Genomic DNA, 227482 nt, shown 5'->3' on the forward strand with positions numbered 1-227482 from the left:
ACGCCGGCGGGAAGACCCTCCAACGTCGCGACAAGCGCGGGTCCGTGCGACTCCCCCGCGGTCAGCCAACGCAACCTGCTCAACGGTGTGCTCCTTTGCCCTGCGTGATTCGGTGCTCTACGAGGTGGCGTCGCCGGTGAACAGGCGTCGCAGCTCGTCGTGAAAGTCCGGAAAGGTCTTCGCCACGCAGGCCGGGTCGTCCAGCGAGATCGTGTCCGGAACCGCGAGCCCGAGGACGGAGAACGACATCGCGATCCGGTGGTCGCGGTGGCACGCGATGCGGGTGGGACGCGGCACTCCGGGCCGGACGGTGATCCAGTCCTTCCCTTCGGAGGTCTCGATGCCGCAGGCCCGCAGGTTCTCCGCCATGGCGGCGACCCGGTCGGACTCCTTCAGCCGCGCGTGCGCGACACCGCGGATCGTGATGGGCGCGTCGGCGAGGGGCGCGATGGCGGCGAGCGTCATGAACGTGTCGGAGATCTCGCCCATGTCCACGGTGAAGCCGCCGCGCAGCGGGCCGGTGCCCGACACGGTGGTGGCCGTCGGCCCCACCTGCACCTCGGCACCCGCCTGTTCGAGGACCTCGACGAAGCGGAGATCGCCCTGCAGACTGTCGGTGCCGAGGCCGGGCACGGTGACGGTACGTCCGGTGACGGCCGCCGCGGCGAAGATGTACGAGGCGGAGGACGCGTCGGGTTCGACCACGACGTCCGTCGCGTCGTACGCGCCCGGCCGGACGCTGAGGGTGCCGTCCGCGCTCTCCTCGACCCGGGCTCCGAAGCGCCGCATCAGGGCCACCGTCATGTCGACGTACGGGCGGCTGACCAGGCTGCTTCCCGTGCGGACCTGGAGGCCGCGGCGCATCAGGGGGGCCGCCATCAGCAGTCCGCTGAGGTACTGGCTGCTCAGGGACGAGTCGACCGAGAGTTCGCCGCCCTCGATGCCGTGCGCGCGGATCAGCAGGGGGAGCCCGTTGCCCGGGCCGGGCTCCAGGTCGGCGCCGAGGGCGCGCAGCGCCTCGATCAGGGGGCGCTGCGGGCGGGCGCGCAGCTGGGACGAGCCGTCGAAGAGGAAGGTGCCGTGGCCGGTGGCGGCGAACGGGGGCAGGAAGCGGGCCGCCGTCCCGGCGTCCGCGCACCACGGCCTGGCGGGGCCCTCAGGTCCGTGTCCCGTGCCCGTCACCTGCCAGAACGCGTCGTCGGGGCCGCTCTTCACCGGGATGCCGGACACGCCGAGCGCCTCGCGGAACGCGACCGTGTCCTCGCTGACCAGCGGGGCGCGGAGGGTGCTCGTGCCTTCGGCGGCGGCGGCCAGCAGAAGCAGTCGGTTGGTCAGACTCTTCGATCCCGGTACGCGGGCGGCCAGGCCGGTGCCCGGCTCCTTCTCCGTGATCACGCGGGTGCCTCCATACGGCGGGGGGTTAGGGCCGGGGAGCGCTCTTGGGGGAAGGAGCTCCCCGGCCCGGTCAGAGGGGGTCACGTCAGGGCCGGGGCGTCAGGCCCGTGGCTCCGGGACCACGGCGTCAGGCCCGTGGTCCCTTCACCATTCGAGCAGGGCGAGGCCCGCGGCCATGCCGCCGCCGAAGCCAGCGAGCAGGATCAGGTCGCCGGGCCGGAAGGCCCCTTCGCGGGCGGCCGCGTCCAGCGTGATGGGGATCGACGCCGCGCCGGTGTTGCCGTACCGCTCCAGGGTCAGGTGCGTGGTGGCCCGGGACAGCGCGAGGTCCTCGATGACCGTGTCCAGCATGACGCCGTTGGCCTGGTGCGGCACGAAGTGCGCGACGTCGTCCGGCACCACGCCGGCCTCGTGCAGGAACTGCTTGGTCAGCTGCGGCAGTTGCTCCACCACGAACCGGCGCACCTCGCGCCCGTCCATCGCGAAGTACTGCAGCCCCGCGTCGAGGACCGCCTGGTCGGCGGGCTGCCGGCTGCCGCCCGCGGGCACCTGGATCAGCCCGGCGAGCTCGCCGACGGTGTGCAGGGTGACGTGCCGCACCCGCGCCCCGGCCGCGCCCCCGCCACCGGCCGGGCCGAGCACCATCGCCCCGGCCCCGTCCCCGAACAGCACCACCGTCTTGCGGTCGGCCGGGTTCAGGATCCGCGAGTAGACGTCCGCGCCGATCACCAGCGCGTGACCGCCCTGGCGGGCCAGCATGCCCTCGACCACCGAAAGCGCGAACACGCTGCCCGAGCAGACCGCGTTCACGTCGAACGCCGCCGCCCCGAGGGCACCGAGCTGCTGCTGCACATAGACCGCGGTCGGCGGCTGCGGCCGGTCCGGCGTGGACGTCGCCACCACGATCAGCGACAGCTGGCCCACGGTGATGCCCGCCGACTCCAGTGCCGCCCGCCCGGCCGCCACCGCGAGGTCGGAGGTGGCCTGGCCGGGCGCGGCCCAACGCCGCTCCCGGATCGCGGTCTTGCGCACGATCCACTCGCCGTCGACGCCGGCCGGCGCGCCGACCTCGTCATTGGAGACGATACGGTCCGGCACATAGGCGCCCGTACCGAGAACTGCGATATCGGCTGCGATACCGGTCATTCGCCTGCCCCACCCTCAACGCGACGTGAATGGATTCTGTGTCTCTCCGGCGCCCGTCCGGCACCTCCGCACTCGCGCGCGGTGTGCGTGGGCGGCACCGACCGGCCGCCCACGCACCTCCGTACTCGCACGATGCCGCTACCGCCGCTCGTAGATCCGCTTGTGGCCGCGCAGGGCGGCCAGCCGGAACGCGCCGCTGGTCTGCACCGGCGTGGGGTGGTCCCCGCCGTCGGTGGGGAAGGACCGCTCGTGCAGCTCGCGGTAACCGGCGTAGTCCAGCGGCTTGCGCTGCTCGATGACCTGCTGGTGCTCGGCGGTGCGCAGCTGCTCGCGGTAGCCGGCCACGACCTCGCCCGCGAAGAACTCCGCGACACTGCCCGAGCCGTAGCTCAGGAAGCCGATCGAGCGTCCTGTCAGGTCGTCGGCCTGGTCCAGGAGCGCGGCCAGGCCCAGGTACACGGAGGCGGTGTAGCTGTTGCCGATGACCCTGTTGTACGCCGTGGTCAGGCCGAGGTGCCCCTCGATGACGTCCTTGTCGGTGTCGAGGCCGCAGTAGTTCAGCAGGTGGCGGTGTGCCTTGTAGGCCATCTTCGTGAACGGCTGGTGGTAGCAGAACGCCGCGAAGTCCTCCAGGGAGCGGCCGCCCTGCTCGCTGTAGTCCTTCCAGCAGCCCTCCACCGCCTGGAGATACGCGTTGATCGACTCCTGGCCGTCCACCAGCGCCGCGTCGCGGTAGTTGGGCCGCCAGAAGTCCATCACGTCCGCGGTGAACAGCCCGGAGGGGCCCTCGATCCGCACCAGCGCCGGGTCCGCGCTCACCAGCATCGCCACCGCCGCGGCGCCCTGGGTGGCCTCGCCGGGGCTGTCCAGCTCGTACTTGGACACATCGCTGGCGATCACGAGGACCTGCTGCGAGGGGTCACGCGCCACCAGGCCCAGCGCGAACTGCAGCCCCGCGGTCGCTCCGTAACAGGCCTGCTTCAGCTCCACCACCCGCGCCGCCGACGGCAGCCCGAGCAGCGAGTGGACGTACACGCCGCCCGACTTGGCCTGGTCGATGGAGGACTCGGTGGCGAAGACCACCGTGCGGATCTTCTCGCTGCCGTGCCGGGCGACGATCGGCGCGGCGGCCGCCGCGCCCAGCGTCACGATGTCCTCGTCGGCGGCCGGGACACTCATCGACTCCTGGCCGATGCCGATGTGGTACTTGCCGATCTCCGTCCCGTTGTACTCGGCGAGCGCCGTATGCGGCAGCACGAACTCCGTCGTCGCGAACGACAGATCGTGAATTCCTATGCCTGAACCACTGGCCATGCCCTACACACCGACCTTTTCCGTCTTGTTGTCGCGCTCCAACTGGACATGTGCACGCATCAGTTCGCCGGGGTTCGTCTGCGCGGCGAGCAGCGAGAGCTCACCGCACAGAACCGTCGCGGCCGCGATCACGGCGAGCCGGCGGGCGTTCTCGCCGGGCTCGCGCTCGACGCGGCAGCCGAGCCGGGCGAGGTTGGTCTCGACGAACTCGATGCCCTTGCCGTTGCCCACCGTGCCCACGATCAGGTTGGGCAGCGTGCAGGCGAAGTAGAGGTCGCCGTCGCGGTCCTCGGCCATGGTGACGCCCTGGGAGCCCTCGACGATGTTGGCCGCGTCCTGGCCGGTGGCGAGGTAGAAGCCGAGCAGCATGTTGGCGTAGTGGGCGTTCGCCGAGCGGATGCCGCCGGCGAGCAGCGTGCCGAGCATGTTCTTGCGGATGTTCAGCTGGACGACCTTGGCGGCCGTCGTGTGCAGGACGTCGGTGACGACGTCGCGCGGGATCAGGAGCTCCGTGACCACGTTCTTGCCGCGGCCGAGGATGCCGTTGATCGCGGTGGCTTTCTTGTCCGTGCAGTAGTTGCCGGAGATCGAGCCGTAGGCGATCCCCGGGATGGTGTCGAGGAGGTGCTTCAGGAGCGCGTCGGACGCGAGGGTCGCCATGTTGTGCCCGGACGCGTCACCGGTGGTGAACTCGAACCGGATGAAGAGCAGGTTGGCGTTGATCTCGTGCCGGATGTTGATGAGCTGGGCGAACCGGCTGCAGCCGCGCACCACTTCGCGCAGTTCGTCGATGCGGGCGTCGATGGCGCGGGCGGCCACGTACGCGGTCTGCGCGTCGGTCGCCTCGACGAGCACGGACCGGGTCATCCGCTCGTCGACGAGGGTGGCGACGATGCCGTTCTCGGCGAGCATGGAGACCTTGGCGCCGCGGCCCACGGAGGGCCACAGCGGCGTCTCGTAGGTGGCGAGGGGGACTTGGGTCTCGGTGGTGGCGACGTTGCCGGAGATGCGCAGGGGGCCCACCCAGCGCATCGGGACGCCGGCGATCGCGTGTGTCTCGGTCATCGGGTGCTTCCCGTCAGTTCGTGGGCGGCCTGTACGGAGCGGGAGCGCTGCGCGAACTGCGCCGTGTCGATGCCCCGGTCGGCGCAGAAGGAGCGGAGTTCGCCGTGGATCAGCAGGTCGCAGCGGGTCAGCTCGGCGGGGGTGCGGGCGCCGAGCATGGTCTGCAGCGCGGCGAGCTGGTCGAGCCAGGTCGAGATCTGCGCGATCAGCGCGGAGACGCCCTCGTCCTTCAGGGTGCGGAGGAATCCGCCGGAGGCGCCGACGCCGGACGCGCCGAGCGCCAGCGCGCGGGCGACGTCGAGGGCGTTGCGTACGCCGCCGGAGGCCAGGACGGGGATGCCGACGTCCTGGTTGTCGAGGAGGCAGGCCGCGGTGGACTGCCCCCAGCCGTGCATGAACGCGTACTCGCCGAGTTCGCGCCGGCCGTTCTCGATGCGGGCGAAGTCGGTGCCGCCGCGGCCGCCGAGGTCCGCGACCTGGACGCCGAGGCTCTCGATGAGCAGGACGGTCTCCCGGCTCAGGCCGTTGCCGACCTCCTTGACGATCACGGGGACCTCGACGGCCGCCGCGATCTTCTCGATCTGCGGGACCCAGGAGGCGAACGACCGGTCGCCCTCCGGCATGGGTGTTTCCTGCGCGGTGTTGATGTGGATCTGCAGGGCGTCGGCCCGCACGAGGTCGATGGCGCGCTGCACCTTGTCGACCGAGGCCGTCGCGTTGACGTTGGCCAGGACGAAGCCGTCGGGGTTCTCCTTGCGCAGCACGCTGAACGTGTCGGCGCAGGACGGGTCCTTGAAGTAGGCGCTCATGGACCCGGAGGCGACGGCCACGCCGGTCTCGCGGGCGGCGATGGCGAGGTCCCGGTTGATGATGCCGGTGCTGACGCTGCCGCCGGTCATCGCGTTGATGTAGAGCGGCACCGGCCAGGAGATGCCGGCGAAGGTCGTGGCCAGGGACACGTCGGGCCGGTCGATGCCGGCCAGGGCGTGGTGGACGAACGACACCTCGTCGAACTGGTTGTGTCCGCTGTGCTGCCGCTGGTGCTCGACAGCGAGGCGGACGTGGTCGTCCTTGCGTTGAGAGATCATGCTTCGTTCCCTTCCATGGCGGGGCGGATCGGCAAGGGCCGCACCCCCGCCGTGGTCCACCGTTTCCGTACGTGGGCGATGTCCGGTGCCGCTTCGGCGTCGAGCAGTGCGATGCCGCAGTCGCCGCCGCCCGCCCCGGAGGGCTTGGCCGCGCCGCCGACCGCTTCGGCGGCGTCGCACAGCGCGGTCAGCCGGGGCGTGAAGATGCCGAGCCCGGCTTCTTCGTCGATGCGCGCCAACTCCTGGCGGGCGCGACGGATCTGGCGCAGCAGCCCGTCGTGGTCGGCGCGGTCCAGTGCGTCGGCCGAGGCGTGCACGAAGTCGTTGCTGGTCTCCACGAACCTCCGGTGGGAGGCGCTGCCTCGCCAGGTCTTCCGGTCCAGGCCGGAGACGAGGGAGGAGGTGGAGGCGGGGGTCCCGGTCCAGCCGACTTCCAGTGAGAGGGCCGCGGGCCGCGGCAGTGGGCGTACGTCGTGGCCGGGCCAGGGCACGCGCAGGGCCTCCTCGAGGCCCGCTCTCGCGGCCAGGTCGAGGACGGCGGCCCGGTCGGGTGCCCGGTAGGCGATCCAGCCGCCCCAGGTGCCTGCGGCGAGGTCACCGCCGGAGGCCCTCGGTTCGAGGGCCGCCGTGGCGAGCATCGCGAGGCGGTAGCGGGCGTCGCGGGTCAGGCGGAGGCCGCAGTGGTCGGCCATGGCGGCGACGGTGGCCACGACGACCGCTCCGCTGGACCCGAAGCCGAACTTGGTGCCGTTGTCGTGCAGTTCGCTGCTGACCGAGAGGTCGAGCGCGGGCTCGGGGAGGCCTCGTTCGGCGAGCAGCCGGCCGACGGTCTCGACGGCCGCCGCCACGTGGGCGAAGCGCTCGCGGAGCAGTTGTTCGTCCGGTGGTTGCGCCCCGCCGAGCCGGCCGTCCCGCCATCGGCAGTGTGCCGTGCGCGGGGCGAGGTCGGAGGAGAGTGCGACGCCGGGCTCGCCGGGGTCGGACACGGTGACGGTGACGTACCGGTCGACGGCGACGAGGATCGCCGGGTTGCCCGGCTCCACGACCGCGTACTCGCCGGCGACGAACAGTTTGCCCGGCGCGCGCCGGACGACCGTCGGCCGAGCGGTCACCGGCCGTCCTCGGTCAGCAGCCGGGCGCCGGGGCCCGGGCGGGCGATGTGGACGGCGCCGCCCTGCGCGGCGGCCCGCACGGTGTCGGCGACCCGGTCCGCGTCGGCGGCGCGGCAGAGCACCTTGACGTTGGGCCCGGCGTCCATGGTGGCGTAGGCGGCCACGCCGTCGCGTCTGAGCTGCAGCACGCTGTCGAGGACGGTGAGCGAGGCCGGTGACATGTAGCGCACGGCGGGGCGGGCCGCCAGCATCGTGGCGTGCATGCCGAGCGCGTTGCGTTCGGCGATCTCCCCGACGGCTTCGAGGTCGCCGCGGCCGAGTGCCCGGCGCATGTCGGCCAGGTCGTCCTTGCTGGAGAGGGCCCACGGCTCGTAGAGCGGCGAGGTGTCGACGGTGCGTCGCATGGCGGCGCGGCTGGACACGTCCTTGGGTCCGGCGTTGACGACGGCGACGACCAGGGCGGGGTCAAGGGGTCCTGTGGGCACCGGCTCGGCGTACGAGCTCAGGTCGGCTTCCTCGTCGGTGCCGGTCTCCCGGCCCGCGTGCCAGACGACGAAGTCCCCGAAGAGGGACCGGGAGGCCGATCCTGAGCCGCGCCGGGCGAGGCGCGACAGCGCGATGGCGTCGAGGTCGAGGCCGTAGGCGGCGGCCGCCGCCACCGCCAGGGCGGCGAAGCCGCTCGCGGAGGACGCGAGGCCCGCCCCGGTGGGCACGGTGTTCTCGGTGTCGACGACGGCCCGGTCGGCGATGCCGGACCGCTCGCGCACCAGGTCGAGGAAGGTGACGATGCGCCGCCGTGCCTCGCCTTCCGCCGGGGTGCCGCCGAGCGTCACCTCGTCGTGGTCGGCCCCGGGGGCCAGGTGGACGCGGGTGGTCGTGGGGAAGATGTCCAGGGTCATGGACAGGCTGTCGGTGCGCGGCAGGATGAGCCGCTCGTCGCGCTTGCCCCAGTACTTGATGAGTGCGATGTTCGGGTGCGCCACGGCGGTCGCGGTGCCCGTCGCGCCCGTCGGCGCCGTGCGCACGGCGGTGGCCTGCTGTTCAGCGCCCATGACCGGCAAACCCCCTCAGCGGTACGACCCATGTCTGTACGGCACCGGCTTCGTGCAGCTGCCGGGTGACCGCGCTCGCCTGCTCCGACTGGGTCAGTGCGAGCACGCAGCCGCCCATGCCACCTCCGGTGATCTTGGCGCCGAGGCTGCCCGCCGAGACCGCTCCGTCGACCAGTGCGTCGATCCGCTCGGTGCTCAACCCGGCGGCGCGCAACAGCTCGTGATACTCCGTCATGCGGGAGCCGAGCTCTTCGGGCTTTCCGTCGGCCAGGGCGTGCCGGGCCTCGTCGGTCAGCTCGGTCGCGCGGCGCACGAACCGCTCCTGTGCCCCTTCGTGGCGCTGGAAGCCCTCGCGCAGCAGGCCGACGGCGTCCTTGGTGCGGCCCACCTCGCCGCTGTCGGCGACGATGAACAACCCCTCGCAGCCGATGGGCAGTTCCTCGGAGCGGCCCTGCTGGAACAGCAGCGGTCCGGGGGCGCCGACGGCGGTGGCGTCGACGCCGCTGGCGCGGCCGTGCGCCACGTTCTCGGCGGTCTGCACCAGGTCGAAGGCGGTCTGCGGGGTGACCTCGCGGTCGAAGAGGTCGGCCAGCGCGAAGACGACGGCCCGCGCGCATGCCGCGCTGGAGCCGAGCCCGCGGCCCGGCGGGATGGCGCAGTCGAGGATCACGTCGAGGTGCACGTCCTCGGCGACGTTCATGGTTGTCCGGAATTCGGCGGTCAGTCGGCGCAGCCAGTCGGAGGCCTGGGTGGCGACGGGGCGCGAGGCGGAGCCGGTCATCGTCAGCGACACGTCGCCGGTGTCGCCCGGGGCCTTGGCCGACCATCCGGCGCTCGCCGTGACCGTCAGCTGGGGCACCGGGAGCGCGAGTGCGGGAGCGCCGTAGACCACCGCGTGCTCCCCCAGCAGAATGGTCTTCGCATGGGCGCGGCCGATTCCGACCGAGCGGGCCCGACGGATTTCTGACACCCCCTCCGCCGAGGTCGGTGGCGTCAACGCACTCAGCTCCCTTTGTCTTTTCTGCATGGAGATCGCATCATCCAGATTTCTAGGAAGGAATGAAGCTGGCCGGGTGCCGTCTGAACCCCAACCGTTCCAGAAAAAGGGCTTGCGGAGCGGCATGGAAACGCCGCTGCGCAAGCCCTTTTGAATGCCCGCCCCGGCGGGCGGGAGCGTGGTCAGCCGTCGGAACGCAGCAGCTTCTCCACGCGCTTCTGCCACTGGTAGTACGACGCGATCTTGTGGTATTCGCCCTTCGGCGTCGACGCGATGCCGTAGACGTAGTTGCGGCCCTCGGTGTCGTACGGCGCGCTCTTGATGAGCCGCTCGAACGTCGGGGCGAGGTCCACCGGGAGGCCCAGCGGCTCCGGCGTCATGACGGAGTACGTGAACCGGTTGATCTTCGGCGAGTCCCAGCTCAGGGTGACGTAGATGACGAACGAGCGCTCGCAGAACTTGAGCAGCTCCTCGCTCGGCGCCGCGAGGCCGAGCTCGCCGAGGATCGCCCGGACGCCCTTCTCCTCGAAGACCCCGGCCGGCACGCGGTCGCCCACGCCACCGCCGAAGTAGAGGTTCATCGTGCGCTTCGAGTAGTCGATCCCGACCGTGCTCACCATGTCGGCGATGCCCCACTTCTCGAAGAAGTCGCGGTTCGCGGCCACGGCGTCCGGTATGGACGGCAGCTTCACCAGCTCGGAGATCTTGCCGAGCTTCTCGGCGCTGGGGAAGGACCAGGTCTTCGTGAAGCCGCCGGCGACGCCGAAGTCGACACCGCAACTGGTGATGGGGAGGTTCTCGTGGACCTCCTTCAGCAGGCTGCCGACGGGGTGGTCCGTCTTCGGGGTGAGACCGTGCTCCAGGGCGCGGGCGTATGGGTCGAGGCCCTTCGGGAGCATCGTGAAGCGGCAGTCGAGGTCGTCCGCGCTGCTGCCGGTGGAAGCCCGGAAGGAAATCACGGAATCCGCGATCACGTCCTGGAAGGCATTCAGGATGGGCCACACCTTGTCGTGCGAAGCGGCGACGTCCACCACCTGGGCCGTCTTCTCGATGATCGAGTAAAGCTCGGTCAGGTCGGCGCTTTCCGACATGGTTCCTCCACTGATCGAATGATCGAATTTGGCGAATTCGCCGGGTTACATCACAACTTAAGGTCGTCAATCCCCCCACCGCCCGCGAAAATCGCAGCAAAAAGGAGGGGGCACCATCACGCGATGGAATGCGAAGGGGAATCGGTACTGCGTCGAGCGCGGACTCGGCCTCGCCGGTACGAACCGGCGGCTACGGCACTCGACCCACGGCCTCGCGGCGGGTTTTGGGCAGAGTCGGCGTGCAGAAATAGTGACACGGGCGGCGCCTTCGAGCCAAGGCCCCTCTGAAGTGACCCGGGTCACATCGGGTGAAGTCGCGCCGGGGCCCCGCCAGTTGGGCGGGGCCCCGGTCGGCGCAGCTCAGACGTACTGTCAGCACTGCCCGGATGTACGGCCGGTACGCCTCACACGTACTGGCAGATGTCCCTCCGCAGGAACGACCCGTGCCCCGCGCGGCCCGTGTACACGCGGTCGTCGATCACCGGTACGCCCCGGGACAGCACCGTCTCCACGCGCCCCGTCACCCTCTTGCCCTCGTAGGCCGAGTAGTCGACGTTCATGTGGTGCGTCTGCGCGGAGATGGTCTGTTCGGCGTGCGGGTCGTAGATGACGATGTCGGCGTCGGCGCCCGGTGCGATCGTGCCCTTCTTCGGGTAGAGGCCGAACATCCTGGCCGGTGTCGCGCAGGCGACCTCGATCCAGCGGCGCCTGCTGATGTGCCCCTCGACGACCGCTTGGTGCAGCAGGTCCATGCGGTTCTCCACGCCCGGCAGGCCGTTCGGGATCTTCGAGAAGTCCTCCCGGCCCAGCTCCTTCTGCCCCTTGAAGCAGAACGGGCAGTGGTCCGTGGAGACCACCTGGAGGTCGTTCGTCCGGAGCCCGCGCCACAGCACCTCCTGGTGCTCGCGCGGGCGCAGCGGGGTCGAGCAGACGTACTTCGCGCCTTCGAAGTCGGGCTCCGCGAGGTTGTCGGTCGACAGGAAGAGGTACTGGGGACAGGTCTCGCCGAAGACCGGGAGTCCGTCGTCCCTGGCCCTGGTCAGTTCGGCGACGGCCTCCCGCGCCGACACGTGCACCACGTACAGCGGCGCGCCCGCCACCTGGCTCAGCTTGATGACCCGGTGCGTCGCCTCCGCCTCGAGCAGTGCCTTCCTGACCTCGCCGTGGTGGCGGGGGTCCCGTTCGCCGCGCGCCAGCGCCTGTTCCACGAGGACATCGATGGCGAGTCCGTTCTCCGCGTGCGCCATCACGAGACCGCCGTTCGCACCGGCGCGCTGCATGGCCCGGAGGATCTGCCCGTCGTCGGAGAAGAAGACGCCCGGGTAGGCGGTGAACAGCTTGAACGAGGTGACACCGGAGGAGGAGACGAGGGTGTCCATCTCCTTGAGCGAGGACTCGTTCACATCCGACATGATCATGTGGAAGCCGTAGTCGACGGCGCACCGCCCGGCCGCCTTCTCGTGCCATGCGTCGAGCCCCTCCGCGAGCGTGCCGCCCTTGGGCTGGATCGCGAAGTCGACGATGGTGGTGGTGCCGCCCCAGGCCGCGGCGCGGGTGCCGGTCTCGAAGGTGTCCGCGGCGAGGGTGCCGCCGAACGGCATCTCCATGTGCGTGTGGGCGTCGACGCCGCCCGGGATCACGTACTTCCCGGTGGCGTCGAGCACGCGGTCGGCGGTCCACCCGTGGCTGCCCGGGGTGGCCAGCGCCGCGACCCGGCCGTCCGCGATCAGGACGTCGACGGGCAGTTCGTCGGAGGCCGTGATGACCAGGCCGCCGGTGATCAGAGTGCGGGTACTCATGTGGTGCGCTCCCTTTCCTGCGGGCCTGCGGGGTCCTTGCACGCATGCACCGGGGCGGTCCCCGACTAGGCGCTGTGCAGCGCCCGTTCGAGGATCGCGGCGCCCTCCTCCGCCTCGGCGACGGTCAGCGAGAGCGGCGGGGCGACGCGCAGCACGCTGGTGTCGTGCCCGCCGCCCTTGCCGATGAGCAGGCCGCCCTCGCGGGCCGCTTCGAGCACGGCGGCGGCCGCCTGCGGGTTCGGCCGGTCCGTGCCCGGTTCGACCAGTTCGACGCCGATCATCAGGCCGCGTCCGCGCACCTCGCGTACGACGGGCAGCTGGGCGCAGATGGCCCGCAGCCGCTCGATGAGGAGCCCGCCGACGCGCCGCGCGTTGCCCTGGAGGTCGTGCTCCAGGAGATACGTGAGGTTGGCGAGGCCGGCCGCCATGGTGACAGGGGAGCCGCCGAACGTCGAGATGGAGTTGGCGTCGAGGCAGTTCATGACCTCGGCGCGGGCCACGACGCCGCCGACCGACATGCCGTTGCCGATGCCCTTGGCGAAGGTGAGGATGTCCGGCGGGCCGTGCTGCGCGTGCGCCTGCCAGCCCCAGAAGTGGTCGCCGGTGCGGCCCCAGCCGGTCTGCACCTCGTCGGCGATCCACAGGATGCCGTGCTCGGCCAGGACTTCGCGGAACGCGGCGTACAGGCCGTCGGGCGGCGAGGTGAAGCCGCCGACGCCCTGCACCGGCTCGGCGATCAGCGCCGCCACTCCCCCGCGGGTCTGCCCGAGCATGTCCCGCAGGTCGGCGACGCAGGCCGCGGTGAACTCGGCGTCGCTCAGTGCGGCGTACGGGCCGCGGCTGCGGACGCCTCCGTGGACGTACAGCGTCTGGAGGGGCGAGAGGCTGGTCGGCGACCACGACTGGTTGCCGGTGATGCCGACGGTGGTGAAGGACCGGCCGTGGTAGCTGTTGCGCATCGCCAGGATCTGGTTGGAGCGGCGGTGGGCGGTGGCGAGGAGCAGCGCCGCGTCGTTGGCCTCGGTGCCCGATGTGGTGAAGAAGACGCGCGCGTCGGGGATGCCGGACAACGCCGCGATGCGCTCGGCGAGTTCGACCATCGGCCGGTTGAGGTAGAGGGTCGAGGAGTGGATGATGCGGCCCGCCTGCTCGCTCACCGCCTTGGTGACCTCGGGCAGTGCGTGGGCCGTCATGGTGGTGAGGATGCCGCCGAAGAAGTCGAGGTACTTCCTGCCGTCGGCGCCCCACACATGGCGGCCCTCGCCGTGGGTGAGCTCGATCGGCCGCTGGTAGTAGAGCGCGAGCCAGTCGGGCAGCACTGCCCGGTGGCGGTCGTACAGATCGGTCACGGCTGCACCAGCCCTTCGTAGGCATCGGGACGGCGGTCGCGGTAGAACGCCCACTGTTGGCGTACTTCCTCGATGAGGCCGAAGTCGAGGTCCCTGACGACGAGTTCTTCGGCCTTGTCGCTCGCGGGTTCGCCGACGAACTTGCCGCGCGGGTCGACGAAGTAGCTCGTGCCGTAGAAGTCGTTGTCGCCGTACTCCTCCTGGCCGACGCGGTTGATCGCGGCGATGAAGTACTCGTTGGCGACGGCGGCGGCGGGCTGTTCGAGCTGCCACAGGTGCGCGGAGAGGCCGCGGTGGGTGGCGGAGGGGTTGTAGACGAGCTGGGCGCCGTTGAGGCCCAACTGCCGCCACCCTTCGGGGAAGTGGCGGTCGTAGCAGATGTAGACGCCGACCTTGCCGACCGCGGTGTCGAAGACGGGCCAGCCGAGGTTCCCCGGCTTGAAGTAGTACTTCTCCCAGAAGCCCTTGACCTGGGGGATGTGGTGCTTGCGGTACTTGCCGAGGTAGCTGCCGTCGGCGTCGATCACGGCCGCGGTGTTGTAGTAGAAGCCGGACTGCTCGACCTCGAAGACGGGGACGACGACCACCATGCCGGTCTCGCGGGCCAGTTCCCGCATGCGGGTGACCGTGGGCCCGTCGGGGACGGGCTCGGCCCAGCGGTAGTGCTCGGCCTCCTGGACCTGGCAGAAGTAGGGGGCGTTGAAGACTTCCTGGAAGCCGATCACCTGCGCGCCCTGCCGGGCGGCCTCGCGGGCGTGCTCCTCGTGCTTGGCGATCATTGATTCGGTGTCGCCCGTCCAGGTGGCCTGAACCAGTGCGGCGCGTACGACGTTGGCCATGAGCTGCTCCTTCGTAGGCCCGTGGGAGGGCACCGATGAGCTTCTACGCACGTAGACCTGCTGCGTGGATCAGGAAAACGTAAGCCTCCGCCGAGGGGCTGAGCAAGACCATCGCCGTCAACCGGTGGAGTCGATCATGTTTCGCACCCGAGCGGGCCAGAAACGGGCGGGGACGATCCCGGTCAGGCGTTGAATCCGGCTACGCGCAGCGCGTGCACGAGGTCCCAGTGGTGCGCGTCCGAGACCTGCCGGGCCGTCTCGAGGAGCAGGGGTATGAGGCGGTGCGGGTCCGTGTGCGCACAGTGGGCCACGTCCTCGGGGGTGCGGACGCGGACGTAGGAGTCGAGGAGCGCGCGGGCCTCCCGCTCGCGGCCCGCGTCGATCAGCGCGACGACCGCCTCGGCGATCTCCGGCGCGGGGCGCGCGACGCCCTGCCGCAGCAGCTTCCTGCAGTCGTCGGCGCGGCCGGAGCCGGCCAGCGCGTCCGCAAGGGCGACGAGCCGGTCCGGCGGCAGCGAGGCGGCCTCCCACAGCAGCGTGGCCCAGTCGGCGCCGAGGCCCGCGCGGTGCAGTTCGACGGCGAACTGCGGCAGCGTGTCCGCGGGCCAGCCGGCGGCCTCGACGAGCACGCCGTGCGCCTCGCCGCTGCGGCCCTCGCGGCGGAGTTCGACGATCTTCCGCACGGCGTCGGAGGTGGCGCGCTCGGCGGGGTCCTCGTCGGGGAAGTGCGGCGGTTCCTGCGCGGGCGCGGTGTCGGGGGCACCGGCGTGCCGCCCGCCGTCGCCGAGCCCGGCGAACCGCGCGCCTCTGGGGTATGCCGGTTCCGCCGCGTGGGATGCGGAGCCCTGCCGGGGCACGCGCGACTCGTCGCCCGGAGAAGGGGACGCCCCTCCCGAGGACGGGGACACCCCGAACCCGTCGTCCGCCGCCGCGCCGAGGTCCACCCACGACGGCCGTGCCGCCTCGGCCAGGCGGTCCATCCGCTCCTGCAGTTCGGCGCAGCGGGCGGTCGCGCGCTCGTGGTCGTCGCGCACCCAGGCCAGGTCGAGGTTGATGCGGTCGGCCTCGTCGGCGTCGGTCGCGGCGGTCAGCCGGTGCGTCAGGTCGGCCTGCCGCTCCAGGGCGATGCGCTGCTCCGTGAGCATCATGTCGAGCCGGTCGCTGAGCAGTTCCCGGCCGCCGGGCCTGGCGTCGTACGCGGCGATCGACGCGCGGTGCAGGGCGCGCGCCACGGCCGCCTCGCGCTCGGCCTCCGGGAGGCCGCGGTCCGCCGCGAGGTCGTGGAGCAGCGCCTGCACCACGTCCCAGGGCGGGACCTCGGCGCCGTCCAGACAGGCGCGCATGCCGTCCGGGTCGCGCTGCCAGAACACGCCGCACCAGCCTGCTTCCTGGTCCAACCGTCCCAGCAGATCCCTCAAGTACCTCGCGAACTCCCTTACCTGCTGCGGGAGTTGTTCCACTACCATCCGACCGGCACCGCCCCATGGAGACTGGAGTCTTCCGGTCCGGAAGATAACACCAGACGTGTTACGGGACGACTACATGCAGTTTTCCGGCGGCGTGGGACGGAGCGCTCAGACGGGGGTCAGCTCGCACCGGACCACCAGCTCGTCCAGCGAGAGCCCCAGCACGGAAGCGAGCGCCGCCACGGTGAACAGCGCGGGCGTCGGCGCCCGACCCGTCTCGATCTTCCGCAGCGTCTCCGCGGAGAGACCGGCCTCCGCCGCGACCGACACCATGCTCCGCTCGCCCCGGGCCTCCCGCAGGAGCACCCCGAGACGCTCGCCGCGCTCACGCTCTTCCGGGGTCAAAGGAGTCCGAACCATGCCCCCACCCTACCCGACCCCCGATTTTTATACCGGCATTCAAATACCGGTATAGTAATTGGCATGGTGGAACTCAAGACAGAGAAATCGATCGAAGCGATGCGTGAAGCGGGCCGCGTCGTGGCGCAGGCCCTCACCGCCGTCCGCGAGGCCGCGGCCGTGGGCGTCTCCCTGCTCGACCTGGACGCGGTGGCGCGCGGCGTGCTCCGCGAGGCCGGCGCCTCCTCCCCCTTCCTCGGCTACCGGCCGCACTTCGCACCGACCCCCTTCCCCGCCGTCATCTGCGCCTCGGTCAACGACGCGATCGTGCACGGCATCCCCGACGCCTACCGGCTGCGCGACGGCGACCTGGTCTCCATCGACTGCGGCGCCCACCTCGACGGCTGGGCCGGCGACTCGGCCATCAGCTTCACCGTCGGCACCCCGCGCCCCGCGAACGTCCGCCTCATCGGTACGGCGGAGCGCGCCCTGGAGGCGGGCATCGCGGCGGCGGTCGTCGGCAACCGCATCGGCGACATCGCGCACGCCATCGGCACCGTGTGCAGAAAGGCGGGGTACGGCATCCCGGAGGACTTCGGCGGCCACGGCATCGGCCGCCAGATGCACGAGGACCCCGGCGTCCCGAACGAGGGCCGCCCGGGCCGCGGCATGCCGCTGCGCCCCGGCATGGTCCTGGCCATCGAGCCGATGGTGATCGCGGGCGGCGGCGACGGCTACCACCCCGCGCCGGACGGCTGGACCCTGCGGACGAACGACGGCAGCCGCGCGGCGCACGCCGAGCACACCGTCGCGATCACCGAGGACGGTCCCAGGATCCTCACGGCACTGTGACCCGGCGGGGACATACCCCGACGTAGATCATCCGTACGATTCCCCGGTGACACCAGAGATCATTGACTACGGACAGTTCGCGGACCGGCTGCAGGAGCGCCAACAGGGCCGCCCCCGCTGGGAGTTGCTCGACGCGGTCCAGCGCGAGTGGGGCTACGAGGACCCGGGCGGCGAGCCCGGCCACTCCCGGTGGGGCGGGGAGAACCGCACGGACGGCATCGACTGGGAGCTGCCCGTCCCCGCCGCCCTGACCGAGTGGTGGGACTCCCCCGTCAACTCCTTCGCCTTCGATCCGCGCCTGTATTGGGTCCACACCCAGTGGCCGCCGAGGATCTCGGAGCTCGAACTGGCCGCGGACAGCGGCCTCGTGGGTCCCGGCGGCGACCGTCGTGTCTGTGTCTTCATGTCGGAGTACCACTACAGCCACGAGTGGGGCTACCTCGCCGCCGAGGCCGAACTGCCCGACCCCCGCGTCGTCGTGAGCCTGCGCGGCGAGTGGGTCGTGCAGAGCCGGTCACTCTCCGAGTTCCTGCTGCAGCTGGCCTTCGAGCGGCTGCCTGCGCACTACGGCTGGACGCTGCGGGTCCGCAGGGCGGCCGTCGACGCGGACCCGGAGATCGTCCGGCGCCTGACGTCCTCGTACCGCGAACTGGGGCTCCTGCCCTGGCAGGAAATGGGCACGGACGCCCTCTCGTACGGCGCGCCGGACGCCGTCGTACGTCATGGCCGCGGGCCCGGGGCCGACTTCGCGATCGTCATCAACGCCCGGACGCGCGAGGCGCTCGTCGCGGTCGCCGAGACCCTCGGCGTCGACTGGTCGGGCGACAAGGCGATCAGCCCGCCCGCCAAGGCGCCCGCGCCCCTGGAGGACCTCGGTCCTGTCTCCCTCGCGGCGGGCGACGCCGATCCGCGCGGCCGCTGGACCGTCCTCTCGCGCGGGCCCGGCGCACCGCCGTCGGTGCCCGGTGCCGCCGCCGCGCTCGTCGAGGCGCCGGAGAGCCTGCGGTCGGTCGCCGCCGACCAGGACGCGACGACCCTCGTGGCGGGCGACGCGGACGGCTCCGTGCACGTCCTGGAGACCGACGACGAGTCCCCCGAGACCATCATCCTCACCCTGCACCGCGCCCCGGTCACCGCGCTCGCCTGCGTCAGGCTCGACAGCGGCAGGCGCCTCGTGCTGAGCGGCGACGAGAACGGCGTGATCCGCTACTGGAGCACCCGCCGCAAGCCACGGCGGGCCCCCTTCGCACGGCGCCGCACACCCGTCAGGGCGCTCGCCGCCGCACAGCTGGAGACCGGGCCCGCGCTCGCCGCGGCGTGGGCGGACGGCCTGGTCCGCGTCTGGGACCTGGGGTCCGACGCGGTGGCCGGCCTGCGCCTCGGCACCGGCATCACGTTCCTCGGCCTCGACCCGGACGGCACCCTGCGCGTCACGGACGCGGACGGCACGTCCGTGCTCCGCCTCGACCTCGCGAAGCTGTGGCCGCACCGCGACCTCCAGCTGCGCCTGGACGGCGTCGACTGGGGCTCCCTGTGGACCGCGCGCGGCCCCGGCCGCATGGTCCCCGACCTGATCGGCAAGGTCGCGTCCGACGACAAGAAGACCGCCATGGACGCGGTCCACGACCTCTACCGGCTCCTGGTCTCCAAGGAGGCATCCTCGACCGCCGCGGTCCCCGCCATCCCGTTCCTCGTCGAGCTGATGACCGACCCGGACAACCAGGCCCGCTCCACGCTGCTGCTGCTCATCGCGGACCTCGCCGACGTCCGCCGGGCGCGCGGCGGCCGGGGCGACGCCCAGCTCGCCGCCGTCCGCGAGGCGCTGCCCGCGCTGCGGTACCTGCACGACGACCCGGAGTCGTCGATCCGCTGGGCGGCGAACGAGCTGGAGCAGAACTGCGCGGCCTCACCCGCCGCCTAGCCGGACGTCATTCCGTGGGGCGGACCACCATCGCCGAGCCGCCGCCCCTGCGGACCTTCTCCGCCGCCGCGAGCCACCTGCCGTCCGGCAGCCGCTGCACGCCCGTGGCCGCGCCGATCTCCGGGTTCTGCTTGAAGGAGTGCCCGATCGACTCCAGCGACTGCCTCGTCCGGCTGTTCCAGAGCCCCGGTTCGAGCTCGGTCTGGGCGGCGTTGCGCTGGCTGGCGCGCGGCGCGGCGATCGCGTCGACCAGGGGCAGGTCCCGGTCGAGGAAGCCCGTCAGGGTCTGCAGGACGGTCGTGACGATGGTCGCGCCGCCGGGCGAGCCGAGCGCCACCACCGGCTTGCCGTGCTTGAGCACGATGGTCGGGGAGATCGAGGAGCGCGGCCGCTTGCCGGGGCCCGGCAGGTTCGGGTCGTGCACGGCCGGGTTGGCGGGCGCGAAGGAGAAGTCGGTCAGTTCGTTGTTGAGCAGGAAGCCCCGGCCCGGGACGGTGATGCCGCTGCCGCCGGTCGACTCGATGGTGAGGGTGTACGCCACGACGTTGCCCCACTTGTCGGCGGCGGTCAGGTGCGTGGTGTTCTCGCCCTCGTACGTCGTCGGGGCCGCCTTGCCGCCCGTCGCGCACGGCCTCGGACTGCGCGGGTCACCGGGCGCGAGCGGGCTCTTGAGGACGGCGTCGTCCTTGATCAGGCACTCGCGCGAGTCGGCGAACCGCTGCGAGAGGAGCTGCTTCGTCGGTACGTCCTCGAAGGCCGGGTCGCCCACCCAGCGCCCCCGGTCGGCGAACGCGACACGGCTCGCCTCGATGAAGCGGTGCAGGTACGCGGTCTTCGACGCCTTGGAGAGGTCGGTGCGCTCCAGGATGTTGAGCGCCTCGCCGACGGTGGTGCCGCCGGAGGACGAGGGCGCCATGGAGTAGACGTCGAGGCCGCGGTAGTAGGTCTTCGTCGGGGCCTGGCGTTTGACCGCGTACGCCTTGAGGTCCTTGAGGGAGAGGTCGCCGGGGCGCACGACGCGGTCCGACTCGGGGTCGACCGGCGGCTTGTTCACCGTGCGCACGAAGTCCTCGGCGAGGTCGCCGCGGTAGAGCGCGCCGACACCCTCGCGGGCCAGCTCCCGGTAGGTGCGCGCCAGGTCGGGGTTCTTGAACGTCGAGCCGACCACCGGCAGCTCACCGCCGGGCAGGAACAGCTTCGCCGAGGCGGGGAAGTCCTTGAACCGCTGCTCGTTCGACGCGGTCTGCGCGCGGAAGGTCGGGTCGACCGTGAAGCCGTCGCGGGCGAGGCGCTCGGCGGGCTTCAGGAGCGTGCCGAGGCGCTTGGTGCCCCACCGGTCGAGCGCCGACTGCCAGGTTGCGGGGGTGCCTGGGGTGCCGACGCCGAGGCCGCTGGTGACCGCCTCCTGGAAGGGAATCGGCTTGCCGTTCTCCAGGAAGAGCCCGGAGTCGGCGGTGCGCGGGGCCGTCTCGCGGCCGTCGATGGTGCTGACCTCGCGGGTCTTGGCGTCGTAGTGGACGAAGTACCCGCCGCCTCCGACGCCCGCCGAGTACGGCTCGGTGACGCCGAGCGCGGCGGCGGTGGCGACGGCCGCGTCCACGGCGTTGCCGCCCTTCCGCAGGACCTCGATGCCGGCCGCCGAGGCGTCAGGGTCGACGCTGGCGACCGCTCCGCCGTGGCCGACGGCGACGGGCGTCTTCTCCGGTGCGGCCGGTTCCGCCGAGCGCGTGGGCGAAGGGGGCGCGGCCGCACCCACCGACACCAGCACCCCTCCGACCGCCCATAGCGTCAGATTCCGTACGACAGCGCGACGCATTCGTACCTCCTGTCAACAACGGTCTGCGCAGCGTAACTTCGGATGCACCGTCGCGACAGGACCTCCTCGAACACGGGTCCGGCGGGCCGCTAGCATGCGCCCCCATGAGTGATGACGTGCGCACCCTGGTCCTCGGCCTGAGTGCCGGTCTGCTCGCGGTCGGGATCGGTGCCGCGCTGGGCTGGCTGGCCCGCGGCCGGCTGTCGAAGAGCAGGCTCCGCCGCAAGCAGGCCTTCTTCGGGCTGCCCGACAACGCCGAGTCGCTGCTCGTGGTGAACCGTGACGCGGGCGGCCCCGAGCCGACCGTGGTGCGCCAGGACGTGTTCGCGCTCCTGGAGCTGGCCGCGGTCGTCAAGGAGTGCGGCGCGCACGCCCAGCTCGTCGCGCACGACACGGCCCAGCAGGGCTTCGGCGAGCGCACCGAGTTCTGCGTGGGCAACCCGGTGGCGAACCGCCGCATGGCCGCGCACATGCACTCCCTGCTGCCGGGCGTCCGCGTGAACACCGAGCCCGAGCCGGCGCCCGACCGCGGCGCCTTCCAGATCGGCTCCGAGCGCTACCGCCTGGAGCCCGGGCTCACGGAGTACGTGATCCTCGCCCGCCTCACCGCCGACCAGGACCAGGACGCGCGGCCCGTCTTCCTCTTCTGCGGCCAGCGCGCGGTCACGAGCCAGGCGGCCACCCGCTATCTGGCCCGCCACCACGAGAAGCTCGCGCGCAAGCACGGCAACGACTCCTTCGTGTTGCTCCTGAAGATCGTCAATTCGCAGGCGTACGGACCCGACGTCGTCGAGCTCGTCGGAGACGTGACGCGCGCGGCGCGGACCCCGCTCCCCACCCCGTCGGCCCGCACCTCCCATCGCGCCAAGTGACCCGCTCCTCACCGTGCGCCGACACGATCCGGGGTCTTATGTGATCTAGCGGGGAATTTCCGGACAACAGGCAACCCGTCCGGCCGATCGCCCCTCTCACCGTGCAGTCCACATTCGCACGGAGGTACGTTCCTTGACCCCCCAGAGCTCTTCGAGCCGCCGACGCCCCCTTCGCACCCGCCACGCGGCGACCGCGGGCCTCGCGGTGCTCGCCGCCGCACTCACCGCCTGCTCGGGCGGCAGCGGCTCGTCCGGCGCCGCCGAGGCCGCCGAGAAGCCGAAGATCTCGGTGAACCTCTCGGGTCAGCAGGCGGAGGCGGGCAAGCCCGTGAAGGTCAGCCTGGCCGACGGCCGCCTGAAGCAGGTCACCGTCGCCGACGACAAGGGCACGAAGCTGCCCGGCAAGGTGTCGGCGAACGGCTCCACCTGGACCTCGGAGCGCAAGGCGGCGCCCGGCACGGCGTACCGGGTCGAGGCGAGCACCGACAAGGGCGGCAGCGCCAAGGCGTCCTTCAAGACGGCCGCGCCCGAGCAGGTCAACAAGGTGACGCTCACCCCGGGCAAGGGCAGCACCGTCGGCGTCGCCCAGCCCCTGTCGATCACCTTCGACCACCCGGTGCGGAACAAGGCCGAGGTCGAGAAGCACCTGAAGGTGACGACCTCGAACAACACGACGGGTTCCTGGGGCTGGATCAAGAACTACGACGGCAAGGACCGCGTCGACTGGCGCCCCAAGGAGTACTGGAAGTCCGGCACGAAGGTGAAGCTGGACGCCCGGCTCAACGGCATCGACTCGGGCGGCGACGACTGGTTCGTCCGCGACTACGCCACCGGCTTCACGGTCGGCAAGAGCCAGGTCGTCAAGGTGAACCTGGACAGCAAGACGACGACGCTGACGCGCGACGGCAAGACCGTGAGGTCGCTGCCGATGTCGGCCGGCACGCCCGGCGGCGAGAAGGCCTCCTGGGGCGGCACCTCGGTCCTGATGTCGAAGGAGGGCACGATCAACATGCGCTCCGAGACGGTCGGCCTCACCGGCAGCAACAGCTACGACAAGATGGTCGACTACTCGATGCGGCTGACCTGGTCGGGCATGTACGCGCACGCCGCCCCGTGGAACGCCTCGTACTTCGGCAACACCAACCACAGCTCGGGCTGCGTCGGCATGAGCACCGGCGACGCGGGCTGGCTCTACCGCGAGGCCCAGATAGGCGACCCCTTCGAGGTCACCGGCAGCGGCTCGAAGGGCACCCCAGACCCGGGCAACGGCTACGGCGAGTGGAACCTCTCCTGGGCCGACTGGCAGGCGAAGAGCGCGCTGAGCTGACGGTTCGTCCGTCAACAATCGTTACCGGGGCGTAACTTACCGACGGGTTACCCCCGGTAAAGCCCTGCGGTTACCGTCGGGTCACTTTGCACCGTCCGAGTGAGGAGTGACCCGTGGGACTGCCGCACCATGCCTTGCGTACGACCACCGTGGGGACCGTTTCGGCGGCCCTCGTCGCCGGTGCCGCCTTCGGTCTCGCCCCCGCGGCACAGGCGGCGCCGGCGGCCGCGCCGCGGCCCGCGAGCGCCACCGACGTACGCTTCGTCGACATACCCGGCGACGGCGGCACGATCCTCAAGGCCAACGTCTTCACTCCCAAGGACGCCGAGCCCGGCGTGAAGTACCCCTCGATCGTGCTGCCCACCAGCTGGGCGATGCCCCAGATCGAGTACGTCGCCCAGGCCCAGAAGCTCGCGAACTCCGGCTACGTCGTGGTCAGTTACAACTCGCGCGGCTTCTGGCAGTCCGGCGGCGAGATCGAGACCGCGGGCCCCGAGGACATCGCCGACGCCTCCAAGGTCATCGACTGGACCCTCGCCAACACCCCGGCCGACCCGTCGAAGGTCGGCATGGCGGGCGTCTCGTACGGCGCGGGCATCAGCCTGCTCGCCGCCGGGCACGACAAGCGGGTCAAGGCCGTCGCCGCGCTGAGCGGCTGGGGCGACCTGATCGACTCGATCTACAGCGGACGCACCCAGCACGCCCAGGCGGCCGCCCTGCTCGGCGGCGCGGGCGCGCTCACCGGCCGCCCGAGCGCCGAACTCCAGCAGACGCTCAAGGACTTCCTCGGATCCAACCTGGACAAGGAGGACGAGATGATCGCGTGGGGCGCCAAGCGCTCCCCCGCCACCTACCTCGACGAGATCAACGAGAACGGCGCGGCCGTCATGCTCGGCAACGCCTGGGGCGACACGCTCTTCCCGCCGAACCAGTACGCCGAGTTCTACGAGCGGCTGACAGGACCGAAGCGCCTTGAGTTCCGCCCTGGTGACCACGCGACGGCCGAGGCGACCGGCCTGCTCGGCCTGCCCAACGACACCTGGACCTCCACCCAGCGGTGGTTCGACCATTACCTCAAGGGCGCGGACAACGGCATCGACAAGGAGCAGCCGGTCCAGCTCAAGTCCCGGTCCACCGGCGGCTACGAGGGCTACCCGGACTGGAAGTCGGTCGGCCCCACCCGCGAGAAGATCGCCATGGCGGGCTCCACCACGATCCGCGCGAACGTCGACTCGGGCGCCAACGGCGGCATCGCGATCCTCTCGAACGCCCTGGAGCAGTTCCTCAAGATCCCGCCGACGGCGTCGGTGCCGCTGCTCCCGCGCCGCTACACGGGCGTCTGGCAGTCGGAGCGGTACACGTCGACCCAGCGGGTGCGCGGGACGGCGAAGCTGCACACCACGCTCACCAGCACCAAGGAGAGCGGCACCCTCGTCGCGTACCTCTACGACGTGGGCCCGCTCGGCCTCGGCAAGCTGGTCAGCAACGCGCCGTACACCTTCCACGGCAAGACGCCGGGCAAGCCGTTCGGCGTGGACCTGGAGCTGTTCTCCACGGCCTACGACGTACCGGCGGGCCACCGGCTCGCCCTGGTGGTCGACACGGTCGACCCGCTCTACATCGAGCACAACCCGTCCGGCGCGCAGCTGACCTTCTCCTCGCCGGCGACGGACCCGTCGTACCTGTCCGTTCCCCTGCGCGAGCAGTGATCTCCGGCTGCTGCCGGGTGGGCCTGCTTCAGCTACCGCGCACCTGGCAGCAGCGTCCCTGGTTCCGCCGGGGCCACGTCCGCGGCCTCGGTCTTGGGATTGCGCCGCTGGCGCTTGGACACCCACTGGGCGAACCACGACAGCAACATGCACATCCCGATGTAGATCGGTGAGATCACCATGACAACGGGGATGAACGGCAAATCGTAGTCGAGGTTCGACGCGATGAGCTTCCCGGCATGGAGGAACTCCTCGTAGGTGATCAGATATCCGAGCGAGGTGTCCTTCAGGGCCACCACCAGCTGGCTGATGATGGCGGGCAACATGGCCCGCACGGCCTGCGGTACGAGGACGTGCCCCATGACCTGTGTCTTGCGCATTCCGAGTGCGTAGGCCGCCTCCCGCTGTCCCCTCTCCACGGAGTTGACGCCGGATCGGAAGACCTCGGCGAGTACGGAGCCGTTGTAGAGCGTGAGCCCGGCGACCAGCGCGGGCAGCGGCTGGACCTTCAGCGCCACGAAGACGAAGAAGATCATCACGAGCACGGGCATCGCGCGGAAGAACTCCACGACGAGCGTGGCCGCCCAGCGCACCGGCCGGTGGTCGGAGAGGCGCCCCATGGCGAGCAGGCCGCCGAGCGCGAGGGCGAGGACCGCGGAGATCGCGAAGGCCTTGAGCGTGTTGCCGAGGCCGCGCAGGAGGAGTTCCTGGATGCCCTGGTACTCGAAGGGCGTCCACTTCGTGGCGGTGAACTGGTCGGTGTCGAAGAGCAGATACAGGATCCAGCCGACGAGCGCGAGGACGAGCAGGGTGGAGAGCACCCCGTACAGCCTGTGGCGTCGGACGGTCCGGGGCCCCGGGATGTCGTAGAGGGCGGTGGAATCGTGGGAGAGGGCTTTCATCGGGCGACTCCCCAGCGCTTTTCGAGGACATTGAAGACCGCGCTGATGGCGAGGGTGATGATGAGGTAGCCGAGGGCGATCCAGACGAACGTCCAGATGATGTTGTAGCCCAGCTCGCTGAGCGTCTTGTACGTGCCGAGAAGCTCGGTGACGCTGAACGCGCCCGCGATCGCCGAGTTCTTGGCCAGCGCGATGAGGTTGGAGCCGACCGGCGCGATGACGGACCGGAAGGCCTGCGGCAGCACGACCGTCGACAGCGTCTGGCCGAAGGTCATGCCGAGGCTTCTGGCCGCCTCGCCCTGCCCCTTGGGCACGGTGTTGATGCCGGACCTGAGCGCCTCGCAGATGAAGGCGGAGGTGTAGCAGCCGAGGGCCAGCACGGCGAACACCTTGAAGGGCAGGACGAGTCCGAAGCGCGGCAGACCGAGCAGCACCGCGAAGAAGAGCAGGGTGAGCGGGGTGTTGCGCAGGACCGCCACCCAGACCGTGCCGAACGCCCGGAAGGACCCCACGGGCGCCACCCGGAACGACGCCATGACGAAGCCCAGGACGAGCGCGAGGAGGGAGGCGTAGACGGTCAGTTCGACGGTGCCGAGGAAGCCCTCGCCGAACGTGGAGAAGTTGTCTGTCAGTACGTCCACGACGCCTCCTCAGCTCGCCGGGTAGCGGTCGATGGCGGGCGGTTTCGGCGCCGGGACTCCGGAGAGGCCGAGCGTGGCGTCGTACGCCTTCTTCCAGTCGCCGTTCTTCTCGCCCGCGGCGAGGGCGTCGTCGACGGCGAACCGGAGGGCGTTGTCGCCCCGGGGCACCCCGATGCCGTACGGCTCCTCGGAGAACGGCTTGCCCACCACCTTCAGTTCGTCGGGCACCTTGGCCGCGTAGCCGATCAGGATCGCGTCGTCGGTGGTGACGGCGTCGACCTGATACGTCAGCAGGTTGTCGACGCAGACCGAGTACGTGTCGTACGCGACGAGGGTGGCCTTCGGGTGCTCCTTCTGGATCCGCTGGTACGGGGTCGATCCGGCGGCCGAGCAGACGCGCTTGCCGGCGAGGTCCTGGGGGCCCTTGATGTCGTCCTCGTCGCTGCGCACCAGCAGGCCCTGGCCCGCCATGTAGTAGGGGCCGCCGAAGCCGACGAGCTTCTTGCGGTTGTCGTTGATGGTGTAGGTGCCGACGTAGTAGTCGATCTGCCCGTTCTGCAGGGCGGTCTCGCGGTTCGCCGACGCGATGGTCTTGAACTCGATCCTCTTCGGGTCGAGGCCGAGCGAGGCCGAGACCATCTTGGCGATCTCGATGTCGAAGCCGGAGTAGGTGCCGGTCGCCGGGTCCTTCTCGCCGAGGTAGGGCTGGTCCTCCTTGGCGCCGACGACGAAGCGGCCGCGGCTCTTCGCCTTCCGCCAGGTCCCCGACTCCGGCAGCTGGAAGCCGGTCGCCACCCGGTACTTCGGCAGCTCCTCGGCCGCGGGCCCCTTGGTCGGCGGGCTGCCCTCCCTGCCGCACGCGGCGGCGGCGCAGGCGGCCAGGACGAGCGCCGCGAACAGGCGTGTCGTACGCAGGGTGGTTCGCGTGGTGGTTCGCGTGGTGTGTCGCTTCACGGGCACGTCCCCCCGTCAGTGCTTGAGGATCTTGGAGAGGAAGTCCTTGGCGCGTTCGCTCTCCGGGCGGGTGAAGAAGTCCTCGGGGGTCCTGTCCTCGACGATGCGGCCGTCGGACATGAAGACGACGCGGTTGGCCGCGGAGCGGGCGAAGCCCATCTCGTGGGTGACGACGACCATGGTCATGCCCTCCCGCGCGAGCTGCTGCATGACTTCGAGGACCTCGTTGATCATCTCGGGGTCGAGGGCCGAGGTCGGCTCGTCGAAGAGCAGCGCCTTGGGGTCCATGGCCAGCGCGCGGGCGATGGCCACGCGCTGCTGCTGGCCGCCGGAGAGCTGCGCGGGGTACTTCTCGGCGTGCGCGGACAGGCCCACGCGCTCCAGGAGTTCGCGGGACCGCTGCTCCGCCTCGTCCTTCTTGCGGCCCCGCACCTTGATCTGTGCCAGGGAGACGTTCTGGAGGACGGTCTTGTGCGCGAAGAGGTTGAAGGACTGGAAGACCATGCCGACTTCGGCGCGGAGCCTCGCGAGTGCCTTGCCCTCGGCGGGCAGCGGCTGCCCGTCGAGCCTGATTTCTCCCGACTGGATGGTCTCGAGCCTGTTGATCGTCCGGCAGAGTGTTGACTTGCCCGACCCCGAAGGGCCGATGACCACGACCACCTCCCCCTTGCCGACGGTGAGGTTGATGTCCTGGAGGACATGCAGCTCTCCGTAGTACTTGTTCACATCACGCAGCTCGATCAAAGGATCGACGGCCATGGCAAGACCTGCCCACTCTCAGCTGTGTACGTCCGCGCAAACTATCCACGTGAAAACGGGACTTACTAGACGACACGCACTTATGGGCATTAACCGTATTTGAGGCAATTCCGGTTACGGCTGCCGCGTCGGGAGCCTTACGTCTGCCACGCCGGGAGCCGCGTGCTCACGTCTCGGACGCCTCTCCGTAGACCTGCGACAGCTGCGGCGCTCCCTGCACCGCCCAGTCGAGCCCCGCCTCGACGACGTGGATGTCCCGCCCGGTCTTCAGCCGTACGACGGGGCTGCCGCCCGGCCAGACGTGCCAGGTCGCGCCCGGCACCGTCCGCACCACGACGGTGCCCAGGTACAGCCCCGCGTCGTTGCCGAGCCAGGGCAGCAGCTCGGGGTCGTCGCGCCAGCGCGGCAGGAGCTGGTCAAGGGCCGCCAACGACGCCGGGGAGTCGTCCAGTTCGAGTCCGGCGGCGCTCGCCTGGGAGCGGAGCAGCTCGCACTCGGAGAGCAGCGCGGCCACGCCCTCCGGGTCCTCCTCGAACGCGGCCGCGAGCCCCTCGGCCCGGTCCGTCGCGGAGTGCCGCCTGCGCCACTTGTCGAGGAACGGGATGTTCATGGTCGGCCTCTCCGTCGGGGTGGCGCCCGCCGGATGCGCGGCCTGGCGCTGATTCCGTATGTCCAAGAATGTATCTTGCATCAGTTGATCACGGAATGAGCGGATCGGGGCGGGGTACCCGTGGCAGCCCGCAGGGGTCGGTTCCGCTCGGTCCGGGAGGTGGGCGATGGTGTGGTGGGCGTGGTTGATCGCCGTGGTCGTCGTGGTGGGGCTGCTGGCCGCCGCGGTGCTCGGGGTACAGGCCAGGCGGCGCAGCGGGGGCGTGATCGTGGTGCGCAGGGGCCGCGGGTCCGGACGAGGGAGGGCCCGATGACGGCGCCCGTCCCCGCACTGATCCCGGCCACCGACCTCACCAAGCGCCCGGTGGTCACGCTGGGCGGCGAGGCGGTCGCCCAGGTCAAGGATGTCGTGCTCGACGGGGCGGGCGGCCGGATCGCCGGCTTCACCCTGGCCGGCCGGGGCCTCCTGTCCGGGCCGCTGCGCAAGAGCGTCCCGTGGTCTGCCGTGCACGCCGTGGGCGCGGACGCCGTGATGATCACCTCGGCCGACGCCTTGGAGGACCGTTCCGCCGTCGCCTCCGGGCAGGAGGCCGCCGGCGGCCTGGTCCGCGGGGCCCGCGTCCTGACGGACCAGGGGGTCCAGGTGGGCACGGTGCTCGACGTGGTGGTCGAGGCGGGCCGCGAGGGCCGGGTGGCCGGCATCGAGATGGCCTCCACGGAGGCTCTGGGCCGCCATGAGCGCAAGGTCTTCCTGCCCCTCGGCGAACGCGCGGCGATGACGGGCGACACGCTGGTGATCCCGGCCCGCGACACGGAGCACGCGGTGGACGAGCTGAGCGAGCTGGTGGCGGTGGTGGGGGGCCGGCGCGGGTGGTTCGGGAAAGCCGGGGAAGCCGGAGCAGTTGGAGCAGCCGGAGAAGTCGGAGCCGCAGGAGAAGTAGGAGCAGCCGGAGCCGTCGGGGAAGCCGGGAAGGGGCCGATCTCATGATGCTGCTCAGTCAGGTCGTGGGGCGCCCGGTCGTCAGCGCGGCGGACGCCACGCACATCGGTACGGTCGCCGGGCTCGTCGTCGCGCCGCCGGAAGAAGCTCTGATCACCGCCATCCGGCTGGACGGCGTCAAGGGCGGCGCCGACGTCGTCGCGTGGGCGGACGTGCACGCGGTGGGGCCGGACGCGGTGGTGATCGGGTCGGCGTCGGCGGCCCGGTTCGCCTCCACGGACTCGTCCGAGAGCCAGGACCTGCTCGGCAAACGTCTCCTGACGGAGTTCGGCGACGCCGTCGGAACCCTGGCCGACGTCACCTTCGACCCGGAGTCCGGCCGCGTCCACACCCTCCACACCTCCCGCGGCCACCGCGTCCCCGGCTCCCACCTGCTCGGCATCGGCTCGTACGCGGTGGTGATCCGAGCGGCCGACGAGGCCGCCGCCCGAGCCTGATCCGGGGTGGCCGTCGACCTGGGTCGTACACCCGTGGTCGATTCCCGGCGCACGTCCTCCTGGCTACGATCGGCGCATGTCAGCCACCCCGCCGATATCCCTGCTCAAGCATGCGCCGCCGGGCGTCTGGGCGGCCGTCGCCTGGTGCCTCGGCATGGTCTCAGGCGCCCGTGCGTACTACGGGATCCCGTGGCTGCCGACCAGCACGCAGGAGGCGCCGGAGCCCTGGGAGTGGCTGCTCGTGGCCGTCGCGGCGGGCATGGCGCTGGCCGTCGTGCGGTTGCTGAGCCGTCGCCCGCTGGCAGCGCTCGGACTGCTCGTCGCCGCCTCGTACGTCGCGACGCTCGCGATCGACGCGACGAACATCGGGTTCGCGCAGTACGCGGCAATCGACATCGCCATGGGCTACGTCGTGGCGACCCGGGCGCGCCGGGCCCGCGTCACCGCCGTCGTCCTGGCGCTCTGCGTCCTGCCCGGCTACGCCCTGCTGCGTCAGCTCCTCGGCCTCCCCCTCCGGCTCGACCACACCATCAGCTCCAGCTGGTCGGACTGGCAGACCGTCGTCCTGACGGCCGCCGTCGCCTGGCTGGTCGGCAACTCGGTGCGGCAGGCCCGCGCCTACACGGAGCGGCTCGGCGCCCAGGCCGCCGCGCAGGCCGTCACCGCCGAACGGCTGCGCATCGCCCGGGAGATGCACGACACCGTGGCGCACAGCATCGGCATCATCGCGCTGCAGGCGGGCGCGGCGGCCCGGGTCGTCGAGACCCAGCCGGCGGGCGCGCGCGAGGCGATGGTCGCGGTGGAGACGGCGGGCCGCGAGACCCTGGCCGGGCTGCGCAGGATGCTGGGCGCGCTGCGGGAGAGCGACGGTGACAGCGGTGGAGCAGGCGGCGGCGGTCACGGTCCTGACAGGGCGCGGGCGTCGGCGCCGCGCGGTCCGGCCGAGGGCCTCGCGGACGTGGAGCGGCTCGCCGCATCGACGACGGCCGCGGGGGTGCGCGTCGACGTGGTGTGGCGCGGCGAACGGCGTCCGCTGCCCACGGACGTCGACCTGTCGGCGTTCCGCATCATCCAGGAGTCCGTCACCAACGTGGTGCGGCACGCGGGCGTCACGTCCTGCACAGTGTCCGTGGACCAACGCGACGAGGAGATCATCATCGAGATCGAGGATGCGGGACGGGCCCGAGCAGCCGGTGTGCGGCCGCACGGCACCGGATACGGCCTGCTCGGCATGCGGGAGCGAGTCGCCCTGCTGCACGGCGAGTTCAGCGCCGCGCCACGCCCCGAGGGCGGCTTCCGGGTGGTCGCCCGGCTGCCCGTCCCGGCCGCGGCGGGTGTCCGATGACGATCCGCGTCCTGCTGGTCGACGACCAGCCCCTCGTCCGCACCGCCTTGAGCATGGTCATCACCGAGGCCCCGGACATCGAGGTCGCGGGCGAGGCGGCCTCGGGCGACGAGGCGGTCCGCCGGTGCGCCGAACTGCGCCCGGACGTCGTGGTGATGGACATCCGGATGCCCGGCATGGACGGCATCGAGGCGACCCGGCTCATCGCGTCGGGCCCGACGCCCGCGCACGTCGTCGTCCTGACCACGTTCGACGACGACGATTACGTGTACGGGGCGCTCCGCGCGGGGGCCGCCGGATTCCTCGTGAAGGACATGGCCCTGGACGACATCCTCGCGGCGGTGCGGACCGTCGCGACCGGCGACGGCCTGATCGCGCCGAGCGTCACCCGCCGGCTGATCAAGGAGTTCGCGGACCGTCCCGTGCACGCGCCGCCGCGCGACGCGCCCATCGAGGGCATCACGGACCGCGAGCGCGAGGTGCTCACGCTGGTCGGCCGCGGCCTGTCGAACACCGAGATAGCCGAGGAGCTCCGCCTCAGCGTCGCCACCGCGAAGACGTATCTGACCCGGCTGCTCGCCAAGCTGGGCGCCAGGGACCGGGTGCAGCTGGTGATCATCGCGTACGAGAAGGGGCTGGTGTCGGCGGATCGCTGAGGGACGACCGGCCGGCGCTGTGGGCGACTTCGCGCGTCCCGGTGCCAGCGCGCTCCCGGCGACTTCGCAACCCCCGGTGCCGGTCCACCCCCGGCGACTTCGCAACTCCCGGTGCAGTGCGCGCCCCGGCGACTTCGCGCCTCCCGGTGAGTTCGCGTCGTGTTCACGCCACCCTCATTGACTCGCCTCCCGCACCTCCTTAGCTTCATGGCGCATCTGCCAACACGGGAGGGGTCTGTCGTGCGCCGACGTATCTGGGGAGCGGCCGCCGTGCTCGCCCTGCTCACGAGCCTCGTACCCGTGGCATCGGCGCAGGCCGCCACGGATCCGCACAGACCCGTGCCGCTCCCCCTGGAGCGGCTCTTCGACAACCGCGCGGTGAGCGATGACGCCCGTCCCGCCGACGCGGACTTCGACGGGGCCGGCGGCTCGCTGTCCGCGCGGGACCTGGCGGCCGCGGGCTGGACTCCGGGGCGTTCCCTCGCCGTCGACGGGGCCCGTCTCACCTGGCCGCGCACCGCGCCGGGCGCTCCGGACAACGTGCGCGCCGACGGGCAGTCGGTGCGGCTGCGCGGCCGCGGCGACGCCCTCGCCTTCCTGGTCGCGGGCACGGGCGGTGAGGCGAGCGGCACGGGGACGGTCCGGTACCGGGACGGTTCGCGCGGCGCCTTCCGGCTCACCGCGCCGGACTGGCGTTCGGGCCCGCTCGCCACGAAGTCCGTGGCCCTGCCGCACATCAACACGCCCGGCGGCCAACTCGCCGAGAAAGCGCGGCTGTACGTCGTGACGGTGCCGCTGGCCCGTGGGCGCGAGGTCGCCTCGGTGGAGCTGCCGCGGGACCCCGGCGCCGCCGACCTGCACGTGTTCGCCCTGTCGGTGCGGGCCGATGCGAAGGGCTGGACGGGCACCTGGTCGGCGTCGACCTCGGGCTACACGGCGGTGGGGCCCTGGGCCGACCGGACCGTGCGGCTCGTCGTCCACACGAGCAGGGGCGGGCCGCGGGTGCGTGTCCGGCTCGACAACACCTTCGCGGCGGCCCCGGTGCGGATCGGCAGCGCGACGGTGGCGGTGCAGGGGGCCGGGGCGGGCGCGCGGGACGAACCCCGGAGGCTGTCCTTCCGCGGCTCGTCCGGGACGGAGATCCCGGCGGGCGCCCAGACGTTCAGCGATCCGCTCGACTTCGACGTGCCCGCCGACGCGAACCTCCTGGTGAGCTTCCACCTGCCGGGACCCGTGGCGGCGGCGCCCGTGCACAGCCAGGCCGTACAGCGGTCGTACGTCAGCGGCCCCGGGGACCACACGGCGGACGGCTCCCCGGCCGCGTACACCTCGACGATCACGACGTGGCCGCTGCTCACCGGCGTCGACGTGGGCGGCGGGCCCGGATCCGTGGTGCTGCTCGGCGACTCGATCACGGACGGCGTGAAGTCCACGCAGGACGCCAACCGGCGCTGGCCGAACGTCCTGGCGACCCGCCTCCTGAACCAGTCCCGCGTCCCGCGCTACGGAGTGCTCAACCAGGGCATCTCCGCGAACCGCGTGATCGCCGACCGCTATCCCGGCGACGGCGTCTCCACCGACACGGGCGGCGTGAGCGCCCTGCACCGCCTCGACCGCGACGTCCTCGCCCAGACGTCGGCACGCACCGTCGTCGTCTTCGAGGGGATCAACGACGTGCGCTGGGGCGCCTCGGCGGACCAGGTGATCGCCGGCCTGCGGGAGATCGCGGACCGCTCCCACGCGCGCGGGCTGCGGGCCGTGGCGGCGACGATCGCACCGTGCGAGGGCGAAAGGCTCTGCACCGGGGCCGCCGACGAGCAGCGGGAGAAGGTCAATGCCTACCTGCGGGGCACGGACGACTTCGACGCCGTGCTCGACTTCGACGCGGTGCTGCGGGACCCCGCGCACCCGGCGCGCATCCTCCCCGCCTACGACAGCGGGGACCACCTGCATCCGGGCGACGCGGGGCTCGCGGCGCTGGCGGAGTCGGTGGACCTGAGCGTGCTGGCGCCGTGAGGTCCTAGACGTCCAGGTCGACCACCACCGGTGCGTGGTCCGACGCGCCCTTGCCCTTGCGCTCCTCGCGGTCCACGTACGCGTCGGAGACGGCCTTGGCGAACGGCTCGTTCCCGTACACGAGGTCGATGCGCATGCCCTTGTTCTTGGGGAAGCAGAGCTGGCGGTAGTCCCAGTACGTGAACGGGTGGTCGTACTTCAGGGGGCGCGGCACGACGTCCGTGAGGCCCGTCTCGCGCAGGGAGGCGAGGGCGGCGCGCTCGGCGGGGGTGACGTGCGTGGAGTCGACGAAGAGCGCGGGGTCCCAGACGTCGTCGTCGGTCGGGGCGACGTTGAAGTCGCCGAGGACGGCGAAGGGGCGGGAGCCGCCCGCGTCCCCGGCGACCGCGGCCTTCAGGGCCTCGAACCACTGGAGCTTGTAGGCGTAGTGCGCGTGGTCGACCTCGCGGCCGTTCGGCACGTAGACCGACCAGAGGCGGACCGGGCCGCAGGTCGCGGAGATCGCGCGGGGCTCCTGCACGCCGTCGTACCCGGGGTCGCCCGGCAGGCCCCTGACGATGTCCTCAAGGCCGACCTTGGAGATCAGCGCCACGCCGTTCCACCGGCCGGTCGCGTGGACCGCCGACTCGTACCCCAGCTCGCGGAGGGCCTCGGCCGGGAAGCCCTCGGCCGTCGTCTTGGTCTCCTGTATGCACACGACGTCGGTGCCGGTGGCCTCAAGCCAGGCGAGGAGCCGCGGCAGACGAGCGGTGATCGAGTTCACGTTCCAGGTCGCAATGCGCATGCCTCACAACCTACCGGGCGGCACTGACAGTCACAGAGCGGCCGACTGCCCCGGCGTCAGACGCACGTGCTCGGCCCCGCCGAGGGCGCCGATCTGGTTGTCGTAGATCGGCCGGGCGAGGTCGGTGAGGAGCGCGTCGTGGATGTCGTAGGCGCGCTGGGGCTTGACCTCGCGTACGTAGTCGATCACTTCGGAGATCTTGTTCCAGGGGGCCATGACGGGCAGCATCAGCGTCTCGACGGGCTGGTCGGGGACGGTGAGCGCGTCGCCGGGGTGGAACACCGAGCCGTCCACCAGGTACCCCACGTTGGTGATCCGCGGGATGTCCGGGTGGATGACCGCGTGCAGTTCGCCGTGCACCTGGACGTCGAACCCGGCGGCCGTGAACGCGTCGCCGTGCCCGACGGTGTGCACGCGCCCCGGGAAGGCGGCCGAGATCCGGTCCGCGACGGACCTGAGCGTCCAGATCTCGGCGCCGGGGCGGTCCTCCAGGGCGGCCCGCAGCCGGCCCTCGTCGAAGTGGTCCGGGTGCTCGTGCGTGACCAGGATGGCGTCGGCGCCGAGCGCCGCGTCGTCCTCGCTGAAGCCGCCGGGGTCGACGACGAGCGTGCGTCCGTCCTTTTCGAGACGCACGCACGCGTGGGACTTCTTCGTGAAGGTGATGCGCCGGGCGCGCGTGGAGTGGGTGTCGGGAGAAGTCGTCATGCCTCCCATCCTGCTACTCCTGCGGCGTGGTTTCCTCACGGATGACGGCCTGCGCGACCTTGAAGGCGGAGTTCGCCGCAGGGACGCCGCAGTAGACGGCGGCCTGGAGCAGGACTTCCTTGATCTCCGCCGGGGTGAGGCCGTTGCGCAGCGCGGCCCTGGTGTGGAAGCCGAGCTCGTCGAGGTGGCCGCCCGCGACGAGCGCGGTGAGCGTGACGCAGCTGCGGGAGCGGCGGTCCAGACCGGGCCGGTTCCACACCTCGCCCCAGGCGTAGCGCGTGATGAGCTCCTGGAAGTCTCCGGAGAAGTCGTCGGCGGCGTCGAGCACCCGGTCGACGTGTGCGTCGCCGAGCACCTCCCGGCGGACCTTCATCCCCGCCTCGTACAGATCGGGACCGGCCCCGCCCACCACGGCCGCGGGCTGCTCCGCGGCGGCGATCTCAGCGACGGGCGCGACGGGCGGCGGGGCGAGGACGGGCTTGACGGGCGGCGCGGAGATGGCGGACTGGCCGACGGTCGCCTCGGTGGCGGGCTGCCAGGCCGACGAGAAGTGGCGTACGAGGAGGTCGGTGACCGCGGCGGGCTGCTCGACCGGCGCGAGGTGCGAGGCGGCGGGCACGACGGCGAGCCGCGCGTCGGGGATGCCCGCGACGAGCGTACGCGCCTCGCCCTGCCCCGTGACCTGGTCCTCCGAGCCGACGAGCACCAGCGTCGGCACACCTATCCTGCCCAGCTCGGCGCGCACGTCGAAGGCGGCGAGGGCCTCGCAGGCGGCGATGTAGCAGCCGGGGTCGGTGGTCCGCACCATCTGCACGGCCCAGTCGGTGATGGCGGGCTGGGCCGCGGCGAAGCCGGGCGTGAACCAGCGGTCGGGGGCGGACCGGGCGATGGGGTCGAGACCGTTGCTGCGCACGATGACGCCGCGCTGGCGGAACTCGTCGGCCGTGCCGAACCGCGGCGACGCGGCGATCAGCGCGAGCGAGGCGACGCGCTGCGGGTGCCGGAGCGCGAGCTCGACGCCGATGGCGCCGCCGAAGGCGCAGCCCGCGTACCCGAAGCGCTGCACGCCGAGCTCGTCGAGCGTCGCGAGCAGCCGCTCGGCGAGCTCCCCCACGGACCCGCACGGGTGCGCGGGCGCCCCACCGTGCCCGGGCATGTCGAAACGGAACACTCGCCAGTGCCGGATCAGCTCGGGTACCTGGCGGTCCCACATGTGCCAGGTGGTACCCAGTGAGGCACCCAGGATCAGGACCGGGGCGTCTTCTGGCCCGTCGAAGCGGTATTGCAGGGTGTTCATCGGTGTCTCACTCACCCGCCAGACCCTCTCATCAGTCACGACAGCCCCTATGAGCGGGGTCCTGGCTGCAGCTGTTTGACCAGGTGGAAGACCTCTCGGGCCGCGTAGCGTTTGAGGCAACGGATGATTTCGCGACGGGTCTTCCCCTCCTTGATCCGGCGCTCGTAGTAGTCCTTGGTACGTGGGTCGACCCGCAGTCGGGTGAACACGATGCGGTGGAGCGCGGCATTGGCCTGCCGGTCACCGCCGCGGTTGAGGCGACGGAACTGCCGGCGTCCCGAGGAATGCTCGACGGGACTGACCCCGCACAGCGCGGCGAAGGACGCCTCACTGTCCAGCCGTTCCGGGTTGCCCCCCACCGTGATCAGCAAAGTGGCGGCCGTGTCCGGACCGATCCCCACCACCTCGAGCAGCTGCGGGGCATGTCCTTCGACGAGCCGGACCAGACGAGCCTCCACCTCTCGAATCTGCTCGGAGAGCTGGCCGATCCGGTGGGCCAGCAGACCCAGCGTGATGCGAGTGGCCTGCAGCACCGACTCCTCGCCGACCTCCCCGTGACTGACGCGGGCCGCATTGTTTCCTGGCTCGACCGCAACGGCACGGCGTACGCCTACAGCTACGACGACCACGGTCGCGTCGTAGCTACGGAAGGCAGCGGCGGATGTCTTTCGGGAACACTTGCTTACGACGATGAGACCCGCACCACCAAGGTCACCAACTCCCTTGGCCACACCAGCTATTACGAACACAATGAGGCATCGCGACTCGTCCGCCGGACGGACCCGCTCGGCCATGTCACCCACCAGGAGTGGGACAACCAGGGCCGCTTGGTCTCCGTCACCGACCCTCTCGGTCACACGAGGCAGTTCACCTACGACGAGGCCGGACTCCTCGCCTCCGCCATCCGCCCTGACGGGCGCGGAACGTTCGTGGAGTACAACGAACTGGGCCAGCCTGTCCGAGTCACCGGACCTTCTGGTCTCACACGCCATCAAACCTTCGACGCACGGGGCAACCTCACCGCAGCCACCGATGCGGCGGGTGCCCAGATTCGCTTCGCGTACAACTCGGCAGGGCACCTCACCGGCGTAACCGATCCCCTCGGTCACACCGCACACATTCGCTGCGACAAGGCAGGGCTTCCGATCCAGGTCGTAGACCCGCTCGGTGCGGTGACTGACTACGAACGCGATGCCTTCGGCCGCCCTGTCACGGTCACCGATCCGCTCGGTGCTGTCACGCGGCTGACCTGGACCGTGGAAGGAGGGCTCGCACGCCGCGTCATGCCGGATGGCAGCGAAGAGACAGCGACCTGGGACGGCGAGGGCAATTGCACGGCACGCACGGACGCCCTGGGTACCGTATCCCGCTTCGAATACACGCACTTCGACCGGGTCGCGGCCCGCATCGGCCCTGATGGCAGCCGCTACGAGTTCACCTACGACACCGAACTTCGACTCGTCCAGGTACTCAACCCCCAGAACCTCACCTGGACATACGCATACGATCCGGCCGGGCGCCTGACCTCGGAAACCGACTTCGACGGCCGCACCATCAGCTACGAGTACGACCAGGCAGGCCGGGTCGTTGCCCGCACAACACCCCTCGGCGATCGCATATCCACCAGCTATGACGCGCTCGGCCGCATCACGTCGAAGGACGTAGCAGGGCACACCACCCACTACACCTACGATGCGGCCGACAACCTGGTGCGCCTGTCCTCCCCGACCTCGACGATGACCTTCGAGTGCGATGCCCTCGGGCGCCCGCTTTCCGAGGCAGTCGACGGACGCACCACGCGCTACACCTACGATCTGCTGGGCCGTGTCACATCCCGCACCACGCCCACGGGAGCGGTGTCCGAGTTCGCTTACGACGCCGCAGGAAACCGCACGAGCGTGAGCAGTGACGGCCGCACCCTGGTCTTCGCCCACGACGCACGGGGCCGCGAAGTGTCGCGGGCCTTCGGCCGGTCCGACGAACCCGTCACCATCACCTCAGCCTGATACGAATGCGACCGTCTGATATTGCAAGTTCTGGCCACTCCTGACCGCATCATGCGAGACCTCGGTTACGACTACCGTGCCGACGGATTCTTGGAACGCATATCCGACCGGCTGCTCGGGACAAGCACGTCCTTCGATCTGGACCTGACCGGCAGGCCGCGGCAAGTCACAGCCGAGAACTGGACCGAGGAATACGCCTACGACGCCGCGGGCAACCAGACCCAGGCGCAATGGCCCGATGAGGTCCATCGCCGTGAGGGGCGAGGCGAGCGCACCTATGAGGGAACCAGGCTGCTCACCGCCGGCCGGATCCGGTGCGAATACGACGCGGCAGGACGCACCGTCCTCCGCCAGAAGAACCGGCTGTCGAGAAAGCCGGACACATGGCGCTACACCTGGGACGCGGAAAGCCGGCTGACTGCCTGCCGCACCCCCGACGGGACCCTGTGGACGTACACCTACGATCCGCTGGGGCGCCGCACGGCCAAGCACCGCATGACGGACGACGAACGCTCGATCTTGCACTCCGTCTATTTCACCTGGGACGGCCCTCGTGTGGTCGAACAGACCGACACGGCAACGCAGACGACACTGACCTGGGACTACGACGCCTACCGTCCCCTCACTCAACTCGAACGACGAACCGGCCTTGACCCCGAGGCGCGGGCGGAAATCGAACTCGCGCTTCTTCGCCATCGTCACGGACCTCATCGGCGCCCCCAGCGAACTCGTCGACGAACAAGGGGATGTGGCTTGGCAGAGCCGGACGACGGTGTGGGGCGCAACGTCCTGGAACCGTGACGCCGCCGCCTACACGCCTCTCCGCTTCCCAGGGCAGTACGACGACGGAGAAACGGGGCTCTTTTACAACTACTTCCGTCACTACGACCCCGAAACCGCCCGGTACATCAGCCCTGATCCGCTCGGCCTCGACGCAGGACCGAACCCGGTCGCCTATGTCACCAATCCACACCTCCAGATGGACCCCGAAGGGCTCATCGCCAAGGGATGCACAGAGGACGGGGGATGGTACAGCGGCCTGAAGCCCGCCAACCTCAAGGATGCCAACGGAAACCGTCTGTCCAGCATCGACATGGAGATCAACCACATCCCCGCTAAAGCCTCATATGCCCACCTCGGGGAGCCCGGATTTAAGGTGACCAAGAGCGGCGGGGCAGGCATGGGACCATCGATCAGAATGGATCTCGCCGACCACCGCGCTCTCAGGAGTACTGGCTCGGGCCCTCACGCGGACGCATGGCGGGCCGCGCAGCGGCAGTTGATCGACAGCGGCCGATGGGATCAAGCCATGAAGATGGGCATCGATGACATTCGCGGCCGATATGGCAGCAAATACGACGGCCACATCGCAGATATGGTGGCTAGCCTCAAGAACAACACCAAGTTCCAGGCCATGCTGACGAAGCGTGACTGGACGATCGACTACGACCTGCTGAAATAGGTGAACGTACATGGCCATTGACCTCGTGCTGGATCCGCCTCGCGGCGTGGCGCCGGTGAGGCTGGGCATGACACTCGAAGAGGCTGTAGAAGCGGTGTCTGGCTGGGGTACACCAAGGGTCTTCGGCCCCTTCGCCCATGACCCTTCAATGGATTTCGACATCGAGCTGGACAGGGTGGGATTCCAGGCACTACTGGAGAGGGACGAGCGTGTCACCGCGGTCGAACTGTGGTGGCCCGGCGAAGGCCGAGTGTCCACGACGCGCGTTCTCCTGGAGGGCGACGATGTATTCACCACGCCTGCTGACGAGATCCTGGAACGAGCCGTAGCGCGCGGCTGGACCGTGGACGCGTCCAATCCCGAACGGCCGTTCATTCCGGGAGTGACCCTGGCCTTCACGCGGGAGACGTCTCAGGAGGTGCCGCGCGACCGGCACGGGCTTCCCACGTATTTCACGTCCGTCCTCGTCGGCGACGAAAACTACAAATAGCCCCTGCCGCAAACAACCGCCTCACTCAACCCGCCATCGAGCGCCGCCCCGCGGCAGTTCCTGTCCGCGCGGGTCCGGCGCGGAGGCGGGCCGTAGTCGCATGAGGCAGAGGTGTCACCGCCATGTGTGGCGACCGGCTTCCTGTCGTCACAGCAGAGGATCATGCTTCCAGGAGCAGTGGCAGGTAGCCTGCACTGCCCGATGAATGCCCGGCCGGTACAGGCACGAGTAGGGACTGGGACGCGAAGAGAACGCTCAGGTGCCCTCAGCGCCGCCGAAGCGCTCGCGGTAGGACTCCAGGTCCTCTTCCATGATCTTCGCGAAGAGCACCGGCGGGACAGTGAACGCGGTCCCGGCCGGGAGGCTGTTGGGATTCTTGGCCTGATCGGCGCTCACCCAGGTCGCGGTGTCGCCCTCGAACACGAAGGCCGACCGCATGGCCCTGGCGTATGCCGGGATGAAGGGCTCGGAGATGACCGCGTACAGGTGAATGAGGTTCATGGCCGTGCGCAGGGTCAGCGCGGCGCCATCCTTGTCGGTCTTGATCTCCAGCCAGGGGGCCTTCTCCTCGAGGTAGGAGTTACCCGCGGACCACAGGGCGCGCAGCGCGGCCGCGGCCTTGCGGAACTGAAGGGCCTAGGGCCTGTCTGACAAATGATCACCCGGCGGGCTCGCGGAGCCACAGGACCAGAGCTGTCACAACGATTCCAGCCCGATAGCGATCGGCGAGCTTGTCGAACCTCATCGCGATCGCACGGAACTGCTTGAGACGGGCGAAGCATCGTTCGACCAACGTTGCGGTTGCGGTAGATGTTTTTGTCGAAGGCGGGTGGGCGACCGCCGTGAGTTCCGCGTCGCCGGCGGTTGGCCATCTGGTCGCGGCGTTCGGGGATCGTGGCAACGATGCCCCGGCGCCGCAGCAGGTGGCGTATCGCCCCGCTGGAATACGCTTTGTCGCCCAGCACCTGCGCCGGTGTCGTGCGAGGTCGGCCCGTAACAGTGCGCGGAATGCGGATGCTGTCGAGGACCTGGCTGAAGGCGGTGGCGTCGTTGACGTTGCCGGGTGTGAGCACGATGGACAGAGGGAGGCCACGGCCGTCGACGGCGAGGTGGACCTTGGTGGTCAGCCCGCCCCGGGACCGGCCGAGGGCCTGACGCTCCTGCGAGCGGCCCGGATCTTCCAGTTCGTCCCCGTCTGCGGCCCCTTTTTGCGGGCGCCGGCCGAGTGCTGGTGCGCTCGGTTGATCGTGGAGTCGACGGAGACGGTCCACTCCACCCGGCCCACCGCGTCGTCGCGGACCTGGACGTGTTCCAGCAGCTTCGCCCAGGTCCCGTCCGCTTCCCAGCGGGCGAACCGCTCGTAGACGGTCTGCCAGGGTCCGTACCGCTCGGGCAGATCGCGCCACGGAGCCCCGGTCCGCAGCCGCCACAGCACCCCGTTGACCACCTGCCGGTGATCACGCCACGGACGACCACGCCCATCCACCCGCGGCAGCAGGGGCTCTATTCGCTCCCACGCCGCATCCGTCAGCTCACCTCGACCTGCCACAAGATCAATGATCAGACCGGCTATAGGGTCCTGCATGTGGCGAATCATCAGGACGAAACCAGGGCGGCCTACGACGGAGTCGTCGAGCTGTACGCATCGCTGTTCGCAGACCGGCTGGAGACACAACCGTTCGCCCGGGCCATGATCAGCACCTTCGCCGAACTGGTGCGCGCGACGGGCAACCTGCGGGCAGCTGACGTCGGGTGCGGGCCCGGGCATCTGACGGCCATGCTGCACGAGCTGGGCCTGGACGCCTTCGGGCTCGATCTCTCCCCCGGCATGGTCGACCACGCCCGGCGGGCCCATCCGGCGCTGCACTTCCAGGAGGCGCGGATGGAGTCTCTGCCGATCGAGGACGGTGTGCTCGGCGGTGTACTGGCCCACTACTCGATGATCCACACCGCTCCGGAGGAACTGCCGGGGCTGCTCGCCGAGCAGGTACGCGTTCTGGCTCCGGGTGGTCTGCTCCTGGTGTCCTTCTTCGGGACCGACGGACCGGAGCCGGTCTGGTTCGACCACAAGGTGGCGCCTGCCTACAGCTGGCCGGCGGACCGCCTCGCCGAACTGCTGGCCGCTGCCGGGCTCGTTCCCTTCGCCCGGCTGCTCCACGATCCGGGCTCCGAACGGGGATTCCTCGACGCCCACCTGCTGGCCCGCCGTTCGTGATCCGGCCCGGCAAGACCCGCCGGACGGTCGGAGCACCTCCGGACTGCCGGCTCGGCGGACGCTCGCTGATCCGACGGGAATTGTCAGACGGGCGCTAGTCGAAGGCGGTTCCCTGGTGCCCGTCCTCGGCGAAGACGTTCCCGAAGGCGATCGTCGAGGCCCGGCGGCCCCTGGTCAACCGTCTACTACGAACCGGCCGGCCGCAACCTCGACTTGGACCGCTCCGACCTCGGCGTCCCGCAAGGCCAAGACCTCTTGAACGTGCTCCTGCGCATGCGAGGACGTGTCCCCGTCGACAAGCGCGGGCTCATCTGCCCCGACTGCCGGGACCTCCGCGGCCGACGTGTCCCCATGTACCTCGTCCAGCGTGACGGCGTTTGGCTTGCCTCCCACTACCGGAAACCCGGAGACAAGCCCATCAGCCACGAGTCCGACGAGCACCTCGCCCGCAAGGAACGTGTTGCGAAGGATTCCGAAGATCACGGCTTCCACGCCGACATCGAGTCGCAGACCGCCGACGGGCACGCGCGCCTTGATGTGCCTATCGACGGCGCCAACGGCATCGTCCTGGGCTACGAGCCTCAGCTGAGCACCCAGACAGCCCGCGGAATGCGTGCGCGGGAGGGGTTCCGGCGCCGCGCCGGGATCCAATCGGTCTGGGACTTCGCGGGCCCCGACCACGCAGGCATCGGCACTGTTCCCTACGTCCGAACACCCAACCTGCCGGCCTCCGTCATCCGCGTGCAGAGAAACCCCATCGCGGTCCAGGACGGCAACTTCGTCCTGGAGGAAGGCCAGTGCAGCCCGAACGGCACTCTCACCCGGTGCCCCGCGAAGCCCTACGACCCGGAGAACCCCACAGATACCGGGTACTGCGGGGGCTGGCACCGCGTCCTGGTGCCCGCCCATCAGTCAAGCACCTTCACAGGCGAAGGCAGCCTGACCCTCACCCGCTTCATCGTGGAAGCAGCGGCCGGTGAGCGGATCCCGTTCCAGCAGAGCGGCCACCACGGTTGGCTCCCCGTACACCAGTGGCAGCGGTACCTCGAGGCGAACGGGCCTGCCCTGAACGACAAGGAGCGCCAGCCATCCATACGACAGGGCAACCGACACGACAGGTGCACCGAAGACCGGTCGGCTTCGGAAGTACGGGCTGAACCGAAGCAGAAACGTGGCAGCCGCTCGATCGTCCTTGAGTCCCGCCCGCGGGAAGCCGAGAGCGTCAGCGTTCCGGTCGACGCGATGGGTCAAGTGATCCCGCCCTGCCGCTTCTGCGGCCATCCCGCGAGTCTTCCAGGCCCGGAAGGACTACCCGAGCACTTCTCGTGCCGAAGAAGGCACGAACCTTGAGCCATCGGCCACTGCTGTCCGCAATTCGTCGACTGTTGGCGCTGATCTCGGTCGGCCCGGTGCGGGTACAGCGCGAGGATCTCGCAACATGAACGACCGCCGCCCCTCACTCTGTGGCTGTGCCGGAGCGTCCACAGATACGCGCGCCTCGGCGATCAGACGACGGGGCTGCCTCGGGTGACGGGGCAGGGATCCGAGGATAGGGCCTGACCCGCAACCCCCTGGAACAACGGGTAGACCCCCGCCGAAACGAGCCGACGGGGGCAACATCTGTCACGTCCGAGTCACCAACACCGTTGACACGCCTGGACGGGAAGATCCCAACCCGGTCAAACGCTCCTGATCTGGACCACGTGGACGCTATAAGACGGCTTCGCCCACCTGTGCCAGGTGGTACCCAGTGAGGCACCCAGGATCAGGACCGGAGCGTCTTCTGGCCCGTCGAAGCGGTATTGCAGCGTACTGATCTTGGTCTCGCTCACGGGTTCACACCTTCATCTGTCACGATCTGTCACACGCTCCCCCGCGAGACCTCCCCGTGCCTCCGCTGCTGGAAGCAGGTCCGCCATGTCCGGCTTCACGTACCACTCATTGGTCGCACGACGCCCGAGCATCGTACAGAGGGACTTGCGACGGACCTGTGAAGGCCGCAGGGGACCCAGTCGGCCCGATCAGCGGTAGGGGGCGAGGTCGTCGTGGTGTTGCTGAAGCGCCGGTGACATCGCGACGCGGTCTTCCTGGAGGAGGTTGGCGGCGATGGCGGAGGCGGCCGGTTCTCCCTTTGCGAGGGCTTGCGCGATGTGCTGTGCGTGGGCGGGCTGGAGGCTTTCGCCGAAGGGCGCTTCGTAGGGGTCGGTGACGGCCTCGATCAGGCAGGGGCCGTCGAAGGCCATCGCCTGGGCGAAGACGTCGGCCGCTTCGGCGGGGTCCTCGATGCGGAAGGCGCGCAGTCCGCAGGCACGGGCGACGGCGGCGAAGTCGATGGGGTGGAGTTCGCAGCCCATCTGCGGGTTGCCGAGCAGTGCGGTCTGCTCCCACACCTCCAGCGCCAGGGAGTTGTTGCGCAGGACGACGACCTTGACGGGCAGGTCGTACTGGGCGAGAGTCGCGAGCTCTCCCAGGCCCATGCTCATCGATCCGTCGCCGGTGAAGGCGATCACCGGCCGGTCCGGGTGGGCGATCCGGGCGCCGATGGCATAGGGCAGCGCGGCGCCCATGGTGCACAGGGTCCCGGAGAAGGAGTACTGCATGCCGCGGCGCAGCCGCAATCGGCCGCCCCACGCGGTGACGGTTCCGGCGTCACCGGTGATGATCGCCCGGTCGGGCAGGGCTCGGGACAGCTCCGTGGTCACCACCTGGGGGCGCATCGGGATGCCGGAGGACGCGGCCTGTTCGCCGATCAGGTCCCACCAGCGGCGGGTGGTCTCCTGGGCGCGTTCGAGGAAGGACCGGTCCGTCTTGCGTGCCAGCAGGGGCAGCAGTTCCGCGAGGACGTGTCCGGCGTGGCCGACCAGGCCGACCTCCACCGGGTAACGCATGCCGATGCGGTCCGCGTTGAGGTCGATCTGCACTCCGCGCGCCTGCCCTGGCTCGGGCCAGAACTCGTAGTACGGGGTGGAGGAGCCGACGATGAGGAACCCGTCGCAGTCTTCGAACGCCTCATGCGAGGCCCTGGTGCCGATCAGACCCATGCCACCGGTGGTGTAGGGGCTGTCGTCGGGGACGCAGTCCTTGCCAAGACCCGCCTTCACGATCGGTGCGCCGAGCACCTCGGCGACCTGCTCCAGCAGGTCACCGGAGCCACGAGCCCCCGCGCCCGCACAGATCGCCACCCGCTCGCACGCGTTGAGCACGTCCGCGGCGGCCCGCACCTGCTCCGTCGGCGGCACGACGGTGAAAGGCTGTGCTGCCGTGGACACATGACCCGGCACGTTCTTGGGCGACACGCTGTCCTGGTCCAGCGTGAAGGACTGGACGTCGATGGGGATGGCCAGGTGGGAGGGCGTGCGATTCATCAACGCGCTGCGCACCGCGAGGTCGGTGGCCACCACCGCGTGCGCCGGCCCCATGACCCGCTCCGAGAACATGCACGCCTGCTCCAGCAGCCGGTCGGACGGCAGGTCCTGCAGGAAGTGCGAGCCGACCGTGTCGTGGTACGACAGGCCGGTGACGGCGATGACCGGCGCGCCGTCGATGCGCGCGTCGTACAGGCCGTTGAGCAGATGTACGGCGCCCGGCCCCGCGGTGGCGACGCAGGCGGCCGGTCTGCCGGTGAACTTCGCGTACCCCACACAGGCCAGCGCCGCGTTCTCTTCGTGCCGGACATGGACGAACCGCATCTCCGGGTGGGTCCGCAGGGCCTCGAAGAACCCGTTGACCTGATCACCGCAGATCCCGAAGCACGTGTCGACACCCCACTCCAGCAGGCGCTCGACGATCAGATCCGACGTCGTCTTCGACGAACCGCGCGTGGCGTGGTCGCCATCCTGTCCGGACACCTCGGTGACTCCTCACGACGGGGGCAGATGCCTCGTCAGCATCACGCGGATCCGCGCGGCGGGCATCTGCACGCGGGCCGGACGTGGCGGCCGAGCGGGCGATGGCGCAAAGCACCCGGTCGCCCGGGACCGGAAGGGGTAGGGACAGCCCCATGAGCGCACGCACCACACGCACTGCAGACACCGCACAGACGGCACCCACCACACACAGCACCCGCACCGCACCACCACCCGCCGACGCCACGCCCCACCTCGATGCCGAAGCGGTGGGCCGTCTCGTCCCGATGGTCGCCGCGGTCGACGCGCTGGAGGCTGTTCTCGCCGCGGGGCTGGATCCGGCCGCGGAGTCGGCCCGCGCGGTCGTGGACGTGCCCGGCGGCCAGCTCCTCATGATGCCGTCGGCCACGGCGTCGTACACCGGCGTGAAGATCGCCACGGTCACCCCTGGCAACGCGGACCGCGGCCTGCCCCGCGTCCAGGGCATGTACCTCCTCCTGGACGGGGTGACGCACACGCCGCTGGCCCTCCTGGACGGCATCGCGCTGACCTCGCTGCGCACTCCGGCGCTGTCCGGGGTGGCGGTGCGGCACCTCGCGGTTCCGGAGGCCGGCCGGCTGGTCGTCTTCGGGACGGGGCCGCAGGCGTGGGGGCACGTCGAAGCGGTACGGGCGGTGCGTCCCGCGCTGCGTCACGTCGACGTCGTCGCGCGGCACCCCGGCCGGGTGGCGGCCTTCGTCGACCGCTGTCGCGCCGCCGGTCTCGCGGCGGCCGCGGCGACGCCGGAGGCGGTGGCCGACGCGGACGTGGTCTGCTGCTGCACCACGGCCCGCGAGCCCCTGTTCGACAGCGCCCTGCTGCCCGACCACGCGACGGTCGCCGCGGTCGGCTCCCACGAGCCGGACGCTCGCGAGGTCGACGCCGCGCTCGTGGGCCGCGCCACGGTGGTGGCGGAGTCCCGCGAGGTGGCGGCGCGGGAGTGCGGCGACCTGGTCCTCGCGGCCGCCGAAGGAGCCTTCGACCCGGCCCGGCTGCACACGCTGGACGACCTGGTCCGCGGCGGTGTGCGGGCGGCCGAGGGGCGGCCCCGGCTGTTCAAGTCGGCGGGGATGGCCTGGGAGGACCTGGCGGTGGCGGCCGCCGCGTACGAGAGGTGGACGGCCGCCGGGTGAAGGCTTCGGGCGGGCGCGGGGCGCGCCTCAGGCCTCGACCGTCACCGCGTGCCGCAGCACCGCGTCGAACAGGTACCCCTGCGTGTTGGGCACCGTGGTCTCCGGCTGGGTGCGGCCCGTGGAGTCCGTGGCGCGGGAGAGGAGTTCGGCGGGGCCGGGCTTGCGGGGTGTCCACGGGATCGACCAGCGGGTCCACGAGCCGCGCCGCCCGGTGTCGTGCAGGCGGGCGCGGCGCCAGGACGCGCCGCCGTCCGTGCTGACCTCGACCCGGGTGACCGCGCCGTCGGCCGACCAGGCGCGGCCCGTGAGCCGGTGGCGGGTGTGTGCGGACAGGCGCGCGTTCCAGGGGAGTTCGAAGGCCGACTTGAGGGTCTGGCGGGTCAGCGGGGCGCTGCCCTCGGACGGGTACGCGTCGCCGTACAGCCGGTAGAAGTCCGTGTTCCAGGGCGAGTAGAGGGGCACGGTCGAGACCTCGATGTCGCCCAGCCACTTGATCGAGGAGATGCCCACCCAGGACGGGGCGAGCAGGCGGACCGGGAACCCGTGGTCGGGAGGAAGGGGCGCGCCGTTCATCTCATACGCGAGGAGGACGTCGTCCAGCGCCTTGGAGATCGGCATGGGGCGGCGTACGCGGCCGTAGTTCGTGCCGTTCGACGTGACGTACTCGTCGTCGAGGCCGCGCGGCATCACGTCCACCGCCCGGGTGGAGAGGCCGGCCCTGCGCAGGACGTCGGAGAGGCGTGCCCCGCGCCAGTGGGCCGCGCCGATCGCGCCCGTGCCCCACGGGGTGCCGGCCACGGGCTGGTTCTGCTGGGTCTTGAAGTAGTTCCTGGCGTTGCCCGCGCACTCGACGAACGCCGTGCGGGTCACCGGGGGCAGGCTGCGCAGCTCCGCGAGGGTGAACTGCCGTGCCCCGCCCGTCAGTCCGTCGCCCCAGATCCGCAGCTTCCAGGATGCCGCGTCGATGCGCGGTGTCGTCGTGTGGTTGCGGACGAAGAAGTGGGAGACGGGGGTGGTGAGGCCGGTGCCCGCGAGGGCCTCGAAGCGGGTCTCCGCGTTCGTGCCGTGGAGCGTGAACAGCTCGGGGGGCAGCGGCTTGACGATGCCCGCCCCCGCCGCCCGCACCGGCCGCGCCGCGCTTCCTGCGCTCGCCGCGCCCGCGGTGGGCGCCGACAGGGCGACCGGCACCGCCGAGACGATGCCCGCGGCCGCGAGGAGCCGCACCATGTCGCGGCGCCCCACCCCTTCGGCGCGGGCCTCCCCCGTCAGCCACTGGCCCAGTCTGTGCCGGTCGTACGCCGACTCCGATTCCGTGATTCTGGTCATGGCCCACACGGTAGGAGGCGGCGGCGCGGCCCACCGGAGATCGCCCCGATCTTCACAAGCGTGACAACTGGTTCAGGGCGTCGTCGTCGACACCACGTACACCATCGGATGCTCCGCGTTCGAGCGGTCCACGACCACGTCCTGCGTCGGCTTCGGGTCGTCCTGCTCGTGCGTGAGGCCGGACCAGGGCCCCGGTCCCGTGAACTCCCAGCCGACGACCTTCTGGTCGCGCTTGCTGATGGTGATGTCGTTCGGCTTGAGGGCGCCCTCGACCGTGCCGATCTGCTCGAGGAACCTGGCCAGGCCTTCGTTGCTGGTGAGGAACTGGACGTAGAGGCGGCTGGTGCGCCAGTTGTTCGTCTCGTAGTAGGCGACCTCGTCCGAGTACGGCTGGACCGGCACCTCGTACAGGCGGCGCTGCACCTTGGAGGGCCAGCCCGCGGTGAGGCCGGTCGCCGAGTACTTGTCCTCCTTGTCGCGGCCGCTGTTGCGGCTCTGGTTCGCGGAGATCACCAGGTAGCCGGCGGGGACGCCGATGAGCAGCACGATGATGATCGCCGTCAGCCACCGGCGGCGGATCATGTGGGCGCGGTCCTCGGTCTTGCGGGCCTTGCCCCCGTCCCGGTCCGGCTCGGGTGCGCCGGGGTTGTCCGGGGACGAGGGCTGGCGGGGCACGGTCATCTACTGGGTTCCCTGGGATGTGCGGTCGTTGGTGCGGCGGGCCTCGGCGTAGCGCTCGTAGCGTTCGTAGCGCTCCACTCGGCGCCGGTTGGCGCGGCGGAAGCGGCGGGCGACCAGCCGGGCCAGGTCGGCGGCGCCGACCATGCCGGCCTCGGGGCCGAGCTGGGCGCGGGCGATGCGGGCCTCGGGGCGGTAGCCGCGGCCGGTCAGATGGCGGCGGAAGGCGTCGCGGGCCGGACCGATCAGGAGGTCGTCGGCGGCGCTGACGCCACCGCCGATCACGAAGCAGGACGGGTCGAGGGCCGCCGCGAGGTTGGCGATGCCGACGCCGAGCCACTGGCCGATGTCCTGGAGGAGCTCGACGCACATGGCGTCGCCCTCGCGGGCCAGCTCGGTGATGAGGGGGCCCGTGATGTCGGGGACGTTGCCCTTGACGCGCTCGATGATGCCGTACGCGACCGGGGAGTCCGCGGCGGCGAGCTCGCGGGCCTCGCGGACCAGCGCGTTGCCGGAGCTGTACTGCTCCCAGCAGCCGCGGTTGCCGCACGGGCAGCGGTGGCCGCCGGGGACGACCTGCATGTGCCCGAACTCGCCGGCCACCCCGAACTTGCCGCGCTTGACCTGCCCGTCCTCCAGGATCGCGCCGCCGATGCCGGTGCCGAGGGTGATCATGACGAGGTGGTCCTCGCCGCGGCCGGCGCCGAAGCGCCACTCCGCCCAAGCGGCGGTGTTCGCGTCGTTGTCCACCATCACCGGGACCGCGAGGCGGCCGGAGATGCGGTCGCGGAGCGGTTCGTTGCGCCAGGACAGGTGCGGGGCGAACAGGACGCGGTTGCGGTCCGCGTCCACCCAGCCGGCGGCGCCGATGCCGACGGCGTGCACGTCGTGGCGGTCGGAGAGGTCGAGGACCAGCTCGATGATCGTGTCCTCGACGACACGGGGGCTCTTCGACTTGTCCGGGGTCTCCGTGCGGAGCGTCTCCAGGATGTTGCCGTCGGGGTCGACGACGCCCGCCATCACCTTCGTGCCGCCGATGTCGATGCCGACGGTGTTGACGCGGGGCGCCGTCAGATGGGATCGGCGTTCGCGCGTGCCCACGGTCCGCAGGACGGTGGCTCGTGCGGAGCCGCGGTGCGCGAGGTCGCGGTAGGTGCTCATTGCGGCGATTCTGCCTCACCCTCGCGGGGGCGCGCACAACGGGGACCCCGGGGCGGGGGGCGAATACCGGTGGCCCGGGGACGGGGTTCCCAGGGGCGCGGGGAACTGCGCGCGCAACCACGAAAGAGCCGCAGACGCGTCTGCCGGGCAACCGTGCAGATGCGACTGCGGCTTTTCCTGGGCTGAGCGCGCAGTTCCCCGCGCCCCTGAATACGCGCCCCCAGCCGTCAGGCTGGGCCTCGGCCCTCCAGTTCGTGACGGAGGTCGTCCAGTTCGGAGCCGCCCGCCATCTCACGGGTGAGGTCGTCGAGGGAGATCTCGTCGCGGGTGTAGGAGCCGGACATCACTCCTCGCTTGAGGAGGACGAACCGGTCCCCGACCAGGTACGCGTGGTGCGGGTTGTGGGTGATCAGGACCACGCCGAGGCCCGCGTCCCGCGCCGCGGCCACGTACTTCAGGACGACGCCGGACTGCTTGACGCCGAGCGCCGCGGTCGGCTCGTCGAGGACGAGCACCTTCGCGCCGAAGTACACGGCGCGCGCGATCGCCACGCACTGGCGCTCACCACCGGAGAGCGTGCCGATGGGCTGGTCCACGTCGCGCAGGTCGATGCCCATGCGGAGCAGCTCCGCGCGGGTCGTCTCGCGCATCAGGTCGACGTCCATGCGGCGGAACGGGCCCGTGCCCTTCGTCGGCTCGGAGCCGAGGAAGAAGTTCCGCCAGACCGGCATCAGGGGGACCACGGCGAGGTCCTGGTAGACCGTGGCGATGCCGAGGTCGAGGGCCTCGCGCGGCGAGCCGAGGCGCGTGTCCTCGCCCTCGATGCGGAAGGTGCCCGCGTCGTGCTTGTGCAGACCCGCGATGATCTTGATGAGGGTGGACTTGCCCGCGCCGTTGTCGCCGAGCACGCAGGAGATCTCCCCCGCGTGCACCTCCAGGGAGACGCCTTCGAGCGCGCGGATGTTGCCGTAGTACTTGCTGACGTCGTCGAGCTCGACGAGCGGCGTGCGCTCCCCGGTCTCCGGCGCGGCGTCGTTGAGGTCGGTCATGTCGGTCACTTCGTCGCCTCCGCGCGCTTGCGGACCCAGTGGTTGAGCAGGGTCGCCAGGAGCAGCATCACGCCGAGGAAGAACTTGAACCAGTCCGAGTTCCACTCGGCGAACACGATGCCCTTGCTGACCATGCCGAAGATCAGCGCGCCGACGGCCGCGCCGACCGCGGAGCCGTAGCCGCCGGTGATGAGGCAGCCGCCGATGACGGCCGCGACGATGTAGATCAGTTCGTTGCCCACGCCCTCGCCGGACTGCACGGTGTCGTAGCTGAACAGCAGGTGCTGGCCGGAGATCCAGGCGCCGAACGCGACGCCCATGTAGAGGCCGATCTTGGTCTTGGCGACCGGGACGCCGACCGCGCGGGCCGCGTCCTCGCCGCCGCCGACCGCGAAGATCCAGTTGCCGACGCGGGTGCGCAGCAGGATCCAGGTGGCGACCAGGATCAGGGCGAGCCACCAGAGGATCGTGACCTTGAAGTCGACGCCGCCGATGGTGATCGTCGAGGCGAAGACCTCCTTGGCGGAGGAGAAGCCCTCCATGTCGGCGATCGACTTGGTGGAGACCGTGCCGCTGATCAGCTTGGTGAAGCCGAGGTTCATGCCGGTCAGCATCAGGAACGTGCCGAGCGTGATGATGAAGCTCGGCGGGTCCGTGCGGGTCAGCATCACGCCGTTGAAGACGCCGATGGAGAGGGTGACGAGCAGCGAGACGCCGACACCGACCCAGACGTTCGCCGTCATCTGGTAGCTGAACATCGACGAGACGAGGGCGGACGTCGTCACGAGGACGCCCGCCGACAGGTCGAACTCGCCGCCGATCATCAGCAGGGCCACCGGCACCGCCATGATGCCGAGGGTCGAGGCCGCGTACAGGACCGTCGCGAGGCTGGTGGCCTGGAGGAAGCTGTCCGCGACGATCGAGAAGAAGATGAAGACGGCGACGGCGCCGACGACCGAGCCGAGCTCGGGGCGGCCCATCAGCTTCTTCAGCGGCGAGGTCTTCACGAGCCGCTCGTCGGTCTTGGTGTCCGGGGCGGGCGCGGGTGCTGTCGCGGTCATCGGGTCCCTCGCTTCGCGTAGTCCTCCAGCTCGTCGGCCTGGTCCTTGGTGACGATCTGCGGTCCGGTGAGGACGGGCTTGCCGCCGCCGAGGACGTCGGCGTTGTACTTGTACAGCCACAGCAGGTCGACGGCCTGGTAGCCCTGGAGGTAGGGCTGCTGGTCGACGGCGAAGCCGAGGTCGCCGGACTTGAGGCCGGCGGCGACCTTCTCGTTGAGGTCGAAGGTGTCGACCTCGGCCTTGCTGCCCGCGCTGTCCGCGGCCTTCACCGCGGTGTCGGCGAAGGGCGCGCCGAGCGTCACGACCGCGTCGATCGACTTGTCGGTCTGGAGGCGGGCCTCGATGGAGGACTGCACGTCGGGCATGTTGGTGCCGGTCACGTAGAGGTTCTGCAGCTTGCCGTCGAAGGTCTTCTTGGCGCCTTCGCAGCGCTGCTCGTGGCCGACGTTGCCCTGCTCGTGCAGGATGCAGAGCGCCTTCTTCTTGCCGCGCTTGTTGAGCTCCTCGCCGACGGCCTCGCCCGCGATCGTCTCGTCCTGCCCGATGTGGGTGAGGGCGCCGAACTCCTTGGACTCCGCGGAGCCGGAGTTCACGGTGATCACCGGGATGCCGGCCTTCTTCGCGCGGGCCAGGGCGCCCTTCATCGCGTCGGGCTTGGCCAGCGTGACGATGATCCCGTCGACCTTCTTGTCGATGTAGGAGTCCACGAGCTGCGCCTGCTGCTGGGCCTCGTCGTCGTGCGCGTACAGGAAATTGATGTTGTCCTTGACGGCGGCCTGCTTGGCGCCGCTCTGGACGATGTCCCAGAAGGTGTCGCCATCGCCCGAGTGGGTGACCATGCCGAAGGTCCAGCGGGGGGTGTCCACCGCCGACCTGCCGCCGGCCGCCGCCGCCTTGCGGGCGTCCTCCGCGCGCTTTCCGCCGGTACTGCTGCATCCGGTCAGTCCCGCGGTCACGCCGAGCACCGCCACCAGCACGGCGCCCACCGCGCGTACCCCTGTCTTCACCCTTGTCACGACGCCGTGCCCTTCTTGCTCTACTGCTCTGTGCGGCCGGTCCGGATCCCCGGCCCCAGCCGCCCAAGTATCGACCACGCGGATCACGCGTGTGTTCATCGGGTACCGCGAGCGGTGTACTTCTCCAGCTTCGGCACATCCTTCCCTGTGACGACGGCGGGTCCGGTGAGGACGGGCTTGCCGCCTCCCAGGACGTTGGCGTTGGTCTTGTAGAGCCACAGCAGGTCGACGGCCTGGTAGCCCTGGAGGTAGGGCTGCTGGTCGACGGCGAAGCCGACCTCCTTGGCCTTGAGCTGCTTGACGACCTCGGCGTTCAGGTCGAAGGTGTCGACCTCCGCCTCGCTCCCCGCCTCGTCCTTCGCCTTCACCGAGTACGCGGCGATCGGCGCGCCGAGCGTGACGACGGCGTCGATGTCCTCGGTGGCCTGGAGCTTGGCGCTGATGGAGGACTGGGCGCCGGGCGCGTCGGTGCCCTCGACGTTGAGGTTCTCGACCGTGCCGTCGAAGGTCTTCTTCACCCCGGCGCAGCGCTGTTCGAGGGAGACGTTGCCCTGTTCGTGGATGACGCAGAGGGCCTTCTTCTTGCCGCGCGTGTTCAGTTCGTCGCCGACGGCCTCGCCCGCCACGGACTCGTCCTGGCCGATGTGGCTGAGCGCCCCGAACCGCTCGGAGAACTCGCCGCCCGAGTTGATCGTGATGACCGGGATGTCCGCGTCCGCCGCCTTGGCGAGCACGGCGCGCATCGCCTCGGGCTTGGCCAGGGTCACGACGAGCCCGTCGACCTTCTTGTCGACGAAGGACTGGACGAGCTCGGCCTGGCCCTTGGCCTGCTTGTCGTTGGCGTAGAGGAATTCGACGTTGTCCTTGGCGGCGGCCTGCTTGGCGCCGCTGCGGACGATGTCCCAGAAGGTGTCGCCCTCACCCGAGTGCGTGACCATCGCGATCTTCAGGCGGGGCGTGTTCACGCCCTTGCCGCCCCCACCGCCGTCCCCGGACCTGTCCTCGTCGTCCTTGCCGCCGGAACTGCTGCAGCCGGCCGCGAGCGCGATCACCGCCAGACAGGCCGTGACGCCCTTCGCCGTACGGGATGTGCGCATGACCGTGCGGGATGTGCGCATCGTGGACCACCCCTCTTCTCCCGGCCGCCTCGGTGCGGCTGGGGGAGTTCTAGCGGGGCGTACGCGGGAGCGTCAATGGCTTTGTCAGAACATTCTTACGCCCGGGTCGGGCAGCCGCCTACGGTCGTACGAGGAGGTGGAACTCGAAGGAGTAGCGCGAGGCCCGGTAGACGTGGGAGCCGAACTCGACCGCGCGGCCCGTGTCGTCGAAGGTGGTGCGGCGCATCGTGAGGAGCGGGGCACCGGCCGGCTCGGCGAGCAGTCCGGCCTCCTCCGCGGTGGCGGCGCGGGCGCCGACGGACTGGCGCGCGCTGTGCAGGGTGTGGCCCGCGGCACGCATGAGGCGGTAGAGGCCGGTGGCCTCCAGGCGCGTGCTGTCGAGGTCGAGGAGGCCGGTGGGCAGGTGGTTGCGCAGGTGGGCCATGGGTTCGCCGTGGGCGAGGCGGAGCCGCTCGACGACGTGCACCTCGTCGCCCTCGGCGACGCCCAGCGCGGCGGCGACCTCGGCGGAGGCGGGCTCCAGGGCGTTGCGCAGGACGCGGGTCTCGGGGCGCTGGCCCGCGGCCTCCAGGTCGTCGTAGAGGCTGCTGAGCTCCAGGGGGCGCTTGACCTGGCTGTGCACGACCTGGGTGCCGACGCCGCGGCGCCGGACGAGCAGGCCCTTGTCGACGAGGGACTGGATGGCCTGGCGGACGGTGGGCCGGGACAGGCCGAGGCGGCCTGCGAGCTCGATCTCGTTGCCGAGGAGGCTGCCCGGGGTCAGGGCGCCGCGCTCGATCGCCGCTTCCAGCTGCTGGGCCAGCTGGAAGTAGAGCGGGACGGGGCTGCTGCGGTCGACGCCGAGCCGGAGGTCGACCGTGGGGTCCTGGACCGGCTTGTCCTGGGCTGTTCTGGCGACTGGTTTGGACACGGGGCGAGCGTAGTCCCAGGAGATGATGACGGGAAGTTCTTAAGTTCTGTTGTCCGGACAAACTATTGACAGGAGGGTCCGGCGTCGCGAGGGTGGGGCCATGCGCATCGGACTGATCGGAACGGGCCGCATCGGCACCTTTCACTCGGCCGCCCTGAGCCGCCACCCCGAGGTGACATCCCTGGTGATCGCCGACGTGGACGCCGCGAGGGCGGCCGACCTCGCGGCGCGGACCGGGGCGACGGCGGTGGCTTCGGTGGACGAGGTCTTCGCCGCCGGGGTGGACGCAGTGGTGATCACGGCGGCGACGGCGGCGCACGCCGAGCTCATCGGCAGAGCGGCGCGGGCCGGCCTCCCGGTGTTCTGCGAGAAGCCCATCGCCCTCGACCTGCCGGGCACGCTGGCCGCCCTCGCCGAGGTCGAGGCCGCGGGCACGGAGCTGCAGCTCGGCTTCCAGCGGCGCTTCGACGCGGGGTACGCGGCGGCCCGCGAGGCGGTGCGCGCGGGACGGCTCGGGCGGCTGCACACCGTGCGGGCGATCACCTCGGACCCGTGCCCGCCCCCGGCCGCGTATCTGCCGCTCTCCGGCGGCCTCTACCGCGACTGTCTGGTGCACGACTTCGACATCCTGCGATGGGTGACCGGCCGCGAGGTCACGGAGGTGTACGCGACAGGTTCCGACAGGGGCCCCGCGATGTTCCGCGAGGCCGGTGACGTCGACACTGCGGCCGCGGTGCTCACCCTGGACGACGGCACGCTCGCCACGGCCACCGCGACCCGGTGCAACGGCGCGGGTTACGACGTACGCATCGAACTGGCCGGGGAGCGCGACCAGTTGGCGGTCGGCATGGACGAGCGCACGCCCCTCACCTCGGCGGAACCTGCGGGCCCGCCCGCTCCGGACAAGCCCTGGCCCGGTTTCCTGGAGCGCTTCGCGCCCGCGTACGAGGCGGAACTCGCCGCCTTCGTCGAGGTCGTGCGCGGCGAGCGGGCGAACCCCTGCGACGGCCGCGAGGCGCTGCACGCCCTGCGGATCGCCGAGGCGTGCGAGCGCTCGCGACGGGAGCGGCGGCCGGTGCGGCTGGCCGAGATCAGGGAGACCACTGAGATCACGGAGATCACTGAGTCGTACGGGGCGTGAGTTCGCGCGCGCCGGTCAGGCCGTGGAGAGCACCGTGCCCTGGGCGATCGCGCACAGCGTCTCGCCGCCCTCGCCCTCGCTTCCCTCACCGGCCTCGCCGCCTTTGTCGCCGACGGTGAACAGTTCACAGCGGACCACGGCCTGGCGGCGGCCGGAGTGGACCACGACGGCGCGGGCGACGAGCTTGGCGCCGGTCGCGGGACGTACGTACTGGATGGAGAAGCCCGAGGTCAGCACGGCGGGGCCCAGGGTGGTGCCGGCGGCGAACGTGATGCTGTTGTCCGCCGCGTAGGCGAGGACGCCGCCGTGCACGAAGCCGTTCTGCTGGTGCAGTTCCTCGCGGATGCCGATCTCCAGGGTGGCCGCGCCCTCGCCGAACCGCGTGACACGGGCCCGGACGAGGCGGCTGAACGGCTGGGCGTCCAGCACCTTCTGGGCCATGCCGAGGTCGACGGGGTCGGAAGCCGGCTGGCCGGGCGCGGACTGATCGGGCACCGGCCGGCCGGACGGCGAGTGATCGGGCACCGGCTGGCCGGGCGACGCGAGTTCGGTCATGACCGAACTACTACCACCGGACGGGAAGCCGCCGCATCCCCCTGATCAAAGTCCCCGGCAGCCACTCCCCCGGCGGCCCGTCCGGGGCCAAGTCCGGGCAGCGCTCCAGGAGCGAGCCGAGCGCGATCTTCCCCTCGATCCGCGCGAGCGGGGCGCCCAGGCAGTGGTGCAGGCCGTACCCGAACGCGACGTGGCCCTGCGGGGCCCGGCGGATGTCGAAGCGGTCCGGCTCGGGGAAGCGGGCGGGGTCCCGGTCGGCCGCGGCGAGGACGACCCGGACGACGGAGCCCGCAGGGATGACGAGGCCGCCCAGCTCCGTGTCCTCGGTGGCGAAGCGGTACGTCGCGGACTCCAGGGGGCCCTCGAAGCGGAGGGCTTCCTCGATGGCGTTGTCGAGGAGGGACATGTCGGCGCGCAGCGCGGCCAGTTGGTCGGGGTGGGTGAAGAGCGCGTGTACCGCGTTCCCTATCAGGTTGACCGTCGTCTCGTGTCCGGCGATCAGCAGCACGAAGGCCATGGCGCGCAGCTCGTCGGGGGAGAGACGGTCGCCGTCCTCCTCGCCCGTGGTGCGGATCAGGGCGCTCAGCAGGTCGTCGCCGGGCGTCGCCCGCTTGGCCTCGACCAAGTCATCCAGGAATCCCGCCAGTTCGACGAAGGCGGCGGCCTCCTCCTCCTGGGTCGGCGACGCCACGATGCCGTTCGACAGGCGGCGGAACGCCGTCCGGTCGAAGTCGGGGACGCCCAACAGCTCGCAGATGACGGTGATCGGGAGCTGGAAGGCGAGCGCTTCGAGCAGATCGCCGCGGCGGGTCCGGGCCGTCTCGCCCCGCAGGAGCATCTCGTCGAGGAGATCGTCGGTGATCTCCTGGATGCGGGGGCGCAGGGCCTCGACCCGGCGCATGGTGAACTCGCGGGTGATGAGCTTGCGCAGGCGGGTGTGGTGGGGCGGGTCGGCGATCAGCAGATGCGTGCCGATCAGCCCCTCCTCGCGGAACGCGAAGCCCGCGCTGGCGGAGGACTTGGCGAAACGGGGGTCGGTGAGCGCCGTCCTGCACTCGTCGTACCCGACGATCAGATAGGCGTCGCCGATGTCCTCCGGGGGTGGCAGCCGGACCCGGTGGACGGGTCCGAGGGCGCGCAGCTCCGCATAGACGGGGTGCGGGTCCTCTCTGAACCGCTCGCCGTACGTCGCCAGGTCGATCGTGTCCGCCATGCGGGGTCTCCTCCAGTTGTCCATGTCGTCAACGCACCGGTCGAGGCGGTGAGTTCCCCTCACCCGCCCTGGTTCTCCTGATCCGCCCCGGTCCCCTCATCCGTCCTGGTCGAGGAGGCCCGCGTCGTGCACCAGCAGGGCGATCTGCACCCGGTTGTTGAGGTCCAGCTTCGTGAGGATCCGCGACACGTGCGCCTTGACCGTGGCGACGCTCAGATACAGCTGGGCGGCGATGTCCGCGTTGGAGCCGCCGCGTCCGACCGCGACGGCCACCTCCCGCTCCCGCTCCCCCAGCGCGGCCAGCCGCTCCGACGCGCGGCGCCTGCGGTCCAGTTGCGGGTCGACGCCCGTCACCTGGGTGATCAGCTGCTGCGTCACCGTCGGCGAGAGCACCGGCTCCCCGGCGGCCACCGCGCGCACCGCCGCGACGATCTCGGCGGGCGCGGTGTCCTTGAGGACGAAGCCCGCCGCGCCGGCGCGCAGGGCGCGCAGCACCTGCTCGTCGGCGTGGAACGTGGTGAGGACGATGACCTCGGGGGCGTCGGGGCGCCTGCGCAGCGCCTCCGTGGCGGCGAGGCCGTCCATCCGGGGCATGCGGATGTCCATCAGGACGACGTCGGGGCGGAGTTCGCCGATCAGCGGGGCGACCTCGGTGCCGTCGCCCGCCTCGCCCACGATCTCGATGTCGTCCGCGCCGCCGAGCATGAAGGAGAGCCCGGCGCGCACCAGCGGATCGTCGTCGACGAGCAGCAGCCTGATCGGTTTCATGACGCCCACGGTAGCCAGGCCTCCAGGTGGAACCCGCCGTCGGGGCCCGGCGCGTGGCGGAGCCTGCCGCCCGCGAGGGAGGCCCGTTCGGCGAGGCCGATCAGGCCCTGTCCCGAGCCGGGCACCTCGGGCACGTCACCGGGTGGTGCGGGGTTGCGCACGGACAGGGTCAGGCCCTCGCCGGGCGCGCCGGTGACGGCCACCGTCACCTCGGCGCCGGGGGCGTGCTTGCGGGCGTTGGTCAGGCCTTCCTGGGCGATGCGGTAGGCGGTGCGGCCGAGGGTGGCGGGCACGGCGGCGGGGTCGGTGACGTGGTTGTCGAGGACGACCTTCATGCCCGCCTCGCGGGATTCGGCGACCAGGGTGTCGAGGGCGGCGAGCGTGGGCTGCGGGCGGCCGGAGGCGTCCGCGTCGCCGCCGCGCAGCACGCCGATGACCTGGCGCAGGTCCTGCAGCGCCTCGTGGGCGCTCTCCCGGATGACGCCCGCGGCCCGGACGATCTCCGCGCGGGGCGCGTCGGGGCGGAATTCCAGGGCGCCCGCGTGGACGCTGAGCAGGGTGAGGCGGTGGGCGAGGACGTCGTGCATCTCGCGGGCGATGTCCTCGCGGGCGAGCCGCTGGGCCTGTTCGGCGCGGAGCGCGGCCTCGTTCTCGGCGCGCAGGGCGCGGTCGCGCAGGCTGAGCAGGAGCTCGCGGCGGGAGCGCACGAACATGCCCCAGCCGATGACCGAGGCGGTCACGAGGACGCCGAAGGCGATGGAGACTCCGTACGGAATGTCCCCGTCGGGCCGCAGCCAGTAGGTGAGCGGGAGCACCGCGATCGAGGCTCCGCCGACCCAGGCGACGTACCGGAAGGGCCGGTGCACGGCGAGGGTGAAGAGGGCCGCCGCCGCGGCGCCGCCCGCCGTGTCGGAGGCCACCGCGACCGGCACCATGACGACGGCGAGGCCGAGCGGCCAGCGCCTGCGCAGCCAGACCGCGGCGCAGGCGAGCGCGCCGATCACCTGGTCGAGCTCCGCGGCTCCCTGTGAGATGTGCGGGTTGTCGACGACCGCGTCGGCGCCCACCATCCCGATGAAGACGGCGGCGAAGAAGCAGGTGAAGTCGGCGAGCCAGTCGCGCACGGTCCGCCGCGACCTGCGTCCCGCGCGGCTCGGGTCGAACTCCCGGGCGACGGCGGAGGGCAGCGCCCACGGCGCCCTGACCCACGGTCCGGGCGCGGGGTCGGCGGGGGGCTCCGGCTCGGGCCGCCGCGTGGGATCAGTGCCGCTCATGGTCGACAAATCTACGCACCTCAGGCGGGCGCGGACGCGCCTCGCGCATGATCGTCCACCAAAGTCGCGCGGGCCGTCGACTTTCGGACCCGCGCACGGGGAAGATCCTCGCCCCGCGGCGGATGTCCGCGGTGAAGGCACGGGACGAGGATCTTCCCCATGAAGAAGGACGTGAAGCGGCTGCTGGAGTTTCTCGGTGTGGTCCTGCTGCTCCAGGGCGCGGTCGGCCTGGTCCACCGGCTCACCGGTGCGCTGCCCGGGTGGGGCCTGGTGCAGCGCGTCGGCTTCCTCGACGGCTACGAGACGTACGCGAGCGTGGCGCTGATCGTGCTGGCCTGCGCGCTGTTCGCCGCCGTGCGGAGCTTACGGAGCCTGCCGGTGGGCTGAGTCAGCAGCCGTAGTCGACCAGGTCGAACGAGGCGTAGTGGTCTGCGGTGTAGTAGTCCTCCTGGCTCTTTTCGCCGGTGACGATGCGGCGGGCGCCGCGGTCGTCGGAGCCCGGGGTGATGACCGTGTACTCGTGGTAGTAGCCGGAGCTCTGCTGCGGCAGCTCACCCTCGCGGTTCTGGAAGACGGTGCCGTCCTGCGGGAAGGGGTAGGGGCCGCCGGCCTCGATCAAGTCGAGGGTGTCGTGCGCCTGGGAGGGCAGCGCGGAGTAGCAGATCTCGCCGACCGCGGCTGCGGAGTGGGCGGTCGCAGCGACCGGTGCGGCCAGTGTGACCGGTGCGGTCGGTGCGGCGCTCGCGGTGGCCGCGGCGGGGCCGCCGAGGAGGAGGGCGGCGGCAAGGGCGGTGGCGCCGAGGAATCGGCTTCGTGGGGGGATTCGCATGGGTCCAGTGTGACGCGCGTAGAGGTTGGCGTGTCAACGTCAAGTCTGTGAAGTTTTCCGGGAGTTAACCACCGGTCGCCGCCAGGCCACCCCGCCGACACAGGCCCCGTCCCCTAGTAACTGCCGTACTCAGGGCGCCCCTCTCGCTCATACGTGCTGATGACGACACCCTTGGACGTCGTGCGCGACCGCGTGTGCCGGAAGGCGGTGGGGAGAGTGCCCTCCGTGAAGAGGCGTTTGCCGGTGCCGAGGGCGACCGGGAACGTCAGGAGGTGCAGGGTGTCGATGAGGTCGTGCGCCATCAGGGAACCGGCGAGGCCGCCGCTGCCGTGCATCTGCAGTTCGCGGCCAGGCTGCTCCTTGAGCGCGGTGACGTCCTTGACCAGGTCGTCGCGGCCGATGATCCGCGTGCCCTGCCAGTCCGCGCCGGTCAGGGTGGTGCTCGCGACGTACTTCGGCAGGGAGTTGAGCCGCGAGGCCACCGGGTCGTCGGGGTCCGTCATCCTGGGCCAGTACCCGGCGAAGATCTCGTACGTGCCCCTGCCGAGCAGGAAGGCGTCGGCCCGGTCGAAGACCTCGTTGACGAAGGCACCGAAGTCCTCGTCTCCATAGGGCACCGACCAGCCGCCGTGCTCGAAACCGCCGCTGCGGTCCTCGTCCGGGCCGCCCGGGGCCTGCATGACGCCGTCGAGGGTGACGAACTGGGTGAGTGTGAGCTTCATGGCGAGCGCCTTCCTTCTTCTCGGTCCTTGGCTGCGAGAGCCCCGACGGGGGGGGCCGTCTCTCACCCACTCAGACTCCGCGGCCGCCGGGAAGTCATCGCCGCCCGGGGAGGTGGAGATGCGTGTCCGATGACCGCCAGTCCTCACCCGCCCCGGCGGCTTTCATTGAACCCGCAAGCACTTCTGGCAGTCAGCACTGACCGAAGTGACGAAGTGACGAAGTACGCGGAAGAGGTACGGACATGTCTTCTCTCACCGGCAGGACGGCTCTGGTCACCGGCGGCAGCCGCGGCATGGGCGCGGCGATCGCGCTGGGCCTGGCCGAGGCGGGCGCCGACGTGGCGATCACCTATGTACGGGGCGAGGACGCCGCCAGGGAGGTTGTCACGAAGATCGAGTCGATGGGGCGGCGCGGCATCGCCCTCAGGGCCGACGCGGCGGACGCCGGTGACGCGGCGGGCGTGGTGGACCGCGCGGCCGACGACCTGGGCGGCCTGGACATCCTGGTGAACAACGCGGGGATCGGCGTCCTCGGCCCCATCGGCGACCTGACGCTCGCGGACATCGACCGCGTCATGGCCGTCAACGTACGAGGGGTCTTCCTGGCCTCGCAGGCAGCGGCCGCCCGGCTCCGCGACGGCGGCCGGATCATCACCATCGGCAGCTGCATGGCCCAGCGGGTCCCCGGCCCCGGCGGCACCCTCTACTCGACGAGCAAGGCGGCGCTGATCGGCCTCAACAAGGGCCTGGCACGGGAGCTGGGCGGGCGCCGCATCACGGCGAACCTGGTGCAGCCGGGCCCGACCGACACCGACATGAACCCGGCCGACGGCCCCCTCGCCGCCGGCCAGAGCGCCCTGACGGCCCTCGGCCGCTTCGGCTCCGCCGACGAGGTGGCATCCCTGGTCACCTACCTCGCCGGCGACGCCGCGGCGTACATCACCGGCACGGAGCTGTCGGTGGACGGGGGCCACGCGGCCTAGCTCCGGGCCCGGCCCGCGACCACGGGCCTACGGGACCGGCACCCAGGTCGCCGTCAGGTCGGCACAACGGACCGTGATCAGGGCATCCGTCAGTTCGGTGCGGTGCACGACGCCTTCCTCGTGGGGCAGGACTTCGTCCAGCAGGACGGTGATGGCCTCCATCCAGTCGATCGACGCTTCGTAGTCGACCGAGAAGTGCGTGACGCCGGTGTACTGGATCCGCAGTCCGGCGGTGTGCTTCCACCGGTTGGGGCGATAGGTGACCGACGCGGTGCCGGCCCTGCCCATGGTCGTCGTGGGCAGGGTGATGTCGGCGAGTTCCAGGTCCTTGACGCACCGCTCGCTCGTGTAGTCGTAATGTCCGGCCTCGGACGCGAAGGCCCGGGCTCCCTCGGGGAGCGCGTCCCGGAAGTCGGGAAGGGCGGCCAAGTAGGCACGCGCGTCGGTCCGGAAGCCGTGGAGCTCCGGGTCCCAGTCGACTTTCACGTACTTCATCCGCGGGATTCCATCACGCTGGGCGGGCTCTTTCCACGCGGGCCACGCGGTACGTCACATGGGTGCGGGGCGCACCGGGGCTGTCCACCCGGTGCGCCCCACGTTCTGTGGGGGCGGGTCAGCCGCCCAGTTCCTGGTGGCGGGCGGTCAGCGCGGCCGTGCCGGATTCGGTCAGGGAACCGAACAGGCGCAGGCGGGAGATGCCGCCGTCCGGGAAGATGTCGACGCGGACGTGCGTGCCGACGACGGGGGCGGGCAGGACGAAGCGGTGGTTGGTGTCGGGCTGCAGGCGGGTGCGGGGCAGCGCCTCGGCCCACTCCCCCGTCTCGCCGTCACGTACCGAGAGGGACGCCCAGCCCGCCGAGTTGCCCTTGAGGTAGGCGGTGTCGATCTCCACGGCGCGGATCTCGGACTGCTGGACGAGCCGGTAGCGGATCCAGTCGTTGCCGGTGTCGCGGCGGCGGCGGGTCTCCCAGCCGTCGTCCATCTTGCGGGAGCGGCCCGGCTGGATGGTGTTGGTGGCCGGCGAGTAGAAGCGGTCGGAGGCGTCCTCGACCTGGCCGCCGTTCTCCAGGGCGACGACGTCGAACGTGCCGAGCGCGGCGAGCCACTTGGGGTCGGCGACGACCTCGCCGTAGACGCGGAGGCGGGCGATGCCGCCGTCCGGGTGCTGGTTGACGCGCAGGTGCGTGAAGCGCTGCTCGACGTCGACGGCGAAGCCGTTGGCCGCGTGCCCGCCGATGGGCGTGCGGGGGACGAGCGTCGTCCACTTCACGTCGTCCCCGCAGAGCTCCTCGGGCGTCGGCGAGCCCTCGACGCTGGTGCCCTCGACGGAGACGGCCTGCGGGTAGTTGCCGCGGAAGTGCGCGGTGTCGATGACGATGCCGCGTACGACACCGGGCGCGCCGAGGCGGACGAGCGCCCAGTCGTGGTCGTCCTCGGTGGGCCACGGGTGCTCGGCGGACACGCCACGCCGGCGGCGGGTCTCCCAGCCGTCCATGACCTTGCCCTTGTGCCCGAAGTGCTCCGGGTCGAAGACGGCGGGGTGCGCGAGGAGGAGGTTCTCGCGCATCGCGAAGAACTCGTCGTTGGCGGCGATCACACCGGCGCCGAGCTGCCGGTCGGCGAGGTTGGCGTACTGGGTGAAGGGGAAGTCGGCCGTGCGGTAGTCGGCGTAGGGCTCGCCGCCGCCGTAGGGGCTCGCGTCGCCGGTGAAGGAGGGTATCGCCGTCACTGTTTCAGTTGTTCCTTTCCAGAAGTCGGCCTGCGGGTTCGCTGAACTCGCCGCCGTGCAGGATGCGTTCGCCGCGCAGCCAGGTGGACTTCACGACGCCGCTGAGCGTCTTGCCCGCGTACGCCGTGACCCGGTTCCGGTGCTGCAGCTCCGCGGGATCCACGGTGAAGGTCTCGTCGGGCGCGAGGACCGCGAAGTCGGCGTCCCGGCCGGCCGCGATGGCGCCCTTCTGGTCGAGTCCGACCAGCTGTGCGGTGCGCTCCGACATCCAGCGCACCACGTCGTCGAGGGTGTGCCCGCGCCTGCGGGCCTCGGTCCAGACCGCGGGCAGGCTCAGCTGGAGTCCGGAGATGCCGCCCCACGCGGTCGCGAAGTCGTCGGTCTTCAGGTCGGCGGTGGACGGGGAGTGGTCCGTGACGACGCAGTCGATGGTGCCGTCGGCCAGCGCCTGCCACAGCAGGTCCTGGTTGCCGGCCTCGCGGATGGGCGGGCAGCACTTGAACTCGCTGGCGCCGTCCGGGACTTCCTCGGCGGTCAGGGTGAGGTAGTGCGGGCAGGTCTCGACGGTCAGCTCGACGCCCTCGCGCCGGGCGGCGGCGATGAGCGGAAGCGCGTCGGAGGAGGACAGGTGCAGCACGTGCACGCGCGCACCGATCCGCTTGGCGACGGCGATGAGGCCCTCGATGGCGGTGTCCTCGGAGATACGGGGCCGGGTCTGGAGGTAGTCCGCGTACTTGGGGCCGCTCTTGTGCGGGGCGGCGTCCAGCTCGTGCGGGTCCTCGGCGTGCACGATGAGCAGTCCGCCGAAGCCGGCGATCTCGGCCATCGAGGTGGCCAGCTGGTCCTGGTTCAGCTCGGGGAACTCGTCGACGCCCGAGGGCGACAGGAAGCACTTGAAGCCGTAGACACCGGCGTCGTGCAGGGGCTTGAGGTCCTGGACGTTGTCGGGGAGGGCGCCGCCCCAGAACCCGACGTCGATGTGGGCCTTGCTGCGGGCGACGTCCTGCTTGGTGCGCAGGTTGTCCACCGTCGTCGTCGGCGGCAGGGAGTTGAGGGGCATGTCGATCAGGGTGGTGATGCCGCCGGCGGCCGCGGCGCGGGTGGCGGTCCAGAAGCCCTCCCACTCCGTGCGGCCCGGGTCGTTCACGTGGACGTGCGTGTCGACCAGGCCGGGCAGCAGGGCGTCGTCGCCGAAGTCCTCCAGGCGCGCGCCGTCCGGCACATCGGCGTCGTACGCGGTGACAGCCACGATCTTCCCGCCGGAGACGGCGACCGAGGCGGCCCGCGTCCCTTCCGGGGTGACGACACGGGTCGAGCGGAGCACAAGCTCCACGCCCCGGCCCGCCGTCGCGTCCACGTCCACGTCCCTTTCGGACACCCGCGTCCCCTCTCTTCTGTTCCGCTACACAGACCTTTTGCTTCCGCTTAACGGAATTCAACGTTCTGTTGAAGGAGTTTTCACGCTTGCGCCGGTGACGTCAAGGGTGGACTTCGGCGGGCCCGGGCGAACCCCACCGCACTGGACGTTTCCACAGAGTGGAATTATGATTCCGTATACCAGAACGTAGCTACGCACAACGCGAGCGCCGCGGGGGCGCGGGACAACCCTGCGGAGACACGGACAAACGCCCCCTGACCGGCGGCGACGGCATGCCGAGCGACAGTCCTCGTGAAGAACCGACCGGTAGGCTGCTTCCTTGCCCGCCAGCACCGAAAGGAACGCGCCGTGCCGACGTCAAGCGCCAGCGACGCCCCTGCTGAAATCGCCGCCTCCAAGACCCCCGCCGCGAGCGGTGGCGTCCAGTCCCTCGAGCGCGCCTTCGATCTGCTCGAGCGGATGGCGGACGCGGGGGGCGAGGTCGGTCTCAGCGAGCTCTCCGCCAGCAGCGGTCTGCCGCTGCCCACGATCCACCGTCTCATGCGCACGCTGGTCGCCTGCGGGTACGTACGCCAGCAGGCCAACCGCCGCTACTCCCTCGGCCCGCGCCTGATCCGCCTCGGCGAATCCGCGTCGCGGCTGCTCGGCACGTGGGCGCGGCCCTATCTCGCCCGCCTCGTCGAGGAGACCGGCGAGACGGCGAACATGGCGCTGCTCGACGGCGACGAGATCGTGTACGTCGCGCAGGTGCCGTCCAAGCACTCCATGCGGATGTTCACCGAGGTCGGCCGGCGGGTCCTGCCGCACTCCACGGGCGTCGGCAAGGCGCTGCTCGCGCACGCGTCGCCGGAGGAGGTCCGGGCACTGCTCGCCCGCACCGGGATGCCGGCCGCCACGGAGAAGACGATCACCACGCCGGAGGGCTTCCTCGACGCGCTCGAGGTCGTGCGCCGCACGGGGTACGCGGTGGACGACAACGAACAGGAGATCGGCGTGCGGTGCCTTGCCGTGCCGGTGCCCAACTCGCCCACCGCGGCGGCGATCTCCATCTCCGGGCCCGCGGGGCGGGTGACCGAGGCGGCGACGGAGAAGATCGTGCCGGTGTTGCAGCAGGTGGCTTTGGAGTTGTCGGAGGCGTTGGTCTCGGCGGGGGCTGGCTCCTGAGCCTTGGGCGGGGTGCCAGGCCCCGCCGCTTCGCGGCGGATTTTTTCCCACCCACCCACCCACCCGTTTGCCCCGCGACGTCATTGTCGGGTAGGGGCAGTCCCACCCGGGTGTTTTGACCCTCGGCGTCACTGCCAGGTGGGGGCCTTGTCTGTCAGCCTTGCGTCGTCCGGGGTCAGGTTGCGGAGGGTGCGGCGGAGGGCTTTGGGGAGGGCGGGGGGCCGGACCGTGAGGACCGCGCAGGAGGCGTGGGCGCGGACGTGACGGTGGGTTCGGGGCGTGATGTGTCTGTGGGGGCGCGCGCCCAGGACCAGGAGGTCGTCGGGGTGCGTGGCCGCCTCGCACAGGGCGCGGCCGGGGTGGTCCCTGATCACCCGGCGTTCGACGACCACGCCTGGCGGCGTGCCGCCGAAGGCCTCGTCGAAAGCGCGGTCGAGGCGGGCCTTCGCCTCGGTCCACCAGTGCCGCGCCCACTCCCGGTCCGGGTGGCGCAGATAGAGCGCCTCCCCCTCCGGCGGCTCCCAGGCCAGTACCGCGACCAGCACCTGTCCCGTACGCCGCGCCTCCGCCGCGCCGGCCCGCAGCGCCGCGAGGCTCGCCAGGGAACCGCTGACCCCCACCACGACGCGCCCCGCCCCGGCGGTCGCCCGCCCGGCCACCGCCGCTCCGTCCACTGACATCGGTATCCCCTTTCCGGGCCAAAACGACCGACTGACGTGCCACGAACGGGAGTCTGTACGCTGATTGGCCTGGGCAGCAGGGCCAATCAGTGGGAGTTGGCATGGCAGAGGCACGAGTGGTCCACACCGTGGACAGGAGGCTGGGCAGCCGTCGGCTGGCCGGCCTGCTGACCGGCACCGTGGGCGAACGCCCCGGCTACCGCGCGCTCGCCCACGGCGTGCGCACCCTCCTGCTCGACGGCCGCATCCCGCTGCACACGCGGCTGCCCGCCGAACGCGAGCTGGCCTCGGCGCTGGCCGTCAGCCGGGCCACCGTCACGGCGGCGTACGACGTGCTGCGCGAGGGCGGCTACGCCCGCAGCCGCCGCGGTGCGGGCACCTGGACCGAGCTGCCGCAGGGGCAGCGGCCGTCCAACGTGGCGGCGTTCCCGGCGGGCGACGACGTCCTCGACCTCGCGATAGCCGCGCCCGGCGCCCCGGAGGCGGAGCTCCGCGCGGCGCTCGCCGCGGCGGGCGGGATGCTGGCCGAGCACGCGCCGACGCCGGGCTACCACCCGTACGGCATACCGGAGTTGAGGTCCGCCGTCGCCGAGCGCTTCACGCGGCGCGGGCTGCCCACGCTGCCCGACCAGGTCCTGATCACCACCGGCGCGCAGCACGCGCTGTCGCTGACCCTGTCCCTGCTGGGCAGGCAGGGCGACCGGGTCCTGGTCGAGAACCCGTCGTATCCGAACGCTCTGGACGCGATCCGCGGGGCGGGCCTGCGGGCGGTTCCGGTGCCGGTCACGGAGGACGGCTGGGACTGCGGCCTCGTCGAGTCGTCGCTGCGGCAGGCGGCGCCCCGCCTCGCGTACCTCGTACCGGACTTCCAGAATCCGACGGGCTGCCTGATGCCGCACGAGCAGCGGCTGCGCATCCTGGAGACGGCCCGCGCCACGGGCACCTGGCTGCTGATCGACGAGACCATCACCGACATCGCGCTGGACGGGCCGCCGCCCGCTCCCTTCGCCTCGCTCGCGGCGCACGGTGTGGGCGAACAGATCGTGACCTTCGGGTCGTTGAGCAAGTCCCACTGGGGCGGGCTGCGGATCGGGTGGGTGCGGGCCGGGTCGGGGCTGATCACCGAGCTGGCGACGAAGCGCGTGCCGAGCGACATGGCGACGCCCGTCATCGAGCAGCTGGTGGCGCTCCATCTGCTGCGCGGCATGGACGACGTGCTGCGCGAGCGGTTGCCGCGGCTGCGGGCGCAGCGCGACGCGCTCGCCGCGTCACTCGCCCGGCACCTGCCGGAGTGGCGCTGGCGGGTCCCGCCGGGCGGGCTGTCGCTCTGGGTGGACCTGGGGCGGCCGGTGGCATCCGCCCTGGCCCGCGCGGCGCTCGCACAGGGCGTGCGGATCGAGGGCGGTTCCCGCTTCGGGGCCGACCCGGGCACGCACGAGCACCGGCTGCGCATCCCCTACACGCTCCTCCCACCCCAGGCCGACGAGGCCGTACTCCGCCTGTCCAAGACCCTGACCGGCGACCTCACCCCCACCCCGGCCGACACCACCCGCCGCCACTGGGTCGCGTGAGCCCGGCACGGCCTGGCGCGGCGTGGGCCCCTCGCAGCACGGCCCGGCGTGGCGTGGGCCCGGCGCGGCACGCCCCCCGCGTCACACACCCCCGCCGCCACCCGCCCCCGGCGCGCCGCACGCCCCCGGCCGGGCCCCGCAGAATCGATCCTGCGGGGCCCGCGGCCCCCGCGGCCTCAGCAGCCCCCGCGCCCCTTCGGTTCGCCGAACATCTCCACTGCGCCCCGCACCGACGCCAGCCCTGCGGCCAGTGCGCTGACGGAGCCGATTGCGCCGGCCACGAGGAGGAGGGAACGGCGCATCCGGGGGACCTCCGGGGTGCCGTACGCCATCTCCGCCAGCGCCGCCAGTTCGTCCTCGGCGATGCCGCGGTCCGTGAACTCGGCCGGGTGGGCGGCGAGTTCACGGCGCAGCCGGGCGACGGCGGCGCGCAACTCCGCCACCCGTGGGTCCTCGTCGCTCCCGGTCACCTGGCTCTGCTCCACGCTCCGCAACACGGCTCTCCCCCTCGCACGTCTCCGTGCGGCTGTTCCGTTCCTCTTTCGCGGGCCCCTGAGGCGCTGGTCAGGCACCGGGGGCCGCGGGTCAGTAAACCGTTCCCGATACGGGATGCGCCACTTCGCGCACGCTGTCGAGGCGTGTATGCAGGAGCCATGACGACAGAACCGAGAGAGCCGAGAGAACCGATTAACGTGCGGGGCGGTGGGGCGGGAGAGGTCGTCGGGCTGCTGCTCGCCGCCGGTGGCGGGCGGCGGCTCGGCGGGCGGCCGAAGGCCCTCCTGGAGCACCGGGGCGCGCCGCTGGTGGAGCACGCGGTGCGGGTGCTGCGCGACGCCGGGTGCGAGCGGGTGCACGTGGTGCTCGGCGCCTCCGCCGACACCGTGCGCGAGCGGGCCTCGCTCCCCGGCTGCGTGCTGGTGGACAACCCGGAGTGGGAGGAGGGCATGGGTTCGTCCCTGCGGGCCGGGCTCGCCTCGCTCGCCGGCACCGGCGCGTCCGCCGCGCTGGTCTCGCTCGTCGACCAGCCGGGGATCGGCGTGGCGGCGACGGCCCGGGTGCGCGCGGCGTACCGGTCGCCGACGACGCTCGCGGCGGCCGCGTACGAGGGCCGGCGGAGCCATCCCGTCCTGTTCGGGAGCGCGCACTGGGCGGGCATCCGCGCGAGTGCGGTCGGCGACCGTGGGGCACGCGACTACCTGCGGGCGCACTCCGACGCGCTCACGCTGATCGAGTGCGGAGACGTCGCGGAGGCGTACGACATCGACACGGCCGAAGACCTGATCCACTTGGAGTGACCGACGTGGCACTCAGCGACACGTTCTGTCGACGAGAAGAATCTCGACATCAACAAACCATTGAACTTCCACTATGAGGAAACTAGTATCCACTGACCAGAAGGCCCGTTATCTCGGACGGGGCCCCGCAGCCGTACCTCGGCTCCAGTGGCACCCAGTGCCACCGCGTCTGCCCGGCGGCCCGCCCGGCACCGTCCGTGCAGCTCTCTGAAGGAAGTGACAGCTCATGTCCGCACTAGCGCCGTCGCCGCTGGCCATCGTCGACGCAGAGCCCCTGCCCCGGCAGGAAGAGGTGCTCACCGACGCGGCCCTCGCCTTTGTGGCCGAGCTGCACCGGCTGTTCACGCCCCGGCGTGACGAGCTCCTCGCCCGGCGTGCCGAGCGCCGTGCCGAAATCGCCCGCACGTCCACCCTGGACTTCCTCCCGGAGACCGCCGCGGTCCGCGAGGACGACTCCTGGCAGGTCGCCCCGGCCCCCGCCGCGCTGAACGACCGCCGCGTGGAGATCACCGGCCCGACCGACCGCAAGATGACCATCAACGCCCTCAACTCGGGCGCGAAGGTCTGGCTCGCCGACTTCGAGGACGCCTCCGCTCCCACCTGGGAGAACGTGATCCTCGGCCAGCTCAACCTCACCGACGCCTACGAGCGCCGCATCGACTTCACGGACGAGCGCACCGGAAAGTCGTACGCCCTGAAGGGCGCCGACGAGCTCGCGACCGTCGTGATGCGCCCGCGCGGCTGGCACCTGGACGAGCGCCACCTCCAGGTCGACGGCGAGCCGGTCCCCGGCGCGCTCGTCGACTTCGGCCTGTACTTCTTCCACAACGCCAAGCGCCTCATCGAGCTCGGCAAGGGCCCGTACTTCTACCTCCCGAAGACGGAGTCGTACCTGGAGGCCCGCCTCTGGAACGACATCTTCGTCTTCGCGCAGGACTACGTCGGCATCCCCCAGGGCACGGTCCGCGCCACGGTCCTCATCGAGACGATCACGGCCGCGTACGAGATGGAGGAGATCCTCTACGAGCTGCGCGACCACGCGTCCGGTCTGAACGCGGGCCGCTGGGACTACCTCTTCTCCATCGTCAAGAACTTCCGTGACGGCGGCTCGAAGTTCGTCCTGCCGGACCGCAACCTGGTGACGATGACCGCCCCGTTCATGCGGGCGTACACCGAACTCCTCGTCCGCACCTGCCACAAGCGCGGCGCGCACGCCATCGGCGGCATGGCGGCGTTCATCCCGTCCCGCAAGGACGCGGAGGTCAACAAGGTCGCGTTCGAGAAGGTCAAGAACGACAAGGACCGCGAGGCCGGCGACGGCTTCGACGGCTCGTGGGTGGCGCACCCGGACCTGGTCCCGATCGCCATGAAGTCCTTCGACGCGGTGCTCGGCGACAAGCCGAACCAGAAGGACCGCCTGCGCGAGGACGTGAAGGTCGCGCCCGAGGACCTGATCGCCATCGACTCCCTCGACGCGAAGCCCACGTACGACGGCCTGGTCAACGCCGTCCAGGTCGGCATCCGCTACATCGAGGCGTGGCTGCGCGGTCTCGGCGCCGTCGCCATCTTCAACCTCATGGAGGACGCGGCCACCGCGGAGATCTCGCGCTCGCAGATCTGGCAGTGGATCAACGCGGGCGTCGTCTTCGAGACGGGCCAGACCGCCACGGCCGACCTCGCCCGCGAGGTGGCGGCGCGTGAACTCGCCGCGATCCGCGCCGAGATCGGCGACGAGGCCTTTGCGGCCGGCAAGTGGCAGCAGGCCCACGACCTCCTCCTCCAGGTCTCCCTGGACGCGGACTACGCGGACTTCCTGACCCTCCCGGCGTACGAGCAGCTCCGCTGACGTTCCGTCAACACGAGCAACACGAGCAACACCAGCAACACGAGAAGCCCCCCGGCACCGCACAGCGCCGGGGGGCCTTCTCGTGCGCCTCTCAGCCGAGGTGCGTCGACCAGTCCTGCTCCGCCGCGGGCTTCCCGTGCAGGTCGGGTACCCGCTTCAGCCAGGCGGGGCGGCCCTTCTCGGTGGCGGCCGCACGCCTCGCGTCCGCGGCGGCCAGCTCGTCCCGGCCGGGAAAGTCCGTCGGCAGCCACGCCGCGGAGGCCCGGGCGCGGGCCAGCAGGAAGGCCACGTACGCCTCCCGCACCTCGTCCGGGGACGTGAACCCGGGCTCGTCGGCGAGCCACGCGTCGGGGACGAGGCCGACGATCTCGCGGAGCACGGCTTCCGTGACGAGCGGCGCCAGTTCGGCATCGGCGGCGGCCGTGTCGGGCCCGTACCCGCCGAGGGCGTGGTGGCGGAAGTCGTACGCCTTGTCGGGCGGCGTCACCCCCCAGCGGTGGTGGAAGACCAGGGCGGCACCGTGGTCGATGAGCCACAGCTTCGGCTCGTGGACGCCGAAGGTGGGCCAGACCATCAGGTTCGAACTGTGCACCGTGCGGTCGACGTTCGCGGTGAGGGCGTCGAGCCAGACGACCTTGCCGGCCTCGAGCGGGTCGACGTCGATCGCCTCCGGGGTGAAGTCCGCGGCGCCGGGCAGCAGGTCCATGCCGAGGTTGAGGCCCGCGCTGGCGTGCAGGAGGTCCTGGACCTCCTGGTGCGGCTCGTCGGCGGCGACCGCAGGGTCGAAGTGCACGAGGACCAGTTCGGGAAAGCGCAGACCGAGGTGGCGGGCGAGTTCACCGACGACGATCTCGGCGACGAGCGCCTTGCGGCCCTGGGCGGATCCGGTGAACTTGACGACGTACGTGCCCAGATCGTCGGCCTCGACGACGCCGGGCACGGAGCCGCCGGCCCGCAGGGGCTCGATGTAACGGGTCGCGGTGACTTCTCTCAGCATCTCCCACGGCTCCCGGACGTCTCTGCTCACTGGGTGATCATAGTAATCGCGGACATCTCCTTCCCGGCCCGGCCCGCGTGCCGCGGGGCATTGTGCGCCATGTCCGCTCTCGTCATGATGGCCTGGCATGGACGACGACTCACTTCCCGTTCCGCTGGCGCAGGTGTACGACGCCGCGCTCCTCGATCTCGACGGCGTCGTCTACGTGGGGCCGTACGCGGTGGAACACGCAGCGCCTTCACTCGCCCGCGCCAGGGCGCTGGGAATGCGCCTGGCCTACGTGACCAACAACAGCTATCGAACTCCCGTGGAGGTCTGCGAACACCTCCGACGGCTCGGCCTGCCGTCGGTGGCGGACGATGTCGTGACGTCGGCCCAGGCCGCCGCCCGGCTGGCCGCGGAGCTGCGCCCACCGGTTGCCCGGGTGCTGGCCATCGGGGGCGAGGGTCTGCTGGCAGCGTTACGGGCGTACGGTCTGGAGCCCGTTCGGTCGGCCGATGACGACCCCGACTGTGTCGTCCAGGGCTTCGCGCCCACGGTCAGCTGGCGCGAACTGGCCGAAGCGGCCTACGCCGTGGGACGTGGGGTGCCCTGGATCGTCACCAACTCCGACCTGAACGCGCCCACTCACCGGGGAACGGCACCGGGCAACGGTGCTCTCGCATACGTGGTGCGCGCCGCCACCGGCGCCGTCCCGACGGTGGCCGGTAAACCGTCCGCCGCCTTGCTGCGGGAGGGCGCGGCCCGGACCGGTGCCCGGCGCCCCCTCATGGTCGGGGACCGGCTCGACACCGACGTGGAGGGTGCGCGCGGAGCGGGCTTCGACAGCCTGGTGGTCCTCACCGGCGCCACCACGCCGCACGACCTCCTGACCGCCCCGGAGCACCGCCGCCCCACACATCTGGCGGCGGACCTGCGCGGCCTCCTCGCACCCGCGCGCCGCGTCGAGGAACACGCCGGAGGTCATCGGTGCGGTGGCTGGCTGGGCAGGGTGCGCGACCGCGAACTGGTGCTGACGGGACGGGGGGACCCCGAGGACGCCCTGTGGGCCGCGTGCCGGGCCTCGTGGTCGGCGCCCGAGCCCCCGTCTACGACGGCGGTCCTGGAGACACTGGCCCGGTGCGCGCGGGACCCTGTCAGGTGACGGGACGCCCGTCGCCGAGCCCCGCCTCCTGCCGGACGTGGTCGGCGATCTGGGCGTGCGTCGCGTACCAGACGTCGTCGCGCCCGCAGACGTGTTCCAGGAGCTGCTCCAGGGCGACGGCCCGTGACCGGTGGCCGATGACGTGCGGATGCAGGGTGATCTCGAACAGTCCGCCCTCCGCGTAGGCGCCGTCGAATTCGTCCCGCCACAGCTCCAGTACGTGCCGCGGCATCGTGTACGGGCGCACGGCGCTGTAGCGGTCCATGTTCAGGTAGACGGCGTCGTCCCGGATCCACTCGGGGGGGATCTCCACCAGCCCCGTCGGTTTCCCGTAGGAGAGGATCTCGTACGGGTCGTCGTCGGCCATCAGGGAGGAGTCGTACGACAGGCCGAGTTCGAGGGTGATGTCGAGCGTGTGCTCGCTGAAGTCCCAGGACGGCGTGCGGATGCCCACCGGCCGCTGACGGGTGATCCGTTCGAGGGTCTCCGCGCACCGGAGGGCGAGTTCCCGCTCGTCCTGCCGGCCGAGCTCCATGTTGCGCTCGTGGATCCAGCCGTGGATGGCGACCTCGTGCCCGCGCTCCGCATACCCCCGCGCCTCCTGCGGGCGAAGGAGCGCGCACACGGCCGGCATGAAGAACGTCGCGGGCAGGGCGTGCCGTTCGAGCAGCCGGAGGATACGCGGCACGCCCACCCGGGCCCCGTACTCCCCCTGCGACAGCTTTCCTGGCATCACCTCGCCGTCCCGCAGCGGAATCGTCTCGTGGTCGGGGTCGAAGGAGAACGCCACGGCGGCTCTGGCACCCCCCGGCCAGCGGGCCGGTTTGAGGCTGCGTCCGGCGCGCACCCGCTCGACGTGCCGGCGCCATTCCTCCTCACCCCACTGCCAAGGGGCCTGTGGAGGCTCCGCCCGTGGTGCCTTCCCGGTGTCTGCGCCCGGCACGGTCATGGCGGTTCCCCGCTCCTTCCGCGGCTCGCTGGGTGGGGTGTGCGGGTGAGCCATACGAGCATGCCATCGGCTTGTACGGCAGACAGGAGCATGAACAGGACAACGGACCGCGGCGTGGCCCTGACCGAAACGCGTGCTTCGGCGCGGAGGCCGTCTGCCCGTCTCCCGGTCGCTTTCCTACTGTTGTCGTGGCGGCACTGTTGTCGTGTCGGCCTCGGAAGCTTCGGCGGGCGGTGGCCCCCGGGGAGGAGGGCCCATCATGACGCCTTCGAGCGGCGCGGAGCGGTGACGTGATCCTGGCCGAGGCCCGGCGGTTCCTGCCCGACGCCGTGGCACTGCGCCGTTCCCTGCACGCCTGGCCGGAGACCGGCCTGCACGTGCCGCAGACCCAGCGGCGCGTCCTGGAAGCGCTGGACGGCCTGGGTCTCGACCTCCGCACCGGTCGACGGCTGTCCTCGGTGACCGCGACGCTCGACGGCGGGCGGGACGGCCCGGTGGTCCTGCTGCGCGCGGACATGGACGCCCTGCCCGTGTCCGAGGCCACGGGCCTCGAGTTCGCCTCGCGGGTCCCCGGTGCCATGCACGCCTGCGGGCACGACGCCCACATGGCCATGCTGGTCGGCGCGGCCCGGTTGCTCGCCGCGCGCCGCGACGAACTCGCCGGGCGCGTGGTGTTCATGTTCCAGCCCGGCGAGGAGGGCCACCACGGTGCCCGCCACATGCTCGACGAGGGGCTGCTCACCGGGCACGGCGGCGAGGTGGGCGCCGCGTTCGCCCTGCACGTCATGCCGGGGCTGCCGAGCGGCAGCCTGTGGCTGCGCCCCGGCCCGCAGATGGCTGCCTCCGACAAGCTGCGCATCGTCGTCCGCGGCCGTGGGGGGCATGCGTCGTCGCCGCACACGGCGTGCGATCCCGTGCCGGCGGCCTGTGAGCTCGTCCTGGCCCTGCAGACGGCGGTGACCAGGACGGTCGACGTCGCCGACCCGGCTGTCGTCACGGTCGGCTCCCTCGCGGCGGGCTCGGGGACCGGCATCATCCCGGAGACGGTCGAGCTCGCCGGGACCGTGCGCACCCTGTCGCGGGAAACACGCCTGCACGTGCACGAGTTGGTCTCCAGGGTCGCCGCGGGCGTGGCCGCGGCCCACGGGGCGACGGCGGAGGTGTCGATCGATGCGGGGTATCCGGTGACCCGCAACGATCCGGCGTTCACCGAGTTCGTGCTGCGCACCGCGGCGCAGGTGCTCGGCTCCGGGCGTGTCGGTGTGCTGCCCGCTCCGGCGATGACCGCCGAGGACTTCTCCTACGTCCTGGACGCGGTGCCGGGTGCCCTCGCCTTCCTGGGCGCGTGCCCGCCGGGGCTGGATCCCGGGCGCGCGCCCGCCCTGCACTCCTGCCGGGCGGACATCGACGAGGACGCCCTCGCGGCCGGGATCGCCTGTTACGCGGCCGTGGCCCTGCACCGTCCGGGCGCCGGCGGCGAAGGGCGTACGGCATGAGCGACCTGCGGATCCGCCCCGCGCGCGTCGACGAACTGGACCGGGTGGAAGGGCTCTGGCTGGAGGCGAGCCGCTGGCTCGCCTCCAGGGGGATCGACCAGTGGCAGTACCCGCCCCGGCGGTGGCGCATGGAAGGGGCGGTCCGCGCGGGTGACTGTCATCTCGCCTTCCGCGAGGGCCAGCTGGTGGGGACGGTGACCGTGGAGCGGCAGGCCGATCCCGAGTGGTGGGCGGACGACGACCCCGATGCGGCCCTGTACGTCCACGACCTGGTCGTCAGCAGAGAGGCCGCCGGGCAGTCGGTGGGGGCGCGGCTGCTGGACTGGGCGGGCCGGCTGGCGGCACAGCGGGAGAAGCCCTGGCTCCGTCTGGAGGCGTGGAAGACCAACGGCCTGCTGCACCGGTACTACCTCGACCGGGGGTTCGAGCTGCTGCGGATCGTCGACCTGCCGCACCGTCACTCCGGTGCCCTGTTCCAGCGGCCCACCGGGTTCACCGCCGCTCCGAAAGGCGACGGCTGACGGCACGCTCTTCGTACTGTCCCACTTGTTAACCCGTACTGATTCAACCGCGAGTTGACCGAGCAAAGGGGGACAGACTGGTTGAAGCAAGGCTTGTGCGCGGTCGTGATGTGCTGAAGGAGCCGTCTCATGAGGCATACGAATCTCCGCGGCCCTCGTCGACCGCGCGGTCGACGACCGCGGTGTCAGCGGAACGCGGTGACTTCGCGGACCCGATGGCGATCGGTCTCGGCGATGACGAGATCGCCGCCCCGCGTCACCCGCACCGCCCGCGGATAACGCAGCAGCACCCCGGCGGCCGGGCCGTCTTCCCAGTCCTCACCGGGAGGCCCGCCGGCCACCGTCGCGATACTGCCGTCCGGCCGGACGACGCGGACGCACTCGTTGAGGGAATCGGCCACGAAGAGATTGCCCTCGCCGTCGATGTCGACCCCTCGGGGCTGGTGGAGCGGGCCGGCGGCGGCCAGGACGGCACCGCCCTCGTACCCGGGCTCCCCGGTCCCCGCCACGGTCGTGACCAGTCCGTCGGCCGACACCATCCGCACCCGGTGGGACCAGCAGTCGGCGATGTACAGGCGGCCGTCGGCGGCCGTCACGATGTCTATGGGGTGGTGCAGGTCGCTGGTGACGGCCGGCACTCCGTCCGGCCCTGAGCCGGGTTCACCGGTGCCCGCGACGGTGGTGATGGTGCCGTCCGGCGCGATCCGCCGCACCCGGTGCCCCTTCCACTCGGCGACATAGAGCGTGCCCGCGCCGTCCAGGGCCAGCCCCCTGGGTTCGTTGAGCACCGCTTCGGCGGCCGGGCCCCCGTCGCCGCCGAAACCGGGCTCACCGGTCCCCGCCACGGTGGTGATGGTGCCGTCCGGCGCGATCCGCCGCACCCGGTGGTTCCAGTAGTCGGCGACGTACAGATGTCCCGCGGCGTCGCAGACCAGGCCGCCCGGTTCGTTGAGCGCGGCGTGAACGGCCGGGCCCCCGTCACCGCCGAAACCGGGCTCACCGGTCCCCGCCACGGTGGTGATGGTGCCGTCCGGCGCGATCCGCCGCACCCGGTGCCCCTTCCACTCGGCGACATACAGGGCGCCCGCCGCGTCGGCCGCCAAGGCCCGCGGCTGGTTCAGTGCCGCCCGGGCGGCCGGCCCGCCGTCGCCTCCTGAGGCGGCCTCGCCGGTGCCGGCGAGGGTGCGGATGACCCGGTTCGCGATGTGCGCGGACCCGGCGCCCGTACGTGTACTGCCCGACATACCCGCCTCCTGAGCAAGGGTGGGAACACAATTCCGCGGTGGCGCTTCGAGTGGCATTTGCGGATCGTCGACTCACCGTAGAGAGCATTCGAAGACATCGGTAGAGCGCGGCCGGGCGCTTTCCGGCCACCGGCCGCTGCGCTCCCGCCGACCGAATTTCGACCACCTGGAAGGTGAACAGGTGGGACCTGGTACAGCCGAGAGGATCGTTGGAATCGGTGAAATCGTGCAGAGTTCAGCTCAGGGACCGTTGATGGTGCCCCAGAAGATATGAATGACCGCTTCCCCCATCGACGGTGGTGGTCAGTGGTACGGCATCGAAGCGAATGTGATCTCCCGCTGCTCATGCCGGATCGCCCACATCCACTCGGTCCGGAGTTGCATTCATTTTCGGGCCACTCACGGGAACTGGCATGAAAACTCTTCGCGCATACCGCAGCTTTCCGCTCGCGGTGCGGCTGCTGCTCGTCAATCAATTCGGGGTGGACGTCGGTTTCTACCTCCTCATCCCTTTTCTGGTGACCTACCTCGGCCACGATCTGGGTCTTTCGGCCGCCCTGGTAGGACTGGTCCTCGGTGTGCGGAACCTGAGTCAGCAAGGACTGTTCGTGCTCGGCGGCTCCGCGGCCGACAGGCTCGGCCCCCGCCGTGTGATCATCTTCGGCTGCATGCTGCGGACCGTGGGGTTCGCGCTGTTCGCCGTCGGTTCCACACTGCCGCTCCTGCTCGCCGCCTCGGCGCTGAGCGGACTGGCCGGAGCCCTGTTCTATCCGGCGGTGCGGACCTACCTGGCCCAGGAGGCGGGGCACCGCAGGGCGGAGGCCTTCGCATTGCTCAACGTCTTCGCGACCGGCGGCTCATTGCTGGGCCTGGCCCTGGGCGGAGTGCTGCTCCTGGTCGATTTCCGCATCTGCGCCCTCGTCGCCGCCGGCGTGTTCGGCGTCCTGTGCCTGGCTCAGATGTACGCCCTGCCCGCCCGCGAGGCCCCCCGCTGCGCCACCCCGGTCGTGAAGGACTGGCGGGAGGTCCTGAGCAACCGGACCTTCGTCGCGTTCGCCGTGGCCATGGCAGGCATGAGCACCCTGGAGAACCAGGTGTACCTGCTGCTGCCCGAGGGAGCGCGACAGGCGACCGGACGCCCGGAGGCCGCCGGCGCGGTGCTGGTGATCGGGGCGCTGGCGAACTTGGTCTGGCAGCTGCGCGTCACCCGGACGCTGGCGCGGCGCGGTGGCGGCCCGGCGTGGATCGCCCGCGGCATCGCCCTGACGGCCGCGGGTTTCGTGCCGCCTCTGCTGGTGTGCGGATCCGGCGCTCCCGACGGCTGGGCCACGGCGGTCAGAAACGCCTGCCCGGTGATCGCCGGAGCGCTGTTGATCTACTTCGGCATCATGATCGTGCATCCCCTGGCGATGGAACTGGTCCCCCTGTTCGGCCCAGTCCGGTTGACCGGTACTCACTTCGGCATCTTCTACGTCTTCTCCGGGCTCGCCGCCGCGGGCGGCAACGCGCTCGTGGGCTGGTCCCTGGACCTCGGCAGGCGCAGCGGTCTGCCCGCTCTGCCCTGGATGTGCTGCCTGGGCCTCGGCCTGGTCTCGGCAGCGGCCATCACCTGGCTGCACCGTACGCGCGGGCTGCCCGGCCGTCCGGCGCCGGTGACGTCGCGGCCGGCCGGGCGCGCGGGCCCCGCGGCGGCCCGGTCCCGGCGGGGACCGGCAGTGCGCCGATGCCGGTCGGCCGCGCACGAGCGGCCCCGGACCCTGCCGTACGTGCCGCGCCACTGCGTGGCGGCCCGTCGGACCAGTCGCTGCGGTGGGTGCTGCTGCGGGGGATGCCGTCCCCGGCACCGGGGCGCGTCCTGGTGGAGGTCGCTGCCGTGGCGGCTCGGCCGACGCATCACGTGTGGGTGCTGCGAGAAAGCGGCCCGGACGGGCAGGGCGTAAAAAGACTCAGAAATAACAGATGCCACAACGGGGCCCATTGGCATATGCCGACAATGGATGTCCGCAGCATCGAGATGTGGCGCATTCCCTTCCTTGTGCCGCCGGGAACGGCCACATAACTTGTTGAGTGGGGGCGTCACCGCGCTTCCGTGAAACTCCGGCCCCGGCGGACAATGCCAACGGAGGCGTCTTGGAGAATTTTCCGAATCGATTCCGTGACAGCTCTGGCCCCGTGAGCAGTTCTTGGTCTCCCAGTCCGGTGGTCCCGTTTCGCCTCGTATTCAGCGGCGTACCCAGAACGCTCTGGTTGAAACTTGAGGCACACAATCCGTACGGTTCCATCAAAGGGCGTACCGCTTTCGCACTCTGGCAGGATGTCAAGGACCGCATTGATCACCGGGTCGGGTTGATCGAGTCGACGTCGGGGAATCTCGGTCTGGCGCTCGCCGCCCTTGCCGCCGCTTTACAGGTGCCTTTCACCGCCGTCGTGGATCCCCGGGTCAGCCCTTCGGTGCAGAACACCATGAGCGCCATGGGCGCGAGAGTCGTCGTGGTCGACCGGCCCGACGGAGCCGGCGGATTCCTGCTCAACCGCCTCGCCCATGTCGCGGAGCGGGTGCGCTGCGAGCCGGAACTCGTGTGGCCGAACCAGTACACCAATCCGGCCAACCCGGCCGTGCATGCCCAGTGGACGGCGCCCGAGCTGTGCGCGCAGTTGCCGGCCAGACCGATGAGCGTCCTGGTGGCGGTGTCCACCGGTGGCACGCTGGCGGGCTTCCGCGACTACGTCCTCGCCCATGAGCCGGACTGGGAGCTGGTCGGGGTGGACGTCGTCGGTTCGCTCGCCCTGGGCGACATACCCGGCGAACGGCTGCTCTCGGGGATCGGGGCGAGCCGCAGATCGTCCTTCCTGCCGCACGGATACCGGCCCGCCGTGCACATCGGCCCACCGGAAGCGGTCAGCGCGTGCCTGTGGCTGGAGGAGACGACCGGCATCACCGTGGGCTCCAGTTCCGGTGCGCTCGTCGCGGCAGCTCTGCGGCTTTTCCGTGAGGACCCGGGACGCACCGACATCGCCTGCCTGTGCCCGGACGGCGGGGACCGCTACCTCGACACCGTCTACTCACCGCTGTGGCGCTCCAGGCAGGCCCTGGCCCCCGTCGACGTGGCCGACGGAGTCGTTGTCAGGGGTCTTGTGGAGGACCCCGTCCAAGGAGAGGTGACGCTCCGGTGAGCACGCAGGAACGTGACTGGTACCAGCGTGCCGGAGTCCGCACCGGCCCCCGGCGCCGCCTGGCGGACGAGGTGGCCACCGGGCGCGCCTTCTTCCCTCCGGCCCTGGTGCCCTACCTGGACCATCCGCGCGTGGCCGGACTCGGCGAGGCGAAGCGCAGGGAGCTCCTCGCCCGTCACCTCTTCCAATACCTGGACTTCACGGCCCAGTTCGAGACGCGCGTGGTGAACCGTGCCACGGAACGCATCGCCGGCAACCGGTGCGGGGTCGCCACGGATGTCGCCGTCCGGCTCGACGCGTACCGCATCTACTGCGACGAGGGGTACCACTCGCTGTACAGCCTGGACGTCATCCAGCAGGTCTCCCTCGCCTCGGGGGTGACACCGCTGGAGTACGACTTCGGTCCGTTCCTGCGACGGCTCGACGCGATCGGTACCGAGGCCCTGCCCTACGAGCCGGCCCTGGCCCAACTGCTGCAGGTCGTGGTCTTCGAGACGCTGATCACCGCGGTGCTCAACGAGATACCCAAGGATCCCGATGTGCTGACCGTCGTCCGGGACATCGTCAGGGACCACGCCAAGGACGAGGGCTGGCACCACGCGTTCTTCGCCCAGTTCTTCCGCGAGCTGTGGACGCGGGAATCGACCGGGTCCCGGGGCCGTATCGCGCGGTGCCTGCCCGGTCTGATCCGGTGCAGCCTGCTTCCCGATCTGCGGCCGGTCCGCGCTTCGTTGGCCGCCGCGGGCCTCGCGCCATCGGCTGTCGAGGACGTCGTGCGCGATTCCTATCCGCCGGCTTCGGTCGACCGGGGCATCCGCAGGGCGTCCCGGCATGCCGTGCGGCTCTTCCAGGAAGTCGGGGCCATGGACGTGCCGGGCGGCGCCGAGGCGTTCGAGGCCGCCGGTCTGCTGCCGTGAACCACCCGGTGCCGAGGACCGCACGAACCGAAGGGTGACGATGTCGGAGCAACTCCTCTTTCTCGACAGGGAAGCGGTGCTCGCCTGCCTCGCGCACGTGGACGTGTGCGCGGAGATCACGCAGGTGCTGTGCCGGCACGCAGAGGGCCGGGTGGAACTGCCCGCCGAGGGCTACCTGCCCTGGACCAACGGCGAGGGTGCCTACTGCCGTTCGCTGGCCATGCTCGGCGCGGTGGAGGTCGACGGCGGCCCGCCACTGCGGGGGATGAAGCTGATCAATGCCGCGACGAGCAACCCGTCCCACGGACGGGAGCGGGCCGCGGGCCTGGCGATGCTCTTCGACCCGGAGACCGCCCGACCGCGCGTGCTGGCCGAAGCGGGCTGGCTGAGTGCGACCCGCACGGCCGCGTACACGATGGTGAGCCTGCGGCACCTCGGTCCCGAGCGGTGGGACGCGACGACGTTCCTCGGCTGCGGCACGCTCGCCCGCGTCCATGTCGGGCTGCTCGCCACGGCGTTTCCCGAAGCGGTACGCGTACACCTCTACGATACCGACGCACGGCGGGCCGGGGAACTGGCCGACTGGATACGCGCACAGCATCCGCAGCTCACCGTCCGCGTGGAACCGGGCGCGCGAGAAGCGGTGGCCGCCGCGCCGGTGGTGGTGACGACGACCACCGCCGACCGCGGATACCTGCCGGCCGCGTGGCTCGCGCCCGGCACCTTCGTCGCCCACGTGTCGCTGGCCGACCTGCTGCCCGACGCCTTCCTGGAGGCCCAGGGCGTGTTCGTGGACGATGTCGCTCTGGTCGCCGAGAACCCCCGCAGGGTCCTGGGCCGCTTGATGCAGGAGGGCCGCATCACGGATGGCCGGTCCGCGGGCCCCGGTTCCCCGGCCCGGCCCCTGAGCGGCACCCTCGGTCAGGTTCTCACCGGTGAGCGGCCCCCCGTCCGGCCCACCGTGTCCCACGTCGTCAGCAACCCCTTCGGCATGGCCGTCCTCGACGTCGGGCTGCTGGGCGCAGTACAGGATGCCGCCGCCCGTCTGGGCCTGGGCAGAACCCTGGCCCTCTACTGAAAGGGACGCATGGACCACCACTTGGCACGGCCCGGCCCTGTTCCGGAACACGGACTGTTCTCCCTCGCCGAGGTGGAGCCCGATGTGATCGGCAAACTCGCGGCGCGATCGGTGGAGCTCTTCCGGGACCAGCACGCACACGACCGGCCGTTGGCGGACACCGTCACGGGCGTGCTGTTCACCAGGACCTCGACCCGTACCCGTACGGCCTTCACCGTCGGCGCCGTCCGGCTGGGCGCTGTTCCTGTCACGTACGGCCCCCGGGATCTGCAGTTGAACACCGGTGAGTCGGTCGCCGACACGGGGCGCGTCCTGGGCAGCATGCTCGACCTGCTGGTCGCCCGCACCGCCGGGCCCCTGGAGGAACTGCGAGAGCTGTCCCGCCACGGCGGCCTTCCGGTGGTCAATGCGATGGCGGCCGAGGAGCACCCCAGTCAGGGCGTGACCGATCTCGCCACCCTGCACCTGGCGGTGGGCGATCCGGCCGGAGTGAGCGTGCTCTACGTGGGCGAGGGCAACAACACGGCGGTGGCCCTGGCGCATGCCCTGGCGAGCGTGCCGGGGGCCCGGGTCACCTTCAGCACCCCGCCCGGATACGGGCTGCCGGAAGAGGAGCTGACGAGGGCGTCGCGCAGAGCCGCGGCCACGGGCGCCACCCTTGAGGAGGTGCACGATCCGGCGCTGCTGCCCGATCACGTGGACGTCGTGTACACCACCCGTTGGCAGACGACGGGCACCGCGAAGCCCGACCCCGACTGGCGTGAGGCGTTCCGGCCCTTCCATGTGGACGCCGCCCTGCTGGCCCGCTGGCCGCAGGCCCTGTTCATGCACGATCTGCCCGCCCACCGCGGCGACGAGGTGGCCGGTGAAGTCCTCGACGGTCCCCGGTCCCTCGCCTGGACCCAGGCGGCCATGAAGCTCGCCGGGGCCATGGCGGTCCTGGAGTGGGTGAGCGGACCTGCCGCCAAGGCGGAGTGACCTGCCGTGCACCGCCCCGTTCGCCCCTCCCTCTCACCCCGTCCCCCTTCACACGGATCGAGGTCCTCCCGTGCAGCCGACCCGTGTCACCGCCTACCGGCATCTGACCCCACGTGACCTGGACCCGCCCTCGTCGTCACAGGTCTTCTTCGAACCTGCCGACACCGAGATGGGTGTCTGGGTGGTGCAGGACCTCATACGTGAGGGCTGCCTCGTCCTCGACCTCGGGTCCGGCAGCGGTGCCGCCGCGGCGGCCATGGCCCGCGCGGGAGCGGCCCGCGTCCACGGCATCGACTCGGGAGAGGACACCGTGGCCTGGGCGCGCAAGCACTACGCCTCGATCGACGACGACCGTCCCGTCACGTTTTCGCACGGTGACTTCACCGCACTGTCCCCCGCCGAGCTGCTGGCCGCCGTCCCCGTCCCGTCCCGTTCCCCCGTCGTCGTCACCAGCAATCCGCCCTACGTCCCGCTCACCCCGGAAGCCGACGCCCTGCGCCGGTCCGTCGGCGGGGGAACGGACGGTCTCAAGCTGATCCCCGCGGTCATCACGCACGGCCGTGCGCTGGCGGACGGCCTGGGGATCACCATCGGCAGCTACTCCAGTCCCCGTAAGGCGGTCGGGATGCTGGAAGCGGCGGGTTTCTCGGTGCATGCCGTCACGTTGTGCCCACTGCCTTTCGGGGACTTCACCCGGGACCATCCCGATCAGGTGTTTCGCCTGGAGAAGCGGGGCGAGGCGGTGGTCTGGCGCTCCGGGCCGTATCCCCTGGCGTATTTCATCGTCGGCCTGGCCTGCCGCAGGGCCACCGGGGACGGCGCCCGGCCGGGCCGGCTGACCGGTGAGGGACTGATGGATCTTCTGCGTACGGCCGCCCGCTCCCGCACCACCCGCCTGGAAGCCCTGGACGAGTGGACTTCGCCGGGGTGGGCGGGGCCTCTGCGCGTCGTGGACCTGCCGCAGCCGGCCGTCCGTCATCACTGGTGACCTCCGCCCGGCCCTGGCCGGAGGGCAGCCCTGTCCGGAGGGCAGCACGTCCCATCAAGCAGAAAGGCCGTTCATGGACATCACTCGGGTCGTGCCCGTCTCACCCGTCAGCGTCACCACCGGCGCCGTCGAACACAGCGTCGACTTCATTCGTCCACGGCTGCTGGCGACCGGGCACGAGCGGGTGTCCTTGTATGCCGGTGTCCAGATAAACGGCGCCCCGCACCTGGGCACCAGCGTCATGCAGGCCTCCGCCTTCCTGCTCGCGCAGGTGGCCCGGGACAGGTTCGGTGTCGAGGTGGCCTTGCGGTTCGGCGCCCTGGACAACTCCGCCTGCGAGACGCGCCGGTGCCCGCGGACCGGAACTCTCTACGAGCGCTCCTATCACCACGCCCTGGGCAGCGAGCGGGTCGACGAACTGACCCGGACCTATTACGGCGGCTTCTTCGACGCCCTGTCCGCGGCCACGGGCGTCCCCTACGAGATCGAGACCTACACCCGGCAGCAGGGCCGGCGGGACTTCCGGCAGGAGTTCCTCGACTCACTGCTGCGGATGGACGTCCTGCGGTGGGTGCTCGCGCCGTCGCACGGCAAGGTGCCGATGAGCCCTCCGTGCCCGCGGTGCGGCTGGGCGCAGAAGCAGGGCGAGGCCACCGAACTGCTCACCGTGGGGACGGACCGCGCGGAGCTCGCGGCGGTCTGTCTGGACCACGGCGGGTACACGGTGCGGGTGCGGGCCGACGACGAGGGGACGGACGGGGCGTACATCAGCTCGGGCACGCTCCACCGCAACCTCCTCAAAGAGCGGGTCGCGGCGCGGGAGGACGCACTTGCCGTGGTGGTCAAGGGAGCCGACTGGGCGGCTGGGTGCCGCCTGCTCGACGAGGCGTTCCTGTGTTGCCCGGGGGCGGTGCTCCCGGTGCGCCTGTTCACGCCGGTGGTGCTCTCGACGTCCGGCGCCAAGCTCTCCAAATCGCTGATCCGTGCGGGCAGGGCGGAGGCGACGGCGGACAGCGCGCCCTGGATGCTCGACGCGGGCGCCTGGCCGGGGACGGGTGAGGAGTACGCGCGGTTGCTGCTGGACCTCGTCTCCCTGATGCTGTCCGAGCCGCGGCACTTCGAGCGCGGCTACACCACGCTCGAAGTGGCCCGGCTCATCGACGCGGCCGGCCTGCGGACCGGGGCACCGGTGTGATGTCTCGTTCGGCGAGGTATCCCGGGCGTACTTCCGACGCCGCGTACGGCTTGGTCAGTGCGTTGTCGACGCTGTTGTAGACGACGAAGAGGTTCGTCCGGGGAAAGGGGGAAACGTTTCCTCCGGAGGCGTGCAGACAGTTGCAGTCGAACATGACGGCGGAACCGGCCGGTCCGGTGAACTGCCGGATACCGTGCCGTTCGGCCAGCGTCGTCACGGCGGTGCGGTCGGCAGGACCGGCCGGGAGGTTCTTCCCCAGCAGCGAGAGCTTGTGGTAGCCGGGAGGGGTGCGGCCCACCGAGGGCACGAAGGTCCGCTGGGAACCGGGAATGATCATGAGTGGTCCGTTGCACGGCAGGTTGTCCGTCAGGGCGACGGAGAAGCTCAGCGCACGGGGTGCGGGCATGCCGTCCTCGGAGTGCCAGGTCTCGAAGTCCGAGTGCCAGCCGAACTTCGAGCCGTCGAAGGCCGCTTTGTAGTTGACCCTGCTCTGGTGGACGTAGACGTCCGAACCGAGGATCTGCCGGGCCCGGTCGGCCAGGCGGCCCGACTCCACCACACGCCTGAAGACCTCGCTGAGCCGGTGCACCTCGAAGAGGGAACGGATCTCGTCGGAGTCCGGTTCGGGAGCCACTCGCCCCGAGGACCGCAGTGCGGGGTCCGAGGCCATGCGCTGTATTTCCTCCCGGCACTCCCGCACTTCGGCGGAGTCGAGCAGCGCGCCGAACGCGAGGAATCCGTCCCGGTCGTAGCCCGCCACTTCATCGGCGGTCAGCGGGCCCGGTGTCCCGTCGCCCCACACCACCGGATGGTGACGCCGAAAAGGCACCGACTCGGTCTCGACACGCGTGGGGTAGAGATCTTCCACCAATTCGACAGATTCGGTCATGCCGATCCCCTCCGTCTGCGGCTAAGTTTTCACTTCCCGTCGCCTTCTTCGGGGAAACCACCGCGCGACCGCGCCCGTCGATTCCGTACCATTCCGGTCATGGTCAACATATGACCTGCCGCAATACGGCGGGCCACATAAGAAAGCAGTAGACACGTGATGATGTACAGCGAACCGACTACACACAGAACGGGCAGATAGGGGTAGCCGGAAGGAGTCGCCGTGTTCTGCGCCAGGAGTTTTCCGGCATAGAGAAGTTCCTCGTACATGATGAAGAAGCCGAGGGAAGTGTCCTTCAGCGTCACCACCATTTGGCTGATTACGCTCGGCAGCATGGTCCGGACCGCCTGAGGCAGGGCCACCACCGTCATCACCTGTGTCTTGCGCATCCCCAGCGCGTATGCGGCCTCGAACTGCCCCTTGGGCACGGCGCCGACCCCCGCCCTCAGGATTTCCGCCTGTGCCGCCCCGTTGTACAGGGCGATACCGATGACCAGGGCCCACAGCGTGGGGCTCGCGAAATTCACCGCGAGCCATTCGCCCGGCGCCCCGAGGCCGTTGCGCAGCAGGTCGGCGACGGCCGTGACGCAGGTGCGCAGCAGGTCGGTGGCGTACAGGGCGAAGACCGTGATGATCACCGGCACCGCGCGGAAGAACTCCACCAGTGCCCCGGCCGGCCGGCGCAGGAACCGGTGCGCCGAGAGCCGCCCTGCCGCGAACAGGAGCCCCAGCAGCAGGGAGAGCACCACCGCCAGGACGAACGCCTTGAAGGTGTCCACCACGCCGGTGAGGATGCGCAGCTGCACCCCGCGATACCCGAACGCTTCCCACATCCGCGCGTCGAACTGCCCGGCGTCCGCGAACCGGAGGAGCACCCAGCAGATCCCGCCGCCGGTCACCGACGCCACGAGGACCGCGTACCAGAAGTGGCGGCGGCGGGCGCGCGGGCCCGGGGTCTCGAACAGCGCGGATGTCATCGCGGCACCGCCAGGCGGCGCTCCAGCAGGCGGAAGCCGGTGCTGATCACCGAGATCAGCAGCAGGTAGGCGACGGTCACCCACAAGAAGACGGCCGCCACCGCGTACCCCCGCTCCACCAGGGTCTTCTCGGTGCTGAACAGCTCGTAGACACTGAAGCCGCCGGCGAGCGCGGAGTTCTTGACCAGAGTGATCACGACGTTGCCCAACGGAGGCACCGCCGCCCGCCCGGCCTGGGGGAAGACGACGAGCACCGCCGCCTGCATCGTGGACATGCCGAGGCTCCGTGCCGCTTCGGCCTGCCCGGTCTCCACGGTGTTGACGCCCGAGCGCAGCGCCTCGCACACGAACGCCGAGGCGTAACTGCCCATGACCAGCACGGCCAGCGTGAAGTAGCTCGCGCCGGTCAGCCCCAGCATGGGCAGTCCGAGCGTCACTCCGAAGAAGAGGACGGTGAGCGGGGTGTTGCAGAGCACCGTCACCACCGTCGCGCCGAGTCCGCGGCACAGCGGCACCGGGCTGATGCGGAGGGAGACGAGCAGGATTCCGAGGGCCAGCGCGAGCAGCGTGCTCAGGCACATCAGTCGGACCGTGCCCATGAAGCCCTGCCAGAACAGGTCGGCGTTGTCGGTCAGCACGTCCATGGACGCCTCCAGGCGGACGGGGGCCGTGACGGTGAGCGGCCCGGCGGGATGCCGTCGGCTGACGGCCCTCGCGGTCAGTACCGCTGCACCGGCGGCGGTGTCGGTGCCGGAACGCCGGAGCGGCCGAGGGTGGCGCGGTACGCCCGGAGCCAGTCGCCGCTGCGGACGTGGTGTTCCAGTGCGTCGTTGACGGCGTCGCGCAGGGCCGCGTCCTGCCGCGCCAGGCCCACGCCGTAGAACTCCTCGGAGAAGGGCCGGCCGATGACCCGCAGACGGCCCTCGTTCTGCGCCGCGTAACCCTTCAGGATCGTGTCGTCCGCGGTGACGGCGTCGACCACGTCCATGACGAGGTCCTGTACGCAGTGCGCGTAGCTGTCGTGGGACACGACGGTCGCCCCGTATTCCGGCTGCCTGATCCGCTGGTACGGGGTGGATCCGGTCACCGTGCAGACCTTCTTTCCGCGCAGCTCCTCTGGTCCTCGGATACTCCGGTTTTCCTTGTCGACCAGGAGATCCTGCCCGCCGAGATAGTAGGGGCCCGCGAAGGAGACCTGCTTCTTCCTTTCGCTGTTTATCGTGTAGGCGCCCACGTACAGGTCGACGTCTCCCTTGGATATCGAAAGCTCCCTCACCTGCGGAGCCACCGTTTTCCACTCGATCTCGTCCGGTCCGAATCCCAGATGCGCCGCCACCATTTTCGCGATCTCCACGTCGAATCCCGAACGCTGCCCCGTCACCGGATCCTCGAATCCCATGAAAGGGTGGTCGGACTTCACGCCGATGGTTATCGTCCCCTTCGCGAGGGCGCGGGACTCACCGACCGGGTATTCGAGCCCCGGGTCGCTGCCCGTCAGTGCTCCGACGCTGCCCGGAACGCTTCCCTCCCTGCCGCATCCGCTCAGCACGAGACATAACAGCAGCACCAGGGGACCCAGCGGACGAAACCATGCCTGCACCTTCCCTCCTCGGGAATAGCGTGCGTCGGAATGGAAGTGGTGTCCGGACCAGTTTAGCGATGCCGATGCGCCGCGCTACCGGGCAATTCCGTGCACGGGCGGCCGGAGAGCCTGGGATTCCGGCCGCCCGTGCGGCATCCGCGTCAGCCGACCTTCCGCCAGGTGCCTCCCTTCTCCAGCCGGTAGGTCCCGGTGAGCCGCCGCTGGTCGGCGCCGGCCCGCGACGTCGCTTTCTGGCCCCCGCCGTTGTCGTCCGGCTGCTTCGCGGTGGCACCGGACGGGCGCACGCTCTGGCACTTGTCGGGGTTGGTGTAGGTCTGCGCCACCACGGTGGAGGAGTTCGTGGTCGACGGGCCGTCCACCGCGATGTCCTTGACCAGCTTGCCGCTGCCGTCGACGTGCAGGTCGCCGACGACCCGGGACATGGAGTTGAGCGCGCCGAACTGGATCTCGTCGTTGGGCTTCAAGGTGAACGTGACCTCGGTCTCCTCGGAGTTGGTCATGCTCCAGGTGTGGCTCCAGGTCCCCTTGAACGCGGCGGTGAACGCGCCGCGCAGGGCGAGGTGGATGAGGCTCTTGAACGCCGCGGTCGTGCTGACCTTCTCGGTCATCTGGGCCGTACCGGTCAGCGTGTTCGACACCGTGGCGCTCGTGGACGCCGTACTTTCCGACGTGGAGTCCTGGTTGGGGCCCTTGTCCTTGGGCGCCGAGTGGTTGGTCTCACTGCTCTTGCTCGTGTTCGTCGTGGTGGCGCTGCCCGTGGTGGCGTCCTGGAGGGTCTGCTGTGCCTGGACTTCGCCGGTGGTCGAGCCGCTGACCTCGTTGTCGGTCCAGGCCGTGCCCTCGATGGTGGCGCTGCCGGAGACCTCGCCGCCGATGTTGTCGGAGCTGGAGGTCTCCAGCTTGACCGTGCGCTTGATGGACATGTCCGCGTTGGTGCAGTTGATGGCGCCGTTGGACACCGAGTAGACGGCGCTGGTGAACTCGCGCTTGCGCTGGGGGTCCAGCTTGAACGAGCAGGTGTACCGCTTGGTGTGGCCGCACAAGGAGGTCACCTCGTGCACCGACTTCAAGGGCTTCTTCCCGTCGAACGCCCGGGCCTTCGGCATCTTCTCGATGCCGTAGTCACCGGTCTTGTCGCCCTGGGGGGCCGCCGCGGAGGGAAAGGCGGCGGTCAGGGACAGGGCGGACAGGACGGGGACAAGGACGAGCATGCGGCGGGTCGCCGCTCGGCGGTGCTGGGAGGGACGCGCGGTGTGAAACATGACTGTGTCCTTTCGTTGCTGATTTCCCGAGTGATCAGGAGATGACGCGCGGTGTCCTCAGTCCCTGGCGGGGGGCTTGTCGACGGTCAGCGGGACGGTGCGGGTTCTGATGCCCTTGGGGGCCTCACCGGTCGGCACCAGGTGGGGAATCCTGCGCAGGGTGGGCGCGCCCACGCTGTTGTCCGGGGTGCGGGCGTTGTCACGGGCGTCGCCGCAGCGGGCCAGCTCGACCTTGCTCATCGGGCCGGTGCGCTGGTAGAAGCGGTCGCCGAAGGAGCCGGACGGCAGGTCGGCGAAGACGTCCATCCGCTCGTTCTTGCTGTCGTGGATCAGCGTGCCGGCGAGCCGCTCCCTGGCCGCCTGCACCTCGATCCAGCTCACCTCGCCCGGCTGGACCGTGACGGACGCCGTCCGCTGTTCCTTGCGTCCGTAGAGCAGCGGGTTGTTCGTACCCATCTCCAGCGGATTGCCGTCGGCGCGGGTGAAGCCGGCCGCGATCTGGGTGGCGATGTTCTCGTACCCCTTTCGGACATCCGTCTGGGGTTGCTGCGGAGCCGACTGCTGTTGCTGCTGCAGGCCCTGCGGTCCAGGCGGCTGCTGTTGCGGCTTCTGCTCGTCGTTCTTGCGCTGCGAGAAGTACTGCGTGACGTTGTCGTACGGCAGCTCCTCCCAGTTGACCGGACGCTGGTCGGTGATGGCGTTGCGGGTGCAGTTGATGTACGCCTGGCCGACCATGCGTGGCCGGTCGTAGTACCGGTAGGAGTAGCGGTCGTCCTTCTCGAAGTGACAGGTCCTCGGGCCCCCGAGGCAGTCCTGGATCACGATGCGGGGTTCGACCGGCTCGCGGCCCTGGTACGCCTCGGGCATGGGCAGCCGCGCCTTCTTGAGGTCGTACGGCACCGGCGCCGGATCCTGCGTGGCCCGGAAGCGCGTGACGAGCGGGCCGCAGGCGGACGCCTTCTGGTAGGTCCAGCTGATCCGCGGATTGTTCTCCCCGGCCGTGAAGGAGTACGAGCGCCCCTCGTGCCAGTGGGCCTTGCCCGACTCGGTGGTCTCCGTGGTGACGGTCTGCTCGGAGTTGCCCGCACCGGCGGCGGACACCCGGTACTCCTGCCCCTTCGTCGGGTCGTCCGTGCCGCAGTTCGTGAGTGGACTGGGGCTGTCGTCCCACGTCACGGTGACCTTGGAGCCCTTCTGGACGCGCCACAGGCGGGTGCTGAGCGTGCCGGCCGAGCCGTCGCTGAGCGCGGCCGCCTGCAGTCCGCCGCCGTGGCCCGCCCGGCTCGCCGAGAACAGCTGTGTGTTCTTGCCGTCCCATTTGTTCGGCGCCCCCTTCTGGGCGGTCCCTGCGGACACGGTGGGGCTGGCGAGGTCCGGGTTCTCGATCCGCGCGCCCACCTCCTCCGCGGCGAACGCGGCCCCGGGCAGGGTGCTCAGCACGAGGGAGCTGCCGAGCAGCGCGGACAGACAGTAGGTCGTGGTGCGTCGTGGCATGAAGGTCTCCTTGGACGAAGTGGGGGGGAGCGGGGGCTGGGTTGTCCGGGTGTTCAACAGGCCCACCACGACGACTGCGGCACGATGACCTGGTCGTCGGAGAGCCGGTCGCGCATGCCGGAGGTGGCGTGGCACTGCTGCGTCACTCCGTCGGCGGGCGCCGCGGACCGCGAGACGTTCCCGAAGTCCGCCTGCTCCTGGACGTAGGCGTCCTGGTCCTTCTTCTGCGCGTCCTGGGCCTCGCCCGTGATGGGCCGGCTGCACGTGTGGAAGTTCTCCACCTGGCACTTGTCCTTCGCCTGCTTGTTCTTCCCGACGTCCGAGCAGGCGCTGCTCGACGGAATGCCGTTGATGCCACCGGGTGAGCAGGGGTCGGTGTCCGGCGGTGAGGGGACGGGTGACTTCTTGTCGACCTCCGGCGGCTTGGGCTTCGGCGCCTCGGCGGGCGGGGGCGCGGTCTGGGTGTCGGGCGCGGGGGCGGGGCTGAACTTCGCGGGCGGCGGTTCGTCCGCCTTGGCCACCACGGCCTCGGCGGCCACGGCCGTGGGCACGGCGGCGGCCGGCGTCAGCCCCAGGGACAGGGCGGAGGCACCCGCCACTGTGACCATTCCAGCCGCGAACAGGGCACGGCACACAACGGCAACACGCATGGTTCTCCTTCGGAGTTCGGGGGGATTCGGCGGCCTCTGAGCCACACCACGGTGGGGGCCGCCGCTCTCACACTCCGACAGCTCGGCCGTCCCCGCCATTCGACCTGGGCGATGAGGTGCGCCAGTTGGGCGCAGCATGAGGCCGACTGGCCGTAAGCGGCGGGGCCTTGGCGAAGCCAGGGTTTCGGGGCGACCCCCCAAAGGCGTGAACTCTGGCTTTCGCAGGCCGAAAAGCGGTTCGAACGCGGCAAGCATGTTGCTGGACGCCACGACTCGAGTGGCTTGTCCTCCAACTGCGGTGCCACGCCTATGCCGTGGCGCCCGAACGAATGGAACTCCCATGAACGCAAAGACCCGTGGGCTGCGCCTGCGCGCTGCCCTGACCGTCATAGCCACCGCGACCGCTCTGGGAGCGGCAGCGGCCCCGGCTCTCCCCGCCGAGGGACACGACCCGCTGGTGTACGCGTGGGGCGCCAACTCCGGTGGGCAGCTGGGCAATTCGACGTCACCCGACCGCTACGCCCCGGCCCCGGTTCCCTCCCTGCCCAAGCAGGACGTGTTCGAGGTCGCGGCCGGCGGCGGAGCGAGCGACGGCTGGGGATTCGGCGTCGCCCTGCGCAACGACGGGTCCGTCTGGACGTGGGGCCAGAACGACAAGGGCCAGCTCGGCACCGGGCCGACGGACCCCGACCACAACGCCGCGCCGGGCAAGGTGCCGAAGCTCAACGGCATCGTCGATGTGGCGGCGGGCGGCCAGCATGCGCTCGCGCTCCGCGTGAACTCCGGGAAGGCCGACGGGGTTTACGCCTGGGGCCTCAACGACAAGGGCCAGGTCGGCGACCACACCAACGAGGACCGATCGGTTCCCCAGCTGGTCCAGAGCATGCACGGCGGCAAGCAGGTCGCGGCCGGGTGCAATCACAGCATGCTCCTCACCGACAAGAACACCGTGCAGACCTGGGGCCTCAACGAGAAGGGCCAGCTCGGCACCGGTACCGGCAAGAGCGACGAAGAGAACAAGGACCACAACACCCCGGTCGAGGTACCGAACTTGACCGACGTGGTCAAGATCGCAGCCGGGTGTGACTACAGCCTCGCTGTGAAGTCCGACGGCACGGTCTGGGCCTGGGGCGACAACTCCAAGGGCCAGCTCGGCGTCAACAAGGACGAAGGCGACCTGGAGTTCAGCAACAAGCCGGTTCAGGTCGAGGGTCTGCCCGGCCTGGCCGATCCGGCCGACCAGCCGAGCGGCACGGAGACCGGGACGGGCACGGGAACGGGGTCGAGCGAGGGCACAGGGCCGAAGGTGCGGGACATCGCCGCCGGCTACGACCACGCCTACGCCCTCTACTCCGACGACAAGGTGTACGGCTGGGGCAACAACGCGAACGGGCAGCTCGCCGACGGGACGAAGACGAACCGGACGAGCGCGCACGAGGCCATCGAGCTGCCTTCGGTGCGGGCGATCTCGGCGGGACGCGGCTACGGTCTCGCCGTGCGCTCCGCCGGTGGCGGCACCAGCAACGACATCATCGGCTGGGGGCTGAACAACCACGGCCAGCTCGGCAGCGGTGACGCCCTCACCCACGACCTCAAGGACAACGACCAGTTCGTCACCGTCTTCCCGCAGGAGGCGGAGCAGGCGAACCCGTTCACCCGTGTGACGGCGGGCAACAGCCAGTCCAGCTACGCCTATTGAGCCGGACCGGCCGACAGTGACCGGCGACTGACGGTCTCCGCGTGAACCCGCCCTCCGCACCTCGTGCGGAGGGCGGGCACCGGCCACCGGCCACCGGCCACCGGCCACCACACATAAAACCCGAAAGGACTCCCGCCCCGTCGAAGATCCGTTGAGCGCCCGCCCAACCGGCTGATCCCGGTGCGTATATGAGTCGGCGCTCCCCCGACGTGCCACCACTCGCAGTCCGCACGCCCTTGGCACACATCCCGGCACATGCCGAAATACCCTTGCCCGCAAGTTTCAGTTCCGGTCTTGTCGCGCAGGTCCCCCTCTTCCTCGTTGGTGAAGGAGAACCCCCTTATGCGTGTACGCCCAGACGTCAACACCTACGCGATGTACACCGGCCGCTGTCGCCCGCGACCCGGCTCTCGTCCACAGGGTCCTGACCCGCCTCCCTACGGCATGGCACCGTCTCGACGCGCACACCGCCGGCCGCACGAGCGTGGCCGGCATCATGACCACTCCGCTCGCCCGCACGGCCACGGTCGTGGCAGCACGGCTGCCGGCGAGCCGCCGCGGCTCGGGACAGCACGAGAGGGTCTCGTAGCCGCGGACCGGCCCCCCGGAACGGTTCCCCATCATTCGCGCACACCAGCTGATTCCGCTCCTGCTTCTCTGCCTCGCCACCCTGGCGTCCACCGGGCCCGCGCCGCCCCAGTGGCCCGGCGGGGCGAAGTGCCGTGACACGACGCTGGTCGGGGTGGCGCATCAGGACGACGACCTGTTGTTCATCAATCCGGCGATCGCCGAGGACTTCGACCGAGGGAATTGCCTCCGCGTCGTGTACGTGACCGCGGGTGACGCTCATCTTGAGTGGGCGGGCGGGTATGTCCAACGCCGCGAGATGGGCGTACAGCAGGCGTACAGCGCTCTCGCCGGCCGGCCGATGAGGCCCGGGGCGCCCAGCCCCTGGAAAGTCTCACCCGTGCGGGCCGGCGGGCGGACGCTGCACAGCGTCCGTCTGGACAACGGACCGCTGCGGCCTGACATCCGGCTCGTCTTTCTGCGGCTGCCCGACGGCGGCTGGAGCAGAGAGGCGGCGCGGCGCCGGAGCCTGCTCGCTCTCTTCCAGTCGCGAATCCGCTCGCTCGCCGCGGTGGACGGGTCCGCCCGCTACACGGAACCGGCTCTGATCAGCACGTTGGCCGCCCTCGTCGAGCGGTTCCGGCCCTGCGAGGTGCGCACGCTGGACTTCGCCAACACCGCGCTGAAGTCGTCCGGCAAGGAGTGGGCCGACCACAGCGATCACGCGGTGACCGGCCGGTATCTCCGCCTGGCGACCCTGCGGGCGCGCCCGGCGGAGAGAACGCCTCGCCTGACGGCATACGAGGGGTACGGAAGCGCGTTGCGCCCGCCCAATCTCGGTGCTGTCCTGACCGCCCGGAAGACCGCCGTGTTCGAGCACTACTACATCCATGACGAGCGGCGGGTGAGCGACTGCCCGGGGCCCTATTGCGCACCCACCAGAAGAGCGGCGGGGCGGTACGTGCGATGGCTCGAACGCCGTTACGCGCGCCGGGCGCCCGATCCACGGCCCGGCACCGTCGTCTCCTGGATCGGCTCCACGGCCGCCGGCTTCACCGCGCCCGAGCTCTGTCTGACCGCGGACCGGGGCGACGTCCGCACCGCGCCCTGCGCCGGCACGGTCCATCAGGTGTGGCGGCTGGTGGAAGGGGATCTGCGGACCGGGGGCGGGGGCGAGGGCGGGGGCGGTCGTCGCTGTGCGCGCGTCCGGGGCGGGACGGTCGTGCTGGCCCCCTGCGCCGGCGGATCGGCCCGGTGGGCGGTCACGCGGTGGGGGCAGTTGCGCACCGGCGGGGGCTGTCTGACCCAGGACGACCTGCTGCGGCCGCAGCCCCGGCTGCGGTTGGCCGCCTGCACGGCGGCGGACCCGGGGCAACGGTGGTTCGTCCCCGGTGCTCGGTGACGCCGGTACGGCCGTGATCCTCGGGGACATCGGTTCGGCCACGGTGCTCGGGGACGCCGGTCCGGTCACGGTGCTCGGGGACGCCGGTTCGGCCACGGTCCTCGGGGACGTCGGTTCGGCCAGGTCCTCGGTGCCGCCGCTTCGGCCACGGTGCTCGGTGCCGCCGGTCCGGCCGCGGTCCTCGGGGACGCCGGTCCGGCCGCGGTCCTCGGGGACGCCGGTCCAGCCAGGTCCTCGATGCCACCGCTTCGGCCACGGTCCTCGGTGAGGCCGGTCCGGTCACGGTCCTTGGGGACGCCGGTCCGGGCCGAGTGGGCGCTGTGGCTCGGGAGTCCCTTGCGTACCCTGGCCGCATGCGGATGCGTCCCACTCTGAGCTGGAGTCCTCCCGAGGATCTGCCGCCGGCCACCACGGATCTGGGGCCGGTCGCCGGTGCGCTGGAGGCCGGTGGCGTGTTGGTGCTCAGTGGGGCGGGGATCTCCACGGAGTCGGGGATTCCGGACTACCGGGGCGAGGGCGGCAGCCTCAGCAGGCACACCCCGATGACCTACCAGGAGTTCACCGCCGACGCCCGGGCCCGGCGCCGGTACTGGGCGCGCAGTCACCTCGGCTGGCGGCTCTTCGGGCGCGCCCGGCCCAACGCGGGGCACCGGGCCGTCGCCGCGTTCGGACGGCACGGCCTGCTGTCCGGTGTGATCACCCAGAACGTCGACGGGCTGCACCAAGGCGCCGGCAGCGAAGGCGTCGTGGAGCTCCACGGCAGCCTGGACCGGGTCGTCTGCCTCTCCTGCGGCGCCTTCACTCCGCGGCGTGAGCTGGCCCGGCGGCTGGAGGAGGCCAATCCCGGGTTCGAGCCGGTGGCCGCCGGCATCAATCCGGACGGTGACGCCGACCTCAGCGACGAGCACGTCGGGGACTTCCGCGTCGTACCGTGCGGAGTCTGCGGTGGCGTCCTCAAGCCGGACGTCGTGTTCTTCGGCGAGGCCGTGCCGCCGGAGCGGGTCGAGCACTGCCGTGAGCTAGTCCGCGGCGCGACGTCGCTGCTGGTCCTCGGCTCCTCCCTGACGGTGATGTCGGGGCTCCGGTTCGTCCGCCAGGCCGCCCAGAGCGGCAAGCCGGTGCTGATCGTCAACCAGGACCCGACCCGCGGCGACCAGCACGCCGTCACCCGGGTCGCGCTGCCCCTCGGCGCGGCCCTCACCACCGTCGCCGGCCGCCTTGGCGTCTCCGTCCCGGCCCGGTAACCGAACGACACGCCCGGGCGTACACTCGGCCGCATGGGTCACATGGGTTCCACGAGGTGCACGAGGTGCACGAGGGCACCTCGAACCCGCGAGCACGGCTAGCGACTCTCGCGCCGACTCGCCGCGGCCGCCGCAGCCATCGCTGCCGCCGCCGCCACCGCGCCCGGCTCTCTCCGGGCGGTCTCCGCCCCGCTCCACGTCACCACCACAGCTTCCCGGCTCCCGCCGGCGCTGCCGCCCGGCCGCGACCGCACGACCGGGTCCGCGCCACTTCGAATGGATCATCGTGAAGCTGAACGAGTTGCTGGCCGGACACGACCACCACGTACTCCGGGGCGAGCCGGCCACCGTCGCGGTCACCGCGGGGGTGACCTTGGACGTCGACCGGGTCGGGCCCGGTGCCGTGTTCGTCGCCGTGCCCGGGCACCAGGAGGGCGGGCCGAGCGCGGTGGGTGCCGCGTTCGCCCGTGGAGCCGTGGCCGTCATCGTGGAAGGGGCGGATCCGACGCTGCCGGTGGTGCCCGCGTCCGGGGGCGGGTGTGTCGTGCGGGTGGCGGACACCCGGCGGGCGGCCGCGGTCGTGGCCTCGCGGTACTTCGGCGAGCCGGGGCGGCACATGGACGTGGTGGCCATCACCGGCACCAACGGCAAGACGTCCGTCTCGTACATGGTCGAGTCCGCCCTGCGGCTCTCCTCCGGGGCGAAGGTGGGCGTCATCGGGACGGCCGGCAGCCGGATGGGCGACGAGCGGATACCGATGCCGCGGTCCGTGCTCACCACCCCGGAATCGCCCGACCTGCAGTACCTGCTCGGCCACATGCGCGACCGGGCGACCGGCAGTGTGGTCCTGGAGGCCACCTCCATGGCGCTGCTGACGCACCGGGTGGACCGCACCTTCATCGACGTCGGCGTCTTCACCAACCTGACGCAGGACCACTTGGACGACCACGGCACGATGGCCGACTACCGGGACGCCAAACTCCGGCTCTTCCAGGGCCTGTGCCGGCACGCGGTGGTCAACGCCGACGACCCCGTGGGCGCCGGGATCGGTGCGATGATGCCGGGCGCGGTGACCACGTACGCGCTCGACGGTCCTGCGGACTACCGGGCGACGGACCTGGTCGTGAGCGCGTCGGGCACGCGGTTCACCCTGTGGCACGGGGGCCGTGCCCGTCCCGCGTCGATCCCCTTCCCCGGCCGTTACTCCGTGGCCAACGCCCTCGCGACGCTCGCCTCCTGCCACGTGCTGGGGCACGATCTGGACGCCCTCGTCGCCGCGCTGGCCCAACTGCCGCCCGTGCCCGGCAGGTTCGAACGCTTCGAGACGCCGGAGGGGGCCTCCGTGATCGTGGACTACGCCCACTCCCCCGACTCCCTGGACAAGGTCCTGACCACCATCCGCGGCTACGCGCGCGGCCGCGTGATCACCGTCTTCGGCTGCGGCGGCGACCGGGACACCACGAAGCGTGCGGACATGGGGAGGATCGCCGGGGCCCACTCCGACCTCTGCGTGGTGACCTCCGACAACCCGCGCGACGAGGACCCGGAGGCGATCCTGGACCAGATCGTCCCCGCCCTCACGGCGACCGGGACCCCGTTCGAGCGGCTCGCCGACCGGCGCGAGGCCATCGCCTTCGCCCTCTCGTCGGCGGGCCCCCTGGACACGGTCCTCATCGCCGGCAAGGGAAGCGAGCCGCATCAGACGGTCCGCGGGGAGCTGCTTCCGTTCAGCGACATGGCGACCGCGCGGGAACTCGCCGCCGCGCAGACTGCCGCGGGCCGGACGGGAGTTCAGTCGGTACGTTGAGCGGTTGAGCGGCTGAGCGGCGGCAGGACGGGCGGGCGGCGGCTGCGCCTCGCCGTAACGCCTCGCGCAGCACCGTCACGCCTCGCGCAGCGCCTTCGCGAGGACCGAGTCGCCGGTGACCTCGATCCGCCCGTCCCGGACGCCCTGCCCGAGGGTGAGTTCGCCGCGGCTCACGGCCACGCAGGCGCCGGCGTCCAGGGTGAGGGTGGCGTCGGCTCCGTCCGGCGCGGGCCCGTCGCCGTAGGTCCGCTCGCCGTAGGTCTGCTCGCCGTAGGTCTGCCCGCCGTGGCTCTGCTCGCCGGCGGCCAGCCGGACGTGGAAGCAGCCCTCGTCGAGCCGCACCTCCACCGTGCCCTCGGCGCCCGCCCCTGCACCGGCCGCCGCGAGATGCCTCAGCAGCGGCAGCGCGAACCAGTGCGCCCGCACCGCGTCCGTGGGCCTGCGCTCCTCCAGGGCGGGGGCGCCCCACTCGGCGAGTGCCTCCAGGACCGGCAGCAATGCGCGCCCGCTGCCCGTCAGTTCATAGACGTACGCCGCCGAGGGCGCGGGCAGCCTGCGGCGTGTCGCGAGGCCCCGCTGCTCCATGTCCTTCAGACGTGAGGCCAATACGTCCGTGCTGACGCCCGGCAGGTCGGCGTGGAGGTCGGTGTAGCGGCGGGGACCGACCAGCAGTTCCCTGACGATCAGCAGGGTCCAGCGGTCGCCCACGGCGTCCAGCGCCCGGGCTGCCGCGCAGTACTGGTCGTAGCTTCGGCGAGGTGGCATGCGACGCAGTCTATGCAAGTTGTTGGACTTTCCAAGCGGGGGCTTGGTAAAACCAAGTAACACACGTCACGGGAGGCGCACCGCATGGAGTTCCGGCAGTCGAGCAAGCTCAGCGAGGTCTGTTACGAGATCCGGGGACCCGTCATCGAGCACGCCAACGCGCTGGAGGAGGCGGGCCACAGCGTGCTGCGCCTCAACACCGGCAACCCCGCGCTCTTCGGCTTCGAGGCGCCCGAGGAGATCGTCCAGGACATGATCCGGATGCTCCCCAAGGCGCATGGCTACACGGACTCGCGGGGCATCCTCTCCGCCCGGCGCGCGGTCGCCCAGCGCTATCAGGCGCTCGGCCTGGACGAGGTCTCCGTAGACGACGTCTTTCTCGGCAACGGCGTGTCCGAGCTGGTCACCATGGCCGTACAGGCCCTCCTTGAGGACGGCGACGAAGTCCTCATCCCGGCGCCCGACTTCCCTCTGTGGACCGCCGTGACGACCCTCTCCGGAGGCAAGGCCGTCCACTATGTGTGCGACGAGTCCGCCGACTGGTACCCCGATCTCGACGACATGGCCTCGAAGATCACGGACCGGACCAAGGCCGTCGTGATCATCAACCCCAACAACCCCACGGGCGCGGTCTATCCGAAGGAGATCCTGGAGGGCATCCTCGACCTGGCGCGCCGGCACGGCCTGATGGTCTTCGCCGACGAGATCTACGACCAGATCCTGTACGACGACGCGGTGCACCACAGCGTGGCGGCCCTCGCGCCCGACCTCGTGGTCCTCACCTTCTGCGGCCTGTCCAAGACGTACCGGGTGGCGGGGTTCCGCTCCGGCTGGCTGGTCGTCACGGGGCCGCAGCAGCACGCGAAGAACTACCTGGAGGGCCTGACGATGCTCGCCTCCATGCGGCTGTGCCCGAACGCCCCCGCCCAGTACGCCATCCAGGCGGCGCTCGGCGGCCGCCAGTCCATCCGCGAGCTCACCCTGCCCGGCGGGCGGTTGCACGAGCAGCGGGACAAGGCGTGGGAGAAGCTGAACGAGATCCCGGGCGTCTCCTGCGTAAAGCCGAAGGGCGCCCTGTACGCGTTTCCGCGCCTGGACCCGAAGGTCCACCCGATCCACGACGACGAGAAGTTCGTCCTCGACCTCCTCCTCCAGGAGAAGATCCAGGTCGTCCAGGGCACAGGCTTCAACTGGCCCCGCCCCGACCACTTCCGCATCCTCACCCTCCCCTACGCTGACGACCTCGACGCGGCAATCAGCCGCATCGGCCGCTTCTTGAGCGGTTACCGCCAGTGACTCGCCCCGGGAGCACCGTGTCGTCCTGCACCGCCTGCGGACAGCCCGTCCACACGCAGTTCGCCTCGCCCGAACTCGTCGCGCCCATCGTGTACGAGGACTTCGACCGCGCCGCCGACCCGGCCTGGCGCGCCTCGGGCGCGGCGACCGTCGAGGACTACGCGCGCTGGTGCGGCCATCTGTGCGGCCTGACGTGCTTCCGCATGGCGCTCGGCGCCGACGCCCCGCCCCTCTTCGCGCTGCGCGACGGCGCGCTGAAGTACGGCGCGTACACCGAGGCGGACGGGGTCATCAAGGGCATGATCTACGCCCCGTTCGCCGAGTACGCCCGCGCCGAGTTCGGCCTCGACGCCCAGGTCCACCGGCGCCTCTCCGTCGAGGAGATCGGCGTGCTCCTTGACGAAGGGCGGCAGGTCGTCGCCTCCGTGCACTATGAGATCCGGCGCCCGCATCGCCCCTCGCCCGGTCGGGGCGGTCACCTGGTGTTGCTCACCCGGCGTACGGCCGACGGGCTGTTGCACTTCCACAATCCGTCGGGGGTCGACGCGCGGACCCGTGCCGCCGACATGTCCGTCGACGAGTTCGAGCCGTTCTTCGCCGGGCGTGGGGTGTCGCTGCGCTGACAGCGGGTCACCGGGGCTGCCAGGATGGCGGGATGATGCGTGGAGGCAGCGTCGCCGTCGTGGGCGGCAGCATCGGTGGGTGCGCCGCGGCGCTGGCCGCGCACCGCGGCGGTGCCGACGAGATCACCGTGTACGAGCGCGCCGCCGGAGATCTGGCGGACCGCGGCGTGGGGCTCGCCGTGCACGACTCCCGTTATGCGGAGCTGGAGTCCGCGGGGTACCTGGACGCGCGCATGCCGTGGGTGCAGCTCGTGCGGCGGCGCTGGTACGTGCGGGACGACGCGGCCGCGTCCCCGCTGGGGCGGGAGATCGCCGTGATGCCGTTCCCCTTCCGGACGTACAACTGGGGGCCTCTCTGGCGTGAGTTGCGGAGTCGTATCCCCCGGGGTGTGGACTTCCGCGTGGGTGCGACGGTCCGTGCGGTGTGTCCCGGCGACGACGGGCGCGTGGAAGTGACCACCGACGTGGGCGGCGCGGAGCGGCACGACCTCGTCATCGGCGCCGACGGTTACCGCTCCACGGTCCGCGCCGCCCGCTTCGGCGACGTACGTCCCGCGTACGCGGGGTATCTCGCCTGGCGCGGCGCCTTCCCCGAGGCACGGCTGAGCGATCCGCGGCTGTGGGCCGACGACGACTGCGTGTACGCCGTCTTCCCCGGCGGCCACGTGATCATCTACCGCATCCCCGACGGCGCGGGCGGCCACCGCGTCAACTGGGTCCTGTACACCGCCCCACCGCCCGGGCTCGACCTCGGGCTCGGTCTCGACCTGCGGCTCACCGGCCCCACGAGCCTGCCGCCCGGCGGCCTCACGGAGGCGCTCGCCGCCCACCTCGGGTACGTGGCGGACGAGCTCCTGCCGCCCTACTGGGGCGCGCTGCTGCGGGAGACGGCGCCCGACGAGCTCTTCCTCCAGCCCATGTACGACTTCACCGCGCCGCGCTGCACGGCGGACCGCGTCCTGCTGGTCGGCGACGCGGCGGCGGTGGCCCGGCCGCACACCGGCGCGGGCGCGGTCAAGGCGCTGCAGGACGCGACGGTCCTTGAGGCCGCCCTCACGTCGGCGGACACCTGGGCGGACGCCCTCGCCGCGTACGACGCGGACCGCACCGTCTCCGGCCGTTCGATGGTCGACCTCGGGCGGCGGCTCGGCGGGGCGCTCGTCCAGGCGACACCAAACTGGCGGGCCATGGACCAGACGGCGATGGAGGCCTGGTGGAAGCAGGCGGACGGGACCGGGGCGTTCGGGGGCCGGGAGCTCGGGCGCTGACCTGCACAGCGTCCCGTTCCGACGCCGTTTTGGGGATGCGAGCCGAAGATCAATAGTATCCGGCGATGATCACAAGACAACGGCCGGCGGCCTGGGTCATAGCCCTGCTCGCCGCCCTGACCGCCGGGCTCGTCACGGCAGGCCCCGCCGCCGCCGATGACGACGACGAACCGGCACAGCCCGCCCCCAAGGTCGAGCTGGTCCTCGACGTCAGCGGCTCCATGCGAGCCCGCGACATCGACGGCAAGTCCCGGATGGCCGCCGCGAAGCAGGCGTTCAACGAGGTCCTGGACGCGACCCCGGACGAGGTCGCGCTCGGCATCCGCACCCTCGGCGCCAACTACCGCGGCGACGACCGGAAGACGGGCTGCAAGGACACCGAGCTGCTCTACCCCGTGGAGCAGCTCGACAAGGCGGGCCGCACCGACGCGAAGACCGCCGTGGCCACGCTCGCGCCGACCGGCTGGACCCCGATAGGACCGACGCTGCTCAAGGCCGCCGACGACCTGACGAAGGACGACGACGCCGAGCGCAGCCGCCGCATCGTGCTGATCTCCGACGGCGAGGACACCTGCCAGCCGCTCGACCCGTGCGTGGTCGCCCGGGAGATCTCCGCCAAGGGCATCCACCTCACCATCGACACGCTCGGCCTCGTTCCGGACGCCAAGACCCGCGACCAGCTGAGCTGCATCGCGGAGGCCACCGGCGGCACGTACACGTCGATCCGGCACACCGACGAACTCGCGGGCCGGGTCAAGCAGTTGGTGGACCGGGCGGCCGATCCGGTCGTCACGCCCGTGGCGGTGAAGGGTGCCGAGCAGTGCACCGAGGCGCCCGAGCTGAAGTCGGGCCTGTACACCGACCGTGAGAAGTTCGGCGAGCACCGCTGGTACCGCGTGGAGGTCCCGGCGGGCAAGGAACTGCGCGCCTCCGTGAGCGTGGCCGCAGACCGAGCCGTCAACAAGGACTACGGCGTGCTGCTGCGCGCCGAGACACCGCGGGGCCGCGAGATCGTGCGCGGCCAGGAGTCCGGCGACGGGCGCACCGACGTGATCTCGACGGGCCTGCGCCACCCGAGGCCCGAGGCGGACGACGAGGACGACGAGGGCTCCGCGGAGACCGTCTGTCTGCGCGTCAGCAACTCGTTCTCCGCGCCCGCGTCCGTGAAGACGACCCCCGGGCTCCCCGTCGAGCTCGCCGTGGACCTGGTGGACTCCCCCGACGAGGCGTCGGACGTCGCCTCCTTCGGACTCGGCCACGGCTGGTGGCTGCTCGGTGTGCTCGTCCTCGTCGGCTTCCTGGCCGGTCTGGTCTGGGGCTGGCTCTCGCGCTGGCGCTTCGCGGTCTGGAGGACCAACTGATGCGTACGACACGTGTGGTGCGGCGGTTCGCCGCCGTGGCCGGTGCCGCCCTGCTCGCCCTCACCGGCGCCGCGGGCGTGGCGGCCGCGGACGACGAGAAGGCCGCCGAGGTGACGGAGGCGGGCACGTCCTTCCGTACCGCGACCGCGATCCGGCCCGACCAGCGGGCCACTGCGGAGGCGTCCACGGGTGACTACCTGTACTGGGCGTTCCCCGTGGACACCGGGCAGCGCGCCACCGTGCACGCGACGGTGAAGCTGCCCGAGGCCGCGGCCCGGCACGCCGCGTCCACCTGGCAGGTCGACGTGTACGACGGGCTGCGGCGCCGCCAGGCCTGCCGGCTCGGCACGCCCACGAAGACGGCCGCCCAGGACGCCGCGTCGGTGTCGCTGTCCTGCACGCTGCGTACCGTCAGGTCCTGGTCGGAGGAGTGGGCGAACGATCCGCTGCCGGGCACCTACTACCTGCGGCTCACGGTCACCGACCTCAAGGCGGACGACCTGGGGCTGCCGGTGCGGGCCGAGGCGAAGGTCACCACGACCGACGCGGGCGGCGCGCAGGCGGTGGACGGCGCGCTCGCGGAGCCGCTGGTCCCGGGCGCGGGTGCGGACGGCTCCGACGGGCGGCAGACCGCCGCCGTGGAGCCGGAGGACGGCTGGTCGGGCGGCTGGTGGTCCTCGCGCTGGCTGTGGACGGCGGCCGGCGGCGTCCTCGCGGCGCTCGCGGGCGTCGGCGGTTACGCGCTGACGCGCGGCTCGGGACGGCCCGCCCGGGTGCCGCAAGGCCTGTAGTGCCGTAGGGCATGTCATGCCGTACGGCATGTAGTGCCCCGCTTGCCGGGTCCCGCCGGGCGCGGGGTCCGGGCGGCGTGGCAGGCTCGGTGGTGGCGGTGCCGGACGGCCCGCCATCACCGGGAGAACAGGAACGGCGCGATCATGGGTGATCTGCTCCTCGTCCGGCACGGCGAGACGGAGTGGTCCCTCTCGGGACAGCACACCAGCTGGACGGACATCCCCCTGACGGACAACGGCAGGGAGCAGGCCCGCTCACTGGCCCCCCTCATCAGCAGGTTCCGGATCGGGGCGGCGTTCACCAGCCCGCGGCAGCGCTCGCGGGAGACGGCGGAGCTGGCCGGTTTCGGCTTCGCCCGGGTGGATCCGGACCTGAGCGAGTGGGAGTACGGCGCGTACGAAGGCGTCACGACCGTCGAGATCCACCGCACCCGGCCGGACTGGTATCTCTTCACGGACGGTGTCGCGCCCGGCCCGCCGGAGCATCCCGGCGAGAGCCCGGAGCAGGTGGGCGAGCGGGCCGACCGCATGCTGGCCAAGGTGGACGCGGCCCTCGCCGACAACGAGGGCAGCGTCGTCCTCTTCGCCCACAGCCACTTCCTGCGCGTCCTCACGGCCCGCCGCCTGGGCCTGCCCGCGTCCGGCGGCTCGATGTTCCTGCTCGCCACCGGCACCGTGAGCCGGCTGAGCACGGAGCACCGGCGGCACGTGGTGGCGAGCTGGAACCTCCGCCCCCAACTGCTGAAGTGACCTGCCCCACCGCGTGATCCGCCGTCACGTGATCCCCCGTCGCGGCATTCGACAGACGCGATGATGATCATCAAGACTGCGGTCATGCGATACGGCGTGAATCTCCTCAACTTCGGCTCCGGCACCACCCCCGACTCACTCGTGCGGCAGGCCACCGACGCCCGTGAACTCGGCTTCGAGTTCGCGATGATCTCCGACCACATCGCGGTGACCCCCGATGTCCACGAGGTCTATCCGGCGCCGTTCTACGACCAGTTCGTGCTCGCCGCACATCTCGCGGGGCGCGTGCCGGGGCTGCGGCTCGGCACGACGATCACCGTGATCCCCTACCGGCACCCGCTCCAGACGGCGCGCCTCGCCGCGAACATCGACCGGCTGAACGCCGCCGGATTCATCCTCGGCGCCGGTGTCGGCTGGTCCGCCGCCGAGTACGAGACGCTCGGCGTGCCCTTCCGCGAGCGCGGCGCGATCACCGACGAGTACCTGACCGCGATCCGCGCCGCGTGGCGCGAGGACCCGACGTCCTTCCACGGCACGTACGTGTCGTACGACGGTGTCCGCACCGCGCCCGCCCCCGCGACCAGCCCCTGCCTCCCCGTCTGGGTCGGCGGCAACTCGCCCGCGGCGCAGCGCCGCGCGGCCCGCCTGGGCGAGGGCTGGCACCCGTTCATGCCGACCCTGCCGCTGCTGGCCGAGGCGCTGCCCCGCATCGCGGCGGAGGCGGAGGCCGCGGGCCGCCCCGCGCCGGACCTGGTGCCCCGCCTGCAGATCCGGCTCGGAGAGCGGCAGGACACTCCGGAGCGGCCGCTGGGCCACGGCAGCGCCGACCAGATCCGGGGCGACCTGGAGACGCTGGCGGAGCTTGGCGCGACGGACGTACTCCTGGACACGTATCCCGGCAGCCCGGCGGAGCGGGCGGGCGCGGACGACGACCGGCGCGTCCTCGAACTCCTGATGTCGGTGGCGCGGGGCACCATCAGTACGTGATGTCAGTGGCACAGGGCACCATCGGTATCAGGTGACGGATCAGGTCACGGAACCGGCCGGGAAGGGGTGCGCGGAGTGAAGCCTTTGACAGCCGCTCAGCGACGGATCGTCGAGGCGGCGGACCCCGAGACCGGGCGTCTCTCCGGCAGCGAGGCCCAGTTGACGGCCCTGGTGCGGGCGCGCCTCGCCTTCCGCCATCCCCGGCCGCCGCACGCGTTCTTCCTGACCCCCGCCGGTCATCGCGTACGGGAGGAGGGCACCGCGGCCGCCGCCGCTCCGGAGCCGTCGCCGGCCCCTGAGGCACCCGAGGCATCACAGGGGTTTGCCGCGCGCACCGGCGCGGAGACGGCACCGCACGCCGTCGAGGGCCCGGCCCGCGCGCGGGAGGTGCGCACCGCCTGGGAGGGCCTGGTCGAGCTGCGCCGCATGACGAACGCCGACGGGGCCAGGGACCGCCCCTGCGCGTGGGAGCGCACGCACCTCGTGCGGGCGGCGGCGCTGGCTCTGGAGGCGGCGGGCTGCCGCCCCGCCGCCCCCGGCCGCGAGGGCTACCGGGTCGAGGCGACACCGCAGCCGGAGGCCGTCGCCGTGCGGGAGCCGACGCAGGAGGGGCTGCGGGCGTGCGGGGCGGCCCTGGAGCGGGCCGGGTGGCAGGTCAGCGAGCATGCGGAGCCACGCGCGGGCAGCCGCTCTCGCTATGTCCTCGCATCGCCCCGCAGGAAGTGAGGCACCGGCAGCCGGGCCGGAATCCCTGACAACGCTGGTGCGTTGAGCGCACCGAGACCGAAGACCACCGAAGGGAACGCCGTGTCAGAGCCGTTTTCCGTGAGTGTCGGCGTCCGTGGGTACGAGACGGACACGCAGGGCCACCTCAATCAGGCCGTCTACCTGCAGTACGCCGAGCACGCCCGCTGGTCGCTGCTGCGCGAGGCCGGCATCGCGCAGACCGACCTCTTGGACAAGGGTGTGGGCCCGGTGGTCCTGGAGAGCACCGTCCGCTACCGCAGCGAGCTGCGCGCAGGCGACGAGACGACGGTGACCTGCGTGTTCGTGTGGGGTGAGCGGAAGACCTTCGGCGTCGAGCAGACGATCACGAAGGCGGACGGCACGGTCGCCGCGACGGTCACCTCCGTCGGCGGGCTGCTCGACCTCAAGGAGCGGCGGCTGGTGGCGGATCCGCGCGAGTACTTCAGGGCGCTGGCGACCGATCCGGCGGTGCTCGGACTCTGATCACGCGCGCGGCGGCCACGGCCGGACCCTTGCGCCGACCTTCGCCGCGTGACCTTCGCCGCGTGCGTGACTTTCGCCGCGCGACTCTCACCGTGTGCATGACATCGTTACCCGACCGACCCACGTCGTTCACACAGTCGTACGCACATCCGTGCCACTCTCCCGATGGTTGATCGGTCAACTCGCGTAGACCGTGCGCTCCTTGGACGGGCGCGGGGCGCGCGAGGCCTTCGGGAAAGGACACCCCCCACATGCCCGTGCCGCGCGTACACCGCTGGAAACCCCTGGCCCTGACCGCCGCGGCGCTGCTGGCCGGCCTCACCGTGCCGACCACCGCCACGGCGTCCGGTGCGGCGTCGGGTTCGGCGTCGGGTTCGGCGTCCGCCGCCGTCGGCGCCTACGACGACACGTACTACAAGGACGCGCTCGGCAAGACGGGCCCCGAGCTCAAGTCCGCGCTGCACACGATCATCAGCGACCAGACGAAGCTCTCGTACGACAAGGTCTGGGACGCCCTCAAGACCACGGACCAGGACCCGGCGAACAGCTCGAACGTGATCCTGCTCTACACCGGCACCTCCCGGAGCAAGAGCAGCAGCGGCGGCGACCAGGGCGACTGGAACCGTGAGCACGTGTGGGCCAAGTCCCACGGCGACTTCGGCACGGCGACCGGCCCGGGCACCGACATCCACCACCTGCGCCCCGAGGACGTCACGGTCAACAGCATCCGCGGCAACAAGGACTTCGACAACGGCGGCGGCGCGGTGGCAGGAGCGCCCGGCAACCTCACCGACGGCGACTCCTTCGAGCCCCGCGACGCGGTCAAGGGCGATGTGGCCCGCATGATCCTCTACATGGCGGTCCGCTACGACGGCGAGGACGGCTTCCCCGACCTCGAGCCCAACGACCGGGTGGACAACGGCAGCGCACCCGCCATCGGCCGCCTTTCGGTCCTCAAGCAGTGGAGCGCCGAGGACCCGCCGGACGCGTTCGAGAAGAACCGGAACCAGGTCATATTCGACAAGTTCCAGCACAACCGGAACCCGTTCATCGACCACCCGGAGTGGGTGGAAGAGGTCTGGTGACCGAGGAACGCTCAGTGGGCGGCGAGCGCGCCGAGTTCGGTGAGGTCGTCGGGGTCGAGCCGCAGACCCGCCGCCGCCACGTTCTCCTCCAGGTGGGCCGGTGACGACGTCCCCGGGATCGCCAGCATCGTCGGGGAGACGGCGAGCAGCCACGCCAGGGTGACCTGGGCGGGCGTGGCCCCGTGCCGGTCCGCGACGCGCCGGAGCGCCGAGAGGTCGGGTGCTCCGGCGCCGCCGAACGGGAAGTAGGGGACGTACGCGATGTCCCGCGCCGCACACAGGTCGACCAGCTCGGCGTGCTCGCGTGTCAGCGGGCTGTACCTGTTCTGGACGGCGGTGACGGGCGCGATCTCCTGGGCCTCGGCGAACTGTGCGGGGGTGGCGCTGCTGACGCCGAGGTGGCGGATGAGGCCCTCCTCGCGCAGGGCAGCCAGGGTGGCGAAGCGGTCCTCTCCGGGGCCGTCGGTCCGCAGGAAGCGGAGGTAGACCAGGTCGAGGTGGTCCCGGCCCAGCTCGCGGAGGTTGCGGTGCACGGCCGCGCGCAGCTCCGCCGGGTCGGCGGGGTTCATCCAGCTGCCGTCCGGGAAGCGGCCGGGGCCGACCTTGGTGGCGATGACCAGGTCGTCGGGGTAGGGGTGCAGGGCCTTGCGGATGAGGTCGTTGGCCGCGATGTCCTCGTAGAAGTAGAAGGCCGCCGTGTCGATGTGGTTCACGCCGAGCTCGACCGCGCGGCGCAGCACGGCGATGCTCCGGTCGGGGTCGTGCGCGGGGCCGTCCCAGTGCGCGGAGGGCAGCCGCATCGCGCCGAAGCCCATGCGGTGGACGGGGAGTTCGCCGCCGATGAGGTACTGCCCGGCCGCGGCGGCAGGGGTTTCCGTGGAGTGGTCCGTCGTCGTCATGCGCCAGATCCTCTGCCGCACGCGTGCCGTACGCGAACCGGTGGCCACTTGCTGCCACGTTGACCGTCTGCGCGCCGCGTCGCAGACTGTCGCCACCATGGCGAGCACACCCGGCACATCGAACAGTTGGACCCCACCGGACACCGACCAGATCGTGTCCCTGCGGGGCGAGCGGGAGCTGGTGCGCCGGGCCGGGGACCTGTTCACCGGGGCCCGCGAGGAGTTCCTGTGCGCGGCGGCGGACCTGGTGACCTTCTCGCCGGGGGTGAACGCGGCGTTCGCCGGGGGCAGGCGCCCGCCGCTCGTGCCGGGCGGCCTGACGATGCGGAAGCTGTACACGCCGCGCGCGCTCGCGGACGCCGCGTCGGAGGCGCGGCTCGTCCGGATCGCCGAGTCCGGGGCGGAGGTGCGCATCTCGACAGCGCCGCTCGCCCATGAGGCCATCGTCATCGACCGGCGGGTGGCGATCCTCGCCGGGGCGCCGGTGCGGGGGGTGCGGACGTTCACGGTGATCCGCACGCCCGTCGCCGTCGAGGGGGTCAGGGCGCTGGTGTACGCGGCCTGGGAGACGGCCACCGACCTCGACGAGTATCGCCGGACGCGGCCTCCGGTGCTGGGTGAGGAGGCGCGCCGGGTCCTGCGGGCGCTGGGCGCGGGGCACACCGATGAGGTGACGGCGCGCGAGCTCGGCATGTCGTTGCGTACGTACCGCAGGCGCGTGGCCGAGGTCATGGCGACGCTTGGTGCGACGTCCCGTTTCCAAGCCGGGCTGCGGGCGCGGGAGTTGGATTTCGGCATCTGGGGCGGGGTGGGCGACCGGCCGCGCTCGGGGCGGTCTAGATTGTCGCTTGATCGTTGAACGCTTGATCGTCGGACCGTGCGGTACGACGACGGGTGAAGGTACGTTGACGTGGCCAGGAGGCTCCCGTGTCAGATCACGACCCCCAGCTCGGCTCAGCAGCCGACATACGCGCGCGCATCGACACCAGCACGCCGCATTCGGCGCGTTTCTGGAACTACTTCGTGGGTGGCAAGGACAACTACGAGAAGGACCGGGAGCTCGGGGACCACATCAAGGAGATCTTCCCTGGCCTGGTCGACGTGGCGCGCACGAGCCGCCTCTTCCTGGGCCGCGCGGTGCGCCACCTGGCCGCGGAGCGGGGCGTGCGGCAGTTCCTGGACATCGGCACGGGGCTGCCGACGGCGGACAACACGCACGAGGTCGCGCAGCGGGCCGCCCCCGACGCGCGCATCGTCTACGTCGACAACGACCCGCTGGTCCTCGCCCACGCGCGGGCCCTGCTGACCAGCACGCCCGAGGGCGAGACGGCGTACATCGACGCGAACCTCTACGAGCCCGAGGCGATCCTGGCGGAGGCCGCGAAGACCCTCGACCTCTCGCAGCCGGTCGCCCTGATAATCCTCAACACGCTGGGCCACGTCGCCGACCACGGCCAGGCACGCGACCTGGTCTCCCGCCTCATGTCCGGCCTGCCGTCCGGCAGTTACCTGGTCATCAGCGACTCCACGGCCACCAGCGAGGGCATGATCGCGGCATCGAACGAGTACAACAAGAGCGGCGCGATCCCCTACTACGTACGCGATGTCGAGGAGATCGCCAGCTTCTTCACCGGCCTCGACCTGCTGGAGCCGGGAGTGGCCCAGGTCACGCGGTGGCGCCCGGACACGGAGGACACGACGGAGGTCGACGCGTACGGGGCAGTGGGCCGCAAGCCGTAACGAAACCCCGGGCCGTCGCGCTCCCCCCTCCGACAGGGGCCGAGCGCGACGCCCCTGGCGTTACCGCCGCTACTCCGACAGCGCCAGCTCAAGAGCCACGGTGCCGAAATCCGCCCCGACGTATCCGAGTTCGGCCGGACTATTACCACCAGAGCCCCACACGTACACCGGTGCCTCACCGTCCGGGTTCACACGCCTCGTGTCGAGGACGAAGTACCCGCCCATTCCGTCGGGGCGGAACGCCACCAGGTGCGCAGGCAGGCCTGCGGAGCCCCGGAGGTCCAGGGTCTCCGTCACAGCTCCCAGCAGCTGACCCTCACGGCGGACGATCCCGTAGAACTCGTCGCCGGCCATGTCGCAGTCTCCGAGCTCACGCAAGAAGAGCTTGTACGACTCGGGGAAGGCCACGCCCAGACGGCGTTCCGCCTCCGCGATGTCAACTTCCGAGCAGCCCCCGGCGAACACCGACTCCTCCGGATGGTCCCGCACAAGCCGCACGAACTGCTCCGCTTCCGCGATCCCCATCAAGAACTTCCCTCCCCGGACCAGCCGACGACCCATTGCCCCTCGTGGAAAAAGTCCTCCAGTGATGCGCGGTCCTCGACCCAGTAGTCGCCGCAGCCGTGCACGAAGTCCCCGTCGTGGGCGAGCAGGATCAGGTAGCTGGGCGGGGAGTCGGGCAGTTCCTGGATCTTCACGTACTTTCCCGCGTCGTCTCCTGAACTGATCCGTCCAGCCTTCTCGAACTCGATCACCGGAGGTCGTGAAGACACTGGTGCCCCCTCAGGGTCCCGGGTCACACGGAACCCTCCGTGTGCCGCAGCCAGCGTTCCAGGGCCTCCCGCGTCTCCTGCGGCACCTCGGGCGACGCGGCCATGCGGGCGCCGAGCTCCCGCATCGACGGGAGGCGGTGTGGGTCCTTCAGGAGGACGCAGTCCGTCCACTCCTCTCCCTCCACCCCTCGCACGACCACGGTGCCGTCGAGGGAGAGCATCGCGAAATCGATGTGACCCGCCCCGCGCCCCGTCACCCGCGCCTCGGCGCCGGCGCCCGCGATGTCGGAGGGCCCGGTCAGGGCCACCCGGGCCCACCTCAAGGGCTCAGGGGGAACCGCTTCCCTGTCGCCGACGGCGATGAGGAACTCTGGGTCGTCCATCGGGAAGAGCCCTTGGTCCGCACTGAGCAAGTACCACCCGTGATCCACCTTTTCCGGCAGGTCGGGTTCGTCGGATGCCACGCTCACGGCCCATTCCTCGCCGCCGGTCTCCACGGAATGCGCAAGGAATGCGAGGCACGGAGGCATCAGCGGGGCGGACACGTCCACCAACCCCAGATAACGCAGACCAGCTTTGGTCAGAGAATCCGTCACGGGACCGCAAAGCCCAGCGCGCAACCGTAGCTGAACTCCGCCTCCAAGAGGTCTGTGAAGATGCCTATGGGGTCCTGCCAGCGGCCCTCCGCCCAGTCCGCGTTGATGTTCACCGCGAGCATGTGTGTGCCGTCGCGGGTGCCGTAGACGTACGTCCAGGAGCCGAAGAGGGCGCCGCCCATGCCCCAGACCGCTGTGCCTGAGGGGAGGAGGATTCGGGAGACGCCGCAGCCGTAGGTGGAGCGGGGTAACCAGTTCTGGGTCTGGGTCATGGTGAGGAGTTCGCGTTGTTGGTCCGGGCGGAGGAGTTGGCCGCCCAGTAGGGCCCCGAAGAAGCGGGTGAGGTCGCTCACCGTGGAGATCATGCCGCCCGCCGCCCAGTAGGGGGTCGTGTCCAGTTCCGTGGCGTCGTGGACCGGGGCCTCCGGGTCGGGGGAGAAGAGTTTCGTGTAGTGGCGGGCGTGGGGGTCGGGGAGTGTCCGGTCCGTGGAGAGCGGCAGGGATGTGGCCGTCAGGCGGAGCGGGCGTGCGATGCGGTCGGCTATCTCGGCGGTGAGCGTGCGGCCTGTCGCCCGCTCGACGATCATTCCGGCGAGGATGTAGTTGGTGTTGGAGTAGGACCAGCCTGTCCCCGCCGCGGGGAAGTTTGCCGGGTGTGACATGGCGATCGCGACCAACTCCGCCGGCGCGTAGCTCTCCTGGCTGCTCAGGGCCTGCTGATCTTGCGTGTAGTTGAAGACTCCGCTCGTGTGGTCGAGGAGGTGCCTGACAGTGATCGTCGTGCCGTCGTGGCCGTTGCCCTTGACCACGCCCGGCAGCCACCTGTCCACCGTGTCCGTCAGGGACAGGCGGCCCTCCGCGGCCAGTTGCAGGACCACCGTGGCGGTAAAGGTCTTCGTGATGCTGCCGATCCGGAACCGGTCCTCGGGCCCGCGCACCCGGCCCGTCCGCGTGTCGGCGACGCCCGCCGTGCCCGTCCAGTGGCCGCCACCGTCGCGGGCCTGGGCGAGGATGCCCGGCACGCCCCCTTCCCGCACGGCTTCGTCGAGCACACACTGGGCGGCGCCGTGGTCCCGGCGCCCGTGCGTGACGCGCGCCGTTGGAGCGGCGTCTTTCATGTGTTGTTCCCTCCTGCTTCCCTCGGGTTACCCCTGGTATCTCTTTCGCGGTACCTGAAAGCTACGTTGCGCATATGCCGAAGTGAGCAGTTCAGGCAAGGGAACTCCCGGAAAAGCGCTGGTTTTTCGCGTCTTGTAGCGTCATCGGTGACAGCTAACGCAACGCACGCGCACGGGCGTGCACACCCGGTGGGGGCGACATGGGCGGCGGCAGACTGACCGCTGAGGAGCGGAAGGACATCGAGGCGGGGCTCGCCGAGGGCCTGACGTACGCCGCGATCGCCCGGCGCCTCGGGCGGCCGACCTCGACCGTCAGCAGGGAGGTCGCCCGCAACAACGGACCCGGCGGCTACCGCGCGGAGCACGCCGACCGCGCCGAGGCCTGGCGGCGCCGCAACCGCCCGCCCCGGCCGCGCCGCCCCACGTCGCCACCGGCCACCAGCTCCCGCGTCGACGCCAAAACGGACGCCGATACGGACGCGGCAGGCGCCCTCCCGCACGGGGGCGAGCCCGACGCCGTCCTCGCCTACCTGGACCGGTTCACAGCCATGCTGATCAGCACCGGCCTCCCCCGCACCGCCGCCAAAGTGCTCGCCTGCCTGGTCACCACGCCCTCCGGCACCCAGACCGCCGCGGAACTCGCCGAGCGCCTGGGGATCAGCCCGGCCTCCGTGTCCAAAGCCGTGGGCTACCTCGCCGGGCTCGACATCCTCACGCGCGAGCACGAGCCCGGCCGGCGCCGCGAGCGTTACGTCATCGACGACGGCGTCTGGCTCCGTGCCTGGCTGACCAGCGCGGAGCAGAACGCGGTGTGGGCCGAGACCGCCCAGGAGGGCGCCGAGTTGTTCGGGCCCTGGACCCCGACGGGCGCACGGCTCGAAGTCATGCACAGGTTCTTCGCGCAGGCCCACCAGGACATGACCGGGCCGTCGGCCACCGCGTTCCTCGACGACGCGCTCACCGTGCTCGCCGCCCTGCTCCACGCGGCCCGGCCCCTCACCACCGACGAGCTTGCCGCCGCACTCGGCTGGCCGCAGGAGCGTACGGCGACGGCCGTGAACGCCGTGGACAGCGCCGAGCAACAGCGGGGCACCTCATGCCCGTTGATACTCCGGCGCACCCCCTCCGGCGCGTACCGGGTCGTGTCCCACCCGGACCGGCTCACCCCCGCCCAGCGCGCGGCACTGCGCCGATAGCGCACGTCACCCGATCCCCCGCTCCTCGTCGTACGCCGCCCTCGACTCCGCGATGGTGACGCGGTGGCGTTCCGCCCAGCCGGTCAGCGACAGGAGGGTGTCGTGCAATTCGCGTGCCACCGACGTGAGTTCGTACTCCACCTTCGGTGGAACCGTCGGATGCACCGTCCGCTTCAGCAGCCCGTCGCGCTCCAGGTTGCGCAGGGTCAGCGTCAGCATGCGGCGGCTGATGCCCTCGATGGCGCGCTCCAGTTCGGTGAAGCGGATCGGGCCGCGCGCCGCCGCGATGATGATCGGGACGCTCCATTTGCCGACGACCCTGTCAATAACCTCGCGGACCGGGCACGCTTCCGCGTTCACCACCTGCGAGGTAACACCGGTGTTCCCCTGGGACATCAAAGTGCCTCCTTCTCCCCACCCTCGTGGCCGTCCACGATGAGCCCCGTTACAAGTCGTGCACCTTTGCAGCTCAGAGGCGCCCAGTACGGAGGTTGTCACCATGTCCCAAGCCGTGTCCGAGGTCAATGTCCCCGCATCGTCCGCGCCCCCGTCGACGCCCCCGTCGGCGCCCCCGTCGGCGTCCCGGTGGGCGTCGCTCGCCGTCCTCTCCTCCGGGCTCCTGATGACCATCATCGACGGCAACATCGTGACTGTCGCGATGCCCGCCATCCAGAGCGATCTCGGCTTCTCCGCCGCCGGGCTCGCCTGGGTGGTCAACGCCTATCTCATCGCCTTCGGCGGGCTCCTGCTCCTCGTCGGGCGGCTCGGCGATCTCGTCGGGCGCAAGCGGATGTTCGTGTCCGGGCTCGCGCTCTTCACCGCCGCCTCGGTCCTGTGCGGCGTCGCCACCGACCAGGGCGTGCTCGTCGCGGCCCGCGCCCTCCAGGGCGTCGGCGGCGCGATGACCTCCGCCGTCGTCCTCGGCATGCTCGTCGCCCTCTTCCCCGAGCCGCGCGAACAGGCCAAGGCCATCGCGGTGTTCAGCGCGGTCGGGGCGGCGGGCGGGGCGCTCGGCACGTTCCTCGGCGGGGCCCTCACCGAAGCCCTGAACTGGCACTGGATCTTCCTGATCAACCTGCCGATCGGCGTCGTCGCCCTCGTCGCGGCGGTCCGCGTGCTCGCCCCGGACCAGAAGAGCGACCGCGGCACGGGGCTCGGCGGCGGCGCCGACTACCCCGGCGCCGCCCTCATCACCGGCGCCCTCATGCTCACCGTCTACACCATCGTCACCACCGCCGAGCACAGCACCTCCGCGACCCTCTCGCTCGCCGCCGGTTCCCTCCTCCTGTACGTCACCTTCGCGCTCCGCCAGGCTCGTGCCGCCCGCCCCCTGCTGCGGCTGCGCCTCTTCCGCTCGCACCTCCTGACCGGCGCCAACGCCGTGCAGATGCTGATGATCGCCGGCATGTACGGCTTCCAGTACATCGGCGCGCTCTACCTCCAAAACGTCCTCGGCTACGGCGAGTTGCTGACCGGCGTCGCCTTCCTGCCCGCGCCCGTCACCATCGGCGTCCTGATGCTGGGCCTCTCCGCGAAGGTCATCGGCCGCTTCGGCGCCCACCGCACGCTCCTCGCGGGCCTCGCCCTGATCACGGCGGGCCTCGCGCTCCTCGGCCGGCTGCCCTCGGACGGTTCGTACGCCCTCGACGTCCTGCCCGGCATGCTGCTGCTCGGTGCCGGTTTCGCCGCCGCGATGCCCGCGGTGACAGGCCTCGCGATGGGCGGCGTGGCCGAGGAGGACGCGGGCCTTGCCTCCGGGCTCTTCAACACCACACAGGTGGTGGGCGGTTCGCTCGGCCTCGCGGTCCTGACGACGCTGGCGGCGGGCCGCGCGGATTCCCTCACCGAAGGCGGCACGTCCGCCCTCGCCGCCGCGGCCGACGGCTATCGGCTCGCCTTCTGGGTCGCCTCGGGCATCGCGGCGGCGGGCCTCGTCCTGGCCGCGACCGTACTGCGGCCCGCCCCCGGGAAGTCGGGCAGGGCCAGCTGAGCCCACACCGTCTTGCCGACCGCCCGGCCCGTCACGCCCCACTCCGCGGCCAGCGCCGCCACGATCACGAGCCCCCGGCCCGACTCCTCGTCGACCGCCGGGGGTTCCGTCGTCTCCGGCGGCACACGCTCGGTGCGCGTGTCGGACACCTCGATACGCAACGTGTCCGTGTGCAGCGTCACGGCGACCTCGAAGTCCCGGCCCTCCACGCGCCCGTGGGTCACGGCGTTCGCCACGAGCTCGGCGACGATCGCCTCTGCGGCGTCCGAGAGTTCGGAGTCGTACGCGATGCCCCAGCCGTCCAGGTGGTACCTGGCCAACCTCCTTGCCAGGCGGGCACCCCGGGGCGTGGCACTGAGGCGCTGCACGAAGGTGTGGAGGACGGCGGTGACGCTGACGGCGGGCTGGGTTCGGCTCGGCATGCGCCCACCGTGGCCCGGCGCGAGGGCGCGCCACCAGCCACGAAACTCGTACGGTGCGTAACTGTACGAGTACGAACAGTGGACAGTACGGGTAACCCAACGTGACCATGGGTGCGTTCAGCGGGGACCGGTAAACGAGCGTCAGGGGATGCCCGTGATGTCGTCAAGTACGCAGGGCAGTAATGAGCCCGAACCGACCGATGGGCTCAGGGCCTTCGGCGCGGTCCTGAAGAGCTTCCGCAAACGCGCCGGGTACACACAGGAGTCCCTGGCCCGGGAAATCGGCTACTCGGTCCACTTCCTGGCCTCCATCGAGCAGGGCAGACGCTTTCCGCCGTCCCGGTTCATCGACCAGTGCGAGGCGACGCTGGACGCGTTCGGGACACTGCGGCTTGCCGCGAATCAGCTGTCGCGGCAACGGGGGCTGGCGTCTTGGTTCCGTAAGTGGGCCCAGCTGGAGCAGGAGGCGCTCAACCTCTACACGTACGAATGCCGCTTGATCCCGGGGCTCTTGCAGACTCAGTCGTACGCTGGGGCCCTCTTCGTCGACCAACTCCCACCGTTGGACGACGAACAGGTGGAGAATCAGCTGGCGGCACGGATCGAGCGGCAAAGGCTCCTCACGGAGCGCCCGAACACCGGATACAGCTTCATCCTCGAAGAGCACTTGTTCCTGCGCTGCGTGGGCGGGGTAGAGGTCAGCCAGGAACTCATCCAGCACGTTCTCGACCTCGCCGAGCGCCGGAACATCGAGATCCAGATCATGCCGCTGACGAGTGGAAGCCATGCAGGGCTGGCAGGTCCTGTGCAGTTGCTGGAAACCCCGGACAACCGATGGTTCGCTTACAACGAGGGGCAGCGGTACGGTCAGTTCATCTCTGACCCGAAAGAGATCAGCGTGCTCCAAACGCGATATGCCAGGATGCGCTCACAGGCTCTGCCCCTTGCAGAGTCGGCGAGCCTGCTGCAGCGGATGCGAGGAGCATGATGATTGCGACCGAACTGGTCTGGTTCAAGAGCAGCTACAGCAGCAGCGGCGATGGCGACTGCATAGAAGTCGCCCCCTGCCCCACCACCATCCACGTCCGCGACTCCAAGCGCCCCGAGGGCCCGCGACTCGCCCTGGAACCGGGCGCTTGGGCGCAGTTCGTGACGTACGTCAGTCGTCCAGACTCTCCATGACCTTGCCGAGGTCGACGAACTTGAAGTTCGTGGCGGGGCGGTCACCGTCGCCAGGGGCGTCGTGGCCGTCCTGGACGACCAGGAGGCCGTTCGGGTACTTCGGGCCGAGCGGCTCGTTCAGCGCGGCCGCGCCGTCGCACTCCTCGGAGCCGTCGAGCGTGCCGCCCGCCGGGGTGACCCGGAAGCCGCCCTCGTACTCGTTGTTGTCGCTCAGCTCGCGGTCGTACGCGGCGAATGTGTTGTCGCCCTGGCTGGAGGCGAGGAGGTAGCCGTCGCCGTCGGTCTCCTTGACGAGGGTGAGGCCCTCGACGTCGGCCGAGATCCGCTTGCCGCCGTAGCCGGGGTCGGCGCCCGCGGTGCACTCCTCGGTCTCCTCGTCGTAGACGCCGGGGACGCCGTACTCGCGGACCTTGTCGACCAGCTTGGGCGTGCCCGTCAGGTCGGCGCGCATCCGCCAGATGCCGACGTCCTCCTGGCCGGCGTACAGCGTGCCGTTGGCCGGGTCGACGACCATGCCCTCGACCTGCGGGAGTTCACCGGGCTCGCCGCACGGCGCCCACGAGGTGCCGTTCGGCAGCCGGAACGAGGTCGGCAGGTCCAGCGTGCGGACCTTGCGGTACGAGACCTTGCCGCCCTGGCCGGGGGTGAGTTCGAGGAGGGCGACGCTGGTGCGCTCCCGCCGGCTGACCAGGGCGTACGAGCGGCCGGTGGTCCTGTCCTGCCAGGTCGCGAGGCCGTATGCGGTGCTCTGCTCGTTGATCTCGTCCTGGTCGGCGGAGAACACGGGCGGGGCGGCGGGGTCCGTGACATCGGTGAGCGGGCCGCCGGGGCGGTCGCGGTCAATGCGGTAGAAGCGCAGCCGGTCGTGGCCACGGTCGCTGGTGACGGCGAGGTCGGCGGAGCCGGTGGAAAGCTTCAGGCCGTGCACGAGGTCGACGTTGTTGAAGCGGCCCGGCGCGTCGTCAGGTCCCGCGGGTGGCGGGGCGGCGATGGACTGGAGGGGGTGCGCGTCGAGGTCGTAGGCGCGCAGCCCGCCCTCCTTGGCGGTGGCTATCACGAGGCTGCGTGCCGGGTTCGCGGCGTCGCGCCAGATCGCCGGGTCGTCGGCGTCGGCGTTGCCGCCCGCGTCGTCGTCGTGGAGGACGGGGGTCTCGGCGCGGGGCGTGACGGCGGGCAGCGGGTCGGCGGCGGTGGCGGTGGTCGCCGCCGTGGCCGCCAGGACGGTCGCCAGGGCGAGAGCGGCCGAGCCGATCGTCCGGCGTGTTCGGCGCGTTCGACGGGTCGGACAGTGTCTGGTCACGCGATGTCTCCTCGTTCCGGGAACGGACGGATCTTGCGTGAGACTGGGGCTTCTCCGTGTCGCTCCGGCATACGCCGGGCGTCCGGTAACACCCCGCCAGAATGTACACAGCGTGAACCGTGATGGGGACCCGCCAACTCTGGGGCCCCATCATCAACCCTGGGGCGGCTCAGCCGCGTTGGGACTCCACCAGCTCCTGCGCCTCCTCGTCCGTCGCCACCGACGGCGGCGAACCCTCCAGCGGCTTGCGGGCCGTCTCCTTCATCGCGGCCACCGCGACGATGCCGACGAGTCCGGCGAGCATCGTGTAGAACGCGGGCATCAGGTCGTTGCCGGTGGCGCCGATCAGGGCCGCGACGACCAGCGGGGTCGTACCGCCGAAGAGCGAGACCGAGATGTTGAAGCCGATGGACAGGGAGCCGTAGCGGACGTCCGTCGGGAAGAGGGCCGGGAGCGACGACGACATGACGCCGAGGTAGCAGACCAGGGCGAGGCCGAGGATCAGCAGGCCCGTGAAGACCGCCGGCGTGCCGCCCTGCTTGATGAGGAGGAACGCGGGCAGGGCGAGGACGAAGAAGCCGACCGAGCCCGTCATCAGGACCGGCTTGCGGCCGATGCGGTCGGAGAGCCGGCCCACGGAGTTGATGAGGGCCATCAGGATCAGCATCACCACGACGATGGACAGCAGGCCGCCGGTCTCGCCGAAGCCGAGCTGGGTGAGATAGGTCGGCATGTACGACAGCAGCATGTAGTCGGTGACGTTGAACGCCGCGACCAGCGCGATGCAGAGCAGCATCGCGCGCCACTGGCCGAAGAAGGACTCCCTGAAGGACTTCTTCTGGCGTTCGGCCGCGGGCCCTTCGCCCTCCTCCATCTTCTGGAAGGCGGGCGACTCGTCGAGCTTCATCCGCAGGTAGAGGCCGATCAGGCCGAGCGGCGCCGCCACCATGAACGGGACGCGCCAGCCCCACGACTGCATCGCGTCGTCGCTGAGCACCACGGTCAGCGTGGTGACGAGCACCGCGGCGACCGTGTAGCCGATGAGGGTGCCGAACTCAAGGAAGGAGCCCCAGAAACCGCGGCGCTTGTCGGGCGCGTACTCGGCGATGAAGGTCGCGGCACCCCCGTACTCGCCGCCCGTGGAGAAGCCCTGCACCATGCGGCAGAGGACGAGGAGGACCGGCGCCCAGACGCCGATCGAGGCGTAGCTCGGGATCAGGCCGATCGCCAGCGTCGCCGTCGACATCATGATCATGGTGAGCGCGAGGATCTTCTTGCGGCCGACCCTGTCGCCGAGCGGGCCGAAGAACATGCCGCCGATGGGGCGCACAAGGAAGGCGGCGGCGAAGGTCGCCAGGGAGGAGAGGGTCTGCGCGGTGTCGTTCCCGGAGGGGAAGAACTCCTTGCCGATGATGACGGCGAGATAGGCGTAGACGCCGAAGTCGTACCACTCCATGGCGTTGCCCAGCGCGGTCGCCTTCACCGCGCGCTTGACCTGGGCCTCCTCGGTGACGGTGATGTCCGACCGGCGCAGGCGGGGGTGCTTGCGGCGGTGGATCGCCCGGAAGAGCGCGCGGTGCCGCGCCACCGCCTCGGGGGCGGGCGGTGCCGGTGTTTCGGGGGCTTCGGGCGCGCTCACGGGGTTGTCACTCTCTCTGTCTGCACTCTCGGCACGGGGATCGGTCGTCGATCAACATTGCCAAGCCGTGAGGGCGCGAGTGCCCGCCGATGGTCCTCGCGCCGGGGGCCCCACGTCCCGCCGAGAAGGGACTTCGGTCCCGTTTGAGCGAGACGGACGCCGAACCCACGTCCTTCCGGGTGAGCCCGTGCGCTTCGAGCCGCCGGTCGACGAACGGGACCACGACGCCGGAGATCATGGCAGGGACCTTCGGGGACCTTCGGGGACAGGGACACACGGCGGGGGCATTCAGGTGCCGCCGCTCCCGTTGAGCCCAGGGCTGCCGGGGAAAGAGACCCCTCGGCGCCGCGCCCCATCGCACCGTCCCGCACTGCGCACCCACCCCTGCCCGACCGCCCGACCGACCGACGGAGTCCGAATGCCGCTGCCCCTCCACCGCCGCACCTTCCTCGCCGGTCTCGCCGGCACGGCCGGTGTCGCCGCCGTCGCCTGTTCCGGCTCGCCCGCGGGCGGCGCCACCCCCACCGACGACGCGCGTGGCGCGCGCCGGACCGCCGCCGCCGAGGCCGCCCGGCGCCTGCTCCCCCGCCACTCGGACCAACTCACCTTCAGGACCGTGCCGAGGAAGGCGGGCGCCGAGGACTCCTTCCAGGTGACCGGGCGCCACGGCCGCATCACCGTCACCGGCACCAGCCCCGCCACCCAACTCGCCGGTCTGCGGCATTACTTGAAGCACGTCACGCACGCCAACATCACCTGGGCGGGCAGCCGCACCGATCACCTGCCGAAGCAGCTTCCCGCACCCGCCGCGCCCCTCAAGCGCGCGGCCAACATCCCGCACCGCTTCGTCCTGAACGACACCAACGACGGCTACACGGGCGCGTACCACGACTGGGCGTACTGGGAGCGCGAGATCGACGTGCTCGCGCTGCACGGATACAACGAAGTCCTCGTGTACGCGGGTGCGGGCGCCGTCTACCACCGCGCCTTCCAGGAGTTCGGGTACTCGGACGTCGAGCTGCGTGCCTGGGTGCCGGCCCCCGCCCACCAGCCGTGGTGGCTCCTGCAGAACATGTCGTCGTTCCCGCACCCGGTCTCCCGGCAGCTGCTCGACGCCCGCGCCCGCCTGGGCCGCCGCATCTGCGACCGCCTCAGGGACCTGGGCATGACGCCCGTCCTGCCGGGCTACTTCGGGACCGTGCCGCCCGGCTTCGAGAAGAAGAACCCGGGTGCGAGAACCGTCCCGCAGGGCGACTGGGTGGGCTTCGCTCGACCGGACTGGCTGGATCCGCGCACCGGCCACTTCGCGCGCGTCGCCGCCGCGTTCTACCGCGCGCAGGACGAGCTGTTCGGCCCGTCGACGATGTACAAGATGGACCTGCTCCACGAGGGCGGAAAGTCCGGCGACGTACCCGTCGGCGAGGCCGCCAGGGGTGTCGAGAAGGCCCTGCGGACCGCACACTCCGGCGCCACCTGGGTGATCCTCGGCTGGCAGCACAATCCTCCGAAGGCCATCACCGACGCTGTCGACAAACAGCGGATGCTCGTCGTCGACGGCCTCTCCGACCGCTTCCCGAACATCACCGACCGCGAGGCCGACTGGGGCGCCACGCCCTACACCTTCGGCTCCATCTGGAACTTCGGCGGCCACACGACACTCGGCGCCAACACCCCCGACTGGGCCGAGCTGTACGAGGAGTGGCGCACCCGGGAGGGCAGCACCCTGCGCGGCATCTCGCTCATGCCGGAGGCCGCCGACAACAACCCCGCCGCTTTCGAGCTCTTCTCCGAACTGGCGTGGCGCGAGGGAGATCTGGACCTGAAATCGTGGTTCGCCGAGTGGTCCACCGTCCGGTACGGAGGCGCCGACCGGCACGCCGAAGCCGCCTGGGACGTGCTGCGCCGCACCGCCTACGGCACGACCCGCGCCGACCGGTGGGCCGAGGGCGCCGACGGCCTCTTCGGGGCGCGGCCCGACCTCGCGGCGAAGTCGGCGGCGGCCTGGTCGCCCAAGGCGATGCGTTACGCGCCGGAGGACTTCGAGCCCGCCCTCGGCGAACTCCTGCGGGTGCGGGCCGGGTTGCGGCGGTCCTCCGCGTACCGGTACGACCTCCTCGACGTCGCCCGGCAGGCCCTCTCCAACCGCAGCCGCGTCCTGCTGCCGCGCATCAAGAAGGCGTACGACGCCGGGGACACCGGCCTCTTCGACCGGCTGACCCGCGAGTGGCTCGGGCACATGGACCTGCTCGACCGGCTCCTCGCCACCGACTCCCGGCATCTGCTGGGCCGTTGGGTCGCGGATGCCCGCGCGTGGGGCGCCGACACGGCGGAACGGGACCGGCTCGCGTACGACCAGCTCTCCCTGCTGACGGTGTGGGGCACCCGCTCCGGCGCCGACGCCGGGCTGCGCGACTACGCCAACCGCGAGTGGGCGGGGCTCGTCGGGGGGCTGTACCGGTTGCGCTGGGAGCGGTACTTCACGGAGCTGCGCTCCGCGCTCTCCGAGAACCGTGTCCCCGAGAAGATCGACTGGTTCGCGGTCGAGGAGGCGTGGATTCGCGAACCCGGGCCGCTGCGGGTTCGTCCCACGGGGGACGTGTATGAGATCGCCGCACAGGTGCGGGCCCGGCTGGGGGCGCCCTAGGGGCCCCCGGGGGGGTGCTGTGTTTCGCGGCACTGCGGGTGTGATGTGGCTGGTCGCGCAGTTCCCCGCGCCCCTGACGGGGCGCTCACGCAGGCTTCCCCAGGGGCGCGGGGAACTGCGCGCTCAGCCACATCACACCCGCAGCCCAAGACTCAAGCGCGGGGACACTCCTTCCACGCCATGTGGTACACCGTGCTGATGTCCCCGTCCGTGGAGTCCATCGTCATGAAGCTGGACTTCGCGGGATCGGACGTCCCCGCGTCCACACGCAACTCCGTGTTGATGTTGAAGTTCCGCCGCTGACCGCACGGCGCCCAGACGAGCTGCGCCCAGTCCGTCGTGTCCGTGGCCTGCCAGTTGTCGTGGTAGGCGCCCTTGAACTCATGGCTGATGGACGCCGTCTGGGGCGAGCCTTGGAAGTAGTACGAGGCCTTCTCCGTGCCCTTGGCGCCCGGCTGGAGGGAGGCATAGCCGCGATAGTCCGCACTGGCGATCGCGTACGTGAAGCCCTGCGGGACGTGCACGACGAGGTTGAGCTGGCAGTTCTTGCGGAACGCGGTGGGGTCCGCGCCGCCGCCCACCCGGGCGAGGTAGTCGCTGTAGGTCACGGTGAAGGCCGTGTTGTCCTCGGAGACCGCGACGGCCGCGGTGCCGAGGGGACAGCCCGAGCCGTTCACCGTGGCGACCTCGATCACGATCTTGTCGGGCGGCGGGTCCTGGATCGCGGTCGTGTCCTGCGCGGGGAGCGTCGAACCGAACAACGCCACGAGGGCGCCGCCCAGCAGCAGTGCACCGGCCATGATTCTCCGTTCCATTGCCGAGGAGGGGGGTTGGAGAAGTGCCTGGAGCGGATTGCGTGAGCGAGGGGAGCGTACGGACGGGTGGGTTCCGCGGACAGAGCGATGTCCGGCCATTCGGCGGTCGCCCACTCCCCCGCGTTTGACGGGTATACGTCATGGCGAATCTCTGGTAGGAAACCTTCCTAACAGTACGCGGAACGAAGCAGTCCCCCGATCCGTACGGTGAACTCCCTTATCTGGAGGCCCTCATGGAGACCCCCCACATACGTCCCCTCACCTCCCGCCGCACGCTGCTCGCCTTCGTCGGCGCCGCGGCCGTGGCGGGTCCGCTCCTCGCCTCCCAGTCGGCGGGCGCGGCCCCGGGCTCGCTCCTGGTCGCGGCCGGCGGGCTGGACGACCCGGCGAAGAAGGAGATCGCGATGCAGATCGTCTGCAGCGCGGAGAACTCCTCGCTGGAGTGGAAGAAGCAGTACCGCTACATCGAGGACATCGACGACGGCCGCGGCTACACGGCGGGCATCATCGGCTTCTGCTCCGGCACCGGCGACATGCTCGACCTCGTCGAGCTCTACACCCAGCGCAAGCCGGGCAACGTCCTCGCCAAGTACCTGCCCGCGCTGCGCAGGGTCGACGGCACCGACTCGCACGAGGGCCTCGACCCGAACTTCACCCGCGACTGGGAGCGGGCCGCCGACACGGACGCGGCCTTCCGCAAGGCACAGGACGACGAGCGCGACCGCGTCTACTTCAACCCGGCGGTCAAGCAGGGCAAGGCGGACGGCGTCGGCGTCCTCGGCCAGTTCTGTTACTACGACGCGATCGTCATGCACGGCGACGGCAGCGACTCCACCAGCTTCCGCAACATCCGCAAGCGCGCGCTGCGTTCGGCCAAGCCGCCGGCCCAGGGCGGCGACGAGGTGACGTATCTGAACGCGTTCCTCGACGCGCGGGTCTGGGCGATGAAGCAGGAGGAGGCCCACGAGGACACCAGCCGGGTCGACACCGCGCAGCGGGTCTTCCTGAAGAAGCGGAACCTCAACCTGGACCCGCCGCTGGACTGGAAGGTCTATGGGGACCCGTACCACATCGGCTGACCCGTAACAGGTCAGCAGTCCCGTGCCTGAGCGGTGGCAGTCGGCCCTCCCCGGCTGCCACCTCCTCACGCGCACCTCTTGCCTCCACCAGGCCGACGTGGGTACGGTCCCGGCCAACTCCCCGTCTACGCGCGTCATCCTGCACCGAGGTGAAAGATCCCCATGTTCCTCCGTACGACCGTGCTCGCCACCGCGGCCACCACCGCCGTCGCCGCGCTCACCGCACTCGCCCCCGCGGCCGCGACCCCGGTGCCCTCGGCGCCCTCGGCCCCCGGCGGCTGGCAGCGAGCCGGTGACAGCATCACCTCGGGCATCAGCGGCCTCGCCCTCAGCGGCCGGGCGGACGGCCCGACGCACTCGCTCGTCGTCCGCGACAACAAGAAGCCCGGCCAGAACCGCGTCGCCGCCCTCACCTACCGCCCCGGCCGCTCCGCCGCCGTCGAGCCCCTCACCTGGACCGGCACCGCCGAGCCCATAGACCTGGAGGCGATCGAGGCGGTGCCCGGCACCTCCGACGAGTACGTGGCCCTGGCCAGCCGCGGCCTCGTCTACCACCTGAAGGTGACGGGAGGCGAAGCCGCGGTCCTGGACACCTCTCCCCTCCCCGCCATAGCCGACGGCGACGACTACGAGAGCTTCGCGCTGACCTCGCGGCACGGGAAGCTGGCGGCGATCTGGGCCGACCGGGGCGCCGGCAAGGGCCGCCCCGCGACGCTGCACGCGGCGCCCTTCTCCTTCAACCAGTACGGCGAGTCCGACTTCGGCCCGGTCACGACGGCCCGCCTCCGCGCGCCCTACCCGACCGGCAACGTCCGCCACGCATCGGACATCTCCGTGACCGCGGCGGGCCGCCTCCGGATCAGCTCGGCCTCCGACGCGGGCGACGGCGGCCCCTTCGACTCGGCCGTCATGGACGCGGGCACACTCTCGGTGGACCGGTCCGGCAAGGTGCGTCTCACCGTCGCCAAAAACCCTGACGTGCTGCGGAAGTTCAAGGGCCACAAGATCGAGGCGATCGAATGCGTGCCGGGTTCCCGGGACGCGGTGCTCGGCACGGACGACGAGAACGCGGGCGGGTACGTCGACTCCGCCGCGCTGTGCGGGAAGTAGCCGCGAGGACCGGTATCGGGGCGGCGTGAGCAAGTCCTCATGGACCTCGCAGGCTGCCCCCGAGGCTGCCCTCCGGTTCCTGGCCCGGCGGGCCGTCGACCGGCGATGCTTGGTGGCTCTGTGACCGAGGAGCCCCCCTTGCACGAACACGACCACGCCGGAAAGCACGACGCCGCGAAGGCGCGGACCGCGGCCCGCAGACCCGCGACGGCGGACGCCGCCGACGCCCCGCTCCAGCGGCTCCTCGCCCTCCAGGGAAGGGCGGGCAACGCCGCCGTCGTACAGATGCTGCGCGGGGCCGGGCAAGCCGCGGAACAGGAGCGGCACCAGCACGGCGCAGGATGCGGTCACCAGCAGGCTGAGCAGGCCGTTGTGCAGCGCGCGGTCGACCAGGACGCCATGGACATCGACCGGCTGGACTTCTCCGACGCCGAGGAGCTGTCGGACGGGGGCGCCGACTCGGAGGCGGGCGAGTACGACTTCCCGTCGTTCATGGCGGAGCGGGACAAGTATCCGCGTGCCACCACGCCGACTCCCCAGCCCGCGGCGGGCTTCGGCGAGAGCACGTACGGCATCGACCCCGGCAAGGTGAAGTCGATGCGCGACGACAGGAAGCAGGGGCGGGCCGTGCCCCCGCTGCGCTACCGCAAGGACAACGAGCCCCTGTACCGGTGGGACGGCAGGACGCCCGACCAGATCCTCGGCAAGGGGTTCAAGCCCTGGAACGAGAAGCTGCCCGCCAGCCTCCGGCACTATCAGAAGCTGCTGCAGCGGACCGGTTTCGTCAGCGCCACCCGTTCTCCGGGCGGCTACGTGCCGGACTGGGCGCGGCAGCCCGACGGAAGCGGCTGGCGCTACGTCATCAACGCGCCCGGCGGCATCGACCTGGTGGACACGCTGGGGACCACGGCCTTCGCCCAGCAGCAGGAAGTCATCTTCTGGAAGGGCATCCAGGCCGGTTACGTCGTCCGCGCGGAGCTGTGCGACAAGAACGGCAACGTCATCAAGGTCGTCACCGACGCCGCGGGCGCCGCGGCGGGTCCTGCGGCGGACCCGAACGCGATGGACCTCAGCTGAGCGGCGGCCCCTCGCGCGCGTCTGACCGCGCGAGGGGCGAGCGAGCCGCCGCGGCGGCCGGTGGACGGAGTGCGTAACCGGTGGCTCAGTGCGCCACCGCCTGGCCCGGCACGCGCGACTGGGCTATCTCCCCGCCCGGCTCCATCGGCGCCGTCACGTCGTCCTCGTCGCGGCCCTTGCCGATGTGGTTGAAGACCAGGTTCAGGAGCACGGCCGCCACACAGCCCGTCGAGATGCCCGAGTCGAGGATGATCTTCGCGGTCTCCGGGAACGCGTGGTAGAACTCCGGCGCCGCGATCGGGATGAGACCGACGGCCAGCGAGACCGCCACGATCAGGACGTTGTTGTCCTTCTCCAGGTTGGCCTTGACCAGCGTCTGGATGCCGCTCGCCGCGACCGAGCCGAAGAGGACCACGCCCGCGCCGCCGAGCACCGGGCGCGGCACGACCGCGATCAGCGAGGCGGCGATCGGGCAGAGACCCATCAGGACGAGGAAGCCGCCGCCCGCGGCGACCACGAACCGGCTGCGGATCTTCGTCATCGCGACCAGGCCGATGTTCTGCGCGAAGGCGCTGCACATGAAGCCGTTGAAGAGCGGGCTGACCGCCGAGCCGAGGCAGTCCGCGCGCAGACCCGCCGCGATGGTCTTCTCGTCGGCGGGGCGGTCCACGATCTCACCGAGGGCGAGCATGTCGGCCGTCGACTCCGTCATGGAGACCACCATGACGACGCAGAGCGAGACGATGGCGGCGGCCGCGAACTGCGGGGCGCCGAAGTGGAACGGTGTCGGGAAGCCCACGATGTCCGCGTCGCCGACCGGGCCGAAGTCCGTGACGCCGAAGGGGATCGCGACGAGCGTGCCGATGACCAGACCGAGCAGGACCGCGATCTGCTTGACGAAGCCGGTGGTGAAGCGGCGCAGGAGCAGGACGATGACGAGCGTGATGCCGGCGAGGCCCAGGTTCTTCATCGAGCCGTAGTCGTCGGCGCCGGGGACGGGCCCCTGCGCCCAGCCGAAGGCGACCGGCATCAGCGAGATGCCGATGAGGGTGATGACCGTGCCGGTCACGACCGGCGGGAAGAAGCGGATCATCTTCGAGAAGAACGGGGCGGCGATGAAGCCGAGCACACCCGCGACGATCACCGCGCCGAAGATGATCGGCAGGGCGTCGTCCTTGTCCTTGGTCGAGTCGACGACCGCGAGCATGGGCGCGACACCGGCGAAGGTTACGCCGTTGACGAAGGGCAGCCGGGCGCCGATCTTCCAGACGCCGAGGGTCTGCAGGAAGGTCGCGAGGCCCGCGGTGAAGAGACAGGCGCCGGTGAGGAAGGTGAGTTCCTTGGCGGAGAGGCCGATGGCGGCGCCCACGATGAGCGGCGGGGCGACGACTCCCGCGTACATGGCCGCCACGTGCTGGAGACCGGTCGTGGCCATCTTGAGCGCGGGGAGCTTCTCGTCGACGGGGTGTATGGACCCCTCGTCGGTGTCGGGGTCCGGGGTGGTGCCTTGCTTGGTGAACCTGGGCTGAGTGGCCACTGTGGCTCCTCCGGTTGTTTTCCGGTCCCGGCTGAGCGCCGGCACTTTTCGCTTCTGGGAGGTGGGGGGTGGTGCGTGGTGCAAGGACTTGCTCGGTATGCGGTTGTGGGTGATGCGCCCAGGTAGTACTGACCGCCCCGGGAACGCGAAGCTTTGGGCCGCGTTCCGGGGCGGCACTTGAGCAGCCCGCTCGGCTGCTCAAGTCCGGTCAGGGGCCGTCCCCCCTGACCGGAGTTCTCGGGGGTCAGCTCCCGGCGGCGATCCGCGCGAGACGCTGTGCCTCCTCCCGCGTGGAGCGGGCGATGGCGTCCTCGTCGGCGTGGAGCAGGCGGCCGTTCTCGACGACCGGCTTGCCGTTGACGAGGGAGAGGGTGACCGGTGCGGCCGCGCCGAAGACGATGGCGGTCACCGGGTCGGCGATCGACGCGTGCCCGATTCCGTCGATCTTCCAGAGCACCAGGTCGGCGAGCTTGCCGGCCTCCAGGGAGCCGATCTGCGTGGCGCGGCCGAGGACCTGCGCGCCGCCGTAGGTGCCGAGGCGCAGCGCCTGACGGGCGTTCAGGGCGGCCTCGCGGTGGGCGCCGAGGCGGTTGATGAGGAGGGCGTTGCGCAGCTCGGTGTGGAGTTCGCCGGACTCGTTGGACGCGGTGCCGTCGACGCCGAGGCCGACGGGGACGCCCGCCTTCAGCATGTCGGGGACGCGGGCGATGCCGGCGGCGAGGCGGGCGTTGGAGGAGGGGCAGTGGGCGACGCCCGTGCCGGTGCGGGCGAACGCGGCGATGTCGGAGTCGTTCATGTGGACGCAGTGCGCCATCCACACGTCGTCACCGAGCCAGCCGGTCGACTCGAAGTAGTCGGTGGGGCCCATGCCGAAGAGCTCGTGGCAGAACTTCTCCTCCTCGACCGTCTCGCTGCCGTGGGTGTGCAGGCGTACGCCGAGACCGCGCGCCAACTCGGCGCCCTGCTTCATGAGTTCGGTCGACACGGAGAACGGCGAGCAGGGTGCGACGGCGACCTGCGTCATCGCGTCGAAGGAGGCGTCGTGGTGCTTCCTGACGGTCTCCTCGGTGGCGGCGAGCGCGCCCTCCAGGGTCTCGACGGCGAAGTCCGGGGGCAGGCCGCCGTCCTTCTCGCTGCGGTCCATGGAGCCGCGGGCCAGGGTGAAGCGGACGCCCATCTCGGAGGCGGCGCGGATGATCGACCCGGAGAGGTCGCCGGAGCCCTTGGGGAAGACGTAGTGGTGGTCCATGGCGGTGGTGACGCCGCCGCGGGCCATCATGCCGAGGGAGCCCTGGGCGGCCGCGTACGTCATCTGCTCGTCGATGCGGGCCCACGTCGGGTAGAGCGCGACCAGCCAGTTGAACAGGTTGTGGTCGGTGGCCAGGCCTCGGGTGATCCACTGGTAGAAGTGGTGGTGGGTGTTGATCAGGCCGGGGGTGACGAGGTGGCCGGTGGCGTCGATGCGGCGTACGACGTTCTCCAGGCCCTCGGGCGCCTTGCCCGCGCCGATGGACTCGATCCTGTTCCCCGCGACGACGATGTACCCCGAGGCGTACTCGGTGTCCTGGGCGTCGACGGTCGCGATCGCGGCGTTCTCGATGACAATGCGGTCTGCCGAAGAAGCTGCCATGGTGCTTCCTTCAATTCGTGAGTGGCGATGGGCACGGCATGACCCTAGGGAGATTTGAGTGCCGCGGCCGCGCTCTGCGCGCCGCCACGGGTGCCGAGATGGTGGAAGAACAGGTTGAGCGTGACCGCGACGAGCGCGCCGGCGCTGATGCCGGAGCCGAGCACGGTCTGGGCCCACGCGGGGAAGTCCGCGTAGAAGGTGGGCGCGGCGAGCGGGATGATGCCCGCTCCGAGCGCGACGGCCACCAGGATGATGTTGGAGCTGTCGTCGAGGCCCGCCTCGGAGAGCGTGCGGATGCCGCTGACCGCGATGGAGCCGAAGAGGACGATGCCCGCGCCGCCGAGGACCGGCATGGGGACCACGTTGACGACCGCGCCGAGGACGGGGAAGGCGCCGAGCACGATGAGTGTGGCGCCCGCGACGGCGACGACGTAGCGGCTGCGGACCCGGGTCAGTGAGACCACGCCGACGTTCTGTGCGAAGGCGGAGGTCGGGAAGCCGCCGAAGACGGGGCCGACCAGGGTGGCGATGCCGTCGGTGCGCAGGCCGCGGGTGATGGTCTTCCCGTCGGTCTTGCGCTCGCAGATCTCGCCGAGGGCGAGCATTCCGGCGGCGGACTCGGTCATCAGGACCAGCATCACGATGCAGAGCGAGAGGATCGCGGCGGGCTGGAAGATGGGGGCGCCCGCGGCGAACGGCGTGGGCAGCGCGGCCAGCGGGGCGGTCTGCACCGAGGTGAAGTCGGCGAGTCCGAACGGGATCGCGGCGAGCGTGCCGATGAACATGCCTGCCAGCAGGGCGACTTGCTTGAGGAAGCCGCGGCCGAAGCGCTGGAACATCAGGATGACGACGAGCGTGAAGGCGGCGAGTGCCAGGTACTTCATGTCGCCGAACGTCGGGGCGGTGTCGTCGCCGCCCTGTGCCCACTTCACGGGCACGGGCATCAGCGTGACGCCGATGAGGGTGATGACGACGCCGGTGACCAGCGGCGGGAAGAAGCGGAGCAGCCGGCCGAAGAAGGGCCCGACGGCGAGGCAGAAGACGCCCGCGACCATCACCGCGCCGTAGATCGCGGGGAGTTGGTCGCCCTTGGCGTTGGTCTCGGCGATGGCGAGGATGGGCGCGATGCCCGCCGAGGACGCGGCGTTGACGAACGGCAGGCGGTTGCCGACGAAGCCCTTGACGCCGAGGGTCTGCAGGACGGTGGCGAGACCGGCGATGAGCAGTCCGGCGGCGATGAGCCGGGTCTGGGCGACGGTGTCCAGGCCGCAGGCCTGGCCGATGATGAGCGGAGGGGTGACCACACCCGCGTACATGGCGGCGATGTGCTGGAGTGCGGCGGGGACGAGCCGCGAGGGGTGGAGCTTCTCATCCACCGGGTGACAGTCGGGAGTTGACTCACCGACGGCTTTCTCCGATGGGGTGGAACATGGGCCTTCGGCTGCTGCCGGCCCCTTTGCAGGCTGTGCCATTGCGGATGTTCCCTCCGGTGTGGCGCGCCCCCGCCCACTGCGGAGGGGCGGGGGCGCGCATCCCGCGTCAGAGGTTGGTCATGTCGACCGGGATCTTCGGCTCGACGCCGTCCCGCAGAATCGTGGCCTCGATCAGGCCGTAGGGGCGGTCGGCGGCGTAGTAGACGGCTCCGTCCTTGGCTTCGTTGTCGAGGCCGAAGGGCGAGAGGTCCTGGCGGAAGTGGTGCTTGTTGGGCGCGGAGAAGCGGATCTCGTCGATCTCGCTGCGGTTGTTGATGACCCGCGAACCCATCTGGTAGAGCGTCTGCTGCAGCGACAGCGAGTAGGTCTCCACGAAGGCGTGCAGGATGTGCTTCTTCGCCTGCTCGTAACTCCGCTCCCAGCTCGGCATGCGCTGCTCGTCGCTGGTCCAGTTGTGCCGCCACCAGGTGGACAGGGAGGTGGCGAGGATACGGTCGTAATCCTCCTGGAGGGTCGTGTACTTGTCCTTGATGAAGCCCCAGAACTCGGAGTTCGTGGAGTTCATCACGGTCAGGTCCTTCAGACCCGAGAGGACCTCGAACTTCTCGCCGTCGTAGGTGATCTGGGCGAGCCGCGTCTCCTGGCCCTTGCGGACGAAGGAGTGGTTGACCTCGTCGGCGCCGATGAACTTGGCGTTGCTGTCGGAGCCGCCGATGCGCTCCCAGGCGTACTCCTCGATCCGGATCCGCGCGCGGTGGATCGAGGGCTGGCTGTCCACGAAGTGCCGGGCGAGGTGGATGCCGTACTGCTCGGCGGACTCGATGCCGTACTCCTTGGCGAACGCGAAGCAGGTGTTCTTCGTCGTGTCCGTCGGCAGGCAGTTGGCGTTCGAGCCGTTGTAGTGGACGTCGTCCAGGTCGCCGGAGAGGGCGACGGAGACGTTCAGGTCCTTGATGTGATGGGTGTCGCCGTCCCGCGTGATCTTTACGACCCGGTTCTCAGCCTTGCCGTACTGGTTCTGTCCCAGAATGGTGGGCATGTCTGCTAGCTCCCTCGGTAAACGGAGTAGCCGAACGGGTTGAGCAGCAGCGGTACGTGGTAGTGCTCGCCCGGCACGACGGCGAACGTGATCGCCACCTCCGGGAAGAACACGCCGCTCGCACCGCTGTCCCGATTCGCGGGGGCGTCCTGCTGCGCCTCGGCTTGCTGGTTGTTCTTGCTCAGGAAGTACGCCTCGGTCTCGAAGTCGAGACGTACGTGCGTGGTCCCCTCCGGCAGGGCCGGCAGGTCCTTGCAGCGCCCGTCCGCGTCGGTCGCACTGCCGCCGAGCACCTGCCAGGCCGCGTCCGTGCCGCTGCGGGCGGACAGGGAGATGGCGACGCCCTCGGCGGGGCGTCCGACACTGGTGTCCAGGATGTGGGTGGACACCGAGGCGGTCGTTTCCGTGCTCATGCGGTCTGCTCCTCCAGGAGGCGGGTCAGGCGGATGCGGTTGATCTTGCCCAGTTCGGTGCGGACGATCTCCCGCTCCTGTTCGGGCGAGTTGCCGATCCGTTCCTTGACGGCGTCCCGCATCTGCTCACCGGTGCGTCCGGTGGCGCAGATCAGGAAGACGTGACCGAACTTCTCCTGGTAGGCCAGGTTCAGTTCGAGCATTTCGGTCTTGAGTTCCTCGGAGGCGCCCGCCATGCCCCGCTGCTCGCGGGACGAGGTCGGGTCCCCGGGCTTCGGGCGCCCGATCGGCGGGTGCCCCGCCATCGCCTCGGCCAGGTCGTCCGCGGTGAGCTCGGCCATGGCGGCGTCGCTGGCGGCGAAGAGGTCTTCGGCGGTGGCGTAGGGGCGCTGGGAGAGCAGCTTGCTTCCCCAGGCCGAAGAGGCGCAGGCCTCGTGGAGCGCGGCGGTGGCCGCGGCCTCCTCCAAGGCGTTGAACCGGGTCAGACCCGGTGTCGTACTCGAAGTCACGGGAGCCTCCGTGGCCTTGTGCTGGACGGGCTGCGGAACAGCTAAGACCTTGAACAACGCAGCGTCAACACTTTGTTGAAATAACTTGAACAAAGAAGCCGCCACCCGACAGAACGGGTGACGGCTCGACTGCGCAGCGTGAAGACGGGCCCCTGATCAATCCCCCTTCGCGGCGTTCTCCCGGTTCAGGTAGTTGTAGACGGTAAAGCGGCTGACGCCCAGCGCGCCGGCCACCGTCTCGACGCCGTGCCGGACGGAGAAGGCCCCGCGCGCCTCCAGTATCCGCACGACCTCCTGCTTCGCCTTGCGGTCGAGCTCGGCGAGGGGCCTGCCCTGTTTGCGCTCCAGGGCGAGCAGGATGTGGTCCAGGGAGTCGGCGAGCTGGGGCAGCCGCACGGCCACCACGTCCTCGCCCTCCCAGGCGAGGACCACGTCGTCGACGCCCGCCTGGTCGGGCGGCACCATCTCGCCGCCCATGGCGTCCACCAGCGGCTTCACCGCGGTGACGAAGGGGTCGTCCCCGATACCGGTCACTTATCCGCCTCCCCCGGGTCCGCCGGCCCGCCCGGCTCGCCGATCACGTTGACCTGGAGCGACACCCGGGTGGCGCCGGCCCCCAGGGACCGGCGCAGCATCGCGTCGACCGCGGTCAGCACCGCGTCGACATCGCCCTCGGCCGTATTGCCGAACGGACCTACGTCCACGGCGTCCAGCGGGGCCCCCTGGATGACCTCGCGAGCCACCAGCGCATGCGCCGGGGCCTCGTCGAGATCGAAGGGTTCGGTCGTGAACTCCACTCTCAATCGCACGCCCAACAACCTAATGCCGCTCTTCGATTTTTCGGCAGCCCCCTCTTGACAGCTTCCGCAGATCGCAGGCAGTCTTCCATCAAGCAGAAATGAACTTCCGCAATACGGAAGGAGCGCGGAAGCCCCATGGGATACTCCGACCAGCGCTTCAATGTGAACCTGTCGATCCTCTTCACCGAGCTCCCGCTCCTGGAGCGCCCCGCGGCCGCCGCGAAGGCCGGCTTCAGCGCGGTCGAGCTGTGGTGGCCCTGGGTCGACGCCCCCACCCCCGAGCAGTCCGAGCTCGACGCCCTGAAGAAGGCGATCGAGGACGCGGGCGTTCAGCTGGTGGGCCTGAACTTCTACGCGGGGCAGCTGCCGGGCCCCGACCGGGGCGCCCTGTCGGTCCCCGGCGAGGAGAGCGAGAAGTTCCGCGCGAACCTCCCGGTCGCGGCGGACTTCGCGCAGTCGCTCGGCTGCAAGGCGCTGAACGCGCTGTACGGCAACCGCGTCGACGGCGTGGACCCGGCCGTCCAGGACGAACTCGCCCTGGAGAACCTGGTGCTCGCCGCCCGCGAGGCCGACCGCGTCGGCGCGATCCTGCTGATCGAGGCGCTGAACAAGCCGGAGTCGCCGCTCTGCCCGATCGTGAGCGCCCCCAAGGCGATCGAGATCGTCGACAAGGTGAACGCGGCCACGGGCCTCGGCAACGCGAAGTTCCTCATGGACCTGTACCACCTGTCCATGAACGGCGAGGACCTGCCGTCGGTCATCGAGCGGTACGCCGCGAAGACCGGCCACGTGCAGATCGCGGACAACCCGGGCCGCGGCGCCCCCGGGACCGGCTCGCTCCCCCTGGAGGGTCTCCTCGACCAGCTCCGGAAGGCGGGTTACGAGGGATGGGTCGGCCTGGAGTACAAGCCGGGCGACGCCCCGAGCGCCGAAGCGTTCGGCTGGCTGCCGACAGCCTGAACCTCCCACCCGTACACCGCAGTTAGAAAGGCACCCTCATGAGCAACCTCGCAGATTCCTCCCAGCCCACCCGCCCGGCGGTTGCATGGATCGGCCTCGGCATCATGGGCTCCCCCATGTCCGAGAACCTGATCAAGGCGGGTTACTCCGTCACCGGCTACACCCTGGAGCAGGACAAGCTGGACCGCCTGGCCGCGGCCGGCGGCACCGCCGCGAAGTCCATCGCCGAGGCCGTCAGGGACGCCGACGTCGTCGTGACGATGGTGCCCGCGTCGCCGCAGGTCGAGGCCATCGCGTACGGCCCGGACGGCATCCTGGAGAACGCGAAGTCGGGCGCGCTGATCGTCGACATGTCGTCGATCACCCCGCAGACCTCCGTGGACCTCGCCAAGGCCGCCAAGGAGAAGGGCCTGCGCGTCCTGGACGCCCCGGTGTCCGGCGGCGAGGCCGGCGCCATCGAGGCCGTGCTCTCCATCATGGTCGGCGGTGAGCAGGCCGACTTCGACGAGGCCAAGCCGCTCCTCGAGGCCCTCGGCAAGACCATCGTGCTGTGCGGTCCGCACGGCTCGGGCCAGACCGTGAAGGCCGCCAACCAGCTCATCGTCGCCGTCAACATCCAGGCGTGCGCCGAGGCCGTGGTCTTCCTGGAGAAGTCCGGCGTGGACCTGAAGGCCGCGCTCGACGTCCTCAACGGCGGGCTCGCCGGCTCCACCGTGCTGACCCGCAAGAAGGACAACTTCCTGAACCGGGACTTCAAGCCCGGCTTCCGCATCGACCTGCACCACAAGGACATGGGCATCGTCACCGACGCCGCCCGCAACGTCGGTGCCGCCCTGCCGGTCGGCGCGGTCGTCGCCCAGCTCGTCGCCTCGCTGCGCGCCCAGGGCGACGGCGGCCTCGACCACTCCGCCCTGCTGCGCTCCGTCGAGCGCCTCTCGGGCGCCGAGCTCTAGCCCTTCCAGAGCTCCCTCGAACTTCCGGGCCGCGGTGGCGCTGACACCTGTCCTGTCGCGCCCAGGCGTCGCCGCGGCCCGGAACCCCGTCATCAACTTCAACAAACTGTTGACGTAGCAGTTCAGGGGTCCTTACGCTCCGAACACCTCAGCAGTCACAGCACGGAAGGTCACGATGTCGAAGCGCGTGCTTACGACCGAGTCCGGCGCCCCCGTCGCCGACAATCAGAACTCCGCCACCGCCGGCGTCGGTGGCCCGATCCTCCTCCAGGACCAGCACCTGCTGGAGAAGCTCGCCCGCTTCAACCGTGAGCGCATCCCGGAGCGTGTCGTGCATGCCCGTGGCTCCGGTGCGTACGGCTACTTCGAGGTGACCGACGACGTCACCGGTTTCACCCACGCCGACTTCCTGAGCGAGATCGGCAAGCGCACCGAGGTCTTCCTGCGCTTCTCGACCGTGGCCGACAACCTCGGTGGCGCGGACGCGGTCCGTGACCCCCGTGGCTTCGCGCTGAAGTTCTACACCGAAGAGGGCAACTACGACCTCGTAGGCAACAACACGCCTGTCTTCTTCATCAAGGACCCCATCAAGTTCCCCGACTTCATCCACTCCCAGAAGCGCGACCCCTTCACGGGCAAGCAGGAGCCGGACAACGTCTGGGACTTCTGGGCGCACGCCCCCGAGGCCACGCACCAGATCACCTGGCTGATGGGCGACCGCGGCATCCCCGCCTCGTACCGCCACATGAACGGCTACGGTTCGCACACCTACCAGTGGACGAACGCCAAGGGCGAGGCCTTCTTCGTCAAGTACCACTTCAAGACGAACCAGGGCATCCGCTGCCTCTCCTCCGAGCAGGCCGCCGAGATCGCGGGCAAGGACCCGAACTCGCACCAGACCGACCTGCTCCAGGCCATCGAGCGGGGCGTGAACCCGTCCTGGACGCTGCACGTGCAGATCATGCCCGCGTCCGAGGCGGCGGACTACCGCTTCAACCCGTTCGACCTCACCAAGGTGTGGCCGCACAAGGACTACCCGCTGCAGCGCGTGGGCCGCCTGGTCCTCGACCGCAACCCGGACAACGTCTTCGCCGAGGTCGAGCAGGCCGCGTTCTCCCCGAACAACTTCGTTCCGGGCATCGGCCCCTCCCCCGACAAGATGCTCCAGGGCCGCCTCTTCGCGTACGCGGACGCGCACCGCTACCGCCTGGGCGTCAACCACACCCAGCTCGCGGTGAACGCCCCCAAGGCGGCCAAGGCCGACAACTACGGCCGCGACGGCCTGATGGCGTCCAACGCGTACGGCCGCGACCGCAAGAACTACGAGCCCAACTCGTACGACGGCCCGGTCGAGACCGGCCAGCCGCTGTCGGCGCCGCTCGCGATCGCCGGCTACACCGGCACGCACGCCGCCCCGACCCACACCAAGGACGACGACTTCTTCCAGGCGGGCGAGCTCTACCGCCTCATGTCGGAGGACGAGAAGTCCCGTCTGGTGGCGAACATCGCCGGTGGCCTCTCGCAGGTCTCGCGCGACGACGTCATCGAGAAGAACCTCGCCCACTTCCACGCCGCCGACGCCGACTACGGCAAGCGCGTCGAGGAGGCCGTCCGCGCCCTGCGCGAGGACTGAGCGAGCGGTAACTCCCAGGCTGCACCGGCGGGTTGACGGGAGGTCGACCCGCCGGTGCTGAGCTCGGCCGACGTCACGGACCCGGATGAGGGGTGGTACGTGACGCGGCCGGGCAGGCACGGTCCGCGGCGGCTCTGTGAGCCAGTGCGGTGGTCAAGGTCCGGCGGACTCCCTCTCGACCTGAGGGAGGGGAATCCACGGTCCATCACAACCGCCGCGGTCCCGTCCGACCCCTTCGGGGGCCATGAACTCCGTCCGGCAGCGCGTATGCATGTTCCGCCAGTCGCGCGCCGTCGGACGGGCACAACTCCACAGCCCTGAGAGCTTGTCTTCGAGGGGCGGCGAGCCGGAGCGGCGAGCACGGGACGGTCCCCGTGCTCGCCGCTCTTTCGTGTGCGTGCCGGGCCTTGCGCGTGCGTGTCGGGTGGCTGTCGGCGGCCGTCGGTGATCTGTCGGTGATCTGTCGAGGGGTGCGGGGACATTGGTTCAGGCCGGCACCGGCCGGGACCAGGAAGGAAGCCCCATGACCACGGACAACACACCCACTCACCACACGACCCCTCACGTCACGATCATCGGCGCCGGGCTCGGCGGCCTCACGCTCGCCCGGGTCCTGCACCTCCACGGCATACCGGCCACGGTGTACGAGGCGGAGTCCTCCCCGGCCGCGCGCTCGCAGGGCGGAATGCTCGACATCCACGACTACAACGGCCAACTGGCCCTCGAAGCAGCCGACTTGATGGACGGCTTCCGCGAGCTCATCCTCGATGGCCGCCAGGCCATGCGCGTCCTCGACCCGAACGGGACCGTCCTGCACGAGATTGCGGACGACGGCACGGGAGGCCGCCCCGAGGTGCAGCGCGGCGAGCTGCGGCAGCTGCTGCTCGACTCGCTCCCGGCGGACACCGTCCGGTGGGGGCACAAGGTCAGCGGCGCCCGTACGCTCGGCGAGGGGCGCCACGAGGTGACGTTCGCCGACGGCGGCACCGCCGTCACCGGCCTGCTGGTCGGCGCGGACGGCGCGTGGTCCCGGGTCCGGCCGCTGCTCTCCGCCGCCACACCCGAGTACACCGGCAAATCGGTCGTCGAGACCTATCTGTTCGACTCCGACACCCGGCACCCGGCCGCCGCCAAGACGGTCGGCGGCGGGGCGATGATGGCGCTCACACCGGACCGGGAGATCTTCGCCCACCGGGAGCGGGGCGACACCCTGCACGCCTACGTGGGCCTGGCCGAGCCGCGGGACTGGTTCGACGCCGTCGACTTCACCGACGCCGCCGGGGCCACCGCCCGTATCGCGCGCGAGTTCGACGGCTGGGCGCCGGAGCTCACCGCGCTGATCACCGACAGCGACCTCCCGCCGGTCCTGCGCCCCCTCTACGCCCTGCCGACCGGGCACCGGTGGGACCGGGTGCCCGGAGTGACCCTGCTCGGCGACGCCGCCCACCTCGCGGCGCCGAACGGCGAAGGCGCCAACCTGGCCATGCTCGACGGCGCCGAACTCGGCCGGGCCCTCGCCGCCCACCCCGGCGACACCGAGGCCGCGCTCACCGCGTACGAGCGGGCCATGTTCCCGCGCAGCGCCGAGGCCGCCGCCTCCGGAGGCCCCGACGAACTGCTGGACCTCCTCCAGGGCCAGGCGACGCGGTCGGCGTGAGCGCACGCCGAAGGGGCGGTCCACCCCCCTCGGATGGACCGCCCCTGCCGGCGTGGCGTCAGACCTGCAGCAGGCCTTCTCAGACCTTCAGCGGCCGGATCGCCGTGGGCGCGTGGCCCGGCTCCGTCGCGATCTCCTCGAACTCCTTGACCGCGCTGATGTCGGCGGTGGGGCTCATCGAGATGTTGGTGATGCGCTCCAGGATCGCCTCGACGACGACCGGCACCCGGTGCTCCGCCGCGAGCTTCTTGGCCTGCTCGAAGGCGGGCAGCAGCTCGTCGGGCTCGGTGACGCGGATCGCCTTGCAGCCGAGGCCCTCGGCGACCTTGACGTGGTCGACGCCGTAGACACCGAGTTCCGGGGAGTTCTGGTTCTCAAACTCCAGATTGACCTGGAAGTTGATGTCCAGGCCGATCTGCGCCTGGCGGATCAGGCCGAGGTAGGCGTTGTTGACCAGGACGTGGACGTACGGGATGCGGTGCTGCGCGCCGACCGCCAGCTCCTCGATCATGAACTGGAAGTCGTAGTCTCCGGAGAGGGCGACGACCGGGGTCTCCGGGTCGGCCTTGGCGGCGCCGAGCGCGGCCGGGATGGTCCAGCCGAGCGGGCCCGCCTGGCCGCAGTTGATCCAGTGCCGCGGCTTGTAGACGTGCAGCATCTGCGCGCCCGCGATCTGGGAGAGGCCGATGGTGGTGACGTAGCGCGTCTCGGGCCCGAAGGCCTTGTTCATCTCCTCGTAGACGCGCTGCGGCTTCATCGGCACGTTGTCGAAGTGCGTGCGGCGCTGCAGCGTCTCCTTGCGCTTCAGGTGGGAGGCGACCCACTCCGAGCGGTCGGGCAGCTCACCGGCGGCCTTGAGCTCCTTCGCGACCTCGACGAACAGCTCCAGGGCGACCTTGGCGTCCGACGCGATGCCGTAGTCGGGCGCGAAGATCTTGCCGATCTGGGTCGGCTCGATGTCGACGTGCACGAACTTGCGGCCCTGGGTGTAGACGTCCAGCTTGTAGCCGGTGTGGCGGTTGGCCCAGCGGTTGCCGATGCCGAGGACGAAGTCCGACTCCAGGAACGTCGCGTTTCCGTACCGGTGGCCGGTCTGCTGGCCGACCATGCCGGCGTTCAGGTCGTGGTCGTCGGGGATGGTGCCCCAGCCCATCAGGGTCGGCACGACCGGGGTGTTGGTGAGCTCGGCGAACTCGACGAGGAGGTCGGAGGCGTCGGCGTTGATGATGCCGCCGCCCGCGACGATCAGCGGGCGCTCCGACTCGACCAGGAAGCGGATCGCCTTCTCGATCTGGGCGCGGGTCGCGGCGGGCTTGTAGACCGGCAGCGGCTCGTACGTCTCCGGGTCGAACTCGATCTCGGTCTGCTGGACGTCGATGGGCAGGTCGATGAGGACCGGGCCCGGGCGGCCCGAGCGCATCAGGTGGAAGGCCTGCTGGAAGACGCCGGGGACCTGCGCGGCCTCCAGGACCGTGACGGCCATCTTCGTGACCGGCTTGGCGATCGTGGCGATGTCGACGGCCTGGAAGTCCTCCTTGTGCAGGAGGTGCGTCGGGGCCTGGCCGGTGATGCAGAGGATCGGGATGGAGTCGCCGATCGCGGAGTACAGGCCGGTGATCATGTCGGTGCCGGCCGGACCCGACGTACCGATGCAGACACCGATGTTGCCCGGGTTGGACCGGGTGTAGCCCTCGGCCATGTGCGAGGCGCCCTCGACGTGGCGGGCGAGGGTGTGGTCGATGCCACCGCCCTCCTTGAGCGCCTTGTAGAAGGGGTTGATCGCGGCGCCCGGCACACCGAACGCGTTGACGACGCCTTCGCGCTTGAGGATCTCAACTGCCGCGCGGGCAGCGGTCATACGAGCCATGGGGTTCTCCTGCTTCGACAGCTTCGACAGCTCTTCGGCTGCCGGATACGGCTGGCGGATCCGGCTCCCGTCGCGCCCCGCGGTGAGCTTCTTTTTCCGCATTATGGAAAGTTTGTTCTGCTATATGGAAGCAATGTAAGCGTGCGGGCCGGAGACCGTCAAGAGACATCCGCGGAACGTCTCCTCAACTGGCAGCCGCCCGGCATTCCTTGGGTGGAGGATGGGGATGCCGGGCAGGGCGTACGCGGTAGGCGGTGGTGACGATGACGGACGGTGACGTGCCGGTACGGTGCCCGGACTGCCGGCGCGAGCAGCTGTACGCTCCCCCGGCCTATCCCTGCGCGTGCGGCGCCCCGGTGGTCCCGCCGCTGGCACGCGGCGCCGCGGCGGCCCCGGTGACCGACCGGTCCTGGGCGGACGAGTGGGTCACGGTGCGGTGCGGGTCCTGCGGGGAGCGGAGCCAGTGGCCACAGCCGGAGCTGGGCTGCGCCTGCGGGGCGGTGCTGCGCGTTCCGGTGGTGGGCGGGGCGGGAGCAGGAGAGGCGGCGGGGGCGGGGGTGCGTGGTGGCCCGCGGGCCCGGCCCGCCTTCCGGCCGGTGACCATCCGGGACGCGCGTGACGTCGTGACCGTGGTCGCCCTGTATCTGCGGTGGCTCGGCTACCCGAACACGCGGAGTGCCGCGCGGCGCCCGCCCTCCGGGGCCCGGATCTCCGCGCGCGGCATGCTGGCGCAGGTCGAGCCCGCGCCGCGGCCCATCATCCTGCGGGACATCGAGTGTCTGTGGCTGACCGCCATGGCCGAGGCCGGTGACACCCCCGTCGCCTGCGCCTTCTTCTCCCTCTCCGGGTACACGGCCGGCGCCAGGACCGGCGCGGACACCCTCGGCGTACCGCTGTTCACCCTGGACCTCACGGGCACGCCGCAGCCGGTCAACGGCGCGGCGGACGAGCTGGTCGCCACCGGGGCGTGAGGGGAGCGCGGCCCGCCCCGCGCAGGTGCACCAGATGGCGGCCGAGCGCCAGGGCCGCGAGGAGCGCCACGAGCCCGCACACCCCCGACCAGCCGAAGGCCCCGTAGGCGTGCACCGCGAGCCAGGAGCCGACGCTGCCGCCCAGGTAGGCGCACGTCATGTACGCGGTGTTGAGCCGGGCGCGCGCCTGGTCGCTGAGCCCGAAGATCCGTACCTGGTTGGCGACCGTGCCCGACTGCATCGCCACGTCGAGCAGCAGCGACCCCACCGCGAGGGCCGCGAGTCCCGGCACCCCGCCGAGGCCGCCGGCGAAGAGGACGGCGGACGCCACCAGGACGGCGACGATGCAGACGAGGTTCACGGCGTCGGACCCGCGGCGGTCCACCTGCCGCCCCGCCACCGGCGTGCAGATCATGGTCGCCGCGTTGACCAGGGCGAGCACACCGACCGCCGACGCGCCGAGCCCGTACTCGGGGCCGGTGAGCAGCAGCGCGACGCCGGTCCACAGGGCGGAGAACCCGCCGAAGATCATCGCCTGGTAGAAGCCGGAGCGCCGCAGGTCGGGCTCGGTGCGCAGCAGGCGGAGCGTTTCGAGGAGCAGCGCGGGGTAGCGCTGCCGGGACGGCGCGGTCGACCTCGGCAGCGCGCGGGCCAGCACGCACGCGATGAGCAGCGCGACGGCGGATGTCATCAGATAGGGGGCGCGCCACCCCAGCCACTCCCCCACCGTGCCGCCGAAGACGCGCGACAGCAGCATGCCGCCGATGGACCCGCTCAACAGCGTGCCCGCGACGGCGCCACGGCGTTCCGCGGGGACCAGGCCGGCCGCCGTCGGCGCGATGACCTGGGCCACGACGGTGGTGACGCCCACGAGGACGCTCGCGCCGACGAGCGGCGAGATCCCCGGCGCGGCGCCCGCGCCGAGCAGGCCGAGTCCGGTGAGCGCGAGGAGCGTGACGATGAGGGTCCGGTACGGGATCCGGTCGCCGAGCGGTACGAGGAGGAAGATGCCGCCCGCGTAGCCGAACTGGGTCGCCGTCACGACGAGCGCCGCCGTGTCGGCCGACACGTGCAGTCCGTCGGCGACCAACGGGCTGACGGCCTGCGGAAAGTAGACGTTGCCGACGGCGACGCCGCAGGTGACGGCGAGCAGCAGGACCATGCCGCGGCTCAGCCCGGGCGGACCCGGCACACCGCCCGACCCGGCGACGGCCCCGGAGGTGTCTCCGGCCCCACCCGCCTCACCGCTCCCGCTCCCGGCTCTCTCGGGGCCACCGGCCTTGGACAGGCGCACGCTCACCTCACGCAATCGGCAGACGGGCTGACCTGGAGCACAAGCACCCGGATCGGCACACGGACCGGCCTACGATCGCCGGTCCGCCCCCGTCCGCACAAGAGATTTTGGCCGGGGCATACTCGCCGCATGCTCATCCGCCCCGTCACCGCCGCCGAGCTGCCGGCGCTCCAGGACATCGAGCGCGCCGCGGGCGAGCCCTTCCGCGCGCTCGGCATGGCCGCGATCGCGGACGACGACCCGCCCACCGCCGAGGAACTGGACCGGTTCCGCCGGGCCGGCCGCGCCTGGGCCGCCGTCGACGAGGGCGGCGCCCCGGTCGCGTACCTGATCGCCGAGCCCCTCCCCGACGCCGACGCGCTCCACGTCGAGCAGGTCTCCGTGCACCCGCGCGCCGCCCGCCGCGGCGTCGGCCGCGCCCTCATCGACCACGCCGCGGAGCGGGCGCGCGCGGAGGGCGCGAGGGCGCTGACCCTGACCACGTTCGCCGACGTCCCGTGGAACGCCCCGTACTACGCCCGCATCGGCTTCCGCCCGCTCGCGGAGAGCGACCTCACTCCGGCGCTGCGGAGGATCCGCGCGCACGAGGCGGAGCTCGGCCTCGACCGCTGGCCCCGCCTCTGCATGTCGCGAGCCCTCGGCTCCCGCGACCTCAGCGCGGCCCGGGGCGACGTCACTCCCCGTCCCGCTCCCCGAACCGCTCCCTGAGCTCGATCTTGCGTACCTTTCCGGAGACCGTCATCGGGAAGGAGTCCAGGATGCGCAGCGCCGCCGGGATCTTGTAGTGGGCCAACTGGCCGCGGCAGTACGCCTGTAGCTCCTCCAGTGTCAGTACGTCGTCGGGGTCCCGCAGGATCACGCAGGCCAGCGGCACCTCTCCGTACCTCTCGTCCGGTACGCCGACCACCTGCACGTCGGCGACCTTCGGGTGGCGGTACAGGAACTCCTCGATCTCCCGGGGGTAGATGTTCTCGCCGCCCCTGATGATCATGTCCTTGATGCGGCCGACGATCTGGACGTAGCCGTCCTCGCGCATCACCGCCAGGTCACCGGTGTGCATCCAGCGCCCGGCGTCGATGACCTCGGAGGTCCGCTCGGGCTCGTTCCAGTAGCCGAGCATCACGCTGTAGCCGCGGGTGCGGAGTTCGCCGGAGGTGCCGCGCGGCACGGTCACGCCGGTCGCCGGGTCGACGACCTTCACCTCGACGTGCGGAAGGACCCGGCCGACCGTGCCGGTGCGGCGCTCCAGGTCGTCGTCGCGGCGCGTCTGCGTGGAGACGGGCGACGTCTCGGTCATGCCGTAGCAGATGGAGACCTCCGCCATGTGCATCTCGGCGACGACCCGCTTCATCACCTCGACCGGGCAGGGCGAGCCCGCCATGATGCCGGTGCGCAGCGAACTCAGGTCGTACGTCGCGAAGTCGGCGAGGTTCAGCTCCGCGATGAACATCGTCGGCACGCCGTACAGCGAGGTGCAGCGCTCGCGCTCGACGGCGTGCAGGGTGGCGGCGGGGTCGAAGGACGGTGCGGGGATGACGATGCACGCGCCGTGCGAGGTGGCGCCGAGGTTGCCCATCACCATGCCGAAGCAGTGGTAGAAGGGGACGGGGAGGCAGACCCGGTCCTGCTCGGTGTAGCCGACCGTACGGCCCACCCAGTAGCCGTTGTTGAGGATGTTGTGGTGGGAGAGCGTGGCCCCCTTGGGGAAGCCGGTGGTACCCGAGGTGTACTGGATGTTCACCGGGTCGTCACAGCTCAACTCAGCCTCGCGGGCGGCGAGTTCCGCCGGGCTCACGGAGGCGGCGTGGCCCAGCAGCGCGTCCCAGGAGCCGTCCGCGATGTAGTGGACGGCACGGAGGCCGGGGCAGCGGGGCCGCACCTCGTCGACGAGCGCGCGATAGTCGCTGCTCTTGTGGGCCTGTGAGGCGACGAGGACGGAGACGCCCGCCTGATTGAGCACGAACTCCAACTCGTGCGCGCGGTAAGCGGGGTTGATGTTCACCATGATGGCGCCGATGCGCGCGGTGGCGTACTGCACGAGCACCCACTCGGCACAGTTCACCGCCCAGATCCCGACGCGGTCCCCCTTGGCGACGCCCGCCCCGATGAATCCGCGCGCCAACTCGGCTACGGCGGCGCCGAATTCGGCGTACGTCCACCGCCTGCCCGTGGCGACGTCCACGAGTGCGTCGCGCTCCGGCCAGGCCGCGACGGCCCTGTCGAGGTTCTGCCCGATGGTGTCACCGAGCAGCGGCGTGTCGCTCACCCCATGGGCGTAGGACAGCTCGGGGGACGGTTCGCTGGAGAGTCGGCTCACCGGAAGTCCTCCTCGCGGTACTCCGCGTCCGAGCCCGCGGCGGTCGCCTCGCGCAGCTCGATACGGCGGATCTTGCCCGACACGGTCTTGGGAAGCGCGCCGAACTCGATGCGGCGCAGCCGCTTGTAGGGGGCGAGCACCGCGCGGGAGTGCTCGAAGAGCAACTTCGCGGTGCCCGGGCCGGGTTCGAAGCCCTCGGCGAGTACGACGTACGCCTTGGGGACGGCGAGCCGCACCGGGTCGGGCGCCGGCACGACGGCCGCCTCGGCCACCGCCTCGTGCTCCAGGAGCGCGCTCTCCAGCTCGAACGGCGAGATCTTGTAGTCGGAGGCCTTGAAGACGTCGTCGGCCCGGCCGACATAGGTGATGTAGCCGTCGGCGTCGCGTGAACCGATGTCGCCGGTGCGGTAGTAGCCGCCCGCCATGGCCTCCGCCGTGCGCTCGGGGTCGCCGTGGTAGCCGGCCATCAGGCCGACGGGGTCCGCGCCGAGGTCGAGGGCGATCTCCCCTTCCGCCGCGCCCGGCGCGCCGGTCACCGGGTCGAGGAGCTCGACGGCGAAGCCGGGCGTGGGGCGGCCCATGGAGCCGGGCTTCAGCTCCTGCCCGGGCGAGTTGGCGACCTGGACGGCGGTCTCGGTCTGCCCGAATCCGTCGCGGATGGTGACGCCCCAGTCGCGCCGCACCTGCTCGATGACCTCGGGGTTGAGCGGCTCCCCGGCCGCGACGACCTCGCGCGGCGGGGTGCGCAGCTGGGTCAGATCGGCCTGGATGAGCATGCGCCACACGGTGGGCGGCGCGCAGAACGACGTCACACCGGCCCGGTCCATCTCCGCCATGAGCCGCCCCGCGTCGAAGCGCGCGTAGTTGTGGATGAACACCGTCGCCTCGGCGTTCCAGGGGGCGAAGAGGTTCGACCAGGCGTGCTTGGCCCAGCCGGGCGAGGAGATGTTCAGATGGACGTCGCCGGGCTTGAGGCCGATCCAGTACATCGTCGCCAGGTGGCCGACGGGATACGACACGTGGGTGTGCTCGACGAGCTTGGGGCGGGCGGTGGTGCCCGAGGTGAAGTAGAGCATCAGCGGGTCGTCGGCACGGGTGGTCCCGTCGGGCTCGAACGCCTCCGGGGCGCTCTCCGATCCGGCGTACGGCGTCCAGCCGGGGCGCTCGCCGCCGACGACGGTCCGGGTGTAGTCACCGGGCACGTCGTCGAACTTCGCGGTGTCCTCGGCGCGGACCACGACGTGCCGGGCGCGGCCCCGGTCGATGCGGTCGCGCAGGTCGACGGGGCCGAGCAGCGGCGTCGCCGGGATGACGACGGCGCGCAGCTTCATGGCGGCGAGGGCGATCTCCCAGAGCTCGGTCTGATTGCCGAGCATCACGACGATGCGGTCACCGGCCCGGACGCCCCGCGCGCGCAGCCAGTTGGCGACGCGGTTCGAACGGGCGGACAGGTGTGCGAAGGAGTACCGGGCCTCCGCCCCGTCCTCCTCGACGATGTGCAGAGCGGTCCTGTCGTTGCCCTCGGCGATGACGTCGAACCAGTCGAGCGCCCAGTTGAACCGCTCGGGCCGCGGCCACGCGAAGCCCTCGTACGCGGTGGCGTAGTCCTCTCGATGCCGCAGGAGGAAGTCCCGTGCGGTACGGAACTGCTCCGTGGCACTCGTCCCGTCAGTCGTCATATGCACCTCTGCTGCTCGTGCCGCCGTACTCATTGCCGGACGCTACGCGACATCGTGTAATTCGTGAGGCGGGTTGCACCACCCCCGGACGGGGGTATCGCGGGACGAGAGGGCGGATGCGTGTCGGCTGACGGCGACGAGACGGCGGAGATGCGGACCGCCCTGCTGCGGCTGCGCCGGGGCACGGGTCTCCCGGTGGCCTTCGGCGGTCTCCTCGACGGCCCTGGCCAGGTGCGGATCGGCGAACTGAGCGGCACGGGAACGCACGCCCTGCGGGGCCTCGCCATCTCCTCCGGGAACGGCCTCGGCGGCAAGGCGGTCGCACTCTCCCGGCCGTGCGCGGTCACCGACTACCACGTGTCGCGGCACATCAGCCACGAGTACGACGCCGCGGTGGCGGCGGAGGGCCTGCGGTCGGTGCTCGCGGTCCCCGTGGTGGTACGCCGCCGGGTGCGCGGAGTGCTGTACGGCGCGCTGCGCGCGGCCCAGCCGCTCGGCGACCGGACGCTGTCGGCGGCGGTGGCAGCGGCCCGCGACGTGGAGCAGGCCCTTCTCGTACGGGACGAGGTGCGGTCCCTGCTCACGGCGGCCCGGGAGCAGGTGGCGGGCCCGGGGACATCCGGGGCGGTGGCGGACCCGGGGGTGCCCGGCGCAGGGGCGGACCCGGGGGCGTGGGAGCGGGTGCGGGAGGCGCACGCGGCGCTGCGGGCCCTGGCACCGCGCATCGCGGACGGGGCGCTCCGCGCCGAGATCCTCTCGGTGTGCGGCCGGCTGGAGTCGGCGGTGACGGTCCCGGACCGCACCGGAACCCGCCCCGTCACCCTCGCGCCCCGCGAGGTCGACGTCCTGTCCTGCGTGGCCGCGGGCGTGACGAACGCGGCCGCGGCCGAGCGGCTCGGACTGCGCCCGGAGACGGTGAAGGGCTACCTGCGCTCCGCCATGCGGAAGCTGGGCGCGCACACACGTCTGGAGGCGGTGGTGGCGGCGCGGCGGGCGGGGTTGCTGCCGTAGCCCCGCCCGGTTGGCACCCGGCCGGCGAAACCCGACCGCCACGCACGAGTGTGCCTGACCCGCCCCTGTCAGGCGTCGACGACGGCCCCGAAGCGGATGTCGTACGAGGAGGACGTCTCCGCGATCCGCGTCAGCATGCGCTCCGCCTCCCGCACCAACTCGTCGCGCTGGGCGCGTCCGGGCCGCCCGAACGGCTCGATGGTGAGCACGGCGCTCCCGCTCTTTGGGTCCTCGGTCAGCCGCCACACGCCGGCGAGGAACCCGTCGAGAAGAAAGACGGAGTAGGAGTAATTCCCCTTCCAGGTACGGCCCTTGTACTCGGCGGGGACGACGCGGGACCGGTCGGCGTGCGAGAGGAGGAGGTTGTCGTACTCGGGCAGGAAGCGGGCCGGGGCCGGGGTGTCGGCGTCGGGGCGCGGCGCGTCGGGCAGGTCGAAGAGTTCGACGCCGTTCTCGTCGCGGAAGGTACGCAGCCGGGGCCGGAGCCGCTCGAAGATCTCCCGGAGCCGGGTGAGCCGGGCCCAGGTCTGCATGTCCTGGACGGAGGCGGGCCCGAAGGCGGCGAGGTACCGCAGGACGGCGGCGTCGAGGGAGCCGGCACCGGCATCACCAGCGCTACCGTTACCGTTACCGTTACCGCCATCGCCGAGCCACGTGCCCAGGGTGGTGAGCGCCACCTGCCCGCTGCGCCGCCACAGCCCGCGCGGGGTGACCTGGACGAGCGGCAACGTACAGCGGGCGGCGACGGCGAGGGACTGCGGATCGGCGTCGGGCCACCGGACGAGGAGCAGTTCACGGAGCTGCTTCATCGTGCGGGGCTCCGCCTCGACGGCCGCACGGGCGAGCGCGGCGAGCTCGGCCAGGTCGACGCCGGCCAGCCCCGCGCGGAAGCCCGACAGCTCACGGGTGCGCGCATCCTGCACGAGCGGGCGCAGGGTACGGGCGTCGTCGGCGGTGTGCAGGTGGATGGTGGAGCGCAGGGTGACGATGCGGACCAGCTCGCGCGCTTCGAGGAGGGCGGAGAGCTCGGCGGGATCGAAGTGTTCGAGGCGGGCGGCGAGAGCGTAGTAGGGCGGTTTGACGTTCTGCGCCTGGAGTCCGACGAGGTGGGCCACCGCGTCCTTGACGGACAGGTCGTCCGCCCGGCGCAGCAGGAGCTGCCGCTCAAGAGTGGCCCGATTGAGATCACGCGCCCCCAGGACGGGTACGGAACCTGCGGGGACCGTTTTCGTCGTCTTCATGGCGGCACGCTAGCGCGCACCGAGGACAGATACGGTCCGCATCCACCCGAGGCTCTGCGGCCCCCGAACATCGGAAGCCCCGGCCCGCCACACCCGTCCGCACCTTTTGGCCCGCATATCCTGCTCCGTGACCATATAGGCGAGCGATCGACGAAGGAGGCGGCCAGCATGGCGGAGCGCCGCACCCGTCCCACACCGACCGCGAACACCAAGAAGCACACATGGCGGCGTGCGACGCGGCCACCGGCGGCCCCGCCTCCCCAGAGCACCCAGCCGCACCCGGAACCTGCGGAGCGCACCCCCCGGCCGGCCGCGGACAGCAGCGTCATCGAGGCGGCGCTGTACCGCGACGGCGTCCGCGTGGCGACGCCCGGCTCCCTGGCGGACACCTTCCGCGAGCTGCGCGACGCGCCGGACGGCATGGCATGGATCGGCCTGGCACGCCCAACGGAGGCCGAACTCCTGTCTCTCGCGGAGGAGTTCGACCTCCACGAGCTGGCCCTGGAAGACGCGATGGAGGCCCACCAGCGCCCGAAGCTGGAACGCTACGGAGAGACACTCTTCGTCGTCCTGCGCGCGGCCCGCTACCTCGACGCGCCCGAGGAGGTCGAGTTCGGCGAACTCCACGTCTTCGTGGGCCCCGACTTCGTCATCACGGTCCGGCACGGCGCGGCCCCCGACCTCTCGGCGGTCCGCCGCCGCATGGAGGACTCCCCCGACCTCCTCAGGCTCGGCCCCGAGGCGGTGCTGTACGCGATCCTCGACGCGGTGGTCGACGGCTACGCCCCGGTCGTCGCGGGCGTCCAGAACGACATCGACGAGATCGAGACGGAGGTCTTCCGCGGCGACCCGGAGGTCTCCCGCCGCATCTACGAACTCTCCCGCGAAATGGTCGAGTTCCAACGGGCCACCCGCCCCCTGGTCAGCATGCTGCACGCCCTGATGGCAGGCTTCGCGAAGTACGGCACGGACGAGGAGCTCCAGCGCTACCTCCGCGACGTCGCCGACCACGTCACCCACACCAGCGAACGAGTCGACGGCTTCCGCCAGGCCCTGACCGACATCCTCACGGTCAACGCGACCCTGGTCACGCAACAACAGAACGCGGAGATGCGGGCTCTGGCCGAAGCAGGCTTCGAACAGAACGAGGAAATCAAGAAGATCTCGTCCTGGGCGGCGATCCTCTTCGCCCCCACCCTGGTAGGCACGATCTACGGCATGAACTTCGACACGATGCCCGAGCTGAACTGGGCCTTCGGCTATCCCTTCGCGATCCTGCTGATGGCCGTGGTGTGCGTGAGCCTGTACTTCATCTTCAAGCGGCGGGACTGGCTGTAGCGGGGAGCCAGTGGGCTTGATCGACTTCGCGTACGCGAAGGGTCCAGAGGGGCTCTCCCGGCCCCTCGTAGGCGTCGAGGTCACCGTTGTCTCTCACCGCCCGGAGTCTGAGGACGGCCTCGGCGCCGCTCAGCCCCCACCTTGCCCCGGTGATCTCCAGACGGTCGCCGATGAGATGCCTGCATGCGCCCTCGATCGGGCCGGTGGCGATCGGCCGGCCCTCGGCCAAGGCGGTGTCAGACACGGAGAGACCCGACCACGCCGCCGCCCCTCATGCGCAGTCGTACGTCAGCTTGCCCGCTTATAGGTAAGGACGGTCTTCGGGTGGTTGCCGATCTTGCGTAGGCGCAGCGGGCCGTCCGAGGACTTCACGTCGAAGTCGTACTTGAGCTCGTCCGGCGGGCAGTTGACGGTCCTGGTGCCCTGTTCGAGCTTGAAGTTGCTCATGGACAGGTCGTGCTGGTCGGTGCCGGTGACAGTGGCGCTGCCCTTGCATCGCGGGCCGGTGCGGGTCTCGATGACCACGCGTGCGGGTCTGCCCGACTTGACCTGGTGGACGGTCAGCTGCTGGCTGCCGTCCGTGGCTCGCCACCGGCCCACGAACCAGGGGTGGACGGGCTTCCACTTAGTGGCCACCTTGGCGAATCCGGAGCCTTTGCGCCAGGTCAGCGTGGTGGTTTCCAGCATGCTGGGATCGACGAAGTCCACTCGGGCGCCACCGTCGCGGATGCGGACCTTCGGCCAGACGAGGTTGTTTTTGGTCGGGTCGGTGGTCCAGGAGGAGAGGTCTCCGGTGGCGACGGCCGCGATCACCTCTTGTGGTTCTTCGCCGTCGCTGCAGTACTTGCCGAAGCCGGCCGCGAGCCACACGGTGTCCCGGTACGCCTTCGCCCTGATGCCCTCGCACGGTTTGGTGCCGGTCTCATAGAGCGTCTTCCGGGCGGACCAGGCATCGTCAGAGGCGCGGCGATGCTGTGCCTCCAGGCCGCGGCGAGTGAAGCGGAGGGACACCTGCCGGCCGTCGGACAGTTCGAGGACGGTGTGGTTGTCGTCGTTCTCGACGACCCGTGAATCAGGCTTGTTCTCGGATTCGCGGTGGGACGTCGTGTGCGCCGCGCTGCTGACGGACGGCCCCCTGTCCGATTGCTCGGCCTGCTCGGCGCAGCCGCCGACGCCTGCGCCGAGCATCAGCACCGCTACCGCCCACGCCGCTGCGCTCTTCGTTCTCATGCCGTGTCAACTCCCCTGTACGCCGTCCCGCGATGCCCGGGCCGGTGGGTGGCACGAACTCGGCGATGCTAGCCGGTGGGCGGCCCGCCCCGCTCGGCCCCCCCTGCACGGTGCGGCCCCGGCGGTTCCGTCACTCGTCGAGGACGGCGGCGACCCCACCCGCGCCCGGGCCGCCGCCTCCCGCGCCTCCAACTCCCCCGATCAACGACCCCATCAGCGTCGCCTCCTCCACCCAGGGGCCGTCCCCGGAAGAGGGCTACACCCCTCGCCGCTTCCTGCGTGGCTCACCCCGGCCCTCCCCGGCTGTGCCGAACCGTCACCGGCGGTATTGACCGATCAGGATGTGGACAGGAAGGGCCGCGCCACTGTGCGGAAGATCATGCACCGCGTGTTGCGGCAGCCCAGATCAAGGACCTGGTCCACTCGGCGGATCGGCTTCCTGGCTCATCCCCGATGCTCGCTCGCGCAGCACCGCCCGCAACTCGTGCCATGTGCGCACGACAGCGATCAGGTTCGTCAACACGACACGGGCTTGGGACGGTACGGAAGGATGTGGAGGCGTACGCGCTCGTCGACGCGCTTGATCGTGCCGGGCGCGCCGTACGCCCTCCTTCCAAAGGCGGGTGACGTGGTCCGCCAGCGCGATGGAACCGTCACGCGGGTCGACGAACTCGCCGCGCTCGCTGTCGGTTCCGGCCCTGCGCAGCCACGCCTTGACGTCCTCCAGCGCGCCGAACGACATGTTCCGGACGCCGGGGATGCCGGCGACGCGGTACCGCGAGCCCTTCCCATACCGAGCGGTGCGCTCCCGCTTGCCGCTGGTGGGGTCCTTTGACGCTGAAGCGTCAGGCCGTGGCCGAGTAGCCGGCGCGGCGCTGCGGGGCCGCGCTCACGGGATCCAGGGCCGGGTTCGAGCGCGAGTCGGCCTGCTCCTGCTCGCGTATCCAGGCATCGAGCGCGTCGAGCCGGTACGTCACACGCCCACGGGCACCCATCCGGAAGCTCGGCGGCCCCTGCCGAGGCTACGGCGTGCCGGAGGCTGGCCCTGAAATGAGCAGAGCGCGTCGGTCGATGACCATGCTGCGCCACCGTCGGCGCACCGTCTGCTGCCCGTCGAGCCACTGCGCACGGGAGGGGGTGTCGAGCGCGAGGTCGGCCATGAAGTGGGCGATGTCGACGTAGTAGGCGTAATAGCCCTCACGGGTCAGCTCGCGGAGTCGACTGATTCTGGAGGCGACGCCCGTCCGGTCGTCGCGGATGGCGTGGTGGAAGGCGCGTGCCAACTCAAGCTTGGCCTGGACGAAGAGCAGTCCCGACGTGCTGATCTCCGCCTCCAGTACCTGTGCCCGGTCTTCGACTCCCGCGTCGGTGCCGGCGTCGCGCAGGAGCGCTGCGATCCGTACGTCCAGGGTCGCGGCGCGCAGATCGACCTGGGCCAGGAGGTGTTCACCGAGGTCGATCTCGTCATCGGTGGTGGGGTCGGCCGTGAAAGCGAGAGTGAAGGCACGCATGGCCTGTGACATCGCCGCCTCCCCGCTCTTGCCGTGCTCTTCGGCCTCCGCGCGCGCCGCTCCGAATGCCTGCGCGGCCAGGCGCATGTCGCCCTGGACCCAGCGCACGTCGCCGACGACGCGATGATGCCGCCCCTCCCAGCCCAGGCGTTCGGCGGCCTCGAGAGCGGTCGGGAAGTCACCGGCGAGCCGGGAGAGTTGAGCGAGCCCGCGACGGGCGTTCGGTGCAAGACGTCCCCCACCGGCGGCGACCAGCTGCATTCCCTGCCGGGACCCATCGGTGTGCCCGAGGTCGCGCTGCGTCTTGGCCCGGTAGTAGACGGCCATTTCGGACAGCTCCGCGGGCAGCAACCCGGTATCGGCGACCGCCGCCAGGCGCTCCCCGGTGCGGGCCCGGTTCTCGTGCTGCCGGCGGGCGAGCGCGCTGAGCAGTTCCACCAGTGCGTCGGCGGCCGTGGCCGCAGTGCCTTCCGCCTCAGGGCCAGCGGCCAGGCCGAGCGGCTCCCACACGGAGTCGCCGACGTAAGTCCAGGCGGCCTCGGTGAGCCAGCCGAGGTCAAGACGGTAGTCGCGGGCGATGGCCAGTCCCTGACGCAGGCAGCCCACGAGAAGCAGCCGGTCACGGTCGGAGCCACCCCTCCACTGCTCTTCGAGGGCGGCGAAGGCCCGGATGGCAGCCTGCTGCCAGTCGGCGGGAGACCACCGGTCGTCGGTCTGGTCGTCGGCGCCCCGGATCGTCGCGCGGATGAGGGCATGGAGGTGGAAGGGCCACAGCCCGAACGGAGTCTCCCGTACGAAGGGACGCTCGAGGAGCCTCAGTGCCGGCGCTTGCTGGGGCAGACCCGCGGCCCGGGTCGCCAGGTCGACGTCAAAGGAGGAGAAGAAGGTGACGGAGCGCAACACGTGACGCTCCGGGGCGGTGAGGTCGGAAAGGGTGCGGGCGATCAGCGCGGGAAAGTCGTGATCGAAGTCGGTCGGCTGTGGGGCGCGCCCGCTGCGGCGGAGCTCCAGGAATCTCATCACGGAGAGGTCCAGGTACAGCGGCAGGCCGTGCGAGCGCTGCCCGATCACCGTACGGATGGAGCTGTTGATGAGGGGGCGGCCGTCGGCCGAGAGGCGGCGGGCGAGGTAGTCGTCGCAGTCCTCGAACGAGAAGTCGCCGACCAGCATCTGCCGTTCGCGACCTGGCGCGGAAAACTCCGTACGGGCCTGGGGGATGTCGTGGGCGGCCAGGCCGGGCCAGGCGGTGGGACCGGTGAAGTCGAGCTGCCCCTGGAGAGCTTCGTCGGCCCACTGCAGGCGGGAGCGGCCGGTGATGACGAAGAAGGCGTTCGGCATCAACCACACCAGGCGCTGCAGAAGCCGCTCGAAGTCCCGGTGGGTACGGTCCCCGATCTCCTCGAAGGCGTCCAGCAAAATCACCGGCGTGACCCTCTTCACGGCGGGTAACCGGGCAAGCTCCCAGGCAAGCAGGTGCGGGTAGTAGGAGAGGGAATCCAGATCCGGTTCGCTCTCCAGAAGGTCGGCAAGGCGTGCGCAGCCGGCGAGCGCGCGTACGGTCTGCCGGCGCTCGCGCAGTGCCCCTACGAGCGCCCCGGTGACCTGCCCGATGGCGGAGCCCACCGTGCCAGGCAGCAGCAAGCTCTGGGCGACGTCGGCGAGCGCGGACTGCATCTGCTGCGGCAGCGCCTTCCCGAACCGGGCGGCCAAGCCGCCGCGGTTGAGGAACTCCTCCAGCGGATCACCCGGGTGCTGATGCTCCCAGTAGCGGCGCAACGCCAGGTCGAAGGCAGGCAGGGGCCGGCCGACAGCGGCCAGCGCAAGGCGGACGGAGAGCACGACCTTCTCGAAATCGGGACTCGCGGAGCGCGCGAGATCGATACGTACGGGCAGGATCCGCGCTCCACCCCATACGGGGGCACCCCACTGGGCAGGGCGCTGATCCGGGTCGGCGAGGGCTGCCTCGAACTTGCGCGACAGCGTGGACTTCCCGATGCCACCAATCCCATGGAAGACCACCACGTTGTCCCGGGCCGCCTCCAGGTCTTCAGGATCAAAGGCAGGGTCGTCGACATTCCGCAGGTGCTCGGTGAGCGCGGCCACCGCGAACTCCCACTGCGCCTGGCGATTCGTGAACGCCTCCGCAGCCCTGAGCGTACGGTCGTTCGTACTGAACAGCGCCCGTAGATCCCGACCTGCCACACCAACCCCCGCCAAAGATCACCTGGCCACCAACTTATGTCAGCCGTCGGCCCTGTTGGGGAGTCATCCCCGAAAACGCCCACGCCCGCACCCGTGCACACCGCCACCAGACGAGAACAGGCAGCCGTACTGCCTGCCCCGGCGTCAGGCCAGCCGAACACCCGATCCTGTTCGCCCCCACCCTGGTCGGCACGATCTACGGCATGAACTTCGACACGATGCCCGAGCTGAACTGGGCCTTCGGCTAGGATCGGCCAACGTCTGCATCGCGGCGCAAGGAGAACCTGGCTTCAGAGCCGTACCGGAGCGCTCGGGTGCACCTCGCGCTCGATGCGCGGCATGATCTCGGGCAGATAGATCTTCTGGATGGCTTCGCCGGCATCGTGGGTCTCCCAGTGGCCCCGAGTCGCCCAGCGCTCGACCAGGACGAACCGGGCCGGATCCTCGTGCGAGTGGTACGCCTCCCAACTGACACAGCCGTCCTCGGCAAGGCACAGCGGGCGCATGCGGGCCAGAGCGTCAGCAACCGGAGTGATGTCTTCGGCCTTGGGAACGTGCGCGATGACGATGAGGTCGAACATCACTACTCCTTAATGCGTACATGTGTGCCAACTAGCGGCAGACAGGCTACAGCCGAGGTCCGCCACGCCGCGTGAGCCTTCGCGCAGGCGGGCGGCCTGACTGTCGGGCTTCTCGCCGGGCCTGCCCGGCCCTTGGGTGGTACATCAGCCGCGTTGGTACCGGGCTGCCATCGTGTGGAACACCTTCTTCGGTTCCCAGCGCATCTCGTCGAGCATCCTGACGACGCCGTAGGAGCCGAGGTCTTTCTCCCCGGGCCTGCTGTAACCGGCGAAGGTGAACCAGAGCGCGGTGTCCACGCCCACCTCCTCGAAGATGTCCAGCAATTCCGTGAGGTAGCGCGCCTGCTCGTCCTCATCCGGGACCGCGCCTTCGGGCACCTGCCAGGCCATGCCGCCGCGTTCTCCCGCGCCCTGGTAGGCACAGGTTCCGTACTCGGTCACCGCGACGGGCTTGCCGTGGGAGAGGTGTCCACGCAGCTCTTCATAGAAGCTGTCGGCGTTGTAGGCGGCCCGGTAAGCGTCGATGCCGACGAGGTCGAACGCACCCCAGTCGACGGATTCCCAGGGGGCCGGAGGCGTAGGTGACCTGCCCGCCGAAGTGCGTACGGACGGTCGCGGCGATCTGGGAGAGGAAGGCGTTGAGGCGTTCTTGCACCGGTCCGAGGGAGGACCACCACTCCATGTCCGCGGCTGCCATGGCCCGCATACGGTCGCCGTAGGTTTCGCCCGGGAGGAAACCACCGCAGAACGCGCTGATCTCGCAGCCCGCGACGAACACCACATCGGCGCCGGTCTCCCGTACGGCTTCGGCCCGGGCTGCGCAGTCGGCGAAGAACGGCAGTAACTGGTCGCGGGGCAGGTCCACGGGGAAGGGGGCGAACCAGACCTCAAGGCCGGCGGCCGCAGCGTGTCTTGCAGCGATGCTCAACCGTTCAGGCTCTCGTCCCGAGATGCGAACGGCGTCACAGTGGAGATCCCCGGAGATCACCGCCATGTCGTGCCGGACTGTCTCCGGGGTGAAGCTCTTGCGGGAGAGCTCTTCCCCCGGGAGAAACCCAGTGTCGTAGTTGATGCCTCGTGCACGCATGCCCGTGTCCTTCACTTGATCGTTGCCGTGTTCTGTGTGCGATGAGGGTGTCGGTGGTCAGGACCACCTTCATCTTCGAGCAGCGGGACTGGCCGTGGTCGACGGGACGGCTCCTCTCCTTTCGAGTCTTCCGGACCAATCCGCGGCGCTGTCGGCCACGAATCATCGGGGACAGGCGACTTGTGTGCTGGAGGCTCACCGCGTGAAAGAAGTTGTGCACATCGGGGCTCGGGCGGCGCCAGGGCCCGACTTGCAGGAGTTGCTCGGGCGGGTGGCCCGGGGTGAGCAGGAGGCGTTCGGCGGGGTCTATGACGCCGTGGCCGGTCCTGTTCTGGGCGTGGTGCGCGGTGTGCTGCGCGACCACGCCCAGTCCGAGGAGGTCGCCCAGGACGTCCTGGTGGAGGTCTGGCGCACCGCGCCCCGCTACCGCCCCGACCGGGGCACGGCGATGAACTGGATCCTCACTCTCGCGCACCGCCGTGCGGTGGACCGCGTGCGTTCCGTCGTGGCCTCCGCGGCGCGGGAGGAGAAGGCCGCCCTGCTGGCGCGGACCCCGGACTTCGACGAGGTCAGCGAGCAGGTCGAGACCCGTCTGGAACGCGAGCAGGTGCGCCGGTGTCTGCGTACGCTGACCGAGTTGCAGCGCCAGTCCGTCACCCTGGCGTACTACCGCGGTCTGACCTATCGGCAGGTGGCCGAACTCCTCGCCGTCCCTCTGGGCACCGTCAAGACCCGGCTGCGGGACGGCCTCATCCGGTTGCGCGACTGCCTGGGGGTGAACGCATGAGCATCGCCGACGATCCGCACACGCTGACCGGCGCCTACGCCGTCCACGCGCTGGACGACGACGAACGCGCGGCGGTCGAGGGGCACTTGGACCACTGCGACACCTGCGCACAGGAGGTGCGGGAGCTGACCGAGACCGCGTCCCGCCTGGGGCTGGCGGTTGCCGTCTCGCCCCGCAGGGGCATGCGGGATGACGTCCTGCGCCGTATCGCCACGGTCCGTCAGGACGTTCCGCGCGCCGAGCCGGGCCGCCCCGCCGCCGACGAGGGGCGGGTCCCGGATCCCGCGGTGCGGCGGAACCGTCGCGTTCCCCAATGGGCGCTCGCCGCCTGCGTCGCCGCAGTCGCGGTCCTCGGCGGGACCGCCCTCTGGCAGTACCAGCAGGCCCGGGACGCCCGCGAGGAAGCCCGGCAGACCCAGGAGCAGGCCCGGGAGCAGGTCCAGCAGCAGTCGCAGGAGCTCGCGGCGGTGCTGGCCGCCCCCGACGTCAAGTCCCGCACCGGTCGGCTCGGCGACGGCGCCAGCGGCACCGTCGTGGTGTCGGACAGCCGCAACCAGGCCGTGTTCATCGCCGCCGGGCTGCCCGAACCCCCGCGAGGGAAGGTCTACCAGCTGTGGTTCGACGACGGCGGTGCGATGCGCCCGGCCGGACTCATGGACTCCGGCCGGGGCACCGAGGCGATGCTGATGGACGGTCCGGTCGACCGGGCCACCGGCATGGGCATCACCCTGGAGCCGGCCGGCGGGTCGGCCCGCCCGACCACCGCGCCGGTGGCCCTCATGGACTTTCCCTCCTGACCTGGCCCCGCTGCTTCGTCACTCTGCCGGGTCCCGGTGCGGGTGGCGGGTCCGGGCGGGACGCAGTCGCGGGTACGGGTCGAGCGTGAGCAGCAGGCCCGCGGCGGCGTGCTCCTCGGTCGTCGGCAGCGGCACCAGCTGGCTCGTCCCGTGGCCGCCCAGGCCGGGCCGTCGTGCGGCGTCGCCGTCGGCGGGGCGGAGCTTACGCAGGAACACCGCGACCGGGTCGCGCCGGGCGTCGTGGAGGTCTTCCGCGCCGGTGACGATGTTCAGGAAGGATTCGTGCAGGCGCAGCCCGCTCTGGTCGCGGCTGCTGAGGGTCTGGGCCTGACGGAAGTAGGCGTCGCGGCCGTCGTGGATGCGGTAGAAGGCGCTGACGAGGACGAGGAGCCGTTCGTAGGCGTTGCGGTAGGCGATCTGGTAGTAGCGACGGGCCTGCGTCTCGTCGATCTCCGCGCGCAGCACGCTGCCGATGGCGGCGGCAGCGAGGAGGCCGCTGTACATCGCCAGGTGTACGCCCGTGGACAGCAGCGGGTCCAGGAAGCAGGCGGCGTCGCCGGCGAGGAACCAGCCCGGGCCGCAGAACTCGTCGCTGACGTAGGAGTAGTCGCTCTCGACCTTGAGCGGGGACACCTGGCGCCCGCCGGACAGCATGCCCGCGAGCAGGGGGCACCGGGTGAGTGCCTGGTGGTAGACGGCGTCGAGCGAGCCGCCGTGCTCGTTCCTGGCGTCGTTGAACGACCGCTTGTCGGTGACCAGGCCGACGCTGAGGGTGCCGTCGTGGAGCGGGATGGCCCAGAACCAGCCGTGCTCGGGGAGCGAGAAGACTCCGATGGCCCCGCTGGGCGCCGCCGCGAGGGGGCGCGCTCCGCGCCAGTACGCCCAGGTGGCGACGTTGCGGAACGCCTCGTGGAAGCGTCGCGTGCGCAGCTGCCTGGCCGACAGGAGCCCGGCGCGCCCGGAGGCGTCGACGAGGAATCCGAAGCCGGTCCTGCCGCTGCCGCCACCGCGCGTCGACCAGTGGACCTCCCCGGCCCGGCCGTCGGATCCGCCCTCAAGGGCGACCCGGCTCACCGGGGTCTCCTCCCGTATCTCCGCCCCTGACCGTCGGGCGTGGTCGAGCAGGAGCTGGTCGAATTCCGCACGGACGACCTGGAAGCTGTACGCGGCCGGTCTGCCCGGCTCGTCGAAGCCCAACGGCCACTCTTGGCCGCCCCAGCCGTAGAAGGCTCCCGTCTTGCGGACGAACCCGTGGTTCTCGACCGCGTCCCGCGCGCCCAGCACGTCGAGCACGGGCAGCAGGGAAGGCAGCAGCGATTCCCCTATGTGGTAGCGGGGGAAGCGCGTCCGCTCCAGCAGTTGTACGTCGAAGCCCTGCCTGGCGAGCAGTGCCGCCGCGGTGGAGCCGGCGGGCCCGCCACCGACGACCACGACCTGCCGTTCCTGGTTCATCGGACCCCCACTCGGCGTGGACCGCTCCCCAGCGCCGGACGGTAGCGGTACGCCGGGTTCAGCGGCAAGGGGGCAGGGGAGCAAACGGGGCAGGGGAGCCAGAAGGCGAAAGGACAAGGGGGAGACCAATCCGTGCGGCTCTCCGCACCGGATACCCCATGTGAGAACAGACCGAAGAACACGGCGAGGCCCCGCGGACCGGTGGTGGCGGGCCGCGGCAGGTGCCCTCAGCGGGCTGCTGGCCGCCTTCGCCGCCCTCGCGTCGGCCGAGCTGGTGTCCACCGCGGTGCGCCCGGAGGCAGGGCCCGTGGTCGCGGTCGGCGGGGCGGCGATCGACCGTACGCCCGCGCCCGTCAAGGACTGGGCCATCCAGCAGTTCGGGACCAACGACAAACTCGTCCTGCAACTGGGCATCCTCGCCGTGCTCGCCCTGGCAGCCGTGGCGCTGGGGGTGGTCGCTCTGCGACACCGCGTCGTCGCGGCGGTGGGGGTGGCGCTGTTCGGTGTGGTCGGCGCGCTCGCCGCGACCGGGCGGCCCGACTCGACCGGCGCGGGCGACGCCTTGCCGTCGTTGGCAGGCGCCGTCGCCGCGGCCGGGCTGCTGTACGGGCTCAGTGGCCGCTTGTTGGTCACAGATCCGTCGGCAGACGATGTCCGCCACCGGGAGCCGGGTTGCCCCGAGGACGCGCCGCAGGCTGCGCGGGCACGGTCGACCACCGAGGACGCACCGCAGGCGTCGTCCGCGTACGACAACCGCCGCCGGGAGCCGACTAGTTCCGCGGACGCGCCGCGGACCGCACGGGCGCCGGCCACTTCCGGCGACGCGCCGCAGACCGCGCCCGCACCGGCGGCCACCGAGGACACGCCGCAGGCATCGTCCACGTACGACAACCGCCGCCGGGAGCCGGAGAGTTCCGCGGACGCGCCACAGGCTGCGCGGTCACCGGCGACCACCGGAGACGCGCCGCAGACCGCACCGGCACCCGCCACTTCCGGCGGCGCGCCGCAGACCGTGCCCGCACCGGCGGCCACCGGGGACGCGCCGCAGAGTGCTTGGACACCGGCCGCTTCCGGGGGCACGCCGCAGACTGAGCGGGCACCGGCTACTTCCGGGGGCACGCCGCAGGCGGTCACCGCTCGCTCGTGGGACCGGCGTGGATTCGTCATCGCCGCTACCGCCGCCGCTGCCGCGTCGGCCGGTGCCTGGGTTTTCGGGAAGTCGCTGAATGCCGCGAGCGGCAAGGATGCCGTCGCCTCGCGGGGCAGCGTCGTGCTGCCGACGCCCGGCTCGGCCGCCCCCGCCGTGCCGAAGGGCGCACAGCTGCGGGTGGCGGGCATCAGCTCCTTCGTCACGTCCAACGAGGACTTCTACCGGGTGGACACCGCGCTCGTCGTGCCGAAGGTGAACGCGGACACCTGGCGCCTGCGGATCCACGGCACGGGCGTGGCGCGCGCGAGGACCCTGTCCTACGCGGAGCTGCTGGGCCGCGAACTGATCGAGCGGGACATCACGTTGACGTGCGTGTCGAACGAGGTCGGCGGGCCCTATGTGGGCAATGCCCGCTGGATCGGGGTGCCGTTGGCGGAACTGCTCGACGAGTCCGGGGTCGTACCCCCTTCCCGCGGCGGCCGCGCGGACCAGCTGGTGGCCCGGTCCGTGGACGGCATGACCATCGGCACTCCGGTGGAGGACGTGCTGGACGGCCGCGACGCGATGCTCGCGCTCGGCATGAACGGCGAACCGCTGCCGTTCGAGCACGGTTTCCCCGTCCGCATGCTGGTCCCGGGGTTGTACGGCTACGTCTCCGCATGCAAGTGGATCGAGGACATCGAGCTGACGACATTCGACTCGTACGACCCCTACTGGGTGAAGCGGGACTGGGCCCGCAAGGCGCCCGTCAAGACGCAGTCCCGTATCGACACGCCCAAGCCGTTGGCCCGGCCGAAGGCGGGCACGGTGATGGTCGCGGGGGTGGCCTGGGCGCAGCACCGGGGCATCGACAAGGTCGAGGTGCGCGTCGACGACGGCCCCTGGCGGCCGGCCGACCTGGCCGCCGAGGACAGCCGGGACACCTGGCGCCAGTGGTCCTACCGCTGGCAGGCCACCCCCGGCGGCCACACCCTCGCCGTGCGGGCGACCGACCGTACGGGCGCGGTCCAGACCGGCGAACGGACCCGCACGATCCCGGACGGGGCCAGCGGCCGTCATTCGGTGGTGGTCACTGTCATCTGACTCCCGCCGGGCTCCCCCGGCTCCCCCTCATCTTCCCCACTCCACTCCCCCGCCCCCCCAACCCCCGCTTTGTCCATAGGAGAAGTCATGAACACCGCACCCCGTTTCCGCCGTGCCGCCGTCGCCGTCGCCTCGGTCGCCCTCCTCCCGCTGGCCCTCACGGCCTGCTCCGACGACAGCAAGGACAAGGACAGCGCCTCGTCCGACACCGCCAAGTCGTCGGCCGCCGACCCGGCCACGGGCAGCATGACGGAGCCGTTCGGACCCGCCTGTTCCTCCGTGCCCAAGGACGGCAAGGGCAGCTTCGACGGGATGGCCGAGGACCCCGTGGCCACCGCGGCCTCCAACAACACGGCCCTGTCCACGCTGGTCACGGCCGTCAAGAAGGCCGGCCTCGTCGACACGCTCAACAACGCCGAGAACATCACCGTGTTCGCGCCGACCAACGACGCCTTCGCGAAAATCCCCAAGGCCGATCTGGACAAGGTCCTCAACGACAAGGCACAGCTCACCAAGATCCTCACCTACCACGTGGTCGGTGAGAAGATCGCGCCCGACGACCTGAAGAACGGCTCCTACGAGACCCTGGAGAAGTCGAAGCTGACGACGTCCGGTTCGGGAGAGTCGTACAAGGTGAACGACTCGGCCGACGTGGTCTGCGGCAACGTCAGGACCGCCAACGCGAACGTCTACATCATCGACACGGTCCTCATGCCCAAGAGCTGACGCACCCCGATCGACGGTCGCATCCACGGACGGGCCTTTTGCGGAACCGCAGGAACATGTGCGGTTCCGCAAGGGTCCGTTCGGGCATCGCAGCATGACACGCCATGGGCGGCACCGCCGGGTGGACGGCGCCCGGGCACACGCCCACCCCCCTTCTCACGGCCACCGGTTCACTCGCCGCCACCCGGCCGACCCTGACGCCGTGGCCCGCGAGATCCTCGCGTTCACCGCCGGGTGATCTGCCGCGGCCGTCGGCGGAGTGACATAGGCATAGCCATAGGCATCGGCATCGGCATCGGTTTCAGGCCCGCATCAGATTGCGACGCCTTCCTGTCCTGATCTGTCATTTCGCGGCATCTGTGGCCACGCCACGGACGCCAACGGAGATCCGGACTACTCTCCCGCTCACGGAACGTGAGGGGGCAAGGGGGGCGCACCGCTCTGTCCGGGCCAGGAAGGCACATCGATGGAGCCGACTGAGCGGCGGCCGGGAAACCTGCCGCCGGAGACCACCAGCATGGTCGGCCGCGGCCCCGAACTGCGGCAGCTGGAGCGGCTGTGCGGCCGGTCCCGGCTGGTCACGGTGACCGGGGTGGGCGGCGTGGGCAAGAGCAGACTCGCCCGGCGGGCAGCCGCCGGGCTGCGGCCCCGGTTCGTGGACGGCGTCTGGTGGGTGGAGCTGACCGGTCTGCGGGAGGGTGCCCTGCTGGCCCACTCGATCGCGGAGGCGCTGCCCTTGGCCGACCAGTCCACCCGGCCTCTGCTCGACGTGGTGGCCGACTATCTGGCCGACCGGGAACTGCTGCTGGTGCTCGACACCTGCGAGCACCTGACCGACGCGTGCGCGATGGCCGCCGAGGCCCTGCTGCGCGCCGCTCCGGGGCTGCAGGTCCTGGCCACCAGCCGCCGCCGCCTCGGCCTCATGGCGGAGGAGGTGCTGACCCTGGAGCCGCTGCGGGTGCCGCGGGGCCAGGAGGACCTGGAGGCCTCGGAGGCCGTGACGCTGCTGGTCGAGCGGGCCGCCGAGACGGTGCCCGGCTTCACCGTGTCCGCCGCCGACGCGTCGGATGTCGTACGCCTGTCGCAGCTCCTCGAAGGGCTGCCCCTGGCCATCGAACTCGCCGCGGCCCGACTGGACAGGCTGCCCGTCGACGAGCTGGTGAAGCGGCTGCCGGACCGCTTCGACGTCCTACAGGAGTGCGACGGGGTGCCGGAAGGTGAGGTTCCGGAAGACGGTCCCGCCCCGGCCCCCCGGCCGCGCCCCGGCGCGGAAGTACCGCCCTGGCACCGCGCGCTGCGCACCACCATCGGCTGGAGCCATGAACTGTGCACGCCGGCCGAACGGCTGCTGTGGGCGCGGCTCTCGGTCTTCGCCGGGTCCTTCGACGCCGACGCGGCCGTGGCGGTCTGCGCCGACGAGCACCTGCCCGAGGACGACATCCCGGGGCTGCTCGACGTGCTCGTGGACGACTCCGTCGTCAACTGGCTGCCGGGGCCGGAGGGTTCGGAGCGGTTCCGGATGCTGGACACCGTACGGGAGTACGGCGCGTGCTGGCTGCGCGAACTGGGCGAGGAGGAGCCCCTGCGCCGGCGGCACCTGGCCCACTACCGCGCGTTCGCCCGGCGGGCGGACGCCGGGTGGCTCGGCCCGGAGCAGCTCACCTGGTACACGCGGACGGCCGCGGAGTACACCAACCTGCGCGCCGCCCTGGACCTGAGCCTCCTGCGGCCGGACGGACATGCCGCACTGGAGCTGGCCGGGAACCTCTGGTTCTTCTGGCACGCCTGCGGGTTCCCGAGGGAGGGCCAGTACTACCTGGCGCAGGCCCTCGCCGCGGACCGCGCGCCGAGTCCGGAGCGCGGCAAGGCGCTGTGGGCCGAGGGCATGGTGTTCGCCACGCTGGGAGATCCGGCGGCGATCACGGCGCGCGTCCCCGAAATCGCCGACATGGCCGCCCGGTTCGGCAGCGCCGCGGCGGCCGACCGCGCCGACACCCTCGCCTCGATCGCGGCGATGCTGGTCGGCGACCACGCACGCGCAGCCACCCTGTCCCAGGCGGTCCTCGACCGGCACCGGTGTACGCCGATGGCCCAGCCCACCCAGTCGGCCGGCTGTGTCCGCAGCATGGCGTACCTCCTTGAAGGCCGGGTCGACGAGGCCGTCGCCGTGCTGGAACACCTGCGGGCCGACTGCGACCGGCACGGCGAGCAGTGGTCACGCGCCTTCGTCGATTACATGTGCGCACGCGCCGAACTGGTCCGCGGCCGGGTGGCGGCCGCCTTCGAACACGGCCGGGCCTCATGGCTCACCAAGCGCCGCCTCGACGACTCGCTCGGGATGGCCGTCGCCCTGGACGTCCTCGCCGCCGCCGCGGCCGCGTCCGGCGATGCCCGGCGGACCGCCCACCTGCTCGGCCTCGCCCAGCGGACGTGGGACACCCTCGGCGTGCCGCAGCTCGGAGTCTCCGAATGGATCGCCACCCGGCGGACCTGCGAGGAGCAGGCCCGCCGGGCCCTGGGCGACGACGTCTACACCGCCGTCTTCCAGAACGGCTACCGCACGCCTCAGGACGCCCCCGACCCGCTGACCCCCGACGCGGAGGCGGCGCCCGGCCCTCGGCAGGGTCAGTGAGTGCCGGCCGGGAGTGCCGTACGCAGTCGTTCGTACGTCGGGGCGAGGCGGCGCAGGCGGTCGGCCAGGGTGGGGTCGTCGCCGGTGACCAGGGGGTGCTGGAGGCTAGCGATCAGCCGGGACTGCTCGGTCGCGACCGCCGCCGCGGCGGCGAGTCCCAGGGACGTCAGGCAGTGGGCGGCGTCGGCGACGCGGCGGGCGCCGAGGCGGACGGCGAAGTGGGCCATGAAGCCGCGCGTCGCCGCGTCGAGTCCGCCGTCCGCGCGGGCGGCCAGGGCCGCCAGGCCGGCGGCCCCGCCGAGCGTTCCCGGCGGCACGGGCAGGTCGTCGCGGCCCGCCAGCCAGCGCCGCGCGTCCGGCAGGGAACGCCGCAGCGCCTCTTCCGGCGTGACCTGCCGCTCCCGGACGAACCCCGTCCGCATGACGTACGGGGCGTCGGTGTAGTCGATCGTCTTCGCCTCCCACGCGGCGAGGAAGTCCGCCACCGGCAGCGTCGCGTAGGGGTGGCCGTGCGGGTCGTGGAAGAGGACTGTGCCGTCGTCGGCCTCCAGCACGACGACGTAGTGGTCGGCGCCGTCCTCGCCGGTGGGTGTGCCCGGCTGGTGGAGCAGCAGCCCCATGTCGACGGGGCCGACCAGGACGGGTCCCCGGGCCGCCGCCGCGCGCAGCCGCTCCCCGGCCTCCTCTGCCGTGCCCCCGGCGGTCCGCTCGCAGCGGAGGCCGAGCAGGGACACGGCCGCGTCCAGGCCCAGGTCGGGGTCCCAGCCGTAGGGGTCGAACAGCGGCAGCCTGTCGGCGCTCAGCTGGAAGCCGAACGGCGAACCGGTCAGCACCTCGATGACGGCGGGCGCAGGGGCCGTCTCCCCGAGCACCATGGCCAGGGAGTGGGCGTAGCAGTACGGGCCGGAGCCCACGTAGTACGTCATGGGTGTCCTCGTGTCGTCGTGTCCTCGTGTCGTCTCGTCGGCCGTCAGAGGGCGGTGATGGGCTGCTGGAGCTCCGTGACCCAGGCGTCGGTGTCGTCGGGGCAGTCCAGGGAGACCTCGCGGGTGAGCCCGACGGGGCGGTAGCCGTGCGCGGCGATCCACTGGTCCAGCGCGTGCGCGGTGGACAGGACGCCGTCCATCGGCCCGTGGTGGATGACCGTGGCGGCCAGCGGGATGCCCGGCACCTCGACCACCGGCAGATCGCCCGCGTCCGTTCCTTCGGCGACCGGTATCGCGGCCCGCACCGTGATCTGGTCCTCGCCGGACGCTTCCTCGTAGCGGGCGATGCCGGGCCCGGCCGGGGTGGCTCCGGCGGCGTCGAGCCGACGGCACAGCTCGGCGAAGAGCGGGCCGACGACCGGCCCGATGTCCTGGGGCGCGTAGCTCGCCGCGGTGGCGGTCAGCTCGGCCACCCGGACCGCGGGGAGGGAGGTGACGACGACGTCGTCGGTAGGCATGGTGCCCTCGCTTTCGATCGTCCGGAGCCTCGCCTCGACCCGGGTCATCCGCGCCGCGGCCTCGGCGGCGGCGGATTCCAGCTCGGCCCTGCGCAGCCGCAGCATGCCGCGGAGCTCCTCGGTGCTGACGTCCTCGTCGAGGATCGAGCGGACCTGGTCCAGGGTGAAGCCGAGGTCCTTGAGGGCGATGACGCGGTTGAGCCGCGCGAACTGGGCGGCCCGGTAGTAGCGGTAGCCGCTTGACGGGTCGACGTGGGCCGGGCGCAGCAGCCCGACGGCGTCGTAGTGGCGCAGCATGCGTACCGACACGCGGCCGTGTCTGGCGAAGTCTCCGATGGTGAACATCACGTCTCCCAGTGCAGGCCCTGACACGGTGGGAGAGTCAAGCACGAGGTCACGCGCCCGGCCGGGTGGTCATCGGGGCCCGGCACGGCGAAGGCCCGGACCAGCCGGTCCGGGCCTTCGTCTTGCGGTGCCGAGGGCGGGCGGTCAGACCTGGCCGCGCCAGGCGCCGGTCTCCGCGCCGTCACGCCGCTCGATGAACTCCTTGAACCGCCCCAGGTCACCGCTGACCTGCCGCTTGACGAAGCCGAGCTTGTCGCCGACCGTCTCGGCCAGGCCCTCGGGGTCGTAGTGCATCTGCAGCATGACCTTGGTGCGTGAGTCGTCCAGGCGGTGGAAGGTGACGACGCCGGCCTGCCGGGCCTGGCCGTCCACCGTGGTCCACGCCACCCGCTCATCGGGGATCTGCTCGGTGATCTTCGCGTCGAACTCGCGCTCCACGCCGTCGATCTTCGTCACCCAGTGGGTGAGCTTGTCGGTGCGCTGTTCGATCCGCTGCACACCTTGCATGAACTCGGGGAACGTCTCGAACTGGGTCCACTGGTTGTACGCCGCACGGACCGGCACGTTGACTTCCACGGACTCTTCGACCTGCGACACGGATGTCACCTTTCTTCGACGTCGTTCCTCGTTCCTCGTGCACCGGCCGAGTGCCCAGGTCCCGAGCATTCACTCCCGGCCCGTTCGCGGAGAACGGCCATGGCTATAGTTCGTGAGTGTTTTCACGAATAGACCGCGGGACCGTGTTCGCCGCATTGCGCCGGCCGCGCACGATCCTGTGGGCCGCGGCGGGGGCGGTGGCCGTCGCGTTCCTCATCGCGCTGGAGATCGCCGCCCGACGCTACGGCGGTGTCCCTGGACCGATCACCAACCAGGCGCGGGAGGTGCTGTTCCCGCCGAAGCCGGGGCCGCTGTACGGCGGTCTCGCGCTGATGATGGTGGTGCTCACCTGGCGGCAGCGGTTCATCGCGGCCGGTGCCGCGATCGGCATCGACGTCGTCTTCGTGCTGGTTCGCTGGGCTGTCGACGCCGAAGTGCCCGAGGGCCAGTTCTTCGGCAACGGCGCGCTGTGGGCGATGCTGGGCTGCGCCGTCTTCGCGATCACCCGCCGTACCGGCGAGGAACGCGTCCTGCTCCTCAAGGGCGTCGGCCTCGGCCTGCTTCTGGTGGCCGGCCGCAAGACCGGTGACACCTGGCTGCTCATCACGGCGAAGACCCACCCGACCGTGCTCGACCCGTATGTGGCGACCGCCGACCACGCGCTTGGCAACCCGTCGTGGCTGGCCGGCCGGATCCTGGAGGCCTCGGGCCCGGTCGCCCACGTACTCGACCTCGTCTACGCCCAGCTCGCGGTGGCCGCGGTCGTCGCCGCCCTCTACCAGCTGCGCAACGTCGTGACCGAGCGCCGCTTCCCGCGCCACCACCTGGTGCGCACCTTCCTGGTGATCGGCCTCCTCGGCCCGGGCATCTACATGATCTTCCCGGTGGTCGGGCCGATCTTCGCCTACGGTCCTGGCACCTCCGGCACCGGCGGCGTGGAGTGGGCGGTGGCCAACCTGTGGCCGCACACGCCACCGACCCTCACCGCCCCGCACCCGGTGCCGTACGACGGGATCACGCCGCGCAACTGCATGCCGAGCCTGCACACGGCGTGGGCGACCGCGATCTTCATCCACTCCCGCAAGGGCCCGCGCCTGCTGCGGTACGCCGGGACCTTCTGGCTGATCGCCACGCTCAGCGCGACGCTCGGCTTCGGCTACCACTACGGCGTCGACCTCGTGGCCGGCGTGGTGTTCGCCCTCACCGTCGAGGGAGCCCTCCGCGCGTACGACCGCGGCTGGGACCGGCCGGGAATCCGGCTGGTCGCCCACGGCACCGCGGTCTTCACCGCGCTCCTGGTGTCGTACCGGTACCTGCCGATGGAGATGGCCGAACACCCGTGGCTGGCCGGGCCGCTGGTCATGCTGTCGATGGCCTCGGTGATCTACGCCTACGTACGGACCACCCGCCGGTGGGACGCCCGGCCGGCGCCGGTGCCGCCGCCGCGGCAGGCGGAACCCCGGCAGGCGACCGAACCGACATCCGAACCGGCATCCGAAGCGGCGCCCGAACCGGTGTGAGCCGGACGGTCGGCAGCGGGTCACTCCGCGTCAGCACCTCGCACGTGGGTACCGGGCCTCTATGAGCAACATCCTTGTGGGCACTTGTTCCTGGACCGATCCGGCGCTGGTGCGCAGCGGCTGGTACCCGCGCGGGCAGCGGGACGCCGCGGGGCGGTTGCGGTACTACGCCGAGCGGTTCCCCGTCGTCGAGGTCGACTCGACCTACTACGCGCTGCCCCGCGAACGCAACAGCCGGCTGTGGGTGGAGCGGACGCCGGACGGCTTCACGTTCGACGTGAAGGCGTTCTCGCTGCTGACCGGGCATCCGACGTCCCGGGTGACGCTGCCCGCCGACTGGCCGGCCGAACTGCCCGCCGACAACCGGAGCGAGGAGGCCCTCGCGGAGGCCTGGGCGCGGTTCACCGCCGGGATCGAGCCGTTGCGGAGCGCCGGGCGGCTGGGCAGTGTGCTGTTCCAGTTCCCTCCGTGGCTGCGGCCCGGCGAGCGCGCCGAGGAGTTCATCGCGGCGACGGCGCGGCGGACGCGGGGCTGGCCCGTGGCGGTGGAGTTCCGGCATCCCGACTGGTGGCGCGGGGAGAACGCCGAGGCCACCCGGGCGCTCCTGGCGGACCACGGCATGGCGGCGGTCGCCGTCGACATGAACCAGTCGCTGCCGTCCGCCCTGCCGCCGTACGCGCCGGTCACCCGCTCCCGGCTGGCCGTCGTGCGGTTCCACGGCCGCAGCGCCGCGTGGGGGCGCGGCAGCAAGGAGGACCGCTTCCGGTACGCGTACTCCGACGGCGAACTCGCCGAGTGGCTGCCCCGGTTGCACGCCCTCGCCGAGCGGGCCGAAGAGGTCCACGTCCTGTTCAACAACTGCTGTGCGGACGCGGCCGTGCGGGCCGCCGAGGCGATGACGCGCCTGCTCGGGGCCGACGCGTACGCAGCACCCGCTGCCATGCGATAAGATCAATATCGCCTCCTCGGGCCGGACTTCCGGTCGAGGGACAGGCGTTGGTCGTCCAAGGAAAGACGCCCCGCTTCCTGCGGGGAAATGCAGGTGCAAGGCCTGCCCAGCGCTCAGGACAAGCCCCGGACTCCGCACACATGGGTCCGGGGCTTCTGTTTTCCGCCCCGGGGCGACGCGTCCCCGCGTCACACCGCCCCGCGCCGCGTGTCCGAACAAGGGCAAGGGAAGGAAGGCGGCACCCGCGCCGCCGAGACGCGAGAAAGAGCGGCCCTCATGGACAGTTCACCGCCCGCCCGCCCCGCCGCCCCCTCGACGTGGCCCCTGCGACGCACCGCGCTCCGCCGCACGCCCGTGTCGATGTGGAACGACGACGTGTCGGACTGGGCGGCGGCGTTGACGTACTACGCGATACTCGCGGTGCTTCCCGCGCTGCTCGTCACCGTCAGCCTCATCAGTCTCGTCAGCCCCGCCACGACCCAGGAGCTCATCGCCGAGGTCACCGACTGGGCGCCCGCGGAGTCGGGCCGTTCCCTGAACTCGGCGCTCAGCGAGATGGCGGAGGCGCGCTCCGCGGCGCTCACGGTGGTGATCGCCGGTGCGGTCAGCGCGCTGTGGTCCGCGTCCAGTTACGCGGCCGTGTTCCGCCGGGCGCTGCACGCGATGCACGGGGTCGAGGACTGCCGGCCCACCTTGCGGAAGGCGCACCGGGTGCTCATGACCGCGCTGACGCTGCTCGCCCTGCTGGTCGCCAGCGCGCTGCTGCTCGTGCTCACGGGCGGGATCGCGGAGGGTGTGGGGCGGCGCATCGGCCTCGGGAACGCGGGGCAGACGGCGTGGGCCGTCCTGAAGTGGCCCGCGCTGGTCTGTCTGGTGCTGATGCTCGTCCTCGTCCTGTTCCGCAACGCGCCGCCCGCCGCCCGCGGCTGGCGCCACATCCTGCCGGGCGGGATGCTGTCCGCCCTGCTCTGGCTGCTCTCTTCGGGCCTGTTCACGCTGTACGCGACCGTCTTCGGCACCTACGGCAAGCTGTACGGATCCCTCGCGGGCGTCGTCGTCTTCCTCGTGTGGCTGTGGGTGTCCAACCTCGCCCTGCTCGCCGGCGCACAGTTCACGGTGGAGGTGGAACGCGCACGGTCCGCCCGGGGAGACATGTCACTCCCCTCGCGTACACCACGCATCAGGTTGCCCGCTCCGGGTATCGGAGCCAGAACGGACCAGAGAGGCAGGCACTGATGTCCCCATCTCAGGACGTGGTCGAGCTGATCCTCAAGGACCACCGGATCGCGGGTGATCTGCTCGGCCAGCTGCGCAACGGCACGGAGACCGTCCGCTCCCACGCACTCCACGAGTTCGCGGATCTGTACGTCGCCCACGTGAGCGCCGAGGAGTCCGAGGTCTATCCCGAACTCACCCGGTACGAAGGCATCGACCAGGACGTCATCGAACGCGGCGTGGCCGCGCACGAGGAGGGCGCGGAGGCGTTGCTCGACCTGTTCGACGCCCATGCGGGTGCCCCGCACGCCTGGGACGACAGACTCGACGAACTCGTCACGGCGGTGACCGAGTACACGCGGGAGACGGAAGGGACGCTGCTCGTGGACACCCGGGAGAGCGTCACACGCGAATGCCGGGTCCGGCTCGGCGCCGCGTTCGCCGAGGAGCGCTGCCGGCAGTTGCGGGCGCGCTGCGGAGACATCGACAACGTACGCCGCTACGTGAGCGGCTGACCAGCGCCGGACCGAAAGGAGCTCAGCATGGGCATATCCCTGGAAGAGCTGCTGGAACAGGTGCGGGAGCGAGGCGGTTTCACCAGCCGTCAGCAGGCGGCGGGAGCCGTGGAGAACGTGCTGGCCGTCCTGGGCTCCCACCTGGTCGGGGACGACCGCACCGACCTGGCCCGGCTGCTGCCCGCCGGGTGCGGGACGCTGCTGGCCGACGCGGAACCGGCCGGGGAGCCGCTGCCGCCCTCGGGGTTCGTCGACGCGGTGGCCGCGCGGACGGGCCAGGAGACGGCCGAGGCGCGCCGCGCCGTCACCGCCGTGCTCGGCATCGTCGCGGGGGCGGCGGACGACGCGCTGCTGCGCCGCGTCCTCACCCAGCTCCCGCCGGGACACGCGGGCCTGTTCGGCCGCACCGAACCGATCTGAGAACGGACGGCACGGTCCACACAGTCCTTCCCTGGAGGCAGTGATGGCACGGAGAGATCGTTCCAGAGCCGGCGCGCCGGCCGACGACCCCGGGCACCGGAGCGCGGCACCGCTGCGGCCGGTGGCCAGGGCGGTGACCATGCTGGTCGCCTTCGCCTGCATGGTCGGGTTCGCCGTGGTGCTCGCCCGCCTTACGCTGGAGCCGTCCGCGGGCTCCGAGGCGCTGACGCACAGCAACTTCACGCCGGGTGACTCCATCGACGACTACCTCTCGCAGCCCGCCTTCCGCGACACCGTCAAGCAGCTCGGCGGGAACATCCTGCTGGGCGTGCCGTTCGGGATGCTGCTGCCGGTCGTGCTCCCGCGCACGCGGGGGCTAGTGCGGGTGGGCCTCGCCACCGCGGTGACCATGGTGCTCGTCGAGCTGGCGCAGGGCGCGTTCGTGACGGGCCGCACCTTCGACATCGACGACGTCATCCTCAACACGACGGGTGCGCTACTGGGCTATCTGCTGCTGGGCCGCCGCCTGGGCCGGGCCGTGCATCCGCGCCGGCGGCACTGGTGGCATCGCTTCACCAAGCGGGACGTGGCGGACGCCTGAGCCGGCCCCACTCCGCGAGCGGTCCTATTCGGCGAACCGGCCCATGCCCAGGCAGTGCAGCGTGGCCGCGGTACGGGGGCACGCGCCTCGTACGGCGAAGGAGCCCTCCACCGCCTTGAGGGCTCTGAGCGTCCCGAAGAAGACGCCCGCGCCCTCCCGCGCCAGGTAGGTGACCTCGGACAGGTCGACGGTCAGATGGCGGCAGCCGTCCTGGACCAGCGCGCGCAGCTGCGCGGCGAGGGAGTCGGCCTGGCGTGCGGTGATCTCGCCCTGGAGAGACACGCGGACCCGGCAGCCCGTGACGGTCACATGCCCTATGCCCGCACGCCGCAGTCTGCGCGCCGTGCCCGGATACGGCAGCCGGAGGACCCTGCGGGTGTTCCGCGCTCTCGCCGCGGCCGGAGCGGGGGCGGGAGCGTGTTCGTCAGCTTGCACGGGAGAGACCTTCCGGCGGTACGCCGTCCATCGGCCGAGAGTGGCCGAAGAGGTACTTCTTTCATACGTCTATACCATGCTGTGACCACTGCTGCCAAGGGTTCCCATGGGGCGCCTGGCCTGTGAAGAGGGCTTCGAGCGGGCGCCGTCGGCGTGTACACCATTGGTCTACTCCACTCAAGACCTGGGGCAGCTGCTGAATCGGCTGACTGGATTTTCAGGAGGCCGCTTCCAGCAGCGCCAGTTCGGCCCGGACCGCTCCGCGCATCAGCTCGCGCGCGTGGTCGAGACCGAGCCCGCCGCTGAGCCAGCGCATGCTGAGCCCCTCCAGGAGAGCCGTGAGGCGTTCGCCGGCCGCGGCGAGGGCGGGGGCCGGGGCCGTCGGCCGCACCTGGCCGATGAGGGCCGCCACCTCCTGCACCCACACCAGGGTCGCCCGCGCGAGGTCCTCCCGCAGCACCTCGTCGAAGACGGCGCTGGCCCGCAGCTCGCCCCAGGCCGAGCTGTTCTCCCTGACCTCCGGGGTGTCCTGGAGCTCCAGGAGGAGGATCTCCTCCAGCTCCTCGCGCGGCGTGAGTGGTTCGGCGCCCGCGGCGCGGCCGGTGGTGTAGCGCTCGGCTCGGGCGCTGATGAACTCGAGCGTGTGCCGCAGGATCCCGGTGCGGTCCTTGAAGTGGTAGTAGATCAGCCCGGTCGAGACGTTCGCCTCGGCGGCGAGCTCTTCGACACGCAGGCCGCGGACGCCACGACGGGCGATGAGCCGTGCGGCGGCTTCGAGGATCTGGGTGGTGCGGGGCGCCATGGGTCCGCACCCTACCGGTCCGGCTCCCCACATCTTTGACTGAATTTTCAGTCCGTGTCAGAGTCGGGAGTCGAACCCTCGCCCGATGACCGGAGCTCACCGTGGCCCACCGCCTCTCCCACCGCCTCCCGCCCCGTCGATCCGCACTCCGCCTGCTCGCCGGAATCGGCGCCGTCACCCTCGGCGCCCCGGCCTGCGGGCCCGACAAAGTTGCAGAAGGGGCGGCCGCGGCGGCCCCGGGCCCGCGTATGGGAGCCGAGTGGGAGCGGCACGCCCGCACCTTCATGGCGTGGCCCGCGCTGCGCTCCGTGTGGGGCGCGGATCTGCGCTCCGTATGCGAGGACATCGCCCGGGTGGCCCGTGCCGTCGCGGAGTACGAGCCCGTCGTGATGCTGGCCCGGCCCGGCCAGGTGGCCGCCGCCCGGAAGGCGTGCGGGCGCGGCGTCGAGGTCGTGCCGCTGGCCGTCGACGACCTGTGGGCCCGCGACACGGTCCCCGTGTTCGTGGAGGACGACGGCAAGGTCACCGGTGTCGACCTCAACTTCAACGGATGGGGCGACAAGCAGGAGCACTCCAACGACGCGCGGGTCGGCCGCGCCCTGCTGTCCCAGTACGGCATTCCCCGCAGGAAGGCGCCCCTGGTCGCCGAGGGCGGGTCCCTGGAGACGGACGGCGAGGGCACGCTCCTCGTCACCGAGAGCTCGGTCGTCAACGACAACCGGAACCCGGGGAAGAGCCGGGACCGCGTCGAGGCCGAGCTGAAGCGGACCCTGGGCATCGAGAAGGTCGTCTGGCTGGCCGGGGTGCGCGGGCAGGACATCACCGACGCGCACGTCGACAGTCTCGTGCGGTTCACCGCGCCGGGCGTGGTGCTCCTGGACGAGGCGCATCCCGGCACGCCCGCCGACGTCTGGTCACGCGCGGCGGACCAGGCGAAGGCCGTGCTGAGCGAGGCGAGGGACGCCAGGGGCAGGCCCTTCGAGGTCATCGGCCTGCCGCAGCCCGATCCGGCGCGGATCACGGGCGAGGGCGACGACTTCGTGTCGACGTACATCAATTTCTACGTCGCCAACGGTGCCGTCTTCATGCCCCGGTTCGGGGACCGCGGGGCCGACAGCCGCGCCCGGAGCATCCTGCGGGAGCACTTTCCCGGGCGTGACGTCGTGCCGGTACGGATCGACACCATCGCCGCCGGCGGCGGTGGCATCCACTGCTCCACGCACGACCAGCCGGGCCGCCCGGCCGACTGAACGGGGCAGGGGTCTCAGGCGAGTTCGCCGCTGAGCTTCTCGTGGATCTCGGCGCTCGGCGTGTTCAGGCCGACGATCTCGACGGTCTTGCCGCGCTGGGCGTACTTGGTCTCGACCGCGTCGAGCGCGGCGACGGACGAGGCGTCCCAGATGTGGGCGGCGGTCAGGTCGATGACCACCTTGTCGGCGTCGGTGGCGTAGTCGAACTGCCCGACGAGGTCGTTGGAGGAGGCGAAGAACAGCTCACCGGTCACGGAGTACACGACGGTGCGCGCGTCGGGGCCGGGGACCGCGGTGACGTTCGCGAGGTGGGCGACGCGCCTGGCGAAGATCACCATGGCCGTGAGGGTGCCGACGACGACGCCGACGGCGAGGTTGTGCGTGGCGACCACGCAGACCACGGTGACGACCATGACGACGATCTCACCGGCGGGCATCCGCCTGAGCGTCTTCGGGGCGATGGAGTGCCAGTCGAACGTCGCGACGCACACCATCACCATCACGGCTACCAGCGCGGCCATCGGGATGTCGGAGACGACCGGGCCGAAGACGATGCACAGCACCATCAGGAACGAGCCCGCCAGGAACGTGGAGAGGCGGGTGCGGGCCCCCGACACTTTCACGTTGATCATCGTCTGGCCGATCACGGCGCAGCCGCCCATGCCGCCGAGGAATCCGGTGACGATGTTGGCGATGCCCTGGCCGATGGACTCGCGGGTCTTGGAGGAGTGCGTGTCGGTGATCTCGTCGACCAGCTTGGCCGTCATCAGGGACTCCATCAGGCCGACCAGCGCCATGGCGAGCGCGTAGGGGGCGATGGTGGTGAGGGTGTCCATGGTGAAGGGCACGTCGGGCAGGCCGGGGACCGGCAGCGCGGAGGGCAGTTCGCCCTTGTCGCCAACCGTCGGCACGGCGATGCCGGCGGCGACCGTGATCGCGGTGAGGACGACGATCGACACGAGCGGCGCGGGGACCACCCGGGTGACCTTCGGGAAGAACACCATGAGCGCGAGGCCGCCGGCGATCAGCGGGTAGACGGCCCACGGCACGTCGTGCATCTCGGGGACCTGCGCCATGAAGACCAGGATGGCGAGGGCGTTGACGAAGCCGACCATCACGCTGCGCGGCACGAACCGCATCAGCTTGGCGACGCCGAGCGCGCCGAGGGCGATCTGGATGACGCCCGCCAGGATGACGGCGGCGATCAGATGGCCCAGGCCGTGCTCGCGGTTGAGCGGGGCGATCACCAGGGCGACGGCGCCGGTGGCGGCGGAGATCATCGCCCGTCGGCCGCCGACGACCGAGATGGTCACGGCCATGGTGAAGGAGGCGAAGAGGCCGATCGCCGGGTCGACCCCGGCGATGATCGAGAACGAGATCGCCTCGGGGATCAGCGCCAGGGCGACGACGAGCCCGCCGAGGATCTCGGTGCGCCACACCTTCGGGTCGGACAGCCAGTCGGGCTTCAGACCGCGCAGCCGCGCGGCGGGGGACAGTGCGGAGGTGGGCAAGAAGGGTTACCTGTCGTGCTCGGGCGCGCCCGGCGTCGTGAGGGGGGCGAGCGGGAGGGCTTCGTACGCCCACAGACATTGGTCTTCGCCGGGGCGGCGCCGAGCCGCCCACGAGGCTCACCTACTTTACCCGCACCTGACAGCCACCCACCGCTGGAGCGCGTACACCACCCGGGCGGGCCGCCCCCTTCAGCGGCGGCTTCGTACGAGCAGGTAGAGGAAGTACGGCGTGCCGATGACGGCGGTCATCAGTCCGGCGCCGAGCTGGGCCGGGGCGATCGCCGTGCGGCCCACCAGGTCCGCGGCGCACACGAGGACGGCCCCGAGGAGCACCGCGACCGGCACCACCCGGACGTGCCTGCGGCCGACGAGGGCGCGGGCCGCGTGCGGCGCGACGAGTCCGACGAAGCCGATCGTGCCTGCCGCGGCCACGGCGGTGGCGCTCAGCAGGACGCTGAGAATGAGGAAGCCCAGGCGGCCGCGGCCCAGGTGCAGGCCGAGCAGTCTCGGGGTGTCCTCGTCGAGCGACACGAGGTCCAGTTCGGTGCGGCGCGCGACCGCGACGGCCAGGCCGATGACGAGGGCCACGGCGAGCGGCACCACGTCGGGCAGGGTCCGCCCGTAGGTGGAGCCCGCGAGCCAGGTCAGCGCCTTCGTCGCGTTGAACGGGTCGGTGAGGATGATGAGCAGGCTGACGACGGCCGCCGACCCGGTGGCGACGCCGAATCCGACGAGGACGAGCCGGTTCTGCCGGAAGCCGCCCTTCGCCGCGAGTCCGAAGACGAGGACCGCGCTGAGTGCGGCGCCGGTGAAGGCGCCTGCGGCGATGCTCCACGATCCGGCCGCAGGCACCGTCGTCACGAGGAGGACGGCGCCCACCGCGGCGCCGTTCGTGACGCCGAGGATGCCGGGGTCGGCGAGGGGGTTGCGGGTGACGGCCTGGATGAGTGTGCCTGCGAGGGCGAGGGCCGCGCCCGCGAGGAGGGCGGCGAGGACGCGGGGCACCCGGGTGTCGAGGACGAAGGAGACGGTCTGCCCCGCCCTGCCCTGCGCCCAGTTGACCACGTCGCCCAGCAGCAGCTTGCTGTCGCCGACGAGGACCGCGGCGATGGTCAGGCCGACAAGTACGACCACGAGGACGGCCGTCGTGCCGATGAACGCGGTACGGCTGCGGATGCGCAGCTTGTCGGGCGGTGCGGCGCCCGCCGTGTCCCGCACGCGCGCGGCCATGACGATCAGGAAGAGGGCGCCGACCAGGCTGGTGACGACGCCTGTCGGGACGGCGACCGCCAGGTCCGAGGGGACGAGGGCGCGCAGCAGCACGTCGGAGCCGAGCACGAGGGCCGCTCCGGCGAGGCCCGCGAGCGGCAGGCGCGCCCGTGACCGGGTGAACGCGCGGAATCTGCGGCCGAGCGGGCGGACGAGGGCGGGGGCGCACAGGCCGACGAAGCCGACGGGTCCCGCGAGGGTGACGGCGGACGTGGAGAGCAGCGCGGCGAGGACGACGGCGGTGACGCGCGTGGCGCGGACGGGGACGCCGACGCCGCGCGCCGCGTCGTCCCCGAGGACCAGGGCGTCGACCCTGCGGGCGAGCAGCACCAGGCCGATGAGGCCGACGACGCCGATGGGTGCGGTCTGCAGTACGCCGTCGAAGCCGTTCTGCGCGACGCTGCCCTGGTTCCACTCGTAGAGGCCGTGCGTCTCCTCCGGGAACAGCAGGAGCAGTCCCTCGGTGACGGCGGTGAGGCCGAGGGTGAGGGCGCTGCCCGCGAGGACGAGCCGGACGGTGCCCGCGCCGAGGCCGGAGAGGCCGAGGACGACGGCCGCCGCGGCGAGGCCGCCGGCGAACGCGATGCCGGAGGAGGCGAGGAGCGGCAGTGAGATGCCGGTGGCGGCGGCGATGCCGAGGGCGAGGTAGGAGCCCGCGTTGACGGCGAGGGTGTCGGGCGAGGCGAGGACGTTGCGGCTGATGGCCTGGAGGGCGGCGCCGGCCGTGCCGAGCACGGCGCCGACGAGCAGCGCCGCGGTCATCCTGGGCAGCCGGGAGGCGATGACGACGGACGCGTCGCCGGGGTCGGCCCGGCCGGTGAGGGCCTTCCACACCTCGGACGGGCCGACGGCGGCCGTGCCCTGGGTGATGTCGACGACCGCGAGGGCGGCGACGAGGAGGAGGAGTGCGGCCGTCACCGCGGCGGCGCCCGTGCGGGACGCGGCTGCCGACGGACGGGTGGTCAGGGTGGTCGCGGTGACGGCCATGGCGTTACTTCTTCAGAGCCTTACTCTCCTGGGCCTTACTTCTTCAGGGCCTTGACGACGGAGTCGACGTACTGGTTCATCGACGCGGGGCCGCCGAACATCCAGACGCCGTCGGGCAGCCGGTGGACGTTGCCCTTCTTCACGAACGGCAGGGAGGTCCACACCTTGTCCTTCTTCAGGACGCCGCTGAAGGGGTTGCTGCTCTTGTCGCCGTCGTTGCCGATGTAGGCGAACTGCACGTTCTTGTCGAGCTTGGTGAGGCCTTCGACGTCGGTGGTGCCGAGGCCGTAGGCCTTGTCGCCCTTGACGGACCAGTCGTTCTTCAGGCCGAGCTTCTCGTTGACGGCGCCGATGAGCGAGCCGCTGGTGTAGGGCCGGACGGAGGTCTGGTTGCCGGTGACGTAGCCGTCGGCGAAGGCGTACTTCGTGCCGGCGTGACCGGCGGCGGCGAGCTTCTTCTTCCCCTCGGCGAGCTTGGCCTCGAAGTCCTTCTTGAGCTTCGCGGACCGCTTCTCGGTGCCGGTGGCCTTGGCGAGGAGGTCGAGGTTCTCGGTCATCTGGCCGATGGGGTCGGCGGCGTCGGCGGGGCGCAGGTTGAGGACCGGGGCGATGTCCCGCATCTGCTTCACGGCGGCGGCCGGCAGGTCGGTGGTCGCGATGATGAGGTCGGGCTTCAGGGACGCGATGGAGTCCATGCTCGGCTCGCCGCGGGTGCCGACGTCCTTCGGGTCGTTCTTCAGCGGGGCGGCGGTGTCCCAGGTCTTGTAGCCCTTGACGTCGGCGACGCCGGTCGGCTCGACGCCGAGGGATATGAGGCTCTCGACGGCGTTCCACTCGGTGCCGACGATCTTCTTGGCGGGCCCGTCAAGCTTCACCTTCGTGCCGGTGCCGTCGGTGAGGGTGATGGATCCCGCGGTCTTCTTCGCGTCGTCGGCGGCGGGCTCGGTGGTGCCGCAGGAGGACAGGGCGAGGGCCGCGGCGGTGGCGGTCGCCGCGGTGAGGAGGAGGCGTCTCATGAGGTGGTGCTGAGCCTTTCGCTGCGCGAGTGGTGGCGGCCGACGGCGCGGGTGCGCAGGCGGCCGGTGAGGGGGTCGGAGTCGACTTCGATACGGATGCCGTACGTGTCGGTGAGGCGTCGCGGTGTCAGTACGTCCCCGGGATCGCCGTCCGCGACGACGCGTCCCGCGTCGAGCAGGAGGATCCGGTCGGCGACCGCCGCGGCCTGGTCGAGGTCGTGCAGGACGGCGCCGACGGCGATCCCGTGGTCGTCCGCCAGGTCCCGCATCAGGTCGAGGAGTTCGACCTGGTAGCGCAGGTCGAGGTGGTTCGTCGGCTCGTCGAGGAGGAGCACGCCCGTCTCCTGGGCGAGGCAGCCGGCGAGCCAGACGCGCTGGAGCTGCCCTCCGGACAGGTGCTCGGCGCCGCGTTCGGCGAGGTCGGCGACGCCGGTCAGGGCGAGCGCCCGGTCGACGGCGGCCCGGCCGCCCGGGTCGGCCCCGCCCCAGCGGCCGCGGTGCGGGTAGCGGCCGAATTCGACCACGTCTCGCACGGTGAGACCGCTGGGGGTGGGGCGTCCCTGGGTGAGCAGGGCGACGTGGCGGGAGAATTCGCGGGCGCTGAGGGCGAGGCCGTCGGTGTCGTCGTCGATGACGAGGGTGGCGGTGCGGGGCCGCTGCAGCCGCGCGAGGGTGCGCAGCAGCGTCGACTTGCCGCTGCCGTTGGGTCCCACCAGGACGGTCACGTCGCCGGGCCGCAGCGTCATCGAGGCGTCGTGGACGACGTCGACGCCTTCGTACGCCACGGTGACGCCCGTGGCCGACAGTTGATGACCCTGGGGGCGCGTGGCCGTGTCGGTCTCTTCACCTTCATGCACGCGGCAGAGGTTAGCCTAACCTAACCGTGGCGCGAAACAGGCCTCCAACTGTTGGACACAAGGGGGTATTCGGCCAGATTGAATCCAATGCGTGTCCGGGAACCGTCCGACCAGCGGAACTCGATGCTCTCCGAGGTCGCCCGCACCACCCTCACCACTGTTGAGAGCGGGGCCGGGTCCGGTTCCGCGGTGAGGGTGGCCAGGGCGGCGAAGAGCGCCGGACCCGTGACCTCCGCGGTCAGCCGGGGGACGTGCACCGAGCGCGCGTACGCCGTGCCGTGAGGTGCGCGGACCTCGTCCTCCCCGGCTGGCCAGCCGTGCAGGGAGTGCAGGGCGCTGCGCACGGGTCCGTCGGGGGGCGTGGCCCAGCCCGTCTGGGTCGCGCGGGCTCCGGGCGGGGCGCCTGTCACGCGGTGCACGCGCAGTTCGTACCGGCCCCTGGCCACCGTCACGCTCTCCACGCGCAGGCCCGGCACCATCGGCGGCCCCTGTGTGAAGACGGGGCGGTGCCAGGACGCCGCCCAGTCGGGGCCGCTGCCCAGGGGGTGGATGCGGCGGCGGACGCTGGGGACACCGGCGACCTCGACGGCGAAGTGGTTGTCGGGGATGTTTCCGGCCGCCGTCGGGCCGGTGTGTGTGGAGTACGCCTGGTGGCCGTAGAGCGGGTCCTGTTGCTCGGCCGACTCCCCCTCGTGCGGGCGCACGTCGTCGCTGCCGTGGTTGTGGAGGCGGACGATTCCGTCGGCGCGCGTCGACTGCACCAGGAGGCCCGGTCCTGGCAGGGCCAGGACGTGGTCGGCCGTCTCGACGGGGGCCCGCTCTTCCGTCGCCGTCCACAGCGCGTGGTCCGCGGGGGCCAGCAGCGCCACGAACGCCTTCGACGCCCAGTACGGCGACGCCGGGCCCGAGTAGCGCTGGACGGTCGGCTCGTGCGGGCCGTGCCAGCCGAGGGTCAGCAGTCCTTCGTCGTCCACCGCGCCGCGGTCCAGGAAGTGGCGCAGGGCCCCGCTGATGAGGCGCCGCGAGACACCGGGGGCCAGGGGCGTGTGGCCGGTGAGCGCGCCGAGGGCCACGCTCGCCCCGGCGGCGAAACGGTAGGTGAGGGAGCGGCCGAAGTGGACCGGGGCCCCGTCGCCGCCGAAGAGGTGACCGTAGCCCTCCAGGTGCGAGCCGAGGCGGGGGCCGAGGTGGTCCAACAGTGCGGTGTCGCCCGCCAGATGGGCCTCAAGGACCGGATACAGGTGCAGCGCCCAGCCGTTGTAGTGGTCGAAGGCGCGGCCGTCGCCGTCCGAGTACCAGCCGCCGCCGACGTACCAGCCCTCCAGGAGCTCCCGTGCCCGCTCCCGCGCGCGCCGCGTCTCCTCGTCGCCGCGGCCGACCGATTCGAGGAAGGCGGCGACGGTATAGGGGAAGAGGTACCAGTTGTTGGGAGCGGGCAGATGGCGCAGGGCGCCGCGCAGCCAGGCCTCCGCCCGGTCCTGCGCCGGCTCGTCGAGGGCGTCCCACAGCCACGGCCGGGTCAGGCGCAGGCCGAGTGCCACGGAGGCGGACTCCACCATGGGCTGGCCCTGTATGTGGTGGTCCAGGACGAGCGGCCAGGACTCGGTGTCGTGGCGGCCCGGGGCGGCGGTGCCCGCGGCGAGGCCCCGCGCGTAGCGGTCGAGCCAGCCGTGCGGGTCGTCGCCGCCGGCGCCCGCCACGCGGAACGCCGCGGCCAGGAACGTACGGGCGTATCCCTCCAGACCGTCGGAGCGCACGCCCGACACGGACGGCCGGCCCGGCAGGTCCAGGAGCGCGCACCCGGGCGTGGACCACCGCCAGGCCGCGCGCAGCAGACCGTCGGCCGCGGCCTCCCAGTGGGCGCGCGTGTATCCGGTGTGCGGGCTCATGTCATGGTCGAGGGGCGGAAGGTGCCACGCCGGTGACGTCGTGTGCCGGCTCATGCGAGGTACGCCAGCCTGTCCCGGCGTACGGGATGGGCGAAGCCGTCGCCCGCGGTCCAGCGGCGCACCTCGTCCACGGCGAACTCCGCGAGGCGCCGCCACTCGTTGCCCTGGGAGCCCGCGAGGTGCGGGGTGAGCAGGGCGTTGTCCGCGTCCCACAAGGGGTGGTCCGGCGGCAGGACTTCGGGGTCGGTGACGTCGAGCACGGCGCGGACACGTCCCTCGGTGACGGCCTCGGTGAGCGCGTCCTGGTCGACGACGGCGCCGCGCGCGGTGTTGATGAGCACGGTGTCGGGGCGCATGGCGGCGAGGAGTTCGCGGCTGACCAGGCCGCGGGTGGCGGGCAGCAGCGGGGTGTGGACGCTCACGGTGTCGCTCCGCGCGAAGAGCTCGTCGAGCGGCACGAGTTCGACGCCGAGTCCGGCGGCGTCGTCCGCCGACACGTACGGGTCGTGCAGGAGCACCCGCAGGTCGTACGGGCGCAGCAGTTCGATGACGCGGCGTCCGATGAGCGAGGCGGAGAGGATGCCCACCGTGCGGCGGTAGTTGCCGGTGCCGCGTGACGTGCGCAGCCAGTCCACCTCCGCGCGGGTGGCGCGGAAGTCGCGGGCGCTCTCCAGGACGCGCTTGCCGGTGAGCAGGATCATCGCGACGGTGTACTCGGCGACGGGCAGCGCGTTGGCCGCGGCGGCGGACGACACCTCGATGCCGCGCTCCCAGCACGCCTCGGTGACATGGGCGCGGATGGAGCCCGCCGTGTGGACGACGGCGCGCAGCGCGGGGGCGCCCGCGAGCACGTCGGCGGTGAGCGGCGGGCAGCCCCAGCCGGTGACGAGGAGTTCGGTGCCGGCCAGTACGGCCTTCGCGCGGTCCGTGCCGAAGTCGTCGAGGACGGGCGGAGGTTCGAGCTCCACTGTCCGCGCGAGGGCGTCGAGGGCGGACGGCTCCAGGACGGCCTCGGCCGCCCTCCGCGACATGGCGAGAGCGGCCCGGGGCCGGTGGGACGGTGACATCTTCCTCCTCGTCGAACGGGCGGTGCGATGTGCTGTCGTGCTCGTGTGGGTGCAAAGGCAGGCTGTCAGCGCGGGGCCGGCGCGGTGCTCTCGCGCACCACGAGCCGGGTCGGCACCAGGTCGGTGCCGGGGGTGGCCGGTGTCCGCTCGCGGATCTGCCGCAGCGCCTCCACCGCGCTTCTGCGTCCCACCTCCGTGAAGTCCTGGTGGACCGTGGTCAGCGGCGGGATGAAGTGGGCGGAGTCGGGGACGTCGTCGAAGCCGACCACGCTCACGTCCGCGGGGACGGACCTGCCCCGCTCGTGGAAGGCGCGCAGGAGGCCGAGCGCCATCTGGTCGTTGGCGGCGAACACGGCGGTGCAGTCCGGGACTTCGGCGAGGACGAGACCCGCCGCGTAGCCCGAATCGGCCGACCAGTCGCCGCCGAGCGGTTCGGGGACCCGGCGTCCGGCCTCCTCCAGGGTGGCGCGCCACGTCCTCGCGCGGCGCTGGGCGGCGAAGGACTCCTCGGGCCCCGCCACGTGCCAGACGGTCTCGTGGCCGAGGTCGAGCAGGTGGCGGACGGCGAGCCGGGCGCCGCCGACCTGGTCGGTGTCGACCACGCGGTAGCGGTCGCCGGAGTCGGTGTCCACCACGACGACGGGCACGCCGGGCGGCAGCGTCACCGTGCCCGCGTCGAGCAGGTGCACCTCGATGAAGACGATGACGGCGTCGACGGCGAGTTCGCCCATCCTCGTGAAGGCGCCGAGGACGTTGTCCTGGGTCGGCACGTCGATGGGGATCATCGTGATGGCGTATCCCTCCGCCGCCGCGTGGGTGGAGATCGCGCCCACTGTCTGGCTGCGGCCCGTGGCGGAGAGGTTGAGGAGGATGACGCCGATGGTGTTGAACTGGCCGTAACGCAGGGCGCGTGCCGCGCTGTTGGGCCGGTAGCCCAGTTCGCGCATGGCTTCCAGGACCTGTTCGCGGGTGGCCGCGACCACGCCGGGGTGGCCGTTGGAGACCCGGGAGACCGTCTGGGACGAGACGCCCGCTCGCTTCGCGACGTCGGCCATGGACACGCGCTGCTTGCGCCGCCCGCCGGGGATGCCCGAGCCGCCGCGCTGCGCGCCGCCGTGGCCGGGCAGGGGGCTCCCCTCTTCGTGCAGCCCCATCGCCTCTCCTCCTCCACCTCGCGGACACCGCGTGGAACTTTACGTGTGAGAAACCTTGACCCGTCGATGTGACGGGTGCCACCGTACGCGCTACCGAAGTTTACGTAAACATTCCGTCCCGGCCGCTGCTTCGCCCGGCTCATGTTTACGTAACCACCATGTCTCCCCCCGTCCCTCCTCCGCACCGCGCACGCGTACGAAAGGGAACACCACCATGGCCATATCCCGGCGTCAGGCCCTGCTGATGGGCGCCGCCCTGTCGGTCTCGCTGACCGCGGGTGCCTGCGGCTCGTCCGACGAGGGCGGCTCGGGCGCCGAGCCGCTGTCCGACGCCGACCTGAAGGCCGCGCTGAAGGCCGGCGGCAGCCTCACCGTCTGGTCCTGGAACGAGCCGATGAAGCAGGTCGCCGAGGACTTCATGGCCAAGTACCCCGAGGTGAAGGTCGACCTGGTCAACGCCGGTACGAACACCGACGAGTACACCGCGCTCCAGAACGCCGTGAAGGCCGGCAAGGGCGTCCCGGACATCGCCATGATTGAGTACTACGCGCTGCCGCAGTTCACCCTCGCCAAGTCACTGGCGAATCTCGCGGACTTGGGCGCCGACAAGCTGAAGGGGTCCTTCACGCCCGGTCCCTGGGCCGCGGTGCGCGCCGGGACCGACGGGGTGTACGGGCTGCCGATGGACTCCGGCCCGATGGCCTTGTTCTACAACAAGGAAGTCTTCGACAAGCACAGGATCAAGGTGCCGGAGACCTGGGAGGAGTACTTCACCGCCGCCGAGAAGCTGCACGCCGCTGATCCCAAGGCGTACATCACCAATGACACGGGCGACGCGGGCTTCACCACCAGCATGATCTGGCAGGCGGGCGGCAAGCCCTACACGGTCGACGGCACCGACGTCGGCGTGGACTTCACCGACGCGGGCAGCGAGAAGTTCGCCGCCTCCTGGCAGCGGCTCATCGACGACAAGCTCCTCGCGCCCGTCACGTCCTGGAGCGACGAGTGGTACAAGGGCCTCGGTGACGGCACCATCGCCACCCTGGTCATCGGCGCGTGGATGCCGTCCAGCCTGCAGTCCGGGGTCAAGGCCGCGGTGGGCAAGTGGCGCGTGGCACCCATGCCCCAGTGGGAGCGCGGCACCGCCAAGTCCGCCGAGAACGGCGGAAGTTCGCTGGCCATCACGCAGGCCTGCGACCAGAAGGCGCTCGCGTACGCCTTCCTCGAGTACGCCACCGTCGGGGCGGGTGTGCGGACGCGCATCGACCAGGGCACGTTCCCCGCCACCACCGAGCACCTCGGCTCCCGGGCCTTCCGGAACAAGAAGGTCGCCTACTTCGGCGGCCAGCGGATCAACCAGGTCCTCGCCGAGTCGGCGAAGCAGGTCGTGCCCGGCTGGTCCTACCTGCCCTACCAGGTCTACGCGAACAGCGTCTTCAACGACACCGTCGGCAAGGCGTACGTCAGCGGCACCACCCTGCGGCAGGGCCTGAAGTCCTGGCAGGACGCGTCGGTCGAGTACGGCAAGGAGCAGGGCTTCACCGTCAAGTAGCCCACGCCCGGCCCAACCGAGGACACACCACACACCATGGCAACTCTGCACTCCGCGGCCGCGGGCCCGGCCCCCGCGCGACAGACGCTCCCCGTACGCAAGACGCGACGGTCCTGGACCGGCTGGGGGTTCATCGGCCCGTTCGCCCTCGTCTTCGCGCTGGTCTTCCTCGCCCCCATCGCCTACTCGGTCTACCTGAGCCTCTTCCAGGACCGGCTGATCGGCGGCACCTCCTTCGTGGGCCTGGACAACTACCAACGCGCCCTGCAGGACCGGGAGTTCTGGGAGGGCATCGGCCGGGTGGGTCTTTTCCTCGCCGTGCAGGTCCCGGTGATGCTGGGCCTCGCGCTGCTGGTGGCGCTGGCGCTGGACAGCGGCAGGCTGTACGGCAAGAGCTTCTTCCGGATCGCCATATTCCTGCCGTACGCCGTGCCGGCGGTGGTAGCCGCCCTCATGTGGGGCTTCCTCTACGGCACCCGGTTCGGCCTGGTCGGCGACCTCAACGACGCCCTGGACAGCACCCTGCCCGACCCGCTCTCGCCGGACCTCGTCCTCGCGTCCATCGGCAACATCGTGACGTGGGAGTTCGCGGGCTACAACATGCTCATCTTCTACTCCGCGCTGCGCGTCATCCCGCACTCCCTGTACGAGGCCGCGGAGATCGACGGCGCCGGACAGCTCCGCGTCATCACCGCCATCAAACTGCCCGCCATCCGGGGCGCGTTGGCCATCGCCACCATCTTCTCGATCATCGGCAGCTTCCAGCTCTTCAACGAGCCGAGCATCCTGCAGAACCTGGCGCCGAACGCCATCACCACCTCGTACACCCCCAACCTCTACACCTACTCGCTGTCGTTCAACGGACAGCAGCAGAACTACGCCGCGACCGTCGCCATCGTCATGGGCCTGATCACCATGGTGGTCGCCTACGTCGTCCAGCTGCGCGGCATGCGAAAGGCAGCGTGACCCATGGGCAGTCCCGCCACCCTCACCTCCAAGGCCGCGCCCGCCCGTCACCCGCGCGGCGCGCCGTCCGCCCCCCGGCTGCGCTCCCGGCCGCGGCGCAGCGTCGCCCGGCCCCGCCGCAGTGTGCTGCTGACCGCGCTCACCGGGCTCGTCGTGGTCTATTCGCTGCTGCCGCTGGTGTGGCTGGTGATCAGCGCCACCAAGACGCAGAAGGGCCTGGCCTCGTCCTTCGGTCTGTGGTTCGGCGGCGACTTCGCGCTGTGGGACAACATCACCGAGACGTTCACCTACGACGACGGCGTCTTCACCCGCTGGCTCCTCAACACCCTGCTGTACGTGGTGCTCGGCGCGGGCGGCGCCACCGTCCTCGCGGTCCTCGGCGGGTACGCCCTCGCCAAGTTCGCCTTCCCCGGCAAGCGCGCGGTCTTCGCGGTCGTCATCGGCGCGGTCGCCGTGCCCGGCACCGCCCTCGCGATCCCCACCTTCCTGATGTTCAGCGAGATGGGCCTGACCAACACACCATGGGCGGTCATCATCCCGTCCCTCATCTCACCGTTCGGCCTCTATCTGATGTGGGTCTTCGCCACCGAGGCCATTCCGACCGAGCTGATGGAGGCCGCCCGCGTGGACGGTGCGGGAGAGCTGCGCGTCTTCTGCCAGGTGTGTCTGCCGCAGCTGGCGCCCGGCATCGTGACGGTCCTGCTGTTCACGATGGTGCACACCTGGAACAACTACTTCCTGCCGCTCATCATGATCAAGGACCCGGACTGGTATCCGCTGCCCCTCGGCCTCAACGCCTGGAACGCGCAGGCGGCGACGGCCGGCGGCCGGCCCGTCTTCCACCTGGTCATCACCGGATCGCTGATCACCATTCTGCCGCTCATCGCCGCGTTCCTGCTGCTCCAGAGGTACTGGCGGTCCGGCCTGGCCGCGGGCAGCGTCAAGGAATAGCCCTCCGCACCCGCCCCCTCGCTCAGGCCCTCACGAACTTCCCCGTAGTCGCCCGTAGTCGAAGGAAAGATCCCGCATGCCCGCACTGACCACGACGTCCGACGGTTTCCTGCTGAACGGCGAGCCGTTCCGGATCGTCTCCGGCGCGATGCACTACTTCCGCGTACACCCCGGCCAGTGGGCCGACCGGCTCCGCAAGGCGCGCCTGATGGGCCTCAACACCGTCGAGACGTACGTCCCGTGGAACCTCCACCAGCCCGACCCGGACGGCCCCGTCGTCCTCGACGGCCTCCTCGACCTGCCGGGCTACCTGCGGCTGGCCAAGGCCGAGGGCCTGCACGTCCTCCTGCGGCCCGGCCCCTACATCTGCGCCGAGTGGGACGGCGGCGGACTGCCCGCGTGGCTCACCGCGGACCCGGGCATCGGGCTCCGCAGCAGCGATCCCCGGTTCACGGACGCGTTCGACCGCTACCTCGACCTGCTGCTGCCCGCGCTCCTGCCGCACATGGCGGCGTCCGGCGGCCCCGTCGTCGCCGTACAGGTCGAGAACGAGTACGGGGCCTACGGCAACGACTCCGCGTACCTGAAGCACCTGGAACTGGCCTTGCGCTCGCGCGGCGTCGAGGAGCTGCTGTTCACCTGCGACCAGACCGACGCCGAGCACCTGACGGCCGGCACCCTGCCCGGCACGCTCGCCACCGGCACCTTCGGCAGCCGCGTCACGCCGTCCCTGGCCCGCCTCCGCGAGCACCAGCCCGAAGGGCCGCTGATGTGCGCGGAGTTCTGGATCGGCTGGTTCGACCACTGGGGCGAACCGCACCACGTGCGGGACGCGGCCGACGCCGCGGCCGACCTCGACGCGCTGCTCTCGGCGGGCGCCTCGGTCAACATCTACATGTTCCACGGCGGCACCAACTTCGCGTTCACCAACGGCGCCAACCACGACCACGCCTACTCCCCCATCGTCACCTCCTACGACTACGACGCCCCGCTCACCGAATCCGGCGACCCCGGCCCGAAGTACCACGCCTTCCGGGAGGTCATCGCCCGCCACGCGCCGGTGCCGGCCGAGCCCGCCCCGGCGCCCGCTCCGAAACTCCCGGCCACCGCTGTCGAGTTGACGCGCCGCGCGCCGCTCCTGCCGTACGCGCGCGCCCTGGCCGAGCCGGTACGCGCGGACCTGCCGGTGACGATGGACGAGCTCGGGCTGCGGGCCGGGTACGTGCTCTACCGCACCACCCTGCCCGCGGCGGGTGACGGGCTGCTGCACTTCTCCGGCGGTGTCGGCGACCGCGCCCAGGTCTTCCTGGACGGCGCGCCCGTCGGCGTACTGGAACGCGAGCGGCACGAAGAGAGCCTGCCCGTCCGGGTGCCGCGCGCCGGTGCGGCCCTCGACGTGCTCGTGGAGAACATGGGCGGGGTCAACTACGGCCCCCGGATCGGCGCCCCGAAGGGCCTGCTCGGCCCGGTCCGCCTGAACGGCACCGTGCTGCGCGGCTGGGACTGCCACGCCCTGCCCCTCGACGACCTGGACGCGGTGCCCTTCACCCCCTCCAGGGCGACCAGAGACTCGGTGCCCGCCTTCCACCACGGCACCTTCGACGTCACCACCCCGGCCGACACCTTCCTCTCGCTGCCGGGCTGGACCAAGGGCCAGGCCTGGGTCAACGGCTTCCACCTCGGCCGCTACTGGAACCGCGGGCCGCAGCGCACCCTGTACGTCCCCGCGCCCGTGCTGCGCCCCGGCGGCAACGACCTCGTCCTCCTGGAGCTGCAGGCCACCACCGGCACCCGGGCCCACCTGGTGACGGCCCCCGACCTCGGCCCTGTGACCCCCTGAAGGACCACACCGGCCACGACGTGCACGGAATCCGATCCCGCCCCGGAAGGGAACGCAATGGCACACCGCACACGGCGTACGCGGCTGCTCACGGCCCTCGGCGCCACCGCCCTGGTCACCACGACCGCTCTCGGCGCGGCCCCGCCCCCGCCCGCCGCCGCGACGGAGGACGGCACCGCCGCGGCCGTCACCGTCCGGCCCGACCCCGCCCTGGCCCAGGAGGAGTTCGAGGGCTGGGGCACCAGTCTGGTCTGGTTCGCCAACGCCACCGGCGGCTACCCGGCCGAGATCCGCGAGAAGCTCGCCGACCTCGTCTTCGGCGACAGCGGGCTCGGGCTCAACATCGCCCGCTACAACATCGGCGGCGGCAACGCCCCCGACGTCAAGGACTACCTGCGGCCCGGCGGAGCCGTCCAGGGCTGGTGGAAGGCGCCGGCGGGCACCACCCGCGAGGACACCGGCTGGTGGGACCCGGACGATCCCGGCGACTGGAACCGCCGCGCCGACAGGACACAGCGGTGGTGGGTCGACCGCATCAAGGGCGAGATCGACCACTGGGAGACGTTCAGCAACTCACCGCCCTGGTTCATGACGAAGAGCGGATACGTCTCCGGGGGCTTCGACGCCACGGAGGACCAGCTCAAGACCGAGTCCGTCGACGACTTCGCCGCCTACCTCACGGGCGCGACCGAACGCCTGGAGAAGGCGCACGGGATCGAGGTCGACACGATCGACCCCTTCAACGAGCCCAACACCACCTACTGGAGCACCCGGCTCGGCCCCGACGGCCGGCCCGTCGGCGGGCGGCAGGAGGGGGCGCACATGGGCCCCGGACTCCAGCAGAAGGTGATCCGCGCACTCGCCCCGGCGCTGGCGAAGTCCCGTACGGACGCGAAGATCTCGGCGATGGACGAGACCAACCCCACCCTGTTCGCCCAGAACTGGAACGCCTACCCCGCCGAGGTCCGCGACCTCGTCGACCAGCTCAACGTCCACACGTACGGCACCCGGGACCGCACCCTCGTACGGGACTTGGCGAAGGCGGCGAAGAAGCCGCTGTGGATGAGCGAGGTCGAAGGGGAGTGGGATCCGGACGGGCAGGACTTCACCGACATGAAGTCCGGCCTCGGCCTGGCCCAGCACATGGTCGACGACCTGCGCGAACTGGAGCCCTCGGCCTGGGTGTTCTGGCAGCCCGTCGAGGACTACAACAACATGAAGCCCGGCGGGGAGAGCGCGAAGGGCGGCAACTGGGGCAGCATCCAGCTCCCCTTCGACTGCACCGCCAAGGACACCCTGAAGACCTGCCCCATCAGGACCAACACCAAGTTCGACACCGCCCGCAACTTCACCCACACCATCCGGCCGGGCGACCGCCTCGTCACGGTGGACGACACCTCCAGCGCCGCGGCGGTGAGCGCCGACGGGAAGGGCGCCACCGTCGTCCACGTCAACTCCACCGGAGAGGAGCGGACCGTGACGGTGGACCTCTCGGCGTTCGACCACGTGGCGCCGGACGCCACCATGACTCCGATCGTCACCAGCGCGGGCGGAGCGCTCCAGGAGCGGGACCCCGTACCGGTCGCGGACGGGCGCGCCACCTTCACCGTGCCTGCCGAGTCGGTCACCAGCTTCGTCGTCGACGGGGCTTCCTGACGGGCGTCGCTCCTGCTCCGTGACGCCCGCCCGGGACCAGGGGGGCGGCAGGGCCCCCGTCGAGCTGAGCGGTCGGTGGATTGTCCGGTTCCGGTGGCTCGGCTGCGGGCGGCCGGGCCGGACAATGAGGGGCGGGGGTGATGGCGGTGCCGCGGGGTGAGCGTCCGCTGGAGGACGACGGTGGCTTGCTGACCGAATTCGCCGCCGACCTGCGGCGGTTGCGGGAGAAGGCGGGCAGTCCGCCGTACCGCAGGCTGGCCCGCGACGCCCACTACTCCTCGACGACGCTGGCCGACGCGGCAAGCGGCCGCAGACTGCCCAGCCTGCCCGTCACGCTCGCCTATGTGCGGGCCTGCGGCGGGGACGTGGCCGCCTGGGAGGACCGGTGGCGGGCGCTCGGTGCCCGGCTCGCGGCCGCGGACCGCGCGGACGAGGCGCCCGGCGCAGGGGGCCGCGACCAGCGCGGCCCCTATGTGGGGCTCGCCGCGTTCCAGCCGGAGGACGCCGCCTGGTTCTTCGGGCGGGAGCAGCTGACCGACGACCTGGTCGAACGGGTGCGCTCCCGGCGCTTCCTGGCCGTGTTCGGTGCCTCCGGGTCGGGGAAGTCGTCGCTGCTGCGGGCCGGGCTGCTGCCCCGCGTCCGCGGGGACACCGGCGGCGACTCGGGGGCCGGGTCCGGGTGGGTCACCGTCCTGTTCGCGCCCGGCGCCCACCCTCTGGAGGAGTGCGCCGCGCGGCTCGCCGCCGCCACCGACGGCTCGGCGACCGTCCTGCGCAGGGACCTCGCGACGGATCCGCGGGCCCTGCACCTGACCGTGCTGAAGGCCCTGGCCAGCCGTCCGCCCGAATCCGAACTCCTGCTGGTTGTCGACCAGTTCGAGGAGGTCTTCACGCTCTGCTCCGACGCCCGGGAGCGTACGCGGTTCATCACCGCGCTGCTCACGGCGGTCCGTGCGCCCAACAGCCGCACCCGCGTCGTATTGGGCGTACGCGCCGACTTCTACGCACGCTGCGCGCGCCACCCGGACCTCGTCGAGGCGTTGCGCGACGCCCAGTTGCTGGTGGGGCCGATGACCACCGACGAGCTGCGCCGCGCCATCAGCCGGCCCGCCGCGCGGGCGGGCTGCACCGTCGAGGGGGCGCTCCTCGCCCGCGTGATCGCCGACGCCACCGGCCGCGCCACGGTCCTGCCGCTGGTCTCCCACGCGCTGCGCGAGACCTGGCGCAGGCGCCGCGGCAGCACGCTCGCCCTGTCCGGGTACGAGGCCGCGGGCGGCATCCGGCACGCCCTTGCCCAGACCGCGGAGGCGGTCCACGCCGGGCTCGACGGCGGCCAGCGGCGGCTGGCCCGGGCCCTCCTGCTGCGCCTCGTCGCGATCGGCGAGGGCACCGACGCCACCCGGCGCCGCCTCGCCCGCGCCGACCTGGACACCCTCGGCACCGACCCGGCCGACGTGCAGACGGTCCTCGACGCGCTGGCCGGGGCCCGTCTGATCACCCTGGACACGGAGACGGTCGAGCTCACCCACGAGGCCCTCCTTGAGGCCTGGCCACGGCTGCGGCAGTGGATCGACGAGGACCGGACGAAGCTGCTGCTGCGCCAGCGGCTGAGCGACGCGGCGACCGCGTGGGACCGGGAGCGCCGCGATCCGGGGGCGCTGTACCGCGGCACGCGGCTCGACGCCGCCGAGGACTCCTTCGCGGCCCCCGACAGCGGACTGACCACGCTGGAACGCGACTTCCTCACGGCGAGCGGCGCGGCCCGTGACCGGGAGCGCCTTGCCGCGGCCCGCACCACGCGGCGGTTGCGCCGGCTCACCTTCGCCCTGTCCGTCCTGCTCGTGCTCGCGCTCTTCTCCGGTCTGCTCGCCTGGGACCAGTACCGGACCAGTGAGGGCCACCGGCGGGAGGCCGTCTCCGAGCAGCGCAGCGCCCTCTCCCGGCAGCTCGCGGCGCAGTCGGCGGCGCTCCTCTCCGAGGAGTCCGACCTCGCCTCGCTCCTCGCGGTCTACGCCTACCGTGTCCGTCCCACCGCCGAGGCGACCTCCGGTCTCTTCGCCGCGGCCTCGCTCCCGCTCCAGCAGCGCATGACCGGGCACCGGGGCGACGTGCGGGCGGTGGCGTTCAGCGCCGACGGGCGGACCGTGGCGAGCGGGGGCCGGGACGGCACCGTACGCCTGTGGAACACGGTGACGGGCAAGACCCTGAAGGTGCTGAGGGGGCATCAGGGTCCGGTGTCCGCCGTGGCGTTCAGCCCGGACGGGCACGCGGTCGCGGGCGGTGGCGACGACGGGACCGTACGGCTGTGGAACACCGCCACCGGGACGTCGCGCGCCATGGACACCGGGAGGCGGGGCGATGTGGGGGCGGTGGCGTTCAGTCCGGACGGCCGCACGGTGGCGGGCGGCGGGCAGGACGGCAGCGTACGGATGTGGGCGGTGGCCACGGGCAAGGAGCGGCGCGCGGCCAAGGACCGTCGAGGGGCGACGGAACATCAGGGGGCCGTCTCGGCCCTGGCGTTCAGCCCGGACGGGCGGACGGTGGCCAGCGGCGGGCGGGACGGAACCGTACGGCTGCGGAACACGAGGACCGGCGGGACGCGCGTCACGGAGACCGGGCGGCACAGCGCCGTGGAGTCGGTGGCGTTCAGCCCCGACGGCCGTACGGTGACCGGCGGCGCCCGCGACGGCACGGTACGGGTGTGGGCGGTGGCCACCGGCGAGGAGCGCGGCGCGCTCGCCGAACGCCGAAGGGACGCCGAGTCGGTGGCGTTCAGCCCCGACCGGCGCACGGTGCTGAGCGGCGGGCACGACGGCACCGTTCGGCTGTGGGACGCGGCGACCGGGGCACTGCGCGCCGTGCTGGCCGGGCACCGGGGGACGGTGTCCGCCGCGGCGTTCAGCCCGGACGGCGGCACGGTGGTCAGCGGGGGCCGGGACGGCACGGTGCGGCTGTGGGCGGTGGCCACCGGCAAGGAGCGCATCGCGGTGCCGGGACGGCAGGGGCCCGTCGGGTCGGTGGCGTTCAGCCCGGACGGGCGCACGGTGGCCGGTGGCGCACGCGACGGAACCGTACGGCTGTGGGACGCGGCCAACGGCAGGGTGCGGGACGTGCTGAGGGGGCATCGGGGGCCGGTGCGGTCGGTGGCGTTCGGTCCCGACGGCGACACCGTCGCCAGTGGGGGCGACGACGGGAACGTACGGCTGTGGGACACGACGACCGGTGAGGCGCGGGGCATCCTGACGGGACATCAGGGGCCCGTGCGGGCGGTGGCGTTCAGCCCGGACGGGCGGACCGTCGCCGGTGGCGGTGACGACGGGGACGTACGCCTGTGGAACGCGGTGACCGGGGCACCCCGCGGTGTGTCGGAGGGGCAGCCGGGCACCGTGTGGTCGGTGGCGTTCGGGGCCGACGGGCACACCGTCGCCATCGGCGGCGACAAAGGGGCTCTTCGGCTGTGGGACGCCGCCACTGGGGAAACCCGGTCGTTCCGCACGGGCGCCAAGTCCCCCGTGCGGACTGTGGCGTTCAGCCCGGACGGGCGCACCGTCGCCGGTGGCGGAGAGGACGGCACGGTACGGCTGTGGGACACCGCCACGGGCAAGACCCGCGTCACCCTGACGGGGAAGCTTCGCGGCGCGCAGTCGGTGGCGTTCAGCCCGGACGGGCGGACCGTCGCCGGGGGCGGCCGGGACGGCGTGGTGCGGCTGTGGGACGCGGCCACGGGGCTGCAGAACTCCGTGCTGGCCGGGCACGAGGGCACGGTGTGGTCCGTGACGTTCAGCCCGGACGGGCACACCGTCGCCAGCGGCGGCGACGACGGCACACTGCGCCTGTGGGGCGTGCTCCGCAACGCCGACGAGGCGATCGACAGGATCTGCCGCTCGCTCCGCAGGGACCTGACCCGGCAGGAACGCGACCGCTACCTCAACGCCCCGGGCGGTGAGTGGCCCCGCAGGGCGTGCGTGCGCTGACGCGACGTCAGGAAGGCGCCGGGACGCACACGTTGCCCGGGGCTTGTTGTCCGGGGCTTGTTGTCCGGTGCCCGGCGGCCGACCCCGGACAACCCCGTACCGGTAGAAGCATGGCCATGACGTCTCTCACGACGACCGCGACCGGGACGGCCGGCCCCTCTCCGGGCCCGTCGCCACGGCGCCGGCTGCTGTTCTGGCGCTCCCCCGCCGACCAGCCCCGGTGGGCGCGGCCCACGCTCCTCGGCATCGCCGCGCTCGCCGCGCTGCTCTACACCTGGAACATCACGAGCAGCGGCTTCACCCCCTACTACTCGGTGGCCGCGCGCAGCATGTCGGTGAGCTGGGAGGCGTTCCTGTTCACCAGCCTCGATCCGTCCGCCACGCTCACCCTGGACAAGGTCGGCGGCTTCCTGTGGCCGCAGGCGCTCTCGGCGCGGATCTTCGGCTTCCACGACTGGGCGCTGACACTGCCCCAGTGCGTCATGGGCGTGATCTCCGTGCTGGTGATGTACCGGATGGTGCGCCGCTGGCAGGGGCCCGCCGCCGGGCTGCTCGCCGCGGGGCTGCTCACGGTGACGCCCGTGCTGGCCTCCATGTTCGGCCACGCCATGCTCGACGGCTCGCTCACCATGTGCCTCGTGCTCGCCGCCGACCAGTACCAGAAGGCGGTGGGCACCGCCCGGCTGCGGTCCTTGCTGCTGAGCGCCCTGTGGGTCGGGCTCGGCTTCCAGGCGAAGATGATGGAGGCCTGGATCATCGTGCCCGCGCTCTTCGTCGGCTATCTCGTGGCGGCGCCGGTCCGGCTGCGGCGCAGGCTCGGCCAGCTGGCGGTGGCGGGCGTCGTGATGTTCTCGGTGTCGCTGTCCTGGGTGGCCCTGATGACCTTCACACCGGAGGACGACCGCCCGTACGCGGACGGCTCCACCGGCAACAGCGCGGCCGCGATGGTCTTCGGCTACAACGGCTTCAACCGGCTGCACGCGGGGTTGGTCGACGGGGCGGCGCCCGTCAGCAGCAACGGGCTCTGGGGCAGCGGCGGCCAGATGCGCAACCCCGCCACGACCGACAGCGGGCCGGGACCCGGCGGGACGGGCAAGGAGCGGGGCGGCGGGGCCCCGGGGCCGTCCGAGGGGCGGTCGGCCGGGCCGTCCGGCGCGCCGTCGGCCGGAACGCCGTCGGCCGGAACGCCCGGCGGCCCGGCCGACGCCGGTCCCGGAGGGCCGTCCGGCGCACCGTCGAACGGCGCCACCGGCGCGCCGTCGTCCCAGGACGGCGGCCGGAACGGGCGGGCAGGCGCCACGCCCGCCGGCGCCACGCCCTCAGGCGCCGAGGCCGGACGGGGGGCGCCGTCCAAGGCCGACCTGTGGCTCAAGCTTCTCCGCAGCCCCCGCCTCACACCTCAGATCGGCTGGCTGTATCCGCTCGCGCTGATCTCCCTGGTGATCGGACTCGTGGGGCACCGCAAGGCCGCCCGCACCCACCAGGGCCGCGCCGGCCACCTGATGTGGGGCACCTGGCTCGTCACGGCGGCCGCGGTGCTCAGCGCCCTCGGCAACCTTCCCCACACCGCCTACGTGGCACTCCTCGCGCCCCCGCTCGTCGCCCTGTCCGCCGCCGGGACGGTCGCCCTGTGGCGCGCCCACCGCGCCGCGGCCGGCGGGCCGCGCGCCTGGGTCCTGCCTGCCGTCATCGTGATCGAGGTCGCCTGGACCGTCCATCTGGCGTCGCGGCACACCGACTTCGTCCCCTGGCTCCTCCCGCTCGTCGTGGTGGCCGCGCTCGGTGCCGTCGTCGCGCTCGGCCCGCTGCGGGGAACCAGCCGCGGGACCGCACGCGCCGGGCTGCTCGTCGGCTGCGTCGCGATGTTCGCCGCGCCCACGGCATGGTCGCTGTCCGTACTGAACGAGCGGTACGCGGGGACCGTGGTCGACGCCCACGCCGGACCGGCCGAGGACATCCGGATCGCGACGGGGAAGCGCACCATACGCGCCGCCGACGTCAGCGTCCGCACCTCGCCGACACCCGCGCAGAGCAGGCTGCTCGGCTACGTCCAGGAACGCGACGGCGCCGCGAAGTACACCCTGTCCACCGAGACGTGGGAAGCGTCGGCCCCGTACATCTACGCCGAAGGCGCGCCCGTGCTGCCGCTCGCCGGGCTGCACGCCGAGTCCGTCGCCCTCACCGAGTACCGCGAACTCGTCGCCACCGGCGACATCCGCTTCGCGCTGGTCAGCGACCAGGGCAAGAAGACGTCGAAGATCAGCTCGTGGATCGCGTCGGCCTGCGCCGAGGTCGACCCGCGGGCCTACGGGGCACCGGGCGGCGACGACTCACGAGACCGAGGCACTCGGGACGAAGCCGCCCCCAAGGCGCCCGAGCAGACCCTGTACCGCTGCGCACCGTCGGACGCCACGAGCTCCTGACCCGGCGCACCACGACCACGCGGCGTGCCGGCCACGGCACGCCCCTTCGGAAACGGGGGAGGAGCGGTGGCCGCCCCGGCGAAACTTCCGCCGGTGCGGTCACCGCACCCCGCGTATTCGGCCCCGATCCGTTCGATATTCCCGTCCACCGGCGGTTTTCCGTGGCCGGATCCCCGTGACGGAGCGGCGAGTACCCGTCCCGAACAGGACGCCGCCCGGACCGGGAGAGGGCGGCCCCGCGGACGGGGCGGAGAATGGCAGGAAACGTCTTGCACCGCCCGGCACCCGCCCCCGGTCCTGCGTTTCTGCCTATCTGCCGCGCACATGCCCACGGCATGGTGTCCGAAAAGGGTGGAGCGGCCGCGAAGTTCCCGATGCCTCCGGTTGCGCATGGGACCACAGTTGATTGACAAACCATCAGGTGGTCCGCGCTCCCTTTCGGACAGACCCCGGACTTTCGATTTCTCGCGGAATCCGAACCGCCTACGGTTGTTGCCGTGGGGGCAGGCACTGACCATGCCGGAGACACGGCCGCTGCGCAGACGCATTCGAGGGGGAATCCGTGCGGCCGGCGCAGAACGCGCGCCGCCGGAAAGAGTTACCGTCCGGTTTGACCAGCCGGTCGGTAATTCCGCGCTCTGCCGCTCGATGAAACCTGCCCCCCTGTCCGGCCGGCGCGCGCCGGAACAATCCATGTCGGGTTACACGGGGCTTTCCAAGGGGGGACCCTAGTGACGGAATCTCACGCGAGCGATCCCGAAGCGGAACGGAGGGGCTCACTGTCGGACCGGAGCGGCCTGTTGCTGGAAGCCTTTGATCCACAGCAGTTCCGGGAGCATTCGGAGACCGCGCTCGCGAAGCTGGAGAAACATCTGTCGGACCTGTCGATCAGGGGCCTTGAGCTGATCGAGCCCGCGACGCTGTCCCGGGCCGCGAGAGCTCTCATGACGACCGAGCACGAGAAGATCACCGCCTTCGACGAGGAGCGCCTGGCGGGGATCATCGACCTGTACGTCCGGACGGGCATCCAGGTGCACTCCCCCGGCTACATGGGGCGGCAGTTCTCCGGCGTCGTACCGCTCGCCGGTGTCATCGACTTCGTCAGCTCCGTGGTCAACCAGCCGGCCTCGTTCTACGAGGCGGGCCAGTTGCCCAGCGCCGTGGAGCGGATCATGGCCGAGGAGCTGAACCGCTTCATCGGGTGGGACCCGGACGGCTTCACCATGATCACGACGTCGGGCGGCTCCCTGGCCAACCTGACGGCCCTGCTCGCGGCCAGGAACGAGAAACTGCCCGGGTACTGGTCACAGGGGGGGTCCGCGGTGCGCGGGCAGCCCAGGCCGGCCATCGCGGTGGGCGCCGATGTCCACTACAGCGTGGCGCGGGCGGCCGGCGTGCTCGGCATCGGCGACGCCCAGCTCGTACGCCTGCCGCTCAACCGGCAGCAGCAGATCTGCCCGAGCGAGGTGCGCGCCACCCTGGAGGCGGCCGAGCGGCAGAACCTCAAGGTGTTCTGCCTCGTCGCGTCGGCGGGCAGTACGTCGGTGGGCGCCTTCGACCCGCTCGACGAGCTCGCCGAGGTGGCCCGCGAGAAGGACCTCTGGCTGCACGTCGACGGCGCCCACGGCGCGAGTCTGCTCGTCTCGGACGCCCTCCGCGACCGGCTCCGCGGGATCGAGAAGGCCGACTCCCTGACCTGGGACGCGCACAAGATGATGTTCGTGCCCGCGCCCTGCACGATGCTCTTCTACCGGAACAAGGAGACCGCGCTCTCCGCATTCCGGCAGAAGGCCAGCTACGTCTTCGAGGAGGAGCAGGACGTCTACACCGCGTTCGACAGCGGGGGAAAGAACTTCGAGTGCACGAAGCGCCCGATGATCATGACCCTTTGGGCGCTGTGGGCCATTTACGGACGGGCCCTGTTCGCGGAGAAAATCGAGTACCTCTGCCAGTTGACGCGCGAGGCCCACGACACCCTGCGGGCCGACCCCGACTTCGAGACCCTGCACCGCCCGGAAGCGAACATCCTCTGCTTCCGCTACCACCCGCCCGGCCTCGACAAGAAGGACGTGCACCACCTGCAGATCGCCATCAGGAACCGCATCAAATTCGAGGGGAACTTCTTCATCTCGAAGGTGAACGTCGACGGAGTGGCCGCGCTGCGCGTGGTCATGATGAACCACCGGATAACCGGCGAGCACTTCCGCATGCTGCTTTCCGAGATCAGAAGGACGGCCCAGGACCTGCTCACCGGCGAAGAAGCAACGGGAGCAGTCGCCGAAAAGGACCCGGAAAAAGGCACAGCAAAAGGCGCAGAACAAGGCACAGCAAAGGGAACGGGTAAAGCGTAGAGGGGACGGATGTTGAGTACATCTCACGCTCCACAGGCAACGCATGTTCCACCGCCCGCGCCGGCTCCCGGCGGCGCCCGCGAACTGGCCAACTGGCTCATTCCCGACTGGGAGCTGCAGCCGGAATCCGTCGAGGCCGTCACCGTACTCCCCTCCTTCGCGAGCAAGATGCGCGAGTGCGAGCGGGTCTGCCAGACGCTGTACAGCGAGATCCCGCACGAGATCCAGGACGCGGTCGTGCTGCGCCGCCTCCAGCAGATGGTGAACACCGTGCTCCTCAACCCGCTGTGGCGGGAGCGGCTGCGGGGCGCCGGCATCACGCACGCCCCGCAGACGTACGAGGAGTGGCAGCGCGTACCGCTGTCGGACAAGGACGTCCAGCGCGACTTCTTCATGGACACACGGCCGGGCATGGTCGTGCCGCTCACCCGCGGCGAGTTCGAGATCGTCGCCAGCGGCGGCACCAGCGGCGGCAAGCCGCTCGAAGTCGTCTACGCCCTGCGCGAGTTGAAGGACACGTACGAGATCGCGGGCCGCTTCATGGGGGCCTACCAACTCGCCCGGCACCTCGCGGGCACCGACCCCAAGTGGCTCTTCACCACGCTGGCGGACTACCAGATGTGGAGCAGCGGCACGATGGTCGGCGGCGTGCTCCAGCACGTGCCGGGCGTCAACTACGTGGGCGCCGGCCCCGTCACCGCCCCCGTCCTGGAGCACATGTTCTCCTACCGGGGCCCCAAGGCCCTGATGGGCATCTCCGCGGGCATCGCGATCCTCGCCGAACTCGGCGCGGGCATGCGCCAGGAGTACCGCGACAGCTTCCGCGTCGCCCTGTACGGCAGCGGTGTGCTGCCGCAGCGCAAGCGGGTGGAGCTGCAGGCGCTGTATCCGAACCTCGCGATCCTCAGCTACTTCGCCGCCACCCAGGCGGAGACCATCGGCCTGCAGCTCGACGCCGCGTCGCCCTGGCTGTCCGCGGTGCCGGGGCTGCACTTCATCGAGATCGTCGACGAGGAGGGCCGCCAGGTCCCCGAGGGCGAGGAGGGCGAACTCGTCGTCACCCGCCTGCACGCGCACGAGACGCCGCTGCTGCGGCTGAAGCTCGGCGACCGGATGATCCACCGGCCCCGCACGGACGGACCCGGCCTGAAGACGCGGCAGTTCGAGTTCGCGGGACGCACCGGGGACGTACTGCACCTCAACGACAGCCAGTACTCGGCGGCGCGGGCCTACGCCGCGCTGCGCGACGAGCTGAAGGCGGCCGACGTGGTGGACCTGGACGCGGTGGCGCACGACGTCCAGTTCGTCAACCACCGGGAGGGCAGGACGATCACGCTGTACGCGGCGGTCGACGACGTGCTCGGTCTGACCTACCGCGCCGACACGGTGCTCGGCCCGTACGGCCTCCAGCAGGTCTTCGTGAACGCGCTGCCGCGCGCGCTGTCGCTGTTCAACCACGGCGAGGCGAACGCCGCGTCGATCGAGAGGACCGGATACACCCTCCAGCTCAAGTTCGTGCCCAGGCTGTCCGCCGAGATCGAGCGGACCGCCGTCGGAAAGGTCCCGCTGGTCCGGGACCGCGGCTAGGCACCCGAGAACAGGGAGTGGAATGAACAGGAGCGGAATGAAGTCGCAGGTGAACATCATCGCCGTCGTCGACGTCATCGGAGCGCTGTCGATCAAGTCGCTGTCCGACGGCAACCTCTGCATGGTGGACGACAGCGCGTTCGACAGCACCCACCAGGGCACGCCGAATCTCGTCACCGTCGTCAAGCCCGGCCAGGTCGTGTCCTGGACCGCGCTCGCCGTCGACCTGCAGACCCCGGTCGAGATCAAGAGCATCTCGTTCGCACCCGCCGAGGGCCGGCAGGGGCAGCAGGGGCAACAGAGCCCTATCGGACAGCAGGGGCACGGCACACCCAGTGGGCCCGCCGTCGCCACCGCCACGCCGAGCGCCCCCGGCATGGGCACGGCGGTCCCCGGCCCCACGGGCGCCCAGGCCCCACAGGCCCACCAGACCCCCCAAGCCCAGCAAACCCCTCAACCCCACCAGCCCCACGCCTCGCAGGAATCCGACGGCGACAAGCTCGACCTCGACGTGTGGACCGGAGTGGTGCCGCACTGGATGACCCCGGGCGTGCCCTACCAGTACCGCCTCGAGCTCCAGATGTACGAGGGCGCCAACAGCGTCATGACCATCGACTCGCCCGCGTTGATGTGTCAGTAGCGATCCGCACCACGACGGCAAAGCCGGGAACGACGACGAAGGCGGAATCATGCCCCAACAGTTGGCGATCATCGTGCTCGTGGACGTCGGCAACGCGCTGGCCACCAGCACGCTCGAAGGCAACACCTACCTGTTCGACAACATGAAGCTGCACGGCTCCGAGAACCAGGGGACCGGCGATCTCGTGACCGCGATCCACGGCTCCTACTGGCGGGACGGCTCTCAGGCAAGCGAGCAGGTCCTGAACTGGCTGCCGTACAGCCTGGGTTCCATCCCGCCGACCGTCCCGCGCGGCTACGAGGCCGAGCGGGCGCGGCAGACCGACGAGCAGGCGCTGGCCGAACTGCAGGAGCTCGCCGCCAAGTCGACGGTGCCGAGCGCCGACGCCGCCGCGGAGCTCAACCGCATCCGGCGGAGCGTGGGCACCCGGGTCAAGACCACCCGGCGCACCCGGGGCCGGCTGTCCGGGCAGAAGATCGTGGACGTCCAGGGCCAGGTCGTCACCGAGGACGCCACGGCGGCGGCCAGCCCTCCGGCCCCGGTGATCACCGACATCTACGGCGAGGCCGTGGACGCGAAGATCATGTATCCGGCGGAGTACGGCTCCCCGGACATGGTGACCGACGGCTGGTACTGGTCGGCGTCGGTCGACACGTCCCGCCCGGGGACGTACTCGTACATGATGCGCATCCAGCTGCACAAGCTGTCCCAGGCCAACGGCGAACTCCGGTGGGAGCCGGTGAACCTGACGTGCTCGTCGGCCCTGAAGATCACTTCCGAGCCGCGGCGCAACGCCTTCACCAAGGCGGGCCTGGGCCAGCTCCCCATCCCGCCCTCGCGCCCGGCCCGCGGCGCCTGACCCCCACCGGACGAGGAGGAGGACCTGATGACGACCAAATCGAAGCCGCGGGAGACCACGGTGAAGCGGCCGATCTCCATCACCGCCGTCGTGGACTGCGTGGGCGCCCTGGCGGCCGGCAGCATGGAAGGCCACCTGTACATGTACGACACGAACCGGGCCGGGGGATCCACCGGGTTCGGCACGGAGGAACTCCGGACGAAGGTCCGGCGCGGCGACCAACTGCTCTGGAACTGCCTGGCGTTGGAGTGCGAGGCGTACGTGTCGATCGAGGACATCGTGATCGACCGCGAGATCTGCGAGCCGGTGCGGAAGGTGTACCCCGGCACCGACGTGTCGTACTGGGTCGCCACGGTGAAGAAGGCGGACCTGGAGCCGGTCGCGTACCAGATCAAGTTCAAGCTGGGCACGAGGGACGAGCCGATCACCACCACCCTGTCGTCGTCCCTCGTCGGCTAGGGGCCAGTCATGACGGCGTACGCGAAGGAGGAACGGGTGAGCAGCACGACTACGCGCGGTGACGTGGAGAAGCAGAACCCCGGCCAGCTGAACTCGGTCCAGCTCAACATCGTGACGCTCATCAACATGGAGCGGGCGACGGCGACGGGCTCGCTGAGCGACTCGATGTACATGATGGACAACAGCATCGGCGGCAAGGGGCAGGGCACTTCGTCGCTGGAGACGGTGTGCAAGCAGGGGCAGGTGATCAACTGGATCGTCCGCCCGATCGACATGGAGAAGCGCCTGGACGGCACCTGGCCGCCCATGCCGAAGATCAACAACATCGTGTTCCTCGACACCGAGCTGGGTGACGAGGAGGACGTGGCGGAGCGGCGGATCTTCAACGAGCTGAAGATCTACGGGATGCCGGACCGGATGCGGGACAAGTTCACGCCGGTCTACTACTACTGGGCCGGCACGGTCATGAGCACCGCGAAGCCCGGCCTGTACCGGTACCGGCTCGTGATGGAGCTGGAGCAGGAGAACAAGAAGGAGCGGCTGTACCTGAACACGGCCATCCATCCGTCGATCCGGGTGATCCCCGTCTAGCCGACGCCGGGCCACGCTTCAGGCCGCAAGCACTATGAACAGGGTGTATACGTCATGTGTATAGTGCTTGCATGCCTGCCGTGAACAAACCTTCCGCCTTCAAGACGACGCGCTCGGCCAAGAGGTTGCGTCGCACCGCCCCCGTCCTCGCGGCGGGGGCGGCTCTCGCCCTCGCGCTGACCGGGTGCACCCAGCTCGACACCACGTCGCCCAGCTCCGTGCGCAAGGACGGGGCGGCGGCGAAGGCCGCGGACCAGGGGAAGTTCGGCACCGTCGACTGCCGCAAGGCCAAGTGCGTGGCGCTGACCTTCGACGCGGGCCCCAGCGAGAACACGCCGAGACTCCTGAGCATCCTCAAGAGAGAGAAGGTCCCCGCCACCTTCTTCACGCTCGGCAAGAACCACATAGAGAAGTACCCCGAGCTGGTGAAGCAGATGGACGCCGAGGGGCACGAGGTGGCCAGCCACACCTGGTCGCACAAGATCCTCACGAAGATCAGCCCGAAGGAGGCGCGCCGCGAGCTGGAGCGCCCGAACGAGGCGATCGAGAAGCTCATCGGCAAGAAGCCGACGCTGATGCGTCCGCCGCAGGGCCGGACCAACGACGACGTCAACAAGCTCTCCAAGGAGCTCGGCCTCTCGGAGGTCCTGTGGACCGTCACGGCGAAGGACTACACGACCAATGACTCCAAGCTGATCCAGCAGCGGGTCATCGACCAGACGAAGCGGGACGGCATCATCCTGCTGCACGACATCTACAAGGGCACGGTCCCGGCCGTCCCCGGTGTCATCACCGAGCTCAAGAAGCGCGGCTACGTCTTCGTGACGGTGCCCCAGCTCCTCGCACCGGGCAAGGCCGAGCCGGGCAAGGTCTACCGCTAGGGCGTGTCTCTTGAATCGGTCCGGACAGCCCTAGGAGCGCTCCGGCCGCTCGGCTGGCAGGCTCGGGGTGTGGCCATCTTCCAGATCACCCGAGACACGCCCCTGCCCGCCGCCGAGACCTGGCGCAGGCTGACCGCGTGGGAGCGGCACGCCGACGTCGTCCCGCTCACCCGCATCGCGGTCCGGACTCCCCCGCCCACCCACGCGGGCACGGTCTTCGTCGCGCGCAGCGCGCTCGGCCCCGTCGGCTTCGACGACGTCATGGAGGTCGTCGAGTGGTGCCCGCCGGACGGCACCGCTCCGGGGCGGTGCCGACTGGAGAAGCGGGGGACGTTCATGACGGGCTGGGCCGAGATCGAGGTCTACCCCACGGCCGGCGGCTCCGCCGTGGTGTGGCGCGAGGATCTTCGCGTGCGGTGGCTGCCCGCGCTGTGCGACGGGGTGCTGTCGTCCGTGTCACGCCGGGTGTTCGGCCGCGCGGTGGACCAGCTCCTCGCACCCTGAGCGCCGGCGCGGCGGACTCCCCGCGCCGCGGCTTTCAGGCTACGGAACCGATTCGCCCGGAGGGCCGGTTCGACGTGTCGTGGTGGATGGGGGTGTGGGCGCCGGTCAGGGAGGTCCCCGTGCCGCCCCGGCGGTTCGCGACGATCTCCGAGGCGATCGACAGGGCCGTCTCCTCGGGCGTACGGGCGCCGAGGTCGAGGCCGATGGGCGAGCGCAGGCGCGCCAGCTCCAGCTCGGTGACGCCGACCTCGCGCAGGCGCGCGTTGCGGTCCTCGTGGGTGCGGCGCGAGCCCATCGCGCCGACGTAGGCGACGGGGAGGCGCAGGGCGAGCCGCAGCAGGGGGACGTCGAACTTGGCGTCGTGGGTCAGGACGCACAGCACGGTGCGGCCGTCGACCTCGGTGCGCTCCAGATAGCGGTGCGGCCAGTCGACGACGATCTCGTCGGCGTCGGGGAAGCGTCCGGCCGTGGCGAAGACGGGCCGCGCGTCGCACACGGTCACGTGGTAGCCGAGGAACTTGCCCATCCGGACCAGCGCCGACGCGAAGTCGATGGCGCCGAACACGATCATGCGGGGCGGCGGGACGCTCGACTCGACGAGGACGACCAGCGGCCTGCCGCACCGGGAGCCGTCCTCGCCGATCTCCACGGTCGCGGTGCGGCCCGCGTCGAGCAGGGCGCGGGCCTCCTCCGCCACCGTGCGGTCCAGCTCGGGGTGGCCGCCGAGCCCGCCCTCGTACTCCCCCGTGGGGCGTACGAGGAGAGCGCGGCCGAGCAGTTCGGCGGGCCCGGACGTGACGCGGGCGACGGCCGCCGCCTCCCCCGCCGACGCGGCGGCGAGCGCCGCGGCGAACACCGGCCTGGACACGGCGTCCGCGCGGACCGGGGTGACGAGGATGTCGATGACGCCGCCGCAGGTCAGACCCACGGCGAAGGCATCGTCGTCGCTGTAGCCGAAGCGTTCGAGGACGGTCTCGCCGTCCTCCAGGGACTGCCGGCACAGTTCGTAGACGGCGCCCTCCACACATCCGCCGGAGACCGAGCCGATCGCCGTGCCCTCGCTGTCGACGGCGAGCGCGGCGCCCGGCTGCCGGGGCGCGCTCCCGCCGACCGCCACCACGGTGGCGACGGCGAAGTCACGTCCCTGCCCGACCCACCGGTTCAGCTCGTCGGCGATGTCCAGCATCTCGGCCTCCTCAGGCTCACAAGGCTCTACGGGTGTGTGAAGGGCCGGCGCCTCAGTGGACGCCCAGCCAGCTCTCGATGGGGTTGAGGGCGAAGTAGACGATGAAGATCAGCGTCAGGCCCCACATGAAGGCGCCGATCTCGCGGGCCTTGCCCTGGGCGATCTTGATGGCGACCCAGGAGATGACGCCCGCCGCGACACCGGTGGTGATGGTGTACGTGAAGGGCATGAGCACGACGGTCAGGAAGACCGGGATGGCGGTGGCGCGGTCGGCCCAGTCGACGTGCCTGGCGTTCATCATCATCATCGCTCCGATGACGACGAGCGCGGCGGAGGCGACCTCCTGGGGCACGATCGCGGTCAGCGGCGTGAAGAAGAGGCAGGCCGCGAAGAAGAGGCCCGTGACGACCGAGGCGAGGCCGGTGCGGGCGCCTTCGCCGACGCCGGTCGCGGACTCGACGAAGACGGTCTGGCCGGAGCCGCCCGCCACGCCGCCGATGGCGCCGCCTGCGCCGTCGATGAACAGCGCCTTGGACAGGCCGGGCATACGGCCCTTGTCGTCGGCGAGGTTGGCCTCGGTGCCGACGCCGATGATGGTGGCCATCGCGTCGAAGAAGCCGGCGAGCACCAGCGTGAAGACGATCATGCCGACCGTCATCGCGCCGACCTCGCCCCAGCCGCCGAACTCGACCTCGCCGATGAGCGAGAAGTCGGGCGACGAGACCGCGCTGCCGTGCAGTTCGGGGGCGCCGTTCGCCCACTGCTTGGGGTCGATCACGTCGAGTGCGTTGAGTACGACGGCGATCACGGTGCCGGTGACGATGCCGATCAGGATCGCGCCGGGGGTGTTGCGCGCCTGCAGCATGAAGATGAGGAGCAGGGTGCAGGCGAAGATCAGCACGGGCCAGCCGGAGAGTTCGCCGGCGGGGCCGAGGGAGAGCGGGGTGGCCTTGCCGGGGTGCACGAAGCCGCCCTTGACGAGGCCGATGATGGCGATGAACAGGCCGATGCCCATGGTGATGCCGTGCTTGAGGGCGAGCGGGATCGCGTTCATGATCATCTCGCGCATCCCGGTGACCACGAGCAGCATGATCACCACGCCGTACATCACGCACATGCCCATGGCCTGCGGCCAGGTCATCTCGGGCGCGACCTGCGAGGAGATCACACCGGACACGGAGAGTCCGGCGGCCAGGGCCAGCGGCACCTTGCCGACGAAGCCCATGAGGAGCGTGGTGACCGCCGCGGCGAGCGCCGTCGCGGTGATCAGGGCCTTCTGGCCCATGGTGTCCCCCGCCGCGTCCTTGCCGGACAGGATCAGGGGGTTGAGCAGGACGATGTACGCCATCGCCATGAACGTGGTGATTCCGCCGCGCACCTCACGCGCGACCGTGGATCCCCGCCGGGATATGTGGAAGTACCGGTCGAGCCAAGATCTGCCGGCCGGGACGCGTGAGCCGGAGCCCGCGTCCTCCGCGGTGGTCTTGGGCTCCACTGAAGACTGGGTCATGGTGCCTACTCCCAAGGTTCACAGGGGCACCCGCAGAGTTGCGGGATTTGGGATGGTGCGTTGGCTGCACGACCCGGGGGACGGCCCGAGACGAACGACATCTCCCTCGGGGCGAGGGGGAGTTGGGCTCCGAGCGGTGCGGGCGGCGGGAAGTGTGACGTTCCTGGGAGGCACACACCGCTCGGAGGACTTGCGCTGATCCCCGAGCGGGGGATCAGATCCGCGGAGGGATCAGGTTCCGGTGAGGTGTTCGGGACGCACCGGCGTCTTGTTGAGCTCCAGACCGGTGGCCGCGCGGATCGCCGCGAGGACCGCCGGGGTCGAGGAGAGGGTGGGGGCCTCGCCGATGCCGCGTACGCCGTAGGGCGCGTTCGGGTCGGCGAGCTCCAGGTAGTCGACCGGGATGGTCGGGGTGTCGAGGATGGTCGGGAGCAGGTAGTCCGTGAAGGAGGGGTTCTTCACCTTCGCGGTCTTCGGGTCGACGATGATCTCCTCCATCACCGCGACGCCGAGGCCCTGGGTGGTGCCGCCCTGGATCTGGCCGATGACGGAGAGCGGGTTGACCGCCTTGCCGACGTCCTGGGCGCAGGCCAGTTCGATGACCTTGACGAGGCCGAGCTCGGTGTCGACCTCCACCACCGCGCGGTGCGCGGCGAAGGCGTACTGCACGTGGCCGTTGCCCTGTCCGGTGCGCAGGTCGAAGGCCTCGGTGGGGCGGTGCCTGAACTCCTCCTCGACCTCGACGGCCTCGTCCTCCAGGACCTCCACGAGGGTGGTGAGGACCTCGCCGCCGTCGGTGACGACCTTGCCGCCCTCCAGGAGGAGTTCGGCGTTGGCCCAGGCCGGGTGGTACGAGCCGAACTTGCGCCGGCCGATCTCCAGGACCTTCTCGCGGACGATCTCGCAGGAGTTCTTGATGGCGCCGCCGGTCATGTACGTCTGGCGGCCCGCGGAGGTCGAACCCGCCGAGCCCACCTGGGTGTCGGCGGGGGCGATGGTGACCTGCTGGACGCCGAGCTCGGTGCGGGCGATCTGCGCGTGGATGGTGACACCGCCCTGGCCGACCTCCGCCGCGGCGGTGTGGACCGTGGCGACGGGCTCGCCGTTGATGACCTCGATGCGGACCTTGGCGGTCGAGTAGTCGTCGAAGCCCTCGGAGAAGCCGACGTTCTTGATGCCGACCGCGTAGCCCACACCGCGGACGACGCCTTCGCCGTGCGTGGTGTTGGACAGGCCGCCGGGCAGCGCGCGGACGTCGGCGCCCTCGCTGGACTCCCACTGGCGCTCGGGCGGCATCGGGCGGGCCTTGACGCGGCGCAGCAGCTCGGCGACGGGGGCGGGCGAGTCGACCGGCTGCCCGGTCGGCATGATCGTGCCCTGCTCCATCGCGTTCTTCTGCCGGAACTCCACCGGGTCCATGCCCAGCTTCGCGGCGACCTTGTCCATCTGCGCCTCGTACGCGAAGCACGCCTGGACCGCGCCGAAGCCGCGCATGGCGCCGCAGGGCGGGTTGTTGGTGTAGAGGCCGATCGCCTCGATCTCCACGTCGTCGACGACGTACGGGCCGACCGAGAGGGACGAGGCGTTGCCGACGACCGACGGGGTCGACGACATGTAGGCGCCGCCGTCCAGGACGATCTTGCACTTCATGTGCGTGAGCTTGCCGTCCTTGGTGGCGCCGTGCTCGTAGTAGAGCTTCGCCGGGTGCCGGTGGACGTGGCCGAAGAAGGACTCGTAGCGGTTGTAGACCATCTTCACGGGCTTGCCCGTGCGCAGGGCGAGGACCGAGGCGAGGATCTGCATCGAGATGTCCTCGCGGCCGCCGAACGCGCCGCCGATGCCCGCCATCGTCATGCGGACCTTCTCCTCGGGCAGGCCGAGGCAGGGGGCGATCTGCTTGAGGTCGGAGTGCAGCCACTGGGTGGCCACGTAGAGGTCGATGCCGCCGTCCTCGGCGGGCACGGCGAGGCCGGACTCCGGGCCGAGGAAGGCCTGGTCCTGCATGCCGAAGGTGTACTCACCCTTGACGATCACGTCGGCCTTCTTGGCGGCCTCTGCGGCGTTGCCGCGGATGATCGGCTGGCGGTGCACGATGTTCGGGTGCGGGACGTGGCCGGCGTGGTGGTCGCCGCGGTTCTCGTGGACCAGGACCGCGTCGGGGGCGGTCGCCGACGCCTCGTCCGTGATGACCGGGAGCTCCCGGTACTCGATCTTGATCTTCGCGGCGGCGCGACGCGCGGTCTCCGGGTGATCGGCGGCCACGAGGGCGACCGGCTCACCGTGGTGGCGGACCTTGCCGTACGCGAGGACGGGGGTGTCCTGGTACTCCATGCCGTAGTTCTTGGCGGCCGGCAGGTCGTCGGCGGTCAGGACCGCGTAGACGCCGGACATGGCCACGGCCTCGGAGACGTCGATCGACACGATCTCGGCGTGCGCGACCGTGGACCGCAGGGCCTGGCCCCAGATCATCTCCTCGTGCCACATGTCCGAGGAGTAGGCGAATTCGCCGGTGACCTTCAGGGTGCCGTCGGGGCGCAGCATCGACTCGCCGACGCCGCCCTTGGTCTGCGAACCCTGGGTGACGTTGGCGGGGATGCCGGTGGTGGTGCCAGCCATGTCAGACCGCCTCTCCCTGACGGGCCGCGGCCAGGCGGACCGCGTCCAGGATCTTCTCGTAACCGGTGCAGCGGCAGAGGTTGCCGGAGAGCGCCTCGCGGATGTCCGCGTCGGACGGCGTGTCGTTGCGCTCGAGGAGCTCGTCGGCCGCGACGAGCAGGCCGGGGGTGCAGAAGCCGCACTGGACGGCGCCCGCGTCGATGAACGCCTGCTGGATCGGGGAGAGCTCGGCGCCCTCGCCGGTCTGCGAGTCCTGTCCCTTGGCGCTCCAGTTCTGCGCCTCCTGGAGGGAGGTGCCGCAGGCGCCGGAGGCGCCGGAGACGCAGCCGCCGCCGGGGTGGGCGTCGGCGCGGTGCCTGGCGTAGTCGGCGAGGCCCTCGACGGTGGTGACCTCGCGGCCCTCCACCTGACCGGCCGCGACCAGACACGAACACACCGGCACGCCGTCGAGCCGGACGGTGCAGGAGCCGCACTCGCCCTGCTCGCAGGCGTTCTTGGAGCCCGGCAGGCCCATGCGCTCACGCAGCACGTAGAGCAGGGACTCGCCCTCCCACACGTCGTCCGCTTCCTGCTGACGGCCGTTGACCGTGAAGTTCACGCGCATTATGCGACTCCCTCAGTGCTGCGGCCCTCGCCGCGGTACGACTCCCAGGTCCAGCCGAGCGTGCGGCGGGCCATGATGCCGACGGCGTGGCGGCGGTAGTTCGCCGTGCCGCGCACATCGTCGATCGGGTTGGCGGCTCCGGAGGCGAGCTCCGCGAACTGCTTGGCGATCGAGGGGGTGATGATCTTCTTGCTGTCCCAGAAGCCGCCCTCTTCGAGCGCCGCGTTCAAAAATTCCTCGGCCGCCTTCGCCCGGATGGGGGTGGGGGCGGCGGAGCCGATGCCGGTCCGCACGGTGCGGGTCTCGGGGTGCAGCGCGATGCCGAAGGCGCAGACGGCGATGACCATGGCGTTGCGGGTGCCGACCTTCGAGTACTGCTGCGGCCCGTCCGCCTTCTTGATGTGCACGGACTTGATCAGCTCGTCCGCGGCGAGGGCGTTGCGCTTCACGCCGGTGTAGAAGTCGTCGATCGGGATCAGGCGGGAGCCGCGCACCGACTCCACCTCGACCTCGCAGCCGGCGGCGAGCAGCGCCGGGTGGGCGTCGCCGGCCGGGGACGCCGTGCCCAGGTTGCCGCCGACGCCGCCGCGGTTGCGGATCTGCGGGGAGGCGACGGTGTGCGAGGCGAGCGCGAGGCCGGGGAGCTCGGCTCGGAGCTCCTCCATGATCTGGGTGTACGGGACAGAGGCGCCCAGTTGGACCGTCTCCTCGCCCACCTCCCACTCGCGCAGCTCGACGATGCGGTTGAGGTCAAGCAGGTACTCGGGACGACGGTGGTCGAAGTTGATCTCGACCATCACGTCGGTGCCACCCGCAATCGGCACAGCCGTGGGGTGCTCGGCCTTGGCGGCGAGCGCCTCCTCCCAGCTGGCGGGGCGAAGGAAGTCCATGAGGCTCTCTTCTTCGTATCGAGGGTCGTTCGCTTCAAGGGACGGGAGGATTCCGTTCCGGCCACTCGGGCCGTTCGTCCCTCGACTGCTCGTTCATGTGCTGTTAACGCGGAGTGGGGCAAGTACACCGCCCGCTCGTCCGATGGGGTCAGTCACCGAAACCATGAAGGAGTTGGCTGGCCAAGCCGTGCGTCTTGTAGATTCGTATGAAGAACGGGCCCCAGTAACCTCGCGGATTCCCCCGGGAAACGGGGGACGCCCGGCGGCACAGGGCCCCGGCGCTACCGAGCGCACATGTTTGTACACACCATTCGAGACAGATCGGCGGCGACGACCCCATGCGGCTGCGCGCACTCCTTGACACCGACGCGCTGGGCCTGCGGCTGCTCGGCGGCGAGGACGAGCTTGACCGCACCGTGCGCGGTGTGATGACCACGGACCTGCGGGACCCCAGCCGCTATCTGGCGGGCGGCGAGCTGGTCCTCACCGGCCTCGCCTGGCGCCGCGACGCCTCGGACACGGAACCCTTCGTGCGGATCCTCGCGAGCGCCGGAGTCGCGGCCCTGGCCGCCGGCGAGGCCGAGCTCGGCGACATCCCCGAGGACATCGTCGAGGCCTGCGCCCGGCACCGCCTTCCGCTCTTCGCGGTCAACGAATCCGTGGCCTTCGCGACGATCACCGAGCACGTGGTGCGGCAGGTCTCCGGCGAGCGTGCCGGGGACCTGGCGGCCGTCGTCGACCGGCACCGGCGTCTGATGACGTCGGGCCCGGCGGGCGGCGGCCCCGACGTCGTCCTCGACCTGCTCGGCACCGACCTGGACCTGCGGGCCTGGGTGCTCTCCCCCGCCGGGCGCGTGATCGCCGGGTCGAGCGCGGCGGGGACCGCCCTGCCGGGGCCGCTCTGCGCGCGCCTCGCCGGGGAGCACCTGGCGGCCGTCCGGACGGGGCGGCGCGGCCCGCACCGCGTCTCGGTGGACTCCGTGACGTACTCGCTGTTCCCCGTTCGGACCAGTGGGCGCGGCACGGCCGGCGCGTCGCGTGACGTGCGCGAGTCGGTGCTCTCCGACTGGGTCCTCGCGGTGGAGGCCGACGCGGGCGACTGGCCCGAGGAGCGGCTCGACCTGCTGCAGGGCGTGACGCAGCTGATCGCCGTGGAGCGCGACCGGCGCGACGCGGCCCGCACGGTGCGCCGCCGTCTCGCCCAGGAGGTCCTGGAGCTGGTGCAGACGGGCGCGGCCCCCGCGGAGATCGCGGCCCGGCTGCGCGTCGCCGCGCCGGTGCTGCTGCCTGGGCTCGGCACGGCCCCGCACTGGCAGGTCGTGGTGGCCCGGGTCGAGTGGGAGGGCGGGGAGATCGACGGCGGCCCTGTCGCCCAGTCGCTCCTGGAGGAGATCCTCGTCGACCCCCATGCGGCGGGCCCCGAGCCGTCCGACCGGATCGCGGTCGCGCACACCGGCGACGAGGCGATCGCCCTCGTGCCGCTGCCCGCGGTCGCCGGCGAGCACGACGGCCCGGAGACGGGCCTGCTCGCGGACGCGCTCCTCGCCTCCGTCCACGACCCGCTGGCCGCGGGCCTCGACGGCGACGGCCGCCTCACGCTGGGCGTCAGCGCCTCCGTGCACTCGGCGGAGGGGCTGCGCGGCGCCCTGGAGGAGGCGCGGCACGCCCGCCGGGTGGCGGCGGCCCGGCCCGGCCGGGTCTGCGCGGCCGGGCACCAGGAGCTGGCCTCGCACGTCCTGCTGCTGCCGTTCGTGCCGGACGACGTGCGCCGGGCGTTCACGGCACGGCTCCTGGACCCGCTGCGGGAGTACGACCAGCGCCACCGCGCCGAGCTCATCCCGACCCTGGAGGCGTTCCTCGACTGCGACGGTTCGTGGACGCGCTGCGCCGCGCGGCTACACCTCCACGTCAACACGCTGCGCTACCGGGTGGGCCGTATCGAGCAGTTGACGGGTCGTGACCTCTCGCGGCTCGAGGACAAGCTCGATTTCTTCCTCGCCCTGCGGATGAGCTGAGGGAATCCGGCGCGGGCCCGGCCGGAGGGAAGTCACCGCCGACCGGGCCCGGCAGGTCTCCTTACCCTCCCTTTGTGAATTCTTTCACCCGACCTCTTGGCCGCACGCCGCGATCCATGCTGAGATTCGCCCACGACTCAACAGCTCAATGGTGTGCTCGGGGAGGGCAACGTGGCGCATACCGCCATGTCTGGTACCGGAACGACTGCAGAGCACGATCCACTCCAGACCGCGGTATGGCGGCTGCGCTCGCGCGGCTGCTGGACCGACGCTGCGGAGCTGCTCGCCTCACGGGCGGGGGCCGCGGCGGCACTTCAGAGGGCGGCCCTCCTCGTCGAGCGGTGCCTGTTCACGGGGGACGGCTGGGGTGAGGCGGAGGACGTCCTGCGGACCGCGGAGGCCCTCGCCGAGAACGACGACGGCCGGGGTGCCGCGGCCTGCGAGCGAGGCCAACTGGCGTACGCCTCAACGGTCTTGGGGGTACGCGACCGGGCCGACGAAGCCCGCACGGCACTCGGCAGGGCGGCGGCGCTGCTCGCCCCGAACGCCTCCGGGCGGCCGCTCCTCGACTTCCGCCGCGGGCTGATCGCGGAGCACATCGCGGACTCGCCGCAGTCCGCGAAGGCGGCCTACCGCAGGGCGCACGCGGGCGCCACCGCGCGCTCCGACTCGCTGCTGCTCTCCTTCACCTGGCGCCACCTCGCCGGACTCGCCCTGCGCGACGGGGAGTTGGCGGAGGCGCGGCACGGCTTCGCCGAATCCCTGCGCATCCGCGAGGAACTCGGCTACCTGGTCGGCACGGCCCCCGCCCTCGCCGCACTCGCGGACGCAGAACCCGAACCGGAAGCCACCCGCCTACGCGCCGAGGCCACCCGCCTCTTCCGCCTCCTCGGCGGCGTCCCCTCCTGGCTGGCCCACCACCTGCAACCGCCCGCAGCAGCGGTCTAGCTCCCTCACGGGCGCCGGCTCCCCCATACACCGGCGCCCACGGGGTCGCTGGGCCCTCCGGCACAGGGAAGCACCACGCCGGGGTCAGGCCGAGCCGGACCCCGTGAAGTGTTCCTGGACCAGGGACGAGACCACGCAGAAGTCCTGGGCGGCGAGGGCGTCGAGGAGGGCCATGTGTTCTGCCGCGTCGGCGATGAGGTCGGCGCGGCGGCCCGCGACAGGGCCGCTCGACAGGGGCCACTGCGAGCGGCGGTGCAGGTCGTCCGCGACCTGGACGAGCTGCTGGTTGCCGGAGAGGGCGAGGACGGCACCGTGGAAGGAGCGGTCCGACTCGGCGTAGCGCGCGAGGTCGCCGACCGCCGCGGCCGTCACGGTCGCCTCCGCCAGCGGCCGCAGCTCGGCCCAGCGCGCCGCGGGCACCGTGCGGGCGAGCCGCAGCATCACCGGCACCTCGATCAGCGCCCGCACCTCCGCGAGCTCGGCCAGCTCGCGGGTGCTGCGCTCGGTGACCCGGAAGCCGCGGTTGGGCACGACCTCCACGGCACCTTCGGTGGCCAGCTGCTGCATCGCCTCGCGGACAGGCGTCGCGGAGACGCCGAAGCGCTCGCCGAGGACCGGCGCCGAGTACACCTCGCCGGGCGCGAGCTCGCCGCCGACGAGGGCGGCCCGCAGCGCAGCGAGGACCTGTCCGCGCACGGAGCTGCGCCGGACCGTGCGGCGCGGCCCGCGCACCCCGGAGCCCGCCTGCTCCGGCACCCGGACGCGCGGCACCCCGGCGAGGGAAGCCCCGTCGCGTGCTCCGGTCTGCTCCACGACGTCCGCCCGCCCCGCTTTCCACTGCTCCGAAAGGTACGAGAGGCACCATAGGCGGACAGGACCCGAGTTGAAACCTCGATCACGTCGGGTAAGGTAAGGCTTACCTGCTATCGATCGCGATTCGGTGGTTCCCCGCATGTCCGTACCCACCTTGGCCGCACCCCTCCAGGGCGCCTCCAGTGCCGTAGCGGGCTCGTACGCCCGCCTCAACGAGGTGTACTCCGGACTGCGCATCACCGAGCTCGCCCCCGGCGAACGGATCCCCCAGGGCGCCGGCTGGGTCACCGCCGCCCGGCTCGCGGAGGGCGGCGCCGACCTCGACGCGTTCCTCGCCTGGGACAACGCACAGATCCTGAAGGACTACGGCACCCAGGCCCGCCCCGACGTGGTCGCCAGCTTCGGCCTGCACCGCTACGCCTGGCCGGCCACCCTCCTCATCACGGTCCCGTGGTTCCTGCACCGCCGCGTGCCCCGCTTCCCGGTCGCCGACGTCTCCTTCCAGCGCACCCTCGGCCATCTGGCCGTACGCACGGGCGCATTCGCCTGCCTGCCCGACGACCCGGCCGCGTCCCTCCCCGGCGCCCGCGTCGTGCCGGACGAGGAAGCGCTGCGCGCCGAGGTGCGGGCCTCCGTCGCCGAGCACCTCGGCCCGCTCCTGGACGGCTTCGGCCCCCGGATGCGGCGCCGCTCCCGCGCCCTGTGGAGCCTCGCCACCGACGAGATCGTCGAGGGCCTCTGGTACGTCGCCCACCTCCTCGGCGAGGAGCAGCGGGCGATGACGGAGCTGGAGCGGCTCCTGCCCGGCGCCACCAAGCCGTACGTCGGCACGGCCGGCTTCCGGGAGCTGACGGGACCGAACGGCGAGAAGCTGCCGACCCGCGACCGGGCGAGCTGCTGCATGTTCTACACGCTGCGCCCCGACGACGCCTGCGTCACCTGCCCGCGCACCTGCGACGCCGAGCGCATCGTGCGGCTGAGCGCGGACGCCGCGGCGAGCTGATCCCCCACAGCCGCCCGAACCACCCCTTCGTGCACGGTTAATCGAACTCAACCACCGGCTCCCCGCCGCGAGTTCGAGCAAAAGTACGCCGTGCGCCCTCCCTTGCACCCCCATGGCGTCCTCTTGTCCCGAAACCCCTTGAGGGCCATCCGGGTTGGGTCAATATGGCGCCCGATACGCCCTACCGCGACGCAAGGGACCCCAGATGAGACTGACCGATATATCGCTGGACTGGCTGCTTCCCGGCGGCGTCCTGCTCCTGGGCATGCTGGTGGCGGTGGCGGTGCTCGCGCGCGGCAAGCGAGGCCATGACAAGACGGCGAAGGGAACCGCGGGCGACGACTCGTGGGAGCGCAGCGAGGAACGCCGCAGACGCAAGGAAGCCATCTACGGAACCGCCTCCTATGTGCTGCTGTTCTGCTGCGCCGCCGTCGCCGCCGCGCTCTCCTTCCACGGCCTGGTCGGCTTCGGCCGGCAGAACCTCAGCCTCACCGGCGGCTGGGAGTACCTGGTCCCGTTCGGCCTCGACGGCGCGGCGATGTTCTGTTCCGTCCTCGCCGTGCGCGAGGCCAGCCACGGTGACGCGGCGCTCGGTTCGCGCCTCCTCGTGTGGACGTTCGCGGGCGCGGCCGCCTGGTTCAACTGGGTGCACGCGCCGAGAGGCCTCGGCCACGCGGGCGCTCCGCAGTTCTTCGCCGGGATGTCCCTGTCGGCGGCGGTGCTCTTCGACCGCGCGCTGAAGCAGACCCGCCGGGCGGCGCTGCGCGAGCAGGGCCTGGTGCCGCGCCCGCTGCCGCAGATCCGCATCGTGCGGTGGCTGCGCGCGCCGCGCGAGACCTTCGGCGCCTGGTCGCTGATGCTCCTCGAAGGCGTCCGCACCCTGGACGAGGCCGTCGAGGAGGTCCGGGAGGACCGTCGCGAGAAGGAGCGCACCCGGCTGCACAGGCGCGACCGGGAGAAGCTGGAGCGCGCCCGGCTCAAGGCGATCAGCCGGGGCCACCGGGGTTACGCCCGCGGCGGCGGCCGGCAGGTCGAGGTGCAGGCCGTCGCACCGGCCGCCGGGTCCGCGCAGGTCGGCGCGGACCCTGCCATACCGGCGCAGGAGCAGTTGCCGGTACGCCCCCGTCCCTCCCTCCAGGCCGTCAGGGACGGCCATGACGACGCCGACCCTGCCGCCCCCGTCACCGTCGACCTGACGGCGGAGGACGACACGCAGACCCTGCCCCGGCTCGACTCGCTGGAGCAGAAGCTGAAGGATTTGGAGCAGCAGTTCGGCTGACCGCCGGGCGGCGGCGGGCTCACGCCGTGCCGCCGCCGTCCAGCTCGAACCACACCGCCTTTCCGACCCCGTGCGTCCGCACGCCCCACGCGTCCGCGAGGGACTGCACGAGGACCAGGCCCCGGCCGCTCGTGCCCTCGCCGGCGCTCTGCACCCGGGGTTCGGGGCGGCGCCCCACGAAGTCCCGCACCTCGACGCGCAGGCCGCGCGGGCCCACGGTCGCGGTGACGACGGCGTCGTGATCGGTGTGCACCAGTGCGTTCGTGACCAGCTCGCTGGTGAGCAGTTCGGCTATGTCGGACCTGCCCGGCTTCCCCCAGTGCCTCAGAAGCTCCCTCAGGGCCTTCCTGACCTCGGACACCGCGCGCAGATCCGCTCTCCCCAGCCTGCGCGTGAGCTGACCCCGATGGGGTCCGCCCGGCGCTTCACCGGTCCTCTCGTCGCGTACGTTCGATGAAGAGGCCCCGATCGCCCCGGAGCCGCCCCCTCGTGATTGCCTCCTCATGACCCCCGCCCACAAAGCGATGTGTCAGCCTCCCTGCTCGAACAGCCTCACGGGATGCATGCCCCGGGCCCGTGGCAGCAAGCCTGTCGAATCATCAACCAATCGCGGGGGGTGCGTCCGGGGATCGGGGGGAAGTGAAGCGGTGGACCCCACCGCCGAACGTTCCGAGGAGCCCCCGAGTGCACGACGACAGACTGCTGGTGGAAGGCCGCCTGGAGCGGGCGCTGCGCCAGTTCATCCGCCCCGCCCAGTACGCGCGGCGCACCCCGCTGACCCTCTCCGTCTGGCACGCGCCGGGCGAGCCGGTGCCCGTCGGGACCGCGCTCGAAGCGGAGTACGTGCCCTTCGAGACCGGCACGGAATGGGGAAACCCCTGGTCGACCAGTTGGTTCCGGCTTCAAGGGCAGGTGCCCGAGGAGTGGCGGGGAAGCCGGGTCGAAGTGGTGATCGACCCCGGCTTCACCGGGGAGGGGCCCGGCTTCCAGGCGGAGGGTCTGGTCTACGACGCGGCGGGCGTTCCCCTCAAGGGTGTTCACCCGCGCAACCGGCATATTCCGGTGGCCTCCCCGGCCCGGGGCGGCGAACCGGTGCACCTACTCCTCGAAGCGGCGGCCAATCCCGCCGTTCTGCACGACTTCGTGCCGACCCCGCTCGGCGACGTACTGACCGCAGGCAATAGCCCGATCTACCGATTCGCGTCTGCCGATCTCGCCGTACTGGACGAGGACGTATGGCAGTTGACCCTGGACATCGAGGTCCTCTCCGAGCTGATGCGCGAACTGGACGCCGAACGTCCGCGTCGCCACGAGATTCTGCGGGCTCTTGAGGACATGCTCGACGCACTCGATCTGCACGACGTGTCCGGCACCGCCGCCACGGCCCGCGCCGAGCTCGCCGACGTCCTCGCCCGGCCCGCACACGCCAGCGCACACCGCGTATCGGCAACCGGACACGCGCATATCGACTCGGCGTGGCTGTGGCCGCTGCGCGAGACGGTGCGCAAGGCCTCGCGGACCTTTGCCAATGTGACGGCGCTCGCCGGGGAGTATCCGGAGCTGGTCTTCGCCTGCTCGCAGGCCCAGCAGTACGCCTGGGTGAAGGAGCACCAGCCGCACATCTGGGAGCGCATCAAGAAGGCGGTGGCCGCGGGCAACTGGGCGCCGGTGGGTTCGATGTGGGTGGAGTCGGACGCCAACATGCCGGGCGGCGAGGCGCTGGCGCGGCAGATCACGCACGGCATGCGGTTCTTCCGCGAGGAGCTCGGGGTCGAGACGGAGGAGATCTGGCTGCCGGACTCCTTCGGATACACGGCGGCCTTCCCGCAGTTGGCGAAGCTCGCGGGCGTCCGCTGGTTCCTGACGCAGAAGCTGAGCTGGAACCAGTCCAACAAGATGCCGCACCACACCTTCTGGTGGGAGGGCATCGACGGCACCCGCGTCTTCACCCACTTCCCGCCCGTGGACACCTACAACTCGCAGATCCACGGCGCCGAACTGGCGCACGCGGAGCGGAACTTCGCCGACAAGGGCCGGGCGAGCCGCTCCCTGGTGCCGTTCGGCTGGGGCGACGGCGGGGGCGGGCCCACCCGCGAGATGATGGAGCGGGCGCGGCGGCTGCGCTCCCTGGAGGGGTCGCCGCGGGTGGAGATCGAGAAGCCGTCGGCGTTCTTCGCGGCGGCCGAGGAGGAGTACGGCGCGCAGGCCCCGGTCTGGTCCGGGGAGCTGTATCTGGAGCTGCACCGGGCCACGTACACCACCCAGGCGGCCACCAAGCGCGGCAACCGCCGCAGCGAACACGCGCTGCGCGAGGCGGAGTTGTGGTGCACGGCCGCCGCGGTGCGCGATCCGGCGTACGTCTATCCGTACGACACGATCGACCGGCTGTGGAAGACGGTCCTGCTGCACCAGTTCCACGACATCCTGCCCGGCTCGTCGATCGCCTGGGTGCACCGGGAGGCGCGCGACACGTACGAGCGGGTCCTGGCGGAGCTCGACGAGCTCACGGCGTCGGCGGTGCGGTCGCTGGGCGCGGGCGGGCCCGTGGCGCTGAACGCCTCGCCGTACGCCCGTGACGAGGTGGTCGATCCCGGGGACGGCACGCTGGTGCGCGTCGACGTCCCCGCGCTCGGCACGCAGAGCCTCGACGCCGCCCGTGCGGCCGGGTCCGGCGCGGTCGCGCACACCACCGGCGACAC

201 protein-coding genes and 5 pseudogenes (1 of these 206 cut by a window edge) are annotated in these 227482 nt (G+C 71.2%); 99 read left to right on the forward strand and 107 right to left on the reverse strand.

Translation table 11 applies throughout. The features are described from left to right. Positions 1–117: 117 nt before the first annotated feature. The 14 genes from aroA to ACH4D5_RS31660 form a co-directional block, all read right to left on the reverse strand. Complete coding sequence (gene aroA / locus ACH4D5_RS31595) at positions 118–1395, reverse strand: 3-phosphoshikimate 1-carboxyvinyltransferase (protein WP_398309050.1); 1278 nt, start codon at positions 1393–1395, stop codon at positions 118–120. A gap of 144 nt (positions 1396–1539) precedes the next feature. Further along, complete coding sequence (locus ACH4D5_RS31600) at positions 1540–2541, reverse strand: 3-oxoacyl-ACP synthase III family protein (protein ID WP_398309053.1); 1002 nt, start codon at positions 2539–2541, stop codon at positions 1540–1542. A gap of 138 nt (positions 2542–2679) precedes the next feature. Beyond that, entirely contained in the window at positions 2680–3855 is a 1176-nt protein-coding gene (locus ACH4D5_RS31605; RefSeq protein WP_398309056.1) for a hydroxymethylglutaryl-CoA synthase, read from the reverse strand. A 3-nt stretch (positions 3856–3858) separates the two neighbouring features. Further along, on the reverse strand, positions 3859–4920 hold the full coding sequence (locus ACH4D5_RS31610) for a hydroxymethylglutaryl-CoA reductase (protein WP_362989245.1): 1062 nt from the start codon (positions 4918–4920) through the stop codon (positions 3859–3861). Further along, the gene (gene fni, locus ACH4D5_RS31615) at positions 4917–6008 is read right to left on the reverse strand and encodes a type 2 isopentenyl-diphosphate Delta-isomerase (protein ID WP_398309059.1); all 1092 of its coding nucleotides are present in this window, start codon (positions 6006–6008) and stop codon (positions 4917–4919) included. The genes ACH4D5_RS31610 and fni overlap by 4 nt, the downstream gene beginning before the upstream one ends. Further along, positions 6005–7120 carry a phosphomevalonate kinase gene (locus ACH4D5_RS31620; protein WP_398309062.1) on the reverse strand — a complete coding sequence of 372 codons (1116 nt, stop codon included), beginning with the start codon at positions 7118–7120 and terminating at the stop codon, positions 6005–6007. Before ACH4D5_RS31620 ends, fni begins: the two co-directional genes overlap by 4 nt. Further along, positions 7117–8172 carry a diphosphomevalonate decarboxylase gene (mvaD, locus tag ACH4D5_RS31625; protein ID WP_398309065.1) on the reverse strand — a complete coding sequence of 352 codons (1056 nt, stop codon included), beginning with the start codon at positions 8170–8172 and terminating at the stop codon, positions 7117–7119. Before mvaD ends, ACH4D5_RS31620 begins: the two co-directional genes overlap by 4 nt. After that, on the reverse strand, positions 8162–9142 hold the full coding sequence (gene mvk / locus ACH4D5_RS31630) for a mevalonate kinase (RefSeq protein WP_398309068.1): 981 nt from the start codon (positions 9140–9142) through the stop codon (positions 8162–8164). The genes mvaD and mvk overlap by 11 nt, the downstream gene beginning before the upstream one ends. Before the next feature lie 209 nt (positions 9143–9351). Further along, the gene (locus tag ACH4D5_RS31635) at positions 9352–10260 is read right to left on the reverse strand and encodes an aromatic prenyltransferase (protein WP_398309071.1); all 909 of its coding nucleotides are present in this window, start codon (positions 10258–10260) and stop codon (positions 9352–9354) included. A 404-nt stretch (positions 10261–10664) separates the two neighbouring features. Beyond that, positions 10665–12059 (reverse strand): dihydropyrimidinase, encoded by a 1395-nt coding sequence (hydA, locus tag ACH4D5_RS31640; RefSeq protein ID WP_398309074.1) that lies wholly within the window; start codon positions 12057–12059, stop codon positions 10665–10667. Between the two features lie 65 nt (positions 12060–12124). After that, a complete protein-coding gene (locus ACH4D5_RS31645; protein ID WP_398309077.1) occupies positions 12125–13408 on the reverse strand; it encodes an aspartate aminotransferase family protein in 1284 nt (427 codons plus the stop codon). Continuing rightward, the gene (locus ACH4D5_RS31650; protein ID WP_398309080.1) at positions 13405–14247 is read right to left on the reverse strand and encodes a nitrilase-related carbon-nitrogen hydrolase; all 843 of its coding nucleotides are present in this window, start codon (positions 14245–14247) and stop codon (positions 13405–13407) included. Before ACH4D5_RS31650 ends, ACH4D5_RS31645 begins: the two co-directional genes overlap by 4 nt. Positions 14248–14429: 182 nt before the next feature. Continuing rightward, a complete protein-coding gene (locus ACH4D5_RS31655) occupies positions 14430–15713 on the reverse strand; it encodes a hypothetical protein (RefSeq protein ID WP_398309083.1) in 1284 nt (427 codons plus the stop codon). A gap of 108 nt (positions 15714–15821) precedes the next feature. Beyond that, positions 15822–16073, reverse strand: coding sequence for a helix-turn-helix domain-containing protein (locus ACH4D5_RS31660; protein WP_398309085.1), 252 nt, complete (start codon positions 16071–16073; stop codon positions 15822–15824). A 63-nt stretch (positions 16074–16136) separates the two neighbouring features. On the opposite strand from ACH4D5_RS31660, the gene map reads away from it, so the two are divergent. Together map and ACH4D5_RS31670 are read left to right on the forward strand one after the other, a co-directional pair. Continuing rightward, positions 16137–16904, forward strand: a complete 768-nt coding sequence (gene map / locus ACH4D5_RS31665) for a type I methionyl aminopeptidase (RefSeq protein ID WP_398309088.1) — start codon at positions 16137–16139, stop codon at positions 16902–16904. Between the two features lie 46 nt (positions 16905–16950). Continuing rightward, on the forward strand, positions 16951–18825 hold the full coding sequence (locus ACH4D5_RS31670) for a hypothetical protein (protein WP_398309091.1): 1875 nt from the start codon (positions 16951–16953) through the stop codon (positions 18823–18825). Between the two features lie 7 nt (positions 18826–18832). On the opposite strand, the gene ggt is transcribed toward ACH4D5_RS31670, so the two are convergent. Then, positions 18833–20641 carry a gamma-glutamyltransferase gene (gene ggt, locus ACH4D5_RS31675; RefSeq protein WP_398309094.1) on the reverse strand — a complete coding sequence of 603 codons (1809 nt, stop codon included), beginning with the start codon at positions 20639–20641 and terminating at the stop codon, positions 18833–18835. Positions 20642–20745: 104 nt separating this feature from the next. Here ggt and ACH4D5_RS31680 point away from each other — a divergent pair, with 104 nt between their 5' ends. The 3 genes from ACH4D5_RS31680 to ACH4D5_RS31690 all read left to right on the forward strand — a co-directional run bounded on the left by ACH4D5_RS31680 (position 20746) and on the right by ACH4D5_RS31690 (position 24549). After that, complete coding sequence (locus tag ACH4D5_RS31680) at positions 20746–21513, forward strand: hypothetical protein (protein WP_398309097.1); 768 nt, start codon at positions 20746–20748, stop codon at positions 21511–21513. 133 nt (positions 21514–21646) lie between these two features. Next, positions 21647–22840: an Ig-like domain-containing protein gene (locus tag ACH4D5_RS31685; RefSeq protein ID WP_398309100.1), complete on the forward strand. Its 1194-nt coding sequence runs from the start codon at positions 21647–21649 to the stop codon at positions 22838–22840. A gap of 113 nt (positions 22841–22953) precedes the next feature. Further along, positions 22954–24549: an alpha/beta fold hydrolase gene (locus ACH4D5_RS31690; protein ID WP_398309103.1), complete on the forward strand. Its 1596-nt coding sequence runs from the start codon at positions 22954–22956 to the stop codon at positions 24547–24549. Positions 24550–24581: 32 nt separating this feature from the next. Here the strand turns inward: ACH4D5_RS31690 and ACH4D5_RS31695 are convergent, their stop codons facing one another. From ACH4D5_RS31695 to ACH4D5_RS31715, 5 genes are all read right to left on the reverse strand, one after another. Then, positions 24582–25451, reverse strand: a complete 870-nt coding sequence (locus tag ACH4D5_RS31695; RefSeq protein WP_398309106.1) for an amino acid ABC transporter permease — start codon at positions 25449–25451, stop codon at positions 24582–24584. Continuing rightward, positions 25448–26092: an amino acid ABC transporter permease gene (locus tag ACH4D5_RS31700; protein WP_398309109.1), complete on the reverse strand. Its 645-nt coding sequence runs from the start codon at positions 26090–26092 to the stop codon at positions 25448–25450. Before ACH4D5_RS31700 ends, ACH4D5_RS31695 begins: the two co-directional genes overlap by 4 nt. A 9-nt stretch (positions 26093–26101) precedes the next feature. Beyond that, positions 26102–27007, reverse strand: a complete 906-nt coding sequence (locus ACH4D5_RS31705; protein WP_398309667.1) for a glutamate ABC transporter substrate-binding protein — start codon at positions 27005–27007, stop codon at positions 26102–26104. 54 nt (positions 27008–27061) lie between these two features. Beyond that, a complete protein-coding gene (locus ACH4D5_RS31710) occupies positions 27062–27805 on the reverse strand; it encodes an amino acid ABC transporter ATP-binding protein (RefSeq protein ID WP_398309112.1) in 744 nt (247 codons plus the stop codon). Positions 27806–27971: 166 nt separating this feature from the next. Then, positions 27972–28415, reverse strand: coding sequence for a DUF6278 family protein (locus ACH4D5_RS31715; RefSeq protein ID WP_398309670.1), 444 nt, complete (start codon positions 28413–28415; stop codon positions 27972–27974). A 309-nt stretch (positions 28416–28724) separates the two neighbouring features. On the opposite strand from ACH4D5_RS31715, the gene ACH4D5_RS31720 reads away from it, so the two are divergent. The 5 genes from ACH4D5_RS31720 (at position 28725) to ACH4D5_RS31740 (ending at position 33868) form a co-directional block, all read left to right on the forward strand. Next, a complete protein-coding gene (locus tag ACH4D5_RS31720; protein WP_398309115.1) occupies positions 28725–29402 on the forward strand; it encodes a PRC-barrel domain-containing protein in 678 nt (225 codons plus the stop codon). Then, positions 29399–29851, forward strand: coding sequence for a PRC-barrel domain-containing protein (locus ACH4D5_RS31725; protein WP_398309118.1), 453 nt, complete (start codon positions 29399–29401; stop codon positions 29849–29851). The genes ACH4D5_RS31720 and ACH4D5_RS31725 overlap by 4 nt, the downstream gene beginning before the upstream one ends. 76 nt (positions 29852–29927) lie before the next feature. Next, positions 29928–31196 (forward strand): sensor histidine kinase, encoded by a 1269-nt coding sequence (locus ACH4D5_RS31730; RefSeq protein ID WP_398309121.1) that lies wholly within the window; start codon positions 29928–29930, stop codon positions 31194–31196. Next, positions 31193–31852, forward strand: a complete 660-nt coding sequence (locus ACH4D5_RS31735) for a response regulator (protein ID WP_398309124.1) — start codon at positions 31193–31195, stop codon at positions 31850–31852. Before ACH4D5_RS31730 ends, ACH4D5_RS31735 begins: the two co-directional genes overlap by 4 nt. A gap of 207 nt (positions 31853–32059) precedes the next feature. Beyond that, positions 32060–33868, forward strand: coding sequence for an SGNH/GDSL hydrolase family protein (locus tag ACH4D5_RS31740; RefSeq protein WP_398309127.1), 1809 nt, complete (start codon positions 32060–32062; stop codon positions 33866–33868). A 4-nt stretch (positions 33869–33872) separates the two neighbouring features. On the opposite strand, the gene ACH4D5_RS31745 is transcribed toward ACH4D5_RS31740, so the two are convergent. From ACH4D5_RS31745 to ACH4D5_RS31760, 4 genes are read right to left on the reverse strand one after another with little or no spacing between them, the layout of a single operon-like run. Then, positions 33873–34652: an exodeoxyribonuclease III gene (locus tag ACH4D5_RS31745; RefSeq protein WP_398309130.1), complete on the reverse strand. Its 780-nt coding sequence runs from the start codon at positions 34650–34652 to the stop codon at positions 33873–33875. Between the two features lie 30 nt (positions 34653–34682). Then, positions 34683–35315 (reverse strand): MBL fold metallo-hydrolase, encoded by a 633-nt coding sequence (locus tag ACH4D5_RS31750; protein WP_398309673.1) that lies wholly within the window; start codon positions 35313–35315, stop codon positions 34683–34685. Positions 35316–35370: 55 nt separating this feature from the next. Then, entirely contained in the window at positions 35371–36669 is a 1299-nt protein-coding gene (gene pcaC, locus ACH4D5_RS31755; protein WP_398309133.1) for a 4-carboxymuconolactone decarboxylase, read from the reverse strand. 32 nt (positions 36670–36701) lie between these two features. Next, on the reverse strand, positions 36702–37112 hold the full coding sequence (locus ACH4D5_RS31760) for a transposase (RefSeq protein ID WP_398309136.1): 411 nt from the start codon (positions 37110–37112) through the stop codon (positions 36702–36704). Here ACH4D5_RS31760 and ACH4D5_RS31765 point away from each other — a divergent pair. From ACH4D5_RS31765 to ACH4D5_RS31780, 4 genes are all read left to right on the forward strand, one after another. Continuing rightward, entirely contained in the window at positions 37077–38660 is a 1584-nt protein-coding gene (locus tag ACH4D5_RS31765; RefSeq protein ID WP_398309139.1) for a hypothetical protein, read from the forward strand. The genes ACH4D5_RS31760 and ACH4D5_RS31765 overlap by 36 nt on opposite strands. A gap of 90 nt (positions 38661–38750) precedes the next feature. Then, positions 38751–39461, forward strand: a complete 711-nt coding sequence (locus tag ACH4D5_RS31770; RefSeq protein ID WP_398309142.1) for a hypothetical protein — start codon at positions 38751–38753, stop codon at positions 39459–39461. Next, the gene (locus ACH4D5_RS31775; protein ID WP_398309676.1) at positions 39370–40122 is read left to right on the forward strand and encodes an RHS repeat domain-containing protein; all 753 of its coding nucleotides are present in this window, start codon (positions 39370–39372) and stop codon (positions 40120–40122) included. Before ACH4D5_RS31770 ends, ACH4D5_RS31775 begins: the two co-directional genes overlap by 92 nt. A gap of 10 nt (positions 40123–40132) precedes the next feature. Next, positions 40133–40612: a hypothetical protein gene (locus tag ACH4D5_RS31780; RefSeq protein ID WP_398309145.1), complete on the forward strand. Its 480-nt coding sequence runs from the start codon at positions 40133–40135 to the stop codon at positions 40610–40612. Positions 40613–40867: 255 nt separating this feature from the next. On the opposite strand, the pseudogene ACH4D5_RS31785 reads toward ACH4D5_RS31780, so the two are convergent. Both ACH4D5_RS31785 and ACH4D5_RS31790 read right to left on the reverse strand, forming a co-directional pair. Next, positions 40868–41248 (reverse strand): annotated as a pseudogene (locus ACH4D5_RS31785) (methionine--tRNA ligase); the annotation flags it as partial. Beyond that, a pseudogene (locus ACH4D5_RS31790) lies at positions 41249–42161 on the reverse strand (IS5 family transposase). A 36-nt stretch (positions 42162–42197) separates the two neighbouring features. Here ACH4D5_RS31790 and ACH4D5_RS31795 point away from each other — a divergent pair. Together ACH4D5_RS31795 and ACH4D5_RS31800 are read left to right on the forward strand one after the other, a co-directional pair. Further along, a complete protein-coding gene (locus tag ACH4D5_RS31795; protein WP_398309148.1) occupies positions 42198–42827 on the forward strand; it encodes a class I SAM-dependent methyltransferase in 630 nt (209 codons plus the stop codon). A 213-nt stretch (positions 42828–43040) separates the two neighbouring features. After that, complete coding sequence (locus tag ACH4D5_RS31800) at positions 43041–44177, forward strand: hypothetical protein (RefSeq protein ID WP_398309151.1); 1137 nt, start codon at positions 43041–43043, stop codon at positions 44175–44177. A 671-nt stretch (positions 44178–44848) separates the two neighbouring features. Here the strand turns inward: ACH4D5_RS31800 and ACH4D5_RS31805 are convergent. Next, positions 44849–46675: a thiamine pyrophosphate-dependent enzyme gene (locus ACH4D5_RS31805; RefSeq protein WP_398309153.1), complete on the reverse strand. Its 1827-nt coding sequence runs from the start codon at positions 46673–46675 to the stop codon at positions 44849–44851. A 152-nt stretch (positions 46676–46827) separates the two neighbouring features. Between ACH4D5_RS31805 and ACH4D5_RS31810 the strand changes: the two genes are divergently transcribed. Beyond that, a complete protein-coding gene (locus tag ACH4D5_RS31810) occupies positions 46828–47844 on the forward strand; it encodes an ornithine cyclodeaminase family protein (protein WP_398309156.1) in 1017 nt (338 codons plus the stop codon). A gap of 27 nt (positions 47845–47871) precedes the next feature. Here the strand turns inward: ACH4D5_RS31810 and ACH4D5_RS31815 are convergent, their stop codons facing one another. The 8 genes from ACH4D5_RS31815 to ACH4D5_RS31850 form a co-directional block, all read right to left on the reverse strand. Continuing rightward, positions 47872–49170, reverse strand: coding sequence for a sulfite oxidase (locus ACH4D5_RS31815; RefSeq protein WP_398309159.1), 1299 nt, complete (start codon positions 49168–49170; stop codon positions 47872–47874). Positions 49171–49242: 72 nt separating this feature from the next. Next, entirely contained in the window at positions 49243–49851 is a 609-nt protein-coding gene (locus ACH4D5_RS31820; protein ID WP_398309162.1) for a sugar kinase, read from the reverse strand. Further along, a complete protein-coding gene (locus tag ACH4D5_RS31825) occupies positions 49852–51009 on the reverse strand; it encodes an ROK family glucokinase (RefSeq protein ID WP_398309165.1) in 1158 nt (385 codons plus the stop codon). 227 nt (positions 51010–51236) lie between these two features. Further along, entirely contained in the window at positions 51237–52058 is an 822-nt protein-coding gene (locus ACH4D5_RS31830; protein ID WP_398309679.1) for an ATP-binding cassette domain-containing protein, read from the reverse strand. A gap of 5 nt (positions 52059–52063) precedes the next feature. Beyond that, positions 52064–53119, reverse strand: a complete 1056-nt coding sequence (locus ACH4D5_RS31835) for an ABC transporter permease (RefSeq protein ID WP_398309168.1) — start codon at positions 53117–53119, stop codon at positions 52064–52066. Next, positions 53116–54105, reverse strand: coding sequence for a sugar ABC transporter substrate-binding protein (locus ACH4D5_RS31840; protein WP_398309682.1), 990 nt, complete (start codon positions 54103–54105; stop codon positions 53116–53118). Before ACH4D5_RS31840 ends, ACH4D5_RS31835 begins: the two co-directional genes overlap by 4 nt. 125 nt (positions 54106–54230) lie before the next feature. Continuing rightward, positions 54231–55232: a sugar ABC transporter substrate-binding protein gene (locus ACH4D5_RS31845; RefSeq protein ID WP_398309685.1), complete on the reverse strand. Its 1002-nt coding sequence runs from the start codon at positions 55230–55232 to the stop codon at positions 54231–54233. Positions 55233–55371: 139 nt separating this feature from the next. Next, positions 55372–56163 carry a GntR family transcriptional regulator gene (locus tag ACH4D5_RS31850; RefSeq protein ID WP_398309170.1) on the reverse strand — a complete coding sequence of 264 codons (792 nt, stop codon included), beginning with the start codon at positions 56161–56163 and terminating at the stop codon, positions 55372–55374. Positions 56164–56263: 100 nt separating this feature from the next. On the opposite strand from ACH4D5_RS31850, the gene ACH4D5_RS31855 reads away from it, so the two are divergent. Then, entirely contained in the window at positions 56264–57304 is a 1041-nt protein-coding gene (locus ACH4D5_RS31855; RefSeq protein WP_398309173.1) for a Gfo/Idh/MocA family oxidoreductase, read from the forward strand. A 15-nt stretch (positions 57305–57319) separates the two neighbouring features. Here ACH4D5_RS31855 and ACH4D5_RS31860 read toward each other — a convergent pair whose 3' ends face one another. The 4 genes from ACH4D5_RS31860 to ACH4D5_RS31875 all read right to left on the reverse strand — a co-directional run bounded on the left by ACH4D5_RS31860 (position 57320) and on the right by ACH4D5_RS31875 (position 61114). Then, positions 57320–57745 (reverse strand): PaaI family thioesterase, encoded by a 426-nt coding sequence (locus ACH4D5_RS31860; RefSeq protein WP_398309688.1) that lies wholly within the window; start codon positions 57743–57745, stop codon positions 57320–57322. Between the two features lie 124 nt (positions 57746–57869). Continuing rightward, positions 57870–59072: a cytochrome P450 gene (locus ACH4D5_RS31865; RefSeq protein WP_398309176.1), complete on the reverse strand. Its 1203-nt coding sequence runs from the start codon at positions 59070–59072 to the stop codon at positions 57870–57872. A 96-nt stretch (positions 59073–59168) separates the two neighbouring features. After that, complete coding sequence (locus ACH4D5_RS31870) at positions 59169–59840, reverse strand: response regulator (RefSeq protein WP_398309179.1); 672 nt, start codon at positions 59838–59840, stop codon at positions 59169–59171. Beyond that, positions 59837–61114: a sensor histidine kinase gene (locus ACH4D5_RS31875; protein ID WP_398309182.1), complete on the reverse strand. Its 1278-nt coding sequence runs from the start codon at positions 61112–61114 to the stop codon at positions 59837–59839. The genes ACH4D5_RS31870 and ACH4D5_RS31875 overlap by 4 nt, the downstream gene beginning before the upstream one ends. 159 nt (positions 61115–61273) lie before the next feature. On the opposite strand from ACH4D5_RS31875, the gene ACH4D5_RS31880 reads away from it, so the two are divergent. Next, positions 61274–61501, forward strand: coding sequence for a hypothetical protein (locus ACH4D5_RS31880; RefSeq protein ID WP_398309185.1), 228 nt, complete (start codon positions 61274–61276; stop codon positions 61499–61501). Between the two features lies 1 nt (position 61502). Here ACH4D5_RS31880 and ACH4D5_RS31885 read toward each other — a convergent pair whose 3' ends face one another. Next, positions 61503–61943 carry a ribonuclease domain-containing protein gene (locus ACH4D5_RS31885; protein WP_398309188.1) on the reverse strand — a complete coding sequence of 147 codons (441 nt, stop codon included), beginning with the start codon at positions 61941–61943 and terminating at the stop codon, positions 61503–61505. Between the two features lie 113 nt (positions 61944–62056). Continuing rightward, positions 62057–62665, reverse strand: coding sequence for a dihydrofolate reductase family protein (locus ACH4D5_RS31890; protein WP_398309191.1), 609 nt, complete (start codon positions 62663–62665; stop codon positions 62057–62059). A 242-nt stretch (positions 62666–62907) separates the two neighbouring features. On the opposite strand from ACH4D5_RS31890, the gene ACH4D5_RS31895 reads away from it, so the two are divergent. Continuing rightward, complete coding sequence (locus tag ACH4D5_RS31895) at positions 62908–63648, forward strand: SDR family NAD(P)-dependent oxidoreductase (protein ID WP_398309194.1); 741 nt, start codon at positions 62908–62910, stop codon at positions 63646–63648. Between the two features lie 27 nt (positions 63649–63675). On the opposite strand, the gene ACH4D5_RS31900 is transcribed toward ACH4D5_RS31895, so the two are convergent. From ACH4D5_RS31900 to allB, 3 genes are all read right to left on the reverse strand, one after another. Then, positions 63676–64143, reverse strand: a complete 468-nt coding sequence (locus tag ACH4D5_RS31900; RefSeq protein WP_398309197.1) for a hypothetical protein — start codon at positions 64141–64143, stop codon at positions 63676–63678. Between the two features lie 118 nt (positions 64144–64261). Then, a complete protein-coding gene (gene alc / locus ACH4D5_RS31905; RefSeq protein WP_398309200.1) occupies positions 64262–65377 on the reverse strand; it encodes an allantoicase in 1116 nt (371 codons plus the stop codon). A 4-nt stretch (positions 65378–65381) separates the two neighbouring features. Beyond that, positions 65382–66755: an allantoinase AllB gene (gene allB / locus ACH4D5_RS31910; protein ID WP_398309203.1), complete on the reverse strand. Its 1374-nt coding sequence runs from the start codon at positions 66753–66755 to the stop codon at positions 65382–65384. Positions 66756–67103: 348 nt separating this feature from the next. On the opposite strand from allB, the gene ACH4D5_RS31915 reads away from it, so the two are divergent. Beyond that, entirely contained in the window at positions 67104–67919 is an 816-nt protein-coding gene (locus ACH4D5_RS31915) for an IclR family transcriptional regulator (RefSeq protein WP_398309206.1), read from the forward strand. Positions 67920–68047: 128 nt separating this feature from the next. Here ACH4D5_RS31915 and ACH4D5_RS31920 read toward each other — a convergent pair whose 3' ends face one another. After that, positions 68048–68599 (reverse strand): universal stress protein, encoded by a 552-nt coding sequence (locus ACH4D5_RS31920; RefSeq protein ID WP_398309209.1) that lies wholly within the window; start codon positions 68597–68599, stop codon positions 68048–68050. A 101-nt stretch (positions 68600–68700) separates the two neighbouring features. Between ACH4D5_RS31920 and ACH4D5_RS31925 the strand changes: the two genes are divergently transcribed. Next, positions 68701–70170, forward strand: a complete 1470-nt coding sequence (locus ACH4D5_RS31925; protein ID WP_398309212.1) for a PLP-dependent aminotransferase family protein — start codon at positions 68701–68703, stop codon at positions 70168–70170. A gap of 176 nt (positions 70171–70346) precedes the next feature. On the opposite strand, the gene ACH4D5_RS31930 is transcribed toward ACH4D5_RS31925, so the two are convergent. Continuing rightward, entirely contained in the window at positions 70347–70640 is a 294-nt protein-coding gene (locus tag ACH4D5_RS31930) for a DUF5955 family protein (RefSeq protein WP_398309691.1), read from the reverse strand. Between the two features lie 183 nt (positions 70641–70823). Here ACH4D5_RS31930 and ACH4D5_RS31935 point away from each other — a divergent pair, with 183 nt between their 5' ends. Then, a complete protein-coding gene (locus ACH4D5_RS31935; RefSeq protein ID WP_398309215.1) occupies positions 70824–71465 on the forward strand; it encodes an NTP transferase domain-containing protein in 642 nt (213 codons plus the stop codon). Between the two features lie 226 nt (positions 71466–71691). Further along, a complete protein-coding gene (aceB, locus tag ACH4D5_RS31940; RefSeq protein WP_398309217.1) occupies positions 71692–73311 on the forward strand; it encodes a malate synthase A in 1620 nt (539 codons plus the stop codon). A 91-nt stretch (positions 73312–73402) separates the two neighbouring features. On the opposite strand, the gene ACH4D5_RS31945 is transcribed toward aceB, so the two are convergent. After that, a complete protein-coding gene (locus ACH4D5_RS31945; protein WP_398309694.1) occupies positions 73403–74308 on the reverse strand; it encodes a HipA family kinase in 906 nt (301 codons plus the stop codon). Positions 74309–74435: 127 nt separating this feature from the next. On the opposite strand from ACH4D5_RS31945, the gene ACH4D5_RS31950 reads away from it, so the two are divergent. After that, positions 74436–75452: an HAD-IIA family hydrolase gene (locus tag ACH4D5_RS31950; RefSeq protein ID WP_398309220.1), complete on the forward strand. Its 1017-nt coding sequence runs from the start codon at positions 74436–74438 to the stop codon at positions 75450–75452. Here ACH4D5_RS31950 and ACH4D5_RS31955 read toward each other — a convergent pair. After that, on the reverse strand, positions 75445–76401 hold the full coding sequence (locus tag ACH4D5_RS31955; RefSeq protein WP_398309223.1) for a polysaccharide deacetylase: 957 nt from the start codon (positions 76399–76401) through the stop codon (positions 75445–75447). The genes ACH4D5_RS31950 and ACH4D5_RS31955 overlap by 8 nt on opposite strands. A 290-nt stretch (positions 76402–76691) precedes the next feature. Here ACH4D5_RS31955 and ACH4D5_RS31960 point away from each other — a divergent pair, with 290 nt between their 5' ends. Together ACH4D5_RS31960 and ACH4D5_RS31965 are read left to right on the forward strand one after the other, a co-directional pair. After that, positions 76692–77897, forward strand: a complete 1206-nt coding sequence (locus tag ACH4D5_RS31960; protein ID WP_398309226.1) for a M20 family metallopeptidase — start codon at positions 76692–76694, stop codon at positions 77895–77897. Continuing rightward, positions 77894–78418: a GNAT family N-acetyltransferase gene (locus ACH4D5_RS31965; RefSeq protein WP_398309229.1), complete on the forward strand. Its 525-nt coding sequence runs from the start codon at positions 77894–77896 to the stop codon at positions 78416–78418. The genes ACH4D5_RS31960 and ACH4D5_RS31965 overlap by 4 nt, the downstream gene beginning before the upstream one ends. 185 nt (positions 78419–78603) lie before the next feature. On the opposite strand, the gene ACH4D5_RS31970 is transcribed toward ACH4D5_RS31965, so the two are convergent. Beyond that, complete coding sequence (locus ACH4D5_RS31970; protein WP_398309232.1) at positions 78604–79662, reverse strand: hypothetical protein; 1059 nt, start codon at positions 79660–79662, stop codon at positions 78604–78606. Between the two features lie 413 nt (positions 79663–80075). Between ACH4D5_RS31970 and ACH4D5_RS31975 the strand changes: the two are divergent. The 7 genes and pseudogenes from ACH4D5_RS31975 to ACH4D5_RS32005 all read left to right on the forward strand — a co-directional run. Then, positions 80076–81326, forward strand: a pseudogene (locus ACH4D5_RS31975) (MFS transporter); the annotation flags it as partial. 508 nt (positions 81327–81834) lie between these two features. Further along, positions 81835–82836 carry a pyridoxal-phosphate dependent enzyme gene (locus ACH4D5_RS31980; protein WP_398309235.1) on the forward strand — a complete coding sequence of 334 codons (1002 nt, stop codon included), beginning with the start codon at positions 81835–81837 and terminating at the stop codon, positions 82834–82836. Beyond that, positions 82833–83753 carry a diiron oxygenase gene (locus tag ACH4D5_RS31985; RefSeq protein ID WP_398309238.1) on the forward strand — a complete coding sequence of 307 codons (921 nt, stop codon included), beginning with the start codon at positions 82833–82835 and terminating at the stop codon, positions 83751–83753. The genes ACH4D5_RS31980 and ACH4D5_RS31985 overlap by 4 nt, the downstream gene beginning before the upstream one ends. Before the next feature lie 40 nt (positions 83754–83793). Further along, positions 83794–84831, forward strand: a complete 1038-nt coding sequence (locus ACH4D5_RS31990; RefSeq protein WP_398309241.1) for an ornithine cyclodeaminase — start codon at positions 83794–83796, stop codon at positions 84829–84831. Positions 84832–84840: 9 nt separating this feature from the next. Then, the gene (locus ACH4D5_RS31995; protein WP_398309244.1) at positions 84841–85809 is read left to right on the forward strand and encodes an ornithine carbamoyltransferase; all 969 of its coding nucleotides are present in this window, start codon (positions 84841–84843) and stop codon (positions 85807–85809) included. A 70-nt stretch (positions 85810–85879) separates the two neighbouring features. Then, positions 85880–86797, forward strand: a complete 918-nt coding sequence (locus ACH4D5_RS32000; protein ID WP_398309247.1) for a methyltransferase domain-containing protein — start codon at positions 85880–85882, stop codon at positions 86795–86797. Positions 86798–86870: 73 nt separating this feature from the next. Beyond that, a complete protein-coding gene (locus tag ACH4D5_RS32005) occupies positions 86871–87992 on the forward strand; it encodes a hypothetical protein (protein ID WP_398309250.1) in 1122 nt (373 codons plus the stop codon). Here the strand turns inward: ACH4D5_RS32005 and thpD are convergent. The 7 genes from thpD to ACH4D5_RS32040 all read right to left on the reverse strand — a co-directional run bounded on the left by thpD (position 87952) and on the right by ACH4D5_RS32040 (position 94867). After that, complete coding sequence (gene thpD / locus ACH4D5_RS32010; protein ID WP_398309253.1) at positions 87952–88881, reverse strand: ectoine hydroxylase; 930 nt, start codon at positions 88879–88881, stop codon at positions 87952–87954. The genes ACH4D5_RS32005 and thpD overlap by 41 nt on opposite strands. Positions 88882–88910: 29 nt before the next feature. Further along, the gene (locus ACH4D5_RS32015) at positions 88911–89858 is read right to left on the reverse strand and encodes an amino acid ABC transporter permease (RefSeq protein ID WP_398309256.1); all 948 of its coding nucleotides are present in this window, start codon (positions 89856–89858) and stop codon (positions 88911–88913) included. Then, positions 89855–90502, reverse strand: coding sequence for an amino acid ABC transporter permease (locus ACH4D5_RS32020; RefSeq protein WP_398309259.1), 648 nt, complete (start codon positions 90500–90502; stop codon positions 89855–89857). Before ACH4D5_RS32020 ends, ACH4D5_RS32015 begins: the two co-directional genes overlap by 4 nt. A 74-nt stretch (positions 90503–90576) precedes the next feature. Further along, on the reverse strand, positions 90577–91458 hold the full coding sequence (locus ACH4D5_RS32025) for a glutamate ABC transporter substrate-binding protein (protein ID WP_398309262.1): 882 nt from the start codon (positions 91456–91458) through the stop codon (positions 90577–90579). 143 nt (positions 91459–91601) lie between these two features. Then, positions 91602–92723 (reverse strand): hypothetical protein, encoded by a 1122-nt coding sequence (locus ACH4D5_RS32030; protein WP_398309265.1) that lies wholly within the window; start codon positions 92721–92723, stop codon positions 91602–91604. Positions 92724–92780: 57 nt separating this feature from the next. Continuing rightward, positions 92781–94217, reverse strand: a complete 1437-nt coding sequence (locus ACH4D5_RS32035) for a hypothetical protein (protein ID WP_398309268.1) — start codon at positions 94215–94217, stop codon at positions 92781–92783. 53 nt (positions 94218–94270) lie between these two features. Continuing rightward, positions 94271–94867, reverse strand: a complete 597-nt coding sequence (locus ACH4D5_RS32040; protein ID WP_398309271.1) for a hypothetical protein — start codon at positions 94865–94867, stop codon at positions 94271–94273. 340 nt (positions 94868–95207) lie between these two features. On the opposite strand from ACH4D5_RS32040, the gene ACH4D5_RS32045 reads away from it, so the two are divergent. The 4 genes from ACH4D5_RS32045 (at position 95208) to ACH4D5_RS32060 (ending at position 101586) form a co-directional block, all read left to right on the forward strand. Further along, a complete protein-coding gene (locus ACH4D5_RS32045; protein ID WP_398309274.1) occupies positions 95208–96566 on the forward strand; it encodes an RCC1 domain-containing protein in 1359 nt (452 codons plus the stop codon). A 742-nt stretch (positions 96567–97308) separates the two neighbouring features. Next, positions 97309–98535, forward strand: a complete 1227-nt coding sequence (locus ACH4D5_RS32050; RefSeq protein ID WP_398309276.1) for a hypothetical protein — start codon at positions 97309–97311, stop codon at positions 98533–98535. A 353-nt stretch (positions 98536–98888) separates the two neighbouring features. After that, positions 98889–99779, forward strand: a complete 891-nt coding sequence (locus tag ACH4D5_RS32055) for an NAD-dependent protein deacetylase (protein ID WP_398309279.1) — start codon at positions 98889–98891, stop codon at positions 99777–99779. A gap of 286 nt (positions 99780–100065) precedes the next feature. After that, positions 100066–101586 (forward strand): UDP-N-acetylmuramoyl-L-alanyl-D-glutamate--2,6-diaminopimelate ligase, encoded by a 1521-nt coding sequence (locus ACH4D5_RS32060; protein ID WP_398309282.1) that lies wholly within the window; start codon positions 100066–100068, stop codon positions 101584–101586. A gap of 75 nt (positions 101587–101661) precedes the next feature. Here the strand turns inward: ACH4D5_RS32060 and ACH4D5_RS32065 are convergent, their stop codons facing one another. Continuing rightward, positions 101662–102351 (reverse strand): winged helix-turn-helix transcriptional regulator, encoded by a 690-nt coding sequence (locus tag ACH4D5_RS32065; protein WP_398309285.1) that lies wholly within the window; start codon positions 102349–102351, stop codon positions 101662–101664. Between the two features lie 84 nt (positions 102352–102435). On the opposite strand from ACH4D5_RS32065, the gene ACH4D5_RS32070 reads away from it, so the two are divergent. From ACH4D5_RS32070 to ACH4D5_RS32115, 10 genes are all read left to right on the forward strand, one after another. Continuing rightward, positions 102436–103647, forward strand: coding sequence for a pyridoxal phosphate-dependent aminotransferase (locus ACH4D5_RS32070; protein WP_398309288.1), 1212 nt, complete (start codon positions 102436–102438; stop codon positions 103645–103647). Between the two features lie 17 nt (positions 103648–103664). Beyond that, a complete protein-coding gene (locus tag ACH4D5_RS32075) occupies positions 103665–104270 on the forward strand; it encodes a peptidase (protein ID WP_398309291.1) in 606 nt (201 codons plus the stop codon). A 35-nt stretch (positions 104271–104305) separates the two neighbouring features. Beyond that, complete coding sequence (locus ACH4D5_RS32080; RefSeq protein ID WP_398309697.1) at positions 104306–105538, forward strand: FAD-dependent monooxygenase; 1233 nt, start codon at positions 104306–104308, stop codon at positions 105536–105538. 65 nt (positions 105539–105603) lie between these two features. Further along, positions 105604–106899: a VWA domain-containing protein gene (locus ACH4D5_RS32085; RefSeq protein WP_398309293.1), complete on the forward strand. Its 1296-nt coding sequence runs from the start codon at positions 105604–105606 to the stop codon at positions 106897–106899. Next, positions 106899–107690 carry a hypothetical protein gene (locus ACH4D5_RS32090; RefSeq protein WP_398309296.1) on the forward strand — a complete coding sequence of 264 codons (792 nt, stop codon included), beginning with the start codon at positions 106899–106901 and terminating at the stop codon, positions 107688–107690. Before ACH4D5_RS32085 ends, ACH4D5_RS32090 begins: the two co-directional genes overlap by 1 nt. Before the next feature lie 144 nt (positions 107691–107834). Beyond that, entirely contained in the window at positions 107835–108440 is a 606-nt protein-coding gene (locus ACH4D5_RS32095) for a histidine phosphatase family protein (RefSeq protein ID WP_398309299.1), read from the forward strand. Positions 108441–108524: 84 nt separating this feature from the next. Beyond that, positions 108525–109427, forward strand: coding sequence for a TIGR03619 family F420-dependent LLM class oxidoreductase (locus ACH4D5_RS32100; protein ID WP_398309302.1), 903 nt, complete (start codon positions 108525–108527; stop codon positions 109425–109427). 75 nt (positions 109428–109502) lie between these two features. Further along, positions 109503–110153, forward strand: a complete 651-nt coding sequence (locus ACH4D5_RS32105) for a hypothetical protein (protein WP_398309305.1) — start codon at positions 109503–109505, stop codon at positions 110151–110153. A gap of 81 nt (positions 110154–110234) precedes the next feature. Further along, the gene (locus ACH4D5_RS32110) at positions 110235–110657 is read left to right on the forward strand and encodes an acyl-CoA thioesterase (RefSeq protein ID WP_398309308.1); all 423 of its coding nucleotides are present in this window, start codon (positions 110235–110237) and stop codon (positions 110655–110657) included. A gap of 251 nt (positions 110658–110908) precedes the next feature. Next, positions 110909–111742 carry an endonuclease I family protein gene (locus ACH4D5_RS32115; RefSeq protein WP_398309311.1) on the forward strand — a complete coding sequence of 278 codons (834 nt, stop codon included), beginning with the start codon at positions 110909–110911 and terminating at the stop codon, positions 111740–111742. Between the two features lie 11 nt (positions 111743–111753). Here ACH4D5_RS32115 and ACH4D5_RS32120 read toward each other — a convergent pair whose 3' ends face one another. Beyond that, complete coding sequence (locus tag ACH4D5_RS32120) at positions 111754–112641, reverse strand: aldo/keto reductase (RefSeq protein ID WP_398309314.1); 888 nt, start codon at positions 112639–112641, stop codon at positions 111754–111756. A gap of 97 nt (positions 112642–112738) precedes the next feature. Here ACH4D5_RS32120 and ACH4D5_RS32125 point away from each other — a divergent pair, with 97 nt between their 5' ends. Together ACH4D5_RS32125 and ACH4D5_RS32130 are read left to right on the forward strand one after the other, a co-directional pair. Beyond that, complete coding sequence (locus ACH4D5_RS32125) at positions 112739–113500, forward strand: DNA-binding response regulator (RefSeq protein ID WP_398309317.1); 762 nt, start codon at positions 112739–112741, stop codon at positions 113498–113500. A gap of 68 nt (positions 113501–113568) precedes the next feature. Further along, positions 113569–114381, forward strand: coding sequence for an SAM-dependent methyltransferase (locus ACH4D5_RS32130; protein WP_398309320.1), 813 nt, complete (start codon positions 113569–113571; stop codon positions 114379–114381). Positions 114382–114450: 69 nt separating this feature from the next. On the opposite strand, the gene ACH4D5_RS32135 is transcribed toward ACH4D5_RS32130, so the two are convergent. The 4 genes from ACH4D5_RS32135 to ACH4D5_RS32150 form a co-directional block, all read right to left on the reverse strand. Then, positions 114451–114906 (reverse strand): SMI1/KNR4 family protein, encoded by a 456-nt coding sequence (locus ACH4D5_RS32135; RefSeq protein ID WP_398309323.1) that lies wholly within the window; start codon positions 114904–114906, stop codon positions 114451–114453. Beyond that, entirely contained in the window at positions 114906–115154 is a 249-nt protein-coding gene (locus tag ACH4D5_RS32140; protein ID WP_398309326.1) for a hypothetical protein, read from the reverse strand. Before ACH4D5_RS32140 ends, ACH4D5_RS32135 begins: the two co-directional genes overlap by 1 nt. A 23-nt stretch (positions 115155–115177) precedes the next feature. Further along, positions 115178–115624, reverse strand: a complete 447-nt coding sequence (locus ACH4D5_RS32145; RefSeq protein ID WP_398309329.1) for a hypothetical protein — start codon at positions 115622–115624, stop codon at positions 115178–115180. Positions 115625–115746: 122 nt separating this feature from the next. After that, a complete protein-coding gene (locus ACH4D5_RS32150; protein WP_398309332.1) occupies positions 115747–116868 on the reverse strand; it encodes a serine hydrolase domain-containing protein in 1122 nt (373 codons plus the stop codon). 200 nt (positions 116869–117068) lie between these two features. Between ACH4D5_RS32150 and ACH4D5_RS32155 the strand changes: the two genes are divergently transcribed. Then, on the forward strand, positions 117069–118064 hold the full coding sequence (locus tag ACH4D5_RS32155; RefSeq protein ID WP_398309335.1) for a MarR family transcriptional regulator: 996 nt from the start codon (positions 117069–117071) through the stop codon (positions 118062–118064). A 6-nt stretch (positions 118065–118070) separates the two neighbouring features. Here ACH4D5_RS32155 and ACH4D5_RS32160 read toward each other — a convergent pair whose 3' ends face one another. Beyond that, entirely contained in the window at positions 118071–118460 is a 390-nt protein-coding gene (locus ACH4D5_RS32160; protein ID WP_398309338.1) for a winged helix-turn-helix transcriptional regulator, read from the reverse strand. A 103-nt stretch (positions 118461–118563) separates the two neighbouring features. Here ACH4D5_RS32160 and ACH4D5_RS32165 point away from each other — a divergent pair, with 103 nt between their 5' ends. Then, entirely contained in the window at positions 118564–120054 is a 1491-nt protein-coding gene (locus ACH4D5_RS32165; protein WP_398309341.1) for an MFS transporter, read from the forward strand. On the opposite strand, the gene ACH4D5_RS32170 is transcribed toward ACH4D5_RS32165, so the two are convergent. Then, positions 119949–120476, reverse strand: a complete 528-nt coding sequence (locus ACH4D5_RS32170; protein ID WP_398309344.1) for an ATP-binding protein — start codon at positions 120474–120476, stop codon at positions 119949–119951. The genes ACH4D5_RS32165 and ACH4D5_RS32170 overlap by 106 nt on opposite strands. Positions 120477–120624: 148 nt before the next feature. On the opposite strand from ACH4D5_RS32170, the gene ACH4D5_RS32175 reads away from it, so the two are divergent. Further along, positions 120625–121464 carry a Scr1 family TA system antitoxin-like transcriptional regulator gene (locus tag ACH4D5_RS32175; protein ID WP_398309347.1) on the forward strand — a complete coding sequence of 280 codons (840 nt, stop codon included), beginning with the start codon at positions 120625–120627 and terminating at the stop codon, positions 121462–121464. Then, entirely contained in the window at positions 121461–121658 is a 198-nt protein-coding gene (locus ACH4D5_RS32180) for a DUF397 domain-containing protein (RefSeq protein WP_398309350.1), read from the forward strand. Before ACH4D5_RS32175 ends, ACH4D5_RS32180 begins: the two co-directional genes overlap by 4 nt. Here the strand turns inward: ACH4D5_RS32180 and ACH4D5_RS32185 are convergent. Both ACH4D5_RS32185 and proP read right to left on the reverse strand, forming a co-directional pair. Beyond that, complete coding sequence (locus ACH4D5_RS32185) at positions 121636–122958, reverse strand: phytase (protein ID WP_398309353.1); 1323 nt, start codon at positions 122956–122958, stop codon at positions 121636–121638. The genes ACH4D5_RS32180 and ACH4D5_RS32185 overlap by 23 nt on opposite strands. A gap of 169 nt (positions 122959–123127) precedes the next feature. Further along, a complete protein-coding gene (proP, locus tag ACH4D5_RS32190; RefSeq protein ID WP_398309356.1) occupies positions 123128–124597 on the reverse strand; it encodes a glycine betaine/L-proline transporter ProP in 1470 nt (489 codons plus the stop codon). Positions 124598–125021: 424 nt separating this feature from the next. Between proP and ACH4D5_RS32195 the strand changes: the two genes are divergently transcribed. Then, complete coding sequence (locus tag ACH4D5_RS32195; protein WP_398309700.1) at positions 125022–127241, forward strand: alpha-N-acetylglucosaminidase; 2220 nt, start codon at positions 125022–125024, stop codon at positions 127239–127241. Positions 127242–127393: 152 nt separating this feature from the next. On the opposite strand, the gene ACH4D5_RS32200 is transcribed toward ACH4D5_RS32195, so the two are convergent. Further along, complete coding sequence (locus ACH4D5_RS32200; RefSeq protein ID WP_398309359.1) at positions 127394–128041, reverse strand: DUF4360 domain-containing protein; 648 nt, start codon at positions 128039–128041, stop codon at positions 127394–127396. Positions 128042–128289: 248 nt separating this feature from the next. On the opposite strand from ACH4D5_RS32200, the gene ACH4D5_RS32205 reads away from it, so the two are divergent. The 3 genes from ACH4D5_RS32205 (at position 128290) to ACH4D5_RS32215 (ending at position 131322) form a co-directional block, all read left to right on the forward strand. Further along, positions 128290–129135, forward strand: a complete 846-nt coding sequence (locus ACH4D5_RS32205) for a chitosanase (protein WP_398309362.1) — start codon at positions 128290–128292, stop codon at positions 129133–129135. Between the two features lie 162 nt (positions 129136–129297). Beyond that, positions 129298–130245: a hypothetical protein gene (locus ACH4D5_RS32210; protein ID WP_398309365.1), complete on the forward strand. Its 948-nt coding sequence runs from the start codon at positions 129298–129300 to the stop codon at positions 130243–130245. Positions 130246–130383: 138 nt separating this feature from the next. Beyond that, positions 130384–131322, forward strand: coding sequence for a hypothetical protein (locus ACH4D5_RS32215; RefSeq protein WP_398309367.1), 939 nt, complete (start codon positions 130384–130386; stop codon positions 131320–131322). A gap of 85 nt (positions 131323–131407) precedes the next feature. On the opposite strand, the gene ACH4D5_RS32220 is transcribed toward ACH4D5_RS32215, so the two are convergent. The 8 genes from ACH4D5_RS32220 to ACH4D5_RS32255 form a co-directional block, all read right to left on the reverse strand. Continuing rightward, positions 131408–132757, reverse strand: a complete 1350-nt coding sequence (locus ACH4D5_RS32220) for a nucleobase:cation symporter-2 family protein (RefSeq protein WP_398309703.1) — start codon at positions 132755–132757, stop codon at positions 131408–131410. Between the two features lie 346 nt (positions 132758–133103). Beyond that, on the reverse strand, positions 133104–134489 hold the full coding sequence (locus ACH4D5_RS32225; RefSeq protein ID WP_398309370.1) for an 8-oxoguanine deaminase: 1386 nt from the start codon (positions 134487–134489) through the stop codon (positions 133104–133106). A gap of 44 nt (positions 134490–134533) precedes the next feature. Continuing rightward, positions 134534–135961, reverse strand: a complete 1428-nt coding sequence (locus tag ACH4D5_RS32230; protein WP_398309373.1) for a nucleobase:cation symporter-2 family protein — start codon at positions 135959–135961, stop codon at positions 134534–134536. 67 nt (positions 135962–136028) lie between these two features. After that, a complete protein-coding gene (gene pucL / locus ACH4D5_RS32235; protein ID WP_398309376.1) occupies positions 136029–136961 on the reverse strand; it encodes a factor-independent urate hydroxylase in 933 nt (310 codons plus the stop codon). 5 nt (positions 136962–136966) lie between these two features. Beyond that, positions 136967–137374, reverse strand: coding sequence for a hydroxyisourate hydrolase (gene uraH, locus ACH4D5_RS32240; protein ID WP_398309379.1), 408 nt, complete (start codon positions 137372–137374; stop codon positions 136967–136969). Further along, positions 137371–137883: a 2-oxo-4-hydroxy-4-carboxy-5-ureidoimidazoline decarboxylase gene (uraD, locus tag ACH4D5_RS32245; protein WP_398309382.1), complete on the reverse strand. Its 513-nt coding sequence runs from the start codon at positions 137881–137883 to the stop codon at positions 137371–137373. The genes uraH and uraD overlap by 4 nt, the downstream gene beginning before the upstream one ends. 156 nt (positions 137884–138039) lie before the next feature. Continuing rightward, positions 138040–138417 (reverse strand): helix-turn-helix domain-containing protein, encoded by a 378-nt coding sequence (locus ACH4D5_RS32250; protein WP_398309385.1) that lies wholly within the window; start codon positions 138415–138417, stop codon positions 138040–138042. After that, on the reverse strand, positions 138414–138692 hold the full coding sequence (locus ACH4D5_RS32255; RefSeq protein ID WP_355805625.1) for a hypothetical protein: 279 nt from the start codon (positions 138690–138692) through the stop codon (positions 138414–138416). Before ACH4D5_RS32255 ends, ACH4D5_RS32250 begins: the two co-directional genes overlap by 4 nt. A gap of 126 nt (positions 138693–138818) precedes the next feature. Here ACH4D5_RS32255 and ACH4D5_RS32260 point away from each other — a divergent pair, with 126 nt between their 5' ends. The 4 genes from ACH4D5_RS32260 to ACH4D5_RS32275 all read left to right on the forward strand — a co-directional run bounded on the left by ACH4D5_RS32260 (position 138819) and on the right by ACH4D5_RS32275 (position 143886). Beyond that, positions 138819–139643, forward strand: coding sequence for a TIM barrel protein (locus tag ACH4D5_RS32260; protein WP_398309388.1), 825 nt, complete (start codon positions 138819–138821; stop codon positions 139641–139643). Between the two features lie 38 nt (positions 139644–139681). Then, entirely contained in the window at positions 139682–140596 is a 915-nt protein-coding gene (locus ACH4D5_RS32265; RefSeq protein ID WP_398309391.1) for a 2-hydroxy-3-oxopropionate reductase, read from the forward strand. A 175-nt stretch (positions 140597–140771) separates the two neighbouring features. After that, positions 140772–142229, forward strand: coding sequence for a catalase (locus ACH4D5_RS32270; protein WP_398309393.1), 1458 nt, complete (start codon positions 140772–140774; stop codon positions 142227–142229). 523 nt (positions 142230–142752) lie between these two features. Then, positions 142753–143886, forward strand: coding sequence for an FAD-dependent oxidoreductase (locus ACH4D5_RS32275; RefSeq protein WP_398309396.1), 1134 nt, complete (start codon positions 142753–142755; stop codon positions 143884–143886). 79 nt (positions 143887–143965) lie between these two features. Here the strand turns inward: ACH4D5_RS32275 and gcl are convergent, their stop codons facing one another. Further along, on the reverse strand, positions 143966–145753 hold the full coding sequence (gcl, locus tag ACH4D5_RS32280; RefSeq protein ID WP_398309706.1) for a glyoxylate carboligase: 1788 nt from the start codon (positions 145751–145753) through the stop codon (positions 143966–143968). Between the two features lie 263 nt (positions 145754–146016). Between gcl and ACH4D5_RS32285 the strand changes: the two genes are divergently transcribed. After that, a complete protein-coding gene (locus ACH4D5_RS32285; protein WP_398309399.1) occupies positions 146017–146724 on the forward strand; it encodes a hypothetical protein in 708 nt (235 codons plus the stop codon). Here ACH4D5_RS32285 and ACH4D5_RS32290 read toward each other — a convergent pair. Further along, the gene (locus ACH4D5_RS32290) at positions 146684–147886 is read right to left on the reverse strand and encodes an MFS transporter (RefSeq protein WP_398309709.1); all 1203 of its coding nucleotides are present in this window, start codon (positions 147884–147886) and stop codon (positions 146684–146686) included. The genes ACH4D5_RS32285 and ACH4D5_RS32290 overlap by 41 nt on opposite strands. A gap of 261 nt (positions 147887–148147) precedes the next feature. Here ACH4D5_RS32290 and ACH4D5_RS32295 point away from each other — a divergent pair, with 261 nt between their 5' ends. Next, positions 148148–148726, forward strand: a complete 579-nt coding sequence (locus ACH4D5_RS32295) for a GNAT family N-acetyltransferase (RefSeq protein WP_398309401.1) — start codon at positions 148148–148150, stop codon at positions 148724–148726. On the opposite strand, the gene ACH4D5_RS32300 is transcribed toward ACH4D5_RS32295, so the two are convergent. Beyond that, the gene (locus ACH4D5_RS32300; protein WP_398309404.1) at positions 148692–150335 is read right to left on the reverse strand and encodes an AMP-binding protein; all 1644 of its coding nucleotides are present in this window, start codon (positions 150333–150335) and stop codon (positions 148692–148694) included. The two genes, ACH4D5_RS32295 and ACH4D5_RS32300, sit on opposite strands and share 35 nt — an antisense overlap. Continuing rightward, positions 150332–152014 carry an AMP-binding protein gene (locus ACH4D5_RS32305; RefSeq protein WP_398309407.1) on the reverse strand — a complete coding sequence of 561 codons (1683 nt, stop codon included), beginning with the start codon at positions 152012–152014 and terminating at the stop codon, positions 150332–150334. Before ACH4D5_RS32305 ends, ACH4D5_RS32300 begins: the two co-directional genes overlap by 4 nt. A gap of 150 nt (positions 152015–152164) precedes the next feature. Between ACH4D5_RS32305 and ACH4D5_RS32310 the strand changes: the two genes are divergently transcribed. Then, entirely contained in the window at positions 152165–153025 is an 861-nt protein-coding gene (locus tag ACH4D5_RS32310; protein WP_398309712.1) for a response regulator transcription factor, read from the forward strand. A 68-nt stretch (positions 153026–153093) separates the two neighbouring features. On the opposite strand, the gene ACH4D5_RS32315 is transcribed toward ACH4D5_RS32310, so the two are convergent. Continuing rightward, on the reverse strand, positions 153094–154266 hold the full coding sequence (locus ACH4D5_RS32315) for a winged helix DNA-binding domain-containing protein (protein ID WP_398309409.1): 1173 nt from the start codon (positions 154264–154266) through the stop codon (positions 153094–153096). A 168-nt stretch (positions 154267–154434) separates the two neighbouring features. Here ACH4D5_RS32315 and ACH4D5_RS32320 point away from each other — a divergent pair, with 168 nt between their 5' ends. After that, the gene (locus tag ACH4D5_RS32320) at positions 154435–155604 is read left to right on the forward strand and encodes a magnesium and cobalt transport protein CorA (protein ID WP_398309412.1); all 1170 of its coding nucleotides are present in this window, start codon (positions 154435–154437) and stop codon (positions 155602–155604) included. A 67-nt stretch (positions 155605–155671) separates the two neighbouring features. Here the strand turns inward: ACH4D5_RS32320 and ACH4D5_RS32325 are convergent. The 4 genes and pseudogenes from ACH4D5_RS32325 to ACH4D5_RS32340 form a co-directional block, all read right to left on the reverse strand. Further along, positions 155672–155842, reverse strand: a pseudogene (locus ACH4D5_RS32325) (ISKra4 family transposase); the annotation flags it as partial. Positions 155843–155892: 50 nt separating this feature from the next. Next, positions 155893–156834: a hypothetical protein gene (locus ACH4D5_RS32330; protein WP_398309415.1), complete on the reverse strand. Its 942-nt coding sequence runs from the start codon at positions 156832–156834 to the stop codon at positions 155893–155895. Positions 156835–157679: 845 nt separating this feature from the next. After that, positions 157680–157811, reverse strand: a complete 132-nt coding sequence (locus tag ACH4D5_RS32335; protein WP_398309418.1) for a hypothetical protein — start codon at positions 157809–157811, stop codon at positions 157680–157682. Positions 157812–157856: 45 nt separating this feature from the next. Next, entirely contained in the window at positions 157857–160547 is a 2691-nt protein-coding gene (locus tag ACH4D5_RS32340) for an ATP/GTP-binding protein (protein WP_398309421.1), read from the reverse strand. Positions 160548–160711: 164 nt separating this feature from the next. On the opposite strand from ACH4D5_RS32340, the pseudogene ACH4D5_RS32345 reads away from it, so the two are divergent. Further along, positions 160712–160792 (forward strand): annotated as a pseudogene (locus ACH4D5_RS32345) (CorA family divalent cation transporter); the annotation flags it as partial. A 45-nt stretch (positions 160793–160837) separates the two neighbouring features. Here the strand turns inward: ACH4D5_RS32345 and ACH4D5_RS32350 are convergent. The 3 genes from ACH4D5_RS32350 to ACH4D5_RS32360 form a co-directional block, all read right to left on the reverse strand. After that, entirely contained in the window at positions 160838–161128 is a 291-nt protein-coding gene (locus ACH4D5_RS32350) for a putative quinol monooxygenase (RefSeq protein ID WP_398309424.1), read from the reverse strand. Between the two features lie 144 nt (positions 161129–161272). Next, complete coding sequence (locus ACH4D5_RS32355; RefSeq protein ID WP_398309427.1) at positions 161273–161569, reverse strand: hypothetical protein; 297 nt, start codon at positions 161567–161569, stop codon at positions 161273–161275. A 40-nt stretch (positions 161570–161609) separates the two neighbouring features. Next, on the reverse strand, positions 161610–162215 hold the full coding sequence (locus tag ACH4D5_RS32360; RefSeq protein WP_398309430.1) for a hypothetical protein: 606 nt from the start codon (positions 162213–162215) through the stop codon (positions 161610–161612). Between the two features lie 202 nt (positions 162216–162417). Here ACH4D5_RS32360 and ACH4D5_RS32365 point away from each other — a divergent pair, with 202 nt between their 5' ends. Together ACH4D5_RS32365 and ACH4D5_RS32370 are read left to right on the forward strand one after the other, a co-directional pair. Beyond that, the gene (locus ACH4D5_RS32365) at positions 162418–163002 is read left to right on the forward strand and encodes a sigma-70 family RNA polymerase sigma factor (protein WP_398309433.1); all 585 of its coding nucleotides are present in this window, start codon (positions 162418–162420) and stop codon (positions 163000–163002) included. After that, positions 162999–163799, forward strand: a complete 801-nt coding sequence (locus ACH4D5_RS32370; protein ID WP_398309436.1) for an anti-sigma factor domain-containing protein — start codon at positions 162999–163001, stop codon at positions 163797–163799. The genes ACH4D5_RS32365 and ACH4D5_RS32370 overlap by 4 nt, the downstream gene beginning before the upstream one ends. 18 nt (positions 163800–163817) lie before the next feature. Here ACH4D5_RS32370 and ACH4D5_RS32375 read toward each other — a convergent pair whose 3' ends face one another. Continuing rightward, on the reverse strand, positions 163818–165251 hold the full coding sequence (locus tag ACH4D5_RS32375; RefSeq protein ID WP_398309439.1) for an NAD(P)/FAD-dependent oxidoreductase: 1434 nt from the start codon (positions 165249–165251) through the stop codon (positions 163818–163820). 160 nt (positions 165252–165411) lie between these two features. Between ACH4D5_RS32375 and ACH4D5_RS32380 the strand changes: the two genes are divergently transcribed. From ACH4D5_RS32380 to ACH4D5_RS32390, 3 genes are all read left to right on the forward strand, one after another. Beyond that, positions 165412–167484 carry a molybdopterin-dependent oxidoreductase gene (locus tag ACH4D5_RS32380; protein ID WP_398309442.1) on the forward strand — a complete coding sequence of 691 codons (2073 nt, stop codon included), beginning with the start codon at positions 165412–165414 and terminating at the stop codon, positions 167482–167484. An 87-nt stretch (positions 167485–167571) separates the two neighbouring features. Continuing rightward, positions 167572–168210, forward strand: coding sequence for a fasciclin domain-containing protein (locus tag ACH4D5_RS32385; protein WP_398309445.1), 639 nt, complete (start codon positions 167572–167574; stop codon positions 168208–168210). Between the two features lie 466 nt (positions 168211–168676). Then, positions 168677–170842, forward strand: a complete 2166-nt coding sequence (locus ACH4D5_RS32390) for an ATP-binding protein (protein ID WP_398309448.1) — start codon at positions 168677–168679, stop codon at positions 170840–170842. On the opposite strand, the gene ACH4D5_RS32395 is transcribed toward ACH4D5_RS32390, so the two are convergent. The 3 genes from ACH4D5_RS32395 to ACH4D5_RS32405 all read right to left on the reverse strand — a co-directional run bounded on the left by ACH4D5_RS32395 (position 170836) and on the right by ACH4D5_RS32405 (position 173228). Further along, positions 170836–171768, reverse strand: coding sequence for a hypothetical protein (locus ACH4D5_RS32395; RefSeq protein WP_398309451.1), 933 nt, complete (start codon positions 171766–171768; stop codon positions 170836–170838). The two genes, ACH4D5_RS32390 and ACH4D5_RS32395, sit on opposite strands and share 7 nt — an antisense overlap. 44 nt (positions 171769–171812) lie before the next feature. Next, positions 171813–172631 (reverse strand): MerR family transcriptional regulator, encoded by an 819-nt coding sequence (locus ACH4D5_RS32400; protein WP_398309452.1) that lies wholly within the window; start codon positions 172629–172631, stop codon positions 171813–171815. 144 nt (positions 172632–172775) lie between these two features. Continuing rightward, positions 172776–173228 carry an SRPBCC family protein gene (locus ACH4D5_RS32405; RefSeq protein WP_398309455.1) on the reverse strand — a complete coding sequence of 151 codons (453 nt, stop codon included), beginning with the start codon at positions 173226–173228 and terminating at the stop codon, positions 172776–172778. 173 nt (positions 173229–173401) lie between these two features. On the opposite strand from ACH4D5_RS32405, the gene ACH4D5_RS32410 reads away from it, so the two are divergent. The 6 genes from ACH4D5_RS32410 to ACH4D5_RS32435 all read left to right on the forward strand — a co-directional run bounded on the left by ACH4D5_RS32410 (position 173402) and on the right by ACH4D5_RS32435 (position 178448). Then, the gene (locus tag ACH4D5_RS32410) at positions 173402–174748 is read left to right on the forward strand and encodes a phosphatase PAP2 family protein (protein ID WP_398309715.1); all 1347 of its coding nucleotides are present in this window, start codon (positions 173402–173404) and stop codon (positions 174746–174748) included. Between the two features lie 61 nt (positions 174749–174809). Continuing rightward, complete coding sequence (locus ACH4D5_RS32415; RefSeq protein WP_398309458.1) at positions 174810–175697, forward strand: DUF72 domain-containing protein; 888 nt, start codon at positions 174810–174812, stop codon at positions 175695–175697. Positions 175698–175973: 276 nt separating this feature from the next. After that, positions 175974–176933: a YihY/virulence factor BrkB family protein gene (locus tag ACH4D5_RS32420; RefSeq protein ID WP_398309460.1), complete on the forward strand. Its 960-nt coding sequence runs from the start codon at positions 175974–175976 to the stop codon at positions 176931–176933. After that, positions 176933–177427, forward strand: coding sequence for a hemerythrin domain-containing protein (locus tag ACH4D5_RS32425; RefSeq protein WP_398309463.1), 495 nt, complete (start codon positions 176933–176935; stop codon positions 177425–177427). The genes ACH4D5_RS32420 and ACH4D5_RS32425 overlap by 1 nt, the downstream gene beginning before the upstream one ends. Positions 177428–177454: 27 nt before the next feature. Then, complete coding sequence (locus ACH4D5_RS32430) at positions 177455–177847, forward strand: DUF2267 domain-containing protein (protein WP_398309465.1); 393 nt, start codon at positions 177455–177457, stop codon at positions 177845–177847. A gap of 43 nt (positions 177848–177890) precedes the next feature. Beyond that, positions 177891–178448, forward strand: coding sequence for a VanZ family protein (locus ACH4D5_RS32435; protein WP_398309468.1), 558 nt, complete (start codon positions 177891–177893; stop codon positions 178446–178448). 24 nt (positions 178449–178472) lie between these two features. On the opposite strand, the gene ACH4D5_RS32440 is transcribed toward ACH4D5_RS32435, so the two are convergent. Then, on the reverse strand, positions 178473–178883 hold the full coding sequence (locus ACH4D5_RS32440) for an STAS domain-containing protein (protein WP_398309470.1): 411 nt from the start codon (positions 178881–178883) through the stop codon (positions 178473–178475). Between the two features lie 217 nt (positions 178884–179100). Further along, positions 179101–179685, reverse strand: coding sequence for a TetR/AcrR family transcriptional regulator (locus ACH4D5_RS32445; RefSeq protein WP_398309473.1), 585 nt, complete (start codon positions 179683–179685; stop codon positions 179101–179103). Between the two features lie 101 nt (positions 179686–179786). Here ACH4D5_RS32445 and ACH4D5_RS32450 point away from each other — a divergent pair, with 101 nt between their 5' ends. Next, positions 179787–180935 carry an agmatine deiminase family protein gene (locus ACH4D5_RS32450; protein ID WP_398309476.1) on the forward strand — a complete coding sequence of 383 codons (1149 nt, stop codon included), beginning with the start codon at positions 179787–179789 and terminating at the stop codon, positions 180933–180935. Positions 180936–180949: 14 nt separating this feature from the next. Here the strand turns inward: ACH4D5_RS32450 and ACH4D5_RS32455 are convergent, their stop codons facing one another. The 7 genes from ACH4D5_RS32455 to ACH4D5_RS32485 form a co-directional block, all read right to left on the reverse strand. Then, positions 180950–182446, reverse strand: coding sequence for a SulP family inorganic anion transporter (locus ACH4D5_RS32455; protein WP_398309478.1), 1497 nt, complete (start codon positions 182444–182446; stop codon positions 180950–180952). A 189-nt stretch (positions 182447–182635) separates the two neighbouring features. After that, positions 182636–184702, reverse strand: coding sequence for an iron ABC transporter permease (locus ACH4D5_RS32460; RefSeq protein WP_398309481.1), 2067 nt, complete (start codon positions 184700–184702; stop codon positions 182636–182638). Between the two features lie 35 nt (positions 184703–184737). Then, positions 184738–185718 (reverse strand): ABC transporter substrate-binding protein, encoded by a 981-nt coding sequence (locus tag ACH4D5_RS32465; RefSeq protein ID WP_398309484.1) that lies wholly within the window; start codon positions 185716–185718, stop codon positions 184738–184740. After that, a complete protein-coding gene (locus ACH4D5_RS32470) occupies positions 185715–186575 on the reverse strand; it encodes an ABC transporter ATP-binding protein (RefSeq protein ID WP_398309487.1) in 861 nt (286 codons plus the stop codon). The genes ACH4D5_RS32465 and ACH4D5_RS32470 overlap by 4 nt, the downstream gene beginning before the upstream one ends. A gap of 20 nt (positions 186576–186595) precedes the next feature. Then, the gene (locus ACH4D5_RS32475; protein WP_398309489.1) at positions 186596–188518 is read right to left on the reverse strand and encodes a DUF2264 domain-containing protein; all 1923 of its coding nucleotides are present in this window, start codon (positions 188516–188518) and stop codon (positions 186596–186598) included. Beyond that, positions 188515–189531: a hydroxyacid dehydrogenase gene (locus ACH4D5_RS32480; protein ID WP_398309492.1), complete on the reverse strand. Its 1017-nt coding sequence runs from the start codon at positions 189529–189531 to the stop codon at positions 188515–188517. The genes ACH4D5_RS32475 and ACH4D5_RS32480 overlap by 4 nt, the downstream gene beginning before the upstream one ends. Before the next feature lie 65 nt (positions 189532–189596). Then, positions 189597–190685, reverse strand: coding sequence for a LacI family DNA-binding transcriptional regulator (locus tag ACH4D5_RS32485; RefSeq protein ID WP_398309495.1), 1089 nt, complete (start codon positions 190683–190685; stop codon positions 189597–189599). A gap of 214 nt (positions 190686–190899) precedes the next feature. On the opposite strand from ACH4D5_RS32485, the gene ACH4D5_RS32490 reads away from it, so the two are divergent. From ACH4D5_RS32490 to ACH4D5_RS32560, 15 genes are all read left to right on the forward strand, one after another. After that, on the forward strand, positions 190900–192237 hold the full coding sequence (locus ACH4D5_RS32490) for an ABC transporter substrate-binding protein (protein WP_398309498.1): 1338 nt from the start codon (positions 190900–190902) through the stop codon (positions 192235–192237). A gap of 36 nt (positions 192238–192273) precedes the next feature. Further along, a complete protein-coding gene (locus ACH4D5_RS32495; RefSeq protein WP_398309501.1) occupies positions 192274–193203 on the forward strand; it encodes a carbohydrate ABC transporter permease in 930 nt (309 codons plus the stop codon). Between the two features lie 3 nt (positions 193204–193206). Beyond that, positions 193207–194154, forward strand: a complete 948-nt coding sequence (locus ACH4D5_RS32500) for a carbohydrate ABC transporter permease (RefSeq protein WP_398309504.1) — start codon at positions 193207–193209, stop codon at positions 194152–194154. A 76-nt stretch (positions 194155–194230) separates the two neighbouring features. After that, positions 194231–195994, forward strand: coding sequence for a beta-galactosidase (locus tag ACH4D5_RS32505; RefSeq protein ID WP_398309507.1), 1764 nt, complete (start codon positions 194231–194233; stop codon positions 195992–195994). Positions 195995–196051: 57 nt separating this feature from the next. Beyond that, on the forward strand, positions 196052–197650 hold the full coding sequence (locus ACH4D5_RS32510; RefSeq protein ID WP_398309509.1) for a glycoside hydrolase: 1599 nt from the start codon (positions 196052–196054) through the stop codon (positions 197648–197650). Positions 197651–197790: 140 nt separating this feature from the next. After that, positions 197791–201624, forward strand: a complete 3834-nt coding sequence (locus ACH4D5_RS32515) for an NACHT and WD repeat domain-containing protein (protein ID WP_398309512.1) — start codon at positions 197791–197793, stop codon at positions 201622–201624. A gap of 116 nt (positions 201625–201740) precedes the next feature. Then, the gene (locus ACH4D5_RS32520) at positions 201741–204047 is read left to right on the forward strand and encodes a glycosyltransferase family 39 protein (protein WP_398309515.1); all 2307 of its coding nucleotides are present in this window, start codon (positions 201741–201743) and stop codon (positions 204045–204047) included. A 731-nt stretch (positions 204048–204778) separates the two neighbouring features. Further along, complete coding sequence (locus ACH4D5_RS32525) at positions 204779–206398, forward strand: pyridoxal phosphate-dependent decarboxylase family protein (protein WP_398309518.1); 1620 nt, start codon at positions 204779–204781, stop codon at positions 206396–206398. Between the two features lie 9 nt (positions 206399–206407). Further along, on the forward strand, positions 206408–207985 hold the full coding sequence (locus ACH4D5_RS32530; RefSeq protein WP_398309521.1) for a hypothetical protein: 1578 nt from the start codon (positions 206408–206410) through the stop codon (positions 207983–207985). Positions 207986–208022: 37 nt separating this feature from the next. Further along, positions 208023–208625: a hypothetical protein gene (locus tag ACH4D5_RS32535; protein WP_398309523.1), complete on the forward strand. Its 603-nt coding sequence runs from the start codon at positions 208023–208025 to the stop codon at positions 208623–208625. Between the two features lie 49 nt (positions 208626–208674). Then, the gene (locus ACH4D5_RS32540) at positions 208675–209484 is read left to right on the forward strand and encodes a hypothetical protein (protein WP_398309526.1); all 810 of its coding nucleotides are present in this window, start codon (positions 208675–208677) and stop codon (positions 209482–209484) included. A gap of 27 nt (positions 209485–209511) precedes the next feature. After that, positions 209512–209943, forward strand: coding sequence for a hypothetical protein (locus ACH4D5_RS32545; RefSeq protein ID WP_398309529.1), 432 nt, complete (start codon positions 209512–209514; stop codon positions 209941–209943). A gap of 36 nt (positions 209944–209979) precedes the next feature. Beyond that, on the forward strand, positions 209980–210534 hold the full coding sequence (locus ACH4D5_RS32550; RefSeq protein WP_398309532.1) for a hypothetical protein: 555 nt from the start codon (positions 209980–209982) through the stop codon (positions 210532–210534). Between the two features lie 71 nt (positions 210535–210605). Then, complete coding sequence (locus ACH4D5_RS32555) at positions 210606–211415, forward strand: polysaccharide deacetylase family protein (RefSeq protein ID WP_398309535.1); 810 nt, start codon at positions 210606–210608, stop codon at positions 211413–211415. A gap of 69 nt (positions 211416–211484) precedes the next feature. Next, positions 211485–211919 carry an SRPBCC family protein gene (locus ACH4D5_RS32560; protein ID WP_398309538.1) on the forward strand — a complete coding sequence of 145 codons (435 nt, stop codon included), beginning with the start codon at positions 211485–211487 and terminating at the stop codon, positions 211917–211919. A gap of 34 nt (positions 211920–211953) precedes the next feature. Here the strand turns inward: ACH4D5_RS32560 and ACH4D5_RS32565 are convergent, their stop codons facing one another. The 5 genes from ACH4D5_RS32565 to ACH4D5_RS32585 form a co-directional block, all read right to left on the reverse strand. Continuing rightward, positions 211954–213105, reverse strand: a complete 1152-nt coding sequence (locus ACH4D5_RS32565) for an XdhC family protein (protein ID WP_398309541.1) — start codon at positions 213103–213105, stop codon at positions 211954–211956. A 52-nt stretch (positions 213106–213157) separates the two neighbouring features. Then, a complete protein-coding gene (locus ACH4D5_RS32570) occupies positions 213158–214615 on the reverse strand; it encodes an NCS2 family permease (protein ID WP_398309544.1) in 1458 nt (485 codons plus the stop codon). A 231-nt stretch (positions 214616–214846) separates the two neighbouring features. Beyond that, entirely contained in the window at positions 214847–217231 is a 2385-nt protein-coding gene (locus tag ACH4D5_RS32575; RefSeq protein WP_398309547.1) for a xanthine dehydrogenase family protein molybdopterin-binding subunit, read from the reverse strand. A gap of 1 nt (position 217232) precedes the next feature. Continuing rightward, positions 217233–217835, reverse strand: coding sequence for a (2Fe-2S)-binding protein (locus ACH4D5_RS32580; RefSeq protein ID WP_398309550.1), 603 nt, complete (start codon positions 217833–217835; stop codon positions 217233–217235). Beyond that, the gene (locus tag ACH4D5_RS32585; protein ID WP_398309553.1) at positions 217835–218725 is read right to left on the reverse strand and encodes an FAD binding domain-containing protein; all 891 of its coding nucleotides are present in this window, start codon (positions 218723–218725) and stop codon (positions 217835–217837) included. Before ACH4D5_RS32585 ends, ACH4D5_RS32580 begins: the two co-directional genes overlap by 1 nt. A gap of 338 nt (positions 218726–219063) precedes the next feature. On the opposite strand from ACH4D5_RS32585, the gene ACH4D5_RS32590 reads away from it, so the two are divergent. Next, positions 219064–220740, forward strand: coding sequence for a PucR family transcriptional regulator (locus ACH4D5_RS32590; RefSeq protein WP_398309556.1), 1677 nt, complete (start codon positions 219064–219066; stop codon positions 220738–220740). A gap of 186 nt (positions 220741–220926) precedes the next feature. Next, positions 220927–221688 (forward strand): hypothetical protein, encoded by a 762-nt coding sequence (locus ACH4D5_RS32595; RefSeq protein WP_398309559.1) that lies wholly within the window; start codon positions 220927–220929, stop codon positions 221686–221688. An 84-nt stretch (positions 221689–221772) separates the two neighbouring features. On the opposite strand, the gene ACH4D5_RS32600 is transcribed toward ACH4D5_RS32595, so the two are convergent. Beyond that, on the reverse strand, positions 221773–222501 hold the full coding sequence (locus tag ACH4D5_RS32600; protein ID WP_398309562.1) for a GntR family transcriptional regulator: 729 nt from the start codon (positions 222499–222501) through the stop codon (positions 221773–221775). A gap of 139 nt (positions 222502–222640) precedes the next feature. Between ACH4D5_RS32600 and ACH4D5_RS32605 the strand changes: the two genes are divergently transcribed. Further along, complete coding sequence (locus ACH4D5_RS32605) at positions 222641–223504, forward strand: (2Fe-2S)-binding protein (RefSeq protein ID WP_398309565.1); 864 nt, start codon at positions 222641–222643, stop codon at positions 223502–223504. Positions 223505–223709: 205 nt separating this feature from the next. Then, complete coding sequence (locus ACH4D5_RS32610) at positions 223710–224783, forward strand: DUF2637 domain-containing protein (RefSeq protein ID WP_398309568.1); 1074 nt, start codon at positions 223710–223712, stop codon at positions 224781–224783. 19 nt (positions 224784–224802) lie between these two features. On the opposite strand, the gene ACH4D5_RS32615 is transcribed toward ACH4D5_RS32610, so the two are convergent. Next, positions 224803–225288, reverse strand: coding sequence for an ATP-binding protein (locus ACH4D5_RS32615; protein ID WP_398309571.1), 486 nt, complete (start codon positions 225286–225288; stop codon positions 224803–224805). 179 nt (positions 225289–225467) lie between these two features. Between ACH4D5_RS32615 and ACH4D5_RS32620 the strand changes: the two genes are divergently transcribed. Continuing rightward, on the forward strand, positions 225468–227482 hold the 5' portion of the coding sequence (locus ACH4D5_RS32620) for an alpha-mannosidase (RefSeq protein ID WP_398309573.1). Its footprint extends 1030 nt past the window's final position; 2015 of the gene's 3045 nt are visible here — the first part of the coding sequence; it begins with the start codon at positions 225468–225470; its stop codon lies beyond the right edge, outside the window.

Origin of the sequence: Streptomyces sp. NPDC018029 (genome assembly GCF_044327655.1) — a bacterium.
Taxonomy (GTDB): Bacteria; Actinomycetota; Actinomycetes; order Streptomycetales; family Streptomycetaceae; genus Streptomyces.

What these genes read in the sequence shown, in the direction of transcription:
- ACH4D5_RS31600 (WP_398309053.1), bottom strand. Translation starts at nt 2,541, where the DNA reads ATGACCGGTATCGCAGCCGATATCGCAGTTCTCGGTACGGGCGCCTAT.
- ACH4D5_RS31605 (WP_398309056.1), bottom strand. Translation starts at nt 3,855, where the DNA reads ATGGCCAGTGGTTCAGGCATAGGAATTCACGATCTGTCGTTCGCGACG.
- ACH4D5_RS31610 (WP_362989245.1), bottom strand. Translation starts at nt 4,920, where the DNA reads ATGACCGAGACACACGCGATCGCCGGCGTCCCGATGCGCTGGGTGGGC.
- fni (WP_398309059.1), bottom strand. Translation starts at nt 6,008, where the DNA reads ATGATCTCTCAACGCAAGGACGACCACGTCCGCCTCGCTGTCGAGCAC.
- mvaD (WP_398309065.1), bottom strand. Translation starts at nt 8,172, where the DNA reads ATGGGCGCTGAACAGCAGGCCACCGCCGTGCGCACGGCGCCGACGGGC.
- ACH4D5_RS31635 (WP_398309071.1), bottom strand. Translation starts at nt 10,260, where the DNA reads ATGTCGGAAAGCGCCGACCTGACCGAGCTTTACTCGATCATCGAGAAG.
- hydA (WP_398309074.1), bottom strand. Translation starts at nt 12,059, where the DNA reads ATGAGTACCCGCACTCTGATCACCGGCGGCCTGGTCATCACGGCCTCC.
- ACH4D5_RS31650 (WP_398309080.1), bottom strand. Translation starts at nt 14,247, where the DNA reads ATGGCCAACGTCGTACGCGCCGCACTGGTTCAGGCCACCTGGACGGGC.
- ACH4D5_RS31655 (WP_398309083.1), bottom strand. Translation starts at nt 15,713, where the DNA reads ATGGTAGTGGAACAACTCCCGCAGCAGGTAAGGGAGTTCGCGAGGTAC.
- ACH4D5_RS31660 (WP_398309085.1), bottom strand. Translation starts at nt 16,073, where the DNA reads ATGGTTCGGACTCCTTTGACCCCGGAAGAGCGTGAGCGCGGCGAGCGT.
- map (WP_398309088.1), top strand. Translation starts at nt 16,137, where the DNA reads ATGGTGGAACTCAAGACAGAGAAATCGATCGAAGCGATGCGTGAAGCG.
- ggt (WP_398309094.1), bottom strand. Translation starts at nt 20,641, where the DNA reads ATGCGTCGCGCTGTCGTACGGAATCTGACGCTATGGGCGGTCGGAGGG.
- ACH4D5_RS31680 (WP_398309097.1), top strand. Translation starts at nt 20,746, where the DNA reads ATGAGTGATGACGTGCGCACCCTGGTCCTCGGCCTGAGTGCCGGTCTG.
- ACH4D5_RS31695 (WP_398309106.1), bottom strand. Translation starts at nt 25,451, where the DNA reads ATGAAAGCCCTCTCCCACGATTCCACCGCCCTCTACGACATCCCGGGG.
- ACH4D5_RS31710 (WP_398309112.1), bottom strand. Translation starts at nt 27,805, where the DNA reads ATGGCCGTCGATCCTTTGATCGAGCTGCGTGATGTGAACAAGTACTAC.
- ACH4D5_RS31715 (WP_398309670.1), bottom strand. Translation starts at nt 28,415, where the DNA reads ATGAACATCCCGTTCCTCGACAAGTGGCGCAGGCGGCACTCCGCGACG.
- ACH4D5_RS31720 (WP_398309115.1), top strand. Translation starts at nt 28,725, where the DNA reads ATGACGGCGCCCGTCCCCGCACTGATCCCGGCCACCGACCTCACCAAG.
- ACH4D5_RS31725 (WP_398309118.1), top strand. Translation starts at nt 29,399, where the DNA reads ATGATGCTGCTCAGTCAGGTCGTGGGGCGCCCGGTCGTCAGCGCGGCG.
- ACH4D5_RS31730 (WP_398309121.1), top strand. Translation starts at nt 29,928, where the DNA reads ATGTCAGCCACCCCGCCGATATCCCTGCTCAAGCATGCGCCGCCGGGC.
- ACH4D5_RS31735 (WP_398309124.1), top strand. Translation starts at nt 31,193, where the DNA reads ATGACGATCCGCGTCCTGCTGGTCGACGACCAGCCCCTCGTCCGCACC.
- ACH4D5_RS31740 (WP_398309127.1), top strand. Translation starts at nt 32,060, where the DNA reads ATGGCGCATCTGCCAACACGGGAGGGGTCTGTCGTGCGCCGACGTATC.
- ACH4D5_RS31745 (WP_398309130.1), bottom strand. Translation starts at nt 34,652, where the DNA reads ATGCGCATTGCGACCTGGAACGTGAACTCGATCACCGCTCGTCTGCCG.
- ACH4D5_RS31765 (WP_398309139.1), top strand. Translation starts at nt 37,077, where the DNA reads ATGTCCTTCGACGAGCCGGACCAGACGAGCCTCCACCTCTCGAATCTG.
- ACH4D5_RS31780 (WP_398309145.1), top strand. Translation starts at nt 40,133, where the DNA reads ATGGCCATTGACCTCGTGCTGGATCCGCCTCGCGGCGTGGCGCCGGTG.
- ACH4D5_RS31810 (WP_398309156.1), top strand. Translation starts at nt 46,828, where the DNA reads ATGAGCGCACGCACCACACGCACTGCAGACACCGCACAGACGGCACCC.
- ACH4D5_RS31815 (WP_398309159.1), bottom strand. Translation starts at nt 49,170, where the DNA reads ATGACCAGAATCACGGAATCGGAGTCGGCGTACGACCGGCACAGACTG.
- ACH4D5_RS31820 (WP_398309162.1), bottom strand. Translation starts at nt 49,851, where the DNA reads ATGACCGTGCCCCGCCAGCCCTCGTCCCCGGACAACCCCGGCGCACCC.
- ACH4D5_RS31825 (WP_398309165.1), bottom strand. Translation starts at nt 51,009, where the DNA reads ATGAGCACCTACCGCGACCTCGCGCACCGCGGCTCCGCACGAGCCACC.
- ACH4D5_RS31830 (WP_398309679.1), bottom strand. Translation starts at nt 52,058, where the DNA reads ATGACCGACCTCAACGACGCCGCGCCGGAGACCGGGGAGCGCACGCCG.
- ACH4D5_RS31835 (WP_398309168.1), bottom strand. Translation starts at nt 53,119, where the DNA reads ATGACCGCGACAGCACCCGCGCCCGCCCCGGACACCAAGACCGACGAG.
- ACH4D5_RS31845 (WP_398309685.1), bottom strand. Translation starts at nt 55,232, where the DNA reads ATGCGCACATCCCGTACGGCGAAGGGCGTCACGGCCTGTCTGGCGGTG.
- ACH4D5_RS31855 (WP_398309173.1), top strand. Translation starts at nt 56,264, where the DNA reads ATGCGCATCGGACTGATCGGAACGGGCCGCATCGGCACCTTTCACTCG.
- ACH4D5_RS31860 (WP_398309688.1), bottom strand. Translation starts at nt 57,745, where the DNA reads ATGGCCCAGAAGGTGCTGGACGCCCAGCCGTTCAGCCGCCTCGTCCGG.
- ACH4D5_RS31865 (WP_398309176.1), bottom strand. Translation starts at nt 59,072, where the DNA reads ATGGCGGACACGATCGACCTGGCGACGTACGGCGAGCGGTTCAGAGAG.
- ACH4D5_RS31870 (WP_398309179.1), bottom strand. Translation starts at nt 59,840, where the DNA reads ATGAAACCGATCAGGCTGCTGCTCGTCGACGACGATCCGCTGGTGCGC.
- ACH4D5_RS31875 (WP_398309182.1), bottom strand. Translation starts at nt 61,114, where the DNA reads ATGAGCGGCACTGATCCCACGCGGCGGCCCGAGCCGGAGCCCCCCGCC.
- ACH4D5_RS31880 (WP_398309185.1), top strand. Translation starts at nt 61,274, where the DNA reads ATGAAGAAGGACGTGAAGCGGCTGCTGGAGTTTCTCGGTGTGGTCCTG.
- ACH4D5_RS31885 (WP_398309188.1), bottom strand. Translation starts at nt 61,943, where the DNA reads ATGCGAATCCCCCCACGAAGCCGATTCCTCGGCGCCACCGCCCTTGCC.
- ACH4D5_RS31890 (WP_398309191.1), bottom strand. Translation starts at nt 62,665, where the DNA reads ATGAAGCTCACACTCACCCAGTTCGTCACCCTCGACGGCGTCATGCAG.
- ACH4D5_RS31895 (WP_398309194.1), top strand. Translation starts at nt 62,908, where the DNA reads ATGTCTTCTCTCACCGGCAGGACGGCTCTGGTCACCGGCGGCAGCCGC.
- ACH4D5_RS31900 (WP_398309197.1), bottom strand. Translation starts at nt 64,143, where the DNA reads ATGAAGTACGTGAAAGTCGACTGGGACCCGGAGCTCCACGGCTTCCGG.
- ACH4D5_RS31920 (WP_398309209.1), bottom strand. Translation starts at nt 68,599, where the DNA reads ATGTCAGTGGACGGAGCGGCGGTGGCCGGGCGGGCGACCGCCGGGGCG.
- ACH4D5_RS31925 (WP_398309212.1), top strand. Translation starts at nt 68,701, where the DNA reads ATGGCAGAGGCACGAGTGGTCCACACCGTGGACAGGAGGCTGGGCAGC.
- ACH4D5_RS31935 (WP_398309215.1), top strand. Translation starts at nt 70,824, where the DNA reads ATGACGACAGAACCGAGAGAGCCGAGAGAACCGATTAACGTGCGGGGC.
- aceB (WP_398309217.1), top strand. Translation starts at nt 71,692, where the DNA reads ATGTCCGCACTAGCGCCGTCGCCGCTGGCCATCGTCGACGCAGAGCCC.
- ACH4D5_RS31945 (WP_398309694.1), bottom strand. Translation starts at nt 74,308, where the DNA reads ATGCTGAGAGAAGTCACCGCGACCCGTTACATCGAGCCCCTGCGGGCC.
- ACH4D5_RS31950 (WP_398309220.1), top strand. Translation starts at nt 74,436, where the DNA reads ATGGACGACGACTCACTTCCCGTTCCGCTGGCGCAGGTGTACGACGCC.
- ACH4D5_RS31955 (WP_398309223.1), bottom strand. Translation starts at nt 76,401, where the DNA reads ATGACCGTGCCGGGCGCAGACACCGGGAAGGCACCACGGGCGGAGCCT.
- ACH4D5_RS31965 (WP_398309229.1), top strand. Translation starts at nt 77,894, where the DNA reads ATGAGCGACCTGCGGATCCGCCCCGCGCGCGTCGACGAACTGGACCGG.
- ACH4D5_RS31970 (WP_398309232.1), bottom strand. Translation starts at nt 79,662, where the DNA reads ATGTCGGGCAGTACACGTACGGGCGCCGGGTCCGCGCACATCGCGAAC.
- ACH4D5_RS31990 (WP_398309241.1), top strand. Translation starts at nt 83,794, where the DNA reads ATGTCGGAGCAACTCCTCTTTCTCGACAGGGAAGCGGTGCTCGCCTGC.
- ACH4D5_RS31995 (WP_398309244.1), top strand. Translation starts at nt 84,841, where the DNA reads ATGGACCACCACTTGGCACGGCCCGGCCCTGTTCCGGAACACGGACTG.
- ACH4D5_RS32005 (WP_398309250.1), top strand. Translation starts at nt 86,871, where the DNA reads ATGGACATCACTCGGGTCGTGCCCGTCTCACCCGTCAGCGTCACCACC.
- thpD (WP_398309253.1), bottom strand. Translation starts at nt 88,881, where the DNA reads ATGACCGAATCTGTCGAATTGGTGGAAGATCTCTACCCCACGCGTGTC.
- ACH4D5_RS32015 (WP_398309256.1), bottom strand. Translation starts at nt 89,858, where the DNA reads ATGACATCCGCGCTGTTCGAGACCCCGGGCCCGCGCGCCCGCCGCCGC.
- ACH4D5_RS32020 (WP_398309259.1), bottom strand. Translation starts at nt 90,502, where the DNA reads ATGGACGTGCTGACCGACAACGCCGACCTGTTCTGGCAGGGCTTCATG.
- ACH4D5_RS32030 (WP_398309265.1), bottom strand. Translation starts at nt 92,723, where the DNA reads ATGTTTCACACCGCGCGTCCCTCCCAGCACCGCCGAGCGGCGACCCGC.
- ACH4D5_RS32035 (WP_398309268.1), bottom strand. Translation starts at nt 94,217, where the DNA reads ATGCCACGACGCACCACGACCTACTGTCTGTCCGCGCTGCTCGGCAGC.
- ACH4D5_RS32040 (WP_398309271.1), bottom strand. Translation starts at nt 94,867, where the DNA reads ATGCGTGTTGCCGTTGTGTGCCGTGCCCTGTTCGCGGCTGGAATGGTC.
- ACH4D5_RS32045 (WP_398309274.1), top strand. Translation starts at nt 95,208, where the DNA reads ATGAACGCAAAGACCCGTGGGCTGCGCCTGCGCGCTGCCCTGACCGTC.
- ACH4D5_RS32055 (WP_398309279.1), top strand. Translation starts at nt 98,889, where the DNA reads ATGCGGATGCGTCCCACTCTGAGCTGGAGTCCTCCCGAGGATCTGCCG.
- ACH4D5_RS32065 (WP_398309285.1), bottom strand. Translation starts at nt 102,351, where the DNA reads ATGCCACCTCGCCGAAGCTACGACCAGTACTGCGCGGCAGCCCGGGCG.
- ACH4D5_RS32070 (WP_398309288.1), top strand. Translation starts at nt 102,436, where the DNA reads ATGGAGTTCCGGCAGTCGAGCAAGCTCAGCGAGGTCTGTTACGAGATC.
- ACH4D5_RS32080 (WP_398309697.1), top strand. Translation starts at nt 104,306, where the DNA reads ATGCGTGGAGGCAGCGTCGCCGTCGTGGGCGGCAGCATCGGTGGGTGC.
- ACH4D5_RS32085 (WP_398309293.1), top strand. Translation starts at nt 105,604, where the DNA reads ATGATCACAAGACAACGGCCGGCGGCCTGGGTCATAGCCCTGCTCGCC.
- ACH4D5_RS32090 (WP_398309296.1), top strand. Translation starts at nt 106,899, where the DNA reads ATGCGTACGACACGTGTGGTGCGGCGGTTCGCCGCCGTGGCCGGTGCC.
- ACH4D5_RS32095 (WP_398309299.1), top strand. Translation starts at nt 107,835, where the DNA reads ATGGGTGATCTGCTCCTCGTCCGGCACGGCGAGACGGAGTGGTCCCTC.
- ACH4D5_RS32100 (WP_398309302.1), top strand. Translation starts at nt 108,525, where the DNA reads ATGCGATACGGCGTGAATCTCCTCAACTTCGGCTCCGGCACCACCCCC.
- ACH4D5_RS32115 (WP_398309311.1), top strand. Translation starts at nt 110,909, where the DNA reads ATGCCCGTGCCGCGCGTACACCGCTGGAAACCCCTGGCCCTGACCGCC.
- ACH4D5_RS32120 (WP_398309314.1), bottom strand. Translation starts at nt 112,641, where the DNA reads ATGACGACGACGGACCACTCCACGGAAACCCCTGCCGCCGCGGCCGGG.
- ACH4D5_RS32125 (WP_398309317.1), top strand. Translation starts at nt 112,739, where the DNA reads ATGGCGAGCACACCCGGCACATCGAACAGTTGGACCCCACCGGACACC.
- ACH4D5_RS32135 (WP_398309323.1), bottom strand. Translation starts at nt 114,906, where the DNA reads ATGGGGATCGCGGAAGCGGAGCAGTTCGTGCGGCTTGTGCGGGACCAT.
- ACH4D5_RS32150 (WP_398309332.1), bottom strand. Translation starts at nt 116,868, where the DNA reads ATGAAAGACGCCGCTCCAACGGCGCGCGTCACGCACGGGCGCCGGGAC.
- ACH4D5_RS32155 (WP_398309335.1), top strand. Translation starts at nt 117,069, where the DNA reads ATGGGCGGCGGCAGACTGACCGCTGAGGAGCGGAAGGACATCGAGGCG.
- ACH4D5_RS32160 (WP_398309338.1), bottom strand. Translation starts at nt 118,460, where the DNA reads ATGTCCCAGGGGAACACCGGTGTTACCTCGCAGGTGGTGAACGCGGAA.
- ACH4D5_RS32165 (WP_398309341.1), top strand. Translation starts at nt 118,564, where the DNA reads ATGTCCCAAGCCGTGTCCGAGGTCAATGTCCCCGCATCGTCCGCGCCC.
- ACH4D5_RS32170 (WP_398309344.1), bottom strand. Translation starts at nt 120,476, where the DNA reads ATGCCGAGCCGAACCCAGCCCGCCGTCAGCGTCACCGCCGTCCTCCAC.
- ACH4D5_RS32175 (WP_398309347.1), top strand. Translation starts at nt 120,625, where the DNA reads ATGCCCGTGATGTCGTCAAGTACGCAGGGCAGTAATGAGCCCGAACCG.
- ACH4D5_RS32180 (WP_398309350.1), top strand. Translation starts at nt 121,461, where the DNA reads ATGATGATTGCGACCGAACTGGTCTGGTTCAAGAGCAGCTACAGCAGC.
- ACH4D5_RS32200 (WP_398309359.1), bottom strand. Translation starts at nt 128,041, where the DNA reads ATGGCCGGTGCACTGCTGCTGGGCGGCGCCCTCGTGGCGTTGTTCGGT.
- ACH4D5_RS32205 (WP_398309362.1), top strand. Translation starts at nt 128,290, where the DNA reads ATGGAGACCCCCCACATACGTCCCCTCACCTCCCGCCGCACGCTGCTC.
- ACH4D5_RS32210 (WP_398309365.1), top strand. Translation starts at nt 129,298, where the DNA reads ATGTTCCTCCGTACGACCGTGCTCGCCACCGCGGCCACCACCGCCGTC.
- ACH4D5_RS32220 (WP_398309703.1), bottom strand. Translation starts at nt 132,757, where the DNA reads ATGGCCACGACCGGTCTCCAGCACGTGGCGGCCATGTACGCGGGAGTC.
- ACH4D5_RS32225 (WP_398309370.1), bottom strand. Translation starts at nt 134,489, where the DNA reads ATGGCAGCTTCTTCGGCAGACCGCATTGTCATCGAGAACGCCGCGATC.
- ACH4D5_RS32230 (WP_398309373.1), bottom strand. Translation starts at nt 135,961, where the DNA reads ATGGCACAGCCTGCAAAGGGGCCGGCAGCAGCCGAAGGCCCATGTTCC.
- pucL (WP_398309376.1), bottom strand. Translation starts at nt 136,961, where the DNA reads ATGCCCACCATTCTGGGACAGAACCAGTACGGCAAGGCTGAGAACCGG.
- uraH (WP_398309379.1), bottom strand. Translation starts at nt 137,374, where the DNA reads ATGAGCACGGAAACGACCGCCTCGGTGTCCACCCACATCCTGGACACC.
- ACH4D5_RS32260 (WP_398309388.1), top strand. Translation starts at nt 138,819, where the DNA reads ATGGGATACTCCGACCAGCGCTTCAATGTGAACCTGTCGATCCTCTTC.
- ACH4D5_RS32265 (WP_398309391.1), top strand. Translation starts at nt 139,682, where the DNA reads ATGAGCAACCTCGCAGATTCCTCCCAGCCCACCCGCCCGGCGGTTGCA.
- ACH4D5_RS32270 (WP_398309393.1), top strand. Translation starts at nt 140,772, where the DNA reads ATGTCGAAGCGCGTGCTTACGACCGAGTCCGGCGCCCCCGTCGCCGAC.
- ACH4D5_RS32275 (WP_398309396.1), top strand. Translation starts at nt 142,753, where the DNA reads ATGACCACGGACAACACACCCACTCACCACACGACCCCTCACGTCACG.
- gcl (WP_398309706.1), bottom strand. Translation starts at nt 145,753, where the DNA reads ATGGCTCGTATGACCGCTGCCCGCGCGGCAGTTGAGATCCTCAAGCGC.
- ACH4D5_RS32285 (WP_398309399.1), top strand. Translation starts at nt 146,017, where the DNA reads ATGACGGACGGTGACGTGCCGGTACGGTGCCCGGACTGCCGGCGCGAG.
- ACH4D5_RS32290 (WP_398309709.1), bottom strand. Translation starts at nt 147,886, where the DNA reads ATGGTCCTGCTGCTCGCCGTCACCTGCGGCGTCGCCGTCGGCAACGTC.
- ACH4D5_RS32295 (WP_398309401.1), top strand. Translation starts at nt 148,148, where the DNA reads ATGCTCATCCGCCCCGTCACCGCCGCCGAGCTGCCGGCGCTCCAGGAC.
- ACH4D5_RS32305 (WP_398309407.1), bottom strand. Translation starts at nt 152,014, where the DNA reads ATGACGACTGACGGGACGAGTGCCACGGAGCAGTTCCGTACCGCACGG.
- ACH4D5_RS32310 (WP_398309712.1), top strand. Translation starts at nt 152,165, where the DNA reads ATGCGGACCGCCCTGCTGCGGCTGCGCCGGGGCACGGGTCTCCCGGTG.
- ACH4D5_RS32315 (WP_398309409.1), bottom strand. Translation starts at nt 154,266, where the DNA reads ATGAAGACGACGAAAACGGTCCCCGCAGGTTCCGTACCCGTCCTGGGG.
- ACH4D5_RS32320 (WP_398309412.1), top strand. Translation starts at nt 154,435, where the DNA reads ATGGCGGAGCGCCGCACCCGTCCCACACCGACCGCGAACACCAAGAAG.
- ACH4D5_RS32330 (WP_398309415.1), bottom strand. Translation starts at nt 156,834, where the DNA reads ATGAGAACGAAGAGCGCAGCGGCGTGGGCGGTAGCGGTGCTGATGCTC.
- ACH4D5_RS32350 (WP_398309424.1), bottom strand. Translation starts at nt 161,128, where the DNA reads ATGTTCGACCTCATCGTCATCGCGCACGTTCCCAAGGCCGAAGACATC.
- ACH4D5_RS32360 (WP_398309430.1), bottom strand. Translation starts at nt 162,215, where the DNA reads ATGCGTGCACGAGGCATCAACTACGACACTGGGTTTCTCCCGGGGGAA.
- ACH4D5_RS32370 (WP_398309436.1), top strand. Translation starts at nt 162,999, where the DNA reads ATGAGCATCGCCGACGATCCGCACACGCTGACCGGCGCCTACGCCGTC.
- ACH4D5_RS32375 (WP_398309439.1), bottom strand. Translation starts at nt 165,251, where the DNA reads ATGAACCAGGAACGGCAGGTCGTGGTCGTCGGTGGCGGGCCCGCCGGC.
- ACH4D5_RS32385 (WP_398309445.1), top strand. Translation starts at nt 167,572, where the DNA reads ATGAACACCGCACCCCGTTTCCGCCGTGCCGCCGTCGCCGTCGCCTCG.
- ACH4D5_RS32390 (WP_398309448.1), top strand. Translation starts at nt 168,677, where the DNA reads ATGGAGCCGACTGAGCGGCGGCCGGGAAACCTGCCGCCGGAGACCACC.
- ACH4D5_RS32395 (WP_398309451.1), bottom strand. Translation starts at nt 171,768, where the DNA reads ATGACGTACTACGTGGGCTCCGGCCCGTACTGCTACGCCCACTCCCTG.
- ACH4D5_RS32400 (WP_398309452.1), bottom strand. Translation starts at nt 172,631, where the DNA reads ATGTTCACCATCGGAGACTTCGCCAGACACGGCCGCGTGTCGGTACGC.
- ACH4D5_RS32415 (WP_398309458.1), top strand. Translation starts at nt 174,810, where the DNA reads ATGAGCAACATCCTTGTGGGCACTTGTTCCTGGACCGATCCGGCGCTG.
- ACH4D5_RS32420 (WP_398309460.1), top strand. Translation starts at nt 175,974, where the DNA reads ATGGACAGTTCACCGCCCGCCCGCCCCGCCGCCCCCTCGACGTGGCCC.
- ACH4D5_RS32425 (WP_398309463.1), top strand. Translation starts at nt 176,933, where the DNA reads ATGTCCCCATCTCAGGACGTGGTCGAGCTGATCCTCAAGGACCACCGG.
- ACH4D5_RS32430 (WP_398309465.1), top strand. Translation starts at nt 177,455, where the DNA reads ATGGGCATATCCCTGGAAGAGCTGCTGGAACAGGTGCGGGAGCGAGGC.
- ACH4D5_RS32435 (WP_398309468.1), top strand. Translation starts at nt 177,891, where the DNA reads ATGGCACGGAGAGATCGTTCCAGAGCCGGCGCGCCGGCCGACGACCCC.
- ACH4D5_RS32445 (WP_398309473.1), bottom strand. Translation starts at nt 179,685, where the DNA reads ATGGCGCCCCGCACCACCCAGATCCTCGAAGCCGCCGCACGGCTCATC.
- ACH4D5_RS32460 (WP_398309481.1), bottom strand. Translation starts at nt 184,702, where the DNA reads ATGGCCGTCACCGCGACCACCCTGACCACCCGTCCGTCGGCAGCCGCG.
- ACH4D5_RS32465 (WP_398309484.1), bottom strand. Translation starts at nt 185,718, where the DNA reads ATGAGACGCCTCCTCCTCACCGCGGCGACCGCCACCGCCGCGGCCCTC.
- ACH4D5_RS32475 (WP_398309489.1), bottom strand. Translation starts at nt 188,518, where the DNA reads ATGAGCCGGCACACGACGTCACCGGCGTGGCACCTTCCGCCCCTCGAC.
- ACH4D5_RS32480 (WP_398309492.1), bottom strand. Translation starts at nt 189,531, where the DNA reads ATGTCACCGTCCCACCGGCCCCGGGCCGCTCTCGCCATGTCGCGGAGG.
- ACH4D5_RS32485 (WP_398309495.1), bottom strand. Translation starts at nt 190,685, where the DNA reads ATGGGGCTGCACGAAGAGGGGAGCCCCCTGCCCGGCCACGGCGGCGCG.
- ACH4D5_RS32490 (WP_398309498.1), top strand. Translation starts at nt 190,900, where the DNA reads ATGGCCATATCCCGGCGTCAGGCCCTGCTGATGGGCGCCGCCCTGTCG.
- ACH4D5_RS32495 (WP_398309501.1), top strand. Translation starts at nt 192,274, where the DNA reads ATGGCAACTCTGCACTCCGCGGCCGCGGGCCCGGCCCCCGCGCGACAG.
- ACH4D5_RS32500 (WP_398309504.1), top strand. Translation starts at nt 193,207, where the DNA reads ATGGGCAGTCCCGCCACCCTCACCTCCAAGGCCGCGCCCGCCCGTCAC.
- ACH4D5_RS32505 (WP_398309507.1), top strand. Translation starts at nt 194,231, where the DNA reads ATGCCCGCACTGACCACGACGTCCGACGGTTTCCTGCTGAACGGCGAG.
- ACH4D5_RS32510 (WP_398309509.1), top strand. Translation starts at nt 196,052, where the DNA reads ATGGCACACCGCACACGGCGTACGCGGCTGCTCACGGCCCTCGGCGCC.
- ACH4D5_RS32515 (WP_398309512.1), top strand. Translation starts at nt 197,791, where the DNA reads ATGGCGGTGCCGCGGGGTGAGCGTCCGCTGGAGGACGACGGTGGCTTG.
- ACH4D5_RS32520 (WP_398309515.1), top strand. Translation starts at nt 201,741, where the DNA reads ATGACGTCTCTCACGACGACCGCGACCGGGACGGCCGGCCCCTCTCCG.
- ACH4D5_RS32530 (WP_398309521.1), top strand. Translation starts at nt 206,408, where the DNA reads ATGTTGAGTACATCTCACGCTCCACAGGCAACGCATGTTCCACCGCCC.
- ACH4D5_RS32535 (WP_398309523.1), top strand. Translation starts at nt 208,023, where the DNA reads ATGAAGTCGCAGGTGAACATCATCGCCGTCGTCGACGTCATCGGAGCG.
- ACH4D5_RS32540 (WP_398309526.1), top strand. Translation starts at nt 208,675, where the DNA reads ATGCCCCAACAGTTGGCGATCATCGTGCTCGTGGACGTCGGCAACGCG.
- ACH4D5_RS32545 (WP_398309529.1), top strand. Translation starts at nt 209,512, where the DNA reads ATGACGACCAAATCGAAGCCGCGGGAGACCACGGTGAAGCGGCCGATC.
- ACH4D5_RS32555 (WP_398309535.1), top strand. Translation starts at nt 210,606, where the DNA reads ATGCCTGCCGTGAACAAACCTTCCGCCTTCAAGACGACGCGCTCGGCC.
- ACH4D5_RS32565 (WP_398309541.1), bottom strand. Translation starts at nt 213,105, where the DNA reads ATGCTGGACATCGCCGACGAGCTGAACCGGTGGGTCGGGCAGGGACGT.
- ACH4D5_RS32570 (WP_398309544.1), bottom strand. Translation starts at nt 214,615, where the DNA reads ATGACCCAGTCTTCAGTGGAGCCCAAGACCACCGCGGAGGACGCGGGC.
- ACH4D5_RS32575 (WP_398309547.1), bottom strand. Translation starts at nt 217,231, where the DNA reads ATGGCTGGCACCACCACCGGCATCCCCGCCAACGTCACCCAGGGTTCG.
- ACH4D5_RS32580 (WP_398309550.1), bottom strand. Translation starts at nt 217,835, where the DNA reads ATGCGCGTGAACTTCACGGTCAACGGCCGTCAGCAGGAAGCGGACGAC.
- ACH4D5_RS32585 (WP_398309553.1), bottom strand. Translation starts at nt 218,725, where the DNA reads ATGGACTTCCTTCGCCCCGCCAGCTGGGAGGAGGCGCTCGCCGCCAAG.
- ACH4D5_RS32590 (WP_398309556.1), top strand. Translation starts at nt 219,064, where the DNA reads ATGCGGCTGCGCGCACTCCTTGACACCGACGCGCTGGGCCTGCGGCTG.
- ACH4D5_RS32595 (WP_398309559.1), top strand. Translation starts at nt 220,927, where the DNA reads ATGTCTGGTACCGGAACGACTGCAGAGCACGATCCACTCCAGACCGCG.
- ACH4D5_RS32605 (WP_398309565.1), top strand. Translation starts at nt 222,641, where the DNA reads ATGTCCGTACCCACCTTGGCCGCACCCCTCCAGGGCGCCTCCAGTGCC.
- ACH4D5_RS32610 (WP_398309568.1), top strand. Translation starts at nt 223,710, where the DNA reads ATGAGACTGACCGATATATCGCTGGACTGGCTGCTTCCCGGCGGCGTC.
- ACH4D5_RS32615 (WP_398309571.1), bottom strand. Translation starts at nt 225,288, where the DNA reads ATGAGGAGGCAATCACGAGGGGGCGGCTCCGGGGCGATCGGGGCCTCT.